At 49.9% G+C, this 230,686-nt stretch carries 230 protein-coding genes, 5 tRNA genes, 3 pseudogenes and 1 other annotated feature (2 of these 239 cut by a window edge); of the genes and pseudogenes, 38 read left to right on the top strand and 200 right to left on the bottom strand.

Annotation, left to right across the window (positions count from 1 at the left end; all coding sequences use genetic code 11):
• A protein-coding gene (locus I8U18_RS03260; RefSeq protein ID WP_033102331.1) for a PolC-type DNA polymerase III crosses the window boundary here: on the top strand, positions 1 to 3,330 show its 3' portion. Its footprint begins 972 nt before the window's first position; only the last 3,330 of its 4,302 coding nucleotides appear in the window; its start codon lies beyond the left edge, outside the window; the stop codon is at positions 3,328 to 3,330.
• Positions 3,331 to 3,354: 24 nt separating this feature from the next.
• On the opposite strand, the gene I8U18_RS03255 is transcribed toward I8U18_RS03260, so the two are convergent.
• Positions 3,355 to 3,975 carry a trimeric intracellular cation channel family protein gene (locus I8U18_RS03255; RefSeq protein ID WP_033102330.1) on the bottom strand — a complete coding sequence of 207 codons (621 nt, stop codon included), beginning with the start codon at positions 3,973 to 3,975 and terminating at the stop codon, positions 3,355 to 3,357.
• A 191-nt stretch (positions 3,976 to 4,166) separates the two neighbouring features.
• Here I8U18_RS03255 and I8U18_RS03250 point away from each other — a divergent pair, with 191 nt between their 5' ends.
• Positions 4,167 to 4,736, top strand: a complete 570-nt coding sequence (locus I8U18_RS03250; RefSeq protein ID WP_033102329.1) for a YkoP family protein — start codon at positions 4,167 to 4,169, stop codon at positions 4,734 to 4,736.
• 2 nt (positions 4,737 to 4,738) lie between these two features.
• The gene (locus tag I8U18_RS03245; RefSeq protein ID WP_198059538.1) at positions 4,739 to 5,854 is read left to right on the top strand and encodes an MGDG synthase family glycosyltransferase; all 1,116 of its coding nucleotides are present in this window, start codon (positions 4,739 to 4,741) and stop codon (positions 5,852 to 5,854) included.
• Between the two features lie 369 nt (positions 5,855 to 6,223).
• Here the strand turns inward: I8U18_RS03245 and I8U18_RS03240 are convergent, their stop codons facing one another.
• The 10 genes from I8U18_RS03240 to I8U18_RS03195 all read right to left on the bottom strand — a co-directional run bounded on the left by I8U18_RS03240 (position 6,224) and on the right by I8U18_RS03195 (position 16,319).
• The gene (locus tag I8U18_RS03240; RefSeq protein ID WP_033102326.1) at positions 6,224 to 7,021 is read right to left on the bottom strand and encodes a UTP--glucose-1-phosphate uridylyltransferase; all 798 of its coding nucleotides are present in this window, start codon (positions 7,019 to 7,021) and stop codon (positions 6,224 to 6,226) included.
• Positions 7,022 to 7,069: 48 nt separating this feature from the next.
• Entirely contained in the window at positions 7,070 to 8,767 is a 1,698-nt protein-coding gene (locus tag I8U18_RS03235) for a phospho-sugar mutase (protein WP_033102081.1), read from the bottom strand.
• A 197-nt stretch (positions 8,768 to 8,964) separates the two neighbouring features.
• Positions 8,965 to 9,174 carry a hypothetical protein gene (locus I8U18_RS03230; RefSeq protein ID WP_033102080.1) on the bottom strand — a complete coding sequence of 70 codons (210 nt, stop codon included), beginning with the start codon at positions 9,172 to 9,174 and terminating at the stop codon, positions 8,965 to 8,967.
• 17 nt (positions 9,175 to 9,191) lie between these two features.
• Positions 9,192 to 10,808: a sodium:solute symporter family protein gene (locus tag I8U18_RS03225; protein WP_198055711.1), complete on the bottom strand. Its 1,617-nt coding sequence runs from the start codon at positions 10,806 to 10,808 to the stop codon at positions 9,192 to 9,194.
• 442 nt (positions 10,809 to 11,250) lie between these two features.
• On the bottom strand, positions 11,251 to 12,348 hold the full coding sequence (locus I8U18_RS03220; RefSeq protein ID WP_033102078.1) for a M24 family metallopeptidase: 1,098 nt from the start codon (positions 12,346 to 12,348) through the stop codon (positions 11,251 to 11,253).
• Positions 12,349 to 12,367: 19 nt separating this feature from the next.
• Entirely contained in the window at positions 12,368 to 13,357 is a 990-nt protein-coding gene (gene galE / locus I8U18_RS03215; protein WP_033102077.1) for a UDP-glucose 4-epimerase GalE, read from the bottom strand.
• On the bottom strand, positions 13,342 to 14,544 hold the full coding sequence (locus I8U18_RS03210; RefSeq protein WP_198055710.1) for a galactokinase: 1,203 nt from the start codon (positions 14,542 to 14,544) through the stop codon (positions 13,342 to 13,344). Before I8U18_RS03210 ends, galE begins: the two co-directional genes overlap by 16 nt.
• Complete coding sequence (gene galT, locus I8U18_RS03205) at positions 14,541 to 15,521, bottom strand: galactose-1-phosphate uridylyltransferase (RefSeq protein ID WP_033102075.1); 981 nt, start codon at positions 15,519 to 15,521, stop codon at positions 14,541 to 14,543. The genes I8U18_RS03210 and galT overlap by 4 nt, the downstream gene beginning before the upstream one ends.
• A gap of 267 nt (positions 15,522 to 15,788) precedes the next feature.
• On the bottom strand, positions 15,789 to 15,962 hold the full coding sequence (locus tag I8U18_RS03200) for a twin-arginine translocase TatA/TatE family subunit (protein ID WP_081943984.1): 174 nt from the start codon (positions 15,960 to 15,962) through the stop codon (positions 15,789 to 15,791).
• Positions 15,963 to 16,037: 75 nt separating this feature from the next.
• The gene (locus I8U18_RS03195; protein ID WP_198059541.1) at positions 16,038 to 16,319 is read right to left on the bottom strand and encodes a coiled-coil domain-containing protein; all 282 of its coding nucleotides are present in this window, start codon (positions 16,317 to 16,319) and stop codon (positions 16,038 to 16,040) included.
• Positions 16,320 to 16,600: 281 nt separating this feature from the next.
• Here I8U18_RS03195 and I8U18_RS03190 point away from each other — a divergent pair, with 281 nt between their 5' ends.
• Positions 16,601 to 16,951, top strand: a complete 351-nt coding sequence (locus I8U18_RS03190; protein ID WP_033102072.1) for a DUF1904 family protein — start codon at positions 16,601 to 16,603, stop codon at positions 16,949 to 16,951.
• A gap of 40 nt (positions 16,952 to 16,991) precedes the next feature.
• On the opposite strand, the gene I8U18_RS03185 is transcribed toward I8U18_RS03190, so the two are convergent.
• From I8U18_RS03185 to treR, 5 genes are all read right to left on the bottom strand, one after another.
• Positions 16,992 to 17,177: a hypothetical protein gene (locus I8U18_RS03185; RefSeq protein ID WP_033102071.1), complete on the bottom strand. Its 186-nt coding sequence runs from the start codon at positions 17,175 to 17,177 to the stop codon at positions 16,992 to 16,994.
• A gap of 175 nt (positions 17,178 to 17,352) precedes the next feature.
• Entirely contained in the window at positions 17,353 to 17,973 is a 621-nt protein-coding gene (locus tag I8U18_RS03180) for a tetratricopeptide repeat protein (RefSeq protein ID WP_052154399.1), read from the bottom strand.
• 254 nt (positions 17,974 to 18,227) lie between these two features.
• Positions 18,228 to 19,907 carry an alpha,alpha-phosphotrehalase gene (treC, locus tag I8U18_RS03175; RefSeq protein WP_033102070.1) on the bottom strand — a complete coding sequence of 560 codons (1,680 nt, stop codon included), beginning with the start codon at positions 19,905 to 19,907 and terminating at the stop codon, positions 18,228 to 18,230.
• A gap of 18 nt (positions 19,908 to 19,925) precedes the next feature.
• A complete protein-coding gene (gene treP / locus I8U18_RS03170) occupies positions 19,926 to 21,335 on the bottom strand; it encodes a PTS system trehalose-specific EIIBC component (RefSeq protein ID WP_033102069.1) in 1,410 nt (469 codons plus the stop codon).
• 441 nt (positions 21,336 to 21,776) lie between these two features.
• Complete coding sequence (gene treR, locus I8U18_RS03165; protein WP_033102068.1) at positions 21,777 to 22,487, bottom strand: trehalose operon repressor; 711 nt, start codon at positions 22,485 to 22,487, stop codon at positions 21,777 to 21,779.
• Between the two features lie 229 nt (positions 22,488 to 22,716).
• Here treR and I8U18_RS03160 point away from each other — a divergent pair, with 229 nt between their 5' ends.
• The 3 genes from I8U18_RS03160 to I8U18_RS03150 all read left to right on the top strand — a co-directional run bounded on the left by I8U18_RS03160 (position 22,717) and on the right by I8U18_RS03150 (position 26,598).
• Positions 22,717 to 24,222, top strand: coding sequence for a class I adenylate-forming enzyme family protein (locus I8U18_RS03160; RefSeq protein ID WP_370589364.1), 1,506 nt, complete (start codon positions 22,717 to 22,719; stop codon positions 24,220 to 24,222).
• Between the two features lie 160 nt (positions 24,223 to 24,382).
• On the top strand, positions 24,383 to 25,960 hold the full coding sequence (locus I8U18_RS03155) for a copper resistance CopC/CopD family protein (protein WP_198064468.1): 1,578 nt from the start codon (positions 24,383 to 24,385) through the stop codon (positions 25,958 to 25,960).
• Positions 25,957 to 26,598, top strand: coding sequence for a YcnI family copper-binding membrane protein (locus I8U18_RS03150; RefSeq protein ID WP_033102065.1), 642 nt, complete (start codon positions 25,957 to 25,959; stop codon positions 26,596 to 26,598). Before I8U18_RS03155 ends, I8U18_RS03150 begins: the two co-directional genes overlap by 4 nt.
• 360 nt (positions 26,599 to 26,958) lie before the next feature.
• Here the strand turns inward: I8U18_RS03150 and I8U18_RS03145 are convergent, their stop codons facing one another.
• Together I8U18_RS03145 and I8U18_RS03140 are read right to left on the bottom strand one after the other, a co-directional pair.
• Positions 26,959 to 27,276, bottom strand: coding sequence for a hypothetical protein (locus tag I8U18_RS03145; protein WP_033102064.1), 318 nt, complete (start codon positions 27,274 to 27,276; stop codon positions 26,959 to 26,961).
• A gap of 100 nt (positions 27,277 to 27,376) precedes the next feature.
• Positions 27,377 to 28,237, bottom strand: coding sequence for a YitT family protein (locus I8U18_RS03140; RefSeq protein WP_232331100.1), 861 nt, complete (start codon positions 28,235 to 28,237; stop codon positions 27,377 to 27,379).
• 584 nt (positions 28,238 to 28,821) lie between these two features.
• Between I8U18_RS03140 and I8U18_RS03135 the strand changes: the two genes are divergently transcribed.
• Entirely contained in the window at positions 28,822 to 29,700 is an 879-nt protein-coding gene (locus I8U18_RS03135; protein ID WP_198064467.1) for a cation diffusion facilitator family transporter, read from the top strand.
• A gap of 26 nt (positions 29,701 to 29,726) precedes the next feature.
• Here I8U18_RS03135 and I8U18_RS18125 read toward each other — a convergent pair.
• The 8 genes and pseudogenes from I8U18_RS18125 to I8U18_RS03090 all read right to left on the bottom strand — a co-directional run.
• Positions 29,727 to 29,854, bottom strand: a pseudogene (locus tag I8U18_RS18125) (ATP-binding protein); the annotation flags it as partial.
• A 331-nt stretch (positions 29,855 to 30,185) separates the two neighbouring features.
• Positions 30,186 to 30,362 (bottom strand): Imm6 family immunity protein, encoded by a 177-nt coding sequence (locus I8U18_RS18120; protein ID WP_370589363.1) that lies wholly within the window; start codon positions 30,360 to 30,362, stop codon positions 30,186 to 30,188.
• A gap of 326 nt (positions 30,363 to 30,688) precedes the next feature.
• Positions 30,689 to 31,063, bottom strand: coding sequence for an immunity 22 family protein (locus I8U18_RS03120; protein ID WP_198055705.1), 375 nt, complete (start codon positions 31,061 to 31,063; stop codon positions 30,689 to 30,691).
• Between the two features lie 84 nt (positions 31,064 to 31,147).
• The gene (locus tag I8U18_RS03115) at positions 31,148 to 31,618 is read right to left on the bottom strand and encodes a hypothetical protein (RefSeq protein WP_198064466.1); all 471 of its coding nucleotides are present in this window, start codon (positions 31,616 to 31,618) and stop codon (positions 31,148 to 31,150) included.
• Between the two features lie 121 nt (positions 31,619 to 31,739).
• Positions 31,740 to 32,578 (bottom strand): annotated as a pseudogene (locus tag I8U18_RS17675) (transposase); the annotation flags it as partial.
• 117 nt (positions 32,579 to 32,695) lie between these two features.
• Positions 32,696 to 32,950 carry a DUF7660 family protein gene (locus I8U18_RS03100; protein ID WP_181735452.1) on the bottom strand — a complete coding sequence of 85 codons (255 nt, stop codon included), beginning with the start codon at positions 32,948 to 32,950 and terminating at the stop codon, positions 32,696 to 32,698.
• A gap of 12 nt (positions 32,951 to 32,962) precedes the next feature.
• Complete coding sequence (locus tag I8U18_RS03095) at positions 32,963 to 34,402, bottom strand: ParB/Srx family N-terminal domain-containing protein (RefSeq protein WP_198064464.1); 1,440 nt, start codon at positions 34,400 to 34,402, stop codon at positions 32,963 to 32,965.
• Between the two features lie 517 nt (positions 34,403 to 34,919).
• Entirely contained in the window at positions 34,920 to 36,449 is a 1,530-nt protein-coding gene (locus I8U18_RS03090) for a YifB family Mg chelatase-like AAA ATPase (RefSeq protein WP_198064463.1), read from the bottom strand.
• Positions 36,450 to 36,618: 169 nt separating this feature from the next.
• On the opposite strand from I8U18_RS03090, the gene ilvA reads away from it, so the two are divergent.
• Entirely contained in the window at positions 36,619 to 37,866 is a 1,248-nt protein-coding gene (gene ilvA / locus I8U18_RS03085) for a threonine ammonia-lyase IlvA (RefSeq protein ID WP_033099747.1), read from the top strand.
• A 161-nt stretch (positions 37,867 to 38,027) separates the two neighbouring features.
• Here ilvA and I8U18_RS03080 read toward each other — a convergent pair whose 3' ends face one another.
• The 28 genes from I8U18_RS03080 to I8U18_RS02945 all read right to left on the bottom strand — a co-directional run bounded on the left by I8U18_RS03080 (position 38,028) and on the right by I8U18_RS02945 (position 61,141).
• Entirely contained in the window at positions 38,028 to 38,501 is a 474-nt protein-coding gene (locus I8U18_RS03080; protein WP_052153967.1) for an Hsp20/alpha crystallin family protein, read from the bottom strand.
• Between the two features lie 252 nt (positions 38,502 to 38,753).
• Positions 38,754 to 39,116 carry a YraN family protein gene (locus I8U18_RS03075; RefSeq protein ID WP_033099748.1) on the bottom strand — a complete coding sequence of 121 codons (363 nt, stop codon included), beginning with the start codon at positions 39,114 to 39,116 and terminating at the stop codon, positions 38,754 to 38,756.
• Complete coding sequence (locus I8U18_RS03070; protein ID WP_198055697.1) at positions 39,113 to 39,922, bottom strand: ribonuclease HII; 810 nt, start codon at positions 39,920 to 39,922, stop codon at positions 39,113 to 39,115. Before I8U18_RS03070 ends, I8U18_RS03075 begins: the two co-directional genes overlap by 4 nt.
• A complete protein-coding gene (gene ylqF / locus I8U18_RS03065) occupies positions 39,897 to 40,793 on the bottom strand; it encodes a ribosome biogenesis GTPase YlqF (protein WP_198055696.1) in 897 nt (298 codons plus the stop codon). The genes I8U18_RS03070 and ylqF overlap by 26 nt, the downstream gene beginning before the upstream one ends.
• Before the next feature lie 140 nt (positions 40,794 to 40,933).
• Positions 40,934 to 41,491 carry a signal peptidase I gene (gene lepB / locus I8U18_RS03060; protein WP_198055695.1) on the bottom strand — a complete coding sequence of 186 codons (558 nt, stop codon included), beginning with the start codon at positions 41,489 to 41,491 and terminating at the stop codon, positions 40,934 to 40,936.
• Between the two features lie 84 nt (positions 41,492 to 41,575).
• A complete protein-coding gene (rplS, locus tag I8U18_RS03055) occupies positions 41,576 to 41,920 on the bottom strand; it encodes a 50S ribosomal protein L19 (RefSeq protein WP_033099751.1) in 345 nt (114 codons plus the stop codon).
• A gap of 107 nt (positions 41,921 to 42,027) precedes the next feature.
• Positions 42,028 to 42,774 carry a tRNA (guanosine(37)-N1)-methyltransferase TrmD gene (gene trmD / locus I8U18_RS03050; protein WP_198064482.1) on the bottom strand — a complete coding sequence of 249 codons (747 nt, stop codon included), beginning with the start codon at positions 42,772 to 42,774 and terminating at the stop codon, positions 42,028 to 42,030.
• A 10-nt stretch (positions 42,775 to 42,784) separates the two neighbouring features.
• Positions 42,785 to 43,351, bottom strand: coding sequence for a ribosome maturation factor RimM (gene rimM / locus I8U18_RS03045; protein WP_052153968.1), 567 nt, complete (start codon positions 43,349 to 43,351; stop codon positions 42,785 to 42,787).
• Positions 43,333 to 43,560, bottom strand: coding sequence for a KH domain-containing protein (locus I8U18_RS03040; RefSeq protein ID WP_033099752.1), 228 nt, complete (start codon positions 43,558 to 43,560; stop codon positions 43,333 to 43,335). The genes rimM and I8U18_RS03040 overlap by 19 nt, the downstream gene beginning before the upstream one ends.
• Positions 43,561 to 43,593: 33 nt before the next feature.
• Positions 43,594 to 43,866, bottom strand: a complete 273-nt coding sequence (rpsP, locus tag I8U18_RS03035; RefSeq protein WP_033099753.1) for a 30S ribosomal protein S16 — start codon at positions 43,864 to 43,866, stop codon at positions 43,594 to 43,596.
• Positions 43,867 to 43,895: 29 nt separating this feature from the next.
• A complete protein-coding gene (gene ffh, locus I8U18_RS03030) occupies positions 43,896 to 45,245 on the bottom strand; it encodes a signal recognition particle protein (RefSeq protein ID WP_198055693.1) in 1,350 nt (449 codons plus the stop codon).
• A 24-nt stretch (positions 45,246 to 45,269) separates the two neighbouring features.
• Positions 45,270 to 45,602 (bottom strand): YlxM family DNA-binding protein, encoded by a 333-nt coding sequence (gene ylxM, locus I8U18_RS03025; RefSeq protein ID WP_033099755.1) that lies wholly within the window; start codon positions 45,600 to 45,602, stop codon positions 45,270 to 45,272.
• 177 nt (positions 45,603 to 45,779) lie between these two features.
• On the bottom strand, positions 45,780 to 46,772 hold the full coding sequence (ftsY, locus tag I8U18_RS03020; protein WP_033099756.1) for a signal recognition particle-docking protein FtsY: 993 nt from the start codon (positions 46,770 to 46,772) through the stop codon (positions 45,780 to 45,782).
• A gap of 10 nt (positions 46,773 to 46,782) precedes the next feature.
• Positions 46,783 to 50,373, bottom strand: coding sequence for a chromosome segregation protein SMC (smc, locus tag I8U18_RS03015; protein WP_198055692.1), 3,591 nt, complete (start codon positions 50,371 to 50,373; stop codon positions 46,783 to 46,785).
• 193 nt (positions 50,374 to 50,566) lie between these two features.
• Entirely contained in the window at positions 50,567 to 50,905 is a 339-nt protein-coding gene (locus I8U18_RS03010; RefSeq protein ID WP_033099758.1) for a tRNA-binding protein, read from the bottom strand.
• 333 nt (positions 50,906 to 51,238) lie between these two features.
• Complete coding sequence (locus tag I8U18_RS03005) at positions 51,239 to 51,445, bottom strand: hypothetical protein (RefSeq protein WP_033099759.1); 207 nt, start codon at positions 51,443 to 51,445, stop codon at positions 51,239 to 51,241.
• Between the two features lie 228 nt (positions 51,446 to 51,673).
• The gene (gene rnc / locus I8U18_RS03000) at positions 51,674 to 52,399 is read right to left on the bottom strand and encodes a ribonuclease III (protein ID WP_033099760.1); all 726 of its coding nucleotides are present in this window, start codon (positions 52,397 to 52,399) and stop codon (positions 51,674 to 51,676) included.
• Positions 52,386 to 53,630, bottom strand: coding sequence for a beta-ketoacyl-ACP synthase II (gene fabF / locus I8U18_RS02995; protein WP_198055691.1), 1,245 nt, complete (start codon positions 53,628 to 53,630; stop codon positions 52,386 to 52,388). Before fabF ends, rnc begins: the two co-directional genes overlap by 14 nt.
• 95 nt (positions 53,631 to 53,725) lie before the next feature.
• The gene (gene acpP / locus I8U18_RS02990; RefSeq protein ID WP_033099762.1) at positions 53,726 to 53,959 is read right to left on the bottom strand and encodes an acyl carrier protein; all 234 of its coding nucleotides are present in this window, start codon (positions 53,957 to 53,959) and stop codon (positions 53,726 to 53,728) included.
• Between the two features lie 64 nt (positions 53,960 to 54,023).
• Entirely contained in the window at positions 54,024 to 54,767 is a 744-nt protein-coding gene (fabG, locus tag I8U18_RS02985; RefSeq protein ID WP_198055690.1) for a 3-oxoacyl-ACP reductase FabG, read from the bottom strand.
• Positions 54,768 to 54,785: 18 nt separating this feature from the next.
• On the bottom strand, positions 54,786 to 55,733 hold the full coding sequence (fabD, locus tag I8U18_RS02980) for an ACP S-malonyltransferase (RefSeq protein ID WP_033099764.1): 948 nt from the start codon (positions 55,731 to 55,733) through the stop codon (positions 54,786 to 54,788).
• A gap of 23 nt (positions 55,734 to 55,756) precedes the next feature.
• Positions 55,757 to 56,746: a beta-ketoacyl-ACP synthase III gene (locus tag I8U18_RS02975; protein WP_033099765.1), complete on the bottom strand. Its 990-nt coding sequence runs from the start codon at positions 56,744 to 56,746 to the stop codon at positions 55,757 to 55,759.
• A gap of 15 nt (positions 56,747 to 56,761) precedes the next feature.
• Positions 56,762 to 57,739, bottom strand: a complete 978-nt coding sequence (plsX, locus tag I8U18_RS02970; protein WP_033099766.1) for a phosphate acyltransferase PlsX — start codon at positions 57,737 to 57,739, stop codon at positions 56,762 to 56,764.
• Positions 57,739 to 58,320, bottom strand: a complete 582-nt coding sequence (fapR, locus tag I8U18_RS02965; RefSeq protein WP_198055689.1) for a transcription factor FapR — start codon at positions 58,318 to 58,320, stop codon at positions 57,739 to 57,741. Before fapR ends, plsX begins: the two co-directional genes overlap by 1 nt.
• Positions 58,321 to 58,469: 149 nt before the next feature.
• Positions 58,470 to 58,652 (bottom strand): 50S ribosomal protein L32, encoded by a 183-nt coding sequence (rpmF, locus tag I8U18_RS02960; RefSeq protein ID WP_033099767.1) that lies wholly within the window; start codon positions 58,650 to 58,652, stop codon positions 58,470 to 58,472.
• A gap of 53 nt (positions 58,653 to 58,705) precedes the next feature.
• Positions 58,706 to 59,224 carry a YceD family protein gene (locus I8U18_RS02955; protein WP_052153969.1) on the bottom strand — a complete coding sequence of 173 codons (519 nt, stop codon included), beginning with the start codon at positions 59,222 to 59,224 and terminating at the stop codon, positions 58,706 to 58,708.
• A 77-nt stretch (positions 59,225 to 59,301) separates the two neighbouring features.
• Positions 59,302 to 60,354, bottom strand: a complete 1,053-nt coding sequence (locus I8U18_RS02950) for a SepM family pheromone-processing serine protease (protein WP_052153970.1) — start codon at positions 60,352 to 60,354, stop codon at positions 59,302 to 59,304.
• Positions 60,344 to 61,141 (bottom strand): patatin-like phospholipase family protein, encoded by a 798-nt coding sequence (locus I8U18_RS02945; protein ID WP_198055688.1) that lies wholly within the window; start codon positions 61,139 to 61,141, stop codon positions 60,344 to 60,346. Before I8U18_RS02945 ends, I8U18_RS02950 begins: the two co-directional genes overlap by 11 nt.
• Positions 61,142 to 61,246: 105 nt before the next feature.
• Between I8U18_RS02945 and ylbJ the strand changes: the two genes are divergently transcribed.
• Positions 61,247 to 62,488 (top strand): sporulation integral membrane protein YlbJ, encoded by a 1,242-nt coding sequence (gene ylbJ / locus I8U18_RS02940; RefSeq protein ID WP_198064462.1) that lies wholly within the window; start codon positions 61,247 to 61,249, stop codon positions 62,486 to 62,488.
• Positions 62,489 to 62,563: 75 nt separating this feature from the next.
• Here the strand turns inward: ylbJ and coaD are convergent, their stop codons facing one another.
• The 4 genes from coaD to I8U18_RS02920 all read right to left on the bottom strand — a co-directional run bounded on the left by coaD (position 62,564) and on the right by I8U18_RS02920 (position 64,938).
• Positions 62,564 to 63,043: a pantetheine-phosphate adenylyltransferase gene (coaD, locus tag I8U18_RS02935; protein ID WP_198059127.1), complete on the bottom strand. Its 480-nt coding sequence runs from the start codon at positions 63,041 to 63,043 to the stop codon at positions 62,564 to 62,566.
• A gap of 15 nt (positions 63,044 to 63,058) precedes the next feature.
• Positions 63,059 to 63,616 (bottom strand): 16S rRNA (guanine(966)-N(2))-methyltransferase RsmD, encoded by a 558-nt coding sequence (gene rsmD / locus I8U18_RS02930; RefSeq protein WP_198055687.1) that lies wholly within the window; start codon positions 63,614 to 63,616, stop codon positions 63,059 to 63,061.
• Positions 63,617 to 63,914: 298 nt separating this feature from the next.
• A complete protein-coding gene (locus I8U18_RS02925) occupies positions 63,915 to 64,502 on the bottom strand; it encodes a hypothetical protein (protein WP_198055686.1) in 588 nt (195 codons plus the stop codon).
• Positions 64,503 to 64,590: 88 nt separating this feature from the next.
• Positions 64,591 to 64,938 (bottom strand): hypothetical protein, encoded by a 348-nt coding sequence (locus I8U18_RS02920; RefSeq protein ID WP_033099772.1) that lies wholly within the window; start codon positions 64,936 to 64,938, stop codon positions 64,591 to 64,593.
• Between the two features lie 191 nt (positions 64,939 to 65,129).
• Here I8U18_RS02920 and I8U18_RS02915 point away from each other — a divergent pair, with 191 nt between their 5' ends.
• A complete protein-coding gene (locus I8U18_RS02915) occupies positions 65,130 to 65,783 on the top strand; it encodes a YiiX/YebB-like N1pC/P60 family cysteine hydrolase (RefSeq protein ID WP_198059128.1) in 654 nt (217 codons plus the stop codon).
• A 76-nt stretch (positions 65,784 to 65,859) separates the two neighbouring features.
• On the top strand, positions 65,860 to 66,846 hold the full coding sequence (locus I8U18_RS02910; protein WP_033099773.1) for a hypothetical protein: 987 nt from the start codon (positions 65,860 to 65,862) through the stop codon (positions 66,844 to 66,846).
• A gap of 82 nt (positions 66,847 to 66,928) precedes the next feature.
• Here I8U18_RS02910 and recG read toward each other — a convergent pair whose 3' ends face one another.
• From recG to I8U18_RS02880, 6 genes are all read right to left on the bottom strand, one after another.
• Positions 66,929 to 68,977: an ATP-dependent DNA helicase RecG gene (recG, locus tag I8U18_RS02905; protein WP_033099774.1), complete on the bottom strand. Its 2,049-nt coding sequence runs from the start codon at positions 68,975 to 68,977 to the stop codon at positions 66,929 to 66,931.
• A 6-nt stretch (positions 68,978 to 68,983) separates the two neighbouring features.
• Entirely contained in the window at positions 68,984 to 69,868 is an 885-nt protein-coding gene (sdaAA, locus tag I8U18_RS02900; RefSeq protein WP_033099775.1) for an L-serine ammonia-lyase, iron-sulfur-dependent, subunit alpha, read from the bottom strand.
• 69 nt (positions 69,869 to 69,937) lie between these two features.
• Complete coding sequence (gene sdaAB, locus I8U18_RS02895; protein ID WP_198055683.1) at positions 69,938 to 70,594, bottom strand: L-serine ammonia-lyase, iron-sulfur-dependent subunit beta; 657 nt, start codon at positions 70,592 to 70,594, stop codon at positions 69,938 to 69,940.
• Between the two features lie 35 nt (positions 70,595 to 70,629).
• Entirely contained in the window at positions 70,630 to 71,499 is an 870-nt protein-coding gene (locus I8U18_RS02890; protein ID WP_198064461.1) for a DegV family protein, read from the bottom strand.
• A gap of 17 nt (positions 71,500 to 71,516) precedes the next feature.
• The gene (locus I8U18_RS02885; protein ID WP_370589366.1) at positions 71,517 to 73,208 is read right to left on the bottom strand and encodes a DAK2 domain-containing protein; all 1,692 of its coding nucleotides are present in this window, start codon (positions 73,206 to 73,208) and stop codon (positions 71,517 to 71,519) included.
• Positions 73,209 to 73,217: 9 nt separating this feature from the next.
• Positions 73,218 to 73,583, bottom strand: coding sequence for an Asp23/Gls24 family envelope stress response protein (locus tag I8U18_RS02880; RefSeq protein WP_033099778.1), 366 nt, complete (start codon positions 73,581 to 73,583; stop codon positions 73,218 to 73,220).
• A gap of 262 nt (positions 73,584 to 73,845) precedes the next feature.
• On the opposite strand from I8U18_RS02880, the gene rpmB reads away from it, so the two are divergent.
• Positions 73,846 to 74,034, top strand: coding sequence for a 50S ribosomal protein L28 (gene rpmB / locus I8U18_RS02875; RefSeq protein WP_033099779.1), 189 nt, complete (start codon positions 73,846 to 73,848; stop codon positions 74,032 to 74,034).
• Positions 74,035 to 74,081: 47 nt separating this feature from the next.
• Here the strand turns inward: rpmB and spoVM are convergent, their stop codons facing one another.
• The 27 genes from spoVM to I8U18_RS02740 all read right to left on the bottom strand — a co-directional run bounded on the left by spoVM (position 74,082) and on the right by I8U18_RS02740 (position 102,862).
• Positions 74,082 to 74,162, bottom strand: a complete 81-nt coding sequence (gene spoVM, locus I8U18_RS02870; RefSeq protein ID WP_033100295.1) for a stage V sporulation protein SpoVM — start codon at positions 74,160 to 74,162, stop codon at positions 74,082 to 74,084.
• Between the two features lie 130 nt (positions 74,163 to 74,292).
• Positions 74,293 to 74,949, bottom strand: a complete 657-nt coding sequence (locus I8U18_RS02865; RefSeq protein WP_198055682.1) for a thiamine diphosphokinase — start codon at positions 74,947 to 74,949, stop codon at positions 74,293 to 74,295.
• 15 nt (positions 74,950 to 74,964) lie between these two features.
• Positions 74,965 to 75,516, bottom strand: coding sequence for an energy-coupled thiamine transporter ThiT (gene thiT / locus I8U18_RS02860; protein WP_198064460.1), 552 nt, complete (start codon positions 75,514 to 75,516; stop codon positions 74,965 to 74,967).
• Positions 75,517 to 75,539: 23 nt separating this feature from the next.
• Positions 75,540 to 76,205, bottom strand: a complete 666-nt coding sequence (gene rpe / locus I8U18_RS02855) for a ribulose-phosphate 3-epimerase (RefSeq protein ID WP_198064459.1) — start codon at positions 76,203 to 76,205, stop codon at positions 75,540 to 75,542.
• A gap of 1 nt (position 76,206) precedes the next feature.
• Positions 76,207 to 77,097: a ribosome small subunit-dependent GTPase A gene (gene rsgA, locus I8U18_RS02850; RefSeq protein WP_033100292.1), complete on the bottom strand. Its 891-nt coding sequence runs from the start codon at positions 77,095 to 77,097 to the stop codon at positions 76,207 to 76,209.
• A 26-nt stretch (positions 77,098 to 77,123) separates the two neighbouring features.
• Positions 77,124 to 78,833 (bottom strand): Stk1 family PASTA domain-containing Ser/Thr kinase, encoded by a 1,710-nt coding sequence (pknB, locus tag I8U18_RS02845; RefSeq protein WP_232330929.1) that lies wholly within the window; start codon positions 78,831 to 78,833, stop codon positions 77,124 to 77,126.
• Between the two features lie 32 nt (positions 78,834 to 78,865).
• Complete coding sequence (locus I8U18_RS02840) at positions 78,866 to 79,618, bottom strand: Stp1/IreP family PP2C-type Ser/Thr phosphatase (RefSeq protein ID WP_033100291.1); 753 nt, start codon at positions 79,616 to 79,618, stop codon at positions 78,866 to 78,868.
• Between the two features lie 185 nt (positions 79,619 to 79,803).
• The gene (rlmN, locus tag I8U18_RS02835) at positions 79,804 to 80,847 is read right to left on the bottom strand and encodes a dual-specificity RNA methyltransferase RlmN (RefSeq protein WP_033100290.1); all 1,044 of its coding nucleotides are present in this window, start codon (positions 80,845 to 80,847) and stop codon (positions 79,804 to 79,806) included.
• Between the two features lie 158 nt (positions 80,848 to 81,005).
• A complete protein-coding gene (locus I8U18_RS02830; RefSeq protein WP_198064458.1) occupies positions 81,006 to 82,136 on the bottom strand; it encodes a Ger(x)C family spore germination protein in 1,131 nt (376 codons plus the stop codon).
• Entirely contained in the window at positions 82,114 to 83,277 is a 1,164-nt protein-coding gene (locus I8U18_RS02825) for a GerAB/ArcD/ProY family transporter (RefSeq protein ID WP_198055678.1), read from the bottom strand. Before I8U18_RS02825 ends, I8U18_RS02830 begins: the two co-directional genes overlap by 23 nt.
• Complete coding sequence (locus I8U18_RS02820; protein ID WP_198055677.1) at positions 83,274 to 84,854, bottom strand: spore germination protein; 1,581 nt, start codon at positions 84,852 to 84,854, stop codon at positions 83,274 to 83,276. The genes I8U18_RS02825 and I8U18_RS02820 overlap by 4 nt, the downstream gene beginning before the upstream one ends.
• 210 nt (positions 84,855 to 85,064) lie before the next feature.
• A complete protein-coding gene (gene rsmB, locus I8U18_RS02815; RefSeq protein ID WP_033100287.1) occupies positions 85,065 to 86,429 on the bottom strand; it encodes a 16S rRNA (cytosine(967)-C(5))-methyltransferase RsmB in 1,365 nt (454 codons plus the stop codon).
• On the bottom strand, positions 86,426 to 87,349 hold the full coding sequence (gene fmt, locus I8U18_RS02810) for a methionyl-tRNA formyltransferase (RefSeq protein WP_198055728.1): 924 nt from the start codon (positions 87,347 to 87,349) through the stop codon (positions 86,426 to 86,428). Before fmt ends, rsmB begins: the two co-directional genes overlap by 4 nt.
• A gap of 23 nt (positions 87,350 to 87,372) precedes the next feature.
• Positions 87,373 to 87,849, bottom strand: a complete 477-nt coding sequence (gene def / locus I8U18_RS02805) for a peptide deformylase (protein WP_033100286.1) — start codon at positions 87,847 to 87,849, stop codon at positions 87,373 to 87,375.
• Positions 87,836 to 90,316 (bottom strand): primosomal protein N', encoded by a 2,481-nt coding sequence (gene priA, locus I8U18_RS02800; protein WP_198064457.1) that lies wholly within the window; start codon positions 90,314 to 90,316, stop codon positions 87,836 to 87,838. The genes def and priA overlap by 14 nt, the downstream gene beginning before the upstream one ends.
• The gene (coaBC, locus tag I8U18_RS02795; protein ID WP_033100285.1) at positions 90,306 to 91,505 is read right to left on the bottom strand and encodes a bifunctional phosphopantothenoylcysteine decarboxylase/phosphopantothenate--cysteine ligase CoaBC; all 1,200 of its coding nucleotides are present in this window, start codon (positions 91,503 to 91,505) and stop codon (positions 90,306 to 90,308) included. The genes priA and coaBC overlap by 11 nt, the downstream gene beginning before the upstream one ends.
• Positions 91,506 to 91,706: 201 nt before the next feature.
• Positions 91,707 to 91,907 carry a DNA-directed RNA polymerase subunit omega gene (rpoZ, locus tag I8U18_RS02790; protein ID WP_033100284.1) on the bottom strand — a complete coding sequence of 67 codons (201 nt, stop codon included), beginning with the start codon at positions 91,905 to 91,907 and terminating at the stop codon, positions 91,707 to 91,709.
• Between the two features lie 15 nt (positions 91,908 to 91,922).
• The gene (gene gmk, locus I8U18_RS02785) at positions 91,923 to 92,525 is read right to left on the bottom strand and encodes a guanylate kinase (protein ID WP_033100283.1); all 603 of its coding nucleotides are present in this window, start codon (positions 92,523 to 92,525) and stop codon (positions 91,923 to 91,925) included.
• 14 nt (positions 92,526 to 92,539) lie between these two features.
• Positions 92,540 to 92,806, bottom strand: coding sequence for an extracellular matrix/biofilm regulator RemA (gene remA / locus I8U18_RS02780; RefSeq protein WP_033100282.1), 267 nt, complete (start codon positions 92,804 to 92,806; stop codon positions 92,540 to 92,542).
• Positions 92,807 to 92,990: 184 nt separating this feature from the next.
• Positions 92,991 to 93,902: a YicC/YloC family endoribonuclease gene (locus I8U18_RS02775; protein ID WP_052154070.1), complete on the bottom strand. Its 912-nt coding sequence runs from the start codon at positions 93,900 to 93,902 to the stop codon at positions 92,991 to 92,993.
• 154 nt (positions 93,903 to 94,056) lie between these two features.
• Positions 94,057 to 95,454, bottom strand: coding sequence for a branched-chain amino acid transporter BcaP (bcaP, locus tag I8U18_RS02770; protein ID WP_033100318.1), 1,398 nt, complete (start codon positions 95,452 to 95,454; stop codon positions 94,057 to 94,059).
• 746 nt (positions 95,455 to 96,200) lie between these two features.
• The gene (locus I8U18_RS02765) at positions 96,201 to 97,274 is read right to left on the bottom strand and encodes a M42 family metallopeptidase (RefSeq protein WP_198059133.1); all 1,074 of its coding nucleotides are present in this window, start codon (positions 97,272 to 97,274) and stop codon (positions 96,201 to 96,203) included.
• A gap of 232 nt (positions 97,275 to 97,506) precedes the next feature.
• A complete protein-coding gene (locus tag I8U18_RS02760) occupies positions 97,507 to 98,727 on the bottom strand; it encodes an ROK family transcriptional regulator (RefSeq protein WP_033100277.1) in 1,221 nt (406 codons plus the stop codon).
• Positions 98,728 to 99,225: 498 nt separating this feature from the next.
• On the bottom strand, positions 99,226 to 99,897 hold the full coding sequence (locus I8U18_RS02755; RefSeq protein WP_198055674.1) for an ABC-2 transporter permease: 672 nt from the start codon (positions 99,895 to 99,897) through the stop codon (positions 99,226 to 99,228).
• Positions 99,890 to 100,759, bottom strand: a complete 870-nt coding sequence (locus tag I8U18_RS02750; protein ID WP_198064456.1) for an ABC transporter ATP-binding protein — start codon at positions 100,757 to 100,759, stop codon at positions 99,890 to 99,892. The genes I8U18_RS02755 and I8U18_RS02750 overlap by 8 nt, the downstream gene beginning before the upstream one ends.
• The gene (locus I8U18_RS02745; RefSeq protein ID WP_033100273.1) at positions 100,756 to 101,136 is read right to left on the bottom strand and encodes a GntR family transcriptional regulator; all 381 of its coding nucleotides are present in this window, start codon (positions 101,134 to 101,136) and stop codon (positions 100,756 to 100,758) included. The genes I8U18_RS02750 and I8U18_RS02745 overlap by 4 nt, the downstream gene beginning before the upstream one ends.
• Positions 101,137 to 101,509: 373 nt before the next feature.
• On the bottom strand, positions 101,510 to 102,862 hold the full coding sequence (locus I8U18_RS02740; RefSeq protein WP_198064455.1) for a glucose-6-phosphate isomerase: 1,353 nt from the start codon (positions 102,860 to 102,862) through the stop codon (positions 101,510 to 101,512).
• 399 nt (positions 102,863 to 103,261) lie between these two features.
• Between I8U18_RS02740 and I8U18_RS02735 the strand changes: the two genes are divergently transcribed.
• Positions 103,262 to 104,104 (top strand): DUF3153 domain-containing protein, encoded by an 843-nt coding sequence (locus I8U18_RS02735; RefSeq protein ID WP_198064454.1) that lies wholly within the window; start codon positions 103,262 to 103,264, stop codon positions 104,102 to 104,104.
• Between the two features lie 49 nt (positions 104,105 to 104,153).
• On the opposite strand, the gene dapF is transcribed toward I8U18_RS02735, so the two are convergent.
• Both dapF and I8U18_RS02725 read right to left on the bottom strand, forming a co-directional pair.
• Positions 104,154 to 104,993 (bottom strand): diaminopimelate epimerase, encoded by an 840-nt coding sequence (gene dapF, locus I8U18_RS02730; RefSeq protein ID WP_033100271.1) that lies wholly within the window; start codon positions 104,991 to 104,993, stop codon positions 104,154 to 104,156.
• Positions 104,994 to 105,011: 18 nt separating this feature from the next.
• Positions 105,012 to 107,753: a calcium-translocating P-type ATPase, SERCA-type gene (locus I8U18_RS02725; protein WP_232330925.1), complete on the bottom strand. Its 2,742-nt coding sequence runs from the start codon at positions 107,751 to 107,753 to the stop codon at positions 105,012 to 105,014.
• A gap of 149 nt (positions 107,754 to 107,902) precedes the next feature.
• Between I8U18_RS02725 and I8U18_RS02720 the strand changes: the two genes are divergently transcribed.
• The 3 genes from I8U18_RS02720 (at position 107,903) to I8U18_RS02710 (ending at position 111,659) form a co-directional block, all read left to right on the top strand.
• Complete coding sequence (locus I8U18_RS02720) at positions 107,903 to 109,075, top strand: glycosyl hydrolase family 18 protein (protein WP_198064453.1); 1,173 nt, start codon at positions 107,903 to 107,905, stop codon at positions 109,073 to 109,075.
• Positions 109,076 to 109,239: 164 nt separating this feature from the next.
• Positions 109,240 to 110,958, top strand: coding sequence for an Rqc2 family fibronectin-binding protein (locus I8U18_RS02715; RefSeq protein ID WP_198064452.1), 1,719 nt, complete (start codon positions 109,240 to 109,242; stop codon positions 110,956 to 110,958).
• A gap of 200 nt (positions 110,959 to 111,158) precedes the next feature.
• Positions 111,159 to 111,659: a DinB family protein gene (locus tag I8U18_RS02710; RefSeq protein WP_198059138.1), complete on the top strand. Its 501-nt coding sequence runs from the start codon at positions 111,159 to 111,161 to the stop codon at positions 111,657 to 111,659.
• Positions 111,660 to 111,737: 78 nt separating this feature from the next.
• On the opposite strand, the gene I8U18_RS02705 is transcribed toward I8U18_RS02710, so the two are convergent.
• From I8U18_RS02705 to I8U18_RS02695, 3 genes are all read right to left on the bottom strand, one after another.
• On the bottom strand, positions 111,738 to 111,959 hold the full coding sequence (locus I8U18_RS02705) for a DUF2553 family protein (protein WP_033100266.1): 222 nt from the start codon (positions 111,957 to 111,959) through the stop codon (positions 111,738 to 111,740).
• A 141-nt stretch (positions 111,960 to 112,100) separates the two neighbouring features.
• A complete protein-coding gene (locus I8U18_RS02700; protein WP_198064451.1) occupies positions 112,101 to 113,117 on the bottom strand; it encodes a cytochrome d ubiquinol oxidase subunit II in 1,017 nt (338 codons plus the stop codon).
• Positions 113,101 to 114,465 (bottom strand): cytochrome ubiquinol oxidase subunit I, encoded by a 1,365-nt coding sequence (locus I8U18_RS02695; protein WP_198055667.1) that lies wholly within the window; start codon positions 114,463 to 114,465, stop codon positions 113,101 to 113,103. The genes I8U18_RS02700 and I8U18_RS02695 overlap by 17 nt, the downstream gene beginning before the upstream one ends.
• A 185-nt stretch (positions 114,466 to 114,650) precedes the next feature.
• On the opposite strand from I8U18_RS02695, the gene splB reads away from it, so the two are divergent.
• Together splB and I8U18_RS02685 are read left to right on the top strand one after the other, a co-directional pair.
• Entirely contained in the window at positions 114,651 to 115,670 is a 1,020-nt protein-coding gene (splB, locus tag I8U18_RS02690; RefSeq protein WP_033100263.1) for a spore photoproduct lyase, read from the top strand.
• A gap of 36 nt (positions 115,671 to 115,706) precedes the next feature.
• Entirely contained in the window at positions 115,707 to 116,153 is a 447-nt protein-coding gene (locus I8U18_RS02685; protein ID WP_052154067.1) for a YugN family protein, read from the top strand.
• Between the two features lie 49 nt (positions 116,154 to 116,202).
• Here I8U18_RS02685 and pyrE read toward each other — a convergent pair whose 3' ends face one another.
• The 11 genes from pyrE to I8U18_RS02630 all read right to left on the bottom strand — a co-directional run bounded on the left by pyrE (position 116,203) and on the right by I8U18_RS02630 (position 128,675).
• The gene (pyrE, locus tag I8U18_RS02680; protein ID WP_198055664.1) at positions 116,203 to 116,775 is read right to left on the bottom strand and encodes an orotate phosphoribosyltransferase; all 573 of its coding nucleotides are present in this window, start codon (positions 116,773 to 116,775) and stop codon (positions 116,203 to 116,205) included.
• Between the two features lie 5 nt (positions 116,776 to 116,780).
• On the bottom strand, positions 116,781 to 117,500 hold the full coding sequence (pyrF, locus tag I8U18_RS02675) for an orotidine-5'-phosphate decarboxylase (RefSeq protein ID WP_198064450.1): 720 nt from the start codon (positions 117,498 to 117,500) through the stop codon (positions 116,781 to 116,783).
• A gap of 81 nt (positions 117,501 to 117,581) precedes the next feature.
• The gene (gene carB, locus I8U18_RS02670; RefSeq protein ID WP_198055662.1) at positions 117,582 to 120,809 is read right to left on the bottom strand and encodes a carbamoyl-phosphate synthase large subunit; all 3,228 of its coding nucleotides are present in this window, start codon (positions 120,807 to 120,809) and stop codon (positions 117,582 to 117,584) included.
• A complete protein-coding gene (carA, locus tag I8U18_RS02665; protein WP_198064449.1) occupies positions 120,802 to 121,893 on the bottom strand; it encodes a glutamine-hydrolyzing carbamoyl-phosphate synthase small subunit in 1,092 nt (363 codons plus the stop codon). Before carA ends, carB begins: the two co-directional genes overlap by 8 nt.
• A complete protein-coding gene (locus tag I8U18_RS02660; protein WP_198064448.1) occupies positions 121,890 to 123,230 on the bottom strand; it encodes a dihydroorotase in 1,341 nt (446 codons plus the stop codon). The genes carA and I8U18_RS02660 overlap by 4 nt, the downstream gene beginning before the upstream one ends.
• Positions 123,231 to 123,233: 3 nt before the next feature.
• Positions 123,234 to 124,157 carry an aspartate carbamoyltransferase catalytic subunit gene (locus tag I8U18_RS02655; RefSeq protein WP_232330926.1) on the bottom strand — a complete coding sequence of 308 codons (924 nt, stop codon included), beginning with the start codon at positions 124,155 to 124,157 and terminating at the stop codon, positions 123,234 to 123,236.
• 16 nt (positions 124,158 to 124,173) lie between these two features.
• Positions 124,174 to 125,535 carry a uracil permease gene (gene uraA, locus I8U18_RS02650; protein WP_198059142.1) on the bottom strand — a complete coding sequence of 454 codons (1,362 nt, stop codon included), beginning with the start codon at positions 125,533 to 125,535 and terminating at the stop codon, positions 124,174 to 124,176.
• A gap of 143 nt (positions 125,536 to 125,678) precedes the next feature.
• The gene (gene pyrR, locus I8U18_RS02645) at positions 125,679 to 126,215 is read right to left on the bottom strand and encodes a bifunctional pyr operon transcriptional regulator/uracil phosphoribosyltransferase PyrR (RefSeq protein WP_033100312.1); all 537 of its coding nucleotides are present in this window, start codon (positions 126,213 to 126,215) and stop codon (positions 125,679 to 125,681) included.
• A gap of 222 nt (positions 126,216 to 126,437) precedes the next feature.
• Positions 126,438 to 127,358 carry an RluA family pseudouridine synthase gene (locus tag I8U18_RS02640; RefSeq protein WP_198064481.1) on the bottom strand — a complete coding sequence of 307 codons (921 nt, stop codon included), beginning with the start codon at positions 127,356 to 127,358 and terminating at the stop codon, positions 126,438 to 126,440.
• Between the two features lie 20 nt (positions 127,359 to 127,378).
• Positions 127,379 to 127,864: a signal peptidase II gene (lspA, locus tag I8U18_RS02635; protein ID WP_033100258.1), complete on the bottom strand. Its 486-nt coding sequence runs from the start codon at positions 127,862 to 127,864 to the stop codon at positions 127,379 to 127,381.
• 106 nt (positions 127,865 to 127,970) lie between these two features.
• On the bottom strand, positions 127,971 to 128,675 hold the full coding sequence (locus I8U18_RS02630) for a TraR/DksA C4-type zinc finger protein (protein ID WP_033100310.1): 705 nt from the start codon (positions 128,673 to 128,675) through the stop codon (positions 127,971 to 127,973).
• 228 nt (positions 128,676 to 128,903) lie between these two features.
• Here I8U18_RS02630 and I8U18_RS02625 point away from each other — a divergent pair, with 228 nt between their 5' ends.
• Entirely contained in the window at positions 128,904 to 130,244 is a 1,341-nt protein-coding gene (locus I8U18_RS02625) for an amino acid permease (RefSeq protein WP_198055659.1), read from the top strand.
• An 83-nt stretch (positions 130,245 to 130,327) separates the two neighbouring features.
• On the opposite strand, the gene ileS is transcribed toward I8U18_RS02625, so the two are convergent.
• The 37 genes from ileS to I8U18_RS02440 all read right to left on the bottom strand — a co-directional run bounded on the left by ileS (position 130,328) and on the right by I8U18_RS02440 (position 172,544).
• The gene (gene ileS, locus I8U18_RS02620; protein WP_198055658.1) at positions 130,328 to 133,102 is read right to left on the bottom strand and encodes an isoleucine--tRNA ligase; all 2,775 of its coding nucleotides are present in this window, start codon (positions 133,100 to 133,102) and stop codon (positions 130,328 to 130,330) included.
• Between the two features lie 50 nt (positions 133,103 to 133,152).
• Positions 133,153 to 133,381, bottom strand: a binding site (T-box leader).
• Positions 133,382 to 133,425: 44 nt separating this feature from the next.
• Complete coding sequence (locus I8U18_RS02615) at positions 133,426 to 134,277, bottom strand: DivIVA domain-containing protein (RefSeq protein ID WP_052154063.1); 852 nt, start codon at positions 134,275 to 134,277, stop codon at positions 133,426 to 133,428.
• 88 nt (positions 134,278 to 134,365) lie between these two features.
• Positions 134,366 to 135,151, bottom strand: coding sequence for a YlmH family RNA-binding protein (locus I8U18_RS02610; RefSeq protein WP_198059145.1), 786 nt, complete (start codon positions 135,149 to 135,151; stop codon positions 134,366 to 134,368).
• Positions 135,148 to 135,411, bottom strand: a complete 264-nt coding sequence (locus I8U18_RS02605; RefSeq protein WP_033100255.1) for a YggT family protein — start codon at positions 135,409 to 135,411, stop codon at positions 135,148 to 135,150. The genes I8U18_RS02610 and I8U18_RS02605 overlap by 4 nt, the downstream gene beginning before the upstream one ends.
• A gap of 10 nt (positions 135,412 to 135,421) precedes the next feature.
• Positions 135,422 to 135,841 (bottom strand): cell division protein SepF, encoded by a 420-nt coding sequence (locus tag I8U18_RS02600; protein WP_033100254.1) that lies wholly within the window; start codon positions 135,839 to 135,841, stop codon positions 135,422 to 135,424.
• Between the two features lie 14 nt (positions 135,842 to 135,855).
• Complete coding sequence (locus I8U18_RS02595) at positions 135,856 to 136,593, bottom strand: YggS family pyridoxal phosphate-dependent enzyme (protein WP_232330927.1); 738 nt, start codon at positions 136,591 to 136,593, stop codon at positions 135,856 to 135,858.
• Complete coding sequence (pgeF, locus tag I8U18_RS02590; RefSeq protein ID WP_033100253.1) at positions 136,563 to 137,393, bottom strand: peptidoglycan editing factor PgeF; 831 nt, start codon at positions 137,391 to 137,393, stop codon at positions 136,563 to 136,565. Before pgeF ends, I8U18_RS02595 begins: the two co-directional genes overlap by 31 nt.
• Positions 137,394 to 137,465: 72 nt before the next feature.
• Complete coding sequence (locus I8U18_RS02585; RefSeq protein WP_033100252.1) at positions 137,466 to 137,741, bottom strand: YlmC/YmxH family sporulation protein; 276 nt, start codon at positions 137,739 to 137,741, stop codon at positions 137,466 to 137,468.
• Between the two features lie 131 nt (positions 137,742 to 137,872).
• The gene (sigG, locus tag I8U18_RS02580) at positions 137,873 to 138,649 is read right to left on the bottom strand and encodes an RNA polymerase sporulation sigma factor SigG (protein ID WP_033100251.1); all 777 of its coding nucleotides are present in this window, start codon (positions 138,647 to 138,649) and stop codon (positions 137,873 to 137,875) included.
• 71 nt (positions 138,650 to 138,720) lie between these two features.
• The gene (sigE, locus tag I8U18_RS02575; RefSeq protein ID WP_198055655.1) at positions 138,721 to 139,443 is read right to left on the bottom strand and encodes an RNA polymerase sporulation sigma factor SigE; all 723 of its coding nucleotides are present in this window, start codon (positions 139,441 to 139,443) and stop codon (positions 138,721 to 138,723) included.
• Between the two features lie 20 nt (positions 139,444 to 139,463).
• On the bottom strand, positions 139,464 to 140,375 hold the full coding sequence (spoIIGA, locus tag I8U18_RS02570) for a sigma-E processing peptidase SpoIIGA (RefSeq protein WP_235281635.1): 912 nt from the start codon (positions 140,373 to 140,375) through the stop codon (positions 139,464 to 139,466).
• Positions 140,376 to 140,725: 350 nt separating this feature from the next.
• Complete coding sequence (gene ftsZ, locus I8U18_RS02565; RefSeq protein ID WP_033100248.1) at positions 140,726 to 141,883, bottom strand: cell division protein FtsZ; 1,158 nt, start codon at positions 141,881 to 141,883, stop codon at positions 140,726 to 140,728.
• A 50-nt stretch (positions 141,884 to 141,933) separates the two neighbouring features.
• Complete coding sequence (gene ftsA, locus I8U18_RS02560; protein ID WP_198055654.1) at positions 141,934 to 143,175, bottom strand: cell division protein FtsA; 1,242 nt, start codon at positions 143,173 to 143,175, stop codon at positions 141,934 to 141,936.
• 185 nt (positions 143,176 to 143,360) lie between these two features.
• Positions 143,361 to 144,092: a cell division protein FtsQ/DivIB gene (locus I8U18_RS02555; RefSeq protein WP_198059147.1), complete on the bottom strand. Its 732-nt coding sequence runs from the start codon at positions 144,090 to 144,092 to the stop codon at positions 143,361 to 143,363.
• A gap of 138 nt (positions 144,093 to 144,230) precedes the next feature.
• Entirely contained in the window at positions 144,231 to 145,508 is a 1,278-nt protein-coding gene (gene murA, locus I8U18_RS02550; RefSeq protein WP_033100245.1) for a UDP-N-acetylglucosamine 1-carboxyvinyltransferase, read from the bottom strand.
• 13 nt (positions 145,509 to 145,521) lie between these two features.
• Positions 145,522 to 146,430, bottom strand: a complete 909-nt coding sequence (murB, locus tag I8U18_RS02545) for a UDP-N-acetylmuramate dehydrogenase (RefSeq protein ID WP_033100244.1) — start codon at positions 146,428 to 146,430, stop codon at positions 145,522 to 145,524.
• Positions 146,431 to 146,541: 111 nt separating this feature from the next.
• A complete protein-coding gene (gene murG / locus I8U18_RS02540) occupies positions 146,542 to 147,654 on the bottom strand; it encodes an undecaprenyldiphospho-muramoylpentapeptide beta-N-acetylglucosaminyltransferase (RefSeq protein ID WP_033100243.1) in 1,113 nt (370 codons plus the stop codon).
• A 24-nt stretch (positions 147,655 to 147,678) separates the two neighbouring features.
• Positions 147,679 to 148,779, bottom strand: a complete 1,101-nt coding sequence (spoVE, locus tag I8U18_RS02535; protein WP_198055652.1) for a stage V sporulation protein E — start codon at positions 148,777 to 148,779, stop codon at positions 147,679 to 147,681.
• 37 nt (positions 148,780 to 148,816) lie between these two features.
• Positions 148,817 to 150,178 (bottom strand): UDP-N-acetylmuramoyl-L-alanine--D-glutamate ligase, encoded by a 1,362-nt coding sequence (murD, locus tag I8U18_RS02530; RefSeq protein ID WP_370589217.1) that lies wholly within the window; start codon positions 150,176 to 150,178, stop codon positions 148,817 to 148,819.
• Between the two features lie 5 nt (positions 150,179 to 150,183).
• Positions 150,184 to 151,209, bottom strand: a complete 1,026-nt coding sequence (mraY, locus tag I8U18_RS02525; protein ID WP_033100240.1) for a phospho-N-acetylmuramoyl-pentapeptide-transferase — start codon at positions 151,207 to 151,209, stop codon at positions 150,184 to 150,186.
• Positions 151,210 to 151,219: 10 nt separating this feature from the next.
• Positions 151,220 to 152,611, bottom strand: a complete 1,392-nt coding sequence (locus tag I8U18_RS02520) for a UDP-N-acetylmuramoyl-tripeptide--D-alanyl-D-alanine ligase (RefSeq protein WP_033100239.1) — start codon at positions 152,609 to 152,611, stop codon at positions 151,220 to 151,222.
• Positions 152,608 to 154,110 carry a UDP-N-acetylmuramoyl-L-alanyl-D-glutamate--2,6-diaminopimelate ligase gene (locus I8U18_RS02515; protein WP_198064447.1) on the bottom strand — a complete coding sequence of 501 codons (1,503 nt, stop codon included), beginning with the start codon at positions 154,108 to 154,110 and terminating at the stop codon, positions 152,608 to 152,610. Before I8U18_RS02515 ends, I8U18_RS02520 begins: the two co-directional genes overlap by 4 nt.
• Before the next feature lie 256 nt (positions 154,111 to 154,366).
• Positions 154,367 to 156,277: a stage V sporulation protein D gene (locus I8U18_RS02510; RefSeq protein ID WP_033100237.1), complete on the bottom strand. Its 1,911-nt coding sequence runs from the start codon at positions 156,275 to 156,277 to the stop codon at positions 154,367 to 154,369.
• Positions 156,278 to 156,504: 227 nt separating this feature from the next.
• Positions 156,505 to 158,268, bottom strand: coding sequence for a peptidoglycan D,D-transpeptidase FtsI family protein (locus I8U18_RS02505; protein WP_052154061.1), 1,764 nt, complete (start codon positions 158,266 to 158,268; stop codon positions 156,505 to 156,507).
• Positions 158,269 to 158,328: 60 nt separating this feature from the next.
• Positions 158,329 to 158,694, bottom strand: a complete 366-nt coding sequence (ftsL, locus tag I8U18_RS02500; RefSeq protein WP_052154060.1) for a cell division protein FtsL — start codon at positions 158,692 to 158,694, stop codon at positions 158,329 to 158,331.
• A gap of 32 nt (positions 158,695 to 158,726) precedes the next feature.
• On the bottom strand, positions 158,727 to 159,674 hold the full coding sequence (gene rsmH, locus I8U18_RS02495) for a 16S rRNA (cytosine(1402)-N(4))-methyltransferase RsmH (RefSeq protein WP_181735410.1): 948 nt from the start codon (positions 159,672 to 159,674) through the stop codon (positions 158,727 to 158,729).
• Positions 159,675 to 159,685: 11 nt separating this feature from the next.
• Entirely contained in the window at positions 159,686 to 160,117 is a 432-nt protein-coding gene (mraZ, locus tag I8U18_RS02490) for a division/cell wall cluster transcriptional repressor MraZ (RefSeq protein WP_033100235.1), read from the bottom strand.
• A gap of 140 nt (positions 160,118 to 160,257) precedes the next feature.
• On the bottom strand, positions 160,258 to 161,517 hold the full coding sequence (locus tag I8U18_RS02485) for an adenosylhomocysteinase (RefSeq protein WP_033100234.1): 1,260 nt from the start codon (positions 161,515 to 161,517) through the stop codon (positions 160,258 to 160,260).
• A 45-nt stretch (positions 161,518 to 161,562) separates the two neighbouring features.
• Positions 161,563 to 163,209: a bacillithiol biosynthesis cysteine-adding enzyme BshC gene (gene bshC, locus I8U18_RS02480; protein ID WP_198064446.1), complete on the bottom strand. Its 1,647-nt coding sequence runs from the start codon at positions 163,207 to 163,209 to the stop codon at positions 161,563 to 161,565.
• Positions 163,210 to 163,287: 78 nt separating this feature from the next.
• Positions 163,288 to 164,670, bottom strand: coding sequence for an MFS transporter (locus I8U18_RS02475; RefSeq protein ID WP_198064445.1), 1,383 nt, complete (start codon positions 164,668 to 164,670; stop codon positions 163,288 to 163,290).
• A gap of 90 nt (positions 164,671 to 164,760) precedes the next feature.
• The gene (locus I8U18_RS02470) at positions 164,761 to 165,696 is read right to left on the bottom strand and encodes a ketopantoate reductase family protein (protein ID WP_052154058.1); all 936 of its coding nucleotides are present in this window, start codon (positions 165,694 to 165,696) and stop codon (positions 164,761 to 164,763) included.
• Between the two features lie 360 nt (positions 165,697 to 166,056).
• Complete coding sequence (xylB, locus tag I8U18_RS02465) at positions 166,057 to 167,556, bottom strand: xylulokinase (RefSeq protein WP_198055644.1); 1,500 nt, start codon at positions 167,554 to 167,556, stop codon at positions 166,057 to 166,059.
• Between the two features lie 164 nt (positions 167,557 to 167,720).
• Complete coding sequence (locus I8U18_RS02460) at positions 167,721 to 169,256, bottom strand: acyl-CoA carboxylase subunit beta (protein WP_033100231.1); 1,536 nt, start codon at positions 169,254 to 169,256, stop codon at positions 167,721 to 167,723.
• 19 nt (positions 169,257 to 169,275) lie between these two features.
• Complete coding sequence (locus I8U18_RS02455; RefSeq protein ID WP_198055643.1) at positions 169,276 to 170,052, bottom strand: enoyl-CoA hydratase-related protein; 777 nt, start codon at positions 170,050 to 170,052, stop codon at positions 169,276 to 169,278.
• A gap of 10 nt (positions 170,053 to 170,062) precedes the next feature.
• On the bottom strand, positions 170,063 to 170,965 hold the full coding sequence (locus tag I8U18_RS02450; RefSeq protein WP_033100229.1) for a hydroxymethylglutaryl-CoA lyase: 903 nt from the start codon (positions 170,963 to 170,965) through the stop codon (positions 170,063 to 170,065).
• Between the two features lie 12 nt (positions 170,966 to 170,977).
• Complete coding sequence (locus tag I8U18_RS02445; protein WP_033100228.1) at positions 170,978 to 171,199, bottom strand: acetyl-CoA carboxylase biotin carboxyl carrier protein subunit; 222 nt, start codon at positions 171,197 to 171,199, stop codon at positions 170,978 to 170,980.
• 10 nt (positions 171,200 to 171,209) lie between these two features.
• Complete coding sequence (locus I8U18_RS02440) at positions 171,210 to 172,544, bottom strand: acetyl-CoA carboxylase biotin carboxylase subunit (RefSeq protein WP_370589218.1); 1,335 nt, start codon at positions 172,542 to 172,544, stop codon at positions 171,210 to 171,212.
• A 170-nt stretch (positions 172,545 to 172,714) separates the two neighbouring features.
• Here I8U18_RS02440 and I8U18_RS02435 point away from each other — a divergent pair, with 170 nt between their 5' ends.
• Positions 172,715 to 173,188 carry an N-acetyltransferase gene (locus I8U18_RS02435; RefSeq protein ID WP_033100227.1) on the top strand — a complete coding sequence of 158 codons (474 nt, stop codon included), beginning with the start codon at positions 172,715 to 172,717 and terminating at the stop codon, positions 173,186 to 173,188.
• A 54-nt stretch (positions 173,189 to 173,242) separates the two neighbouring features.
• Here the strand turns inward: I8U18_RS02435 and I8U18_RS02430 are convergent, their stop codons facing one another.
• Positions 173,243 to 173,854, bottom strand: a complete 612-nt coding sequence (locus tag I8U18_RS02430) for an RsfA family transcriptional regulator (protein WP_033100226.1) — start codon at positions 173,852 to 173,854, stop codon at positions 173,243 to 173,245.
• A gap of 179 nt (positions 173,855 to 174,033) precedes the next feature.
• Positions 174,034 to 174,804: an enoyl-CoA hydratase/isomerase family protein gene (locus I8U18_RS02425; protein ID WP_052154057.1), complete on the bottom strand. Its 771-nt coding sequence runs from the start codon at positions 174,802 to 174,804 to the stop codon at positions 174,034 to 174,036.
• A gap of 116 nt (positions 174,805 to 174,920) precedes the next feature.
• On the opposite strand from I8U18_RS02425, the gene I8U18_RS02420 reads away from it, so the two are divergent.
• Positions 174,921 to 175,148, top strand: a complete 228-nt coding sequence (locus I8U18_RS02420) for a DUF2626 family protein (RefSeq protein ID WP_033100225.1) — start codon at positions 174,921 to 174,923, stop codon at positions 175,146 to 175,148.
• A gap of 181 nt (positions 175,149 to 175,329) precedes the next feature.
• Here I8U18_RS02420 and fabV read toward each other — a convergent pair whose 3' ends face one another.
• The 8 genes from fabV to I8U18_RS02380 form a co-directional block, all read right to left on the bottom strand.
• A complete protein-coding gene (fabV, locus tag I8U18_RS02415; RefSeq protein ID WP_198055641.1) occupies positions 175,330 to 176,526 on the bottom strand; it encodes an enoyl-ACP reductase FabV in 1,197 nt (398 codons plus the stop codon).
• Between the two features lie 23 nt (positions 176,527 to 176,549).
• The gene (locus I8U18_RS02410) at positions 176,550 to 177,656 is read right to left on the bottom strand and encodes a class I SAM-dependent methyltransferase (RefSeq protein WP_198059154.1); all 1,107 of its coding nucleotides are present in this window, start codon (positions 177,654 to 177,656) and stop codon (positions 176,550 to 176,552) included.
• Positions 177,656 to 178,600 carry a cysteine synthase A gene (cysK, locus tag I8U18_RS02405; protein ID WP_033100300.1) on the bottom strand — a complete coding sequence of 315 codons (945 nt, stop codon included), beginning with the start codon at positions 178,598 to 178,600 and terminating at the stop codon, positions 177,656 to 177,658. The genes I8U18_RS02410 and cysK overlap by 1 nt, the downstream gene beginning before the upstream one ends.
• Positions 178,601 to 178,611: 11 nt before the next feature.
• Positions 178,612 to 178,935: a rhodanese-like domain-containing protein gene (locus I8U18_RS02400; RefSeq protein WP_220184961.1), complete on the bottom strand. Its 324-nt coding sequence runs from the start codon at positions 178,933 to 178,935 to the stop codon at positions 178,612 to 178,614.
• A gap of 17 nt (positions 178,936 to 178,952) precedes the next feature.
• Entirely contained in the window at positions 178,953 to 179,486 is a 534-nt protein-coding gene (gene resA / locus I8U18_RS02395) for a thiol-disulfide oxidoreductase ResA (RefSeq protein WP_033100221.1), read from the bottom strand.
• 80 nt (positions 179,487 to 179,566) lie between these two features.
• On the bottom strand, positions 179,567 to 180,277 hold the full coding sequence (locus I8U18_RS02390; protein ID WP_198064444.1) for a cytochrome c biogenesis CcdA family protein: 711 nt from the start codon (positions 180,275 to 180,277) through the stop codon (positions 179,567 to 179,569).
• 30 nt (positions 180,278 to 180,307) lie between these two features.
• Complete coding sequence (locus tag I8U18_RS02385; RefSeq protein WP_033100219.1) at positions 180,308 to 180,874, bottom strand: TlpA family protein disulfide reductase; 567 nt, start codon at positions 180,872 to 180,874, stop codon at positions 180,308 to 180,310.
• 83 nt (positions 180,875 to 180,957) lie between these two features.
• Positions 180,958 to 181,593 (bottom strand): MBL fold metallo-hydrolase, encoded by a 636-nt coding sequence (locus I8U18_RS02380; protein WP_033100218.1) that lies wholly within the window; start codon positions 181,591 to 181,593, stop codon positions 180,958 to 180,960.
• Positions 181,594 to 181,730: 137 nt separating this feature from the next.
• Between I8U18_RS02380 and I8U18_RS02375 the strand changes: the two genes are divergently transcribed.
• Complete coding sequence (locus I8U18_RS02375) at positions 181,731 to 182,312, top strand: YhcN/YlaJ family sporulation lipoprotein (protein ID WP_198064443.1); 582 nt, start codon at positions 181,731 to 181,733, stop codon at positions 182,310 to 182,312.
• Between the two features lie 143 nt (positions 182,313 to 182,455).
• A complete protein-coding gene (locus I8U18_RS02370) occupies positions 182,456 to 182,623 on the top strand; it encodes a DUF2197 domain-containing protein (RefSeq protein WP_081943748.1) in 168 nt (55 codons plus the stop codon).
• Here the strand turns inward: I8U18_RS02370 and I8U18_RS02365 are convergent.
• The 7 genes from I8U18_RS02365 to I8U18_RS02335 all read right to left on the bottom strand — a co-directional run bounded on the left by I8U18_RS02365 (position 182,613) and on the right by I8U18_RS02335 (position 187,201).
• Positions 182,613 to 182,897: a hypothetical protein gene (locus tag I8U18_RS02365; protein ID WP_033100298.1), complete on the bottom strand. Its 285-nt coding sequence runs from the start codon at positions 182,895 to 182,897 to the stop codon at positions 182,613 to 182,615. The two genes, I8U18_RS02370 and I8U18_RS02365, sit on opposite strands and share 11 nt — an antisense overlap.
• A gap of 38 nt (positions 182,898 to 182,935) precedes the next feature.
• Positions 182,936 to 183,238, bottom strand: coding sequence for a YlaH-like family protein (locus I8U18_RS02360; RefSeq protein WP_033100217.1), 303 nt, complete (start codon positions 183,236 to 183,238; stop codon positions 182,936 to 182,938).
• Between the two features lie 18 nt (positions 183,239 to 183,256).
• The gene (locus I8U18_RS02355; RefSeq protein WP_033100216.1) at positions 183,257 to 184,090 is read right to left on the bottom strand and encodes a deoxyribonuclease IV; all 834 of its coding nucleotides are present in this window, start codon (positions 184,088 to 184,090) and stop codon (positions 183,257 to 183,259) included.
• Positions 184,091 to 184,200: 110 nt separating this feature from the next.
• Complete coding sequence (locus I8U18_RS02350; RefSeq protein ID WP_232336274.1) at positions 184,201 to 184,929, bottom strand: glycerophosphodiester phosphodiesterase; 729 nt, start codon at positions 184,927 to 184,929, stop codon at positions 184,201 to 184,203.
• Positions 184,930 to 184,941: 12 nt separating this feature from the next.
• Positions 184,942 to 185,253: an iron-sulfur cluster biosynthesis family protein gene (locus I8U18_RS02345; protein ID WP_198055637.1), complete on the bottom strand. Its 312-nt coding sequence runs from the start codon at positions 185,251 to 185,253 to the stop codon at positions 184,942 to 184,944.
• Between the two features lie 136 nt (positions 185,254 to 185,389).
• A complete protein-coding gene (locus I8U18_RS02340) occupies positions 185,390 to 186,880 on the bottom strand; it encodes a leucyl aminopeptidase (protein ID WP_198064441.1) in 1,491 nt (496 codons plus the stop codon).
• 129 nt (positions 186,881 to 187,009) lie between these two features.
• Entirely contained in the window at positions 187,010 to 187,201 is a 192-nt protein-coding gene (locus tag I8U18_RS02335; protein ID WP_033100212.1) for a hypothetical protein, read from the bottom strand.
• Between the two features lie 294 nt (positions 187,202 to 187,495).
• On the opposite strand from I8U18_RS02335, the gene I8U18_RS02330 reads away from it, so the two are divergent.
• The gene (locus I8U18_RS02330; RefSeq protein WP_033100211.1) at positions 187,496 to 188,122 is read left to right on the top strand and encodes a YktB family protein; all 627 of its coding nucleotides are present in this window, start codon (positions 187,496 to 187,498) and stop codon (positions 188,120 to 188,122) included.
• A 411-nt stretch (positions 188,123 to 188,533) separates the two neighbouring features.
• Positions 188,534 to 189,988 carry an aminotransferase class I/II-fold pyridoxal phosphate-dependent enzyme gene (locus tag I8U18_RS02325; RefSeq protein WP_198055635.1) on the top strand — a complete coding sequence of 485 codons (1,455 nt, stop codon included), beginning with the start codon at positions 188,534 to 188,536 and terminating at the stop codon, positions 189,986 to 189,988.
• A gap of 117 nt (positions 189,989 to 190,105) precedes the next feature.
• On the opposite strand, the gene I8U18_RS02320 is transcribed toward I8U18_RS02325, so the two are convergent.
• The 3 genes from I8U18_RS02320 to I8U18_RS02310 all read right to left on the bottom strand — a co-directional run bounded on the left by I8U18_RS02320 (position 190,106) and on the right by I8U18_RS02310 (position 191,358).
• Complete coding sequence (locus I8U18_RS02320; protein WP_081943747.1) at positions 190,106 to 190,234, bottom strand: GapA-binding peptide SR1P; 129 nt, start codon at positions 190,232 to 190,234, stop codon at positions 190,106 to 190,108.
• 149 nt (positions 190,235 to 190,383) lie between these two features.
• The gene (locus I8U18_RS02315; RefSeq protein ID WP_033100209.1) at positions 190,384 to 190,686 is read right to left on the bottom strand and encodes a DUF3055 domain-containing protein; all 303 of its coding nucleotides are present in this window, start codon (positions 190,684 to 190,686) and stop codon (positions 190,384 to 190,386) included.
• A gap of 231 nt (positions 190,687 to 190,917) precedes the next feature.
• A complete protein-coding gene (locus I8U18_RS02310; RefSeq protein WP_033100208.1) occupies positions 190,918 to 191,358 on the bottom strand; it encodes a hypothetical protein in 441 nt (146 codons plus the stop codon).
• A gap of 240 nt (positions 191,359 to 191,598) precedes the next feature.
• Between I8U18_RS02310 and I8U18_RS02305 the strand changes: the two genes are divergently transcribed.
• The gene (locus tag I8U18_RS02305) at positions 191,599 to 192,015 is read left to right on the top strand and encodes a DUF1885 family protein (RefSeq protein WP_033100207.1); all 417 of its coding nucleotides are present in this window, start codon (positions 191,599 to 191,601) and stop codon (positions 192,013 to 192,015) included.
• 60 nt (positions 192,016 to 192,075) lie between these two features.
• On the opposite strand, the gene I8U18_RS02300 is transcribed toward I8U18_RS02305, so the two are convergent.
• On the bottom strand, positions 192,076 to 193,398 hold the full coding sequence (locus I8U18_RS02300; protein ID WP_198055633.1) for a helix-turn-helix domain-containing protein: 1,323 nt from the start codon (positions 193,396 to 193,398) through the stop codon (positions 192,076 to 192,078).
• 191 nt (positions 193,399 to 193,589) lie between these two features.
• Between I8U18_RS02300 and I8U18_RS02295 the strand changes: the two genes are divergently transcribed.
• Positions 193,590 to 193,898: a hypothetical protein gene (locus I8U18_RS02295; RefSeq protein ID WP_198055632.1), complete on the top strand. Its 309-nt coding sequence runs from the start codon at positions 193,590 to 193,592 to the stop codon at positions 193,896 to 193,898.
• Between the two features lie 148 nt (positions 193,899 to 194,046).
• Here I8U18_RS02295 and I8U18_RS02290 read toward each other — a convergent pair whose 3' ends face one another.
• From I8U18_RS02290 to I8U18_RS02280, 3 genes are all read right to left on the bottom strand, one after another.
• Positions 194,047 to 194,607 carry a phosphatase PAP2 family protein gene (locus tag I8U18_RS02290; RefSeq protein ID WP_081943746.1) on the bottom strand — a complete coding sequence of 187 codons (561 nt, stop codon included), beginning with the start codon at positions 194,605 to 194,607 and terminating at the stop codon, positions 194,047 to 194,049.
• A 95-nt stretch (positions 194,608 to 194,702) separates the two neighbouring features.
• A complete protein-coding gene (locus I8U18_RS02285; RefSeq protein WP_198064440.1) occupies positions 194,703 to 195,875 on the bottom strand; it encodes a M23 family metallopeptidase in 1,173 nt (390 codons plus the stop codon).
• A gap of 127 nt (positions 195,876 to 196,002) precedes the next feature.
• Positions 196,003 to 199,647, bottom strand: coding sequence for a dynamin family protein (locus tag I8U18_RS02280; RefSeq protein ID WP_198064439.1), 3,645 nt, complete (start codon positions 199,645 to 199,647; stop codon positions 196,003 to 196,005).
• Positions 199,648 to 199,966: 319 nt separating this feature from the next.
• On the opposite strand from I8U18_RS02280, the gene I8U18_RS02275 reads away from it, so the two are divergent.
• Positions 199,967 to 201,295 carry a DNA recombination protein RmuC gene (locus I8U18_RS02275; protein WP_033100203.1) on the top strand — a complete coding sequence of 443 codons (1,329 nt, stop codon included), beginning with the start codon at positions 199,967 to 199,969 and terminating at the stop codon, positions 201,293 to 201,295.
• Between the two features lie 42 nt (positions 201,296 to 201,337).
• Here I8U18_RS02275 and I8U18_RS02270 read toward each other — a convergent pair whose 3' ends face one another.
• Positions 201,338 to 202,516 carry a DUF819 family protein gene (locus I8U18_RS02270; protein ID WP_198064438.1) on the bottom strand — a complete coding sequence of 393 codons (1,179 nt, stop codon included), beginning with the start codon at positions 202,514 to 202,516 and terminating at the stop codon, positions 201,338 to 201,340.
• Between the two features lie 110 nt (positions 202,517 to 202,626).
• Entirely contained in the window at positions 202,627 to 203,832 is a 1,206-nt protein-coding gene (locus I8U18_RS02265; RefSeq protein WP_033100201.1) for an ATP-grasp domain-containing protein, read from the bottom strand.
• 654 nt (positions 203,833 to 204,486) lie between these two features.
• Here I8U18_RS02265 and I8U18_RS02260 point away from each other — a divergent pair.
• Both I8U18_RS02260 and I8U18_RS02255 read left to right on the top strand, forming a co-directional pair.
• Positions 204,487 to 204,636, top strand: a complete 150-nt coding sequence (locus I8U18_RS02260) for a hypothetical protein (RefSeq protein ID WP_160173820.1) — start codon at positions 204,487 to 204,489, stop codon at positions 204,634 to 204,636.
• Between the two features lie 37 nt (positions 204,637 to 204,673).
• On the top strand, positions 204,674 to 205,576 hold the full coding sequence (locus I8U18_RS02255) for a prohibitin family protein (protein WP_198064437.1): 903 nt from the start codon (positions 204,674 to 204,676) through the stop codon (positions 205,574 to 205,576).
• Between the two features lie 135 nt (positions 205,577 to 205,711).
• On the opposite strand, the gene I8U18_RS02250 is transcribed toward I8U18_RS02255, so the two are convergent.
• Positions 205,712 to 207,898: an RNA ligase gene (locus I8U18_RS02250; protein ID WP_198059871.1), complete on the bottom strand. Its 2,187-nt coding sequence runs from the start codon at positions 207,896 to 207,898 to the stop codon at positions 205,712 to 205,714.
• Between the two features lie 359 nt (positions 207,899 to 208,257).
• Here I8U18_RS02250 and I8U18_RS02245 point away from each other — a divergent pair, with 359 nt between their 5' ends.
• Complete coding sequence (locus I8U18_RS02245; RefSeq protein WP_033100198.1) at positions 208,258 to 208,464, top strand: helix-turn-helix transcriptional regulator; 207 nt, start codon at positions 208,258 to 208,260, stop codon at positions 208,462 to 208,464.
• A gap of 644 nt (positions 208,465 to 209,108) precedes the next feature.
• Here I8U18_RS02245 and I8U18_RS02240 read toward each other — a convergent pair.
• From I8U18_RS02240 to I8U18_RS02215, 6 genes are all read right to left on the bottom strand, one after another.
• Positions 209,109 to 209,183, bottom strand: a tRNA-Val gene (locus I8U18_RS02240).
• Positions 209,184 to 209,210: 27 nt separating this feature from the next.
• Positions 209,211 to 209,286 (bottom strand) — tRNA-Ile (locus tag I8U18_RS02235).
• A 10-nt stretch (positions 209,287 to 209,296) separates the two neighbouring features.
• Positions 209,297 to 209,373: transfer RNA gene (locus I8U18_RS02230), tRNA-Asp, on the bottom strand.
• A 4-nt stretch (positions 209,374 to 209,377) separates the two neighbouring features.
• A tRNA-Met gene (locus tag I8U18_RS02225) sits at positions 209,378 to 209,453 on the bottom strand.
• 71 nt (positions 209,454 to 209,524) lie between these two features.
• The gene (locus tag I8U18_RS02220; protein ID WP_198055345.1) at positions 209,525 to 209,704 is read right to left on the bottom strand and encodes a hypothetical protein; all 180 of its coding nucleotides are present in this window, start codon (positions 209,702 to 209,704) and stop codon (positions 209,525 to 209,527) included.
• A 235-nt stretch (positions 209,705 to 209,939) separates the two neighbouring features.
• Positions 209,940 to 210,479 (bottom strand): phosphatidylglycerophosphatase A family protein, encoded by a 540-nt coding sequence (locus I8U18_RS02215; RefSeq protein ID WP_033100194.1) that lies wholly within the window; start codon positions 210,477 to 210,479, stop codon positions 209,940 to 209,942.
• A 235-nt stretch (positions 210,480 to 210,714) separates the two neighbouring features.
• On the opposite strand from I8U18_RS02215, the gene I8U18_RS02210 reads away from it, so the two are divergent.
• Positions 210,715 to 211,227 carry a 2'-5' RNA ligase family protein gene (locus tag I8U18_RS02210; protein ID WP_033101798.1) on the top strand — a complete coding sequence of 171 codons (513 nt, stop codon included), beginning with the start codon at positions 210,715 to 210,717 and terminating at the stop codon, positions 211,225 to 211,227.
• Between the two features lie 21 nt (positions 211,228 to 211,248).
• Positions 211,249 to 211,683 carry a GNAT family N-acetyltransferase gene (locus tag I8U18_RS02205; protein ID WP_198059861.1) on the top strand — a complete coding sequence of 145 codons (435 nt, stop codon included), beginning with the start codon at positions 211,249 to 211,251 and terminating at the stop codon, positions 211,681 to 211,683.
• Here I8U18_RS02205 and I8U18_RS02200 read toward each other — a convergent pair.
• Together I8U18_RS02200 and I8U18_RS02195 are read right to left on the bottom strand one after the other, a co-directional pair.
• Entirely contained in the window at positions 211,680 to 212,525 is an 846-nt protein-coding gene (locus tag I8U18_RS02200) for a PHP domain-containing protein (protein WP_033101673.1), read from the bottom strand. The genes I8U18_RS02205 and I8U18_RS02200 overlap by 4 nt on opposite strands.
• A gap of 19 nt (positions 212,526 to 212,544) precedes the next feature.
• Entirely contained in the window at positions 212,545 to 213,192 is a 648-nt protein-coding gene (locus tag I8U18_RS02195) for a hypothetical protein (RefSeq protein WP_198055343.1), read from the bottom strand.
• Positions 213,193 to 213,354: 162 nt separating this feature from the next.
• Between I8U18_RS02195 and I8U18_RS02190 the strand changes: the two genes are divergently transcribed.
• Positions 213,355 to 213,687, top strand: a complete 333-nt coding sequence (locus tag I8U18_RS02190; protein WP_033101675.1) for a hypothetical protein — start codon at positions 213,355 to 213,357, stop codon at positions 213,685 to 213,687.
• A gap of 52 nt (positions 213,688 to 213,739) precedes the next feature.
• Here I8U18_RS02190 and I8U18_RS02185 read toward each other — a convergent pair whose 3' ends face one another.
• The 5 genes and pseudogenes from I8U18_RS02185 to I8U18_RS02170 form a co-directional block, all read right to left on the bottom strand.
• Positions 213,740 to 213,961: a hypothetical protein gene (locus I8U18_RS02185; protein WP_033101676.1), complete on the bottom strand. Its 222-nt coding sequence runs from the start codon at positions 213,959 to 213,961 to the stop codon at positions 213,740 to 213,742.
• A gap of 103 nt (positions 213,962 to 214,064) precedes the next feature.
• Complete coding sequence (locus I8U18_RS02180) at positions 214,065 to 215,420, bottom strand: hypothetical protein (protein ID WP_232331167.1); 1,356 nt, start codon at positions 215,418 to 215,420, stop codon at positions 214,065 to 214,067.
• A 3-nt stretch (positions 215,421 to 215,423) separates the two neighbouring features.
• A pseudogene (locus I8U18_RS18115) lies at positions 215,424 to 215,489 on the bottom strand (SEC-C metal-binding domain-containing protein); the annotation flags it as partial.
• A 329-nt stretch (positions 215,490 to 215,818) separates the two neighbouring features.
• A complete protein-coding gene (locus I8U18_RS02175; RefSeq protein WP_052154332.1) occupies positions 215,819 to 216,811 on the bottom strand; it encodes a 3D domain-containing protein in 993 nt (330 codons plus the stop codon).
• A gap of 147 nt (positions 216,812 to 216,958) precedes the next feature.
• Positions 216,959 to 217,948: a VanW family protein gene (locus tag I8U18_RS02170; protein ID WP_198055340.1), complete on the bottom strand. Its 990-nt coding sequence runs from the start codon at positions 217,946 to 217,948 to the stop codon at positions 216,959 to 216,961.
• Between the two features lie 233 nt (positions 217,949 to 218,181).
• On the opposite strand from I8U18_RS02170, the gene I8U18_RS02165 reads away from it, so the two are divergent.
• Complete coding sequence (locus I8U18_RS02165; protein WP_198055339.1) at positions 218,182 to 219,519, top strand: cytochrome ubiquinol oxidase subunit I; 1,338 nt, start codon at positions 218,182 to 218,184, stop codon at positions 219,517 to 219,519.
• On the top strand, positions 219,516 to 220,529 hold the full coding sequence (locus tag I8U18_RS02160; protein WP_033101678.1) for a cytochrome d ubiquinol oxidase subunit II: 1,014 nt from the start codon (positions 219,516 to 219,518) through the stop codon (positions 220,527 to 220,529). Before I8U18_RS02165 ends, I8U18_RS02160 begins: the two co-directional genes overlap by 4 nt.
• A gap of 70 nt (positions 220,530 to 220,599) precedes the next feature.
• Here the strand turns inward: I8U18_RS02160 and I8U18_RS02155 are convergent, their stop codons facing one another.
• The 14 genes from I8U18_RS02155 to I8U18_RS02090 form a co-directional block, all read right to left on the bottom strand.
• Positions 220,600 to 221,328, bottom strand: coding sequence for a gamma-glutamyl-gamma-aminobutyrate hydrolase family protein (locus tag I8U18_RS02155; RefSeq protein ID WP_033101679.1), 729 nt, complete (start codon positions 221,326 to 221,328; stop codon positions 220,600 to 220,602).
• A gap of 117 nt (positions 221,329 to 221,445) precedes the next feature.
• Positions 221,446 to 221,661, bottom strand: a complete 216-nt coding sequence (locus I8U18_RS02150) for a DUF378 domain-containing protein (protein ID WP_033101680.1) — start codon at positions 221,659 to 221,661, stop codon at positions 221,446 to 221,448.
• Between the two features lie 196 nt (positions 221,662 to 221,857).
• Positions 221,858 to 222,970 (bottom strand): flavodoxin-dependent (E)-4-hydroxy-3-methylbut-2-enyl-diphosphate synthase, encoded by a 1,113-nt coding sequence (ispG, locus tag I8U18_RS02145; RefSeq protein ID WP_033101681.1) that lies wholly within the window; start codon positions 222,968 to 222,970, stop codon positions 221,858 to 221,860.
• A 268-nt stretch (positions 222,971 to 223,238) separates the two neighbouring features.
• Positions 223,239 to 223,433: a YqzE family protein gene (locus I8U18_RS02140; protein WP_033101682.1), complete on the bottom strand. Its 195-nt coding sequence runs from the start codon at positions 223,431 to 223,433 to the stop codon at positions 223,239 to 223,241.
• A gap of 22 nt (positions 223,434 to 223,455) precedes the next feature.
• Positions 223,456 to 223,995: a shikimate kinase gene (locus I8U18_RS02135; protein WP_198064435.1), complete on the bottom strand. Its 540-nt coding sequence runs from the start codon at positions 223,993 to 223,995 to the stop codon at positions 223,456 to 223,458.
• 32 nt (positions 223,996 to 224,027) lie between these two features.
• Positions 224,028 to 224,402, bottom strand: coding sequence for a hypothetical protein (locus I8U18_RS02130; protein ID WP_033101684.1), 375 nt, complete (start codon positions 224,400 to 224,402; stop codon positions 224,028 to 224,030).
• On the bottom strand, positions 224,389 to 224,922 hold the full coding sequence (locus I8U18_RS02125; RefSeq protein WP_033101685.1) for a hypothetical protein: 534 nt from the start codon (positions 224,920 to 224,922) through the stop codon (positions 224,389 to 224,391). Before I8U18_RS02125 ends, I8U18_RS02130 begins: the two co-directional genes overlap by 14 nt.
• Positions 224,859 to 225,233: a type II secretion system protein gene (locus tag I8U18_RS02120; RefSeq protein ID WP_198059865.1), complete on the bottom strand. Its 375-nt coding sequence runs from the start codon at positions 225,231 to 225,233 to the stop codon at positions 224,859 to 224,861. Before I8U18_RS02120 ends, I8U18_RS02125 begins: the two co-directional genes overlap by 64 nt.
• On the bottom strand, positions 225,230 to 225,664 hold the full coding sequence (locus I8U18_RS02115) for a GspH/FimT family pseudopilin (protein WP_033101687.1): 435 nt from the start codon (positions 225,662 to 225,664) through the stop codon (positions 225,230 to 225,232). The genes I8U18_RS02120 and I8U18_RS02115 overlap by 4 nt, the downstream gene beginning before the upstream one ends.
• Positions 225,661 to 225,996 carry a competence type IV pilus major pilin ComGC gene (locus I8U18_RS18095; protein WP_304650725.1) on the bottom strand — a complete coding sequence of 112 codons (336 nt, stop codon included), beginning with the start codon at positions 225,994 to 225,996 and terminating at the stop codon, positions 225,661 to 225,663. Before I8U18_RS18095 ends, I8U18_RS02115 begins: the two co-directional genes overlap by 4 nt.
• A gap of 17 nt (positions 225,997 to 226,013) precedes the next feature.
• Positions 226,014 to 227,060: a type II secretion system F family protein gene (locus I8U18_RS02105; protein ID WP_198064434.1), complete on the bottom strand. Its 1,047-nt coding sequence runs from the start codon at positions 227,058 to 227,060 to the stop codon at positions 226,014 to 226,016.
• Positions 227,029 to 228,117 carry a GspE/PulE family protein gene (locus tag I8U18_RS02100; RefSeq protein WP_198064433.1) on the bottom strand — a complete coding sequence of 363 codons (1,089 nt, stop codon included), beginning with the start codon at positions 228,115 to 228,117 and terminating at the stop codon, positions 227,029 to 227,031. The genes I8U18_RS02105 and I8U18_RS02100 overlap by 32 nt, the downstream gene beginning before the upstream one ends.
• Before the next feature lie 250 nt (positions 228,118 to 228,367).
• Positions 228,368 to 229,075, bottom strand: coding sequence for a pirin family protein (locus I8U18_RS02095; RefSeq protein ID WP_198055332.1), 708 nt, complete (start codon positions 229,073 to 229,075; stop codon positions 228,368 to 228,370).
• Between the two features lie 21 nt (positions 229,076 to 229,096).
• Complete coding sequence (locus I8U18_RS02090; protein WP_033101690.1) at positions 229,097 to 229,498, bottom strand: DoxX family protein; 402 nt, start codon at positions 229,496 to 229,498, stop codon at positions 229,097 to 229,099.
• A gap of 166 nt (positions 229,499 to 229,664) precedes the next feature.
• Here I8U18_RS02090 and I8U18_RS02085 point away from each other — a divergent pair.
• Positions 229,665 to 229,739, top strand: a tRNA-Gln gene (locus tag I8U18_RS02085).
• A gap of 41 nt (positions 229,740 to 229,780) precedes the next feature.
• Here the strand turns inward: I8U18_RS02085 and I8U18_RS02080 are convergent.
• Both I8U18_RS02080 and I8U18_RS02075 read right to left on the bottom strand, forming a co-directional pair.
• Positions 229,781 to 230,470 (bottom strand): TerC family protein, encoded by a 690-nt coding sequence (locus I8U18_RS02080; protein ID WP_232330936.1) that lies wholly within the window; start codon positions 230,468 to 230,470, stop codon positions 229,781 to 229,783.
• Between the two features lie 208 nt (positions 230,471 to 230,678).
• A protein-coding gene (locus I8U18_RS02075; protein WP_033101691.1) for a M20/M25/M40 family metallo-hydrolase crosses the window boundary here: on the bottom strand, positions 230,679 to 230,686 show its end. Its footprint extends 1,645 nt past the window's final position; only the last 8 of its 1,653 coding nucleotides appear in the window; its start codon lies off the right edge, out of view — the gene reads right to left on this strand; it ends in the stop codon at positions 230,679 to 230,681.

Here is a 230,686-nt window from a genome sequence, read left to right as displayed (position 1 = left end):
CAGGATACAGCCGAAGAAAAGCGCGTTGAACTCCATCTCCATACATCGATGTCAGCCATGGACGGAATCTGCGATGCCGGAGAAGTGATCAAACGGGCAGCAAAATGGGGACATCCGGCTGTGGCCATTACCGATCACGGAGTGGCGCAGGCTTTTCCCGAAGCCTATGAAGCCGGAAAAAAACACGGAATCAAAGTCCTTTTCGGCATGGAAGCCAACATTGTCGATGATGGTGTTCCGATCGTCCTCAATCCGTCAGACCGCCCGCTGCTGGAGGATACTTATGTCGTATTTGACGTTGAAACCACCGGACTGTCAGCCGTTCATGATGTAATTATCGAGTTGGCGGCAGTCAAGGTCAAAAACGGCGAAATCATCGACCGCTTTTCCGAGTTTGCCAATCCGCACAGACCGCTGACCCAGCAGATCATTGAATTGACGCACATTACCGATGACATGCTGAAAGATGCACCGGAAATCGATGACGTGATCACCCGTTTCCTCGACTTTATTGACGGCTGTGTCCTCGTCGCCCATAATGCCCGCTTTGACATGGGCTTTTTGCAGGAAGCGGCCAAACGGCTGGGAAAAGAGCCGGTGCGAAATCCGGTGATCGATACCCTGGAACTCGGACGCTTTCTGTATCCGGGGATGAAAAACTACCGGCTAAATACTCTGGCCGATAAATTGAATGTAAAATTGGAACAACATCACCGGGCAATTTATGACGCAGAAGCCACCGGACACATCCTGTGGAAGATGATTCTCGATGCGGCCGAAAAAGAGGTTAAAAACCTCAGCCAACTCAATGAAAAAACCGGAGACCGCGACCTTACCCGTTTGCGTCCTTTCCATGCGATCTTGCTCGTGCGCAATCAAACCGGTCTCAAAAATTTATACAAACTGATTTCCATGTCTCATCTGAACTATTTTTTCCGCGTTCCGCGGATCCCGCGCAGTGAGTTGCTCAAACACCGCGAAGGGCTCATCATCGGTTCGGGTTGCGAGAGAGGTGAATTGTTTGAAGCCGCATTGACCAAAGCGCCGGCACAGGTTGAAGAAATCGCGCGCTTTTACGATTACCTGGAAATCCAGCCGGTTGACATCAATCTGCATCTGGTTGAAAAAGGGATTGTCGAAAGCCCGGAACGACTGCGGGAAGCCAACCGCCTACTGGTGGAAATCGGTGAAAAGCTGGGGAAACCGGTCGTCGCGACGAGCAATGTGCATTATCTGGATGAAACGGATGCGATTTTCCGCGATATCCTCGTTTCCAACCAAAACGGATTTCGCGTCAATGTTCCGTTGCCAAAAGCGCATTTCCGCACTACGGATGAAATGCTGAGTGAATTCAGCTATCTGGGAAGCGAAAAAGCGCGGGAAGTGGTCATTTCCAATCCACGGAAAATCGCTGAACAAATCGAAGAGATTCAACTGTTGCCGGAAGGAACCGCGACCCCTGTGATCGAAGGTGCGGAAAAAGAGCTGGAAGAGATGTGCTACAAAAGAGCGCACGAGTGGTATGGCGATCCGTTGCCCGAGGTTGTGCAAAAACGGCTCGAGCGCGAGTTAACCAGTATTATCAAACACGGATTTGCCGTGATTTATCTGATTTCCCAGCGCCTGGTGACCAAATCGCTGGCAGATGGTTATCTGGTCGGTTCCCGCGGTTCGGTCGGATCATCCTTTGTAGCCACAATGAGTGAGATTACAGAGGTCAATCCACTTCCGCCACACTGGCGCTGCCCGAAATGCAAACACAGCGAATTTATTCTCGATGGTTCCTACGAATCGGGCTTTGACCTGCCCGACAAAGAATGTCCCAACTGCCATCAGGTGATGAAAAAAGACGGGCACGACATCCCGTTTGAAACCTTCCTGGGCTTTGAAGCGGATAAAACACCGGATATCGATCTGAACTTCGGTTCAGATTATCAGCCACGGGCCCACGCCTATACAGAGGAATTATTCGGAAAGGATTATATCTACCGCGCGGGCACGATCGCCAAGGTTCAGGAGAAAACGGCATATGGGTATGTGAAAAAATACCAGGAACATCATAATCTGCAACTCAGACAGGCGGAAATTGACCGACTTGTCGCCGGGTGCACCGGTGTGAAGAGAACGACAGGGCAACATCCGGGCGGGCTCATGGTTATTCCGCAGTACAAGGATGTTTTCGACTTCACCCCGATTCAGCATCCGGCCGACGATGTCAAATCCGGCACGCGGACGACCCATTTCGATTACCGCTCCATCAGCGGAAAATTGTTGAAGCTGGATATTCTGGGACACCAGGATCCGACTACCATTCGGATGCTGCAGGATCTGACCGGCGTAAACCCGCGGGAAATTCCCATGGACGACCCGGAAGTTTTAAAACTGTTCAGCGGGACGGAATCCCTTGGTGTCACCCCGGAAGAAATCGGCGGGGTCAAAACGGGCACATTGGGGATTCCCGAATTTGGCACCCAGTTTGTACGGCAAATGCTCGAAGACACCAAACCGACCAGCTTCTCGGAACTGGTGCGCATCTCCGGTCTGTCGCACGGAACAGACGTTTGGCTCGGCAACGCTCAGGAATTGATCCGCAGCGGTACGGCAACGCTGTCGGAAACGATCTGTTGCCGTGACGATATCATGCTCTATCTGATCTTAAAAGGATGTCCGCCGAAGGCATCATTTAAGATCATGGAAAAAGTGCGGAAGGGAAAAGGGCTGACCGATGAAGAAGCAGAACTGATGCGTGAACATGGCGTGCCCGATTGGTATATCAACTCCTGCCGGAAGATCAAATATATGTTTCCCCGGGCCCACGCGGCCGCCTATGTTATGATGGCCGTCCGCATCGCCTGGTTCAAAGTGCATTACCCCATTCAGTATTATGCGACTTATTTCTTCCGGCTATTAGATGATTTCGATTGTGAAGTCGTTTTGAAAGGGCCTGAATTTGTCAAACGTCGGATGAAAGAAATTGCCGAAAAAGGCAACGCGGCATCTCCCAAAGAAAAAGGGCTGTTTACTGCTTTGGAGTCCGTTCTGGAATTTTTTGCACGCGGCTTCAAATTTAAAAACGTTGATTTATATCGATCACACGCCACCCAATTTGTTATCGACGGAGATGACCAGTTGATTCTCCCCTTTGCCTCCATCCCGGGCGTCGGGGAAAATGCCGCCAAAAATATCATGGAAGCCAGGAAAGACGGGGAATTCCTTTCGATCGAGGATTTCCAGACCCGTTCACGCGTGTCGAGTACCGTCGTGGAGTTGCTGAAAAGCATGGGCTGCCTTGACGGGCTGCCGGAAAGCAACCAACTGGTATTGTTCTAAAAAAACAAAGCTAGCCGGATGTCGTTAACGGCTAGCTTTGTTTTTTAAAATGACCAGGCGGCCGGGCAAATGCCATTTCAACGCTGTGGACATCATCCGCAAAGTGACAATGACCGCACAGAGGAAATAAAATTCCCAGGGGGTATCGACCCACTTCAGGCCTACCGCAACCCCGCTGACAATCGCCCAAAAAGCGTAAACTTCCCTTTGAAAAACCAATGGCTTTCTTCCAGCCAGCACATCGCGAATAATACCGCCGCCGATCCCCGTCATGACGGCCGCGAAAATGACGGCCACCAAAGGAAGGTGTTTGCCCGTCGCAAAGAGAGCTCCCTGAATGGAGAAAGCCGACAGACCGATCGCGTCGAAAAAGTTCAGCCATTTGCGGCAAAACTTAAGCCAGAGGGACGGACTCATCGAAACGAAGGTAATCGCGATCAGCGCTGCATAAATCAACATCTCCTGTTTCCACAAATCCCCAACCGGCAATCCGATACAGGCATTGCGAATGATTCCTCCGCCGAAAGCGGTAACCAGCCCCAATACATAGAGACCGAATATATCATATCTTTCTTCAATCGCCACCAGCGCCCCGCTGACCGCAAAAGCGACGATTCCGACAAAATTCAACCATTCCCAGGACATTCTCAACGCTCACTTTCCGTCTGAATTACATCAAGACTTTATTATAGCGGCATCAAAAGAAAAGAAAAATAGGATCGGCAAAAAATGTTCAGCGTTTCACCACCAACCATTACCAATCATTCATCCGTTTGGAACAAAATAATCCGCCTCTCCGCAGGCAACAATACAAAAAACGGAAAGAGGAGGCACCGATGTTCCGTCAGACGATAATCAACCTGTGGCAATTGTGGGATATCATCTATTTTTTATTTACTCGCCTGAACTATGTCGATAAGGGGAAGAACATTTTTCGCGTGTCAGTCAAGAAATACCGGGGGGAACTCATTCAAACGGCAGACGGGGCCATCCTCGAACGCGGCGATTGGTATGTACAATTGCATTTACATAATGTGCTTCTCGCCCGGTTGCTGCTTCAATCGTCAGCGCGCGAATTCGGATGGGCCATTATGTTGCGCCGCTTAATCTCCTCCTCGTTGCCGGCATTGATCCGGTTTATCAACCATCACCCTCAACATAATGAGATTCAGGTGATCCTCGGCACAACTCTTCTGTATCGCAATGCCAACCGGCTCGGTTTTGAGGTGTCCGACATTTCCAATCCAAAAACGCGATGGATCAAATCACTTACCGCAAAGTGTATTTTTCTCCTGTGCCATCCCAACGGCCTCCGGGAAATGTCCGGCAGAAAAAATGATCTTATTCCGAAGCGGGTATTTATCTCGAAGAAACGATTAAATCAATTTTACGGATCGGGGAGTTGAAAATGGACAAAATCTTGATCTTAACGGAGACGGTTGCCGGTTACGGACATTACAGCGCGGCAAACTCGTTAAAAAAGGCAATCCGCATGCGTTATCCCTCGCTTGAGGTTCATATCGTCTGCATGCTCCCGTTAATCAGCAAACCATTGGAGACTCTGATCGGCAAATTTTATACTCAGACGCTGCGCTTCGCTCCCTCTCTCTGGGGAGCGGCCTATTCCCAGGACCGCGAATGGGATCGTTTCTTTCGCGAGCCGCTCGGCAAACTTGTTTCCGGTAAATTGAAAGAAATCATTGACAGCCTCTCTCCAAAGCTGATTGTCTGCACGCATGCATTTTGTTTGAGCGCTTGCACCCACTTAAAGCAAAAAAAAGCAGGAAGCTTTCGACTCGGGGCAGTGGTTACCGATTTTGACGCGCACAGTTTTTGGATTCACCCTGATGTCGATTTTTACATCATCGCCCATGAAGAAATAGGAAACAAAATAAGAATGAAAACCCCGCTCCCTCGTCTTTATCCGACCGGCATCCCGATCGATCCGTCTTTTTCCCTGAATCAAAAAGATGCGCGCAGGGCCCGCCAGCAACTCGGAATTGATCTGGACCGCTTCACCATTTTGCTCATGGGTGGAGGAGGAGGAATGGGACCGATCAAGAAAAGTCTTGATTCCTTTCGAAAATCCTTTTGCCATCAGCCTTTCCAGCTTTTGATCATCACAGGAAACAATCAGGCCCTGTACGAATCCCTGCATATGGAAACCCGTACGGATCCGCATATTTACACATTCCCTTTCGTCCATAACATGGTTGATTTCATGTGCGCTTCCGACTTCATCATTACGAAACCGGGCGGAATGACTTGCTCCGAAGCAATGGCGACCGGTTTGCCAATGGTGATCTGCAAACCGATTCCCGGCCAGGAAGAGAACAACAGCGATTTTCTGTTGAACCGCGGGGCCGCCATTCGTCAGGATAAGCCAAAACGGCTGCCCGAAGATCTTTCCGGGCTGCTGCAACAACCTCAGCAGCTGGCTTTGATGCGCAAACAAGCATCCTCCATCGGCAAGCCGTACTCCTCCTTTCACGGAGCCGAAATTATAGCTGATCATCTTCATTAGTCCCATTCAATGCAAAACGGTCTGTCCAGAGAAAAAGACAGACCGTTTTGCTGTGTGGCATGGCGGAAGGGTTAACTTTCCCCCTGATCCGCAGGGCGATACAGCCCGCATGCATCCCATGACGGATAATGACGCCCGTTGTGATGTTGACAACGAAAACTCTTTTCCGTTTGCACGAGAAATTTGCATGTCTCACATTTGTAGAGCGTCCAGGTAATTCCATATTTTTTGACCATTGGATTTTTGCTGCGCTCTTCAATCTTGTCCAAATTCACTTCGCGTGATCCAACCTTAATTTCACTCACACTTTCTACATTCATTTTCGTGTCAAAAATACACTAATTCTTTTCATAAATCAAGGAATGAAACTTATTCCCCAACGGGATTCGCCAGCTTTTCCAGCGCTGACCACAAATCCTCACTGTATTGCTCCCTTTTCAGGGCAAATTCCAAATTGGCCATGACATAATCCCGTTTGTCCCCTATATCAAAGCGCTTTCCCTTGTAAAACAGGCCAATTCCCCGCTCCCTTTGCAACAGGGTATTGATCGCATCCGTCAATTGAATCTCCCCGTCGAAACCCGGCCGTGTCTTCGAAAGAACAGGGAAAATTCCGGGCGGAAAAATATATCTTCCAATTGCGGTCACAGCTGAGGGGACATTCTCTTGCGGTTTTTCCACAATATGACGTATGAGCACCTCGTTCTCATCGATCGGTTGATACTCGATGGCATTATGTTGGGACAATAATTCATATTTCAGCGTTTCAACCGCCAGCACGGGAGATTTATGCCGCTGAAAAGCATCGATCAATTGTCCGGTGCAAGGCGGGTCACTGTCAATCACGATGTCGCCCAACAAGACGGCGAAAGGCTCATCCCCCACAAAGGAACGGGCCATGAAGACCGCATGCCCGGATCCTTTTGGTTCAGGTTGGTCAATCAGCGTCACCTGGGGATCTCCGGCGAAGTACGTTTGAATCACTTGGCGGCCATATCCCACAATGATCGCAATTTGTTCGATTCCCGACCGTTTGGCCTCATCGACGAGATAGTGCAATGCCGGACGATCGACGATCGGCAGCATCGGCTTGGGAATCGCCCTGGTAATGGGCAAAAATCTCCGTCCCATCCCCGCTGCCGGAATCACCGCCTTCCGTACGCGCATTGTCTCACCTCCTTCAATAAAGAAAAGGGGCAGGTCAGCCCCCTTTTGCTAAGCGATTTCCTCCGATTGGACGATTTTCATCACATCGCGTTTCAAATTTTCCAGCCGGGTTCGCGCTTCTTCACCATTCTCTCCGACGGAAGCAAAGTAAAACTTGATCTTCGGCTCGGTTCCCGAAGGCCGGATGGCAAACCAAGAACCGTCCTCAAACAGATATTTTAACACATCTGCTTTCGGCAACCCTTCAATGCCCCGGCTGTAATCTTTTTGCTCCCGCACGGTGATGCCTCCTGCTTCCCGAAGCGGAAACCTGCGCAGACGCTCCATGATCGCCCGCATCCGCTTGATTCCGTCAACACCTTTTAACGTGAGGGAAACCAACTCCTCCTGATGGGTTCCGTACCGGTCAAACAGTCGCCGTAAGGCCTGGTAGAGCGTCAACCCCTGCCGTTTGTAATATGCGGCCATTTCCGCGGCAACCATGCATGCCTGAACAGCATCCTTATCCCGGCAAAAATCGCCGATCAGGTAACCGTAACTTTCTTCATAGCCAAACAGGAATGTTTTTTCCCCGCTTTCGGCATATTGCTTGATCCGATCCGCTATGAACTTGAAACCGGTCAGCGTGTTGATCGTTTCCACTCCGTAGCGGGCCGCAATCTTCGCTCCCAGCTCCGAGGTGACAATCGTTTTGATCATCACTCCGTTTTCCGGCAGGTTCCCCCGTTCTTTACGCCGGGCCAAAAGGTAATCCAACAAAAGCGCTCCCAGTTGATTCCCAGTCAAAACGGAAAATTCCCCCGTCTCATCCCGGGCAACAACCCCGACACGATCGGCATCCGGGTCGGTTCCCATGATGATGTCGGCTCCCGTCCGTTCCGCAATTTCAATCGCCTGCGCAAACGCTTCATGCTCCTCCGGATTGGGAGAACGAACCGTGGAGAAATCGGGGTCGGGCTTTTCCTGCTGTTCAACCACCTGTACCTGCCCGAATCCTAAATCCCGCAATATACGACGCACCGGCTTGTTTCCCGTTCCGTGCAGCGGCGTGTAGACAATTTTGAGATCGCGGTTGTTTTGCACCGGCTGCATCGCCAAACTCCGCAGCCGCTCTTGATAAGCATCGTCAATCTCCTCCCCGATCACTTCAAACAGTCCCGCAGCCCGGGCCTCTTCCAGCGGCATAATCGGAACGGTCAATTCATCGGGAACGCGCCCGATCTCCTCCAACACAGCGTTCGCCAAATCGGTGGCGATCTGCGCCCCGTCCGAGCCATATACCTTATATCCGTTATATTCCGGGGGATTATGACTCGCCGTAATCATAATGCCGGCTGCAGTACCCAAATGACGGACGGCAAAGGATAACTCCGGTGTCGGCCGCAATTCAGCGAAGACATAGGCTTTTATGCCGTTTTGCGCCAGCACCAGCCCTGCTTCCCGGGCAAACTCCGGCGACTGATGGCGGCAATCATAAGCGATGACCACCCCTTTTTTCTTCGCCTCTTCTCCCTGATTAAGAATAAACCTGGCCAATCCCTGCGTCGCTTTACGCACGGTATAGCGATTCATTCGATTGGTGCCGGCGCCGATGATTCCGCGCATTCCTGCGGTACCAAAGGTGAGCGAGGTGTAAAAGCGGTCTTCCAATTCTTTTTCATCCGTGATCTCTTCCAATTCCCTCCTTAAATCCCGATCCAAATCCTGAAATTTCAACCATCGGTCAACCGCTTGGCGATAATCCATCCTCCGTCTCCTTTCTTACATAAAACATCATCTCTCTTGAGCATAACCCAGGGATGGGAACTTAAGGGAAAGCCCCTCTAACCGGCCATCGGAAAATCCGGCAGGTCAGGGGGACACCTGTTCCGACCTGCAATGTCCCCTACAGAAAGACCCTTTTTCTCACAAACGGAGGAGAGAAAAAGGGTTCCTTGATTCTGCTAAGAATTCTTTTTCACACCGCGCAAAGGACCCTGGGCAAAGAGAACACCGATGACCAGAGTGACAACCCCCCACCACAGATCTATATTCAAGCCGTGCAAATAAGGAGTCTGGGGGTTTACAGCCAATCCGTAGACGATGAGAATCGCCCCGTAAACGATGAACATCAAGCCTGTCAGCCAACGCAGGTCTAACCACAGTTTAGCCATGGTCATCGGTCCTCCTTTTACAAGAATACTATATTTAAACCGATCAGGATAACCAAAACAACAACTGCCATTACTCCCGGCCGTTTATACCATCGTTCTCCACGATAAGACGGCAATTGCAAGAACCCGTATACCAGCCCTTTCAACTCCGCTTCATCTTTCGGCTTGGTGACAAAGCTGACCAGCACGGTCACAGCAGCAGCGATCACCCACGCCCACCAGGCCCGCCAGAAATTGCCGGCCTGTGCGCTGGCAAAATAATCGGCCGGGATCAGATAGTACAGCAGGAAGGCACCAACTGTCCCGGAGATCAGTCCCCAGAATCCGCCCCAAGGGGTGGCCCGCTTCCAGAACATGCCCAGCAAAAACGTGGCAAACAACGGTGCGTTAAAGAAGGAGAACAAGGTTTGCATATAGTCCATCACACTGGGGAAATCGGCGGCGATATAGGCAGTGCCGATACTGATCAAAATCCCGATGACAACGGTCCAACGTCCAACTCTCACGTAGTGCCGGTCAGGAGCATCCTTTTTGAAATAAGCCTGGTAAATGTCATAGGTCCAAATCGTGGTAAAAGCGGTTACATTTCCGGCCATTCCGCTCATGAAGCTGGCCAGCATCGCGGTCAAACCGAGCCCCATCAGCCCAGGTGGGAAATAACGCTGAATCAGAAGCGGCAAGGCCAGGTTGTAACTGGGGCCTCCGGGATGGCCGATTTTCGGATAAAGAACGGCCGCGATCAAACCGGGGATAATGACCAGGAACGGTACGACCATTTTAAAGAACGAAGCATAGATTGGGGTGTTTTGCGCCGAACGCATGTCTCGAGCCGCAAACGCGCGCTGCACCACCAAAAAGTCGGTGGTCCAGTAGCCAAATGACAAGACAAATCCAAGTCCCAGCACAACCCCAAGCCAGCTGATTCCCATCGCATTATCGGAGGAATGGCCCAGATTGGACCACATGTGGCCGAACGCTTCCGGCAACCGGTCCATCATCGCCTGCCATCCACCCAACTCATGCAGGCCAAATACGGGAATGAGGAAAAGTCCAAGCCAGATGAGGAAGAATTGGATCACTTCAGTATAGATCGAAGACGTTAAGCCGCCCAAAGCGACATAGATCAACACAACCACAGCCGAGATCAGGATACTGGTATTGAAAGACCAGCCGATCAGAACCTGAAAAATGAGCGCCATCGAATACAAGCTGATTCCGGAGACCAATACGGTCATCACGGCGAATGAGATGGCATTGACCGCACGGGTCGCTTCATTGAAGCGGAATTTCAGGTATTCCGGAACCGAACGCACCTTTGAGGCATAATAAAATGGCATCATGTACAGGCCGAGAAACAACATGGCCGGAATGGCACCAATCCAATAGAAGTGGGTGGTCAACAAACCGTATTCGGCTCCGTTTGCCGCCATGCCCAGCACTTCGAGCGCTCCCAGATTAGCTGACAGAAAAGCCAAACTGGTGATCCAGCTGGGAATCGAACGGCCGGACAAGAAGAAATCGTCTCCGGTTTTCATCTTGTTTTTCAATAAGAAACCGATTCCAAGAACCACGACAAAATAAATGGCAATCATCACATAATCAATCAATCCGGCATGTAATAACGAATGTCCCATGATGAACCCCACCCTGATTATTGAGTGAATAAGATTTGTGAAGCAGCAAAATAACTTAATTAAAATAATTAATAATTGTTAAGATAATATTAAATGAGGTCAACCTTTTTGTCAACGCTTTCATAATGAGGAAGAGTATTGTTGTTCAGACTGAATCAAAAAGTCCGCAGTCTCTTCAAAACAGGAAGAGAATCGCGGACATAAAGCACTCCACCGTTTGGAAACCCCCATGATGGATAACACCTTTTAATGTTTTCCGGCCCAGTTAAATCCCGCCAACACCTGATCTTCTTCGCGTGCCCCGCTTCAAATACCGGCTGCGGCCATAAATCTTGCTTCAATCTGTCAACCGGCCGCATAAGTTGAAACTGCACTTGTTTTACGTTTCAAAAATTGGCATCAGACATGATCCCGATGGCCAGCTCACACCATTTTTCTTTTATCAACTGCGCACCAGAATATCAGGACGCAAATAGGTTTTTCCATCATGTTTCACTTCAAGATAGACCCATTCTCCGGTATGGGTTAAAAATTCATTTTCATGCTCTTTTACCAGGATTGTGTCTTCCGATTTTATCCCGCGAATGGCTGGATTCCATGCAAATGCCTGATGGAGGAGAACCCGTCCTTTGGCATCCGGAGTGGCGAGAAACTCCCGGGACGCATATCCCGTTGGTCCACCCTGATGCAACAGCTTCCAGTCTTCGGGGAATCCCATCCGGACATACATTTCAATGCCCGTCTCGATCACTTTGCAAATCGGCGTGCCCGGTCTGGTGGCTGCGTTCATGGCCGCATCGATTTGCGCCAGTTTTCGTTTGTTTTCCTCCAATTCCGGCGAGAGAGGACCAAAGTGGACAAAACGTGTCACATTGCTCACCAGTCCTCCCTTTTCCGCGCAGAGGACGAGCATCGCATACCGTTCCAGCTTTTTATCCGTAGGAATGGGATGACGGTAACGAAAGATTCGCTCATCTGTCGCCACCAGGATGACCTGCGGATTCATTCCCTCCTTTAACACTTTATAAGCGAGGTTGGCGGCGATCTCATGCTCGCTCTGCCCCGGAACCAATTCACGGCAGGCCGATTCCACTGCGCGCGCCGCCAGTTGCGACAAGGAACGGTAATCCTCGATTTCACTTTCCGTCAACACATACCGCAGCGCCCTCAACTCTTCTTCCACGTACAAAAGCCCGTCAATTGGAGTGTCACTGCCAATCCTTTTTCCTGCACAAATCCGCTGAATCGTCTCAATCTCTCCTTCATACCATTCCGGGGTGATCCAGTCATATCCCTGACCGTACAGCTCCTCCTCACGAATGCGGGCCGCTTCCATTTTTGATGCCAGGCATATTTTTCGATCGCGCAGGATGAGCAAAGGGGCTACACCGAGCTCGGTCGTATTGACAATGTGATTATCCTTCCCCCCTGTAAGCCACGAGAAAAAATCGCGTCTGCGAAACAAAACGCCGTCCAGCTTTTTATCATCCATAAACGTTCTGACCCGCTCCAACGCTGTATTGACCGAAATATCGCCCATCATTTCCCCTCCTCACAGATCAGCGGTCACCATAGCCGTCGGGGTGATTTTTATGCCAATTCCAGGCGCTTTCCATAATTGTTTCCAACTGATGATAGCGCGGCTTCCAGTTCAGAATCCGCTTCGCCTTATCTGATGAGGCGATTAAAACGGCCGGATCGCCGGCGCGTTTGGAGACGACTCGCTCTGGAATCCGCTGCCCGGTCACGCGACGGGCTGTTTCAATCACCTCTCTGACGGAAAAACCGGTTCCATTCCCCAGGTTGAACACATCGCTTTGTCCGTGTTGGCGCAAATGTTCCAACGCGAGGAAGTGGGCGCTCGCCAGGTCCATTACGTGAATGTAGTCTCGGATGCAGGTGCCGTCCTCCGTCGGGTAATCATCCCCGAAAATGCGTATCTCTTCTCTCTGTCCCAGGGCAACCTGCAAAATAATCGGAATCAAGTGGGTTTCCGGATGGTGATCTTCGCCGATCAGCCCGTCCGGATGGGCACCGGCTGCATTGAAATAACGCAGGGAAATCGATTTTAGCCCGTGAGCTTCGTCAGCCCAGCGAAACATTTTTTCCATGGCCAGTTTGGTTTCCCCATATGGATTGGCCGGTTCTGCCCGGTCCTCTTCCCGGATCGGCACCCGCTCCGGCTCCCCGTAAACTGCTGCCGTCGAGGAAAATACGATTTTTTTCACTCCATGGTCAAGCATCGCCGAAATGAGTACATGGGAAGCCACCAAATTATTTTCATAATAAGAGAGCGGAATCTGCACACTTTCGCCGACCAGGGAGCTGGCTGCAAAATGGATCACCGCTTCAATCTGATGCTTACGGAAAAGATCATCCAAAAAATCCCGATCCCGAATATCTCCCTGATAAAAAGTTCCGCCGAGAACCGATTTTCGATGTCCGGTCGTTAAATTGTCAACGACGACCACTTCTTCCTGATGCGCGAGCAATTCTGCCACAGTATGGCTGCCGATATAGCCGGCTCCTCCCGTCACCAAAATGGCCATGCAATCTCCTCTCCTTTCACCTCTCGTGCCCCGTCGCCGATCTCACAGACGTAGAAAGTCGGTGTCAAACCGGTTTTCTCCGCATAAATACGGGTAACCGTTTCTTTAAAATCCTCCACTTCCCCTTCGGCAACCAGACTGATGCTGCACCCGCCAAAACCGGCTCCGGTCATGCGGCTGCCTATACATCCCGGCACCTGGCATGCCGCTTCAAACAAGATGTCCAGCTCTTTTCCGGTCACTTCGTACAAGTCTCTGAGCGATTCATGTGATTTTTTCATCCATTCGCCAAACTCCGGCAAATCTTTTTTCTCCAGGCACTTTGTCGCTAAAATCACACGTTCGTTTTCACTGACCACATGTTCAACACGATTGCGGATAACCGGGTCAGCGATCGATGAACGCAGCCGGCTCCAATCGTCATAATCCAGATCTCCCAAAGTCTGAACATCGGGTTTCACCCGTTGAATGAAGCGCAATCCCTCCTCGCATTCCCGGCGCCGCTCATTATATTTGGAATCGGCCAGCCCTCTCCTCTTGTTGGAATTGGTGATCACCAACCTATATCCATCCATCCGGATGGGAAAATACTCGTATTGTAAGGTATCGCATTTCAATTTGATCGCATGGCCGCTTTTCCCCATACCGATCGCAAATTGATCCATGATCCCGCAGTTGACGCCCAAAAATTCATTCTCCGCTTTTTGCGCCAATTTCACCAACTCAAGCATCGGGATCTCCGTTTGCGCAAGTCTTGTGAAAGCCAGAGCGGACACCAGGAGAATTGAAGCGGAGGAGGAAAGCCCCGCTCCATTGGGAATGTTTCCGTGAAATAAAAGGTCAACCCCTTTCAATGTACCGGCCAGCGAAGGAAAGGCCTGGAGCAATGCAGATAACATCCCTTTTGGATAATTGGCCCAATCATCTTCTTTCCGATACTGAATATCTCTCTGATCCAGATCAACCTTTAAAGTGAATTGAGTCGAGCGAAGCCGGATCTTTCCGTCCGTGCGCGGCGCTGCTGCGGCCCATGTGCCGAGGGTCAGCGCTGCCGGGAATACATAACCGCCGTTATAATCGGTATGCTCCCCGATCAAGTTGACACGCCCGGGGGCAAAGAAAAAGCGGACACCCTGACTGTAGCCGAACTCCTCCTGAAATCGCAGCAGCAGCTGGTTTTGTCTCATGATCTCCCTTCTTTCGCCAAAAAACGTTTTAAGGCCTCTCTCAGCTCCGGCGCCGTTTCTTCGACTGCCCTCGGATTCGCCGCAGCCCAAGCGCCCATTTCCGATGAAGCATAATACTTGATTTTGTCCCGGGCACGAAGCGGGGGATAAAACTCGATATGGAAGTGATAATAGTCCTCCACATCCTCGCCATTAACCGGACGCTGGTGAACCACCATCATATAAGGGAATAAGCGATCGTACAGAAAATCCATCGCACCGGTCACTTCTTTGAGAATTGCAGCCAGGCTCCTCTTTTCTTCTGAAGAAAAATCAGTCAATGCGGTCTTGTGGGATTTGCTCACGATAAACACACCATAAGGATAATCCGTAAAATAAGGGATGTAAGCGAGAAAATGCTCATTTTCCGTCACAATTCTCCGGGCAAATGCTTTCTCTTCTTCGTTCATATCACAAATGAGACAGTGCCCGGTCTCCTTGTAATGCAGCTTGCAACTGTCCAATTCCGTCTTGATCTTCAACGGCAAATAAGAGTAGGCGTAAATTTGCCCGTGCGGATGCGGCATCGTCACCCCGCACTCTTCCCCGCGATTTTCAAAGATCATCACATACTCATGCCGTGGATCTTCCGCCAACTCGCGAAAGCGATCCGTCCACAGCCGGACGAGTTCGGTGATATGGTCAACGGACAACTGGGGCAAGGTTTGGTAATGATCCGGTGAATACAGGATCACTTCACATTTACCATATGCTTTTTTCGCTTTGTACAGCGATGTCTCAACCGGATCAGGTTCAGACGGATTGGGGCTTAACGCCGGGAAATCGTTATCATACTTCCAAACGGTGTAATGATCCGGCACTTTTCCTGAACCCGGACAAAACGGACAGTAATCTTTTGGCAGGTGCGGACGATGCTGCCGGTTGGAGGCAACGATCGTCCAATCTCTCAGCAAAGGGTTAAAACGAAGTTCCGACATATCAAAACCTCCTGCTGTCCGATTCTAAACGCTTTCAATTAAACGATGCAAGAAATCCCCTTTTATTAATTAATTTAATTAAATAATAATCCAGACTGACCAAACCGGCAACCCCTTTTTTCGCTGACATCGATTCTGATAAGAGAGAAAGTTCCGAATAAATGACTGCCTGCACCATCCGGGTGTGCAGGAGTGGCCTTCTTCTCCACTGCTCTTCCCAACGCACTGCCAGCGAAGGCCCCACACCTGCTGATCCCCGCTTCCCCTTTATTTTTCCTGCTTTTCCTCTTTCCGCTCCACTTGGTCCGCGTTCATCCCCCGCTTGAATTCACGCAGTGTTTTTCCCACCGCTTGCCCGAGTTCCGGCAATTTTTTGGGCCCGAATAAAAGCAACGCTATGACCAGGATAAAAATCCATCCTGCCAGACTGGGAACATGCATCTCGTTGCCTCCTCCACACCTGTGATCAACTGCCATACTCCGCAGTCTGTTCCGGACAAACTGCGCCTCTGCTGTTTATCTCGCCCTGTTCTTTAACATATAGACATCCTTGACGAGAAAAGCATTGGTTGTTGCCACTTCATCCATTTTGTCGGTCAACCGGTTCACGTCCTGACGAAGCTCCTTCACTTCATCTTCCAATTGATCCATCCGGGATTCGAGATTGTCCATCCGGGATTCGAGACTGTCCATCCGGCTTGCAACATTGGCCAACTCGCTTTTCAGTTCCAAAAGATCCGGTTTTAAGCTCTCCCGTACCGCCTCGGCCAATTGTGCTGCCAACTCTCTTTGATCCATCCAACTACCCTCCTTATTATGCATATTCTATCAGATCTTTGCCCATGCGTGTGAAAAATTTCTGGTCTTCGGGAAAAAGACCGGATTAAATCAACAAACTCTATCTTTTTCCACCACTTTTTGTTAGGATAGACAAGAAAATATTTCGTAACTCCAAATAATGATGAGTGGAGAACTACCAACGTGTTTTAGTTTAACCAATCATGTTAAACTAAAATTGCTTTCCCGACTTCGTTCGACTGCCCGCTCAATGATTTTGATGATAGAAAGGATATCGGATTATGCCATTTCTGCGTTTTAAAGGTTTTGATAAACAATTGGTGCAGAAAATTTCCCCTGCCGTGGTCAAAAACTTTGCCCGGATCGCCGAAATTCCGGAAGAAATCGTTAAAATTGAACTGCTTCAAATTGACTCGATCCAAAACTCCCCGCCTTCGCTGGAAATTATGATGTTTGAAAGGGAAAAGGAAAAGCATGATGCCATCGCCCGCTCTCTCTATCAATGTTTAAGCGAAGCCGGTTATGAAAACACCCATATCTTTTTTATCCTGCTGACCCCTTCCTTATATTACAAAAACGGACAGCCCCTCAAAGAAATCCCGAAAATGAAACAACCCATCCCCCATACGTAAAGCCCGCTCATATGCGAAGCGGGCTTGCTTTTTCGTTCCTTTAGTCATTCAAAATGTTTACTGTGCCATTTCCTTCACTCGGCTTGGCTGCTGTTTCGGTATCGTGGTCATCTTCAGCTGAATGATTTTTCATAAGCAAATGGTTCTCCCTTTTTTTTCGTCTTTTGGCCGCCTTGCCCCCGTTCTGGCGCAATCGCTTGCGCCGGCCGCGTTTCAGCTTGCTCATGTTCTCAACCCCCACTTTCCTGTTCGATTACAATCACATTACTCTCTTTTCAGCAAAAGGCAACGGCATTTGCACTCCATCAAAAATAAAAAAAGGCCAAGTTCCCTGGCCGGTGCGCTAATCCCAATTAAAAAGCCGATAACCAACGATGAGCGGCTTATCGGCTTTCAGCATGCTAACTATTTCGTTTCAAACCATTAACCAAGTAGTTGCCCCATTCTCGCATGGCAATCGTTTCTCCGGCTTCCGCTGCTTTCTTCAGCCATTTTTCCCCTTCTTCCACGTTTTGCTGCAGCTTTTGACCGGTCAGCAATTGCATTCCCATAATCCGCATGGCAATTCGTTCGCCGGCCTGGGCTGCTTTTCTCAGCCACAGCTCTCCTTCTTCCACGTCTTGCGACAGTCCTTCCCCTTCCAGCAAACGATAGCCGAGAACCCGCATGGCAACAGGATCCTGGGTTTCTGCGGCCTTTCTCAACCATTTTTCCCCTTCCACCGGGTCTTTGGGCAACCCCTCTCCCACGATCAAACGGTAGCCCAGCTCGGTCAAGGCCCAGCTGTCTCCAGCTTCCGCCGCTCTTCTCAGCCACTTTTCTCCTTCAGCCAGATCAGCCGGAACTTTCTTGCCCGTCAATAATTGATAGGCCAATTCAGACATGGACCAGATATCCCCGGCCTCGGCAGCCATTTTTAGCCATTTCATGCCCTCTTCAATTTTTTGACGTTCCTTTTCCATGTGAACTTCCTGAAGGTGAACGACTTCTCCTGTTGTCTTCTCTTTCTCTGCATCGCTCATCGAAAATCCCTCCGACAATTCAAACATCATGTACTTCTGAACACTTGCGGCATCTAATAAGAATACTAGTTTTAAAACATTCTATCATTACTCATTTTAATATGATAGTTATTTCTTGTCACAATAATTAATTTTAAATACGAAAACAGCCGCATCTCTCGCCCCCCAACCGGCAAAACCTTTTCACAGAAAAGAAGCTATCCTCGAAATCCGTTCAAGGATAGCTTCTCCCCATCTCCGCCCGGACATGCAAGTCAATGCAGATAAAAGGCAACTGATTCATAGGGACGCAAAGCAAATGCGTAAACCTCTTGCGGCGGATCAGGATAATTGGCGATTAAAACGGAAGATTGACCGGGCAAGTGAACCCCCTCCGGCAGAGAGAAAGTCGTCTCTTGCGCCGAAAAATTGTTTACGACCAACAGGGCCCGGTCTCCATCCCGACGTACATAAGCAAAAATTTGCGGATGATCCTCAAGCAGCAGGGTAAAATCGCCCGTCACGATCAGATCGACTTCCTTGCGCAGACGAATCAGTTTTTGGTAGTGATAAAACACGGAATCGGGATCCTGAAGGGCCTCTTCCACGTTAATCTGCTCATAATTGGGCGCAACGCCGATCCAAGGAGTCCCCGTGCTGAAACCGGCATGTTTCCCGCTGTTCCACTGCATCGGCGTTCGTGAATTATCCCGCGATTTTTGCTTCAGAACGGCAATCGCCTCTTGATCCGTTTTCCCTTGCGCCCGAAGCGCCCTGTAAGCATTTAATGATTCGACGTCCCGATACTCCTCAATCCGGGAAAAACCGGGATTGGTCATGCCAATCTCTTCACCCTGATAAATATACGGCGTTCCCTGCATCAAATGAATGGCTGTTGCCAGCATTTTGGCGGATTCTTTCCGGTATTTTCCATCATCTCCAAAGCGGGAAACCACCCGGGGCTGATCGTGGTTACACCAAAAAAGCGCATTCCATCCTCCTCCCTTGTGCATTCCGATTTGCCAATCGCGGAAAATCTTTTTCAAACAGAGAAAATCAAACTCCCCCAGAGCCCATTTCTCCCCGCCCGGATAATCTACTTTGAGATGATGAAAGTTAAAAGTCATATTGAGCTCTTTTTCCTGCGGATTGGTATACCGCACGCAATTTTCGATCGTGGTGGAAGACATCTCCCCCACTGTCATCATCTCCGGATTGTCAGCAAACACTTCCCGGTTCATCTCTTTGAGAAATTCATGCACCCGCGGGCCATCCGTATAAAAGCGGCGCCCGTCATCCATGGGTGTCTCCAGGGTGTCATCCCGGAAACTCTGGTCTTTGGATATCAAATTGATCACATCGAGCCGAAACCCGTCAACGCCCTTATTTACCCAAAAGCGCATCATCTCGTAAATCCTTCGGCGCAACTCTTCATTTTCCCAGTTCAAGTCAGCTTGGGTGACATCATACAGATGCAGATAGTACTGTCCCGTCTCTTCGGAGAATTGCCAAGCGCTTCCCCCGAATTTCGATCTCCAGTTGTTCGGCGCGCCGCCGTCTTTTCCATCTTTCCAGATATAAAAATGACGGCAGGCATTATCCTTGGAGCGGACTGCTTCTTTAAACCAGGGATGCTCCGTGGAAGTGTGATTCACAACCATATCCAAAATCACTTTCATCCCTTTTTCATGGGCCAAACGCAACAATCTCTCAAAAGTCTCCATGGTTCCGTACGCAGGGTTGATCTTGAAATAATCGCTGATATCATATCCGTTATCCCGCTGCGGCGATTCATAGATGGGGGTCAGCCAGATGACGTCAACCCCCAGCGTGTGCAAATAATCCAGTTTTTCAATAATTCCCTGCAAATCGCCGATTCCATCCCCGTTTGAATCATAAAAGCTTTTGGGGTAAATCTGGTAAACCACTGCTTGTTTCCACCAAGGTTGTTTCATTGCAGAGTCTCTCCTTCACTATGCTCTTTTCAATTTTCCCCATACTAGAGTGAGCACAAATGGGATGACGAGCGCAACCCCCATTCCGATGAAAAATGCCCCCCAATTCTGCGGAAGGATGGAGAGAAAACCGGGAATGCCCCCGACTCCGATTGAAGACGCTTTCACTTTGTTGATGGTGATAAACACCCCGGCGATTGCCGAACCAATCATCGCTGAAATAAAGGGATAGCGAAAACGGAGATTTACCCCGAACATCGCCGGTTCGGTAATTCCCAGGTAAGCTGAAATCGCCGAAGTAACGGACATCCCTTTGAGTTTTTCATCCTTGGAAACGAGAGTCATCGCCAAGGCGGCCGATCCCTGGGAAATATTGGACAACGCGAGAATCGGCCACAGGAAGGTGGCACCCGTGCTGGCAATCAGCTGCAAGTCGACGGCCAGGAAGGTGTGGTGCATTCCCGTAACCACAAGCAACGCGTACAGCCCGCCGTAAATGAGCCCTCCCAGCGCCGGAAAATGGTCAAAGATCGCCACAAAGGCGGCTGTAATCGCTTTCCCGATTGAAAACGTCAACGGCCCGATGATGACAAAAGACAGGAAACCGGTAACCAAAAGGGTAATGGGTGCAACCAATAAAAGTTTAAAAGCATCGGGAATGCGTTTGCTCAGGAAAATCTCGATTTTGGCCAATACATAGGAAGAAAGCAAAACAGGCAAAACCTGTCCTTGATAACCGATTTTGGCAATATGAAGACCGAACAGATCCCAATACGGAACCGTACCGCTGCTGACCGCCTTACCATAATCCCATGCATTTAACAAAGCTGGATGAATCAACATCAGTCCGAGCACGATCCCCAGCAGCTCGCTGCCGCCAAATCTGCGGACCGCCGACCAGCCGATCAGACCGGGCAGAAAGGTAAAAGCGGTATTGGCAATCAAATTAATCACATCGGCAAAATCTTTCCAATTGGTATAGACATCGACAAACGCGCGGTCGGGAAAGAAAATGCCTTTTCCGGTCAGGACATTGTTGATCCCCATCAATAAACCCGCGGTCACAATCGCCGGCAACAGGGGGATGAAAATATCCGCCAAGGTTTTCACCGCTCGCTGCAACGGGTTCAGTTTCTTTTCCGCCGCATCCTTGATATCCTGCTTGGTAGCACGCTTTATGCCGGTCATTTCCACCAATTGGTCATATACCTTATTAACCAGGCCTGGCCCGATCACTATCTGGAATTGACCGTTCACTGAGAAAAAGCCTTTGACAACATCGATTTTCTCCAGATCTTTTTCGTCCACCTTACTTTCATCTTTCAACGCCAAGCGCAACCGTGTGACGCAATGCGTGGCTGCTGCGATATTTCCTTTTCCGCCGACTGCTTGAATAATTTGCTCGACAGATTGTTTATTCACTGGCAATCTCCCCTCGTAATCGCTTACATTAGAAATATAACTTGTTTATACAAGTTAGTCAACGCTTGTTTATACAAGTTGGGCATGTCAATATTCTTAAAAAGCAGTATTTTACTAGAAAAACCGATATAAAAATTTCAAACAAAAAGTACGATATTGTTTTTATAAAAACGCGAAAAACAAGGGAATCGCGCCCCTGCGCCGCTGCAAATATCGCGCAATCGATTTCCATGCATTTTTCTGCCCTTCGTACCTCTTCCGGAGACGGTTTCCGATCCACTCCTTTTGTGATCACAAAGAAGTTTCTTCTTTCAACCGTCTCCGTCGCATCTCTCATGTGGCAACCAAATGCGCTGCGTGCTTTTTGAAATCACTTTGAATAAAAGAGGAGATATGAAGCGGAATACCGGCGGGGAATAATGACGGTGAAAAAAAGAATCACTCCCGTCAGCGGCGGCGTACAAAGTCGGTAAACACAAACCGGTCCGGCCGATGGCGGGATTCGGTGTATTCAAATTGCGTTCCGTCTTGCAAGTGGACAAAATTTTTTACAACGGCGACAACGGGGTGCGATTTGACATCGAGAAAGTGCCGATCCTTTGCCGTGACAGGTTCTACCTGAATCACCCGCTGCGCAAACCCGATTTTCAATCCCAACTTTTCCTCGATATATTCATAAATCGACCCTTCAGCCTGATTGATGGTTAAACCGGATACAATCTCTGTCAGAAAATAGTTGATGTCCAGGATGACTCGTTCTTGGTCCAGCTTGCGGATCCGATAAATTTTATATGCCTCTTTATCGACGGGGAGTTTGGTTTTTTCATGCAAAGAATCATCAATCCGGATTTTTTCAAACAGAGGAACCAAGGTGGTAAAAAACTGTCCGCTGCTTTCGGCTGCTTCTTTAAAGCTGGCGAGCCCGCCGAATGAAAAGGAAATCAGATGATGGTCCAACACATACATGCCTTTTCCGTGTTGGCGATGAACGAATCCCTCTTCAACCAAAAGATCCAACGCTTTGCGAATCGTACCCCGGCTCGCCCCGTAAATTTTGCAGTATGTATTTTCCGAAGGCAATTTCTCACCCGCACGAATCTTTTGTTCCAAAATCTCCTTTTTAATTTCTTCGTAAATTTCTATATATCTGCTGTTCATCCCGATTCCTCCAACTGATTTGCTCACCTCTTAGTATTCATTTTAAAACAGAATCTTTCAACCCTGGGTTCGTCACATACCGCCTGCGATTAAAACCGCCTGCTGCCGTGAAACCTAAAACGACAACATTTATTAATGATTTTTTAGACAAATCGTGCTATAATATTTGACCTAAAGTATTTCGTATTACGAAATAATAGCTGACTCTGATTATTGGAGGAAATGAACTGTGGGTACGATTGATCTTTTCCTTAAACAACGCGCTGCCGACACTCCTGACCTCGAAGCATTGGTCGGGGGCGGAAGGCGATTTACCTTTCGAGAGTTTAACGAGCGGGTAAACCAATTGGCTCATTACTTGCGGGAAATTGGGTTGCAAAAAGGGGATCGCGTAGCCATCCTCTGCAAAAACAATCATCCCTTTCCCACCATTGCATTGGCCGCCATCAAATCAGGAGGAATCGCGGTTCCTTTAAACTGGCGTTTAACTGCCTATGAAATCGAAGAGATTATTAAAAACTGCAGACCCAAAGCTTTGTTCTATGATGAAGAATTTGCCCCATCTCTCACTCTGGCGAAAGAGGCGGGGATCGTCGGTGAGTTCATCCCGGTCGGGACGGGGATGGAAACAACCCCGTTTTTTGAATCGATTTTTGAAAACCGCCCTGTGGACGAGCCGGTTGTCGAGATCAGCAAAGATGATCCGGCTTACATTTTGTTTACCTCCGGCAGCACCGGCACACCAAAAGGATGTGTGATTTCGCACGGAGGATTTTATGCCTATCTCAAAGCAGATAAAGCACAGAGTGCACCAGGATACCGCTCCCTGGCTGTTCACCCGTTATTTCACATGAGCAGTACTCTTGCCTGCATTCGTTCAATCTATTTTGGCGGGGCAACCGTTTTTCTGTCTGACGATACTCCGGCAAAAATTTGGGAGATGATTGAACAGGAAAAAATCAACTATATGTTTGGCTTCCCTTCCCTCTACACCTACATGCTGGAGGAACTGAAACGGCATCCACGGAAAATCGATTCCCTCAAAGGCGTTTCCGCCGGTGGTGTAAAAGTCCCGGTCAGTCTGATCAAACAATATATGGAGATTGGAATTCCGATGAGTCAAGGCTACGGCAGCACGGAAGCATGGACTGTCAGCCGTTGGTCACCGGAGATGGGGCTCGATAAAGCTGAATCTGTCGGAAAGCTTTATCCCAATGTAGAAGTGAAGATCGTCGATCCGGAAACCGGTAACCCCCTCCCCACCGGAGAAGTGGGGGAGATCGTCGTCAAAAGCCCTTATCTGTTCAAGGGATACTGGCAAAATCCACAGGCGACCGATGAAGTATTAAGGGATGGCTGGTTTCACATGGGCGATGCCGGCTATCTCGATGCAGACGGCTTTTTGTATGTGATCGGCCGTTACAAAGATGTCATTGTTTACGGCGGTGACAACATTTATCCTGCGGAAATCGAAAAAGTGCTGCAAGCGGTTGACGGTGTCCTGGAAGCAGCCGTTGTCGGCATTCCCGATCCATTTTGGGGCGAAGTGCCACGTGCCTTTGTAGTCAAAAGCCCGGACAGCCCGCTTACTGAAGAAGCACTTACCCGGGTCTGCAAGGAAAAGCTGGCCGCCTATAAAGTGCCGCAGATCTCGTTTGCCCGTTCACTTCCGAAAAGCGGTACGGGCAAAGTGCTGAAACATGTATTAAAAGAAAAGGCGGCTGCCTTGCAATAGCTGATGAGACAACCCGTCCTGTACAGATACTGGACGGGTTATTTTATTTTGACTGCTTCTTATGACAAATAGCCCGATCGGGCTATAGGTTCCCCACGTACGATTCGCTATCATAGAAGAGCAGCCAATACACCAAATTCACAGATAACGGATGATAACCATGAAAAGACAACAACAGCACAAGATCACCTTTGGGATTGTGGCAATCTTGCTCTTTGCCCTGTCCCTTCTGCCGGGAAATACGGTTCTGGCACATGCCTCGTTATTAGATTCCAGTCCGGGAGACCACCAGATTCTCTCCCGTTCCCCTTCCTTTCTCCGGTTGCACTTCAGTGAACCTTTGCAGGAAGGATTGTATCAAGTCCGCCTCTTAGATGCCCAGGGAAAACAAATCCCTTTATCACCGCGGACGGATCGGCGCGATGCCTCCCGGATCATCACACCGCTCCCTTCCTTGCCGAAAGGAACCTACACTGTCAGTTGGAACGTAGTTTCCGGAGACGGCCATTCTGTGGCGGGTGCCCTTACTTTTTCGGTTGGACATCCTTCCCCGGACCAAAGTGCCCCCTTGCCCACACAGAAATCTGCTTCAGTAAACTGGTTATCCACCGGTTGGCATTTTATTTCTGAAACCGCCGTGCTTCTGTTGGGCGGGCTCAATTGGGCCGTCTTCCTGTTTTCTCTGCATACTCCCTCCGTAAAAAATCGACTTGGCAAAAAGAAGAGCTGGCTCTGGCTCTTGTTCCTGGTCATCCTGGCGGACGGGATTCTTTACATGCAAACGTTGGCTGCCGGAGTCGGAACCGAAGTCGCCTGGCTCACGCTTCTAAAATCCCACTACATACAGATGATCGCAGGCCAGCTCTTGCTCCTTCTGCTGCTTGCCCTGCCAAACATGGTGGAAGGATGGTATCTGGCAGTTTGGCTGCTCCTCATTTGTTCCTTCGCCTTTGGCGGTCATGTCTGGAGCGTTCCCGATTTTTGGCCGGCTTTATTCCTGCGCATCATTCATACGGGTGCCATCGCTCTCTGGTTGGGGATTCTTGCCTATCTGATTCTTTTGTACCGCCTGAAGCGAACCGAAAACATCACTTTGAATGAAAGAGTGCTCCATTCCGAGGTTTTTCACTTGGCATCCACTTCCGCGCTGTCCATTTTGATCACTGGTGTGTGGATGGTAACCGTACAAAGCGATTGGCGGCTGGTTCCTCACGGTGGATTGTGGAGTGCTCTGCTCTGGAGCAAGCTGACACTGTTCGGCCTGATGTTGCTGATCGGCCTCGTTCAAACCATCAACGGCCGCAAAAAAGGAACTTATCGGCGCTCACTGCTTTGGCTGGAGTGGCTGGCCGGTGTCACCGTCCTCTTTCTCGGAGTCTGGTTGAGCCATTCTGCTTATCCCGCTCCGATCCAGCGGTATGACAAAATTTTGCTCAGCCAGGAGCAAAAAGCACAGGTGACCATTGCCCGGCTGCAAACCGGGCGGCAGCCGATTGCGGTCAAGCTGCCCCCGAACAGTCCTGAACCCGAACGCGTAACCGTCCAGGTTTCCGTCACGGACAGGCAAGTGAAATTCGCTCCGGTCCTTTTGCAGAAAAAAGGTTCAAATGAATATTCGGGTACTGTCTCTTTTACCTTTAACGGCAAATGGAGAATTTATATTGAAGCAGAATATCCGGATGGAACTTACGGAGAATGGAAAGATGAAGTGGAAGTTCAAGGAGGAGAAAGATCATGAGAAAATATGCCAAATGGATCGCAGCCCTTCTATTTGCATTCTCGGTTCTCACGAATGTGGTTGTGGCTGAGGCGCATGTTACGGTCTGGCCCAAGCAATCGACCGCCGGCACTTGGGAAAAATACACGGTTCGCGTACCCGTTGAAAAAAATGTAAATACCACCAAAGTGCGGGTGGAGTTTCCGAAAGGAGTGGAAGTTCATTCAGTGATGCCGGTTCCGGGTTGGGAATATGAATTCGAAAAAGGAAAAGACGGCAAAACCACCGCCTTGTCTTGGAAAGCAACCAACGGTGGAATAAAGCCAAATGAATTCGCCGAGTTCTCCTTTGTCGCAGAAAATCCCAAACAAGCCGGTGCCATTGCCTGGAGAGCAGAACAGAGCTACGCCGATGGTTCCGTTGTTTACTGGACAGGTGCTCCTGACTCGGATACTCCTGCATCAGTGACAAGCATCACTGCATCGGCCCGGCCAACCAATGAAAGTGCGCAACATCCCGCTTCAACTGTAACGCCGAAAACAAACGCCGCTTCTGCCAGTGTTTCCAAACTCAACTTCCTTTCACTCGGGTTGGCGGGACTGGCTTTGCTTCTTTCACTCATTTCACTGTTTCGGAAACAACAGAATACGAACGAATAGGGGCATACGTTTCTGTATGTCCCTGAAGTTTGTTAACAAAGCCCGAAACAGGAATCCGTCATGTCTTGATGCGCCTCTTTGCTTCCAGCTCCTTCGCCTGCAAAAAAGAGAATCAATCCCTTCCTGCATCCCAAACCGCTTACTTCCGTGATGTGTTTCAGCGTAAATTTTAAAGAAAAAAGGCCCCGAGATCGAGGCCCCTAGGTTGACTGGGAATTTGACCAAGAAAAAGGATTAACATTGCGGCGGCTCGCCACCGATCATCCCGGCAGGCGGTTCTCCGATGAAAAAGCGTCTCATCATTTTCACCTCCTATCTTGACATCTTTTTTAGACACATTTTTTAAAATTCCTGCTCTATTCAGAATTTTATTTGCGTTCCTTTTTTGATTCTGATCTTTGCTTCTGTCATGGCTTCATATTCAATGGCTTTTTGATTACTCAGCACCTTAAGATCATACTTTTCAATGCAATCTAAACATGCTCTGATCCCGTTGTCATCCATGTCTTTGAAGTCGTCAACAATCCGGATATATATTCGGTTCATACGCAGGCAACAGACATCACAAAAATCATCCATATCCGTGTAGACCGGATGCGGGTCTGTTGCTATCACCTTTCTCAATTTATATTCCTCGATATCAGCCTGCCTTCTGATCTTCTCTGCTCTTTCCTCCATTAATATCCCCCCCTTCAAAGATATCATATAAAGCGATTTCAATTTAGGCAATAGATCAGGGGCCGGATTTGGCCCCTTTTTTTCTCTCAACCAAGAAATGTTAATGAATATCCCGCTTTTTAAACCGTCCCCCACTTACTTCATGAATGTTCCCGATAGCCAAAAATGCCTCAGGGTCGATGTCGTCAACAATCGCTTTCAATTTAGCTTCCTCCAAGCGTGTAACCACACAAAAGATTACTTTTTTATCGTCCCCTGTATATGCCCCTTCCCCACTCATATAAGTGACTCCGCGGCCCAAACGGTTTAAGATACATTGCCCCAATTTTTCCCATTTTTCACTGATGATCCAAACCGATTTTGTTTCGTCAAATCCTTCGATCGTCGTATCAATCATTTTGAAAGCGATGAAGTATGCAATCAACGAGTACATTGCACGGTCCCAGCCAAACACAAATCCTGCGCTTCCGAGAATGAAAATATTAAAGAACATCACCGTTTGTCCCACAGAGAACGGGAGTTTTTTGTTAAACATGACGGCCAATATTTCGGTTCCATCCAATGATCCGCCATATCTGATCACCAAGCCGATCCCAATTCCAATAATAATTCCGCCAAATACGGCAGCCAATAAAGGATCATCGGTCAAAGGTTTAACCGAATGCAACAAAGCTGTTCCAATTGACATCACAACGACACCGAACAAAGTAGAGATCGCAAAAGTCTTCCCGATCTGTTTATAACCGAGAAAGAAAAAAGGCATGTTTAAAACGAATAAAAAAACCCCCAAACTCAGTCCGGTAAAGTGGGATAATATAATTGAAATCCCAGTGATTCCTCCGTCAATAACCTGATTGGGAACCAAAAAAATTTCCAAACCAACCGCTACAAGCACTGCGCCAAGTAATATTAGAATTCCGCGCTTCAGTAATTTGGTTGTTGTCAGTTTCTGATGATCCATTTTTTCGATTTCAGGTGCATCTGTTCTCAAATCCATACCTCCATTTTAAGCTTCAAAGTGTGTAAATGGCTATCAAATAATGGATGGTCATATTATATTATTTCACAAATTCACGTAACAAACAGTCTGATCATAAAAGATCCGTCTACATGAAAGCCTCCAACCGGCATTCCTAAAATGATCATCCGTTAGAAAAAGATCAAGAAAATGAAAACCGGAAAGAATCTTCCCACCGTTAAAAAAGGCGATTGTCAGCTATATTAAAAGCCAAAGTCGCCATTAAGTCAAATCTTTAACAACTCGCACTGCCACTTCCCGACAACCGGATCCCATAATCGTCAATTCAGAAATTATTTCTTTAAATATGTTCTGTTAAAAATTAAATAATTATAAGATATTGTTCACTATTCATAGATAACTTGATTTTACCTCGCTCAAATTTGTTAAACGAATAAATAATTGTTGCTCAACTTCCAGATCCCTAACCAAGGGAAAAAACATTTCTCTAGACCCACTCGTCTTATCATTGTTATTTTAAAAACATCATCGAAATTGACATGGAACTGCTGAAGAAAGGATGGAAAATGAAATCTGGAATTTTTGCACTATGGGTTAGCTTTATCAGTAATTTAATCCTTACTCTTTTAAAATTAATCATCGGTCTGCTCTTTCAAAGCCAAGTATTAATCGCCGATGGTTTCCACAATGCAGGGGATGTCATTGCCACATTGGCTGCCCTGATTTCATCCAAAGTTGCCAAAAAACCGGCGGATGACGAACATCCTTACGGACACGGCAAAGCGGAAGTGATCGCCTCCGGAATCGTCGCGATTATCCTTGCATTCGCAGCTGTATTCATGGCTTATCAATCAATTGCAGCGTTTTTTTTGCCTCCTGTGGAAGCCAGTCTGATCGCTCTCATCACAGCTCTTATCTCCCTTGTTTGGAAACAGGCTCTCTATTTTTACTGCATTCGTCTGGGAAAAACACAGCACAGTAAAAGCCTGATTTCCACAGCGATCGATCATCTGGCAGATGTGTATGCCACAATCGCCGCAATCATCGGCATTGGTATTGCACTGCTCGGGGATGAATACAATCTTGCCTTTGCAAAATATGGAGATCCGATTGCCGGCATCATTGTTTCTTTATTTGTGATGAAACTGGCCTATGAAATGGGCAAAGAGTCCGTTGATATTCTGATGGAAAGAAACATTTCTTTTAATGATTTAAACGAGCTGCGGAAAATTGTGAACGAATTTCCGGAAGTGAAGCGAATCGACAAAATCAGGGGAAGAGAACACGGTCACTATATCATAGTAGACATTCGGATCAGCATTCCCAACGAACTGTCCATCCAGGAGGGACATGATCTGGGCAGAAAAATTAAAACAAGAATCATGTCAAAGAATCCACGTGTTGAAGAAGTCTTAATCCATTTAAACCCCTGGCACAATGAATAACAGACGGATTTCCCCGATTGTAGTTCACACGGACTCATCAAAGCCGCCGTCATAAACTCCGCTGGAAATGCATCCTCCAGCGGCAGACTTCAAAAAACTCGGGCCGCTTATCCAGAAACAGCACACCGCGATGGGCAAGACTGACTTCACCCGGTATTATGACACTGCACCAGCTTGCCGGAACAAGCCTTTTTTAATGCCGGACACCCATTTTCCTGATAAACCTTTCAAAATGACCCCAAAAGCAAAGACAGGTTCTGTCCCGATGCTTTTGGGGTCATGACCGAAATTAAATCTGACTCAAAATCTCCGACCGGTTGATATTTTTGTCACTGCTTGCCGGCGAATAGCGGGTCAGTAAATACTCCCTTAACGCCCTCGCCCAGTTTTCATCATAACCGTGGATTTCTCCCTTTTTTCTTACGATTTCATCAATCGTACTATCATCTATCATCTCAATGGGCTGTGGGACACATTCTTCTTTTTCATATTGATAGGCCTGTATAGGCAATGGCATAGACGACACAAAGCCATATTGTCTCCTGCTGTGGATCATCCGTAAACTGAATATAAATTCCCACTTCTGAATCGTCTTCATTCACTAACTTATCATAAAGCGCATCTCCACCTTGTTTCTTCTCTTCTACCCAATCCCAGCACATGTCCATTGTTTTCCTCGTTTGTCTATCCCCTTCTTCATTGTCGATTTGATCAATTTTTTTCGGTCAATGCCAATAAATAAGCGACCCGGGCATCGGCATTCACATTCTCGTACCACTTCATGGTGTTATCCTCATTTTCGTCAGATAAAAGTTGGCAATTCGTATCCCACCAGGAAAATTGTTAAAACAAATGGCCTTCATCCAAGGATTTAACCGCCTATTGGACTCCTTCCCATGTGGGGTGATCAATTGCTCCGGTCTTGGCTTTATATATTTTTTCAACTGGATTACAATACTTTAAGTTCATCGTTTGGATCATTATACATTTACTTATATTGTAACGTTCCTAAAAATCGAAACTGCTTTGTTTCTTTTACGTTTCCATCATAGTCAAAGTTATAAAGTAAAATAACTGAATTCGCTTCCTGGTCCAGATGCTCACCGCAAATCCCGATAAATTCAGGAATTATTTTTTCATCATATGAAAAGCTCTTAAGAATAACTCGCAAATCCCTCGATGGTTCATTGTGAAACTCTACTTCTCTAAAATCGTCATCGTAATATTCAATGTTAAAATCCTTCCCGAATTCCGAATTGACCAAATTCCCGTCCTCCGTATAACTTTGCATCACATAGTTTTCGAGTTCTTCAAACGAACTTAAGTTACCAATAAACAATGATACATATCCTTCCTTCTCCAAAGAATGTTCCTCCTTGGCTCTCCTGCTATTTGAAATAAATGCCAAAACAAAAAAAGGGCGATATGGGTCGCCCGGGGAATATAATTATTCAGAATCAGTGGTTTCCAGCAACCCCCGTTTGAAATCCTCATACATATCAAACGCTTCTTTCAATACTTCCCTTAAATCATCGTAATTGCGGAATCCGGCTGCTCTGAAACGTTCGTCTGTACCATCCAATAACTGCTTTAACCAGTCCCATGGATCACCAATCAGTAACTCTCCATTCTTCCAAACTGCCCAGATAAACTCCAAAAGTGCATATCTGAGAGAAATATTGAATTTAAATTGAAAAGGAGGGTATTCCTCTACAATTTGAAAGAAATTTTCCCTTTTGTCATATCGGGCCGGATAACCTAATTCAGTAAATATCCTCAAAGCTTTATCATTATCATAATCAAATTCTTCGTCAAAGTCATATTTCACAGAAATGTTTTTGTACCTGTTAATAAAATCAATCTTCTCCAATGCTGCTCTGATCTCCGGTGGTAATTGCATTTCTGGTGAGACCTGCACGATTTATTCCTCCCTGAACCTTATTTCAATGCCATATTTACTTTTGGCCAAATCACAAGCAGTCTCTTGGCGGCTTTCCTTCTTTTGATTTACGCGCGAGATATTTTTCATATGCCGACTAAGGAGTTTTATAACCAGCATCATCAGCAACAGCTGTTCGCTGAGTAACAGTTGTTTTGATCCGTTCATAAAGAGATGGAAAACCCCGGATATCATGGACATTACCTGCTCTACAATGGCTCCCGAGACAAAGCAATTCCGATCAAAGCCAGTATGAAAGGAATAAGTAAAAATTCGCTGTCGTTCATTTTTGACAAAATACCCGCTTTCCGGATCAGTTGTGCTTTCCTTAACCTCTTTAATTTCAATGTCCGTTTTGGGAGTCAATATCTTTTTTCCATAAGCCAATCAATTCTGGATGATTTCATCCTCAAGTTGCTCTTGGTAGGTTCGGGCCTGCGCTCGAACCAGCTTCTTAACATATTTCTTTTTATTTGCATTGGCTTTCACATGTATTGAATCAATAAAGATGACTTCTGGATTGACAAAACCATGATTCATAGCTTCTTGTAAAAATGTGATTAAAAATCATTTCAAATAGATCCGTGTCTTGAAAGCGAACGGACTTAATTCTTTCCGAACTGAAAAATGGGGGATTTTTTCTGTGAGTCCATAACCAAGAAACCAACGATAAGCCACATTGGTTTCAATCTCCTTAATGGTTTGGCTCATGGATCGAATGCCAAATAAATATTGGATCAATGCCATTTTAATTAAGAAGACTGATCAACACTGGGTCTCCCATTGTCAAGGCAATAATAGTCTTCAACAAGGTCATAGATAAAGTCAAAATCAAGCTGTCTTCAATCTTTCGAACCTAATGGTCCGCAGGTACTAAAAATCATCTAATGTGATGATCTCAAGTTGGTTTCGACTGCCTTTTCCATGTTTAGATAACAAAAGGAATCCCCCATTTTATAATTTTCTACTAATATGATTCGAAAAAAAGCTTGTCGACCTGTCTGCGGTAACAGACTTCGCCGACAAACTTCTGTATTTTAATCTACCAGGAAGTCATTACTCATAACGACTTCCTGCAAATAAAATTGTAGCAACAAAATTCCAATCAATACCCTCTGTGAAATCTTCGCTTGGGTCAGTAATTAGTCCATCCACATCTTCAACCCATGATGCGATCCCATTTAAATAATCTTCAAGGCTTGTATTTACCCAATCATTTGAGTTTTGTTTTAAATCTTTTACCAAAAGAGAAATAAACTTTATAAAATCATCCTTATTCTCAACCTTCTCTAACATATCCTGAATCCCCAATGTTAACTCCTCCTATTTAATAACTTGCGTCGAGCCATCTCCAATTTTTAGTACAACAGATTTACCGTCCACTTTTGTAGTGAATTTCCATGCATCTTTGTAAACCTCGTCTTTTGAAACCCACTGAACTGGAATCTCTTTAATACCTGCAAGTCTTGCTGCCGCTAGCCTTCTATGGTCTAGTGTCCATATGTTACCTTTTCCATCTTGCCAAACCCTTATAGGTGGAAGTTCAAATATCTTAGAAGGGTCTTGAGAGAATGTCTTGGCGTTATTCAGTACTGTATAATCACCGGTTTTATTACTAACAGTACTCTGCATAAATCTGATATCTCTTGGGTTAAGTATTGCTTTACTGTTTGCAACGTTCTCATTTACCCCACCAAACTCATCTTCAATTCTCTTAATTCCTTCTTTACGCGCTTTAGCAAAATCAAATTTAAATTTCGTAGGTTTACCCGTCCCCTTACCCTCGCCTTTAGAAGCAAACTTCTGCAACCACGCACCGAATTCAGTATCTCCAACGGTTATTTTACCAAAACCAATGGTTGGGATTTTCATTCCCGATGCGTCTAATACGCCTACCTCAAGTTTCGGGATCGGAATTTCATTGATTTTGGAAAGGATCGGGCCTGTATGGTTAGAAATGGACCAGCCCGTAAGTGCAAAGAATCCACCAAAGACGGTCGCAACAAACGTATTTCGGAGATTCACCTTCCCGGTCTTAAACCAATCAAAAAGAGATTGACCTGCCCCGCCGCCTGCTGCTCCACCCAGAATTTTGGGAAAGGCTTCTCTTAACAAGGAAATCCTTGAACCAAGCCAGGAAACAAAGCCCGATCCGGCAACACTTGAGGATACCCAGGAGCCGATAGCTCCCCCAATGCCTCCGGACAAACCTCCAAAAAACATATCTGAGAGCATTTCTGTTCCAAAAAAATCATTTCCTGAAAGCCAGGAAAAAAGACCACTGATGACAATACCGGCCAGAATCCCTTCTCCCAGCGTTTCTCCTGAGATTACGAGCGCACCAAGCACGAATTCGCTACCAAAAACAATCAAGAGCACAGCCGCAATGGCCAACACGATGATCCCGACCGTTAATCCAATGGTGACGATATTATCCTTAATCCAATTCCATGCAGAAGACAACCCATCTACAACGACTTTTGTGATCTGGCCACAGACCTTACATATCCAGTCCCATGATTCGGAACAGAATTCTTTTGTTTTATTCCAGGCAATGGAGACGGTTTCCTTCGTCCAATTCCATGCTTTTGTAAACCAATTCCCGGATCCGTGCTCTTTTTCCTCTTGGGAAGTTGAAGTGTCGGGAGTCTCTTTCGTTGGTGGCGGCCCTTGCTTGACCTTGTCAAAATGATCATTTACGTGAGGAATGTTAAAACTGTTCCCATCGGCTAAAGCTGAGCCGCCCCCCCAAAATACCCACACAAACAAATGCTAATAGAAAAATAATAAATATTTTTTATTAAATAATTTTCTCAAGTCTATCCCCCCATTCGTTTTGTATTTTTGTATAGTAATTTTTTATGTCAATAGTTAAATAGTAGAAAGCAGTTGTTCCTGCAGCACCATAATCATTGACAGTCGTCCAAAACGTAACCGACGATTGATTAGCCAGCATCAACATGGTTGTGCTTATCCATATTCATTGAAGCTTCAAGTTAATCGCAAACACTTTTGTGTTCCTGGCTTGTAGAGCTGAATCTCCATGATAATGAGGTGGCATCTGAGCCGGCTTGAATTGCTTGAAAACTTGCTTTTTTATGGAGGCGCTCTGATTAAAAAGCGGAGAGTGTGTCAAGATAGACTCACAACTCCGCTCTCCATCCCCCGCTCATCGAACTGAGGCACCTGAGGCTTGAGAAACTGTCATCATTCGTTGTTCATTTATAATACCAGGAAACAAGCTAAACCTCTTTTAGCCAATCTCTTTGTCTGAGACAAATCATTCCCAAAACTTCCGGTCCAGTGTCCGGTACTGAATCGCCTCGGCGATGTGTTCCATTTGAATCATTTCGTTACCGGCCAAGTCAGCAATGGTACGGGCCACCTTGAGGATGCGGTCATGGGCCCGGGCGCTTAAGCCAAGGGTGTCGAATGCTTGCTTCAGGATCTGACGGGAGGGAGCATCCAGCCGGCAATAGCGGCTTATATCGTCCGGGCTCATGCTGCTGTTGGAGATCCCTCCCCTCCCTTTGTACCGTTCCCGTTGAATCTCGCGCGCCTGGTTTACACGTTTGCGTATTTCTGCCGAGGATTCTCCTCTGACCGGGGATGACAACGTCTTATAATCCACTTTGGGCACTTCGATGTGAATGTCGATGCGGTCAAGCAGCGGACCGGAAATTTTGGAGCGGTACCGGCCCACCTGATGCGGTGTACAGGTGCAGGAGCGGTCTTCTTCATAACCAAAGTAACCGCAAGGACACGGATTCATCGAAGCCACCAGCATGAACTCCGCAGGAAATGTAAAGACAGCACGGGCCCGCCCAACGGTTACTTCGTGATCCTCCAGCGGTTGGCGCAGCACCTCCAGCGCAGACTTCGAAAACTCGGGCAACTCGTCCAGAAACAGCACACCGCGATGGGCAAGGCTGACTTCACCCGGTTTCGGAATTGCCCCACCCCCGACCAGCCCTGCCTGGGATATGGTATGGTGAGGAGAGCGAAAAGGGCGTTCCCGGATCAATCGGCCCCGGTCAGCCGTAAGTCCGGCAATACTGCAAATTTTGGTGACTTCCAATGCCTCCTGCAAGCTCATATTGGGTAAAATGGAGGGAATTCTGCGTGCCAGCATCGTTTTTCCCGATCCCGGCGGTCCGATGAGTAACAGATTATGACCGCCGGCCGCCGCCACTTCCATCGCCCGTTTCACATGGGCTTGTCCCTGCACATCGGCAAAATCATGCGGAAACGAACTTTCTTCCTGCTCCTTGGTTTGCGGTTGCCAATCCGGCTGCCACTCCCCGCGGAAAAATCGGATCGCCTGCTGCAACGATTCAACCGGCAGTACCCTCATTCCGTCGACCAAAGCCCCTTCCTCGCTGTTGGCCAGCGGCAACATCACTTGTTCGATTCCCGCTTCCTTCGCCGCCATCACCATCGGCAAAATGCCGTTGAGCGGCCTCAATGAACCGTCCAAGGCCAATTCACCGACGAGCAACATGCGATCCATGGAAACTTCCGGTTTTAACTGTTCACTGGCGATCAGCACACCAATGGCAATCGCCAGATCAAAACCTGAACCTTCTTTCTTTATATCTGCAGGAGCCAAATTCGTAGTAATCCGTTGCAACGGGAAGCTGACACCGCTGTTTTTTACGGCTGCCCGAACGCGGTCCCTCGCTTCCCTGACTGCCGAATCCGGCAATCCGACAATTTCAAAAGCCGGCAGACCGTTGCTTATGTCGACTTCCACTTCCACGATCAGTCCGTCAATGCCAAATACACTGGCACTTACCATTTTTGCGTACATCTTTATTCCCCCGGAAATATTTGGATACTTCCTTTTTTCGTGCTCTCTCGACAATCTCCTTCTGCTTTTCCGGGATTGTTCAGCACCATCTCCAAAGAAACCCTTGCAATCAGAATTTCCTGTGCTAAAATTATCTATCAATTAGAAAAATAGCAAAGGATGTAGTCATATGGGAAAAGTAAAAATTGAGGATATTATTATTGCCCATCAAACATTGAAAGAAGTGTTAAATAAAACACCTCTGGAGAAAAACACGTTACTCTCGGAGCAATATGGCTGCAATCTTTACCTGAAACGGGAAGATCAGCAAGTGATTCGCTCCTTTAAAATCCGCGGCGCTTATCATACGATTTGCCGCTTGTCCAGCGAGGAGCTGGGACGGGGCGTTGTCTGTGCCAGTGCAGGCAATCATGCACAAGGGGTGGCCTATTCCTGCCACATGCTGAAAATCAGGGGCAAAATATTTATGCCGACGACGACACCCAGACAGAAGATTTCCCAGGTTAAACATTACGGAGGTGAATATGTCGAGATCATTTTGACGGGAGACACCTTTGATGACTCTTTTAACCAGGCGGTCGCGTGCGCCACAGAGGAAAATATGGCCTTTATTCACCCGTTTGACGATTACCGGACGATTGTGGGGCAGGGCACGATCGGGATTGAAATTTTGAACGACATGAATCAGCCTCCCGATTATGTGTTTGTGGCGATAGGCGGTGGCGGACTTGCGGCGGGGGTCAGTTCCTACATAAAAAGCGTAAATCCGGATACAAAAGTGATCGGGGTCGAACCGGAAGGGGCCGCCGGAATGAAGCAATCCTTTGCAGCGGGCGAAGTGGTTCCGCTGGCACAGATCAACCCGTTCGTCGATGGGGCAGCCGTGCAAAAGGTCGGCAATTTAACTTTTAAAATTTGCCAGGAACATGTGGATGACATTGTCGCGGTCCCTGAAGGAAAGGTATGTAGCACCATCCTTCATCTTTACAACCGCCATGCGATTGTGGCAGAACCTGCGGGTGCATTATCCATTGCCGCACTCGATTTTTATAAAGATAAAATCCGGGGAAAAAACGTGGTCTGCATTGTCAGCGGTGGCAATAATGATATCGAACGCATGCAGGAGATCAAAGAACGCTCCTTGATCTATGAAGGGCTCAAGCATTATTTCATCATCAATTTTCCGCAGCGCGCCGGTGCATTACGCGAATTTTTAGATGATGTGCTGGGGGAGAACGATGATATTACCCGCTTTGAGTACACGAAGAAAAATAACAAAGATAACGGCCCGGCCCTGGTGGGAATCGAATTGAAACATCGGGAAGATTATGCCCCTTTGATTGAACGGATGAATAACAAGGGAATCTCCTATCTGGAGATCAATAAAGACGAACAATTGTTCCACCTGTTGATCTGAAAAAGAGCACCTCAAACGCAGAGGTGCTTCAGCTTGTTTCCTTCTTGCCGCTTGTTCCCGGCTCCTTCGTCGCAAAAATTCCGGCAGAAAAACACCCATCCTCTTCACCAGAGTACGGCGTTTCCGATTTCCGCCCGCTTTCCGAATTGGAAGTGCTTCTGTCATGAGCGCCGGTTGCGGTTGATTCTGATCTTCCTCGGCTCTTTTCCCGGAACTTTTGGAACCGTGATCAGCAAGACGCCGTTTTCATAATCGGCCGTGATGTGATCGAGATTGGCATCTTCCGGAAGTGTCACCGTCCGGTGGAAAGAACCGTATCTTCGTTCGGAGATGTACATTCGTTCGCCTTGTTTTCTCTCTTCCTGTGTACGTTCCCCTTTAATCGTCAGTTGACGTCCATGTACTTCAATCTCAACGTCCTTTTCCTCAATTCCGGGCATTTCCGCCTCAATTTGATATTGGTTCCCGTCATCTTTCATATTGATCGCCGGCATCATCGCCATGGGATGCGTCCAGGCAGGGTTCTCAAAAAAGCGTTCAAACGCCCGGTTTATTTCGGAATGGATCTGTGCCAACGGATAAGCGAACGGATCGGGGAAACCTCCACGGTCTCCGTAGCGCTCAAGTTTTCCCATCCTTTTTCCCTCCTTACATCCTTGATCTTCTCTACTATTCATAGTGTGCAATTTCTGTAAAAAAGTTATTCCCAAAAAAGGGATTAAACAAAAACAAACATCACCTTTCGGGGCGAGGGAAGAAAAACCAAATCAATTCAGGAGCGGAGACCAGCAGGAACCCGGGAGAGTCAGGTGAGCGCCGTCATGCTGCGGCAAAACACTTTCACAAAAAAAGACAACCTCTCCTGCCGGAAAAGAGGTTGTCTTCCTTCAAAAAGCTCCTTCAATATGATCGATTTGCAGCGGCAACAACTCCCGGTTCAACAGGACGGAGACGACGTCAAAACGCACCGGCATGTGCCCCAGCTGCTTCCGTTGAATGTACTGAATGGCCAAACGCCGCACTTTCTGTTGCTTGCGCACATCTACCGACTGAAAACCGTAACCGTATTTTCCGCCACAAGTCGTGCGAACTTCCACGATCACCAATTGTCCGTCCTTTTGCGTGATCAAATCCAATTCCCCAAGGCGGCTGGCCCAATTGCGCTCCACAATCTCATATCCTTTATCCCGCAACATGTCCGCAGCCAGCTTTTCCCCCATCCGCCCTACTTCCTTGCGCCGGTCTTTCATCTTTCCTCCCCGGCCATGGCCAGCGTCATCTCATTTTCCGTAAACCATTCACGAACCGGGGCAAAACTGCGGCGATGTAACGGAGTCGGTCCCCATTTCCTGAGTGCCTCCAGATGCTCCGGGGTTCCATACCCCATGTTTTGGTCAAAACCGTATTCCGGATATTTTCGGGCCGCTTCAATCATCCATTCATCCCTGGTCGTTTTGGCAATGACGGAGGCGGCGGCAATCGAATGGCTGAGAGCGTCTCCCTTGACAATTCTCTGCTGATTGATGGAAATGCTGGGAATGGTCACGGCATCGGCCAAAATTATTTCCGGCACCGGTTCCAATTGCCGAATCGCCGTCCGCATCGCTTCATATGTCGCCTGCAAAATATTATGCCGGTCTATGTACGCGACATCGACCAACCCGATGCCGATTGCAATCGCTTTCTGCTCGATCCGTTGTTTTAACACATTTCGTTCTTTTGCCGTCAGCTGTTTTGAATCATTTAAACCTTCCACGGGAAAATCGGCCGGCAAAATCACGGCAGCGGCAACAACCGGACCAGCCAACGGTCCCCTGCCCGCTTCATCCACCCCGGCAATCCATTTTATCCCCCGGGCGCGGCATTCGCGCTCATATTTCCACATCGCATCCAACCGTGCGCGTTCTTTTTCTCTTCGTTCTTGTTCTTTTATGTAGGAACGAGCGAGTTGACGCACACCCGCCCGTGAATCTTGCAACAGGGCTTCAAGCTCCGCTCCGGAAATCGTCTCTTGGGATTTCAGCCAAGCCTTAATCTCCGCTATCGTTCCCTTCATCCGTTTCCTCCTTTTTCTGCAGGTCTTCCGGCAACTCCAACGTAATCTGCCCAAGCCGTCCCGAACGCAGGTCATTCAGGAGAATCTCCGCTACTTTTTCATAGTCGATCTCTCCTCCGCGAATCAGACAACCCCGTTTCCTTCCGATCATCTCCATCAGTTGGACGCCATCCGCAGCGGAAACTTCGTTCAGGTTATAACGTTTGCGCAGTGCTTCCGGATAACGCTCTTTTAAAAAGCGGATGGTATAAAGTGCGACATCTTCCAGAGGCAAGATCTCCTCTTTGATCGCACCGCTGGCGGCCAGGCGGTAACCCACTTCGGGATCATCGAACTTGGGCCACAAAATCCCCGGGGTATCGAGTAATTCCAAGGTTTTTCCCACCCGAATCCATTGTTGCGCCTTGGTTACTCCGGGGCGGTCGCCCGTCACCGTCGCAGTTCGCCTGGCCAGACGATTAATCAGCGAAGATTTGCCGACATTGGGAATCCCCACCACCATCGCACGAAATTTTCGCGACTGAATTCCTTTTTTCTCCCTCTGCGCAAACAGGGGCGCCAGCAGACGCTCACTGGCGGGAATGATTTGCTTCACCCCTTTTCCCGTCTGTGCGTCAATCGGCAAAACAGTCAAACCCCGCTCCCGAAAATAATCGATCCAGCGCCCGGTCGCCTTCTCATCCGCCAAATCGCTTTTTGTGAACAGAATTAGCCGCGGTTTTTGTTTGAGAATCTCATCCATCATCGGGTTTCGGCTCGAGAGAGGCAAGCGGCCGTCCAATAATTCGAAGACGATATCCACCAGCTTCAATTTTTCTTCCACTTGCCTGCGCGCTTTCGCCATATGCCCCGGAAACCATTGAATCGTCAACTGTCAGTCACCTTCTTCATTCTACAGACCCGATATTCCCGCTGCATGAACCAGGTTTTCGTAAAGGAGAAAAGAGCTTGATATCACAATCCGGAGCGGATGGTTTCAAGCTCTTTCTGCAGCAGTCTGTTATTTGATTTTTACCATAAAAACTGGATGTGATCAAATGGATAGTAAACAAACTCCGCCCGACCGACGATCTTCGAGATCGGAACAGGGCCGATATCCCTGCTGTCCTTGCTGTTGATGCGATTGTCTCCCATCACAAACACATCGCCGGGAGGCACTTTTACCTGATCAAAATCAAGTGTCCGGTTATCTTCGGATATGTAGGGTTCATTGATCATTTTGCCGTTAATGAAAATTTTATTGTTCTTTGCCTCGATTGTCTCTCCTGGCAGGGCGATCACGCGTTTGATAAAATCCTGCTGTTCCGGGGCGTGAAACACAACCACCTCACCCCGGTGCGGTTCACGAAAGTCGTAGATCAATTTATCCACCATCACCAAATCGCCCGTAAACAAGGTATCCTGCATGGAAGGGCCGGAAACATTAAACGGTTCAAACACAAACATGCGAATGAGAACGGCTAAAATCAGCGCCAGCAAAATTGCTTTTGCCCAATCCAATATTTTCTTTTTGCCGTTTTTCTGATCCGGTTGCAGGGACTGTTCTGAACGAGGGACAAATTCATCCATTTGCTTCCCTCCACTTGGCAGAAACATAGATAGATGCGAAGAAAGGGCTTGAACCCGTCCAAGCCCTTCAAACCCAATGGTATATTAGTGAATTTCCTTAATGCGCGCTGCTTTACCGCGAAGTTTACGCAGATAGTACAGTTTCGCACGGCGAACTTTACCGCGGCGGATCACTTCGATTTTTTCAATGCGCGGCGAATGCAACGGGAATGTACGTTCAACCCCTACACCATAGGAAATCTTGCGCACGGTAAACGTCTCGGAAATGCCCCCGCCACGACGTTGGATCACAACGCCTTCAAATACCTGAATACGTTCGCGTTGTCCCTCTTTTACTCTCACGTGCACACGAAGAGTGTCCCCGGCACGGAATTGGGGGATATCTTTTTTCAATTGTTCTTCCGTAATTTCACGAATGATCGGACGCATGCCTCACAAACCCCCTTTCTCATCAAGAATCTTCAACTCCGCATTTCTCCGCACTTCACGGGCGGATAGACGGAGAATATTGTAACACACGACCTGATTGAATACAATTACTGTTCATGGGAATACTTACGCTCCAATTCCCGCAAAAATGCGCGATCCTCTTCCGTCAGAGCCGCCGTTCTCAACAGATCCGGCCGCCGCTGCCATGTGCGAAGCAAGGATTGCTCACGCCGCCATTGTTCAATCCGGGCATGATGGCCGGATAACAGAACATCCGGTACTTTCATTCCCCGAAATTCAGGCGGGCGGGTATATTGCGGATATTCGAGCAAACCGCTGGAAAAGGAATCATCCACAGCCGAGGATTCATTGCCCAGCACACCGGAAATCAAGCGGCTGACGCTGTCCATGAGCACCATGGCCGGCAATTCGCCGCCAGTCAGAACATAATCGCCAATCGAGATCTCATCCGTCACCAGGTGTTGGCGGATCCGCTCATCATAACCTTCGTAATGGCCGCAGAGCAGAACGAGATGAGAATGGCGTGCCAGCTCCTCCGCCTTTGCCTGGGTGAAAGGCACACCCTGTGGCGACATCAGGATTACAGGTGGACGTTCATCAACTTGTGCGAGAATGCCATCAACGGCAGCAAACAGCGGTTCCGGCTTCAACACCATCCCCCCGCCGCCCCCGTAAGGGGTATCATCAACCGTGCGGTGTTTATCGGTTGCATATTCCCGGAAGTTGATGAGATTGGTTGCGATCAATCCTTTTTCATGTGCTCGTTTGATGATGCTCGATTGCAAGAAGCCGGTAAACATCTCCGGAAAAAGGGTGAGCACGTCAAAACGGATCTTTGCCACATTAATCCAATCCTTCCATCCACTGAATAGTAATCTGTTGCCGCTGGAGGTCTACATCCTTCACGATCGGCTCAATATAGGGGAGCAAAATCTCCTTATCCTGATCATCAGAACGAACAACCCACACATCGTTGGCCGGCAGAGGCAAAATTTCTTTAACCTTGCCGATCTTCCTGCCTTCCGTGGTGATTACCTCACATCCGATGATCTGGTGAAAGTAGAACTCGCCTTCCTCTTCGTTGAGCGGAGCCAAGTCCTCTTTTGGAACGACCAGCCGGCTGTTTTTGTAAACTTCAGCCTCGTTAATGCTGTTCCACTCCTGAAACTTCACCAGCAGTGCGGATTTATGCGGACGGCTTTTTTCCACAGTCAGCGGCAAAGGCTCATTAAGATCAGACCGGAGGAGCAACAGCCGATTCCCTGGAGCAAAACGCAGCTCGGGAAAGTCGGTATCGCACAGAACGCGAACTTCACCGCGAATACCGTGGGTTCCGACGATACGGCCCACATTCAAGTACCCGGAGCCGAAATCCCCGCCTTTTCTGTGATTCAAACGATTTTCACCCATACGCGTTGCTTCTCCTTCCATGCTGTTGCCCTTACAACCGTGCGAATCGCTCTGATCACCCGGCCTTGTCGCCCGATCACTTTACCCAAATCCTCTTTCGCCACCGACAGCTCGTAAACGATGCCGTCTTCGGTTGTTCGTTCACTGACGTTTACTTGCTTCGGATGATCCACCAGCGCCGTCACCATGTATTCAATCAGTTCTTTCATCGCTTATAATCCTCCAGGGTATGCCCAGAAGTCTTATTTTTGATGTTTTTGCTCATGCACTTTTTGCAAAATGCCTTCCTGGCGGAACAAGCTGCGTACCGTATCGGAAGGTTGTGCACCGTTAGCGAGCCATTTCAGGGCTTTTTCCTCGTCAATTTTCACCGTGGCCGGTTGAGTTGTCGGATTGTAGTATCCGATCTCATCAATGGAACGGCCATCGCGCGGTGCACGAGAGTCAGCCACAACGACGCGGTAAAACGGGGCTTTTTTTGCTCCCATGCGTCTTAAACGGATTTTCACTGCCATCTTTTTTCACCTCCTGCACAAGGTTTCATCTATTGCATAAACGGAAAACGGAAGCCTCGTTTTTTCCTTTTTCCGCCTTTGCTCATCTGCGAAAATTGTTTCATCATTTTTTTCATGTCATTAAATTGCTTCAACAGGCGGTTGACATCCTGAACCGTCGTGCCGCTGCCGTTGGCAATCCGTTTTCGCCGGCTGGCATTGATGATTTCAGGATTCTCTTTTTCCTGCGGGGTCATCGAGCGGATAATCGCTTCGACCCTGGAAAGCTGCTTCTCATCGACTTGCAGGTTTTTCAACCCTTTGATCTGGCCGGCTCCCGGCAGCATGGCAAGCATGTCTTCCAGCGGGCCCATCTTGCGAACCTGCTGCAGCTGATCCAAAAAATCGTCAAACGTAAATGAGAGCGTGCGCATCTTTCGTTCAAGCTCTTTTGCTTTCTCAGCATCAACTGCTGCCTGCGCTTTTTCAATCAGGGTGAGCACGTCGCCCATGCCCAGGATGCGGGAAGCCATGCGATCCGGATAAAAAGGTTCAAGGGCATCGGTTTTTTCGCCCAAGCCGACAAATTTGATCGGGCACTGGGTAACCGCTTTGACGGAAAGGGCTGCACCCCCGCGAGTATCACCGTCCAACTTAGTCAAAACCACCCCGGTGAGCCCCAGTTCGCTGTGGAACGTTTCTGCCACATTGACGGCATCCTGACCGGTCATCGCATCGACGACCAGCAAAATCTCATCGGGCTCCACCTGCTCACGAATCCGCTTCAACTCGTCCATCATTTCCTGATCGACGTGAAGGCGGCCCGCAGTGTCGATGATTACGTAATCCAAATTTTCTTCTTTCGCCTTGGCGACACCGCGCTGTGCGATGACAACGGGATCCTCTTTATCCCCAAGGGAAAAAACGGGTGTATTTAAATCCGCGCCCAAAATTTCCAACTGCCTGATCGCCGCAGGGCGGTAGACGTCTGCAGCCACCAGGAGAGCGCGGCGGTTTTGCTTTTGCAGATAACGTACCAATTTGCCAGAAGTGGTCGTTTTACCGGCACCTTGGAGACCGACCATCATGATCTTCGTCGGCGGCTTTGCGGATTGAACCAGTTTGCTTTGTTCCCCGCCCATCAGCGCAGTCAACTCTTCATTGACCACCTTGATGACTTGCTGTCCGGGGGTTAAGCTTTTCAGCACTTCCTGTCCGATCGCCCGTTCTTTGACGCGGTCGATGAAACTTTTGACAACTTTAAAGTTGACATCTGCTTCCAACAGCGCCAGACGGACTTCCCGCATCGCTTCTTTCAAATCCGCTTCCGTCACTTTTCCTTTGCCGCGCAACTTGCGCATGACCGATTGCAGTCTCTCTGACAATCCTTCAAATGCCATGGGTGCCCCCTCCTCACATGGCCCTTAATCAAGATCGACCATTTTCTTAATGAGCGGTTCAATTCGCGAACGCGCTTCTGGCTCATCATCCAGGCGCCGCAAAATTTCCTCTGCAATCTGTTGTCGCTCTGTGTGCTTGTGCAAAAGCCCCAGCTTGTTTTCCAAATCCAACATGGTCGCTTGCGCCCGCTTGATCGCCTCAAATACCGCTTGCCGGGAAACACCTTGATGTTCGGCTATTTCTCCGAGTGACCAATCCAACGCATAATACATCTCAAGCAGGGCCCGTTGCTTTTCGGTCAACAGCGAACCATAAAAGTCGTACAACAGATTCATTTCCGTTGTCTGGTCTAGCACGGGAGACACCTCCGCGCACCGTCAAGGCGCTAACCTTTACAGGTGTATACTATACCCCAGGAAAATAATCATGTCAAGGCTTTTTCCTTGATCAATACCCAAAAGGAAGCGGGGGAATGAAAAACCCCCTCTCCCCTCATGCCCGATCGCTCATCCATGCCTGTTGCAAAAAGCCGATTACTCCGCCTGCATCTCTTCTTCCATCGCTTCTTTGAACAAGGCGTGCAAAAACTGATCGGCATCAAAGTCCTGAAGGTCATCCGCTTTTTCACCGAGTCCGACCAGTTTGACCGGCAGGTTTAACTCGTGATTGATGGCGATCACAATTCCGCCTTTGGCCGTTCCGTCCAATTTTGTCAAGACGATGCCCGATACATTGACAGCTTCGCCAAATTGCTTCGCCTGGATCAGGGCATTTTGTCCCGTGGTGGCATCAAGCACCAGAAGCACTTCATGCGGGCCGTCAGGCACTTCCCGTTTCACGACGCGGTATACTTTTTTCAGTTCTTCCATCAGGTTCACCTTGTTTTGCAGGCGGCCTGCCGTATCACAGAGCAGAATATCCGCCTTGCGCGCGCGGGCGGCCTGAATGCCGTCGTAGATCACTGCCGCGGGATCAGCACCTGCCTGATGCTTGATCACATCAACTCCCACACGTTCTCCCCAGGTTTCCAGCTGTTCAATCGCCCCGGCGCGGAACGTGTCCCCGGCCGCCAGCACCACTTTTTTGCCTTCGCTTTTAAAGCGGTGGGCCAGTTTGCCGATCGTGGTCGTTTTTCCGACCCCGTTCACTCCCACAAACAAAATAACGGTTAATCCATCTTCATTCAGGTTTAACTTGCTCTCCCTCTGTTTATCCGACAGCATTTCACTGATCAGTTCCATCAGGAGCGGCTGCAATTCCGAAGGCTCTTTGATTTTTCTCTCCTTCACTTCCGAACGGAGACGCTCCGTCAATTCCATTGTCGTTGTCACCCCGACATCTGCACCGATCAAAATCTCTTCCAGTTCCTCATAGAGATCCTCGTCGATCTTGCTGCGACCGGCGAACAGGTCGGATATGGCCCCGACAAACTGCGTACTCGTCTTCTTCAGTCCGGTCATAAATTTTTGTGTGACCGAATCGGTTTTTTTGGAAACACTCTCTTTTAATTTCCTGAAAAAACTCATCTTGTTCCTCCTAGCTCTGGCTACTGGCAACTTCCATACTTCCATCATACTCTTCCAGCTTCACTGATACCAGTTTGGACACACCCGATTCCTGCATGGTAATTCCATACAGCACATCCGCTCCTTCCATGGTGTGCTTGCGGTGGGTGATGATGATAAACTGCGTTTTGCCGGAAAACTCTTTCATGTAATGGGTATAGCGGGTCAGATTGGCTTCATCGAGCGCTGCGTCCACTTCATCCAAAACGCAGAACGGCACCGGTTTGATACGAAGAACGGCAAAAAGAAGCGCCAGCGCGGCCAACGCTCTTTCCCCGCCCGACAGGAGATTGAGGTTTTGCAGTTTTTTTCCGGGCGGTTGGGCGACGATGTCAATTCCCGTTTCCAGCAGATTGTCCGGTTCGCTCAGTTGCAAATCAGCGCGTCCGCCGCCGAACATCTTCACAAATACATCTTGAAATTCGGTGCGGATCATTTCAAAACTCTCGAGAAAACGCCGCCCCATCTCCTCCGTCAACTGGCGGATGATTTCATAGAGTTTCTCCTTGGCTTCGAGGAGATCCGCTTCCTGGGTCTTCAGGAAATCGAGTCGTTCCATCAGACGGTTGTGCTCTTCAATCGCTCCCAGGTTTACATCCCCCAACGATGTGATCTGCGATTTGAGAGAGCGAACCCTCCGCTCCGCTTTGGCAGGTTCGGCAGGGACCTCATATTCTTGTTTGGCCCGTTCGTAACTGATCTCATATTCTTCGGCCAACTTTTGCAAAAGATGATTTAACTCCACATCAAGGCGGTTCACGCGCACTTCCTGCTCATGGAGCCGGTTCTCCTGCTTGCGGTAGGATTGGCTCAAGGTGCGCACCTCTTTTTCTTGCTGTTCGCGACGCTGCAAGGTTTCTTCGCGCAACTGTCTCGTTTCGGCCAGCTGGGACTGAATCTTTTCCTTCTGCTGCCGAAGGTCGTTGATCCTCTGCTCCAGTTGGCCCATTTCCTGCTGATTGAATTCCTGCTGAGAGCCCAAAGACTCCCACTCTTTTTTGGCGATGCCCAGCTGCTTGGACGAACGCTTGTAGTCTTCAGCCAGCCGGCGGCCGATTTCCTCCAGGTTGGCCAGTTCCTGCCTTAGCTGCGCCACAGTGACACGAAGTTCGGTCATCCGCTCTCCGGCTTCTTCTTTATCACTGGCCGCTTGTTTGGCCAGATCTTCCGCTTCGCGGATCATTTGCTCCAAGCGGGTTTGTTCCCTGCGTAGTTGCTCGATCTCCTGCTCCAGTCTTTGAAAATGGCGGGTGAGTTGCTCATTTTTCGCCAACGCCTGTTTCCGCTCGGCGGCGATGCTTTTCAGTTGCTCTTCCACCGCCCGTTTTTGCACGGCGAGTTCACGCTCCCGTCCATGCAGTTCCTGTTCCTTGACGCGTCTCTCCTCCCCGCGCAGGCGAACCCGTTCCCAATCCTGTTCCAGCTTCTGCTTCCGTTCTCTCAAGGCAGCAAATTGCTGTTGGATTTTTTCACTAACCCGTTCCGCCTCTTTTATCTGTTTCTCCAATTCCTCCAACTGACGGGAACGCCCGAGCAGATTGCTTTTGCTTTGTTGCCTGCTCCCCCCCGTCATTGAACCGCCCGGGTTTACCACATCACCGTCCAACGTGACAATGCGATAGCGGTAAGAAAGCGTCCGCGCCATCTGGTTTGCCTGCTCCAGCGTTTTCGTGACGACGACCAGCCCAAGCAAATTTTGCATCAAGGCGCGATAACGCTCATCCGTCCGGATCAGGTCGGCCGCGATTCCGACAAACCCGGGGACTGACCGGCACCGCTCCAATTCGGCCGCGGAGAGCGAGCGAGCTCTCATGACATCGAGCGGTAAAAAAGTGGCCCGCCCCAGCCGCTTTTCTTTTAAGTAAACTATCCCGCTGCGCGCTGTCGCCTCATCATCCACGACGATATGTTGCAACGCTCCGCCCAACGCTGTTTCCATCGCTGCTTCCATCTCTGCCGGAACCTGGATCAGCTCGGCCACGGCGCCGTGAACTCCTTTAAGGGCCGGAATTCCGCGGTCCCGGGCGCGCAAAACCTCTTTAACCCCCTGCATAAAGCCCTGATGTTCCGCCTCCATCTCTTTCATCCACTCCCATTTGGAACGGAGGCGGTTTAATTGTTGCTCCGCTTGGCGGCTTTGCAGGGTGAGAGCCTTCTCTTCCTGCTCCATCTCGGTGCGCTCCCCGGCCAACGTGCGCACTTCCTGTGCCGCCTGCTTCAGATCCTCTTCCACTTCTTTGAGCTGAACGGACAATTTTTCAGCCTGTTTGTCTTGCTCCTGCCTCTCCTGCACGTACTGCTTCTCCTGCGCCTCCAAGGCGTTAATCCGTTCACTCAGTTCTTCCCGCTGCTCGGATACATATTGTTTTTCACTGGTTAGGGCCGCCAGTTTCTGCCCTTGCAGGTTGTGCTTTTCGGTCAGTTCCAACAGCCTCTTGGCCACATCATCGCTGGAGAGGGAAAGTTGCTGTTTTAAAACGGCCAGCTGGTCTTCCGCATGCCGGAGCGCTTCTTTCTTTTCCTTCAGCCGCTCCTTGACCTTGTTTTCTTCCTCGCGCAGCCGGGTGCATTCGCTTTCCAAAACCCGAATCTGCTCCTGAAGGTGTTGCTGCGTTTCGGTTCGGTTACGGACGCGCTCCATGCGCACTTCTTTCTGGCCTTCCGCTTTCTCCAGTTCTTCGCTGACGGAAAGCAGTTGCGTCTGGACTTCCTCCCATCGCTGTTCCTGCTCCTGCAATTTTCCCTTTAATTCCTCGAGCGCAGCTTCTTTGGTGCTCACTTCCGCGGCCAGCGAAACCTGGTTCTCTTTCAGCTGTTTAACCTCCTGTGCCGCTTGCTGCCACTCGTTATGAATCGCCTCAATTTTATGTACGTATAACCCGATTTCCACATTTTGCAATTCTGTTTTTAATTCTTTAAACCGCTGGGCTTTCTCCGCCTGTTCCGCAAGCGGTTCCACCTGCGTCTCCAGCTCATGGATCAGGTCGTGAATGCGGGCCAGATTTTGCTCCGTGTTATCCAGCTTCTTTTCCGCTTCTTTCTTGCGCGTTTTATATTTGCTGATCCCTGCCGCTTCCTCAAAGATAATGCGGCGGTCTTCCGACTTGGAACTGAGGATCTCATCGATTTTTCCCTGCCCGATCATCGAGTAGGCATCCTTGCCAATTCCCGTATCGAGAAACAGTTCGTGAATATCCTTCAGCCGGCAGCTCTGCCGGTTCAGCAAATATTCGCTCTCACCCGAACGATAAACCCGCCGTGTCACCGTTACTTCCGCATAGTCCAGCGGCAGGCGCCGGTCACTGTTGTCAAAGGTGATGGATACTTCACAATAGCCGACGGGCTTTCGGGTATCGCTCCCGGCAAAAATCACATCCTCCATCTTGTTTCCCCGCAGCGATTTGGCGCTTTGTTCCCCCAGAACCCAGCGAATTCCGTCCGTCACATTGCTCTTCCCGCTGCCATTTGGCCCCACGACCGCGGTGATGCCGGGAACAAATTCCAACTCCGTGCGATCGGCAAACGATTTAAAACCGCTCATCTCCAATCGTTTCAGATACATGAACCACCCTCCTCTCACTTAATCGAGGCCTTTTGCTGATTTTTCCATTTCTGCTTCAGCAACAGCCTGTACAAAATCCGGGGAACTGATTTATTTTAGCATAAAAAGAGAAAAATCGTTTTTCTATAAAAAAGGAAGCCAGTTCTCGTTGAAAGAAGGCTCCCTTACCGTTTTTGAAATCAATTGGTACGGCTTAGTAAACCCGTGTTCCAAGCGGAGCCTGATGATCCGCCCGGAGCAAGGTAACGCCGCCTTCGGTTGAATCAACCCCCAAAACCAAGACTTCCGACATAAAGTCAGCCACCTGTTTGGGCGGAAAATTAACGACCGCGACAACCCGTTTGCCCACCAATTCTTCAATTGAATACAAATGGGTGATTTGTGCACTCGATTTTTTGGTTCCAATTTCTTCTCCAAAGTCGATCCACAACTTATAGGCGGGTTTGCGCGCTTTGGGAAACGGTTCGGCGCGCACCACCTCCCCGATCCGCATTTCCACTTTTAAAAAATCATCATACGAACAAAATTTCATCCATCCTTCTCTCCCTTCCCAAGCTCAAACCCTTCTTATTCATTCACCCCTGGAGGCTTAATACCTTTCTTTCAGCAATAAACGAACAGTCACCATATTTTCCCGCGACAGCAACAAACGCGGGGAAACAGGCAGGAACTTCTTCGGGAGATTACATTGAAACGCACTCGGATAAAGCAGGCAGTCCATCGACACTGGAACGACAGCATTTTCCCACAGCACGCCTCCGGGCGCAAAGGGGCTGTTTCAAATCATCTCCTGAATGATTCGTTCTCCGCCGCTCCGTGATCGCCTTCATACCACGGATTCCTCCGTATGATCATTGCGGTGCCGTCAAGTTTCATCGCTTCCCTGTTCCTTCTTTTGTCCCCGCTCTTTCCATTCGACAAGCCGGCTCAAAGACTGGCTGATTCTCTCAAGCGATTTCATGATGCGCCATAAAATGACCAGGGCAAGGACTCCGCCGGCAACCGGCAGAATGATCGCAAGCAGCGAAAATAACTGAAACAAATAGGGAGCGATATAACTAAAAAATCGCAAAATTCCCTTCAGCCCCTTTTTGTAGTTTTCATTTTATTTTAAAATAACATATCCCAAAAGCAACAAAAACATTTTGCTGTCCATGCAACGAATTTGTTTCAAAGTGCGTCTGTATACGTGGAAGGGTTTGCCGGACACTTCATGTTCCAATCCGAAAAAACAAAAATCACCCCTTAAAAGAAACGGTAACCAGTCTGGATTTTCCCGCTCCGATTTAAGGGGTGTGTTTCATTTCTGTTTGGCTTGCCAATTTTTCAATGCTTCCATTGCAGCATGTTGTTCCGCTTCTTTTTTCGATCGTCCCGAGCCCCGGCCAAGCGGCTGGTTATCCAAATACACCTCAGCCACAAAATGCCGGTCATGGGCCGGTCCTTGCATATCGACAATTCGATAGGCAAGGGTTCCGAGCCGTTCATGCTGCACGAACTCCTGCAATTGGCTTTTCGCATCCAACATGCTGGCAAGCCATTCTTCATTTATCTTCGGGAACATGAACGTATGCAAAAAGTTTTTGGCACCGTCCAGTCCCTGATCAAGAAACAAGGCGCCAATAAAAGCTTCAAACAAGTCGGCCAAAAGGGAGGGACGGTTGCGCCCTCCCGTCATCTCCTCCCCTTTTCCGAGGCGCACGTAATTGCCAAACCCCAATTCACGCGCAAAAGAAGCCAATGAAGGTTCACAGACAATCCGGGCCCGCATCCGTGTCAGTTCCCCTTCGCTCATCTTCGGATAGCGTTGAAACAGGTACTCGGAGACAACCAGTTCGAGAACGGCATCACCTAAAAATTCCAACCGTTCATTGTCTGCATGGGTGCCGTTCTTCCGTTCGTGTGCAAAAGATGTATGGGTGAATGCCTGCTGAAACAGTTTTCGATTTTTAAATGCAAAGCCTGTCAATTCTTCCAGGCGCGAAAAATCCATCTCATTCACCCTTTTGCCATTACTTTTCTTCATATTCTTTCAACAAGATCGTAGCGTTGTGTCCCCCGAAGCCAAGCGAATTGGACAGTGCAGTGCGAACGCGTGTTTTGCGCGCTTCATTTGGAACATAATCCAGATCGCACTCCGGATCAGGATTTTCCAGGTTGATCGTCGGCGGGAGAATTTGTTCTTTGATTGCCAGAGCACTGATGATGGTTTCCACGCCGCCTGCGGCTCCAAGCAAGTGACCGAGCATGGACTTGGTGGAGCTGACAGCCAGTTTATAGGCGTGATCCTTGAACGCACCTTTGATGGCCATCGTTTCAAACTTGTCGTTGTATTCGGTCGAAGTGCCGTGCGCATTGATATAATCAATCTCTTCAGGGGCAAGTCCGGCATCCCGCATCGCCATCTCCATGGCCCGTTTTGCCCCTTCCCCTTCCGGAGCCGGGCTGGTTAAGTGATAAGCATCTGCGGTCATCCCGTAACCAACCACTTCGGCGATAATGTTAGCTCCGCGTTTTAAGGCGTGATCCAGCGTCTCCAGCACGAGAACCCCGGCTCCTTCCCCCATGACAAAGCCATCACGGTCTTTGTCAAACGGGCGGCTCGCTTTTTCCGGTTCGTCATTGCGGGTGGACAGAGCCGTCATCGCAGAAAAACCGGCAACTGCCAACGGCACGATCGTTGCTTCGGCTCCACCGGCCAACATCACGTCCGCTTCCCCGCGCTGAAGAATTCTGAATGCATCCCCGACACAATGGGTACCGGTCGAACAAGCGGAAATGGCTGCGCTGTTCGGCCCCTTGGCGCCCAACTGAATCGATACGATACCGGAAGCCATGTTGGCGATCATCATCGGGACGAAGAACGGACTGACCCGGCGCGGACCGCGATCCATCAAAACACGATGCTGTTTTTCCAATGTGGCGAGACCGCCGATGCCCGATCCGATGTAGACGCCGACCCGTTCCGCATTCCGGTCATCGATGTTCAGACCGGCATGGCTGACAGCCATCTTGGCAGCGGCGACAGCGAATTGAGCAAAGCGATCCATCCGGCGTGTTTCTTTTTTATCAATAAAATTCAAGGGATCAAAGTCTTTTACCTCTGAGGCAATTTTTACTGCATAATCGCTGGTGTCAAACTGGGTGATATGGCTGATTCCCGACTTCCCTTGAATGAGATTATTCCAGAATGTATCAATATCATTGCCAAGAGAAGAAATGACTCCAAGACCAGTAATCACAACTCGATTTTTCAATCTGGTCCACCGCCTTTCCTCACAATACTGTAGAAAAATGATGTGTATAAAGTCCCGCAAAACACGGGACTTTATCGTAAGTACGGATGGAAAATTTATTTATGTTTGTTGATGTAATCCACTACATCTCCAACCGTCGAAATTTTCTCCGCTTCTTCATCGGAGATCTCCATGTCGAACTCATCTTCCAATTCCATGATGAGGTCGACTACATCGAGGGAGTCTGCGCCCAAATCGTCTTTGATAGATGCCTCCATCGTTACTTCGGACGGATCAACGTTCAGGCGTTCTACAACGATTTTCTTTACGCGTTCCAACGTATCTGCCATATCTCTCACCTCCCTTTCGTATTATACGGAATCGTCAATTGACAAGCAACGAAATTATCCAAAACTAGCTCATCACCATGCCGCCATCCACATGAATCGTCTGTCCCGTGATGTATCTGGCGGAATCCGAGGCCAAAAACTTCACCGTTTCCGCCACATCTTTCGGCTCACCGAAAAAGCCCAGCGGAATGTGGTTGAGCATCTGCTTCTTCAATTCTTCATCCAATACGGATGTCATATCCGTATCGATGAAACCGGGCGCAATCGCATTGACCGTGATCCCGCGGCCAGCCAGTTCTTTGGCCGTTGATTTGGTCAAGCCGATCACTCCGGCTTTGGCAGCCACATAGTTGGCTTGCCCCGGATTGCCCATGACCCCCACGACAGAACTAATGTTGATGATCCGGCCGCTGCGCTGTTTCATCATCGGACGAACTACCGCTTTGGTGGCAAGGAACACACCTTTGAGATTGGTGTTGATCACTTGATCCCACTCTTCCTCTTTCAGGCGCATCAAAAGGTTATCGCGGGTGATCCCGGCGTTATTGACCAGAATATCAATTTTGCCGAAAGTGGACAGCACTTGCTTGATCGCGGCGTCGACTTGCCCGCTGTCGGCCACGTCCACCTGGAGGGACATCCCTTCTTGCCCGGTCTCCTTGATCTTGGCAACCGTCTCTTCTGCTGCGGCGTGATTTCCCGCATAGAAAATGGCCACATTCGCCCCAGCTTCAGCCAAAGTGATGGCGACTGCGCGTCCAATTCCCCGGGAACCGCCCGTCACTACAGCTACTTTCCCTGCAAGCATCGTTCGACTCTCCTTTGTCTATGCGAATACCTTCAATTTTTCGACGGCCTGTTTCAAGCTTTCTTCGTCCTGGATCGAAAGGGTATCTACACGACGGTTTATTTTTTTCACCAACCCGCACAAGACATTCCCCGGTCCGATCTCAACAAATGTATCCACACCCTGCTCCAGCATATAACGGACGCTGTCCTCCCACAATACCGGGGAAGCCACTTGCTCGACCAGTAGACGGCCGATCTCCGCCGGTTCGGCCACCGGTCTTGCCGTCACGTTGGCAATAACCGGAATCTGCGCAGGGGAGATTTGGATGGATTGCAAATGTGCGGCTAATTGCTCCGCAGCAGGCTTCATCAGAGACGAGTGGAACGGTCCGCTTACGGAAAGCGGAATCACTCTTCTGGCTCCGGCGGCAACCGCCTTTTCTCCGGCATCTTCCACAGCAGCCCGGTGACCCGAAATCACAATCTGTCCGGGACAATTGTAATTTGCCGGCTCTACTACATGATTTTCCTTACTTACCTCTTTACATACCTGATCAAGCAAATCGCGTTGCAAATTCATCACGGCTGACATCGCCCCGCGCCCGGCAGGAACGGCTTGTTCCATATAGGTTCCACGCTTATGTACGGTAAGAACCGCATCAGCAAATGAAAGAGCATTTGCCGCAACCAAAGCCGAGTACTCTCCCAAACTGTGCCCCGCCACAAAATCGGGGACGAGATCCACTTCTTCTCTCAGCATGCTCAACAATGCCACACTGGTGGTCAGGATCGCCGGCTGTGTGTTGGCCGTCAGGCGCAACTCTTCCTCCGGCCCTGCAAAACAGAGGCGGGAAAGCGAAAACCCGAGTACTTCATCGGCCTCGGCAAAGATTTGCTTCGCCCGGGCATTATTTTGGTAGATATCCAAACCCATGCCCACTTTTTGCGATCCTTGGCCAGGAAAGAGAAAAGCGATTTTGCCCATTTGAAAAAACCTCCTTCATACGGTTAGTCAAGCGCCCACTTAAGCACTGTTGCCCCCCAGGTGAGTCCGCCGCCAAAACCGCAGAGAACCAGAGTATCCCCTTTTTTGACTCTTCCTTCTTTCACTGCTTCATCGAGAGCCACCGGAATTGAGGCGGAAGACATGTTTCCGTAGCGGTCGAGGTTGATCACCACTTTATCTTCCGTCAATCCAAAGCGCTTGATCGCCGAGTCGATGATGCGGATATTGGCTTGGTGCGGAACGAGCAGATCGATATCCTCTTTGCTCAATCCGGCTTTTACGAGCGCTTCATCGGTTGCGTTCCCCAAAACGCGAACGGCGAACTTAAACACTTCGCGTCCGGCCATGGAGATGGTGTGCAGCTTTTGCTGAACCGTTTCAACCGATGCCGGCTGCCGGGAACCGCCTGCTTCAAGTTTCAGCAATTCGCCGCCGGAACCGTCTCCACCCAATTCAAAAGAAAGGAAGCCGTAACCTTCTTCAACCGGGCCCAATACAGCCGCTCCGGCACCGTCACCAAACAACACACAGGTATTGCGGTCTGTCCAATCCGTGATTCTGGACAAACACTCCACCCCGATCACGAGCGCATACTTGTAAACTCCGGTTGCAATAAACTGGGAGGCTGTTGCCACACCGTACATAAAACCGGTACATGCTGCAGAAAGATCAAAAGTGGCCGCTTTTTCTGCTTTCAACCGATCCTGAACGAGGCAGGCTGTCGCTGGAAAAGCCATGTCAGGCGTTACGGTCGCCACAATGATCAGATCAATGTCAGCGGCACTGATCCCGGCAGCCTCCAGCGCCTTTTCCGCCGCTTTGACCGCCAAGTCGGAGCTGGCCTCTTCCGGAGCAGCAATCCGCCGCTCACGAATTCCTGTCCGGCTGACGATCCATTCGTCACTGGTATCAACCATTTTCTCCAGATCCGCATTGGTCAGTACTTTCTCCGGAACATAGGCCCCTGTCCCTAAAATCCCTACTGCTCTCATCCTTCCACTCCCCTTTTAATGAGACAGTTCTTCTTCAATTCTCTGGATGACGCCATTTTCGACAAACAGGTGTGCTTGGCGAATCGCATTGTAAAAAGCTTTTTCATCCGAAGAGCCATGGGCTTTAATCACGGGACCCGAGAGACCCAGGAGCGGTGCTCCTCCGTGCTCCTTGTAATCCATATCCCGGGCAAACCGCTTCAGACCCGGCTTCAGGATCGCAGCGGCCAACTTGTTCAGCAGGCTGGCGGTCAGTTCCTGTTTAAAACGTTCGAAAATGGCTTTAGCGACACCTTCCATGTTTTTCAGCAAAATGTTTCCACTGAATCCGTCGCAAACCAGCACATCGCAGGGACGGTAAAGGATGTCCCGCGCTTCCACATTTCCGATGAAAGAAATGGATCTTTCTTGTTCCAAAAGGGAAAATGCTTCCTTGGTCAGCTCTGTTCCTTTGCATGCTTCGGTTCCGATATTGAGAAGTCCGATTTTCGGCTCCTTGAATCCGAGCACCTTATTTGCGTAAATACTTCCCATCTGCGCGTATTGGCGCAAATGTTCCGGTCTGGCTTCGGGATTTGCCCCCACATCCAGCACCAGAATCCCTTTGCCGGTCAGAGTGGGAAAAACGGGAGCCAATGCCGGACGGTCCACACCTCTCATCCGCCCGGTATGGAAAAGACCGGCTGCCATCAGAGCACCTGTATTTCCTCCGCTGATAAACGCATCCGCTTCCCGGTTTTTCACCATCTGACATCCGACGACGATGGAAGAATCCTTTTTGCGCCGTACCGCTTTGACCGGCTCATCATCAGGTTCAATTTGTTCGCTGACCTGGACAAATTGGAGATTGCCAAATGCTTCAGGCAATAGTTTTTCATCCCGACCGATCAAGATAAAGGTGGTATCCGGCCATTGGGAAGCAGCAAGCCGCAATGAATTCACTACCGCTGTCGGAGCATGGTCTCCTCCATGCGCATCAATCGCAATTCGCATCAATGCTCCTCCTCATTCGCTGGAACAAGTTCATCGTCTTCTAGGCGATAAACGTCAAAAATTCCTTGAAAAACGACTTCTCCATTGATTTTCGTTTTTACATCCACCTGTAAACGGGATGCCTTTTTTTTGATTACCGTGGCATGGGCAATGCACTTTTCCCCCAACCTGGCCGGTCGGATAAACCGGATCTCGGCTGAACCGGTAAGTGCCACTTCCGAGTTCACCAGCGCAACGGCCAGTGAATTGGCCTGTGCAAACAGGATGTGTCCGCGGGCGATTTGATTTCGTGCAAAAACATGTTCCTTCTTGATCTCCAAAACGGAAACACCGCTGTGATCCAATTGCAGATCTACGATATCCCCGATCACTTCTTCCACCAATAATGACCGGACACGGTCAAAATGATTCTCCGCCATGTGTTTGATACGCTCGCGCAATTCCGGAATGCCAAGCTCCAAACGATCCAGCCTGATTGTTTGTATGCTGACCTTGCATCGCTTTGCCATCTCTTCATCCGTCAGAAATGGATCGTCCATAAAAGCTTGTTTGATTCGGCGCTGTCTTTCTCTCTTGGACATGCGCACAGCGGAGCCACCACCTTTTTTATTACCATGTATTAATACCAGGTACTAAATCAGTATATAAAAAAAAGGGCGTATTGGCAATATGAAAAAACAAGAGCCAGACCAAGATGCCGGCTCTTGCTTTTACGGCTCCGGCAAATCCATTATTCGTTTGCAACGCCTTCCACTTCAGAGCCTTTGTAATAACCGCACTCTTTGCAGACACGGTGAGAGAGTTTGGGCGCTCCGCATTGCGGGCATTTCACCAAACCTGGCACAGCCAGTTTAAAATGGGTGCGACGTTTGCGTTTGCGTGTTTTCGATGTACGTCTAAAAGGTACTGCCATGCTGTTTCACCCCCTCTAAGAATGTAACACAAGTCGGGGAAGTTTTCATACACCTAAGATTTGTCCTCGAACCAATCCTGCAATGCCGCCAACCGGGGATCGATTTTTTCAATCTGGCAGTTGCAGGTTTCCACATTTTTGTTCGTTCCGCATTTGGGACATAGACCTTTGCAATCTTCCCGACATACTGGAATGTAAGGAAACTGGAGCAGAACTGCCTCCCGGATCATGGGGTCAAGATCCAGCACATTTCCATCAATCAAATGGATCTCTTGCTCCTCTGTTTCTACCGCCCGGTGTGCTTCATCCGTAAAATATTCCTTCCATTTCACATGAATTGGAAGGGTGAATTCCGACAAGCACTTGGAACAGGAAAATGTCGCTTCGGTCGACTGCTCCGTATCGGCTTCGATCAGATGCGGATCCAGGAGCGACACACGGGCTTTTACTTGAACGGGCTCAAGCCGAACCAACCCTGGAACTTCGCCCGGCAAAGCATCCAGCGTTACGGTCTCACGCAAGTCAAGTTGCCCGGCTTTGGCTTGATTTAACTTGTGCAGGGAAATCTGCATGATTCCACTCCTTGTGTAAAAACAGGGTTATTATAAGACACGATTGCAATCCCTGTCAACGTTTTTGACTTGAAAGTCTATGCGGCGGCTTCGGGCAACCGCTGAAGATATTGAACGGCATCGGCCAGAGATTTGACCGGCACCAGCTTCAGATGCAGGCCTTCCTTTTTGATCGTTTCTTTGGCAATTTTTTCATTCTGATCCCCCGGCATCACATCTTCCGGGCAAAAGAAGATTTGGGCATGTGCCCGTTCAGCGGCAACGAGTTTGTGCTGAATCCCTCCGATTTGCCCGACGGTTCCGTCAGCGGAAATCGTTCCCGTACCGGCAATGCGGTGTCCATGAGTCAGATCTTCGGGCACCAACCGGTTTAAAACTTCAAGTGTAAACATCAACCCGGCCGACGGTCCGCCGATCTCGTCGGCTTCAATCCGGACGGGCGGGGAGGTGATCACCTGGATCCGCGGAACCGGAACAATGCCCAGTCCGACATGCGGCTTTTCACCCGGCTGTGCGGGCAAAGTGTACAGGCTCAGCTTAAGGGTTTGTGCTTTTCTGTCCCGAAGGAGGCTGACGACAACGGTGTCCCCCGCTTTTTTGGCGCTCAGGTATTGAACGAGCTGATCGACGGACTCAACCGGCCGCCCGTCCACCTTTTGAATAATATCCCCTTCCCGCAGTCCTTGCGGCTGTTTTCGGAGCAGCTGAAATACTTCAATTCCGGTCATTTGGACGCGAACCGGCTTTTTGGCATAGCGAAAAGCAGCGATAATCGCCTGATTTTGTGAGGCAGTCATATTTTCCGCCTCTCTTCTCTGATACTCCTCTTCCGATTCATTCTGCGCCAAAATCTCCGTTTCATGCACCAATTCACCGTGCCCGGTCAGTTTCACATAAGCATAATCAAACAGATTTCCGTCTTTTAAGGAAACGGTGGTCAGCATAAATGACCCTTTTTCATGCGGCCTGATCCCGCCAACATGCACCATTGGCGACACATCCTGGGCCGAGCCGGGCGCCATGACAAAATAAGGTATACGGACGAGAAAGAGAACCCCGATTATGATAAAAATCAGTGATATAACAACAACTCCGACGATTCTCTTTCCATTCGAGTCTCTATATCCCATCCCATACTTCCTCTCCTTGCCAGTTTCGGATCAGTTCTTTCAGTTTTTTCACTTTGGCTCTCGCTTCTTCTTCTCCTTTTTGAATACATTCCTCCGCCCTCATAAACGCGGTGGGTCCGATATGGCCGACATCGGGATGAAAAACGAAATCGGCCGCCACAATCCGCTGGCTGGTAATCTCTTTCTCCATGATAACTAAAGTTTGTGCAATCACATCAAAAATATTTTCGATCTTCGCTTGATTCACCCGCGGAATCACATCAACGGCTATAACCAGATCGGCCCCCATCTCCCGCACGACGGAAACCGGAACCCGGTCGATCACCCCTCCGTCCACCAACAGTTGGTTTCCGAGGCGAACCGGTTCAAAAATCCCCGGTATCGAGATGCTCGCTCTTACCGCCAGATCTGCAGGTCCTTCCGTGAACACCACGGGTTCCCCTCTTGTCAAATCCGTCGCGATCACCGCTGTCGGGATCGCCAGTTGCTCCAATCTCTTGTTGTGCGTGAGCAGGCGAATCAATTCTCTCACCTTGTTCCCGATGACAAAGCCCATTTTCGGAATCGTCAGATCGAGCCAATGCTTCCGTTTCAGGGAGATCGCCACTTGCTCGCACATTTCCAGATCCAGCTGATTCGCCAGCAGAACCGCGACAATGCTCCCCATGCTGCTCCCGGCAACAAAATCAATTTCAATTCCTTCCTCTTTCAGGACTTTCAATACACCCAAGTGAGCAAAACCGCGCGCTCCGCCAGAGCTGAGGGCCAAACCGATCTTCGGGTGCAAACAGCATTCGCTCCTTTCGTTTCACTGGACAAACCACCGGCATATATTTCCTCCCCCAAGCGTAGACATGTTATTGATGCTGTTGTCCATGAGGAGAGAATGAATATGATCCGACCCTTTCTCCGAAGTCAATTTAAAACGCTGGCACTTGCTTCTTTCGCTTTTTTTATTGCCATCCTGCTCGTCTTGTATCCTGAACAGGCTGTTAAATCATCGCTTAGGGGGTTGACGATTTGGTGGGATGTCGTCTTTCCTGCTTTATTGCCTTTTTTCATAACAGCCGAAATGATGATGGGCTTCGGAGTCGTCCATTTCCTGGGAGTCCTCCTGGAACCATTGATGCGCCCGATCTTTCGCGTTCCCGGGGCGGGCGCGTTTGTCATGGCCGTCGGCTTGATCTCCGGAAATCCCATGGGGGCAAAACTGACGGCCCGTCTGCGCGAACAGGACCTCATCTCCCGCGAGGAAGGGGAACGCCTTGTCGCTTTTACCAGCACTGCCGGCCCCTTATTCCTGTTTGGCGCGGTGGCAGTCGGTTTTTTTGAAAATGAATCGCTCGGCATGATCCTTGCCACCGCTCATTATGCCAGTGCTTTCCTCGTTGGATTTTTGATGCGTTTTCACGAACCGAAAGCCCCGCCCTCCAATCCAAAAGGAAAAAAAACCGGCCTCATCTTCATTCGCGCCCTGAGAGCCATGCACCGGGCAAGGATTCAGGATGGACGCACACTCGGACAATTGATCGGTCAATCGGTGACTTCCGCTGTGCAAACCTTGCTGCTGATTGGCGGTTTTATCATGATGTTTTCCGTTTTAACCCACCTGATCAACTATGTAGGCATAACCAGGCCCCTGGTGTACGGAATCTCCTGGCTTCTCCACCTTTGTTCCCTGTCCGGGGACCTGGCCAATCCAATTTTAGCCGGATTGTTTGAAATCACTTTGGGCTCCCAGCTGGCCAGTGCCGTCGGTCCCACCGTGCCGCTGATCTATAAATTGGCCATGGTCGGCTTTGTCGTCGGGTGGAACGGATTATCGATCCACGCCCAGGTCGCCAGTATGATCAGCCGGACGGATATCCGTTATTTCCCTTACTTTTTGGCGAAAATCCTGCATGGCGTGCTGGCGGCGGTCATCACAGTCGCTATATTCCCGCTTTTCCGGCCGCGGCTGGATGTCGTCGCCGTGAACAGTTCCCTTCTCGGGGAATCGGTTATTCACTCCCCTCTCTGGCAGACATTGAAAGGGATATCGATTATTATAGCGCTATTCTGGGTTTTCTTTCTATTGTTTGCTGAAATCAAAGATCGCTTGCCGTATAATAAAAACCCGCTCAAACGTCAGTGACAAAACGTAGCGGGCAAAAAAATCGGCCAGAGGGGGGAATTTCCCTTTTTATGTGAGCATCATCCGGGGCACGGATCAAGCTTCAAACTTTTCCTGCAAGGCCTTGGCAACATGTTCCGGAACCAAGTCTTTCACATCCGCCCCATAGCGGGCGACTTCCTTGACCATTGCCGAACTGATAAAAGAATACTGATTGCTCGTCATTAAAAAGAATGTCTCCACTTCTTCATCCAGCTTGCGGTTGGTTGATGCGATTTGCAGTTCGTACTCAAAATCGGAGATGGCCCGGAGACCGCGCAGGATAACATTGGCCTCCCGTTTATGCAAATAGTCGACCAGCAACCCGCCAAAGCTGTCCACTTCGACGACGGACATATTTTTGGTCGCTTCCCTGATCAGCTCTTTTCTTTCTTCAACCGTGAACAAGGGGTTTTTAGAGGAATTTGTCAGCACGGCCACAATAATTTTGTCAAACACTTTGGCCCCGCGCTTGATAATGTCCAGATGACCATATGTAATCGGGTCAAAACTTCCCGGATAGACGGCGATTTTCATCTCGTCTCCTCCTTCTTACTCGTTTATCTTTTGGTAGAGAGTGATCCCGGTGTCCCCATAAGCGAGACGACGAATTTGAACAAGCGATCCCAATTCTGCCTCCAATTCCTGATCATTCGGGTGCTCCGCGACGACAATGCCGTCTTTTCCAAGCAACTCCGTCCCGACGATCTCCTTCAGCACGGGGAGCAACAAATTTTTATGATAAGGTGGATCCAGCAGAATCAGCTCAAACCGCCAGCCTTTTCCCTGCAGCATCTTCAGTGCCGCTCTCGCATCCCGCCGGTAGATTTCCACCCGGTCCGCCAGTTTCGCCGCTTCTGCATTCATGCGAACAATATCACAGCTTGTCCGTGATTGGTCAACAAAAACTCCCCGGTCAAAGCCCCGGCTTAACGCTTCCAAGCCAAGCGCACCTGTCCCGGCAAATAAATCAAGCACATTTCCCCCGGCAAAAAAAGGGCCGATTACTTGAAACAGGGATTCTTTGACTCGGTCTGCAGTCGGACGCACATGTTTTCCCGGAACCATTTTCAGGCGCGTCCCTTTTGCCGATCCAGCAATGATACGCATAATGGACACCTATCTCTTCTGTCATTTATTAATAAAATAAAACACGTTTAATCCTACCATAAAGAACAGGCAAATGAAAACGCAAAAAAAACCAAATGCAAGGTATAAAAAATCAAAAGGAGGAAAACATAATAGATGACAGCGTCGATTATGATGTTGTCGAACCGCGGAGAAGACTTACGTTTCCCCATAAGCTCTTCCTCCGGTTTCTCCTCTCCCATTTAGTATTTTTCACAACTCGATTGTGAAAGATACATTGAGGCTCGCGTAACAAGGCGCGAGCCATTTTTTTACTTTCTTATCTGGATCCTCGGCGTGGAATTCTCCTTCTCCTCACGCCATCCAGGGAAACTGTTTCATCGTATGCCGGCGGCCACTCCTCCATGCTCTCTCTGCGATTCTGCCGGGATGTCGCTTCCCTTCTCATCCGGTCCCTCTGTTCTCCCCAGGTATCGCGAAACTCCATCGATTCCGAAAATCTCTCCATCTCCGGATGCGGAGGTCTCCAGGCGGGAGAATACGGGACGTTTCTCCGCCCTTGTCTCTCCTCAGGCGGCCACTCGTCCGGCCTCGGAAACGGCAGGGCATCAGGATGAGGACCCGGTCCAAAAAATCCTCTCGGATCCATCGGGCCCTGCCTCCGCATCGGACCGGGAACAGGCCCGAACAACCAATCATCTTCCCACTCGCTTCTCATCATGCGAGGCGGCATCTCTCTTCTTTCCCGATCGTCAGAAAAATGACGCGGGGGACCCATCGGCTCACCAAACATATCCATTTCGTTAGGATAGAAATATTGGCCTGATTCACGTTCACGATGTTCAGCACTGCGAATTCCTTGCACAGGTTTTTTTCGCACAGGCTGCCTTTTTCTGCTTTTATGCATCATTCTTCCTCTCCCCGATCAGATATTGACCCCATTTTTTAACAGGCACTATACCATATGACGATCACCCTTGCTTTGTCTGTACGGATCACCTATAAGTTCCCGCCCAATTCCCCCAGTTCCGGTAGATGGTGCGTTTGATCATCCGCGCCTCCGTCGGCGTAATCACTTGTTCCACAACCATCGCATCCACCATCTTATCAGACAGTTCATATAATCTCGGCGAGTTCTGCAGCTTTTCAAGTTCCTCACGGGTAAAAAAATGCTCGGGAAGCTGTTGGGCATAGGACCATAGCCCCATCACACCGTACTGCATGCGGATGCGTCTCGCTTCGGCGATCAATTGCTTCATTTTCCTCACGCTTACCGCCCGGCGACCAACAGTCTGATTGATGGTATTCACAAGATCCTGATAAAGCGCATCGTTGTTGTTCATTCATTTCCCCCCTGCTTGCGAATAATGTATCTTATGCAGAAGGAAAAGGTCGTGACTTAACAATTAACAAGATTGATACACAAATGTAATCTTATTAAAATATATACTGAATATTACGTATTATAAAATAATAACAAGGAAAGCAAATGATTATTCACCTGTTTCCGAGAAAGGAGAAGTCAAGGAACATCATGAAATGCTTAAAAAAAATAACCCTGTTTCTCTTCTTCGCTTTTTTGTCCATTGTACCAGTGTTCCCCGACATCGCTTCCGCCTCCTCCCCTTCATTCACCCCCGATCAGCTGAAAGAAATCGCCAAAGCGAAGCAAAAAACCCGGTATGTCGCCACGCACTGGGATGAAATCAAACAAGCAAAGAATCCGGTTTCTGGCTCAGTCTCGATTGAATCCGTCGGGCAGGCAGGGGATATTCTCGTCACTTTGGACGGAACGAGCAGTTCATCCATGTGGGCGGGCGGTCATGCGGGAGTCGTTTCCGACGTGAGCGGATATGTCGTCGAATCGTTTGGCAACAAAGGGGATTTGAACGGTGTCCGGCATTGGCCGAATGACTGGGATACACGCTATAATCAGGTAAAAGGGCTCAGAGTGAACGGAGCCGCTTCCGGGGACTATGCTTATGCCGCTTCATATGCAAGACAGCAAATCGGCAAGCCTTATAACTACAATTTTTTCAATATTACGACAACCGGTTCATTTTATTGCTCCCAACTGGCTTGGCGCGCTTTTTACAATCTGGGTTATGATCTGAACGACGGCGGTGCGGTCTGGCCCGTTGACCTGATTGAAAGTCCGCTCACTTACGCCTTTTATTCAAAGGGTTGATGTCAAACGGGGCTTTTTTTCCTCTTTCGGGTGAAAAAAGGCTCCGCTTTCGCTCATCACAATGAAGGAGGTCGCCATGTTTCGGTTTCGTTTTATCCTGGTGCTGGTGTTGGGATTATTGCTTCTTTCCGCTGCCTGTTCCCGAGACGCACTTCCGCTCCGGCATGCAAGACTGGCTGTGATCTACACCAATGCTGCCAAAAAGGAAAGCGCATTGATGCTGCTGGATGCAAAGGGAGAAGCAATCGGCGAGATCCCGATCAAGGCAATGGGGATCTTTCAAATCGAAAAATCAGACAAAAACGGATTGCTTTTACCCGAGCGGTTTGGCCGGTCTCTCATCATCCTCTCCCCGGAAGGCAAGCTGCGAACGGAACAAACAAAAGAGTTTCCGATCTTTGTCAAACAAAGGGACGGAGTGACTGTGTCCGCCTTTAATACAACACTCCATTCCAACACCCTGGAAATCGTGCAAAACAACCAGCGCAAACAACTTCAGCTTCCCGGATTCCTGCGAACGGCTACTTGGGATGATACATATGTTTATGTGTTCTCTTCCTTGATTGAAGCGAAAAGGGCCGTTTTGTATGTGGTCGATCGGCAACGCGGAAAAGTAGCCCAAACCGTCCCGCTCGCCATCGATCTGGCTGATGACCTGAAAATCGTCGGTCACGACTTGCTTATCACCTCAACCGATGAACAGAAAAAAATGGCCATATATGATCTGGAGAAAAAGCGAATCCGCTATATCGAACTTCCGTTTGCCAAACCGCAGTACATTTTGCCCGTCGCCAATGAAATCTGGATTACCCATAAACAGCAGGCGGTTCTCACTGTTCTCGATCCCGATGCTGATCAGGTGAAACGAACTCTTGCCGTTTCACAACCGATATTTCAAGCAAAACAGGATGCCCAACACCTCTATATCCTGTCCCAGTCTGACAGTGCGGAAACAGCCGGCGTACTTGGCGTCTACGATAAAAAACATTTGCATCAGATAAAGCGGATTTCCCTGCCGCGCAAAGGTGAGATGCGCATTCAGGATTTTGCCTTGCTTCCCTGAGCGAAACCGCGGGCATGGCAGATGGCTGGCCACACTTCTTCAGAAAAAACCCTGTTGCTCAAGTGTCAACAGGGTTTTCGCACTAATCAAAGCTTTTCGATTCAAGATTTTCTTCCTGCAGGTACTCGTAAAGTGCCCTTGTCTCCGGATTGCTCGAAAAGTCAGGGCGGTTGACCAACTCCTGGGCATCGGCACGGGCAATCTCCAGTACACGCAAATCCTCATTCAAATCGGCAATTTTAAACTCGGGCAGACCGCTTTGCTTCACCCCGAGAAAATCTCCCGGCCCCCTCATCTCCAAATCGCGCCGGGAAATTTCAAATCCGTCGGTTGTTTCCGTCATGATCCTCATCCGCTCAACACCCGTTTCCGATTTGGGATCGGCCACCAGCACGCAAGTCGCCGTACCGCCGCCCCGCCCGACCCGTCCGCGCAACTGATGCAACTGCGCCAGTCCAAAGCGGTCCGCGTCATATATCACCATCACCGTGGCGTTGGGGACGTTGACTCCCACTTCGACGACCGTGGTGGATACGAGCACCTGAACCTCATTGGCGGCAAAATGGGCCATTACCTCTTCCTTTTCGGCAGAGGACATCCGTCCGTGCAGCAAACCGACACGAATCGGGGCCAGGGCCATTGTCAACTGACCATAAACCTCTTCGGCGTTTTGCAGATCCAGTTTCTCCGATTCCTCAATCAAAGGGCAGATCACATATGCCTGCCGGCCCTTCCGGCACTCTTTTTCGATAAAATTGACAATCCTGGGCCAAATCTCCTTTTTTACCCAATAGGTATCGACAGGCTGGCGCCCGGCAGGCATTTCGTCAATGGTGGAAACATCCATCTCTCCGTAGTACGTGATCGCCAGCGTACGCGGAATCGGCGTCGCCGTCATATGAAGAACATCCGGCACTTCCCCTTTTTCGCGAAGGGTAGCCCGCTGTTTGACACCAAAGCGGTGCTGTTCATCGGTGATCACCAGACCGAGATTGTGAAAGGTGACCCCTTTCTGAATCAAGGCATGCGTTCCGACAGCGATATCAGCCAGGCCCATTTGGATCTGCCCCAAGGCATCCCGCCTTTCCCGGGCCGTCATCCTGCCTGTCAAAGCGACAATTTGCAAGCCCAGCGGGGAAAGCAGCTGCTTGAGCGAGGCAGCATGCTGATCTGCCAAAATCTCCGTCGGCACCATCAGTGCTCCCTGATAACCGCTGAGATAATTGGCGTAAAGGACAATGGCTGCCACCACGGTTTTTCCGGAACCTACATCTCCCTGCAACAGGCGGTTCATCTGAGACGTGGAGCGCAGATCAGCCAAAATTTCCTGCACCACCCGCCTTTGCGCGTTGGTCAGCGGAAAGGCCAGCCGGTCGATAAATTCCTCCACCTTTTCCTCGGCAAAGGAATGGGCGATTCCTGTGTTCTCCATCCGTGCCTGTTTCTTCAGCCACATCATCTTCAATTCATATAAAAAAAGTTCCTCATACACCATCCGGCGGCGCGCTTGCCGGCCTTCTTCCCTCCCTTTTGGAAAATGAAGGAAGTACATCGCCCGCGGCCTGGAAATCAGCTTGTAGCGCCGCCGCAATTCCTCAGGCAGGATCTCCTCAATCCGGTTTCCATAACGGATAAACGCTTCATGAATCAGCTTGCGAAGCCCGTTCACTTTCACGGAACCGGTGACGGAATAAACCGGTTCGAGCCGGCCGACATGCTTTTCCTGTTCCGCTTGGGAGAGAAAGGTGCGATCAACCGTAATCTGCAACCGATGCCGATCCCATTTTCCTGATACAACGATGATTTGTCCCGGATTGATTTTTTCACGCAAATAAGCCTGATTAAACCAAATCAGGTTTACATGAATTCCGTTGACATCAATTTTGGCGGACATGCGCGATTTTTTCTTTCCATACCATCTCACGCTGGGCTGTCCGTAGACAATCCCCCGGACGGTAACCCGCTCATCCTGCTCCGCTCGCGTCAAATCACTGATACGGTAATCCTCGTAGCGGTATGGGTAGTACTCCAACAGGTCGGCGATGGATTCGATTCCGAGCTCGGACAGATTCTCTTTTCGCTGCTGACCGACACCGGGCAGGTTTTCCACTGGAATTTCCGTCAGTTTCATGATTGCTTATTTTCCCGCTCCAAAAATTTTTCGTTCCAGCTCCTGCCCTGTCGGGGTGGCAGCCAATCCGCCCAACGCCGTTTCTTTAAGCGCAACCGGCATCATCTGCCCGATCTTGAACATCGCCCCGATCACCTCGTCGGTCGGAATGATGCTTTTCACTCCGGCCATGGCCATATCGGCTGCAACCATGGCAATCGCCGCCCCCATCGCATTTCGTTTGACACAAGGCGCTTCCACCAAGCCCGCCACCGGATCACAGACGAGTCCGAGCATGTTTTTCAAAGCAATCGCCACCGCTTCCCCTGACATCGTTGGCGTTCCGCCCGCCATCTCCACGACAGCTGCCGCTGCCATCGCCGTTGCCGAACCCACTTCGGCCTGGCAACCCCCGGCTGCACCGGCGATGCAAGCGTTATTGGCGATACAAAACCCGATCGCTCCCGCCGTAAACAAAGCGCGTACCTTTGTTTCCCGATCGGAGCCCAGTTTTTCGGCCGCGGTGGAAATCGCCCCCGGCAAAATGCCGCAAGCTCCGGCCGTCGGTGTTGCCACAATCGTCCCCATCGCTGCATTCACTTCGGAGACTGCCGTCGCTCTTGAAACCGCATTCAGAATGGTCGAACCCGATAACAGAACGGGTGCGTTTTCTTTATATTCGTTGATTTTACGGGCATCGCCGCCGGTCAATCCGCTATGTGAGCGAATCTCTTCGGTCAACCCCCGTTCGATTGCCTGTTCCATTACGGTCAGGTTGTGTTCCATCCCCGCAAAGATCTCTTCCCGCGGACGGTTCATCACTTCGATTTCGTGCAAAATCATGACTTCGGATATTTTGAGTCCTTCCTTTTCTGCTATTTCCACTAATTCAGCTACTGTGCGAAATTTCATTTTTCCCGACCCCTTTTCCCACAGAAAACCGCCGGTCCTTCCTGAGGCGGCGGTTTTTATTCCATCATATTATAAGATCGTTACAGCATGAATCCCAGGCAAATTGCCAATTTTATGTTGCACTTCCATTTCCACCGGCTGATCGGTCTCAATGGACATCAAAGCTTGTGACCCTTTCTCTTTGCGTGACACTTGCATAAACGCAATATTAATCTCGTGTTCGGCCAACACACTTGCAACTTTGGCCACCGCACCATACTGATCCTGGTGCAATACCAGCAAAACCGGATCATTGCCGGACAAGCTCAGTTGAAAACCGTTCAGCTCGACGATTTCCATTTTTCCGCCACCGATGGAAATCCCGACCACTTCAACGCTTCCCTGTTCATCTTCCAGATAGATTCGAGCAGTATTGGGATGATCCGGCACTTCATCCGATTCGACAAAGGTGATCTCGATTCCCTCTTCTTTCGCGATCTCAAGGGCGTTCACAATCCGCTTATCGAATGTATCAAAATCGAGCAAACCGCCGGCAATGGCCACATCCGTACCATGGCCGCGATACGTTTGGGCGAATGATCCGTACAAGGTGATAACGGAGCGCTTCGGCTTGCGGCCAAAAATGGTTCTCGCCGCCCGCCCGATCCGGGCCGCTCCCGCCGTATGCGAACTTGAAGGCCCGATCATCACCGGACCGATAATATCAAATACGGTACGATATTTCATATGACATCCCAACCTTTTGCGACAACGTTCCCAGATTAAAGCTGCTCCAGCGGCACCAACAGGCATCCGACTGTCCCCGGACCCGCGTGGGTTCCAACCGCCGGTCCGATGTCAACCACAATCTCTTCTCTTACATCATACATCATTTTTACCTTGTTCAGCCAGGTCTTGGCATCTTCTTCCTGATCCGCATGCAGAATCGCCGCATAGACCGGGCCGACCGGAACTTTCTGCTGCAAAAGTTCAAACACTTTGCTGAAGGCCTTGTTTTTGCCGCGCGCCTTGTCAATCGCCGTTACCTCACCATCTTCGCTGATGGAGATGATCGGCTTGATACTGAGAAGCGAACCGACCAGCGCGGCCGCTTTCCCGATCCGGCCGCCCTTCTGCAAGTATTCAAGCGTATCGACCAGCGCCACCAGGCCCTGCTTTTCGCGAACCCGATCTGCCAGCTGCACCAGTTCATCCAGTGTTTTTCCCTCTTTTGCGGCCCGGGCGACCAGCACGACAATCACCCCGAGAGCATAGGCAACCGATTTGGAGTCATATACCATAATCTCCGCATCGGGATACTCTTCCTGGGCTATCGCTTTGGCCAGCATGCAGGATTGGTAAGTGCCGCTCATTTTCGAAGAAATATGAAGGGAAAAGATTTGCTTTGCCCCGCTTTGAATCGCTTTGCGATAAAACTCGGCAATCTCCAGCGGCGAAGGTTGGGAAGTGGTTGGCAACTCGGTAATCTCTCTCATTTTTTGATAAAATTGCGACGGAAACAAATCAACCCCGTCCAAATAAGATTGCCCCGCCAGATGAACTTTGATCGGGACAACGGAAATGTCCAAGGCTTCCGCCAGATCTTTGGGAATATCGGCAGTACTGTCGGTTATGATTTTCACCTGCCCCATCAAACACCCTCCTTTCTTTACTCAACGGCAAACAGGTAATAATAAACCGGTTGTCCTCCCTGATGCACTTCAAATTCGATCTCGGGATAGATTTGCGAAAGTGACTCAACCAGTGCATGCGCCTGTTCTTCGGTCACATCCCGGCCGTAGATCACTGTCACCACATCCGCTTCCTCGCCGATCATTTTTTGCAGCAGGGCTTTGGCCGTTTGCACCATGTCCTGGCCGACGATTTCGATTTTGCCCTCTTGAATGCCGAGGAAATCCCCTTTCCTGATTTCCTGCCCATCCACTTGTGAATCGCGGATCGCATAAGTGAGTTCCCCCGAGCGCACCGCCCCAGAAGCCGTCGTCATGTTCTGCTCGTTCTCCTCGGGGCTTCGCTCCGCACTGAAAGCGAGCAGTGCAGCCAAGCCTTGCGGGATGCTGCGGGTAGCGATCACCGTGACGGGTGTATCAACAATTTGGCTCACCTGCTTTGCCGTCAAAACGATATTCTTATTATTCGGCAAGATCACAATATGTTCAGCTTCAATTTTTCTCACTGCATCGACCAGTTCTTCCGTACTCGGGTTCATCGTCTGTCCGCCTTCCACCACCTGATCGACGCCCAATGAACGGAAAATGTCGACAATTCCTTTTCCGGCCGCCACTGCCACAATGCCGTACTTTTTCTTTTCCGCCTTCTGCTCCCCACCGGTCTGCACAGGGGTGGAGGCAGCGCTTTTTCCTTCCGTCACGCTGGCGTATTGTTCGCGCATGTTGTCGATCTTGATGCGGATCAAATCGCCGAATTTCATGGCAAAATTGAGTGCATCCCCCGGGTATTCGGCATGGATATGTACTTTAACCAATTCATCATCAGCTACGACCAACAGCGAATCCCCGAATTGCTCCATGCTTTTGCGGAATTTGGCTTCATCAAACGCTTCGGTTTTGCGTCGCGTCGTTTTCAAATTGATAATAAATTCGGTGCAATACCCGTGTTCGATTTGCGAAGCATCCATTTTCGACTGGGCGTTATCGTGAGCAAGGGAAGCGAGCGATTCCGTGTCGAGTTTCGCTTGCGGAGCATCGGGGGCAATCTCTTCACCCTTCAAGGCAGCCAGCATTCCCTCATAGATATAAACCAGGCCTTGTCCTCCGGCATCCACTACTCCCGTCTGCTTCAAAACGGGGAGCATTTCCGGGGTGCGGGCAAGCGTCCGCCGTGCTTCATTCAACACCGTCTCCATGATCACAGCGGTGTCTTCCGTCGTCCACGCTTTTTTCATACCGGCGTCAGCCGCTTCGCGCGCCACTGTCAAAACTGTGCCCTCCACCGGTTTGATCACTGCCTTGTACGCAGTTTCAACTCCCCGCTGAAAGGCATCAGCCAATTGATGAGCGTTGATCTCCTTTTTATCGGAAACAGCCTTGGCAAATCCGCGAAACAGCTGGGACAAAATCACACCGGAATTACCGCGTGCACCCATCAGCAATCCTTTTGAAAGCGCCTCCGCCAGTTTTCCCACCGTGCCGGATGCCGCCTGTTTTTCCATCTCTTTCACACCGGATGCCAGCGTCAAATTCATATTGGTTCCGGTATCCCCGTCCGGTACGGGAAAAACGTTCAAAGCATTGACCGATTCCACGTGTTTATTCAGATTCCCGGCACCGGAACGCATCATTTGTAAAAACAGAGCTGCATGGATTTGCTGTGTCAACAGTGTTCCTCCTTACTCTTCATTGACCAGGCGAACTCCCTGCACATAGATGTTCACCTGACTTACTTTCAATCCGATCATCTGATCCAGCGTATACTTCACCTTGGATTGCACATTGTGTGCCACTTCGGAAATTTTGGTTCCATAGCCCACGATGATGTACAGATCGATCACGACTTCTCCGCTCTCCGTGCGCACTTCGATCCCTTTGCTTAAATTCTCCCTGCCCAAAAGTTCCGTAATTCCGTCTTTTAACTGGCTGCGCGAAGCCATCCCAACCAAGCCGTAGCAGTCCATGGCCGCAATTCCGGCAACCGTTGCAATCACTTCATTGGCCACTTGGATTTGACCGAGTTCCGTCGAAACTTCCAAGCTCATTCCAATTCCTCCCAGATGAGGTTTTCCATGCTTTGCTAGGACAATTGTACAATAATACCTAAATGAATAAAAGCTTAACAACATTCATCATACTGGACTCGCTCTCTCCTTGCAAGTAAAGTTCAGGTATGCTAAAATGTGCTGGTGTTTAGTCCTTATTCCGTTACCGTAAAGAGAAGAGTCCTCTCTTGCCTGAAATGTACCCTGACGGAAGATACTTTCGGCAGGGGATGATGGTATGGAACGAAGAGGAGGTGTAAGAATGGCTCGTCGTTGCTTTATCACTGGAAAACAAGGCCACACCGGAAACAAGGTAAGCCACTCCAACCGCAAAACGAGAAAAAAATGGGGTGCCAACGTACAAAAAGTGCGCATTCTCGTTGACGGCAAACCGAAACGCGTATATGTGAGCACTCGTGCCCTCAAATCCGGTAAAGTGACTCGCGTATAACCGAAAAAGAAAAAAGCACCGATTGGGGTGCTTTTTTTATTTGGCCATTAATCTTTTTTGAATGCCGCTAGCAAAACCTTAACGAAACCGCCCAGGAATTTCGGTAGCTTTATGGTATAGAACTTCACCAACATTCACCCCTTACGCTGCAATGATAAAAGATAATGACCGTGTTTTCTTCATCTTATTTATATTCTATAGAGTTCAATGTGTACCTAGAACAGGAGAAAAAATTGCTTGGGGTGAACGCCATATTCCTTAGCGGTCGCGGCTTTCGACCAGCAGGCATTTTCCCGAACGGATCGAGACCCAGCCGGATCCGCTTGCCAATTCATTGCTGATCCCGCGTGTGAATCCGCGATAAAGCGTTTCATTTTTCAGAGGGTATTTTAGCCCGTCTGTCACAATTCCCGTCACTTCTCTGGAAACCGGAATCAAAGAAATGTAGGGGAATTCTCCTTGCCTCAACTCGATTTTACCCGGGCCGGAAAAAAAGCGGACCCGGTTGCTGGAATGGAGCAAAACCCCCCGGGTCCCACGGGCCTCCAGCCATTCCAGAAGCCCCACATTGGCAAGCAAATGATCGAGGCGGGCTCCACCCAGCGCTCCCAAAATGAGCACTTCCCCTCCGGTTTGGTGCTCAAGCGCCTTTGTGAGGGCATAATGCAGGTCGGTTTCCTCCTTTTCCGCCGGCAATCGCTCCACCTCGATCCCCGACTGCATCAGTTCATCGGCAAACTCCTCACCGGCGGTATCAAAGTCACCCACGGCCAGGTGGGGAGTGATTCCCGCCTGAACCAGCTTTTTCGCACCGGCATCCGCCGTAATGATATAATACTTTTCCGGATCGATCAGGGCGATCTCCTCCGCCGTCAAATCTCCCCCCGCCACCACCAGCACTTTTTGCTTCAACATGATTCACTCCCGCTTTTACGATTGCCGTGTGATCAATTGCGGAGCGGAATATAGGATCAAAAGAACGGCAACGAACGAAATGATCACTTCGGGCAACAGATAGGTGACATTGTAAAGAAGTGAATAGAGGTAGACGGACTGGCCTGCCGGAGCGTATTGTTTAAAAAAGACAACCCCGGAAATAAAGTGGGACAACAGGCGAAACGCGCCGGCAAACAAAAGCCCGAAACCGGCCAGTGAAGCTTTCCATTTGCGCGCATAATGTTCGCGAATGCGAAAGAGCCCGGCCAGCCCCAAAGCGGCAAAAGCGATCGGATAATCAAGCGCCGCCTGCACCGGATGGACCACATAACCGCCGGTAATGAGCAGCAACAATCCGGTCAGCAAGCCACAGGACAGTCCTGCTTTCACCCCGCGCCGGAACGAAACGGCGGCGATCGGGATCATCACCAGGGTAATCGAACCGCCGTTTGGCATTTCAAACAGTGTCAGCTTATCCAATACAGCTGCGACCGCTGTCATGATCGCCACTTCCAGCATCGTTACCAATCGTGTGGATGAATTCATGGTGTTTCTCTCCTTCTCACTGCTTAACCGCGGCTTCCCGTCCCAGCACGGCGGATGGCAGCGATGGCGGCCTCGCGGTCTTTTTGGCCAAACACCGCCGATCCGGCCACCAGCACCGTCGCTCCCGCTTCAACTGCCAGCTGTGCCGTCTCCTGATTGATGCCGCCGTCCACTTCAATTTCGACCTGAAGAGATTGGGCATCGATCAGCCGGCGCAATCCGCGAATCTTGTCGAGTACGTCCGGGATAAACGCCTGCCCGCCAAATCCGGGATTGACCGTCATCAGCAAAATCAGGTCAACATCGCGCAAAATCGGTTCAATCATCGCGACCGGTGTCGCCGGATTCAGGACAACACCCGCTTTCACGCCCTGCTCCTTGATCAGGTGGACGGTGCGGTGCAAATGTCGGCACGCTTCCTGGTGAACCGAAATCAGATCAGCGCCGCTTTTGGCAAACCTTTCAATATATCGGTCCGGTTCCTCAATCATCAGGTGAACATCGAGCGGCAGTTTCGTATGAGGGCGAATCGCCTCCACTACCAAAGGCCCCATCGTGATGTTGGGTACAAAATGACCATCCATCACATCAATATGAATCCAGTCAGCCCCTGCCCGTTCCACGTCGGCAATCTCTTCCTGCAACCGGGCGAAGTCGGCCGACAGAATCGATGGCGCAATCTTGATCATGCTAATACCTCCTCGCCAGCGCATCTTTGATTTCTGCCAAAAACTGCGTATAGTTTTGATAACGCTTTTCGTCGATTTCTTGCTGCTCCAGCGCCGCTTTTACTGCACAACCCGGCTCCCCGGTGTGCAAACAGCCGCGAAACCGGCATTCCGGTGCTCGCTCGCGAATTTCGGGAAAATAATCGCCGAGCTCTGTCGGTTCAAATCCCTGAAAAGTCAATTGGCTGAAACCGGGTGTATCCGCCACTTGTCCGTTTGTCTCCATGGGCAACAATTCCACCGTTCTCGTTGTATGGCGCCCGCGGGCGATTTTTTTGCTCACTTGTCCGGTCAAAAGCTGCATTCCCGGCAACAGATGATTGAGGAGTGAACTTTTTCCCACTCCCGATTGGCCGGCGAACACGGATACCTTTCCGGCCAGCACCGCCTTCAGTTCATCCATGCCTTCTCCAGTGACGACGCTGGTCGCGATTACCTTGTAGCCGGCCGGCCGGTAAATCGCGCTGATCCGTTCAATTTCGCCGTTGTTCTTCAATAAATCCCTTTTTGTGAGAACTATCACAAGATCCAGTCCTTCACGCTCCCCGTGCACGAGGAAACGATCGACCGGCATTTGCTGAAACCGAGGCTGCCGCAAAGAACAAACAACCACCGCCTGATCGACATTGGCGATGGGTGGACGAATGAGTTCATTGCGACGGGGCTGAACGGAGGTCACCACGCCTTCGTTCTGCCCCGTCTTTTCAAACTCGACGATATCGCCGACCAGCGGGGTCAGCTTCTTCTTGTCAAACTTGAACACCCCGCGCGCCCGGCACTGGAGCATATCGCCCCCGTCCGTGCGCACGTAGTAAAACCCGCTGATGGCTTTTACAATTTGCCCGACAGGCATATAAGACCTCCTTTGTCAAAGTTTGATTACCAACCTGGAACCAATTCACACTTTGGTTCATTCGCAATATAACTGTAAACCTTCACGACTCCGCCCTTTTTAATGAAAGTACCCGCTTCCGGCTCCTGCCTAAAGATATGGGCATGACCTACACTTTGCCCGGCCGGATCCGGACATCTGTACAGTTCGACTTTATAGGGCTTATCTGCCAATTTGCTGCTGTGAACGGCAGATTCAAACTTTCCATAATAATTGTCGACTATAGCCCCCTCCACACCTACATAAATTTTCACTTGCGTGTTTGCGGGGTCGTCTACCATCGTTCCGTTCCGTGGCTCTTGATCCCAAATTTGCCCCGGTTGGACTCCTTCTTTCGGTTTTGGTATGATTTTGGGCTCTGGAAAACCGTTGTCCGCCAACCATTTTTTAGCTTCATCCAAGTTCGTGAACAATTCCATTTTCACCGGTTTTCCGGTATTTTCCGTCACCGTCTGATCTTCACTTCCGCCTGAGAATAAGCCCCAGATCGTGTCAAAGCCCCATATGGTCAAAACCAGGATGATGATAATTGTAATGAGGCCAAACAAAAGTTTTTGCCACCAAGGCAGATTGGCTTGCACATTTTCCAGCCAAACGACCGTGCGCTGGAACATGGTACGCTCGCTGTCGTTGGGAGCACTCTTCAGCCGTTCGAGATTGGCCAGCGTTTTGTCACCGAGCGCGTTGGAAGCGACCTGCCCTTTACGCTGACCGCTGCGAATTTCCGGACGCTGGATCGGCGAGTGATAAGAAGGTGGTTCAACAGCGGTTGCCACCGGGGATTCGCCTTCCTCATCCTCCGAAAGCGGAATGGTTTGATAAAGATCGCGCTGTGTCGGTTTGGAACGGGTTCCGGCCCAGTTGGCTTCCAGGCGGGGCCCGATATTGGCTGCCTGCTGGATCGCCTTCAGCATCTCGCGGGCGGAGCTGAAGCGTTTGTTAGGGTCTTTGTCCAATGCGCACAGGATCACTTCCGCCAGCGCATCGGGAATGTTCGGATTGATTGAGCGCGGATCTTCCGGAATCTCCTGCAGGTGCTTCAAAGCAATGCTGATCGCGGAGTCGCCGTCAAACGGCAGGCGGCCTGTCAGCATTTCATACAGGACAATCCCCAAGGAGTAGAGATCGGATTTTTCCCCGATCACACCTCCCCGCGCCTGTTCCGGTGAAAAATAATGGACAGAACCCATGACGGAACCTTCTTGGGTAATCGTAGAGGAACTTGCCGCCCTGGCAATCCCGAAGTCGGTCACTTTCGCTCTGCCATTGGCTCCGAGCAGGATATTATGCGGTTTGATATCGCGGTGGACAATCTGATTTTCATGGGCATGAGCCAAACCGTCGCAGATTTGGATCGCGATGGCGGCCGCTTCCTGCGCCGGGAGCGGTCCCCGTTCCTGAATGTATTGTTTCAGCGTCGGCCCTTCAACCAGCTCCATGACAATGTAATGAGTATAATGATCCTTCCCCACATCATACACATTGACAATATTGGGATGGGACAAGCTCGCGGCAGCTTGTGCTTCCCGGCTAAAACGACGTATAAACTCCGAGTCATTACTGAGGGAATCACTTAACACTTTAATCGCGACATAACGGTTTAACAGCAAGTCTTTTGCTTTGTATACGACCGCCATTCCACCGCCGCCGACACGGCTGACTATTTCGTAACGTCCCCCCAGCTTCTTCCCTTCCATCTGCATGGTCACCTGTTCCTCCTTGAACCCAATTAAGATGTAGCTGACCCACCTGTATGTCTTAGAAGAATTAGGGAAATGTTATCCGCCCCGCCGGCTTCCAAAGCTAATTCGATCAATTTATCGGCTTTTTCGTCCAGCGTCATGGATGTAGATGAGAGGACAAGTCCAATCTCCCTTTCGCTAACCATCGTGGTGAGTCCATCGGAACACATGAGGAAAATATCGTCCTTGCTCCATGGTGTATTTATCAGATCGACTTCGACATCTTCATTTGTACCGACAGCTCGAACGATCATATTGCGCAGGTGATGGTTGCGCGCTTCTTCGGCCGTGATTTGTCCATTCTTTCGCAGAATGTTGACATACGAATGATCCTCGGTCAGTTGATACAGCCCGTTTTTGTGCAGCATGTAGGCGCGGCTGTCCCCAACATGAGCCAGAACCACTTCGTGTTGATCGACGATCGCGGCGATTACCGTCGTGCCCATGCCGGATAACTGGCTGTTCTGCTCGGCCATCCTGAATACTTTCTCATTGGCCTTTCCTACGGCATGCAGAAGCAGATCGCTTTTTTCATCAGTCGAAACATCCAGGTTTTCCGCCCGGAGCACCTTTTCAATGGTGTCGACCGTTTCGCGGCTGGCTACATCGCCAGCTTGATGACCGCCCATTCCGTCGGCGACGATCGCGATCACAGTTCCCGATTTGGTCAAAACCAGGCCTGTGCTGTCTTCATTCAGGTCACGCACACGACCGATGTCAGTGCGCCGTGCAAGCTCCATTCCGGTTACCCCTTTCCCTTTCTAGTATTCCCTGTATTGACCTTTATCAAGAGGAAATCCCGTAGACCGATTCATTGCCGGATCGATTGCTGCCTTTTTTCTTTTGTTGAAAAAGGTATTCATATCATTTCTGTTGAAAAAGGTGATAGGCGAAACGAAATCGTCAGAAAACCGCTGAAGCTCTCCTAGCTCAGACGACTGTGTTTGGCACGAAGTTGTCCACACGCTGCATCGATATCATGCCCGTGTTCCCGGCGAATCGTGGTATTCACATGATAGGAATCCAGGATTCGCTTAAATTCGAAAATTTGCTTTCTCGGTGTACGTGTGTAATTTCGCTCCGGAACATAGTTTACCGGAATGAGATTGACAAGGCAATTCATCCCTTTAAGCAGTTTGCCCAGTTCATGAGCATGTTCGCTTTGGTCGTTTTTCCCGCCGATCAGGGCATACTCAAAAGTGAGTCTACGCCCGGTTTTTTCCAAATAGTACCGGCATGCGTCCAATAATTCCGCCAATGGATAACGCCGGTTGATCGGCATGAGCTTGGACCTGAGTTCGGTATTGGGAGCATGAAGGGAAATCGCCAGGCCTACCTGCCAATTTTCGTCGGCAAACCGGTAGAGATTGGGAACGACTCCGCTGGTGGATACCGTGATATGGCGCTGGCCAATATTGAGTCCGTGCCCGTCATTGATTATGCGAACAAACTTCATCGTCGGTTCATAATTTTCAAATGGTTCACCCGAACCCATCACCACAACCGATTTGACCTTTTCAGATGACGGATCAAGATATTTCTGCGCCATAACCACTTGTGCCACGATCTCGCCGGCGCTCAGATTTCGCTTCAATCCTCCGAGTGTCGAAGCGCAAAAAGTGCAACCGACCCTGCATCCCACCTGTGTCGTCACACAGACGCTGATCCCGTAGTTATGACGCATAATCACGGTTTCAATCGCATGTCCGTCGTGAAGACCGAACAGAAACTTCACCGTTCCATCGCGGGATACCTGAGTCGTAATCACTTGAAGCGGCATCAGGTGAAAGAATTCACTTAATTCTGCACGCATGTTTTTCGGCAAATTTGTCATGTCGCCAAACGAATCGACGCGTTTGACATAGAGCCAATCCATGATCTGGTTGGCTCGCCATTCGGGGTGACCGTGGCGAGTCATCCAATCTTTCCATTCCTGATAAGATAAATCATATGCAAAAGTTTTCACCATTCATTCTCACCAATTCTTCGAAAACTGCCTTACGTCAATAAAAAGCAGGGTTCTCCCTGCATCAAAACTTTTCTTATTATATCATAGTACAATCCAAAAAAAAGGGACAGGTCGTGAAGATTTTTTCGCACCCTCCATGTCCCTGCGCTGTTCATCCCCTAACTGGATTCCAGGCCGATGCGTCTGAGCGTAACTTTGTAATGAATTTGGATCGGTATGTTTGCATATCGGCTTCTCCATTGCATTTTCTCATAGAATTTCGGATAGAAGGCGTGCACATAATTCCCGATCCCCATCACATCGACGCGAAACTCTTTTTGTGAACGCTCGACCAGTTTTTTGGCAATCTTCTCATATTCCCTGGCAACCAATTGGCTCAGTTGTTGGTAGGTTGATTTTTCTGTGATCTGGATCGGACAAGTTTTTTCATTAATTTCTCCTTCTATTTTCACCTGTATGTCAACTTTCCCGTTTTTTACTGTGATCTTTCTGCGGGCATTTTCCGGATGAAAAAAGAAGGTTCCTTCTGCCTTTCCGCAAGGGACGGACAGATCAGCTCCGGAGCGCTGTCTGCGGATATGCATGATCGGGGTGAGCAATCTCTCATCTAATACTCCGACCATGCGATCCCCGCGAAACACAGCCATCCCTTCCCAGTCAAACTGCTCTTTCTGCGCCTTAAACATATTGATCAACGGATTTCGCTTTTGCGGATTGGACAATTCAATCATCACTTGGCCCAGCTCAATCGTCGGGAGTTTTCCTATTTTCACTCCGGTATCGATCTGATCACGAAGGTAATCGGTCGGAATCGGTTCCAATCCGACCTGCGTTTTCATGGCTTCCTTCGCTTTGCCATCGATCACAATCGGCCACATGTGCCTGCGGATTTCCGGGCTGCGGCGCAAAGCGTCCAGATGCCTTGAAATCCCTTCTTTTGCCACATCCTTGCTTAACAGCAACGTTTGCAAATGCCCCAGGAAGATCGGATTGTTTACCTTGCTTTGCAATTCGCTTAAGGCATCTCTCAGCGTTTCCCCCTCAGCGGTGAACGATTGAACGGCGCCGGGGCCGCCTTTTCCCCCGCCGCCGCCACCTCCGCCACCTCCGCCGACAATTTGCCCGGGACTGGGGACTTGTGCGGTTACCTCATATCCCTTTTTTCCTTTGTCAATTGCCAGGGAGACAATCACCGCCCGCTTTTCAATTTCAATACTGTCCCAACAACCCGTCAGCAAGAACAAACTGAGCAAAACGATAAACCCCTTAGCGCGAAGAAGATATTTCACGCGGCATTTCCCCTTTCTTGCGACGCAGGATGGCAATCACAAGCAGCAAAATGGGCAAACAGTCCGTAAGAAAACCAAAAATTCCAACTCGTTCCGCATATTTGCCCACTTCCCCCATATTTTCTGGAGCCATAGCCATAACATAAAGAACCGGGGCAAAAGCAAAGGCGATCCAGCGGCGATACCGTCCTTTCAGTCGGAAAAATTCGATCACCATCTGCACAGTACAGGCATACAGATTTAACACTGACGTAAATACGAGCACCAGCCAAATCGACAGAATGGCCGACTCCAACCGTTCAAACAGCATGGCATGAAGCCGGATCACTTTTCCTGTTTCCAATACGGGATACATGACCCGAACCAGTTCATCTTTGCCGAAAATGGATAATGTACCCACACATTTTATCCAGTAAAGGACAATAATTGTTCCAATGGCGAATAAATGGGCTTTCCACGCTTTCATCGGTTGTTTGTAAAATCCGGAAAACATCAGGAGCACACTGTACCCGGAGTAAGCAAAAGCGCCGCTTAGCATTGCTTTGGGCAACTGTGAAGTGTTCATTTGCAGCAAAGGCAGGAGATTGGTACTCTCTCCCCGTTGAATGAAAGCAAATATTTCGATGACTAATGGGAGGAAATTCAGCAACATCAATAGCTCATTATATTTGGCCACGATCCCGAATTCACTGCCCGCCGCAATGGCAACCGAAATAAGCAGAACCAAGATTACCGCTTCAATTGGCGTATTCACCAAGACCGCATTCACCATCGCTTCTCCAAATATACGGACACTCATGGAGATGCCCGATACCAAGTAAAGGGCGATGATCAACAAGACAATGATAGTCAGGAATCTGCCCAACCAGTGGCTCCTCCTGCTTCCCAAGATCTCGGGAGCAAACTGGACAATGGTCTGCCCTGGAAACCTCATGCAAAGAGCAGTCAGCAAGGCGATGATAATTCCGACAAAAATCCCGCTGACGATAATAATCCAGCTCATGTCATTACCACTGACTTCCGCCACATCGCGCGGCAAACTGAGTACACCAACCCCATAGATGGTGGAAACAACTATGGTAAAAGCCTGATACACTGTAATACTGTATCTCGTACCATCTGTTAATTGCTGTTGATTCATTTTTCTCCCCCGCCTTGTCTCACAACATCGTTTACCTTGTAAATCTCCGGCCGTTTTTTCATCCAGGGCCACGGAACACGGATCAAAGTATCTTTCAACGCTTTTAAATTAAGCGGTGCAAACGGGGACATATAGGGAACGCCAAATGAACGGAGCTGCACCAGGTGAAGGATGATCAGCATCATGGCGATCATGATCCCGTACAGTCCAAAGGCTGCGGCAAACATCATCATGGGAAAGCGCAACAACCGAACCGAGATGGCAGCGCTGTAACTCGGATTGGCATAGGAACTGATGGTGGTCAGCCCGACGACAATGACAAACGCAGGTGAAATCAATCCGGCCTGTACCGCCGCCTGTCCGATGACCAAACCGCCGACAATTCCGATGGTCGGCCCGATCGGCGAAGGCAAGCGGATACTCGCCTCACGCAAAATCTCCACACTGATTTCCATCGACAACGCTTCCAAAATCGGTGAAAAAGGCACGGTGGCCCGGCCGGCCGCCATGGCGATCAACAGCTTTGAAGGAACCATTTCAGGATGGAAGGAAACGAATGCGATATACAGGGACGGCAGCAAAAGCGCAATAAACAGACTGAGTAAGCGGATAAACCGCAAAAAGGTAGCGATCAGATACCGCTCATAATAATCTTCCGAGCTGTAATAAAACTGGCTGAATACAGCCGGGGCAATCAAAGCATAAGGGCTGCCGTCCACAAGGATGGCAAACTGTCCTTCCAGCAGATGGGCGACAACCGAGTCCGGACGCTCCGTATTTTGGATCAGCGGAAACGGCGTCCACATCTGATCGACTATAAACTCTTCAACATAGCCGGACTCGAGGATTCCGTCAATCTGGATATCCTGAATGCGCTTTTCAGCTTCTTTCACGACTTCTTCATCGCAAACACCTTCGATATAAAGAAGAGCGACAGTGGTCTTGGTTCGTTTCCCTTTGGTAAAGTACTTGACTCTCAGGAACGGATCGCGCAACCGGTGGCGGATCATCGACAGGCTGCACACTACGGTTTCACTCATCCCTTCACGGGGGCCCCGCACGACGGATTCCGCATGGGGCTCACTCACACTCCGGGTAGTCCACCCTTTGGTTCCGACCACCAAAGCCTTACGGAAATTATCCAAAAAAACAACCGTATCCCCGGAGAGAATGGCATCAAGTGCACTCTTCATATCTTCGATCTCTTTGACCTCACCCGCCTGAACCAGATGGTTGTACACCTCATCATACAAGTCATTGACTGATTCTCGTTTATCGCTGTATTTCATCAGGGGGCGGATGATAAAGTTGTGATTGATATCTTTTTGCACCATTTCATCGAGATAGACAACCGAGGATTTCAAATCTTTCGGCACATCGATCACAAAGGTGCGCACGACCAGGTCGGAACACTCTTTCAGGATATTCTTGATAAACTCCACATTTTTGGCCTCTGTGTCAAAAATGTGCGTTTCCTCCTGAACCGCTTTGCTCAGCTGGCTTTCATTATGCTGTTCCAGCTTTTTCTGCTTCCTGCGCTCTTTTAAGCGCAAGATTCGATACGACGCTTTCTTCATTCACATCACCATTCATAACCTGCCCGACATGCATGAAAAACATGCAAAATAATACGGAATATGGAAAATGAAGACAAAAAAAACCATCCACCTGTTGCGGTGAATGGTTCAACTTGATCACACAGCCTCCATATGCCGGTTCACGCCGCCTTTTTGGTCATTCTCTTCGCTCCGGCTCCTTCCGTCGTCATCCCGTTTCGGGCCATGTCTTCACGATGGCCGTTTGATCATCCGGGCGATAAAAAAACCGTCGCTCATAAAATGATGCGGCAGGATTTGCAGCCATCCACCGGCGATGATGGCACGCTCCCGCACGAGCGGAAGCAGGTTTTCCTGCCATTTTTCATCGGCAAAAAACTCCGGATGGCGGGATAAAAAGGCCTCGACCTGCTCCTGGTTTTCACGCGGTTCAATGGTGCAGGTGCTGTAGACGAGCACTCCGCCCGGTTTCAGAAGCGGCGCAACTGCTTCCAGCAACTCCTTCTGCATCTGCACCAGCGGGTCGATCATCCTGGCTTCTTTGCTCCATTTGATATCGGGTTTGCGGCGAATCACCCCCAGCCCGGAGCAAGGGGCATCCAGCAGAATGGCATCAAAAGTCTCCCTGGCGATCTCTTTGCCCAGCTCCCTTCCGTCCGCCTTTTTCGGAGTGACAATGGTAATCCCCAGCCGGTTTGCATTGGAAGAGATCAGCTCCAATTTATGCTCATGAATATCACAAGCCAAAATGGAACCTTCATTCTTCATCCGTTCCGCCATATGCATCGTTTTCCCGCCCGGGGCCGCACAAACATCGAGCACCTTCATCCCCGGCCGCGGATCAAGCGCCGGAGCGACCAACATGGAACTTTCATCCTGAATTGAACAGTCTCCTTCCCGGAACAGCAAGGAGAAAGCCGGATTCCCGCCTCGCTCGATCCGGATGCCGTCGGGTGAAACAGGAGAGGGGAGGGCCTTCCCCTCCTGCTGCCTTCCCCATTTTTCAATAAATTGATCCCGCGTCAGGCGCAGGGAGTTGACGCGAATGTTTACTTTGGGCGGAACATGATTGGAAGTGAACATCAGGCGGGATTCTTCTTCACCGTATACTTCTTCCATCCGGCGCACCATCCATTCCGGATGGGAATAATAAAGGGCTTTTTCCTTGATGTTCTTCGGAAAGGCGGAAGGCGTCAGTCTCTCCTTCTGCCGCAGATAGGACCGCATCACTCCGTTAACCAATCCGGAAATCCCCTTATGTCCTCTCTTTTTGGCGATCTGTACGGTTTCGTGAACGGCTGCACGGGAAGGAATTTTATCCAGATAGGCCAGTTGATAAATTCCCAGGCGCAACAGCTGGCCCACCCAGGGCTCCAATGAACCGGTTCCTTTTTTAACCAGGGAATTTAATATCCAATCAAGCGTATTCATCCGCTGAATCGTCCCGTACACCAGCTCGGTCACCAGGCGCTTGTCCCGGTCATCCAGCCCGCTTTTTTCCAGAGCATGGTTTAAGAGAAGATTGCTGTATGAGTGCCTTTCTTCATATTCAATCAGAATATCAAGCGCAACTTCCCGGGCTGTGGCTTTCTTCATTTCCGATCCCCTAACTGTTCTCCAACCGTCATCTGCCGCCCGCGCACGAATTCAGCCACCGGCATCCTGCGTTTTCCCGCCGGCTGCACCTCCTGCAACAGCAAATGTCCGCCTCCGGTCGCGACCAAAATCCCGGCTTCATCAATCTGCACCACTGTCCCGGGTTCGGCCGTAGCCTGTTTTTCAACCGGCTTCGCCCGCCAAATTTTAAACGGCTGATTCTTCCAAGTGGTAAAGGCGACAGGCCAAGGATAAAGGCCTCGCACCTGATTCCAAAGTTCCATGGCCGTGCGTGTCCAATCGATTTTTTCATCATCACGCGTAATATTGGGCGCATAGGTTACCTGACTTTCATCCTGTTTGACCGCTGTTATCTTGCCTTCCAGAAGCAGAGGCAACGTTTCCGTCAACAGTTCAGCTCCGAGGACGCTCAGCTTCTCATGCATGGTTCCGACATCATCATCATCCGTGATCGGAATGGAGCGTTGTGAAATGATATCTCCCGCATCCAGCGCTTTGACCATATACATGATCGTGATGCCGGTTTCTTTCTCCCCGTTGATGATCGCGTGATGGATCGGGGCTCCCCCACGATATTTCGGCAGGAGGGAAGCGTGGACGTTAATGCAGCCGAATTTGGGTTCCTTTAAAATAGCTTCCGGCAAAATTTGCCCGTAGGCGGCTGTGACGATCAAATCCGGCTTCAGCGACAATACTCTTTCCACCGCTTCCGGATCGCGCAACTTTTCCGGCTGGTAAACGGGCAGTCCCAGCTTTTGCGCCGCCATCTTAACCGGGGGAGGAGTCAATTCTTTCTTGCGGCCCTTGGGCCGATCAGGCTGGGTCACCACCCCGATCACATGATAGCCTTCCCGTACCAGCGATTCCAAGGAGGGAACGGCGAAATCCGGAGTTCCCATAAACAAGACTTTGACTTGATCCGTCAATCCTCTTCCTCCTCTTCATCCGGGCGGAACACGCGTTCAGCCACATCAATAAACAAAACGCCGTTCAGATGATCGATTTCATGTTGGAAGGCACGCGCCAGGTATCCTTCCGCCTCGATTTCCACCGGATTTCCGTGGCGATCCTGCCCTTTGACCTTGATCCAGTTGGCCCGGCGCACTTCCCCGAGCAGATTGGGAATGCTGAGGCAGCCTTCCGGCGGAGAAATCTGTTCTCCCTTTTTCTCGACGATTTCCGGATTTACCATTTCAATCAGCCCTTCTCCGACATCGACCACAATTGCCCGCTTCAGGATTCCGACTTGCGGCGCAGCCAATCCAACGCCACGAGCGTCATACATCGTCTCCGCCATATCATCGAGCAATTTCGCCAAGCGCGCGTGAAATTTGGTCACCGGCTTTGCCTTTTGTTTCAGGACGGGATCGGGATATTGCACAATTTTACGAATGGCCATTTTCATGAAAACTCCTTTCCCAAACAATTCCATCTCGATCTATGCTGAACCTTAAATCCCCGTCATCGATCCGCATCTCCAGTTCCCGCAAGCAAATTTTGCACTTTTCTGCGGTTACTTCATCCAAAGGGGGATATTTGATCAACATTTGCAAACGATAACGATCTTTCAGCCTCGGAATCGGCGCGGGAACGGGACCCAGGAGCCGCGTCCGCTTCGGTAAATTCTTTCCCAGAAAACGCGCCATTTCCTGTCCCTGCCGCATCAGGGAAACGCGATCCGGATGGCTTAACAAGAGGGTAAACAAGCCGTAAAAAGGAGGATATCCATGCTGTTTCCGAATGATGCTTTCCTGTCGGTAAAAACCGTCGCTGTCATGCTCAACGGCCCGTTCAATGCTGTAATGGTCAGCGCTGTATGTTTGAATGATCACCCGGCCCGGCTTTTCATGCCTCCCGGCCCGGCCGCTCACTTGCGTCAACAATTGAAACGTCCGTTCGGCAGCCCGAAAATCCGGAAGATGCAGCATGGAATCGGCGGCGATCACCCCGACCAGCGTCACCTGCGGAAAGTCCAATCCTTTGGCGATCATTTGCGTTCCCAGCAAAACATCCGCTTTTCCGGAGCCAAATGCGTTGAGCAACCGTTCGTGCGCCCCTTTCCGGCTGGTGGTGTCCACATCCATGCGAATCACACGCAGACCGGGAAAACGCCGTGCCAGTTCTTCTTCGACCCGTTGCGTACCCGTGCCGAAATGACGGATATGTTTGCTTTGGCAATGCGGACACGCCCCCGGCATCCGCTGGGCAAAACCGCAATAGTGACAACGCACCGTCCGGTTGGTCTGATGGTAGGTAAGCGAGATGTCACAGTGGGGGCAGACTAGCGCTTCGCCGCATTCCCGGCACATGACAAAAGTGGAAAAACCGCGGCGGTTGAGGAATAAAACCGCCTGTTCCCCCCGGTTGACACAGGAAAGCAATTCCTCCTTCAACCGCTCGCTGAACATGGTACGGTTTCCTTTGCGCAATTCTTCCCGCATATCGACAATCTCCATCTGCGGAAACGGTCTTCCTTTTACCCGCTCTTTCAACTGCACCCACTCATGCCATCCCTGCTGTGCGCTCACAACCGTTTCCACCGCCGGAGTGGCCGAACCGAGAACCAGGGCAGCCCCATGGTGTTGTGCCCGCCACAGGGCAACGTCCCGCGCGTGATACTTCGGATTCTCTTCTTGTTTATAAGAGGATTCGTGTTCTTCGTCGATGATGATCAGCCCCACATTTTGGAATGGGGCAAAAATCGCCGAGCGGGCTCCTATTGCCACTTTAACCTTACCCAACCGGATTTTGCGCCATTCATCATAGCGTTCTCCGCCGGAAAGCCCGCTGTGCAACACGGCCACCAGATCGCCAAACCGGCTTTTAAAACGGTCGACCATCTGCGGTGTCAACGAGATTTCCGGAACCAGTACAATCGCTTCCCGCCCCTGCTGCATCACTTCGGCGATCGCCTGCAGGTAAATTTCCGTTTTTCCGCTCCCCGTCACCCCGTGAAGCAAAATGGAGCGGAAACAGCGTTCCCTGATCGGGGCCACGATCGACGCAAAGGCTTGATACTGCTCAGGCGTCAGTGGCAAAGGAGCGGTCCGCTCAAACTGGCGATGGGCAAAGGGATCGCGATACAACTCCCGTTCCTCCCATTCAAGAAATCCCGCCTCGACCAGCGTTTTTACGGTGGAACGGGCGACACCCAGTTCTGACAGCAAATCGGGCAACGCGATCTCTTGCGGCCTTTTTTCAAAAAAACGAAGCACTTCTTTTTGTCTGACCGCCCGGGCCGACAGGGAAGCAGCGGCGTTTGCCAATTCCTCCGGTTTTTTGGGCCGGACGAAGATCACTTTTTGCTTCGTGACACGATCGCCGACTCTCTCCTCCAAAACCACCCATTTCTCCTCGCTCAGTTGCCTCAGGAGAGAGGCATCCACTCCTGCAAAACGGAGAGCATCCTCCCATGCGCACTCCCCCTGCTCGCGCAGGTGAACCAATAATGACTTGGCAGAAAGGCTGAGCAGCGTTTCTTCTTTTCGCCCGGCCTCCGGGTGCAGACGGACGACTTTTTGGTAGGTTCCCTTCAGTACGGCAGGAATCATCGATTGGAGAGCGGTAATCGTACGGCACAAATACTCATTGGCCATAAAAAACCCGAGCTGCACCAGTTCCGGAGTGAGCGGGGGCGCAAAATCCATTACCTCCTGAATCGATTTCAGGCGTCCGGCAGCGGGCCGTTCTTTGATATTGACCACATAACCGATCCGTTTCTGCGGGCCAAACGGCACTTTTACCCGGCTGCCGATCTGCACCTCCGTAAAAAGTTCAGTCGGAATCCGGTAATCATAGGGACGGTCGGTGGCTTTGGCCGGTACATCGACAATCACTTCAGCAATCAAACCGGCATCAGTTCCCATGCAAGCGTTCTCCGATCAGCCGGATGATTTCCGCTGCCACTTCGGCCTTGCTCATCAGCGGCAACGACAGAACTTTTCCCTGCCGGTCATAAACCGTCACGATATTCGTTTCCGTTCCAAAGCCCGCTCCCGGTAAGGTCACATCATTCGCCACAATCAGGTCCATCCCCTTGCGCTCGAGCTTCTCTCTGGCATAATCCTCAACCCGCTGTGTTTCTGCGGCAAATCCCACGAATAGTTGATGCTCTTTTTTTCTCTTTCCCACTTCGCTGGCGATATCTTCCGTTTTCGTCAGCGTGAGGGTCAGTTGATCCGCCGTTTTTTTCAGCTTTTGCCCATGTTCCTGCAACGGCCGGTAATCGGATACAGCGGCTGCTTTTATTATAATATCGGCTTGCGGCAAATAGTGTAAAACCGCTTCTCTCATTTCCAAAGCCCGCACGACGTCGATTCTTTTCACCCTCTCCGGTGTTTGCAGCGAAACCGGCCCGGCGATCAAGATGACTTCCGCCCCGGCCTTGGCGGCTGCTTCCGCCAGGGCAAATCCCATCTTGCCGGAAGAGTGATTGGAGATGTAGCGCACCGGGTCGATCGGTTCCTGCGTCGGTCCCGCCGTGATCAGCACCGTTTTTCCGGCGAGCGGTTTCCCTCCGGCAAAAAACGTTTCCACCCACGAGATGATTTCCTCAGGCTCTGCCATGCGTCCTTTTCCCACATAACCACAGGCCAGATGCCCTTGCCCCGGTTCAATGAAAAAGACGCCCCGCTCTCTCAGGGTCGCGAGATTTTTTTGCACGACCGGATTTTCGTACATATGTACGTTCATCGCCGGTGCAACCACGATCGGGGCCTGCGTGGCCAATAAGGTTGTCGACAGCATGTCATCCCCGAGTCCAAGGGCCATTTTGGCAATGATATTGGCCGTCGCCGGGGCAATGATAAACAAATCGGCGTGATCGGCCAGATCGATATGGTTCACCACTTCGGGATTATATTCATCAAAGGTGTCGACTGCCACATGATGCCGGGACAAGATCTGCATTGTAAGAGGGGTGATAAATTGAGTTGCCGACTTGGTCATAATCACTCTCACATCATATCCGCGTTGCGCAAGCCCGCTGGCGACAGAAGCGGCTTTAAAAGCAGCGATCCCACCTGTGACACCGAGCACGATCCGTTTTTCCTTCATGGCAATCCCCCTCTCCCTTCCTTCGTTCCCCCGGAAAAACTGTTCGCGCTATTCATTCGGGAGATATGACATTCCGGGGTTTCAGCGCAATCCGCTTCTTCTCACAAAAAGAACAACCTTTTAAACAGGTTGCCGTCAAAAACAAGCAAAACGATCAGGGGAACCGTTTCCTCTTTGCACGTTCCCCTGATCGGCATGCCTTTATCCCTTGTGCGGATGTTCCGGCACGAGGAGATCATCGGCGATCTCTTCCAAAGCCATCCCCACATATTTTTTCGAATGCGGCTTGATTTGGGGCTCCTGCCCGTCGAGCAGTTGGCGCGCCCGCTTTGCCGCCAAAACGACCAACGAATATTTGCTGTCCGCTTTTTTCATCAACAAATCAATGGATGGATAAAGCATTTTCCTTCCTCCCATCTATTCGCTTAAGATCAGGCGGTCTTTCCGGCAATGTTCGGCCGTGATGATCGCCCGGATTCGTTCACAGGCTTGCTCCACCTCATCATTGATCACCACGTAATCGTAGCGCTCGATCTGTTTCAGCTCATCGGTTGCGGCATCCAAGCGGTGAGCCAGAGAGGTTTCCGTTTCCGTGCCCCGGTTTAAAATGCGGCGCTTCAAATCTTCAAAGGAAGGAGGTACCAGAAAAATGAAAATGCCCTGGGGAAATTTCTCCCGCACCTGCATGGCTCCTTGTACCTCAATCTCCAGTAAAATGTCCTGTCCGGAAGCCAGCGTTTCCTCGACAAACCGCCGGGGAGTTCCGTAATAGTTTCCCACATATTGCGCCCATTCAATCAGTTCGTCGTTTTGAATCATCTTTTTAAACTCGGGTACGGTCTTGAAAAAATAGTTGACTCCGTCCACTTCCGATTCACGCGGCGGGCGGGTCGTAGCGGAAATGGAATAGGTCAGTTCCGGCATTTTTTTGCGAAGTGCCGAACAAACCGTTCCCTTTCCGACACCGGACGGGCCCGAAACCACGATCAACAGTCCTTCACGCAGATAATTCGCCTTCATAGAAAAGTCCTTTCCTATTCAACAATCTCTTCATGATGTTCTTTGCTGGCCAGCCGGTGAGCCACCGTCTCCGGCTGTACCGCTGACAGGATCACATGATCGCTGTCCGTGATGATGACCGCACGCGTTCTGCGGCCATATGTAGCATCGATCAAAACACCCCGTTCGCGCGCTTCCTGAATGATCCGCTTGATCGGGGCGGAATCCGGACTGACAATGGAGACAATCCGGTTGGCCGAAACAATATTGCCGAAACCAATATTAATTAATTTGATACCCAAGTTTGAGTACCTCCTCACCCAATTTGAGATCAATCGTATTTCGAAGCGGGAATGGAAAACATTCCCGGCTCTGAAAGTTGCGCTTCATAAGGTAAAAAATACCAAATTAAAGGAATGAAAGAAAAAAAACGCATTTCCAGCCTACTAGGCTATTTTAGATCGTTTTTCCGTCCGAATCAATGTTTTACTCAATGTTTTGCACTTGTTCTCTGATTTTTTCCAGAACACTCTTACAGTCCACAACCCGGGAGCTGATGCTTGGCAGGTTCGCCTTGGAACCGATGGTATTCACTTCGCGATTCATTTCCTGCACAAGAAAATCGAGGCGGCGCCCAACCGGTTCACTTTGGGAAAGAGCCTTTTCAAACTGGCTCATGTGGCTTTTCAGTCTCGTCAACTCTTCAGTGATGTCTGCTTTTTCCACCCAGATCGCCACTTCGGTAAGCAGGCGGTCCGGATCGGTTTCCAGATCCCCCAGCATCTCCTCCAGCCTTGTCTTCAACCGTTTTTTCACATGTTCGGCCACGATCGGCGTCTCCCGTTCGATTTCCTCCACTATTTTACTCAATGTTTGCAGGCGCCCGGTCAGATCTTGCCCCAAATGATTCCCTTCCTGCTCCCTCATTTGTCTCAGCTCCTTCAGCGCCCCGTCAACCGAAGAGAGAAACGCCGCACGGTACTTTTCCACATCCCATTTCACTTCATCGATCAGCCAAAGCTCCGGCTTTTGAAGCAAATCAGCCAGGGTCAGTTCTGCCCGGATGCCCCACTCCTGTTCGGCGATTTTGCCGGCCTGCAAAAAGCCGCGCAGCAAATTCCAGTCCAATTGCACGTTGCGCTCAGGCGGCCGGATTCCTTCAATCGTGATGAAGACATCAATTCTTCCCCGCCGTGCAACCTTTTGCACCTGTTTTCGCACGAGGTCTTCCAAACAGAGCCAACCCTGCGGAATGCGAATGACAATATCCAAAAAACGATGGTTGGTCGAACGGATTTCCGTGACGAAGCGGATGCCATTTTCCTCTGCTTCCCCGTGTCCATAACCCGTCATGCTCAACACCGTTACTCTGTTTTCCATGTCTTTAAACCCTTTCATCCAATTTGTTCTCTTTCCATCATAATCAAATGAAACGTTTTCGATCTACTGTTTATCCATCAGGAGGCAGAATTCAGACATTTCAATGAACAAAAAAAGCGGCTCCCCCGAAAGATTCAGGAGAGCCGCCATAGGTGATTGGCTCCATGACCTCTTATTTTTCTTGATTTAACAGCGAATGTTTGCGCGAATAGAGGAAATACACGATCAAGCCGATGCCGAGCCAAACGAGGAATGCCACCCAAGTGATCCATTTCAGCTGTGACATCAGGAACAAACAGGCAAGCACGGCCAGACCGGGCAAATAAGGAACACCCGGACAGCGGAATGCCCTTGGCAGATCGGGCTGCTTGTACCGCAGGACAATCACGCCGACGGAAACGAGGGCAAAAGCCGACAAGGTTCCGATGTTAACCAGTTCAGCCAACTTGTCCAGCGGGAGCAGTGCCCCGATAAAAGCGGCGATCGTCCCCAGGAGCCAGGTGCTGCTGTAAGGGGTTTTAAAACGCGGGTGAACCTGGGAAAAGACTTTCGGCAACAGTCCGTCTCTCGACATGGAGAAGAAAATCCGCGTCTGTCCGTAAAGCATAACCAGAATCACCGTCGTCATCCCCATAATGGCCCCGAGGTCAACAATGCCAGCCGCCCAGTTTTGATGAGCCACTTCGAGCGCGAGCGAAACCGGATGATCCATGTTCTGGTTAAATTGTTGATAATGAACGATCCCGGTCATAATGAGCGTGACGATGACATACAGCAATGTGCAAATTCCCAGCGAAAAGAGCAAGCCTTTCGGCAAATCTTTTTTGGGGTTGCGCGTTTCCTCTGCGGCCGCGGCCACCGCGTCAAATCCGACATAAGCAAAAAAGACGAGAGCCGCCGCCTGAAAGATTCCGCTGAAACCAAACGGAGCAAACGGAGACCAGTGAGCCGGTTTCACATAGCCGATTCCGACCGCGATAAAGAGCAAGACAACCAAGATTTTGATAATCACCATCAGGTTGTTCACTTTTTTCGATTCACGAATGCCGCGGGATAACAAAAACGTAATAATCATTACAATCAGAAACGCCGGCAGGTTAAAAATTCCTGATTTCCCCGGCACTCCCGGCGCTGCGGTCAATGCCTCCGGCAAGTTGATGCCGAATCCGGACAACAGCGATTGAAAGTAACCCGACCACCCGACGGAAACCGAACTGACCGCAAATAAATATTCGAGGACGAGATCCCATCCGATAATCCAGGCAATCAGCTCTCCAAGAGTGGCATAGCTGTACGTGTACACGGAACCGGATACAGGCACGAGCGAGGCAAGTTCCGCATAGGACAAAGCGGCCAATCCACAGGCAACTGCCGCAAGAATAAAGGAAATGACAAGTGCCGGCCCCGCTTTTACCGCACCGGTTCCGGTCAGAACAAAAATACCGGTACCGATGATGGCTCCAATCCCCAGCAAGGTCAGATCCCAAGCGGTCAAATCCCGTTTCAGCTTGCTCTTTCCCTGTGCCATGTCCAACATCGACTTGACATTTTTTTTACGAAATAAATTCATCTTCCTCAGCTTCCCCCAACCAAAATTATTTTTAGCAAAATAAGCCAATCTGAATCGGCATTTGCTAATCAATTGAAAAAATTCAGTCTGATACAAGGGACGACCCCTAGGAGCAGCATCGACAGACAGCCTCTCTGCTTTTGCTAAAAATCACCCAGTGTCGATTAGAAAGTTTAGAAAATTAAGCCACGCTATAGGAATTTATTAAAAAAATCTATATCAATATTAAAAAAAATAAACAGATTTTTCAACAATATATTTTTGGAAATGTTTCCCTGTGATTCCGGGCGATTAAATATGGAAAAATATGTCCAAGGCCGGCTCTGTATGCCTTCTTTTGATTCCCTCTTATTTTTTTCAACAGAGATGATTTCCATTCACTTCTCCCGCAGAGTATTGTTTAACCAAATACTGGATCCGGCAAAGGATGATTAAAATCGGGCAGACTTTGTCTCTGCTGCAAAACAAAAATTCCAAACAGTGGAAAATCGCGGATCTGATTGAAGTTTGACCGCAAGAAGTCTCTCCCTTCCCGGAGATCGGGGGATGAAGCCTGTGGGTTTTCACCGGAGCCCGGCACTCAAAAACTTCCCCCTACACACCTGTCTTCTCCCCAGTATATGGAAAATAAAAAACACGCCCTCCGCAAGAGAGCGTGTTCTCTGAAACATTTTATGTCCCGGGGCACTGCCCTGAAGAAGGCTTGGGCAAATCGCAGGGAAAGCCCGCCTCGATGTAAAGCAAGACTAACCGCACAGCTTTTCCATTTGCTTGTGGTCCAGCTTTTTGACCACTGCCGTCACCAGCCGCACGGCCTGTTCAAAGTCTGTTCTCGACATCAGCGCATTATGGCTGTGAATATACCGCGTCGGAAATCCGAGAGCAACTGTCGGGCAGCCGCCCCCGTTTAGATGGAAACGGCCTCCATCGGTTCCTCCTCTGAGAAGCGCATCATATTGCAAGGGAATCTCCAGCTCTTCCGCAGTCTCAATGATCAAATTTCGCAATCCGCCGTGCCCGATCATGGTAAAATCCATCAAGTATATAAGGGGGCCTTTGCCGAGAGCCGCTTCACCCGGGTACGATTCAAAACCAGGTGTATCATAAGCAATGCCGACATCCAGGGCAAAAGCGATGTCCGGTTTGATCAGGTGGGCAAGCGTGGAAGCTCCCCTCATTCCCACTTCCTCCTGTACCGTCGCTCCTGCGAAGACAACATTGGGATGATCCTCATCCTGAAGGTTTTTCAGCACTTCGACAGCCATGGCACAGCCAGCCCGGTTGTCCAGTGCCTTTCCACCCCATAACTCACCGTTTTTCAAAGTAAAAAAGTCAGAAACGGGAACAACCGGATCTCCCGGGCGGATTCCCATTTCCTCCACTTCTTCCCGGCTGCCGGCTCCCACATCGATAAACATATCCTTTAAATCGAGCACTTTTCTTCTCTCTTCCGGTGTCAAAACATGCGGCGCCTTTGAACCGACCACGCCAATGTAGTCTCCGCGGCGCGATTGAACCGTAACACGGTGGGCCAACACGTTGTGCGGCCACCATCCACCCAGTGGCTGAAAACGCAGAAATCCGCGCTCAGTGATCCGGGTGACCATAAATCCAACCTCATCCAGATGCCCGGCCAATAAAACGCGGGGGCCTTTGGAATCCCCTGTTTTTTTTCCGACGACACCGCCGAGCCGATCCTTGAGAATTTCTTCTGAAAGCGGTTTCAAATATTGCTCCATCTTTTGCCGGACCGTTCCTTCAAATCCGGCCACTCCGTTGGCTTCCGTCAGTTCCTTCATCATCAGCGTTAAACGATCCATTTTGTTCCTCCTCGGTTTCGACTTGTTTGTTTTGCCAATTGGATCGCTTTCCGAAAATAAAAATCAAGATTATGTAAAAAAAAGAAAAAAAACTCGTTTAAACGCAATTTACCCAAAACTAAAAAGCGATCAGTCTCATTATTATGACATGAATCAATTATTTTATCAATCTTTCCTCTTTTGGGAATGGTCTGTCGGCGTGAAGGGGAGCCTCTTGCCATTGAGGCTCTTTTTAATCCGTTTCCGCTGCCCCGGCAGGAGCAAAAATCTTTTTGAGCACGAGAGTAAACGCTCCGATCAGCGTCGCCTTTTTGCCCAGCTCCGACACCACAATGGAAACTTGTTCTGCCGGCCGCTCCAGAGCACGCGACCTTACCGTTTCCAAAAGAGGATCGATGATAAATCTCCCGGCGCGCGTTACACCCCCGTGAAGGATGATTCGTGAAGGGTTGAAGGTGTTGATGAGGTTGGCCAAACCCACCCCCAAAAATCTTCCCGTATCCGCCAGCACGTCAATCGCCAGCAAATCCCCGTCGAGAGCTGCTTCATAAATGGCTTCACCCGTCAGCCCGTCAGCATTTCCCTCAAGCTTTTCGCACAGTATGCTTTTTCGCCCCCGCTCGATCTCCCTTTTCGCCCGTTCCACCATCGCCGGTCCTGATGCCAATGCTTCAAGGCAGCCGTAATTCCCGCAACTGCACTTGGGACCATCGATGTCGATCGTGGTATGGCCGATCTCCCCGGCAGAATAGGAATCCCCCTGATAAAGTTCGTGATCCAGGATAATCCCCGCTCCGATTCCCGAACTGATATTCACCGTGATAAAATTGGCCAGGTCGCGCCCCTGTCCAAACCAGCTCTCCGCCAACGCCAAAGAGCGTACATCGTTTTCCATTTCCACCAGCACGTTCAACTCGGTTTCCAGATATTTTTTGACCGGAACGCGTTTCAGATGAAGATGGGGGGCATAAATCGACTCCCCTTGCAGCGGATCAACCAAGCCATGCATGCCGATACCGATTCCGAGCGCTTGCTGCCCCTCGCGCCGGACAAACGCCAATGCCTTTTCCGACAAACGTTTCAATTCCAGCAAAAAAGCCGTCTCATCCGGGTTGTCCGGCAAAAAACAGGAGCACTCATAGACGATCTTGCCATCCAGGTTGGCCACGGCCGCATCCAGTTTTTTCGCCCGAGCATAAATGCCGATGACGTAAAACCCGGATGAATTGATCTTTAGCATGATCGGTTTGCGCCCGCCGGTTGAAATGCCCAGATTGCTTTCCACAATCAACCGGTCCTGCAATAATTCACTGACGATATTGGTTACGGTCGGCGGGGTTAATCTGGTCATTTTCGCAATTTCGGCACGGGAAATCGGGCCGTGGAGACGAATAATGTTTAAAATGGTTGATTTATTCAGCGATTTCATCCAGCGAAAACTGCCTGTTTGCATCCCGTCCCCCCCTTTCCTTTCCGTCTGACCTGCTTCTTTTGCCTCTCCTATTATAATACAGGACGTTTTTTGGAAATCACATCAATACTGCTTTTATATTTAAATTAATTAATTTTGTTTTCCATTTCATCTTAACCGTTGGGCTGCCCTTTTGTAAATATTTAACTATGAAGAGTGAACTGACCCAATATCAAAAGATTGCAGCCAGTGGTTCTTCCATAATCGAGGGAATGAATGGGTTCAAAAAATAAAACCGGCTGCCCCTCAGCGTCAGGAATGCCGGCCGGTTTGTGAAAAAATATCTGATCGTACGTTTTACCCGAAATGATATGGTGGTCCCTTCCGGGATGAAAGAGAAAGTATCATTCATTTGCCGAGAATTGCCAAATTGTGCGATGATGGGTGCTATTTTTGCAGCGGCCTTTGTGACGGAAGCAGCCGGCAACAAAGAATGGCCCCCATCCCTAAATCGGCTGATCAAGCCAACTCCCTTTCTAGCTAAAATTCACGTTTGTTATAGATCACACAAGAAAGGAAACAGGAGAGACATCCCAAGAGCAGAACCAGCAACAATCCCTCCGTTTCCAGCATCCAGGCGGGTTGTCCCCTGAAAAAGTCAATCGCTTTTTTGAGAATGCTTTGCGGAATCACCCGTTCAAGGCTGCCGATAATCACCGGGATGAAGAAGACAGAGAAAAAGATGGCAACATTGAATACCCTCGATTTTTGATATCCCCATTTAAAATAGAGGGGAAGGTAGAGTATGCTGGTCAGCCAAAAACTGATTGCTCCCATCAGCATACTTTGCTGTGCTGACATCATTAACGGTTGGAAAAGGCCGGGATGTACTGCCTGACTGACCCCTCCGATGAGGAGGGAAAGAAAGGTGCCGATCAGGACAAACATGAACAGGCTGAGGTAGCGGGCCATCACAATCCGGCTTCTTTTTATGGGCAGACTGTTAAAAAGGATGTCGCTGTTATTTTTGTCATCATAGGAAATGGCTGAACTGAAAAGGGCATAGGAAATGCCAAATATTTCCATCGCATAGAAAAACGTTGTTTGCGTTGAATTGGCAAAGACAAAAATAATCAGCAACGCTGTGCACAGGAGAAGAAAAAGCCAATTCCTTGTGGTTAAAATCAAGTCCTTTAACAGAAGATTACGCATACTGTTCACCTCTTGCCATATGCACCATGATTTGTTCCAAACTGGGCTTCTCCATGATAACCTGGCCCTTAAACCGGTCGTTGACCGCTGCAACATCCGCCGTCAGCGCCTCAAAGCCAAACTGGTTGTTGATAACCCCCGTCAAGAGCCCCTCTTCCTGCAACGGCTCCAAAAGATCAGGTCCGCCTTTGACGATGCGGTAGGTATCCAGCAAGTCATCCTTGCTCTCACTGAAAATCAGATTTCCGTTATGGATGAACGTGATATAATCAGCGACCCGTTCCAGATCAGAAGTGATATGGGAAGAGAAGAAGATCGCTTTCTCCTCATCCTGAATGATCTCCAGCAACAAATCGAGCAATTCGCTGCGAAAAATCGGGTCAAGCCCTGAAGTCGATTCATCCATGATGATCAGTCTGGCATGGTGGGACAAGGCCACGGCCAGGGAAAATTTCATTTTCATTCCCTTGGAAAACTCTTTGATCTTTTTTCGCACCGGCAGGTTAAACCGGTCGATATACTGCGAAAACAAGGAATTATCCCAATCTTCGTAAAATCCGGCAATCACTTTCTTCATTTCCCCGATCGTAAACTCGTCATAAAAATGGTTCTGGTCATAAACATATCCGATCTGCTGTTTGATTGCCTGCATTTCTTTAGCCTGATCTTTGCCAAAAATGCGGATGGAACCCCCGTTCGGCCGGATCAAGCCGAGAATCGCTTTGATGGTGGTGCTTTTGCCGGAACCGTTTGGGCCGATCAAACCCATGATATAGCCCGGTTCCAGCTGAAACGACAAAGGGCCCAGGGAAAATCCCTTATATTCTTTACGCAAATCCTTTACATCCAAGATGTAACTCATGGTGCTTCCTCCCGAAAGATAGTTTCGACCAGGGCCGTCACTTCCTGCAGGGATAACCCGATTTCCTTCGCTTCTCTGATGGCGGGGCCCAACTTTTCTTTCAGTTCTTCCACTCTCTTTTCATGCAGGAAAAACTGGTCATGGGCCGTGACAAAGGTTCCCTTTCCCGCAACGGTCCGAATAAGCGCTTCTTTTTCCAATTCTTCATACGCTCGTTTGGTTGTGATGACACTCACTTTCAGTTCTTTGGCCAATTTGCGGATCGAGGGCAGGGCATCGCCGCTCTGCAAAATCCCGTTGAAAATCTGATGTTTGATTTGCACCGCGATCTGGGCATAAATCGGTTGGTCTCCGGTTTGCGAAATGATGATTTTCATCTTCAACCCATCCAAGTGTATATATCGTATATGTACAGTATAAACAGATTGACCGGCCAATGCAAGCAACAATAAAAATATTCACGTTGAAGTTTTAAAATCGAGTGGAAACAGAGCACGACTGACCGACCATAAGAACGCAGATCTCCCGCTTTTTGGCGAGGCAATCCAATTGAATAAAAAAAACCATGCCCGGTTGGACATGGCTCACTTGTTAAGTCTAAAAACCCATATAGAATTCCGTCAGGGATCCCGGTGCTTCTCTTGGCCCGGCCCGTCGTGGAACAAGCCGCCGCAGAAAAGCACCAATCCCCTTCTGCAAAAGGTTGTGGACATCACTTCATGCCCGGTTGGACATGAATTCTCATTCGCTTTACTTGTTCAGGCGTTTCAGCAGTTCACCCCGCTGCGCTTCAAATCCCGGTTTCCCGAGCAGGGCGAACATGTTTTTCTTATACGCCTCAACCCCCGGCTGATCAAAGGGATTTACCCCCAATAAATACCCGCTGATGCCGCAAGCCTTCTCAAAGAAATAGACGAGCGCCCCAAAGGTGTACGGACTGATTTCCTCCACTTTGACCGCCAGGTTGGGAACTCCGCCATCCGCATGGGCCAGCATGGTTCCTTCAAAGGCCTTGCTGTTCACGAAATCAAGATCTTTCCCGGCCAAATAGTTCAGGCCGTCCAAATCGCTCTCATCCTTTGGCAGGAGCAACGACTCGCGCGATTTTCCGACAAAGACGACGGTTTCAAAGATGTTGCGCAGCCCCTCCTGGATGTATTGACCCATGGAGTGCAGATCGGTCGTAAAGTTGACGGACGCCGGGAAAATCCCTTTCTGGTCCTTCCCTTCACTTTCACCAAACAGCTGTTTCCACCACTCACTGAAATACTGCAGCGCCGGGTCGTAGTTAACCAGGATCTCCGTCGTTTTTCCTTTGCGGTATAAAATGTTGCGCACAGCTGCATATTGATAGCTCGGGTTTGCTTCGAGATCCAGTGTTTGGTATGCTTCCACCCCTGCTTGCGCACCGGCCATCATTTCATCGATATCGATCCCGGCGACAGCAATCGGCAGAAGTCCGACCGCCGTCAAAACAGAGTACCGGCCGCCCACATCATCGGGAATCACAAACGTTTCGTATCCCTCTTCATCGGCCAACTTCTTCAAGGCTCCTTTGGCCTTGTCCGTTGTGGCATAAATACGGCGGCGCGCCTCTTCTTTTCCGTAGCGCTTCTCCATATATTCACGGATAATGCGGAAGGCGATGGCCGGTTCGGTCGTCGTTCCCGACTTGGAAATCACATTCACACTTACCTCTTTGCCTTCCAAATGTTCGAGAAGGTGAGCCAAATAAGTGGAAGAAATATGGTTTCCGGCAAAATAAATTTGCGGTGTGCGACGTTTATCTTTCGGCAATTCGTTATAGAAGGTATGAGAAAGCATTTCAATCGCGGCACGCGCACCCAGATAGGAACCGCCGATTCCGATTACGACCAGCGCGTCCGAATCAGACTGAATTTTGGCGGCTGCTTTTTTAATCCGGGCATATTCTTCCTTGTCGTATTGAAAAGGAAGATTTACCCAACCGAGAAAGTCCGATCCGGCGCCTGTCCCGTTATGTAGCAAATCGTGGGCCATCCGGATGGCTGGCTGCATTTGCATCAGTTCATGCTCGTTCATAAAGGCAGTGGCACTGGAATAATCAAACTGAATTTTATTCATGTTAACCTCCGGATAATTTTTTTCTCAAAATCACTCCCATTTTAACTTAACCAAAATCCATTTTCAAAAATCAGCACAAGTCATAAAAACGCTTTCATTTCTAAAAAATGGACGATCCCCCTGCAAAATGGACAATCTCCCCGCTTGCCGGGGATATACCTATAGAATTGATTCTTCAGTCGTCCCTGTTCTGATCAAACCGACTTTTTCCCATACGCGAATGGATGAAAGATTCCATTTCCGGCTTTCACGCCCTCCCCGCTTTGACACCCATTTTCAACTTCATTACAATGATAGAAATTGCATTCCATTGCGCAATAAGCAATAAATTTTCCATTATTCCAACCCATTCTCGGCCGCCCCCCTGAGTAAACCGAAATCAAAAAGGAGAGGCAGCAAATGAAGAAAAAGTGGACAAAGATCATGGGATTTTTGCTCATCCTCACCGTCTTTCTCACCGGATGCATCGATGCCGATCTGCATGTCACGATCAACCGGGACGGGTCGGGCCAATATGAACTTAAAGTGTTAACCAACCCCCTGATCCTCCCGCAATTCAATGACTTGAAAAACCGCCTGGCGAATCACGGCTACCAGATCCGCCCCTTGGACGAAGGCGATAAACAGGGATGGGTTGCCGTCAAAGAGGTGGACAGCGTCATCGATGATCCGCCGGGAAAAGAGCTGAAAGAACAGGCCAATTCCGCTTTTCACTTCTTCGGCAAGCAAAGCGCTTCGCTCCCGCAGGATCAACATCCGCTGACCGCCGGGACGTTCCCAACGGTAAGAGGGCCGGGAAAAGATTTTGAAATAAAAAACGGTTTGTTCACCACTACACTGGTGTACAACACCCATGTCGACCTGACCCATTTAAAACCGGATGGCGCCTACGGACTCGATCAATTGTTTTTTAATCAGATGAATCTGCGCTTTATCCTGACTCTCCCGGTTAAGGCGGACCAAAGCAACGCCACGCAGGTTAGTCCGGATGGGAAAACGCTCACTTGGAAAATCCATCCCGGAGAAGACAACCCGATCTATATGTCGGTTAAAATCCCCAACCCGATCACTTGGGGTATTCTGATTCTCCTGATCGTGCTGCTCCTGATCATTGCCCTGGCCGTTTGGTTGCGACGCCGCAATCGAAACCGCCAAGGCCCGCCGGGAAACGGCCTTGCAACTGTCCCAACCTCTCCCCCGGAGGATGAAGCGGATTCACCCGATTCGTTCCGCTGGGGATGAAGAAAAAGCCAGAATCCATCATTTGCTTTGGATTCTGGCTTCATTCCTTTTAAGCCGGCAACCAAACTCCGTCATAGACGAAAGCAGCAGGCCCGCTCATATAAACCCGGTTATCCGCTTCGCTCCACTCGATCTCCAGATCGCCTCCAAGCAGATGAATCACCGCCCGGCGCGCCAATTTTCCGAGAAGAACACCGGCGACCAGCGTTGCACATGCTCCCGAACCGCAAGCCATTGTTTGTCCGACCCCGCGTTCCCAGACCCGCATGGTCACCTCGGACGGGGAATGAAAAGTGACGAATTCCACATTGGATTTATTGGGAAACAGCCGGTGCGTTTCCAGGATCGGACCCCATTTTTCCACAGGAAACCGGGAAGCATCGTCTACCTCGATGACAGCATGCGGGTTCCCCATCGACACGCCGGTAAAGTAAAACTGTGCACCTCCGGCCTCGACCGGTTGGTTGATCACCCGCCGGCCGGTTGCAACGACCGGGATTCGCGAAGGCTCCAAAACCGGCTCTCCCATATCGACACGAATCTTCTCCGCTTTTCCCAGGCTTCCGTCCACCCATACCGTCTGCAAACCCACCTTCGTTTCCAGCGTAAACTCGTCTTTTAATGCCGAAAGGCGTTCGTAGCAGTATTTGGCGACACAGCGCATGGCATTGCCGCATTGTTCCGTCAACGAGCCATCGGCATTGAAAATGCGCATCGCTGCATCGGCGTTCTCCGACGGGTACACCACCACCAGTCCGTCTGCTCCGATCCCGGTGTGGCGGTGGCACATTTGTACCGCCAGACGGGAAAATTCCTCCAGATTCGGCGTGTGGTTTTGATACACAATAATAAAATCATTTCCAAGACCGTGCATTTTTGTGAATTTCATGGTCTCTCTCCTTCTGTCTTAACTGTTGGCGATTCGCTTGAGATGCCAGTTGCGCGGTCTCATGACATCGAACAAACCGGCGACGATGACGGGAAGTGTGGATGTTACCGTCACCAGAATCCATTCCCTCAGCCCCAACGGTACTGTATGGAAGACCGGTCCCAGGGGCCGATAGTAGATAACTGCCAGCAGCAAGGCGACAGATGAAAGAACCGCCAGCACCAGCGCCGGATTGTCAAACGGATTTCGCTGAAAAATCGTGCCCTGTGAGCGGCAATCGAAAACATAGATCAGCTGGGACAGAACGAGCGTGGCAAAGGCGACGGTTTGCGCCTTGACCAGATCATCGGGGAACTCGGCATAAGTAACCCAGAATGCCGCCAGTGAGCAAAAGCCGATCAGCAACCCCCTGGTGACAATCTTCCATCCAACCCCCCGTGCAAACACACTCTCCCTGCTGTTTCGCGGTGCCCGTTCCATGGTATTGTCTTCCGCGGGGTCGACTCCCAGGGCCATTGCCGGCAGTCCGTCTGTCACGAGATTAACCCATAAAATCTGGATCGGAACCAGAGGCAACGGAAAACCGAACAACATCGCCAGGAACATAATCAAAATTTCCCCGACATTGCTAGCCAGCAAATAGCTGATGAATTTGCGAATATTATCGTAAATATTCCTTCCTTCTTCAACAGCCGAGACGATGGTGGCAAAATTGTCATCCGCAAGGATCAGGGAAGAGGCCTCTTTTGACACATCCGTTCCCGTCACGCCCATGGCAATCCCGATATCCGCCGCTTTGATGGCGGGCGCATCATTTACTCCATCGCCCGTCATCGCCACGACATGTCCGTGTTTTTGCAGCGCCTTGACGATGCGCAGCTTATGCTCGGGCGATACGCGCGCGTAAACATCCACCTCATTTGCCACACGCAAAAACTCTTCATCGCTCATATTGTAAAGATCTTGTCCGCTCAGTGTCAAACCTTCGGGCCGCTTGATGCCCAGTTCGCTGGCAATGGCCACCGCTGTCGTCTGATGGTCTCCGGTTATCATCACCGTTTTGATCCCCGCCCGACGGCAAACCTCAATCGCTTCTTTGACCTCTTCCCGCGGCGGGTCGATCATGCCAGCCAAACCGACGAAAACGAGATTCTGTTCTATCTGCCAATCTTTATTGAGATTGGTGGTCTGCGGAACTTCGCGGTATGCAAATGCCAGATTCCGCAAGGCCATCGCCGCCAATTGTTCATTCATTTTGAGAATGGTTTGCTTATGCTCCCGCGTAAGTGGCACCACTTTTCCCTTCGAATAAATATGAGTACATCGTCCGATCAAAATCTCGGGAGCGCCTTTGGCATAGAGACGCTGCTTCCCATTTTTGTTTCTCACCAAAACAGACATCATTTTCCGTTCAGAGTCAAAGGGGTACTCTTTGACCCGCACCCATTCTTTTTTCAGCGTTTCACCAGTAATGCCCGCTTTGCCCGCAGTTACGATGAGCGCTCCGTCAGTGGGATCACCGTCAATTTTCCAAACCGTCCGCTTTTTGATTACCCCTGCCCCCTTTTCCTTAATCAGGGAGGCGTTGTTGCAGAGGGCGGAAATCTCCAGTAACTGTTTTAAAGCAGGCTCTTTGGCCGCATCGATCTCTTGTTTTCCCAACTTGAATTTACCAACAGGTTCATAGCCGCTTCCGGTCACCTGAATCAATTTTTGATCGGTCCAAATATGGGTGACGAACATTTTATTTTGCGTCAGCGTACCGGTTTTATCCGAACAAATCACAGTCGCACACCCCAGCGTCTCGACAGACGGGAGTTTGCGCACAATGGCCCGGCGTTTGATCATGCGCTGCACCCCGAGAGCCAGGGCAATCGTGACAATCGCCGGCAATCCTTCGGGAATGGCGGCAACTGCCAGCGAAACTCCGGCCAGAAACATCCTATATGCATCTTGGCCGTGCAAAATCCCGGTAACCACGACAAGCGCCGTCAACAGCAGCGCCACGATGATCAAAATCTTCCCCAGTTGCTCCAGCCGCCGTTTTAACGGGGTGTCCATTGTCTCCGTCGTTTCGATCAGATGGGCAATCCGTCCCATTTCCGTCTCCATGCCCGTATGTACCACAATACCCGTTCCGTTTCCCCGGACAACCATCGTTCCCATATAGCCCATGTTTTTCCGGTCTCCCAGGGAAACATCGGCATGGGGGAGAGGGGCGCTGTTTTTCTCCACGGGAACCGATTCCCCGGTGAGCGCCGACTCTTCAATATAAAGGCTTTCCGCTTTGATCAGACGAAGATCAGCCGGAATCCGGTCCCCGCTTTCCAGCGCCACCACATCGCCCGGAACCAGCAGGGAAGCATCGATGCGGGTCCATTTTCCCTGCCTGAGCACCTTGGCTGTCGGCGCGGATAATTTTTTCAAGGCGGACAGTGATTTCTCCGCACGCACTTCCTGTATGAATCCGAGAAAAGCGTTTAACAGTACAATGGCGATGATCGCGATCGCATCCGTATATTCTCCGAGCAAACCGGAAATCAGTGTCGCCACCAGAAGGACCAGTACCATAAAGTCCTTGAACTGGTCGATGAACAGTCCGAACAGCGAGCTTTTCTCCCCTTCCGCCAACCGGTTGTAACCCGCCCGCTTGAGCCGTTCCTTCGCTTCATCCCCGTTCAGGCCAACAGAGGGATTCACCCCAAAATAAGCTGCAACCCGTTCTGGATCCCAATCAATCCATCGTGCTTGTTCCGCCAACTTTCTTCCTCCTTTGTCCCATCTGTCTATTTTCCAATCTATTCAGACGAGCTTTCAAACATGCCTTGCACAGCGATTCAGTCCCGGTGCATAAAAAAAAGCAGTTCAAGAAGACTAAAGGATAAAATTATGAAAAACAGGTGAGACAAATGAAACGTATTCTTTTATTATTTACTGTCCTAACCCTTATTTTCACAGGATGCTCGGCCCCGACTAAAAAGGAAAGCGGGGGAAAACGCCCCCAGGCGACCGCATATCGGACGAATCATACAGAACCGATGAACACCCGTGGCAGAACGGTCCCTGTCAAACCCCGGGAAAAAACAAAACCGCCGGCGGCCAAACCCCATATTGATACCATCGGTTTTTTGGAAGTCGACGATCCCAAAACAGCGGTGGCAGCAGTCAACCAAGCGGCACCCAATCTGACTTATGTCAGCTTTTTCAGCTACCGCGTCCGGTCGGACGGAAGTCTGATTCCTCTCAATGATACGGCTCCGTTAATAACCACGCGCAAAAACGGAGCCGTTCCGATGCTGGTCATTACCAATTTTGCCAACGGCAATTTTCAGTCGGACATTGCCCACCGGATCTTCACAAACAAAGCAGCTTCACGAAAATTGATCGCCAATGTGATCCGCGTGATGAAACAAAAAGGATATCGGGCACTCAACGTCGATTTTGAACATCTTCACCCTCAGGACCGCCATTTGTACAACAGTTTTCTGACCACCCTGGTTCCATTGGCGAAACGGGAAGGATTTATCGTTTCCACTGCACTTGCCCCCAAGCAGAGCGACCATGATCGCGGACCCTGGCACGGGGCGCACGACTATGCTTTTCACGGAAAAATCGCCGATTTTGTCATTTTGATGACCTACGAATGGGGCTGGACCGGTGGGCCTCCGATGGCGGTATCCCCCGTACCGCAAATTCGCAAAGTGATTGAATATGCCAAAACCAAAATCCCCGCCCGAAAAATTATCATGGGCGCTCCGTTGTACGGGTATGATTGGACCCTTCCCTATAAAAAAGGCGGCCCTCCGGCCAAACGGATATCCCCGAAAGAAGCGGATACCCTCGCCCATCAAAAGGGAATCAAAGTCCGGTACAGCAAACGGGATGAAGCTCCTTGGTTCCGTTACACGGACAGAGCCGGCAAACGGCATGAAGTTTGGTTTGAAGATGCACAAAGCATACAAGCCAAGTTCAATCTGGTGAAGCAGTACAGACTGCACGGGATCAGTTACTGGGTATTGGGCGAAAGCTTTCCCGAAAACTGGACCATGCTGGGGGATAATTTCCATATCAACAAATTTTGATGCCAACGAATCGAACCCGAGTTTCTGCGAAACAAAACCCGGGTTCGTTTTTTTACACTTTGTAGTAAAATGAATAGAGCCATCTTCGTGTCATGCAGGGCAGCACCGCCTGGCTTGCAACACGTTTTCACAGAAGACTCTTTCAGAGAAAAGGATGAATCCTGATGTCGTTTGACGGAATTGTTACCCGCGCTGTTGTTCATGAGTTAAACCAGGTATTAAGCGGCGGGCGCATCACGAAAATTTACCAGCCGGCTGACCTGGAACTCATCTTGCATATACGTTCCCAAGGAAAAAATCATCAGTTGCTGCTATCGGCTCATCCTGCTTTTGCCCGTGTTCAGCTCACAAAGGCAAAAGCAGATAACCCTTCGGAACCTCCGATGTTTTGCATGCTCCTGCGCAAACACGCCGAGGGGGGAATTATTGAATCGATTCATCAGGTTGGAATGGAGCGCATCATTCAAATCGATTTTCGCACCCGCGACGAACTGGGAGATGTGGTAAAACGGCGCCTGGTGATGGAAATCATGGGGCGCCACAGCAACATTATTTTGCTCGACCCGGAGAAAAATGTCGTTTTTGACGGGATCCGCCGCGTCAGTCACGCCATCAGCAAGTATCGGCAGATCTATCCCGGTGTCCCTTATCTCGAGCCGCCGTCACAAGGAAAGCGAAATCCGCTGACGGCAGATAAAAATACATTTATCTCAGGCTTTGATTACAACGGCGGGCGGCTGGACAAACAGATCGTCGCGCGTTTCACCGGAATCAGCCCCCTTCTGGCAAAAGAAATCGTGGAGCAGACCGGCCCCGGCAGCCGGGATCAACTTTGGGAAACGTTCAGCTCCTATATGGAACGCGCCAGGGAGCACGATTTTCGCCCTGTCATCATAAAGGCAAAGCAAAAAAGTTATTTTTATGTGTGGCCGCTTTCTCACCTTGACGGCGAGATCCAATCCTTCCCCTCGATCAGCGAATGCCTGGAACACTTTTATTACGGAAAAGCCCAGCGAGACCGCATCCGCCAGCAAACCCATGATTTGATGCGCAAATTAAAAAATGAAATCGAGAAAAACACCAAGAAAATCGAGATTTTGCAAAATGAGATCAATCAGGCGGACAAAGCGGATCAATACCGGATGTTCGGCGAATTGGTCACCGCCTCGCTTTATCAGATTAAACGCGGCGATACCGAAGTCAAAACGATCAACTACTTCGATCCGGAAACACCCGAGGTGACGATTCCCCTCGATCCGACTTTATCTCCCCCGGAAAACGCGCAGCGCTACTTCAAGAAGTACAATAAATTAAAAGCGGCCAAAAAATGGAACACAGAGCAAATTGAAAAAGCAAAAGAAGAAAACCTCTATTTGGAATCGGTGCTTGTCCAGCTGGAAAACTGCAGTTTGCGTGAAGTGGAGCAGATCAGGGATGAACTGGCTGAACAGGGTTGGTTGAAAAGGCAGTCAAACAAGCGGGAGCGAAAGCGCAAGGATGTCCCTGCCCCGTTGAAGGTAATAAGCGGGGATGGAACCGTGATTCTGGTCGGAAAAAACAACAAACAAAACGATTATCTGACCCACCAGCTCGCCTCCTCGACAGACACCTGGCTTCATACCAAAGAGATTCCCGGTTCTCATGTGGTGATCCGCTCCAAACAGGTAACCGATCAAACGCTTCTCGAAGCAGCGATGCTGGCCGCTTATTTCAGCAAAGGGCGGGAGTCGAGCCGGGTTCCTGTTGACTATACCCTGATCAAGCATGTGAAAAAACCATCCGGTGCCCGTCCGGGTTTTGTCACGTATGAGAATCAAAAAACGCTTTATGTCACTCCTGAAGAAGAACAGATTAAAAAAATCCTCGAACGCCAGCCAGAATAAAAATCCCCTTCCCTCTGCCCCCTGCTTCCAGCCCGAAGCGGGGGCTTTTTGCTGCCCAAAAAAGATCATCACGACTGTTGTCTATTGTATTTAAAATGTTTTATATTAAAATCATTTTGTTTTCTTTTGCTAACAAGAGGTTAAGCAGGAATGAAGTTCCATGTCGCCGAATTATAAATGTCAAGAGAGGAGGAAACGTCATGTTGGGGTTGGACGAAGTACGAAACGAATTGTTGAATGAGATCGATTTGATCAGTGATGAGGATGCAAACCGCAAACCGTTTGAGGATGGATGGTCCATCGCGCAGGTAATCGAACACATCCATCTGGTGGAACGGGCGATCGCATCCCAGTTAAAGCACGGATTATTTGAAGAAAGCGAAACCCCTTTCCCCACAAAGCCGCTTGATCCGTTACTGGATCGGACCAAAAAAGTGAAGGTCTTCTTATCCCACCTGGAACCAAAAGAAGAATTTCAAACACTCGATTCCCTGAAAAAAAAACTGGGCAAATCGCGGGAGCAACTACGGGAGGCATACGAACAGCTGGACCCTCATGCGCTGACGCACAAAGCCGCCGTCTACCCCCCTTTGGGCCTTCTTCCCCTGTCCCAATGGATCGAGGTGGCGGCCGCTCATGAGAAAAGGCATATTAAACAGATAAGAGAAATTAAAAAAACATTGTTTAAACGGGAAAATTAAAGCCTGATCTTATCTGTCCTCATGATGGTCCCGGTTTGAACCCGGGCTCTTCTTTTTCCAAAAAATAAGCGATGCGGCTCAGCACCATCCGGCATCGCAATTTTCCGTATAGTGATCCTTCAGTTTGGTATTTTTTTCACTGGCCAGAATGAGATTATTTTTCATATCATAACCATCATTCATTTGAATCTCTTTGGTTCCGAGATCCATTGATCCGATGGGCTCATGGTTGTGGTAAAAAACCAATCTGCCTCCTTCAAACTTCGCTGACACTTTCTCTGTAATATCCTTCATTCCCATCAAACAAAATCCCCCTCATTCATCAAAATCAGCCAGGGGCCAATGTATGGCCATCTGACACCCTTAGAATATGTTTTTTTCCATGGGAGCATACGGCTTTCACACAACCCCTGTTCACTGACGAAAGCGAAACGGCGGGATTCAACTTTTTTGCAAATACCGCTTATCCTTCAGAAAAAATCTCCAAAAAACAAGGAATCCGGGCAACAGGAGAGCGAGACCGACTGCAAAGACTTTCAACAGCGAATAAAACGTGTCAATATTGGTAAACGCTTCATTGACGGTCATGAACGGGTAAACGATATACGGAAGATGTGCGACGCCGTAAGCGAAGGTGGCCAATGCATATTGGATGGCCACAAACACCACTGCCACCCTTGGCCTGCCATCCTTCCACCACAAGGAAACATAAGCGATCAAAAAGGCGATGATCGAAAGGGCAAACCACTCTTTTTGCCTGCTTAAACCCAATAATAGCCACTGCGCTTCCGGCTTGGAAAAATAAAGAGTCAGCACTGCCACAAGGATGGTGACCGGACCGAAGATCAACGCGATTTTCCGGTAGAGGCGGTAAGCCTCATCGTCCGACGATTCCCGGGAATAATCGGCCAAAAACAGAGAGGACAAAAATAACTCCGATGTCAGACCGAACAACATGTATAAATAGACAGAAGGACTGGACAGCCATTTATCGAACAGCAGGATTTCCCTGTCCGCCAATCTCCTGACAAAACCTCCTTCTGTCACGGGAAGGGCGCTGATCAGAAGTGCCGGGACAAAAAGCCCCGTCAATCCGGAAATAATGCGCAGCGCTTTTTGATACCCCTCCACCGAATAGGCAAAAACCATAAACGCGCTGCGAATGGCGATGAGGAGCAAAATGATGCTGATCGGAACCAGCAACACCGTACCGAGAATATACGCCGCTTTGGGAAAAAAGCCGACGAAGGCGACAACCAGCAACACGAGAACGGTGTTGGTCACTTCCCAGGTGGGTGACAAAAAACGATTGGCAATCCGCCCGGCCCGTGTATTTTTATCCGCGTAAACCATCGCCCAAAAGCTGGCCCCAAAATCAACCGATCCGGCGATACTGTAAATATACAACAGCAACCATACCAGCAAGATTGCAATTGAGGGTTCAATGGGTTGAACCATGTGGTTTCACTCCTGCATGTTTAAGTAGATCCAGATCTTTTCTGAGCGGATTGCGCTTAAAATAGGAAATCAACACCACTGCCACCATCACGCTTAACATGAGATAAACCAGGGAAAACAGGATGTACAAACCCCCCAGGTTTCCCGCCTTGGTCGCCGCTTCGGTCGTTCGTTGAAACCCGTAAATCGTCCACGGCTGCCGTCCGCTGCAACTGAAGATCCAGCCCACTTCAATTCCCAGCATGGAAACCGGACCGCTGTAAGCCAATCCCCACAATAACCAGCGCGGAAACGGCTTTCCGGCCCGAGCCTTTTTCCACCAGTAATAAAGGCTGTACGCTGTGGCCACAAACAACAGAATCCCGATTCCAACCATCACGTTGAACAAAGTATGGACATAAGCAGGCGGCCATGTATCCCGTGGAAATTCGTTCAAGCCTTTCACTTCCGTATCAAAACGGTTTCCGGCGAGGAAGCTGAGAAAATACGGAATTTCAATCCCGTATTTAACCGTTTGTTCCTTTTGATCGACAAAACCGCCGATGACAATCGGGGCATACTTTGTCGTTTCAAACAGGCCCTCTGCCGCCGCCAGTTTTTCCGGTGTATACCGATGCAGGTTTTGGGCGGAGTCATGGCCGGTAAAAATGGTGAAGAACGAAGTGATAAACGCTGTTACCAATCCCAAAATGAGAGCTTTGCGATGGATGGCTTCTTCTTCGCGGCCGCTTTTCAACAGACGGTAAGCGGCGGCCGATACCACGGCAAAAGCCCCTGTCATCAAAGCGCTGATCACCACATGATAGGCTGTGTCCACAAAGCTGGGGTTAAAGAAAGCCTTCCACGGATTTACATGATAAATCGTTCCATCCGGTTTCATGTCAAAACCTGCCGGGGTATTCATCCACGTGTTGGCGGATGTGATGAGAACAGCTGATGCCGTCGCACCCACAGCCACCAAAAAGACGGCAATGACACGCATATAAGGAGAAAGGCGGTCAGCGGCATAAACATAGATGGATAAAGCTAATGCTTCGAGGAAAAAGGCAAAGATTTCAATCTCAAACGGAACCGATATGACTTGACCGACGATTTTCATAAAACCCGGCCATAACAAAGACAACTGTATGGCCACGATCGTTCCGCTGGGAATGGCCACTCCAAGCAAAATCCCCATCGACTTTGTCCAGCGTTTGGCCATCAGTGCATAATCCCTGTCTTTTCTCCAGTTGTGCAGAAGCTCACTCAAAAATACCATGAAAGAGAGCCCGATGCCCAAAGTCGCATAAATAATATGAAAAGCGAGCGATGTTCCGAAAAAAGCCCGTGCCAAGACAACTTGATCCAATCATTTGCACTCCTTCGCTTCTGATCCTAAAATCCAGTTTACCCATGAGATTGGAAAATCTATACAAGCAATTTTCTTTTCAACATAAAAATGCCCAAAACCACCCTTTCCTCCGTCACGGTCCCCTTTCCCTTCTGAACATAGGAAGCGCCTCGACTGGAAAAACTAAAGTCGAGGTGGATGACATGAAATTATTTCAGCCCGATTTGATTTATTTTGAACCCCAGGCGCTTGAGTATCCATTGGGACAAGAACTGTATAACCGTTTCAAAAACTCAAATATTCCGGTACGGATGACTACTTCGCACAACCGCATTACCAACTTGCCCGGAAAAAATGACCTGGAGAAGTATCGGATCGCGAAAAAAACGCTGGTTGTCGGGGTGCGCAAAACACTGAAGTTCGAACCATCCAAGCCATCTGCGGAATATGCCATCCCATTGGCTACCGGTTGTATGGGGCATTGTCACTACTGTTATCTGCAAACAACGCTGGGGAATCGTCCCTATATCCGGGTTTACGTTAATCTGGAAGAAATTTTCGAGGCGGCAGCCAAATATATACAGGAACGATCCCCTGAAATTACACGGTTTGAAGCAGCATGTACCTCTGACCCGGTCGGGATTGAACATCTAACCGGATCGCTGAAAAAAACGATTGAGTTTATGGGAAAACAGGAACTGGGAAGGCTCCGTTTTGTCACCAAATTCGCAAACGTGGACAGTTTGCTGGATGCAACCCACAACGGGCATACCCGGTTTCGGTTCAGCGTCAATGCCGATTATGTCATTCGCCAATTCGAGCCGGCCACCGCTTCCTTTGACGAACGGGTGGAAGCTGCCGGAAAAGTGGCACGGGCCGGTTATCCGCTCGGATTTATCATCGCCCCATTGATTCTTTATGACGGATGGAAAGAAGGATACACGCAATTGTTAAAAAGGCTGAGCCAGGAACTTCCCGAAACAAACGGGCTCACATTTGAACTGATTTCCCACCGGTTTACACAAACCGCAAAGAAAATAATCTTACAGCGGTATCCCAAATCCAAACTGGAGATGGAGGAAGAAAAAAGAAAAAAGAAATGGGGACGCTATGGCAGAGTGAAGTATGTTTACCAGGAAACGCAGATGAAAGAATTGGAAGAGCACATGAGGGAACAAATCGCACGGTATTTTCCAAATGCTTGCGTGGAATATTTCACCTGAGTAAATCCGTTTTTGTCTTGCAAAGGAGTCAACATTATGCTCACGATTGATTCAAGCAAAATTGAAGGATTTCAGACCAGCTTCGGGACGATGACCGATTTGCTTTATCCGGAAGGGTTCGTTCTGGGAGGCGGTTGGACCTACGAGCACGGTTATTTCGACCATCCTCTTGATTGGGAAAATGAACAGGGTTACCGCTACTATTTGCGCATTCCCGTATATGTTGTAAAAGGCGAAATGCAGGAAAAGGATGCCATCGTTCGGCTGGGCAAACCGTTCGTCATCAAGCATGAATTTCGTACCAAAAACGACCCGTCTGCTGATATTGGAGTTGTCAGTTCTCTCGTTAACCAGTTCAGCGAACCTTTGCCCACAGACGACGCGAAAATCGGGGAGGAATGGAGTTCCAGAGCCAGGCAGATTGTCGCCAAAATCGAGAACAAAATCGAAACGCACCTTTTGGAATCATCATCTCCCAAATAAAAACAGCCGGGACCGTATTTCGATCCTGGCTGTCCCCTGACTCCCTTCCTCATTTCGCAGTGCGGCTGCCTGGCTTGTGCACAGGCAACCCTTGCTGACAAAGAGGGCAGTTTTCCGGTTCATAGCTTTCAATGTGAATCTTCGTCAGCGCGCGGAACGGGTAAGCAAAGGGATTTTTCCCTCCGGTGCGATCAACGATGGCGCCCACTCCTGCGATCACGGCACCAAGGGGAAGCAGCAACTCAATCACTTCCTTGACCGAGCCGCCGGTGGTCACGACATCTTCCACCACCAACACCCTTTCACCCGGCTGAATGGCAAAACCGCGCCGCAGCTCCATTTTCCCGTCTTTCCGTTCGGCAAACAGACAGCGAACGTTCAAAGCCCTTGCCACTTCATGGGCGATGATCACGCCCCCGAGCGCCGGCCCGACCACGACATCGATCTTCTCTCCCTTGAACAGAGAGGCAATCGCTTCTCCGGCCTTCCCGGCATCTTGCGGATACTGAAGCAGGGCGGCGCATTGCATATATTTCCCGCTGTGGCGCCCGGATGACAACAGAAAGTGCCCTTCCTTTAAAACCCCTGTCCGTTCAATCGCTTCTTCCACCAGCCATGCCATCTCTATCACTCCTCCAACACTTCTTTTATCTCTTTGACTATCGCTTCAAACGCGGCAATCGGATCAGTTGCCCGGGTAATCGGACGGCCGATGACGAGATAATCGGCTCCCGACTGAATCGCTTCACCCGGAGTCAACACTCTTTTTTGATCTTGAGCCTCAGCGTGAGCAGGCCTGATTCCGGGGGTTACTGCGAGAAAATCATTCGAAGTGGCCTGTTTGACCATTCCGCTTTCCCGCCCCGAACAGATGACACCGTCAACCCCTGCCCGGTAAGCCAATTGGGCATAGCGGATCACACTCGATTCAACGCTGCCCGGAATGCCCAGTTCCTCATTCAACATTTTCCGGTCGGTGCTGGTCAGTTGCGTCACCGCCAACAACCGGGTTCCGGCCCCCGCTTTCTCACAAGCCTCCTTCGCCGCTTCCAGCATGGCGCGCCCGCCGCAAGCATGAATCGTCAATAAATCAACTCCGAAACGGCTGAGAGATTCGATCCCTTTCGCAACCGTATTCGGGATATCATGCAATTTCAAATCGAGAAAGACGGGAAATCCTTCCTGTTTTCGTTTCACAACCCATTCCGGCCCGACAGCGTAAAAAAGCTGATAACCCACTTTGATAAACGGTTTGTTTTGTGAAAAAGCCCAGGCTCGCAACAATTGTTCGGCTTCGTTCGCACCCGGATAATCCAGTGCGATGATCACCCGCTCTTCTGCCCGCACGCTGCTCCCTCCTTGAAAAATTCAGATGAAAAGCGGGTTCGCAGTCGTCCGCACAGGCGCAACCCTCTTTTCTCCATCGGTTTAAACCATCAGTGCCTCTGCCGCTTTTTTTCCGGGTACTTGCGGCGCACCGATCGGTTCTGCATTGAGATGGATTGACTCCAGCGTCGTGAGGAGCGCATCCACTGTATCCAAAGAAGTGAGACAGGCGATGCCGTGTTCGACCGCCTCACGGCGAATGCGGAACCCGTCGCGCTCCGGTGTTCGCCCGCGCGTCCAGGTGTTTACCACCAGGTCCGCTTTTCCGTTGCGAATCAGATCGAGAATGTTCGGAGAGCCTTCTTTCAATTTGTGCACGCGTTCGACCGGCAATCCCGCTTTTTCCAGCATGTCTGCCGTACCGCTGGTGGAGACGATTTTATACCCCAATTGATGGAAGCGGAGCATGAGCGGAATCGCTTCCTCCTTCTCTTTGTCCCCGATCGTGGCTACGACTGTGCCAAAGCGCGGCAAGGCGATTCCCGCTGCCAGGAGCCCCTTGTAGACCGCCCGGGCATAATCGCGGTCGCGCCCCATCACTTCTCCTGTGGACTTCATTTCCGGGCCCAGCGTGATATCGACGCGGCGCAATTTGGCGAAGGAGAAAACCGGCACTTTGACAGCCACCTCCGGACTCTCCTGCCACAGGCCACTGCTGTATCCCTGTTCTTTAAGCGATTGACCCAACGCGATTTTGGTGGCCACTTGTGCCATCGGGATGCCGGTCACTTTGCTCAAAAAAGGTACCGTCCGGGAAGCGCGCGGATTTACTTCCAGCACATAGATCTCCCCTTTGTACAGGACGAATTGGATATTGATCAGCCCTTTGATGTTTAATGCTTTGGCAATCTGAGCCGTGATGGTGACCAGCTGTTCCCTCTGTTCTTGCGTAATCGATTGCGGAGGGTATACGGCGATGGAATCCCCGGAATGGACACCGGCTCGCTCGATGTGCTCCATGATGCCTGGAATCAGGACATCGCTGCCATCACTGATGGCGTCCACTTCCAGTTCCTTGCCGAGCAGATAGCGGTCGATCAGGACAGGATGCTCCGGATTTACCTTGACCGCCAGCTTCATGTAACTGCGCAGTTCCGATTCATTGTAGACAATTTCCATTGCCCGTCCGCCCAGTACGTACGAGGGACGCACCAGCACCGGATAGCCCAGGTGTGCGGCAGTCTCCACCGCAGCTTCGACCGAGGTGACGGCCGATCCCGGCGGTTGCGCGATATTGTTTTTGCTCAAAAGCTGTTCAAATTTCTTGCGGTCTTCGGCACGATCGATTTCTTCCAGGGAAGTGCCCAGGATGTTGATCCCCTCATCGCGCAGATCCCGCGCCAGATTGAGCGCTGTTTGTCCGCCGAACTGTACGACCACTCCATAGGGTTTCTCTTTTTCAATGATGTTGAGCACATCTTCTTTATAAAGCGGTTCAAAGTAAAGGCGGTCAGACGTATTGAAATCGGTGGACACTGTTTCCGGGTTATTATTGATAATAACCGCTTCATACCCGGCATTGCGGATCGCCCAGACGGCATGGACGGTGGCATAGTCAAATTCCACACCCTGTCCGATGCGGATCGGGCCGGAACCGAGGACGATGACGCTTTTCTTGCCGGCGGAAACCACTTCATCTTCCTGTTCATAACTGGAATAGTAGTAGGGCGTTTCCGCTTCAAACTCGGCCGCACAGGTATCCACCACTTTATAGACTGGCTGAATCCCCCATTGCTTGCGCAACTGACGCACTTCATTTTCCGGCATCCCGCGCAACTGACCGATCGTCCGGTCAGCGAAACCCGTTTTCTTGGCGGCAAGCAGCAGCTCCGGCGTCAGTTCCTCCGCTTGCTGCAAGGTTTCTTCCAACTCGATGATCCGCTTCACTTTATGGAGGAAAAAGCGGTCAATTTTGGAAAGCTCGTGAGCTTCCTCCAGGCTTCCTCCGCGCCGGAACCATTCGGCCACGAGGAAAAGCCGTTCATCATCCGCGGTCACCAAACGCTCTCTCAGCTTTTCGTCAGGAATTTTCCCGCTGTCCGGCACCTGTATATGATGCAGACCTATTTCCAGCGAACGCACGGCTTTCAGAAGTGATTCTTCCAGAGTGCGCCCGATGGCCATCACTTCTCCGGTCGCTTTCATCTGCGTTCCCAGCTTGCGGTTGGCGGAAACAAATTTATCAAAGGGCCAGCGCGGAATTTTGCTGACAACATAATCGAGCGTCGGCTCAAAGCAAGCATACGTTTGGCCCGTTACCGGATTTTTCAGTTCATCCAGCGTATAACCGACGGCGATTTTGGCCGCGATCCGGGCGATCGGATACCCCGTCGCTTTGGAAGCGAGTGCGCTGGAACGGCTCACCCGTGGATTCACTTCAATCACATAGTATTGGAAACTGTGCGGGTCGAGGGCAAACTGGATGTTGCAACCGCCCTGAATGTTGAGCGCCCGTATGATTTTGAGCGCTGAGGTGCGAAGCATATGATACTCGCGATCGGACAAGGTTTGGCTCGGGGCAAACACTATGCTGTCACCGGTGTGAACGCCCACGGGGTCGAAGTTTTCCATGTTGCACACGACGATACAGTTATCGGCGGCATCGCGCATCACTTCATATTCAATCTCTTTATATCCGGCGATGCTCTTCTCGATCAGGCATTGGGTGATCGGACTGTAGCGCAGCCCGTTTTCAACAATCTCTTGCAATTCATTTTTGTCCCTGGCGATTCCGCCCCCCGTACCGCCCAGCGTGTAAGCAGGGCGCACGATGACCGGATAACCGGCTTCATCGGCAAACGCTGACGCCTCCTCGACCGTGTGAACAATTGCGCTCTCCGGCACCGGTTCATCCAGTTCCTTCATCAGTTTACGGAACAAATCCCGGTCCTCCGCACAGGTGATGGCATGGAGATCCGTTCCCAGCAGTCGTACTCCTTCCCGTTCAAGAACCCCTTGTTTCGCCAGTTCCACCGCCAGGTTTAAGCCCGTTTGCCCGCCAAGGGTGGGAAGCAGTCCGTCCGGGCGTTCCTTGCGAATCACCTGCGTAATAAATTCGGCGGTCAGCGGTTCAATATAGACGCGGTCTGCCATGTTGGTGTCGGTCATGATCGTGGCCGGGTTGCTGTTGACCAGAACCACTTCAAGTCCTTCCTCTTTCAGAGCCTGGCAGGCTTGTGTGCCCGCATAATCAAATTCGGCCGCCTGCCCGATTACAATCGGCCCGGAACCGATCACCAAAATTTTCTTCAATGTCGAATCTTTAGGCATTCATCGTCTCTCCCTTCCGTGCAAAAGACTCCATCATCTCAAGGAAGCGATCGAACAGGTAACCCGAATCGAGCGGGCCCGGGGCCGATTCCGGATGATACTGAACGGTGATGACCGGCAGCGTTTTGTGCCGGAGCCCTTCCACCGTGCCATCGTTCAAGGCAATATGCGTAATCTCCAGCTCAGTATTTTTAACGGAGTCTGCTGTCACGGCAAACCCGTGGTTTTGCGCGGTGATCACCGTACGGCCGGTTGAGAGTTCTTTCACCGGGTGGTTTCCGCCGCGATGCCCGAACTTCATTTTCTCCGTATCCGCTCCGGCGGCGAGGGCGACCAGCTGATGCCCCAGACAAATTCCAAAAAGAGGAACTTTTCCCATCAGTTTTTGAATCGTGCGAATTCCCTCAGGCACATTCTTCGGATTTCCGGGGCCATTGGACAGCATCACCCCATCCGGACGGAAGCGCAGGATTTCCTCGGCTGTGATATTGTAAGGCACTGTGATCACTTCGCAATTTCGCTCCACCAATTCCCGCACAATATTGTGTTTGGCTCCAAAATCGATCAGCACCACCCGTTTGCCGACATTGGGAGCGATATGAATGCTTTTCGTACTGACGCGTGCCACCTGATCCCGCATCATCGGCGAAGACAGAGCCTCCTTCAGCTCTTCCGGCGATTCGTCCCCGGTGGTGATCACGCCTTTCATCGTTCCGCGGAGGCGAATTTTCCGGGTCAGCATCCGTGTGTCGATGCCGGCGATCCCGATCAATCCGTATTCTTTTAAAAATGTGCCCAGAGACAATTCGTTGCGCCAGTTGCTGGCATACTCAGCGTATTCGCGCACGAGCAAACCATGGGCGTACGGGCGCAGTGATTCATTATCGTCACGTGAAATCCCGTAATTCCCGATCAGGGGATAGGTCATCGTGATAATCTGCCCACAGTAAGAAGGATCAGTCAAAATCTCCTGATAACCGGTCATGCTGGTGTTAAACACAATTTCACCGACCCTCTTTCCCTCCGCACCAAATGAGGTTCCCGTGAAAAGCGTTCCATCTTCCAAGAGCAACCTTGCCTTCATCGCTGATCCTCCTTCTGTTCCGTCCATTTTCCCGGTCCGGTCAAGGATTCCGGTTTTGCATCTTCCCATGTGATCCGGCCGTCCATGATCGTCAAAACCGGCCATCCTTTCACATTCCACCCTCCAAATGGTGTGTTTTTCCCTTTGGAGAGAAAGGTTTCCGGCTCAATCGTCCGTTCCGTCTCCAGATCGATTACCGTCAGGTCGGCCGCTTTCCCTTCAGCGATCTCACCGTAAGGAAGACCGAACACTTTCGCTGGTTTGCGGGTCATTTTATCAATCAATTCCTCCAGGGTGAGAATGCCATCCTTCAGCACCAGGTGGGTGTAAAGCAGGGGAAAAGCTGTTTCCAGGCCGACGATGCCGAAAGGGGCTTTTTCCATGCCCAGCGCTTTTTCTTCGCTGGTGTGCGGGGCATGATCCGTGGCAATGATGTCGATGGTGCCGTCTTTCAATCCGGCAATCAGCGCTTCCCTGTCCCGTCGCGAGCGAAGCGGGGGATTCATTTTCCAGCGCCCGTCCGGTGCCAGAATATCCTCATCGCACAAGAGAAGATGGTGGGGAGTCACTTCCGCCGTCACACGCTGCCCCCGCGCTTTGGCTTCGCGCACCAGACGAACGGATTGTTCGGCACTGATGTGGCACACATGGTAATGAACGCCGATCTCCTCAGCCAGCAAAATGTCCCGCGCCACATGAACCGACTCCGCCTCGGAAGGAATCCCTTTTAATCCGAACCGTTTGGCTGCTTCACCGTCGTGCATCACCCCGCCTTTGGCCAGGCTGTCATCTTCGCAGTGGGCAACGACCGGCAGTCCCAGTTCATGGGCAAGCAGCATCGCCTCTTTCATCATCCCGGCCGACTGGATCCCGACACCGTCATCGGTTACCCCGATCACTCCCGCTTGCTTCAGGCTTTTCATATCGGTCAGCTGTTGCCCGCATTCTCTCACTGTAATCGCACCGTAAGGCAAAACGCGTACCAGACCGACTTCGCGGGCGCGGTTGATCACTTTCTGCACGATTTCGGACGAATCGGTCACCGGCCGGGTGTTCGGCATCGGAGCAATCGTCGTAAAGCCGCCTTTCGCCGCAGCCTTCGCTCCCGTTTCGATCGTCTCTTTTTGTTCAAATCCCGGTTCCCGCAAGTGGACATGCATATCGATGAGGCCCGGAACCACCCGTTTGCCGCCGACATCAATCACCCGCGCCCCCTCTTCTTCGGGTGCGTTGTCAACCATTTGCACAATCCAGTTTCCTTCGATCACGATATCCTGTTTGCTCCATCCCTCGGAAACGGACCGGAACACCAGGCCATTTTTCAATATCGTTTTCATTCCCTACCATTCCCCCAATGCTCGTTCCAAGATCGCCATCCGAATCCAAACGCCGTTTTTCATCTGTTCAAATATTTTCGAGCGGGGATGCTCCACCAGCTCATCGGCAATTTCCACACCCCGGTTAACCGGAGCCGGATGCATGATGATCGCTTCCGGTTTCATGATCTTGAGCCGCTCGGCGGAAAGCCCGTAACGGCGGTGATACTCTTCCCGCGAGGAAAAAAGCTTCCCTTGATGCCTCTCCAGCTGAACCCGGAGCAACATCACGACATCCGCCGTTCTCAATGCTTCTTCAAACGAAACATACGGGGCGATCCGCTCCACCTCGGGATCGCGCATTTCCTCCGGCCCGCTCACAATCATCTCCGCACCGAATTGCTTCAGGGTCCAGAGATTGGAACGCACCACACGGCTGTGGGCAATATCGCCGATCACTGCCACTCTTTTGCCGGTAAGATCCCCGAAATGCTTGACCAGAGTGTAAAGATCGAGCAAGGACTGGCTGGGATGTGCAAAACTGCCTGCCCCTGCATTGATAATCGCACAGCCGGGGTTCTGTTTGATCAGAAAGAGCAATTCCTGCTCGTCCGTCAGGCGAATCACGGCTACTTCCACTCCGATCGAAACCAGGGTTTTCACCGTGTCAAACAGGGACTCTCCTTTGGTGCTGCTTGAAACATCCGGGGTGAAGTTGACTACTTGCATCCCCAATCTCTTTTCCGCTACTTCAAAGGAAAAGCGGGTGCGGGTACTCGGTTCAAAGAACAGGTTGGCAGCAAATCTGCCCGTGAAAGGAGCCAATCCGCTGGCCTGATGTTCCTCCCAAAAATGGGCCCGCTCCAGAATCCGTCTGATCTCCTCTTTTGTCAGTTCGCTCGTATCCATCAAATGACGAAACGGTGAACGGGTCATCGGTGCTCTCATTGTTTATCCTCCATTGTCAGGCGGCTTCCGCCACAGTCTTCTCTTCCTTTGCCCGCTTGGGCAAAACCAGATTCAACAGGATGCCGATCACGGTGGACAAAGCCATTCCTTCCAATTCCAGATGGATGCCGCTGAAGCGGAGCAAGGCTCCACCCACGCCGATCACCATGATGACAGCAGCGATCACCAGATTGCGCCGGTCGCTGAAATCAATTTTGTGTTCGATCAGCATGCGCAAACCGGCCGAAGCGATAATCCCGAACAGAAGGATGGAGACACCGCCCATGACCGGAGTCGGAATCGTTTGGATCAGGGCCGCAAATTTGCCGATGAATCCGAAGCTGATCGCCAGCACCGCTGCCCCTCCGATCACCCACACGCTGAAAATGCGCGTGATGGCCATGACCCCGATATTTTCCCCGTACGTGGTCGCCGGCGGTCCGCCGATCAGGGATGCGATGCAGGTCGCCAGGCCATCTCCCAGAAGGGAACGATGCAACCCGGGGTTTTTTGTCAAATCCCTTCCCATCAACTCTCCCTGCACCAGCAGATGTCCGATGTGCTCTGCCAGGACAACCAGTGTGACCGGCAGCATAACCAGGGCCGCATGCCAGGAGAACGAGGGGGAGACGACATGGGGAAGCTGAAACCATTTGGCCTCATGAACCGGTGAAAAATCGACCATGCCCGCTGCCAGCGCCACCAGGTACCCCCCGCAAATTCCGATCAGAATGGGGATGATGCTGAAAAATCCGCGGAAAAACAGGCTGGCGATTATGGCGATGGCCAGTGTGGCCAAGGCGACAGAAAAGTTTTTCAGCGAGTACACATGCACCGTTACCGTACCTTTTGCCGAATCGATGCTTTTAATCGTTCCGTCCAAGTGTTGCCACCCGGCTGCTGTATGCGGCAGGGCTTCGACCACATCTTTTTTGCTGGCCATATCGACGGCTGTTCCGGCCAACGCCAGCCCGATCACGATTACGACTGACCCGATCACGACCGGCGGCAAAAGCGAATCCAGCCATTTCACCCCGAACCGGTAAACAATCAGCGCCACCACACCGTACATCAACCCGACAACAAAACACCCGAACAGGGCATTGCCCAGATATTTTCCTCCTTGTGACACAGAGATAATGGGAACAATAAAGGCGAAGGAGGATCCGAGATATGCCGGAATTCTGCCTTTGGTGACGATCAGATAAGCCAAGGTCCCGATTCCGCTGGACATCAGGGCCACGGACGGGCTTAATCCGGTCAGGATCGGAACCAGCACCGTGGAGCCGAACATGGCAAACAAGTGTTGGAAACTGAGGAACAGCCAGCGATGCCATTTCGGCCTTTCATGCACATCCATTTCAATCAAACGATTCATTCACATTCACCCCTTTTTTTGATATAAAAAAAGTCTCTTTACCCGTATGGCAAAGAGACGCAGGATAGATACACCGTTCATGCGCAGCACGATTCCGCGTTCCCTTTGCCGGCCTCACGGGACCGCCTTAAAAGGGAAAACTCTTATTTTGTTTGCAGGCTGACGCGATCTTCTCCTTCATCGACCTCAGTAAGAAAAACCGATACCATTTCGCTTTTGGAAGTGGGGACGTTTTTTCCCACATAATCCGGACGAATCGGCAGCTCGCGATGCCCTCTGTCGATCAGAACAGCCAACTGAATCATCTGCGGCCGTCCCAGGTCGACCAGAGCATCCATTGCCGCCCGTACCGTTCGGCCTGTATAGAGAACATCATCAACCAAAATCACTTTTTTTCCTTTAATATCCGGAACATCGGTTTTCTTCACTTCCGGATGTTCATACTTCTCCGTCAGGTCATCCCGGTAAAGGGTAATATCCAGATCCCCGATCGGAACTTTTTTTCCTTCGATGCTGTAAATGCGTTCCCTCAGCCGCTTGGCCAGAAAGACGCCTCTGGTTTTGATCCCGACCAGGAGGCAATCATCGACGCCTTTGTTTCGCTCCAAAATTTCGTGAGCGATCCGGGTCAACGCCCGGCGAATCGCTGCCTCATCCAAAATGATTTTCTCTTTGCTCATCGGATGCCCTGCTCCTCCCTTTTCCCATCTTTTTACGGCCATAAAAAAACTTCTTGTCCAAGGGCAGACAAGAAGCGTAACCAACCCGCGGGCATACTCCTCCCGCGGACATGCAAATCCTATATCACTTCCGTGCCCTTGCCAGCCTCTCTGGACTGGATTTAAAGGTCCAATATGCTCAAGGAGTATTATGCATCAGCAGATGGAAATTGTCAATGCTTATTACGATTTTGCGGCCAGGCGCTCGAGCAGTTTTTGCATATCCTCGGGCAACTCCGCTTCCAAACGAATGCGTTCGCCGGTGCGAGGGTGGGTAAAACCGATGATTCGCGCGTGCAAAGCCTGCCCGCTGATGGCATAGGAATTTTTCTTCAGGCCGTAGACCGGATCGCCGATCAGCGGATAGCCGATATACTTCATATGAACCCGAATCTGATGGGTTCTTCCCGTTTCCAGACGGCATTCGACCACACTGGCATCGCGAAATCGCCGGCGTACGGTAAAATGGGTAACCGCATGTTTGCTGTTTTGGTGGACAACCGCCATCCGTTGCCGGTTCGCCGGATCTCTGCCGATCGGGGCATCAATCGTTCCGTGATCATGCGGGATCACCCCGTGAACAATCGCCGTATAAGCCCGTTCCACCGAATGCTCCTTCAACTGGGCTACCAATGACTGATGCGCAAGATCGGTTTTGGCGACCATAATCAGACCGGAAGTATCTTTATCAATGCGGTGCACTATTCCCGGTCTCGCCACGCCTCCGATGCCGGACAACTCTCCCTTACAATGGTAAAGCAGGGCATTGACCAGTGTGCCTGCAGTATTTCCCGCACCGGGATGCACCACCATTCCCCGTGGCTTATTAACGACGATCACGTCCTGATCTTCGTAGCGAATATCGAGCGGGATCGCTTCCGGTGCGACTTCCAGTTCTGCCACCGGCGGGACATCCAATTCCACTCTGTCCCCCGCCTTAAGCCGGTAATTTCCCTTGCGGGTTCGATTATTGACCCGTACCCGTCCTTCCTCAATCCATCCCTGTACCCTGGTTCGTGTCCATTCTTCATTCAAAGATGAAATCCATTTATCCAGACGCTCACCTGCTTCTTCATCCGGAAGGTTCCATTCATAATGTTCCATTTGCCCGCTTTGTTCCGTCATCATGAGTCCCCCGCCTTGGTCAACTCATTGTTGTTCTGGGCCGCGGGACTAATCAAGGTGATAATCACTAGTACAATCACACCCACCACAATAGCCGAATCGGCACAGTTAAAAATGGGAAACTGATAAGACCCGAACTGGAAATGCAAAAAATCGACGACTTCCCCGTTTTCCACCCGATCGATCAGGTTGCCAAACGCTCCGCCCAAGATGAGGGAAAAGGCATAGGACATCATCGGACGGTCATGTTTCAGCTGCCAGAGATAGTAGAGAACAAACGCAATCACGACGACCGTAATCAGAATAAACAACCACTGCTTGTTCTGAAGAATCCCAAATGCCGCGCCGCGATTGCGATGGGAAGTAATATAGAAGAAATTGTTAATCACCGGGATCGATTCATATAAAGACATGTTGTGAACGACCAACCATTTCGTCCACTGATCCAATAACAAAATGGAAAATGCCGTTATCAAATATCTCAAATGCCTTCCTCCTGTCTCCCACAGTAGAGCATCTCCACATTATTTCTCTCCGATTGTAGCACAGTCAAGCCTGGTCAAACAAGGCAACGCGAAGCCTCGCATCCGGTCATCCGGTAAAGTCTGCATCTCTTTCCTCCAAGGATTCTTCCTTGTCCTTCTGCTCATAAGACTGATTGTGGGTAATCTCGGTGATGCCGCTGTCATTGCCGGACTGATCCGTAATTGAAAAGCCTTCCAACAGATCGATATATCCCCTCTGTTCATCGTGATCCACTGTCAATTCGTTGTAATTTCGGCCGCTGGCAAAAAAATCCGGGGGATTGGACGTTCCGTATTGCTCCACTTCCTGCCAAGCATCTTCCCCATCATAAAAGTTGGATTCGCTGTGATCGTTGTTCATCTGAATCCGGTTAAGAACTTTCTCTTCAACCGGCCTGCGCATCGAGGAATGTTGCTGCGGATTGTGCTCCACACAATATTCCGTGACCGGAACCGCCTCCAGGCGCTCAAACGGAATCTCCCTGCCGCATTTCTTGCAAATGCCGTATTGGCCCGTTTCCATCCGTTCCAGCGCAGCCTCAATATCCTGCAAATGGCGTTCATCCGCTTCATTCAGCGCAAGGTCCTTTCCGCGCTCAAACATTTCTGTCCCCAGGTCGGCCGGATGGTTATCATAGCCCGACAATTCCCCGACGGAATTGTTCATCGACACTTCCATGCCATAATTGTCATTCCGGCTCAACCGCCGGACAATTTCTTCCTTCTCTTTGATCAACTGGCTTTTAAGCTGTTGCAGCTGGCTTTCATTCATGCCCGTTTCCTCCAAACTTCCTCTGGATTTCAACAAAACCTCTTTATTTTCCTAGGCTGTCCTCTTTCCCGCATTTCATGTGCAAAAGCAGGTAAAAGTAAATGGGAACAGGCATTAAAATCGTTAATTATATTATTGCGAATTCATTTGCTTTTTTTGTTCATCTTCCAAAAATACTTCAGCGCTGTTATGCTTTTGGGTAATAAAGAAAAAAGTGGGGGGGAAAAAATGAGCGACCATTTACAAAAACAGCTGCTCCCGCGCCACGTACAAATGATGGCCTTGGGAGGCGCGATCGGAGCAGGAATCTTTCAGGGAAGTGCAGAAACCATTTCTGCCGCCGGGCCCGGGGTGATCTTTTCTTATGCGCTCGCCGGTATCCTGCTCTATATCGTCATGAGCGCCATGGCCGAAATGGCATTGGGATTTGCCGGAACAGATTTGCGCGGTCTTGTTCATAAAGCGTTTGGCACTCGTGTTTCCTTTATTTTGGGCTGGCTTTATTTTATTCAATGGGTGTTGGTGATGGCCGTCGAGATCGTTACGGCCGGAACCTTTTTGCAATATTGGTTTTCCGTCCCGGTCTGGCTGCTCAGTCTGATCGTGACGCTGGTGATCATCGCGATCAACCTTTTCAGCGTCCGCTTGTTTGGCGAAATCGAATACTGGCTGACCAGCGTGAAAATCGTTACCTTAATCGTATTTGTCATCCTCGGGGCGCTTTTGCTGTTTGGCATCATCCCGTCGGCCCAGGCGCCCGGACTGACCAACTACCGTGTGCATGGCGGCTTTTTCCCATTGGGTTGGCAAGGAGTGCTTTCCTCATTGCTGATCGTCATTTTCTCCTATGGCGGAACGGAAATGATCGGCTTGACCATCACCGAAATGAAGGACGCAAAAAAAACGCTCCCCCGCGTGATTAAAGGAGTGATTTTGCGCATCTGTCTCTTTTACGTGCTTCCCCTTCTGATCATTACGGGCCTCATCCCCTGGGATCAGGTAAAGAGCAGCGGAAGCCCGTTTGTCGAAGTATTGTCCGCCGTCGGCTTAAAAGGAGTAGCCAACATCATGAACTTCATTTTGCTGACCGCGGTCATATCCGCTGCCAATTCCGGGATGTATGCGACGACCCGCATGTTGTATTCACTGGCCGGCGAAAAAGAAGCACCCGCCTTTTTTACCCGTTTGGGAAAAAGAGGTGTTCCCATCTACGCCCTGGCGGCAAGCTCGGTCTGTCTCTTTTTGGGATCGCTGGTGGCCTTCATCGCTCCCGAAAGCGTCTTCCAGTATCTGATGGGGATTCCCGGATACACTGTGATACTCACTTGGATTCTCATCTGTCTTTCCCATTTGAAACTGCGGGGAAAATATGAACGAACGCCGGATTTTCGGCTCTCTTTCTTCCCTTTTACCACCGGCATCACCGTAATCGTCCTGGCAGCCATTATGATTTTTGTCCTGCTGTCTCCCAAAAATCTGATCAACACCATTGTTTACCTGGCCATTATTCTCGTTCTTACCATCGCCTCGCAATGGCTGAAACCAAATCAACGCATTTTGACCGAATAGAAACATCGCCGCGGAAATACGGTTGGGCGGCGATCCCATAAAAAAAGCCTGGCGTTTTTGATTCGCCAGGCCTTTTGTTTTGTTTAATTGATCTCGACATCAAAATGGGCTTCTCGCAGAATTGAGGCGCAGCGGTTACACAAGGTCGGATGGTCTTCGTTCTTGCCGACGCTCGGGGAAACCACCCAACAGCGTTCGCATTTTTCCCCTTCCGCCACACGGACAATCACGTGCACTTTCTGCTCTTCCGTCACCTCATGCGACGGAGGATTCAATTTTACGTCGGAAACGATGAACACCTGTTCCAGCTCATCGACACTGGAAAGAAGTTGATACGTTTTTTCCGACGGAGTCAGTTCCACCGACGCCCCGAGGGAGTTGCCGATCAATTTGGCTGCACGCGCTTCTTCGAGCGATTTGAGGACGACATCGCGAACATGCAGCAATTGATCCCACTTTTGTTCCAGTTCATCATCGAAAACAGAAACTTCCACTTCAGGGAAATCCGTTAACTGAACGCTGATTTCCTCAACGCCCGGAGTATGTCGCCAAACTTCCTCGGAAGTGTGGGGAATGATCGGATTCAGCATTTTGTTCAAGGTAACCAGCATTTCATACAGGACGGTTTGCGCCGACCGACGAACAGGAGAATCAGGCAGCAGAACATATAGCCGGTCTTTTAGGACATCCAGATAGAATTGGCTTAAAAAGACGTTGCAGAAATGATGGATGTCATAATAAACCTGGTGAAAATCGTAATCGTCGTACGCTTGATTGATACGGCCGACCAAACGGTTCAATTTGATCAGGGCAAACCGATCCAATTCAGTTAACTCCGCCAGCGGCACACGATCTTTTGCCGGATCAAACCCATTCAGGTTTCCGAGCAGGAAGCGGAAGGTATTCCGCAGTTTGCGATAAACCTCGGCGATTTGCTTTAAAATCCCATCAGACAAACGCTGATCCGCCTGATAATCGGAGGAAGCAACCCAAAGGCGCAGGATATCCGCCCCGTATTGATTAATCACCTTGGCCGGTTCGATCACATTACCAAGGGATTTGGACATTTTGCGCCCTTCGCCGTCCATCGTAAACCCGTGGCTCAAAACGCCTTTATACGGAGCCTGCCCTTTCGTGGCAACCGAGGTGGAGAGGGATGAGTTAAACCAGCCGCGGTATTGGTCAGACCCTTCAAGATACAGATCAGCCGGCCAGGCCAGTTCCTCCCTTTGCTCCAGTACGGCGATATGGCTGCTGCCGGAGTCAAACCAAACATCCATCGTATCTGTCTCTTTGCGGAAACGGTTGCTCCCGCATTCGGAACAGCTTTGGTTTGCCGGCATCAACTCGTGCACTTCTTTGGCATACCATGCGGACGAGCCTTCCTTGGCAAAAAGGTCGGCAATAAAATCGATCGTCTCGCCGTTGATGTGCGGATGCCCGCATTCTTCGCAATAAAAGATCGGCAGCGGCACTCCCCAGATGCGCTGACGCGAAATACACCAGTCTCCCCGGTCGGCAATCATGTTGTGAATCCGTATTTCACCCCATGACGGCGTCCATTTTACGTTTTTGATTTCTTCCAGCATCTCATCGCGGAAGCCGTCAATCGAAGCGAACCATTGCTCTGTGGCCCGGAAAATGACCGGTTTTTTCGTGCGCCAGTCATGCGGATATTGGTGCGTGATAAAGGTGAGCTTGAGCAGACACCCGACTTCTTCCAGTTTTTTCGTCACTTCCTTGTTGGCATCTTCGTAAAACAGCCCTTCAAACCCGGGAGCTCCGGCAGTCATTTTACCCTTGCCGTCGACCGGGCAGAGGACACCCAACTGATACTTTTGCCCGAGATAGAAGTCCTCTTCCCCATGGCCTGGTGCCGTATGCACACATCCTGTCCCGGCATCGAGGGTGACATGGTCACCGAAGATGATCGGGCTTTTCCGGTCATAGAACGGATGGCGGCAAATCACTCCGTTCAGGTCCTTTCCTTTGTAGGTGGCAATCGTTTCATAACTGTCGATCTCCGCCGTCTTCATAACCGAATCGACCAGCTCTTTGGCCATGAGCAGCTTGCGCTCACCAGCCTGGACAAGGCTGTAATCGAAATCTTCATTGAGCGCGATTGCCAGATTGGCCGGAATCGTCCAAGGTGTTGTGGTCCAGATCACCACATAGGTATCTTGTTCCGGTAAAACTCCATTGCCGTTTTCCACCGGGAAAGTGACATAAATCGATGCAGAGCGCTTGTCGTAATATTCGATTTCCGCCTCTGCCAGAGCAGTTTCCGACGAAGGGGACCAATAAACGGATTTCATCCCGCGGTAAATATGCCCCTTCTCCACCATTTTTCCAAATACGCGAATCTGCGCTGCTTCATACTCGGGAAGCAGGGTGATATATGGATGATCCCAATCCCCGCGCACACCGAGCCGCTTGAATTGCGCTTTTTGCTTTTCTATAAACGAAAGCGCATAATCTTTACACATCTCGCGGAATTGCACCGGGTCTACATTTTTCCGGTCCACTTTCTTTTTCGACACAATGGCGTGCTCAATCGGCAGACCGTGGGTATCCCATCCTGGAACATAAGGGGCGAAATAACCCTTCAGCGATTTGTAGCGAACGATGAAATCTTTCAATGTTTTATTCAGCGCGTGTCCGATGTGAATGTCGCCATTGGCGTAAGGAGGGCCATCATGCAGGATAAATTTTGGATTTCCCTTTCTCTTGGCCAGAACCTGGCCGTAGATGTCGATTTCTTCCCACCATTTTTGCACTTCCGGCTCTCTTTTCGGCAAATTTCCCCGCATGGGAAAATCTGTTTTGGGAAGGTTTAATGTTTTGCTGTAATCAGCCATCTTCAACTTCACTCCTTTATTGGGAAAAATAAAAAAACCTTCTGCATCCACTTAGGGACGAGAAGGTTTCCCGCGGTACCACCCTACTGGTTTATGCCGCCGCAAAAAGGACAGCAAAACCTCTTAACCATCCGTAACGTAGATGACGCGGTCGACCTTACTCCAATTTCAGGTGACAGTTCCAGGGTGATTTTCGATAGAACTCGGATTAGGCTTACACCATCCCTAATTCGCTGTACTCGAGTTTCCCTATCTACTCTTCCCTTTCCTTACCATTACCAGACTCAATTTTGAAACTATGTTTCAGAACGATCGGGGGCCCGTCAGAACATCGCTTTTTTCTTAAATTTACGGGAAGTTCTGCGCAATTCGCGACGCGGTTCCTCTTCATCCTCATAATAGGAAGAAGTCGCAGCAACCTCGTCCATCATGGCCGTGTCATCCATCGCGTTATTGAGCGCATCGCTGAAATCTTGATATTCCTGAGTCGACTGATCCATCAGCAAGTCGTTGGGCTGGGTATGTTCAGCATATTGCTCCAATTGCTTTCCTTGCTCTTCCAAGCCGTTCTCCAATTCTTCCAAGGACTCCCAATCGGAGTTTTCCAGTATGTCCAGATGAGATTGCACCAAGGTGCGGAAACGTGCCCGATAAACGGTCGCTTTTTGCTTGAGATCAAGCAGCTCGCTGTGGATCGCACGCGCTTTCTGCAATGCTTCGTTGATGATGCGATCGGCATTCTTCTCGGCTTCCTGCACGATGAGCTCGGCTTCTTTTTTCGCGTTCAAGCGCACTTCTTCGGCCACTTCCTGCGCAACGCGAATCGACTTGTGAATGCTCTGCTCCATCGATGTGAGAGCAGCCGTGGACGGTTGCAACTGCGGCATCGGTTCCGGATATCGTTGCACCGGTTGCGGTTGCGGTGGGGCCGGAGGTGGTGTCTGCTGTTGTTGCGCTTGCTGCGGTCCGGTTTGGAACATCGATTCGCCTTCCATCAACCGTTCGATCTCCGCCTGCAACTCCTCTACCTGTTGCTCCAGTTCCAATTTTTCGCGGGTCAAGAGTTCAAAGTCTTTAATAATTTGATCAAGAAAATCATTTACTTCATCTACATCATAACCGCGGAAAGATCTTTTAAACTCTTTATTGTGTATATCGTAAGGTGTAAGCGGCATCGTCCGCACCTCCTAGATAAATTGCATTCTTTCCTATTCGACAATATTACCAGATATCCTGCCAGATTGCCATAAGCTTGGATATCGTTCAAATAAAAGATACGATTTTAATCCAAAATCTTCCTTTTTTGCTTGTTCCGTCAATACTTTCTACACGTATGCGTCCAATTCCTCTTACTGACAGGAGATCGCCTGCTTCCACAGGATAATCAGGTTGATCCACCAACTTCCAATTTACCTTACATTTTCCATTCTTCACCAATAGCGATGCCTTCGTTCTGGAGATCCGGCAACTTTCCGCAACGACCGCGTCGACTCGCAAAGAAGCGACCGAAATGGAACGAACCGCGTACGCTTGTTCGGGCGGAGTCAATTCTTCGCGAGAAATCTTTATTATGTTAACACGTTCCCGCCCTACCTGTCCAACATGCATCCGGACATACTCCGCCATCTCTTCCGCCACCACAATATCCGCTCCATCCGCGTGCGGATAAATATCTCCCGTTTTTTCCCGTTTGATTCCCAGACCGAGAAGGGCTCCCAAAACATCCGGGTGCTCCAGGCGTTTGCCGCTGGCAGATTCCAGCCGAAAAAACGCCAGGCCACTCATATGCTCATCCGGGGCATAATAATCCGGAGCGATCACCGCGCGACGTCGCTCGCTGTCTGCTGCCCCTCCATCCGCAAAGAAAACCAGATCGGGGTGGCGCCGCACGATCGTCTCAAGAATCGTCTGCTCACGCGGATCCAAAAACGGCGTCAACACCATCTGGTTTCTGTTTGAAGCCCGCTCGGCCCAATCGAGGCAGCGCAGGACAAACGGGCGCTCATCCGGGCGGAAATGCATCAGGATGTTCTCATGTGCCTGTTTCAAATGAGACCCACCCATCCCAAAATCGCATAAATCCCCATTTGGACAAAATGCAAAGCAAATAAGGCCACGATCGGTGAAATATCGATCATGCCGATCGGCGGAATAAACCGGCGAAATACCGACAGATAGGGCTCCACAATCCGCTGGAGCAAGATCCCTACCGGTGACCCTTGCAGGTTTGGCACCCAAGACAGGAACACGTAGATAATAATCAGGATGTAATAGATCTCAAATGCCCAATTTAAAATTGAAAGTATCATGTGTACACGGTCACCTCAAATCTTTTGCCTCGTCTTCTCTTAAGAAATCCGTGATCGTTCCTTGAATGTCAACATTGGCCGGGGTGCATATAAAAATATTATTGCCCAATTTTTGGATATTCCCCCCCAGCGCATAAACAGTTCCGCTCAGAAAATCGATAATGCGGATCCCTTGATCCCGCCGTACCAGCTGGAGATTGACAACGACCGGGCGATGGCTTTTCAGGTGATCGGCGATTTCCGGAGACTCTTCGTATGTCTTCGGTTCAAACAGAACCAGGCGAATATTCTTTTGTGTATGCAAGGAAACGATGTTGCTCCGTCCCTTTTGCACGGAAGGAGCTGATTCGTCTTGCTCCTTCGTCTCCTCTTCATACAGATCCTCGTCGGTCACACCAAAAAAACCCATAATCCGATCCATGAAAGTCATGGGAGATCGCCTCCTTAAGGCTTCCATCCCCGTTTGCCTCTTCCAACTAACACGGATCCCAACCGAATCCATGTCGCCCCTTCTTCAATGGCAATATCAAAATCTTGAGACATGCCCATAGACAAATGTGGAATCTGTAAACGGGGCTGGTTCAACCGTTGTATTTTTTCTTGCAAACGTTTCAGCTCGCGAAAAACAGGACGCACTTCTTCCGGATGTTCCGCGATCGGCGCCATCGTCATCAGCCCGACCACATCGATAGTAGAATAATTCGCCACGTGGAGCGCAAATTCTTCTAATTCCTGTGGTGAAATTCCCGATTTTGATGTTTCGCCGGAAACATTCACTTGAATGAAGCAACGGAGCGGTTCGCACTGGCGCGAACGGATGCGGCGGTCAAGCTCTTCGGCCAGTGAAGGCCGGTCAAGGGAATGCAAATAACGAAACCGTCCGATCACGTCTTTGACCTTGTTGCGTTGCAGGCGGCCGATGAAATGCCAAACGCCCCTGTCTCCGATGGCCTCCATTTTCGGCAACGCATCCTGAACCTTGTTCTCTCCGATGTGCGATAATCCCAAATCAAGGGCACGCTTTGTTGTCTCAAGATCCACATATTTGGTCACTGCCACGACGTTTATTTCCTTCGGGTTCCGGCCGACTCGGTGGCAAGCCTGCTGTATCCTTTTCTGCACATTTTCCCAACGATTAGCAAATTCGTCCATCAGGATCTCCTTTCCTTCTTTCCAATCCATGCCACCATTCTTCCCGTTTTTCCACGGTCGCGTCGGTGAGAGTAAAAATAATCTCTGTCACAGCTTGTACACCATTTGGTCACAGAAATATGCTCCGGTTTCACTCCGGCTTGTTTCAGCAACTCCGCATTGGCTTTGCGCAAATCAAGCTGCCACTTGCCGGGGATGTGGCTCACGGCAACCCGTTTCAGGGCGAGGGGATCGGCGATCGCCCGCTCGAGTGGCTCATAAACACGGTCATCCACTTCATAGCAGCAAGGACCGATCGAAGGACCGATAGCCACGCGAATGTTGCCGCGGTCCGCCCCCGCTTGGGCAAGCAGATCGATCACTTTTGTCCCGATCTTCCCGACCGTTCCCTTCCATCCCGCGTGGGCAACCCCCACCATGTCCAATTCCGGGCTGTAGAAATAAAGAGGAACGCAATCGGCAAAAAAAGCGGTAAGCAGCACGTCTGTTTCCTTCGTCAGCATTCCGTCTGTATTTTCAAAAGCAGATTCGCGCGTGGTGTTGCCTTTGCCGCGATCTTCTCCCGTCACATGAACCACTTCCACCCCGTGCACCTGCTCCGCGCAAGTCCACGCGGCAAAGGGCATTCCCAGCATTTCGGCCAATTGGCGACGATTTTGCACCGTCAGCTCCGGACGCTCCCCGACATGGAGTGCATAATTGCGACAGTCCGGATCTTCCCCTTTTCTCCTGGCACTGAATCCAACCACGAGATGCGGAAACTCTTTTTCCCACTCTTCCAGTGTAAAACAAGGGATCGCGGCAAAATCCTGGTATTTGAATGGTTCCATACACTCCCTCCTTCGTATCATATTATCATATCTTTGCATATGGACAAATACTTCCTCTTCAGTCCCGCTCCTTCAGCTTTCCTGCGGCAGTTGGGCGTAATAGGGATCGCGTTCCCGGCCATCCAGCCGCACCAATATCACATCGGAGCCGATCTTGACGATCTGTCTCCAAGGTATCACCCATTCCTGTCCGCTGCTGACAAAGCCAAACCATTTGCTTTCACCCGGTACAACCAGCGCGCGAATGGTTCCCTGCCGCAAATCCAGTTCCAAATCATAAATTTGCCCCAGTTTTCTTCCGTCTGCGATATTCACCACATCTTTCGCCTGCAACTCCGAGATTTTCATATAGCCGCCCCCGTTTACTCAGATTGTTTATCTTATGTATATGACGAAGTCCGACAAAATGTACAGCCCGAAAAAAGCCAAAAAATAAAACCCAATCGCCGTCGGATTGGGCCTCATATCATTTGTTCACATTAATTGATAAATTTGTTCATCTGATGGATTGCCGCTTTTTCCAGACGGGAGACCTGGGCTTGGGAGATCCCGATCTCCTCGGCCACCTCCATCTGTGTCTTTCCTTCGAAAAAGCGCATGGACAAAATCATTTTTTCCCGGTTATTCAGTTTTGCCATCGCTTCTTTCAGCGCAATCTCTTCGAGCCATTGGACGTCTTTGGTTTTATCGTCACTTAATTGATCCATCACAAAAATCGGATCGCCTCCATCCTGATAAACAGGTTCAAACAGCGAGACAGGGTCCTGAATGGCATCCAGGGCAAACACGACATCTTCTTTTTGCACGTTGAGAGCTTCGGAGATCTCCAGGATCGTAGGTTCCCGGGAATAGCGGTTTGTCAATTGGTCCCTGACTTGCAGTGCTTTATAAGCGATGTCCCGCAGTGAACGGGATACGCGAATGGGGTTGTTATCCCTCAGATACCGCCGTATTTCCCCTATAATCATCGGCACGGCATAAGTAGAAAATTTCACGTTTTGACTGAGGTCAAAGTTGTCAATCGCTTTCATCAATCCGATGCAGCCCACTTGAAAAAGATCATCCACGCATTCTCCGCGATTATTAAAACGCTGGATCACACTGAGAACCAGTCGCAAATTTCCATTCACGAGTTTTTCACGAGCGGTCAAATCCCCCGCCTGAAGCTCCCCAAACAGCACTCGCATCTCCTGGTTTTTGAGAACAGGGAGTTTCGAAGTGTCTACGCCGCATATTTCCACTTTGTTTCGTGCCATGACTTCCCCTCCTCAGGATGGAACTAAAAGACAGTATGTCCTGAGGAGGGAAATTTATAATGACATGGAAATTAAACCATTTTATTGAATTCTTTACGCAATCTCTTAATAATTCTTTTCTCAAGGCGGGAAATATAGGATTGAGAAATTCCCAAAAGGTCTGCCACATCCTTTTGCGTTTTCTCTTCGCCCCCATCCAAACCAAACCGCAGCACCATAATTTTGCGTTCCCTGTCTGATAGATTGGAAAGGGCCGTTCGCAAAATTTTCCGGTCCACTTCGTCTTCAATGTCCCGGTAGATGGTGTCATCGTCCGTCCCCAAAACATCGGACAACAGCAGTTCATTGCCATCCCAATCCATATTGAGCGGCTCGTCAAAAGAAACCTCCGACCGCACTTTGTTGTTGCGGCGCAAAAACATGAGGATTTCATTTTCGATGCATCTGGAGGCGTAGGTCGCCAGTTTGATTTTTTTCGTCGGGTCAAATGTGTTTACCGCTTTGATCAAGCCGATCGTTCCAATGGAAACGAGATCCTCAATATGAATCCCCGTATTTTCAAACTTTCTGGCAATATAAACGACCAGCCGCAAGTTTCGCTCGATCAGGATGGCACGTACGGCTGCATCGCCTCCGGGCAGTTTTGCCAGCAGATGTTCTTCTTCTTCACGCGTCAGCGGTGGCGGAAGTGCTTCACTGCCACCGATATAATAGATTTCCTCCCCTTTTGCCCCGATATACAGCAAAAGCCGATACCAAAGCAGCTGTAAAATAATTTTCCACTTGACCAGCATGTATCTGCCCCCTCATTCATTTAGGAATGAACAGCCCGAATACAAGACGGATGAATAATCGCCTGGTATGTTCCATCGGACGACAGACGCCCGACATCTAAACCTATGAGAATTTTCTCCATTTTATTCCACCCGTTTTCCTGCCGCACTTGGACATGATCCGGCTTGATCGCCACCATCATGCCATTTTCCTTGCCTGCTGCCCGAAACGGGATTACCCGGATGCGTGTCGCCCACTCCGGAGGGAGTTCACTCCATGCCAAAGCAAAATCGTCCTGTTTCATCAACCGCTTGAATTCCGGAGGAAGCCGCTCTTCCAGCTGAGCGAACTCAATTAACATGACAGGCACGCGTGTAATCGGGTCCCTCAGCTGATTTCCCGTATCAATCAGTCCCGTGCAGGCGATTTCGTGTTCTCCCAACCGGATTTTGACCTCGGTCAAATAGCGATGCAAGGCTTGCCTCTCTTCCAGCGAACCGAGAGAGACCTTGGTGTAAATCCAGACAAGCGGAAACCCGAACAGGATCAGCCCCCACGAAACCGGGGAACCCCAACCGTACTCCGACTCGGTGAAAAAAATGCCACCAGCCACTTTGCTGTCCCCTGTTACGATGTAGTGAAGCGCGATGAGCGCTCCCCCGGCGATAAAACAGGCCAAATAAAAGACACCAAGTGTACGCAGATAGGCAAGCGGATGGCGAAAGCCAAAGGCAATCCAAATCATCAGCAACGAGACGATGATTTTGACCGGAAAAAAATAGGCAAGCGAGAAAGCCGACCACAAATAAAGGGTTGAATACAGCCCGCCCAGCAGCGCGGCAACAATCAACCGCCAGTACGGTGTACGTTGTTTGCGAATTCCCGACGTCAGCCACAGGAGGAGAAAATCCATACAGCTGTTAAGGAGGAAAACAACATCAGCATAAACCACCAAATCCGTTTCCCTCCTCCCCAAGTTTGAGTGAAACTAGTATATCTCAATCTATATTTCAAAGTCTGTCTAAACTTGCCAGGAAGAATTGGCTTTTTTCGTCGAACAAACAAAAAAAGGGAGCGGTGGCCCCCTTCCCTCCCCGCCATTCAGATGGCCGAGTCAGTCAGGGGTGCCCCGCTCCTAAAACTGCGGTGCACGTCATGCAAAAAAGTTGACAAAGTCTCAAACCAAAAGCCTGTCGGGTCCGGGTGCTTTTCTTTGCAGAAAAACAACCCTCTCCTCCTGTCGAAGCTTCTCAACAGCTTTAGATGTCTGTTGCGGAAACATCAGTTTTTGTTCGCTTGGGTTTATTTATTATTTTTAGTCCGGTTGCGCAAGAAGGTGGGTACCTCCAAATGCCCGTATGGATCGATAAAGTTTCCGTCCGTCGGTTTGGATTCTTTTTCCACGCGGCTGAACGGCGGAAAAACGGGTTCCTCTTTATGCCCAAAGTACGGTTTCCCATGCGTTTTGCCCCGTTCTTGCGGCTGTGATGATTGCTTCGTTTGCTGCTCGCCATCAAATCCGGTTGCAATCACGGTAACCAAGATTTCATCTTTCAAATCTTCATTGATCACCGCACCGAAGATCATGTTCACCTCTGCATGGGAAGCCTGGGTTACAATATCGGCTGCTTCATAAACTTCGTACAGACTGAGATTGGTTCCGCCCGTAATATTCATCAGCACCCCGCGGGCACCATCGATCGAAGTTTCCAGAAGAGGGCTGCAGATCGCCTTTTTGGCCGCTTCGGCGGCGCGGTTCTCCCCGGTCGCCGTCCCGATGCCCATCAGCGCAGATCCCCGTTCTGTCATAATCGTCCGCACATCCGCAAAATCGAGGTTGATCAGTCCGGGTACGGCAATTAAATCAGAAATCCCCTGCACACCCTGGCGCAGAACATTGTCCGCTTCGCGGAAAGCTTCGAGCATCGGTGTGTTTTTATCGACGATTTCCAGCAAACGGTCATTGGGAATGACGATCAGGGTATCGACATTTTCCTTGAGAGCGGCCACACCTTGTTCCGCCTGGCTCGCCCGGCGCTTTCCTTCAAAAGTGAACGGCCGGGTTACCACGCCCACCGTCAGCGCTCCCAATTCCCGGGCGATCAAAGCGATTTCCGGAGCCGCCCCTGTACCGGTTCCGCCACCCATCCCTGCGGTGACGAAAACCATATCGGCTCCCTTCAAAACACTTTCAATTTGTTCCCGGCTCTCCTCAGCCGCTTTTTTGCCGATCTCCGGTTTGGCTCCCGCTCCCAGTCCCCGCGTCAGTTTTTCCCCGATTTGCAAACGAATCGGTGCTTTTGAACGATTGAGCGCCTGAGCATCGGTATTGACCGCGATAAATTCCACTCCTTGCACTCCGGCTTCAATCATACGGTTAACCGCATTGCTACCGCCACCACCGACACCAATGACCTTTATCTGGGCAATCTGTTCCATTTCCAGATCAAAATCCAACATATTCTTGTCCCTCCAATAATCAAACTTCTGTTGTATCCGATAGATCGGAACTAGATAAATTCACTTAACCAGCTTTTCATTTTTTCGAATGCGGAAGGTCCGCGCTGTTTTTTCTGCCGGGGAGGGTGGTGAGCCGATCGGGGTTTGTTCAGCTGCAAAATCCCGCGTTTTTGCAAATAATGAACCATGCCAACGCCTCCGGTATAGGCCGGGTCCTTCACACCGATATTTCCCGGAACGGCAATTCGCACGGCGGAACCCAGCTGTTTCTGTGCCACATGCAGAATATGCTCGGTTGCCATTACGCCTCCGGTCAAAACGTATCCTCCTGCTGGTTCATCGGAATACCCCATCGCTTTCACTTGCTGGCGGATGAGTTGAAACATCTCTTCCAAACGCGGTTCGATAATTTGAGCCAGTTCGATCTGGGTTACAATCCTCTCCCGGGTCGTGCCAATGGTTTGTACCTGGAATGTTTCCTTTATCTCAGCAAAATCCTTGCTGGCAACCCCGTATTTGCACTTCACTTCTTCCGCAGTTGTCGTCTGGGTGCGCAAACCGATGGCGATATCATTGGTAATATACTCGCCGCCGATGGGGATCACAGACGTGCCGGCCAGATGCCCTTGCCGGAAGACGGTGATCGTCGTCGTTCCCCCACCGATATCAGCCACAACCACGCCCAGGTTTTTCTCATCGGCGGACAAACACAACTCGCTGACGGCAAGCGGCAAAAACACCATGCCGGCGATATTTAGATTCGCTTTTTCCACGCACCGGAGCAAGTTATGAATGATCGTTTTCGCTCCCGTGACGATAATGGCATCCACCTCCAACCGGACTCCGATCATCCCGTTGGGGTCATGAATGTCATCCAAACCGTCGACAATGAACTGTTTTGGTACCACTTCGATGATGGCGCGTTCCGGCGGAAGGGCGATGACCCGTGCCGCCTGCAGGACGCGATCGATATCGTGAAAGCTGATTTCCCTGTCTTCGCTTGAGACGGCGACAACCCCATGGCTCGGTTGCAAAGAAACATGATGTCCAGACACACCGACAAATACCTCTGAGATCTCTATTCCAACCATGCGCTCTGCATGGTCAACCGCTTCGCGAATGGATTGTACCGCTTGATCGATATTGATGATGGCTCCCTTTTTCATCCCTTTGGATTCGGCAGTTCCGACGCCGACGATTTGCGTGGTACCATCCTGGTTAACTTCGGCCACGATCACGCGAACTTGGAAAGATCCAATATCCAATGTAATAACGAATTCTTCATTGCTCAATCTTGGGCACCTCCTTGCCCGAGAATCAAACTGTGCTAAAGTCCAATATGCGCAATGCTAAGGGAAAGGGAGGAATCACTTACAAACCATATTCAACAGCCAAGGAAGATTTACCTTTTAAGCCGCTAATTTTTCTTCTTGTTATACTTGCATATTTTTCCAATTAAAGAAAAAGAATGACACCGCTAAGCTCCTTCCTTAGCCTTATGATCCGGTATGAACCAGACGCTTTCCAATAAAAAAAGCGTTCCGCTGGGGTGCTTGTAAAAGGAAGGGTAATAGAGCATCATTTCGGAAAGATTGCGGACCCTGACAAAAATCCGATGCTTCCGTTTGCTGTCAATCTCAACCTGGTCTGCCTGCCCGGAGACAGGACGAACCGTCTCACATTCTCTGCGAATGCTACCCGGCAGTTTGGCCAGTTGGAGAACAGCTTGTCTCAACGTCGAATTTGAAGGCTTCCATCCCTCAAAGACAGGTACAGACGCTTCCACCGAAGCCGTGCGGTTCAGGAGAATCGTTCCGTCGGAAAGGATGGGAAAAAGTTCCTGATCGCTTGACCGGAACATGGCTACGGGCGTTTTTTCCTGAACCTGTATGTAGATCTGATTGGGAAATGTGGTGGTCACCGTGGCGTTTTTAATCTCCGGCATGGTTTCCAAACTTTTCTCTATGTGTTCTCTGTTTACTCCAAAATAGGAAATTCCTTTGAAAATCTTTGCCTTATGAAGAATTTCCCCTGAAGAAACCAGATGATTCCCAACAATGTCAATTCGCTCAATTTTACTCAGCGGTGACCGCAAGAATAGGACAATGAACATTCCCGTAAAAAAGAGAAAAATGAAAGCGAACATCCAAGGAGCAGGGGAACGTTTCTTTCCTACCCGTGAGCGAAAAGGGGGCACACGCTCAACCATGGTAGAGATCTCCTTTCCCGTACTTCACCTTCACACTCTTAAGTAAGCCCTAAGTAGTAAAAAAAATTAATCTTCCCTATATATTACCACAAAAAAAGTGCGTTAAAAGATTTTTTACACAAAAAACAGCGGCACAAATCATGTGCTACTGCATGATGAAAAGCCAGTTTTTCTTTCCATGATCCCGCCCAGTTTGTTGATGACGGTTTCGAAGCGTTCATAGCCCCTGTCAATATGTTCCGCTCCGGTGATATGCGTGGTCCCTTGCGCGACCAGTCCGGCAATGACCAGCGCCGCTCCGGCTCTCAGGTCGGTTGCGCTGACAGAGGTTCCGTTGAGACTTTTCCCGCCGCGAACCCAAACCGTGTTGTTGTCCAGCGTGACATCCGCTCCCATTTTTCTTAATTCATCCACATGTTTGAGCCGTGATTCAAAAATCGTTTCGGTCAGCATGCTGATCCCTTCCGCCTGGGTCAGCAGAACAAGCATTTGCGGCTGCATATCCGTGGGAAAACCGGGATAAGGTGCGGTTGCGATGGCAGGAATCGGTCTTAGCCTTTTCGGCCCTCTGACGCGAAGGGAGTTTTCCCCCTGTTCGATTTCGATCCCGAGGCGTTGCAAATGCAAAATGATGCTGGTCAAGTGGGAAGGAATGACATTTTCCAGGAGAACTTCCCCACCCGTTGCACCGGCGGCCGCGGCTAGAGTGCCAGCCACGATCCGGTCGGGGATGATCGTGTGGCTGACCGGCCTCAAAGAACGCACTCCGCGAATGCGTATTTCCGGGCTGCCCGCTCCCGTTATCTGCGCCCCCATCTTATTTAAGAAATCCTGCAAATCGCTGATTTCCGGTTCACGGGCAGCATTTTTCAGCACAGTGGTTCCCTCTCCCAAAACGGCGGCCATCATGATGTTTTCCGTTGCCCCGACGCTTGGAAAATCCAACACGATCTCATCGCCGATCAATTTCGAGGCATAACAGTGGATCACGCCCTCTTTTTCGGTCATTTGCACACCTAAACGCTTCAAACCGTTCAAGTGGATATCAATCGGCCGTTTGCCAATCGCGCAACCGCCGGGATGGGATATGCAGACTTGCTTCAATCTCGCCAAAAGAGGCCCCATTAGAAAAATCGAAGAACGAATTTTGCTCATCAAATGATCTGGAATCACATAGTTATTGATCAGGCGGGTATTTACACGGATGCTCGTTTGGTGGCGTATTACTTGCGCTCCCAACGCCTCGAGAATTTGGCACATCGCCTCAATATCCGAAAGGCGTGGTACATCGTGGATCTCAAATATGCCTTCCGCCAGCACGCACGCGGCCAAAATCGGCAATGCCGCGTTTTTGGCGCCCTGAACGCGGATCGATCCAGACAGAGGTTTACCACCTTCGATCACAAACCCTTCCAAAGTGTCACCTCCGTTACCCTTCACCCACCACCTGCACTTCCGGTTCCAAACGAACGTTAAATTTTTCCTGCACTGTATCCATGATATAGTTGATCAAATTTAAAACATCCTGGGCCGTCGCATTGCCGCGATTGATGATGAAATTTGCATGCTGTGTGGAAACTTCCGCTCCGCCGATCCTGTAACCTTTCAGGCCCGATTCCTGAATGAGCCTGCCGGCATAATCCCCCGGCGGATTGCGGAATACACTTCCGGCACATGGAAATTGCAGTGGTTGAGTTTGTCTTCGACGATCCTTATATTGAGCCAGTCGCGAAGCAATTTCTTCCTTGTCACCATATGCCAGCTCGAAAGTGGCTTCTGTCACAACACCCTTGATCCCGGTCTGCAAAATGGACGTGCGGTAACTGAACGCCATTTGCTCATTGGTCAGAGTCAACCATTCTCCATCTTCTTTTAACACTGTGGCCGACTGAAGAACACGGGAAATTTCGGAGCCGTGCGCTCCCGCGTTCATATAGACGGCGCCGCCGACGTTCCCCGGGATCCCTCCGGCAAATTCCAACCCTTCCAGTCCCTGCTTGGCGGTCATGGAGGCCAGCAAGATGGTGGAATAGCCACCCCCGGCCGTCACTTTTGTTCCCTCGATCTGCAGGTAGTTAAATCCTTCATCGAGCTTGAAAACGGCGCCGCGAATCCCGCCGTCACGCACCAGCAGGTTGGAACCGCGTCCGATCGCGCGCCAGGGGATCTGATGCTCATATACAATTTTCATCGCCAGTTCCAGCTCTTCTTTGCTCCGCGGATAAATCAAAAGATCGGCTGGACCACCAACTTTCCAGGTGGTATGGCGGGACAATGGCTCATTGACTCGCACATCTTTTACACCGCTGTTTTTCAGCTCCTCGACAATTTGTTTCATCAGTCTGTCCCTCCTATCCTAGCTGAATCATACAATCCACCCGAAACTGGTTTAACATAGTTTATGCCGCCGTGTTTTTTGTGTGACGGGAGCCCAATGCAGCCCCCGTCCTTATCGGTTAATGCCGGCAAATGCAATTTTTTCCAATTCATCCACCAACACCTCGGCTGCCTGCGGACGCCCCAGACGGCGAGCCGCTTCACTCATCTCATGATGCTCATCCGTATTTTCAACCAACCGCTTGATTTCGGTCCACAAATTTTCCCCCGTGCATTCGCTCTCGAGCAACATCTTGGAAGCCCCTTGCTCTTCCAGCCAGCGGGCGTTGGCTTCCTGATGGTTATTGGTTACATAAGGGGACGGAATCAGAATAGAAGGTAATCCGAGCGCTGTCAACTCGGCAATCGTCGACGCCCCGGCCCGTCCAACCACCAAATAGGTCGAAGCCAGCACATCGGGCATGTTATAAATAAAAGGCTTCACATCCAGATTTTCCATCTCGGGAATTTGCGCCCGGATCTGCTCGTAATGAACTTCACCGGTCACATATACAAAATGGGCTTGCGGCATCTCCTGCACATGCGGAACCATTTGCAGGACGGCCTCGTTGATCGCTTTGGCGCCCCGGCTCCCGCCGAAAATAAGGATAATCGGACGATGCGGGTCGGTGATTCCCAGCGATTTGCGGCCGGCAGCGGCATTGGCCTGCACCACTTCCGTCGCACGAGGATTGCCCGTAAACACAATCCTGTGAGCCCGTCCCAGATATTTTTGCGATTCTTCCAAGCTGATCGCCACGACATCGACAAAACGGGACAAAAATTTGGTCGTCAGCCCGAGCACCACGTTTTGTTCATGAATCAAGGTGGGAATTCCCAGCTGATGAGCCGCGTAAACTGCCGGTCCGCTCACATAACCGCCTGTTCCCACCACCACATCCGGTTTAAATTCTTCTATGTATTGTTTTGAATTCCGTACGGCCCGCAAGAATTTGCGAATCGTATTGACGTTTTCCCAAGAGATGCTCCGTTTAAACCCCTGGATTTCCACAGTATAAAAACGAATGTTCCCTTCTTTGGGAACAATGCGCGACTCTAATCCTTTTTCCGTACCGATATAGGCGATTTCCACCTCGGGATAGCGTTTTTTTACCGCTCTGGCAATGGCCAGTGCCGGATAAATATGACCTCCCGTACCACCGCCGGATAACAAAATGCGTTTCATCACTTTTCCCCCTTCAAGTTGATTTTATCGTTCAGTAAACCGGGAAAAATTGAGCAAGACCCCCACTGCCGCCAGCGTTAGTGTTAAAGATGATCCTCCGTAACTCAAGAACGGCAGAGTAATCCCTGTCACCGGGAACGCCCCGGAGACCACACCGATATTGATCACCGCCTGAATCATGACCATCGCCGTTATGCCGGCAGCCACCAGACTGGAGAACAGATCCGGCGAGCTGATGGCCACGCGGATTCCACGCCAAACGATCACCGCAAACAAGATCACAACGGTTGCGGCACCCAAAAAACCAAGCTCTTCCGCCAAAATGGAGAAGATGAAGTCTGTATGCGGTTCAGGAAGATATAAGTGTTTTTGTTTGCTCATCCCGAGGCCGAGCCCCATCAAGCCACCCGGGCCGATCGCGTAAAGGGACTGAATCAGGTGATATCCCGCTCCCAAAGGATCCTGCCAGGGATTGAGAAAGGCGACAATCCGCTGAATTCGATAGGGGGCAGCCAGAATCAGTCCGGCAAATCCGGCAACGCCGAGCATGATGAAAGCGAAGATGTGTTTCATTCGTGCCCCGGCTGCGAAAATCATCGTCAGCCCCGTTCCCATCAGAACCGTGCCGGTACCGAGATCCGGCTGCATCATGATTAAGCCAAAGGCTCCCCCCAGCAATAACAATCCCGGCAAAAAACCCTTCCAGAAATCGGAGATTTTATAGCCGGGATCGGCAAACATCTTTGCGAGAAAGATGATCATCGCCAGCTTCATAAACTCGGACGGCTGAATGCTGAAAGCTCCAATGCCCAGCCAGCTCCTCGCTCCGTTACGCAAAATCCCCACGCCGGGGATCAAGACGATGATCAGCAGAATAACACAGAGGATAAGGCCCGGTTTAGCCCACTCTTTAAACCGTCTGGGATCGATTTGTGAAATCCAAAACATCAGGAAAACGCCCAAAGCCGCAAATAAGAACTGCCGTTTGGCAAAGTAAAACGCATCTCCGTATTTGTGATAGGCAAAAGCGGCACTTGCGCTGTATACCATCAGCACTCCGATTGACAAAAGCAGCAAGATCGCAGCAACAATCACAAAGTCAGGAGTCAGGTTCCTTTTGTTCATGGGCGTTTTCACCTCTTACCGATTTGGGAAAAGCGATTTATATTTGAAGACTATGCACAGCTTGTTTAAATATGCTTCCCCGTTCTTCAAAAGAGGTGTATTGATCCCAGCTGGCACACGCCGGTGAGAGGAGAACGACGTCCCCTGCCGATGCCAGACGGTTTGCCAGGACAACTGCTTCATCCAGTGTGCTCACAGTATAAACTTCTTTAATATCTGCTTCTTTCCCTCGTTCTAATAAAATATCTTTGGTCTGCCCGTAAGCGACCATTGCTTTCACTTTTTCTTTCAACACAGGAACCAACTCTTTAAAATCGACGCCGCGGTCCAGACCGCCCCCGATCCAGACGACCGGTTCGGCAAAGGATTCCAACGCTTTCGCTGCCGCCTGTGCATTGGTCGCTTTTGAATCATTGTAAAAGCTGACACCATTTACCGTCGCGACATATTCCAGACGGTGCTCTACTCCCCGAAAAGTGCGGAGCACATCGGCAATTGCCGAAACCGGGCAACCGGCCGCCAGGCTGATCGCGGTTGCCGCCAGCGCATTTTCCAGATTAAACGTCCCTTTCAGAGCCACTTCGCTGACCGGCAATACGGGAAATTCCCGTTCATCCATTCTGGCCGTGATCATGCCGGACGATACAAATACGCCCCGCTCCACCTCCCGGGACCGGCTGAACCAATAAACACGGCCGGGACAATCGGCTGCAACCTGACGGCAGATTTCGTTCTCCAGATTAAAAATGGCCACATCCTCTTTCGTCTGGTTCAAGAACAATTTTTGTTTGGATGAAATATAATCCTCCAGCGTTTGATGATAATCCAGATGGGCCGGAAACACATTCAAAAGGGCTGCTATTTTCGGAGCGAAACGTTCGGTTCCTTTCAGCTGGAAACTGCTCAGTTCCGCGACGAGCCACTCATCCGGTTCAATGGTTTGCACCACATCCGACAACGCTTGTCCAATATTGCCGGCCACGGTATTTTTCACCCGGCCCTTCGTCAGCATTTGGCCGACCAGGGTGGTGGTCGTCGTTTTTCCGTTGGATCCGGTGATGCCGATGATCGGCCCTTTTGAGAGCAACCCGGCGATCTCTACTTCGGTAATGACGGGAATTCCTTTGCCGAGCGCCTGTTGCACCGGTTTGGCCCGATAGGGAATACCCGGATTTTTGACCACCAGATCGACTTCATCCGAAATCAGGTCATCGGGATGCCCGCCGCAAATCACTTGGATTCCGAGCGATTCCAACTCGTTTGCGGATTCGCATTCCGAACGCGGTTTCAACTCATTCACCAACACCTTTGCACCAAGGCGGTGAAGCAGCTTGGCGACCGCAGCGCCGCTTCTGGCAAGGCCGAGCACAATGACAAAACGGCCTGCCCAGTTTTGCACATCATTCATGATCTCATTAACACCTCGAGTACCACGCCGATTGCAGCGAGAATGAAGCTGATAAACCAAAAGGTGGTGACCACGCGCCACTCCGACCAGCCGCACAATTCAAAATGGTGATGGAGCGGACTCATGCGGAAAACGCGTTTTCCCCGCAATTTGAAGGAAGTGACCTGAATCATCACCGACAGGGCTTCAACCACAAACACACCGCCGATAATTGGCAGGAGCAGCTCCGTCTTGGTAATGACGGCCAGTGCGGCAATTCCTCCTCCCAAGGCAAGCGATCCGGTATCCCCCATAAATACTTTGGCCGGATGCGCGTTAAATACCAGAAATCCGAGCAAGGCGCCGACAACGGCAATGGAGAAAATAGCCACGGTCTGGTTGCTCTGCAACATTCCGATAATCGCATAGGCTCCGTAGGAACAAGCCGCTGAACCGGCGAGCAATCCATCCAGCCCGTCCGTTAGGTTTACGGCGTTGGAAGCGCCGATCATCATCAAAAGCAGAAGCGGCAAATAGAGCCAGTTGAGCTGAATCGTATAATCCGTTCCCGGAATGGTCACATCGAAAATATAGATATGCGCATGGTTGGTCCGTACCTGCAACAAAACCCAGAACAGCACCAAACCGATGAACAATTGGCCCAGAAGTTTCTGGTTGGCCGTCAAACCAAGGCTTCTTTTCATTACCACTTTAATATAGTCATCCAAAAAGCCAAGCACTCCATATCCCATGGTGGCGAATAACAGAAAAAATAAGTCAGCGTTCACAACAGGCTTATCACTGTTTAAAAGGGTAATACTGCTTAGCGGAATTGCCGTCAGAACAATGGAGGTAAGAATCAAAACACCGCCCATCGTCGGGGTTCCCGCTTTTTTCAAATGCGCTTGCGGACCTTCCTGTCGAATGCTTTGTCCAAACTTCAACCGTCTTAAAATCGGAATAATCATCGGCCCCAGTATAACTGCTACCCCAAACGCTACCGCGAGCGGGACCAAAATGATGCGAATATTGATATCCCCCATATTCCTTCCCCTACTCTCCTTCTGTTAATTTTTTTATGACACGGTCCAATTCTACCGCTCTCGACGCTTTGACCAAGAGCAGAATATCGCCGTTTCCTTCTCTATTTAAACGATCAGACGCTTCTTCAATCGTATCGAAATGATCTATCACTATCGGGCGGACCGGCACGGCGGATTTGGCTCCTTCCCCGATCCATTTCCCCCGCTCCCCAAGCGTGTACAGCCGGTCGATTCCTTTTTTCACCGCATAGACGCCGAGGTCGGTATGGTACATTTTCTCTTCCGGCCCGATTTCGCGCATATCCCCCAACAGAGCCCATTTCTTCAGCCCCGGCTCCAATTCGCTGAGGAGATCCAGCGCCGCTCGCATCGATGTCGGGCTGGCATTGTACGAATCATCGATGATTTTCATACCGTTGGCAGCCTGCTTCAGTTCCAGCCGCATCCCGGTCAGCTTCACAGCGGCGAGGCCCTCTTGGATCTCTGATTCGGCCATTCCGAGATAACGGCCCACCTCAACCGCCAGCAGGGAGTTTTTCACGTTATGCCGGCCCATCAGAGGCAGGTAATATTCGGTTTGATATTTCCTGGAGCGGAATCTCATTCCCCGTACGCCTTCGATTTGAACGTCCACCGGGGATTCGTCCGACTCTTCCCCCCAGCCGACGCGAATCTGCGGGTGGTGATCCTCTTTCAAGAACTGCCGCAGCAAAGGCTCATCCCCGTCAAAAATCAGGGGGCCATTCTCTTTAAGTCCTTCTTTTATTTCCAATTTTGCCTTGGCAATTCCTTCCCGGCTTCCGAGATGCTCCAGATGGGATTCGCCGATATTGGTAATCACCGCCACATCAGGGCGAGCGATCCGCGAGAGAACTTCGATTTCTCCGGCGTGATTCATCCCCATTTCAACAACCGCTGTTTCCGTTTGTTCCGGCATGGACAGCAGTGTGAGGGGGACTCCTATATGATTATTTAAGTTTCCTTTGGTTTTATGCACGTGATATTTAACGGACAAGACCGTTGCAATCAGATCTTTCGTCGTGGTTTTGCCGTTGCTCCCGGTTACGGCAACCACCTTGACCCCGCTCTCTTCACGATACCTCGCCGCCAGCTGCTGCATGGCCAGCAACGGTTCCGGGACGAGAATAAACGGAATTTCCCGGTTCTCCGGAACAGGCCGATCCTGACTCCACAGGGCAGCGGCAGCCCCTCGCTCAATCGCGTCGTCGATAAACCGGTGGCCGTCAAAACGCTCACCGCACAGCGGAACATAAAGCTGATTTGGCTCAAGCTGACGGGTATCTGTCGACACCCCGCGAATCATCCGATGTCGGTCGGCTGCATTGCCCGCCCATGTTCCACCGGTTACCTCGATAATCCAGTCACATGTACGTTCAATCATGCTTCTCCCCCACTTTGTCTTTCACGCGCTGTAATCGCTTCGCGCGCAACTTTCCGATCATCAAACTCGTGGCGGACTCCGTTAATCTCCTGATAGGTCTCATGTCCTTTTCCGGCAATCAGCACGATATCCCGTACTTCCGCCCGGTCAATGGCAAAGCGGATCGCCTGCCGACGGTCGGTGATCTTCACATAACGATCCTGAGCATCTGCAGGAACCCCTTTGATCATATCAGACAAAATCGCATCCGGGTCTTCTGAACGCGGATTATCCGATGTAAAAATAGCGAGATCGCTGTATTTTGCCGCGATGGCAGCCATGATCGGACGTTTGCCGCGATCCCGGTCCCCGCCGCAGCCAACAACGCAATAAACCTTGCCGGTGGCAAATTCGCGGATCGTGGTCAACGCATTTTCCAGGCTATCCGGCGTGTGGGCGTAATCGACGAGAACGGTATACGGTTGACCGAGTGAAACCGGTTCAAAGCGTCCGTTCACACCGGGAATATTGGCCAGACTTGATTGAATCACCTCCAGGGAAACGCCTTCGATCAGGGCTACACTGATCGCCGCCAGCGCATTGTAAACGTTGAATTTGCCGATCAGTTTCAAGCTGATCTCCGCTTCACCGCGGAATGATTTCAGGGTAAAAGTGGTGCCGTCCTGTGTAATGCGAATGTTTTCCGCCCTCACATCCGCAGGGTTTTCGATGCCGTAGGTCACAACCTGCGCAGGGGTGATTTTCTTAAAATAAGGTGTAGCTTCATCATCCGCATTCAACACCGCACAGGCATGATCTGCGGGTTCGGAAGCATAGTGATTGCCGAGCTGGCTGAAGAGCAACCCTTTTGCTTGGCGGTACTCCTCCATCGTCTTGTGATAATCCAGATGATCCTGGGTCAGGTTGGTAAAAACGCCGATATGAAAACGGCAGCCTCTTGTCCTCCCCTGATCGAGGGCATGGGAGGAAGCCTCGATGACTGAATACTCACAACCCTCGTCACGCATCATCCGAAATGTTTTCTGCAAATCGACGACCTCGGGCGTGGTATTTTTCGCCGCGAGAACCCGCTCGCCGATCTTCGTCTGAATGGTGCCGATCACCCCGGACTTATAGCCGGCGCCGGCCAGCAATTGCTCGATTAAATAGGTGGTAGTCGTTTTCCCGTTCGTCCCGGTAATGCCGATCAATTTCAATTCCTCGGTCGGATACCGGTAAAATTCTGCTGCCACGATCGCCATGGCGCGCCTCGAATCCGGAACCATGATGACCGGCACCGGCGCAGTGACCGGTTTTTCCACCATGAGCGCAGCAGCTCCATTGGCCACCGCCTGCTCGACAAACCGGTGTCCATCAACGTTAAACCCTTGCAGGGCAATAAAGAGATCTCCCGGTTTGACCTGGCGCGAATCGATCTGGATGCCGGTGATCTCGGTATCCGGGTCTCCACCCGCCACCGTATGTAATATTAGCGGTCGGATCAACTCTTTAAGCAGCATGTTGTTCCTCCTTTGAGAAATACAAAAGACAAGACAAAATGCCAGGGTTTAAACCTGGCATATGTTTATAACACATACCCTATTTTAATCCCCTTTGCTGGTTTTGTCACTTCCAATGACTACTACTGCGGTGAACAGCCAAAAACCGGATCTGCGCCAATAAACAAAAGGGCCATGCCCTATGCAAATTCTGGCGTTTGCATTTTGTTTGCAAATTGTTTGCAAAGAGATCACAAAGATTCCATCCTGTATTTGTCTAATTCCCTAAATAAATCTTGATGGTTGATCCTTTCTTTACACGAACGCCGGGCTTGGGCATCTGATTGATCACTTTTTCTCCCGTTCCCACTACCTGGAGCGGAAATGAAAATAAACTGTTGCGAATCCGGTCGATATCTTGTCCGATCAGATTTGGAACGGATACGATCGGGGTCGTGAGCGGAGTCTGTTCCAGCGGGATTTGCTTTGTCCGCTTCGGGATTTTCAAATAACGAAGCGAATCTTCCAAAATATTTCCCACGATCGGGGCTGCAACAACACCGCCGAACTGGATCCCCTTTGGATTGTCGACAGCAACATAGACGACGAGTTTGGGATCGTCCGCCGGGGCAAAACCGATGAAGGAGACGATGTGATTGTTTTGCAGATAATGTCCGTCAGGCCCCACTTTCTGTGCCGTACCGGTTTTCCCGCCGACACGGTAGCCATCGATATACGCTTTGTTCCCCGTCCCGCGCGCAACAACGCTTTCCAGGGCACTCCGGACAATCCGGGAAGTCTCTTCCGAAATCACCCTGCGCCTCATCTTCGGCTGAACCTTTTCAATTATTTTGCCGGTTTCAGGATCGATCCAAGCCTTCGCCAAGTGGGGAACCATCAATTTCCCTCCGTTGACCGCAGCGGATACGGCCGCCACCTGTTGAATCGGCGTCACCGAAACCCCTTGCCCAAAGGAGGTCGTGGCCAGCTCAACCGGGCCGACCCTGGATTCCTTAAATAAAATCCCCTTCGCTTCTCCGTTTAAATCAATCCCCGTTTTCTGTCCAAAACCGAATTTGCGGATATAAGCGAATAAATCCTTCTTGCCTACGCGCTGCCCAAGCGTCACAAAGCCGGGGTTACAGGAGTTCTCCACCACCTGCAAAAACGTTTCGTGCCCGTGTCCGCCCGCCTTCCAACATCTCAGGCGCGCTCCGCCGACCATGATATAACCCGGATCATTAAACCCTTCATTCAAGTTGACCTTATGCTCCTGAACAGCGGCAGCCAGGGTAATGATTTTAAAAGTGGAACCGGGTTCATACGTTTTCCAAATTGGCAGATTGCGGTTGTATACCAGCGGATCGGTTAACTGATATTGATCGGGCCGGTAGGTGGGGCGGCTGCTCATCCCCAAAATTTCTCCCGTATTGGGATCCATCGCGATCGCCAGGACACTTTCCGGCTGATACTTGGCCATCGCTTGATCCAGTTCCCTCTCGATAAAGGTTTGGATATGATAATCGAGCGTCAGTTCCAGATTCAGTCCATCTTTCGGCGGTGTATACCGGTCATGCCCGCCCGGCAGCTTATCTCCGCTCGCTGTCGCGCTAAATGAAACATACCCGGGGGTTCCTTTCAATTTATCATCATAAACCAGTTCCAACCCTGCCAATCCCTGATTGTCACCGCCTGTAAATCCCAGAACGTGGGCCGCCAGGCTTCCGTAGGGATAGTATCGCTTGCTGTCCTCTGTCACCGCGATTCCCGGCAAACGAAGCCCTTGAATTTCGCGCGCTTTTTCTTCTGATATTTTCCTGCCCCACGGCCGGATCCAATTAAACAGCGTGCGCTTTGTGATCTGCTGGTAGATTTTCTCTTCCGGCGCATCCAGGATTCGGGCCAATTTTTGCGCTGTTCCTGCCGGGTCCTTGATCTGGGCCGGTATCGCGATCACGGAAGGAGAACTGATATTATAAGCCAGCTTTTTTCCGTGCCGATCCAAAATGTCCCCCCGTTTTGCCTGAAATGGGATATCACGGCTCCACAAGTCTTTCGCTTTTTCAGCCAACCATACTCCTTCAAACAATTGAACATAGGCCAATCGCCCCAGGAGGACCATAAACACGAACAAAGCGATCAGAAACAATGAAAAGAGCCGCCTTTTCGACGTCATTCTGCCGGCCATTTTTCCCCTCTCCTTCTCAAAAGCTCCTTTATCAAAAACTATGAAGCTAGAATAGAAAAAATGACGCCGGCCCATAAACACATATGTTCTTTCAACGCAACCGCAGTAGGGATGCACTGCAAAGAGGCCATCAGCATCAAGGGGGCACCACGCACCGGCTGCAAAGCTGACGCAGGTGCATTCCCGACAAAAAAAGCCCGACCCCCTATGGGCCAGGCTGGAAACCTCTATTTGATTGACTCGGCGAAGCTCTGATCTGGCTGAACATGCCTGATTTGCAATGCCGCTTTCATAATGTTCCGCGCAACCGGTGCGGCCACGGTTCCTCCCGAACCGGAACCGGTCGGGGTTGTCGGTTGGTCAATCGCGACATAGACGACCAGATTTGGATGATCATAAGGAGCAAAACCGATGAATGAGACCATGTATTTCCCTTTGAGATAACCTTTTCCCTCAGGATCGGGAATCTGTGCCGTTCCCGTTTTCCCCGCTACCTGATAGCCGGGAATTTCAGCTTCAACCCCCGTTCCATGTGCCACAACATCACGCAAAAGATCTCTCACCTGTTTTGCCGTTTCCGGCTTGATAATGCGGTGTCCCTCAGGTTTGTACTCCTTCACTTTTTTCGACAATCCGCTGTCCCACTCTTCCTTAAGCACATGCGGTTTCATCAGGATCCCGCCGTTTGCGATCGCACTGACTGCTGCCACCTGTTGAATCGGCGTAACCGAAATCCCTTGTCCAAAAGCGGTTGTTGCCAACTCGGCCGGATACAAGTTTCGGCCGTAATAAACGCCGCGGGCTTCTGCCGGCAAATCAATGCCGGTGCGTTTTCCAAAAGAATCGGTAATATTGCCGAAACCAAAGCGCGCAATATAATCGACCAGCTTGTTGCCCAGCATCTGACCGAGACGCACAAAAGCTACATTGCTTGATTCTTCGATTCCCTGACGGTACGTGATTCTCCCCCAGCCGGTTTCGTTCCAATCCCGGATCACCTGATCCCCAACGCGGATTGATCCGGACTGGTACAAGGCATCCGGATGAAACACACCCTCTTCGATCGCTGCAGCCAATGTGACAATTTTAAACGTGGAACCCGGTTCAAATTGGCTTTCAATCGCCCGGTTCCTCCGGTTATCATCGTTGATCGTTTCCGCATACCGGTTAGGATCAAACGTCGGTCGGCTGGCCATCGCCAAAATTTCACCCGTTTTGGGGTCGGCCACAATCGCCGTTCCGCCTTTTGCCTGATAATTCCGAACTGCTTCATCCAGTTCCAGTTCAACCTGCTGCTGAATGCGGGAATCAATCGTCAACACCAGATCTTTTCCCGGTTCCGGCGGAGTATCTTTTGACGGCTTATCGGTGATCATCATTCCGTTACGGGCTTTTAAATACTTAATATAGCCCTCTTTGCCCCTGAGCAAGCGATCATAATATTGCTCCACCCCGCCCACCGCAACATCATCATAGTTTACATACCCCAATACGTGCGCCGCTTCGTTCCCGTTATATTGGCGCATCGTTGTCGGGAAAGCATAAATGCCCTCAAGCTGCCCTTGCTTGCGCAACGCCATGACCTTGTCGTAAACCGGCTCCGGGTATTTATAATGACCGTCCGCTTTCAACTCAACGGATTTTTTGGATGAAGTCAACAGTTTATACAGGGAACTTTCGCTGATCTTCAGAATCGGAGCCAAAACCGATGCTGTCTTGTGCGGATTTTTCACTTGTTTCGGATCTGCCAGAAAGATATAAGCGTCCACTTCCCAAGCCAATGGTTGCTCTCTCGTTCGGTCGTATATGGTGCCTCGTTTGGGTCTAAGCTTATCGTCATAAATCCATTTTTTTTCGGCGTCTGCCAACAGTTCATTATGATCGAAGGTCTGCAACCAAAACAATCTCCCGATGATCACGCTCAAACAAAGGATCCAAACGAGCCCGATGAGAAGAGAACGCTTTTTGCTCTCCTTGAACATCGAACCCATGATTCAGCCTCTCCCATCTTCGACTAGCGTCAGTTTGGTTTGTTCGCTGCCGTTATCCGGCTACGGCCGAATCGAAGGCAAATATTTTGGAGCGGTCAACTGGAGCCCTTTGCTTTCGGCAAACTGCTGAATGCGCTCCACACTTTTCAACTTCAGAATCTCTGACTCTAACTGAAGGTTTTCCTTCTGTGTCTGGGAAATCTCGAGTTCCGTATTGCGGATGGCCACATTTAGCTCTGTCGCCTTGGCATATCTCGACAGAACGGAGACCGCCAAAGCGACGCATATGATCACGCTGAACAAATAGAGCATTTTCTCCCCGACCGGGAGTGCTTTGCTCGGAGATGTTGCCCGTTTCTTTTTTGTTTCTGTGTAAGGCTTCTCGAGCGGACGGGCCGTTGCAGCTTGAAAACGATCCTCTCTCATTATATAAATCCTCCTTACACTGCCAGCTTCCTTTAACCCTCTTTTATTCTCTCTGCTATGCGCAATTTGGCCGATCGCGCTCTCGCATTTCTCTCTATTTCTTCGGCGGACGGCAAAATCGGCTTCTTTGTAATAATGCGCAAATCCGCTTTTTGATTGCATGTGCAAACCGGAAAATCAGGCGGGCATATACATCCTTGTGCATGTTTTTGGAAAAACTTCTTGCAAATCCGATCTTCCAATGAGTGAAAGGTGATCACGGCAATTCGCCCGTTCGGGCCGAGCACTCGGAGTGCAGCTGCCAGCGCATCTCCAAAGGCGTTGAGTTCATCGTTTACGGCTATGCGAATCGCTTGGAAAGTACGGCGGGCTGGATGGGGACCTGTTCTCCTTGCAGGTGCAGGAATCGCTTGTTTGATCACTTCTACCAGTTGATGAGTGGTTGAGATCGGCATTTTTTCTCTTGTGTTTACGATCTCTTTGGCAATTCGCCGAGAAAATTTTTCTTCTCCATATTCGAACAAAATCCGTGTCAGCTCTTCCTGGGACCATTCATTGACGATGGTGTAGGCGGTGAGCTCACTTGTTTCATCCATTCGCATATCGAGCGGTGCGTCGTGCTGGTAACTGAATCCGCGCTCGCCAATGTCCAATTGGGGCGAAGAAACGCCCAAATCAAACAAACATCCATCCACATGGTCGTATCCCAGCTCTTTTATCACTTGATCCAGGAAGCGGAAATTGCTTTTCACCAAATGAAGGCGGCATTGCGCATCCTGAAGCCGCTTCCGGGCGTGATCCAGTGCCATCTGGTCTTGATCAAGGCCGATCAGAACCCCATTCGGTTGAAGCCGCTCGGCGATCATCCTGCTGTGCCCGGCACCGCCCAGGGTACAATCCACATAGATGCCATCCGGTTTAACGCGAAGTCCATTTACTGCTTCTTCTTTAAGTACCGTTTCATGCAAAAACACATTCATACATCCTTCATTTACAAATCCAAATCCACGATGCTTTCCGCAATTTCATTAAAAGACTCTTCCGAGCTGCTGTAATAGTCCTCCCACAGCTCTTTGCACCAGATTTCCACACGGGTGGAAACCCCGATAATCACGCATTCCTTTTTAAGCTTGGCGTAGTCTCGCAGATGTCCGGGAATATTGATCCTTCCCTGCTTATCCTGCTCGACTTCGCATGCTCCAGAGAAAAAGAAACGGGTAAACTTGCGTGCGTCAGCTTTCGTGAATGGAAGTGATTTAAGTTTCTGCTCTAATTGTGTCCACTCTGAGCCGGGGTATGCAAATAGGCACTGATCCAGTCCACGGGTGATCACAAAGGTTTCGCCCAATCCATCGCGAAATTTGGCAGGCACGATCAATCGGCCTTTATCGTCGATGTTGTGTCGATATTCACCCATGAACATGCCAGTTTGCCTCCCCTCGCTCCCCCTTTTCACCACTTCCCTCCACTTCCCACCACATTGCTAATTATACCACACGCCCATTAAAAAATCCTGCACCCGCGTGCAGGATTCCAGAAGTTTATTGCCATTTTTTGGATAAATTATAACTGCCAGCTGGCCAAATATTTCTCTTGCTCTTCGGTGAGACGGTCGATTCGGATTCCATTGGCCTCCAGGAAATACCGGGCCACCTGTTCATCAATCTGGTAAGGAACATCAATCACTTTGCGCCCGATTTTGTCATGGTTTTCATGCACATACAACAGGCAAAGGGCTTGCAGGGCAAAAGTCATATCCATAATTTCCGCCGGATGACCGTCGCCCGCCGCCAGGTTGACAAGACGCCCTTCGGCCAGGAGATACAACTTGCGCCCGTCAGGCAGCAAAAACTCCTCGATATCTTTCCGCACCACCCGTTTGCTGACCGCCATTTGTTCCAATGCCGCCACATCGATTTCCACATTGAAATGACCGGCATTGGCCAAAATCGCACCTGGCTTCATCACGTGGAAATGATCAGCGCTGATCACTCCTTTGTTCCCGGTGGTGGTGACGAAATAATCCCCGAACTTCGCCGCTTCTGCCATCGGCATCACAATAAAGCCGTCCATATGGGCTTCCGTCGCCTTAATCGCATCCACTTCAGTGACGATCACCTGCGCGCCAAGCCCCTTCGCACGCATTGCCACACCGCGTCCGCACCAGCCATAGCCGACGACAACCACTGTTTTGCCGGCAACGACCAGGTTGGTGGTGCGATTGATCCCATCCCAGACAGACTGCCCGGTACCGTAACGGTTATCAAACAAAAATTTGGAGTATGCGTCGTTCACGGCCACCATCGGGAATCGCAGCTCATCCGTTTTTTCCAGCGAACGGAGGCGCAGGATTCCGGTGGTCGTCTCTTCACATCCTCCTTTGACGTTTTCCAGGAGATCGGGACGTTCCGAGTGCAGAATGCTGACAAGATCCCCGCCATCGTCAATAATCAGATCCGGTTTCGTTTCCAATGTTTTGATCAGGTGATCTTTGTATTCTTCCGGGCTCGGATTATATTTGGCAAAGACGGTAATCCCCGATACAGCGAGAGCAGCAGCGATGTCATCCTGTGTGGACAGCGGATTGCTCCCCGTAATAGCAACATCGGCGCCTGCATCGCGAATCAGTTCCGCCAGGCAAGCTGTTTTTGCTTCCAGATGAAGCGAGATCGCCACTTTTTGCCCGGCGAGCGGTCTTTCTGCCGACAACCGTTCACGCAGCCGATTCAAGACCGGCATGTGCTCACGGGCCCAGTCCATTTTCAGGCGGCCATTCGGAGCCAGATTGAGATCGCGAACTATGCTTTTTTCCACAGGATTCATCATAATCCCCCTTATGTATGAGATAACAAAACTGAAACGGCGATTTTACAAGATAACAAAATGATGCCGCAAAGCTCGATCAATGTCAACGAAAGATGTTTCCACCAATTCATCGATCCAGTTGATCCCGTATAAGTTCCAATACTGAATCACATTATAGACCCGCTCTTGCGGTTTCCTGTCCGGCCTGACCGAGGCAATCAGCTCATCCCATTGACGTAAGCCTGCCCCGTGCTTCGTTTCGATCGCTTTTTTGGCAAAGCGGTAGAAATAGTCTATCTGCGCCAAAACCTTCTCCTCGTTTTTACGGCCCATCTCCCGCATATTCATGCCGATTTCCCCAGCCAGTTCATCGGTCAGCCGGCGGTGGAGAGCCTGAATGGACTCTTTGGCATGCAAAAACCGGCTTTCCAGCTCCGGAGGCTTTCTTTCTTCCAGCCATTGGGCCCTCTTTTCTTCGAGACGGCTGAAAACATCCATCCAAGACAGGGAAAAATCATTGATTCGCTTTTCCGCCAGCCGGTCGATTAACGTCAACTGTTCACGCGGCAGCACAATGGGCATCTCCAGCCCCATTTCGCGAAAAGCTTCCCGCAGTATTCCCCAATAGGCAATTTCACCGGGCCCTCCGACAAAAAAGAGAACCGGGAACAGATACTCTTGCATTAACGGCCTTGTGATCACATTGTTGCTGAATCGTTCAGGGGCCGTTTCCGCCAGATGGAGCAATTCTGCTTCCGTAAAGCGGTGACCCGTTTCTCCTGCCTGCCAGACCTCCCCTTCCCGGTACAACGGATAGCGTTCGCCGTCAATCAGGATGAAAAGGTTGGCTTGATTGTCCTTCAGCTCGACCGGAGCCGGGAATCCCCACTGCTCCAGCATGATCGTTTTTTCGGCAACGTGTTGCAGCAGCCGGGGGCTTTTCATAATCAATTCCCTGAAAAAGGGGCTTTCAAGTTTCCTCAGCCCCGGGTCCGCCGAGTCGATGAGCACAAGCCCCCATTTTCCGAAGAAATCGTGCATCACTCTCGCAAAAAAACGGGTCCACGAAAGCGGCTCCCCAATCAATTGCTTCATTCTGTCAAGCCACTCTTTTTTATGCTCATGATCAGGCAGCAGACGTGCGAGCGACTCCAGCCAGGAATGGGTTTCCTCCGGGGTGAGAACGTAAGCAGAGACCGGCTGTTTCGGTTTCCCTTTAACTTCCAGTTTCACTTTGCGCGATTTGTTCTCCGGGTGATCAATCCAAATATGATTGACCTCCTCAAAATCATGATCTTCGCCGGCAATCCAAAAGACAGGGATCACCGGGCGGTTCAGCATTTCCTCAGCCCGCCGGGCCCATTGGATAACGGTGATCGCCTTGTGGATCGTATAAAGGGGACCGCTTAACAGACCGGCTTGCTGACCGCCGATCACAACCAAGCTGTCCGGATTTTTCAACCGTTCCAGATTGCGGATAACCGCCGGATGAGACAGCTCCGGTTCCAGATAAGATTGAAGCGCCTCAACTAATCTGAGGCGCGGTGCAGCCAGCCCAGGCCGCATTTGATCCAGGTAGGAAACGCGTTTGCTGATGCTTTCCTTCTCCCAGGGTGTATATGCATAAAAGGAACGAACAAATGCCTCATTTTCAAGATAAGAATGAAATAAACCCGTTCCTTCTTGAACGTTAATGGTTTCCAGCTTCATATGGAACTCCTTCTTCAAAATAAGCTTAAAAACCTACATTTATAGTATATCATGAACAAAATGATCAGCTGAAATGACTTATACCTCTTTCTGTCTATTTAAAGGCAACAACAAACTGACAACCAGCCCCAGCAACGACACGCCCGCAGCAAACAAAAGCATATTGCTCTCGGCCGCTCTCTTCAACGGATCGGTCAAAACCGCCGACCTGATACTAAATGAGCTGAACAGCCTCGCCAGCGCCGTCAAGCCGATGGCCCCGCCCGCCGTGCGAAACATCCCCAAAGCCGTTAATCCATTCCGAATCTGCCTCGGCGACACCCAGGAAAATAAAAACTGGTGTACAGGGGCAACCAATGAAAAGCTGAAACTGAATCCCAGCATAACCAAGGCGGAAAAGAACCAAATCCCGTGATTTCCGAAAGCCAGAACGAGATAGGAAACCGCCGCCAGACTGAATCCGAGCGACATGGTTCGCCTTAAATTCCATTTGCGGGTCAGACCGTGTATCAGCGGCAGCGAAAACAATACACAGAACAGGATGAAAGAGAGCAGTGCCCCGATGCCGAAATCATTCGACCGGGTCACCCGAACCAGCCATACCGGCACCAAAAGCAGGGCCACCCAGGCAAAGCCGCACAGCGCCACTTGTAAATATAACAGCCAGAGCCGCCAGTGGGCAAACAGGTGGGGGTCAAAAAAAGGCTGTCTCTCCTGGCGTTCCACCATAAACAGAGGGACAACCATGCCGATGGCCACAATCCATAAGGGAAGAACATCCCGGTCGAAAAAAGCGGGCAGGCCTTCCAAAAAATCGGTACTGGACACCGCCGTCATCAAAAACAGGATCGTCAGTCCGAAGAAAAGAATCGACTCACCCGAAGCTCCTTTTACCCGCCCCGGTTGATCGGGCAGGCTCCATCGCCTGACAATCAGGAGGAGCAACAGGAGTAAAAGCAGGTGGACAAAAAAGACTGAACGCCATCCCAGTTCATGCGCGAAGGAAACGGAAAGCAAAGGCATGAGAATAAACCCGAATCCCAGTCCGAACAGGATGACCCGCTTCCCCCATTTGCCGGGGCGGTTCAAAAAACGGCGGGCATAGACGGAAACGCATGGAACCAGCCCGCTGGCCCCGACAGACTGAATTACCCTTCCCCACATAAACCAAACCCATTTTTTCGCCAGAATCGCTGTCAGTGACCCAAACGCCAGAAAAGCGACCGAGAGAATAAACACCTTTGTGCGGCTGGTATTCACCGCCCAGCTGTCCATGACTGGAAGCGAAAAAGAGAAAAAAGCCATATATAGGGAGATCACCCATATCGTCCAATGGATGGGCAATCCGTACTCCTTCATGATAAATGGCAAAACCGGTGTGACCAAAATGGCATCCACCGTACCCAATATAATTGCCAGGACAAACGTTTCAAATGAAAAAAACCGCTTTGAACGCGCCAAAATACCCCCTCCACGATCAATGGCAAACCGAAAGCCCGGCTTCATGTACGGATAACAGTTTGATTGCTTTTCGCTGCTCAACCTTTCTTATTATAACATTTGTTCTTCCTTTTCATGGATCAGATTCACAAGACGCAAATTGACCGGTGTATCGATCCGGTGTTTCCGGCCAAGCCGTACAATCGCCCCATTGATAAAATCGACCTCCGTCTTATTCCCCCTCATGACATCCTGCAGCATTGACGAAAAGTTTCCTGCCGTTTGTTTGCAGACGCTTTTCACCTTCTCGTCCAGATCCGCATAGGATAAGGGAATTCCCTCCCGGTTCGCCACCAAAACCACTTCATGTAAAATCTCTTTCCACTCCGCTTGATACTCGGGTGAGAGGAGTGCTCCGTTTTTCACCCCGTAAAGCGCCGTCAGTGGATTGATCACACAATTGACAGCCAGCTTTCCCCATATCTTATGCAATATTTGCCGATCATATAGGATGTTGCACCCAGCTTGCTCCTTCAATATGTTTATCCAGCGCAAAAGCAGAGGGTGAGGTTTTTCCTCTGACGGGGGATATAAACCGATGGACGTCTCTCCCCTTCCCGTTCCGCGAATCACGTTGTCTCCTTCCCTCAATGCCCCCTCGGTGGTCACCGACAGATAAGTCCAAGGGCGATCTGTCAGTCGGGCAATGTTCTCCTGATGCCCTAATCCGTTTTGCCAAAAAATAATTTGCGATTCCGGGTGAGTTCCTTTTTGAATCACAGGAAGAACGGCCGACAAATGCGTTTGTTTGACCATGACAAGCAACAGGTCGATCTTCCCTTCAGGCATCTCATCACTGCATACGGCATGACAAGCACGTTGTTCCGTTTCTCCGCCCTGGCCGATAAAGCGGATTCCTTCGCGATTCAGCAATTCTGCCTGATCCTTTGTTCTAGTCAACAGAAGCAGATTTTCCCCGAAAAGCGGCTGCATTCGCGCTCCCCACAGCAGTCCCAGTGAACCGGACCCCAGAATAGCCACCCGCATTTTATTCACGCTCCATTTCTTTTGCCCAAGGCAGATTTCTCGTTTCTTCCATTTGAGTATAACAAAAGTAGCCTTACAGGCACAGATATATTCATGTCAAACCTGACAACCCCCGGATGCAAGTAAAATCCGGAGGAAAACGCTGATCCGTCCGTTAAGAAAACATGCCAATTACTTAAACGACTGCCGGAAGTGGTCAACTAGCTGAAGCCCTTTGCCGTATATGGAGCAAAGGGCATTTACTGTCAAATCGCATCCCCAAACCGTCATTTGTCTTTACTGTTCCCTCTCTTCAACAGGCACAGGCAAATCGGCTCAACCAAAGATTATCTGCGGAAGATCGTTTCCACGCTTTCCTTTTTACCACGTTTTCAGAGACTGCATGGCATGGCAGATCCCTTTGGTTTTCGCATAAATTTCCTGATAAATCTCAAAGAGCGCCTGGTATTTCTTCACTGCCTCCGATTGCGGATAAAACGCCGAAGACGGGCGGATAAACTGTTCTGCACATTCCTCGAGCGATGCAAACCAGCCGCAACCGAATGCCGCCAGCATAGCTGCACCCAAAGCAGGTCCCTGCTCGCTTTCCAGTTTGATCACCTCGGCGCCAAAAATATCCGCCTGCATTTGCAGCCAGCATTGGTTTTTGGCTCCTCCGCCGATCGAGATGATCCGGTCAATCGCTTTTCCTTCACTTCGGAAAATCCGGATCGTCTCATGTAGCGAAAACGTGATCCCCTCCATAACAGCCCTCACAAAATTCTCTTTGCGATGAGCCGCATCAACTCCGATGAAACTGCCCCGGATCGCCGAGTCGGCGTGCGGTGTTCGCTCTCCAAACAGATAAGGAGCGAAGAGCAGCCCGCCGGAACCGGGCGGAACCTCGTTAACACCTTGCAACAATCCTTCAAACGTTTCATTTTGGAAAAAAGTCTCTTTAAACCAGCTCAGGCTGTAACCGGCGGAAAGGGTAACGCCCATAGCATAGAAGGAACCGGCTTTGGCATGGTTAAAAAAGTGCACTTTTCCTTTGAAATCCCGCTCCTTCTGATCTTCATGGGACAGAATGACGCCGGATGTTCCGATACTGCACAGCGTGATTCCTGGCGATAAAATTCCGGCCCCGACTGCCCCGCAAGCATTATCCGCCCCGCCGGCAAAAACGTTTGTCCCCCTCCGCAACCCGGTCAGCTGCGCAATCTCAGGAAGCAAGGTGCCGACAAATTCGTGGGACTCCACAAGAGGAGGACAAATCTCCGGCGGAATTCCCAACTGGCGGCAAATCTCCGCACTCCATTTCCTTTCCGCCACATCCAAAAGCAACGTCCCGGCCGCATCCGAAAAATCGCTGCAGATCACTCCGGTCATCCTGAACCGCAAATAATCCTTGGGCAAAAGAAATACCCGGGCCTTCTTGAAAATTTCCGGTTCATGCTCCTTTACCCATAAAATTTTGGGCAGTGTAAATCCCTCCAACGGGCGGTTCTTTGTGATCCGCAGCAAATCCTCTCCCAATGCCTCGGCAATTGCTGTACACTGCGCAGTGGTTCTCGTGTCATTCCAAAGAATTGCCGGACGCAACACCTGATGGTGATCATCCAACAGCACTAACCCGTGCATCTGCCCGGAATAGCTGATTCCTTCAATATCTGCGGGGTTGACGCGGGAAAGGGAAAGCAGCTCGGACAAGGCCGATACCGTTTGCCCGACCCATTCCTCCGGATCCTGCTCGCTGTAGCCGGATTTCATCTGAATCAGCGGATAATTCTTGGAAACCTCCGCGCAAACCTCTCCCCTTTGATTGACCAAAATCGTTTTGACACTGCTGGTTCCCAGATCGATCCCGATTACATATTTCATCTTTTCACCTCTTGCTCCAGCATGTTTCCCACAAAAAAATCGCCCCTTTCCCGACTCCGGCATTTATGTCCGCCCCATGGGTACATCTTCGCCCGGCGGAAGGGAAGGAAACGGATGGACATGCCCCTTTTAAAATAAGGAGCCGGGCAGGGCTCCTTTTCTTGTCAGACCGGGTAGACAGGATGTTTTCGTTTGCTGAATGTCATCTGTTTCGATTCATATGCGGCAAAGCGGGCAATCAGCTCATCCCGCAACCGCTCGGGAGCAACGATATCATCGACGATCAGTTCACTCGCCAAACGATAGATGTCGATATCCTTTTTATACTCCTCCCGTTTCTCCATGACAAATCGGGTTCGTTGCGGCTCCTCCAACTCAGCGATTTTATTGCTGTAAACCGCATTGACCGCCGCTTCCGGCCCCATCACGGCAATCTGCGCCGTTGGCAGGGCGAGGCAGGCATCCGGTTCAAAGGCGGGGCCGGCCATGGCATACAAACCCGCTCCGTACGCTTTGCGCACGATGACAGAGATTTTGGGAACCGTCGCCTCCGACATAGCCGCAATCATCTTCGCCCCGTGACGGATAATCCCGGCCCGTTCCACCTGGGTTCCGATCATAAACCCGGGTACATCGGCAAGGAACAGGAGCGGAATTTGATAGGCATCGCACAGCGTGATAAAGCGGGCAGCCTTGTCGGCCGAATCGACGAACAAAACGCCGCCTTTCACTTTGGACTGATTGGCCACCACCCCGATCACCCGTCCGTTCAAGCGGGCGAAGCCGGTAATCAGTTCACGGGCGAACAGAGCTTTGATTTCAAAGAAAGTACCTTCATCCACCAGGCTGTGAACCAGTTCGAGCATATCAAAAGGCGAATTTTGATGATCCGGCACGATTTCGGCAATGGGTCGCGCTTCCGGCGACGGCTGCTTCGGTTCTGCCATCGCCGGTTTACCGAGATAATTGGCCGGAAAATAGCTCAGATAACGCCTGGCCGCGGCGATCGCCTCTTCTTCGCTCGATGCCAGCACATCACCGCAGCCGCTCACGGAGCAATGCATGCGGGCGCCTCCCATCTGCTCCAATGTCACCTTTTCGCCAATCACCATTTCCGCCATCCGCGGCGACCCCAGATACATGCTGGCATTTTTGTCCACCATGATGACGATATCGCAAAAGGCGGGAATATAAGCACCACCGGCTGCCGACGGGCCGAACAAAACGCAGACCTGCGGAACCATGCCCGAAAGTTTCACCTGATTATAAAAAATCCGTCCCGCCCCTCTGCGCCCGGGAAACATTTCAATTTGGTCGGTGATGCGCGCCCCGGCGGAATCAACCAGATAAATGATCGGAACCTGCAACTTCTCTGCCGTTTCCTGGATGCGAATGATTTTCTCGACTGTGCGGGCCCCCCACGATCCGGCTTTGACTGTTGAATCATTGGCCATCACGCATACCGTTTGGCCGTGAATCCGGCCAATCCCGGTCACCACTCCGTCTGCCGGCAAGTCCCCGGCCATGAAGTTGGCGAACTTTCCGTCTTCCAGCTGAACATCATCATCAAAGAGCAACCGCAGCCGGTCCCGTACAAACAGTTTTTTCTGCTGCTTTAGTTTTTCATGATATTTCGGAGCACCGCCGGCCTCAATTTTTTCAATCCTTTCCTTCAATTCCTCGGACCATGTCTCTTTCATTTCGGATCCCTCCCCGCTTCTATTCGCCAGTATAGCGTGGTTTTCTTTTTTCTTTAAAGGCGGCCAACCCTTCCAGCCGGTCTTTTGTCGGGATCAGCGTCTCGTATGCCTTGGTTTCCAACAGAAGACCCGTCTCCAGATCGGTCTCCAGACCACGGTCGATGGCCAATTTGGCCTGAGCCAAGGCCAGCGGTGCATTCTCTTTGATCGCTTGTGCCCACTCGATCGCCGTTGTCAGCGTTTTCCCCCGGGGCGTTACCTGATTGGCCAGACCCCAGCGCTCTGCTTCCGCTGCCGTCACCTTCCTGGCTGTGAAGATCCATTCTTTTGCTTTCGTTTTTCCCACGAGTCTCGACAGGCGCTGCGTCCCTCCGGCCCCGGGAATGATGCCGAGCGAAACTTCGGTCAACCCCAGCATGGCATGTTCGGCAACGATACGAAGGTCGCAGGCCAGAGCCAGTTCCGTTCCCCCGCCGAAAGCGGCTCCGTTGACCGCGGCGATGACCGGCTTCGGCATTTGCTCAATTTTGGTGAATGTATCGCGGATCAGCCTGATAAAGTGACGAACTTCGTCCTCCGACATCGTACGCCGCTCCTTCAAGTCCGCTCCCGCAGAAAATGCTTTCTCCCCTGCTCCGGTAATGATCACAACACGCGTCTGCCGGTCGTTTGCCAATTCTTCCGTCACCTGCGCCAGTTCGCTCAATACGGTCCGGTTCAGGGCGTTGTGCACTTCGGGGCGGTTGATCGTTACAATGGCCAAGCCCTCTTTCTTCTCAAGCAAAATTGAAGGCATCCTTCTCCTCCTAACTTTTTCGTTTTTTGCTTCCCACATAGCTTTTCAGCACCTTGGAAGGAAGCGCTTTCCCAAGAATCCGCTGGGCGGTCAGGCTCACATCACACAATCGCTCCAGGTCGATGCCTGTTTTGACGCCCATTCGCTCCAATGTATAAACCAAGTCTTCGGTCGCCAGATTGCCTGCAGCACCCGGAGCATAAGGGCAGCCCCCCATTCCCCCGAAGGAAGTGTCCAATGTGGTGATGCCCAATTCCAGAGCCACATAGGCATTGACCAGCCCCGTTCCTCTTGTATCATGAAAATGGCCGGCGAGCGTTTCGGCCGGAAACTGGCTCAGCAGTGCCTTGAGAACTTTTTTCACATCATTGGGGGTGGCCACACCAATCGTGTCGCCCAAAGAGATTTCATAAACCCCCATCGCAAACAACCGTTCGCATATTTTTGCCACTTGCGATATGTCCACATCTCCTTCATATGGGCATCCAAACACGGTGGAAACATAGCCGCGAACTTTCTTCCCTTGTTGTTTGGCCAATTTGGTCACTTCTTCCAGAACCGGGTAGGTTTCTGCAATGCTCTTGTTGATATTTTTGCGGTTATGTGCCTCGCTGGCTGACATGAAAACGGCAAATTCATCCACTTTTGTCTCCAGCGCGCGCGCCAGCCCCTGGCGATTTGGAACGAGCGCTCGATAGACAACAGCCGCATTGGAAGGGAGTTCACTGGCCAGTTGTTCCGCATCGGCAAGCTGCGGCACCCACTTGGGGTGAACAAACGAGGTGACCTCAATATCCCTCACCCCTGCGGCAATTAGTTTCTTGACAAGAATTTTTTTCGCATCGGTCGGCAAGATCACCGCTTCATTTTGCAATCCGTCACGCAAGCCGACTTCAACAATTTTTACCTCCATTGAAAGCCACCTCTAGCTTTCCACGCTCAGCACGAGCAGAACTTCTCCGTCTCCGACAAAAGAACCCTCTTCCACCTTGACTTCGCTCACGATTCCTCCCTGTTCCGCCTGCACGGGCACCTCCATTTTCATCGATTCCAAAATCACTACATCCTGGCCGGCTTCAACGCGATCCCCCGGTGCCACCAACACGGATAAAACAGTACCTGCCATGCTCGCAGTAACCTCTGCCATTCTCTTCACCTCATTCATTTTTTAAATCCGCAATCAATCCAGTATGATAATGGCCGCGCACAAAATCAGGATGCTCCAAAATGCGCAGCAAAAGGGGGAGATTGGTTCTGATGCCTTCAACCCGAAAACGCTCAAGGGCAAACCGGCTTCGCTGAAGCACCTCCATCCGGTTGCAACCGCTTACAATACATTTGGCAATCATCGGATCATAAAACGGGGAAACGGTATTCCCTTCTTCCACCCCCGCATCGACGCGGATGCCGTCCCCCGCGGGAAATTGAAACGCGTTCAGCTTGCCCGGCGAAGGATAAAAGCGCACGGGGTCTTCGGCATAAAGGCGGAACTCGATCGCATGTCCCTGAAGCGGAATCTCCTCCTGTTTTAACTTAAACGGTTTCCCTTCGGCCACGTCGAGCTGCCAAGCGACCAGGTCAAAGCCGGTGATCGCTTCCGTTACCGGGTGCTCCACCTGCAACCGCGTGTTCATTTCCAGGAAATAAAACTGCTCGGACTCATCGAGGATAAATTCAACCGTTCCCAATCCCAGATAGTTGACAGCTTTGGCGGCCCGAATCGCCGCATCGTACAGCTTTTGTCTCGTTTCCTCCCTGATGGACGGTGAACGGCTCTCCTCGATCACTTTCTGGTTTCTCCGCTGAACCGAACACTCCCGCTCATAGAGGTGGAGTATATTGCCAAACGCATCGGCGGCGATCTGCACCTCGACGTGGCGGGCCCGCGGAAGCCATTTTTCCAGGAACAGCTTCCCGTCGCCAAAATAAGCCTGCGCCTTTTGTTTGACTGATGAAAAGACAGAACGCAGCTCTTCTTCTCCCCGGCAAACATGCATACCGATTCCGCCCCCGCCGGCGCTCGCCTTGATCATGACAGGATAGCCCCATTCCCGCGCCAGTCGAACCGCTTCTTCCGCAGAGGATAAAGCACCGCTGCCGGGAACCACCGGAACCCCTGCCTCGATCATCGTTTGTCTGGCCGTCACTTTATCTCCCATCTGCGCAATGGTGAACGGCTTCGGCCCAATCCAGGTCAGTCCTGCTTTCAGCACCTGCTCGGCAAAGGAGGCATTTTCCGATAAAAAGCCGTAACCGGGATGAATGCTGTCCGCCTCGGTCTTTTCTGCCGCCTGCAAAATGGCCTCCACCTTCAAATAACTCTGTGCGACCGGCGGCGGGCCGATCGGAACGGCTTCATCAGCCATCTTCACAAAGGGCAGATCCCGATCCGCATCGGAGAAAACCGCGACGGTCTTCACCCCTCGTTCCCGGCATGTGCGCATAATCCGACAGGCGATCTCTCCGCGATTGGCGACTAACACTTTTCGGATTGACATAGCCCACCTCATTCCCAGCATAAAGTTAAATGATAAAGATATAAAATCCTATTCATCATAATGTTCGACAATAAATAATTTTTGTCCTTCCCAAATCATTCGGCCATTTATGCTAAAATAAAGTTGACTCTGGTAAAACTCTTGGTATCAAAGGGGGAAAAAGCATGGAACCCTTGAAAGTCGAGCAGTTGAAGATCAATTACAAAACCTTGGAGGAGTTCCAAAAATTCAACGAATACGGACTCCCTGAGCTTTCCATGCTGGAAGATCTGGAAGCCAACATCGTAGAAAATAACAGTCAGTCCCCTTTCTACGGCATTTACCGCGACGGTCAGCTGGCCGCCCGCATCAGCTTATATCGGGTCAGCGCCAAATATGACTGGTATTTTCATCCCAGCCAGGACTATTATGAAATTTGGAAACTGGAAGTGTTGCCGCAATACCGCGGGCAAGGACTTGGACATGCGCTCGTCAGTTACGCAAAAAGCTTGTTCTTGCCGATTAAAACCAATGCCCGCAACCGTTCTGATTCATTTTGGAGAAAAATGGGTTTCCAACCCGTTCGCTACAACCCTGAGCGCGATCGCGGGGAAAGCCCGTATGTGTGGCTTCCGCCCGGGGTAGGCCTGAAAGAATAAACCGATTAAAAAAGACCCACATGCGCCTTTTAATGCGGGTCTTTCTTTATCCGGCTATTTATCCACATGCTGCAGATTGTCGCTCTCTTCCGATTGGAACTTCCCTTCTTCATCATTTTCCTCACCGAGCAACGCCATGCGACGGGCCCGCTCCATAATTTGTACCAGGGTGCGGTAGTCATCGTTGACAAGGCGATAATCGCTTTGCACATGGTTGAGCTGGTCTTTCATTTCCATGTTTTCCTGTTCCAGTTTTTTCAGTTGCCGCTCCCGTTCCTCCAGCTCTTTTTCCAATTGTTTTTGCTGCCGTTTCAGTTCGGTCACTTCATTTTTATACTGCCTTAAGAAGCGAATGATATTTTCAATGGAGTAAGCCAGATCCTCCCCGGCAAGCGCACCGCTTTTCATCCGCAGCGAGGCCGATCGCCCCCTTTCCTGGGATCTTTTTTGCCGTTGGGACTTGGCAATCTGAATTGCAGCCTCATACTTTTTTCTCACTGTACTGTTCCAACGAAAACCACAGGCAGCCGGAGTTCTGCCCAACTTTTCCGCTACTTCTTCAAAAGCGGAAAGTTGTGTTCCTCCTTCGCGAATATGCCTGAGGGTCACCTCGGCCAACACCATGTCATCTTCAGGCGTCCAGGCATCTTGGCGCTTTACAGCCATAACGGTACCTCCTATCCTCCTGCAAGGACTCGCAAAACTTCCTTCACTTAACTGTATGCAAATGATATAAATCATAGTATATGGATCTATTAATTTTTATTACCAGCTGGAAGTGGAAGTATACCTGACCTTTCACGCACGATGACATGGTTTTCCCGGCCGTTTTTCTTCGCCACGGATTATTCTTTTTTTGCTCTGGTTCGGTTCAGAAAGGATTCTACCGCCAGTCGATGTTCATCGGATTCCCAGCAGACGGCGCAATGCTCTGCCTCCAATTCATATGTGCCTTGTTCCCGTTCTCTCTCTATCTTGTCAGCCACCTGCTTATACGCCCGAATGACGGAAACAGGCGCTTTCGTCAACTTCTCGACATAGCTTTCCACATGGCTTCTGAATCCATCCTCCGGCAGCAGCGCATCGACGATCCCCCATTCCTTCGCTTCCTCTCCGCTTAAGATCCGTCCGGTTAACAGGCAGTCCAATGCCCGGGTTCGACCGATCTTCCGCATTAAACGGCCGGCGCCGCCCCAACCGGTCGTGATTCCCAGATTCACCTGAATCATGCCGAACTTCGCTTTGGGGGAAGCCAGACAAAAATCACAGCTGACCACAATTTCACACCCTCCTCCGACGGCAAACCCTTCCACGGCCGCCACCGTCACCAGCTCAAGCCGCGCAATCTCTTCCAGCAGTGCTCCCATGCGGCGCATGACGGGAAAAATCTCTTCCTTCTTGGTCCACTGGTGAAACTCGGACACATCGCCTCCGGAGACAAAAGCTCTCTCATCTCCCAAAAATACGATCGCCTTCAGGTTCCGGTCGTTTTTCCATTCCCTGATAACGCTTTCCAATTCACCGATCATGGCAAGGTTCACCGCATTGCGGACATCAGGCCGATGAAAGCGAATCCAACCGGTTTGCTTCTGTTTGTGAACAACAAGTGTCTGCATTATGAACATCCTTTCCGCATTGCTTGATAGCGAATCGCCGCTGAGGGTATAATAATTTTGAAATCTCGGTGAAATGGGATTGCCTTGAAGGAAATACATAGAAAGGAGTAGGGCAGATGGATCAAATGTTTCGGGTCCTGGGATTTTGGACGCTTGTCATCTCGCTGATGTTCCTGGCAGGGCAAATGTACATTCCCGCCATCCTCTTTATTGTGCAAACGATTCTGTTTATTGCTTTTGGCTACATGAAGTTTACAGAAAAAACTTACATGTATCTGTTCGGCGGGTACATGTTTGTCTCTTTTTGCGGGATGGTATGGTATTCGACATTTATGATGCATTAATGCTTCACGGCTCCCATTCACTGCGGGAGCTATTTTTCTGTAAAAGTCCATGATGCCATGCCAGTGCCCTCATGCCCCTCCGGGTTTGATCCGGTTTTCTTCTCTCCGGGTTCCGGCGATTGCCTGCCGTTTTCATTTGCAAAAAAGAGCCAGTCGAATCAAACTGGCTCTCTTCATTTCCTTATTTTTCCTCTATGCTTGGAATCTTCACATCCGGATCGACATCGGCCTCGTAATCGATGCCTTCTGTTTCAAAGCCGAACAACTGGAAGAAATCCCGGCGGTAACCCTCGATGTCGGAAATCTCCCGCAGCGTCTCGTTATTAACACGATCCCATCGGTTGAGCACTTCTTTTTGCACATCTTCCTTCATTTCCAGATCATCGATGCGAATTCTTCCCTGCCCGTCGACCGGCACTTCTCCTCCGGCATAAAGACGATCGGCAAACAGCCGGTACATTTGTTCGATGCAACCCTCATGCAAGCCTTTTTCTTTCATCACCTGATAAAGGAGCGATATGTAAAGCGGTACAACGGGAATTGCGGCGCTTGATTGCGTGACAAGGGCCTTGTTGACGGAAACGTAGGCATGTCCGCCGATTTGCTTCAGTTGGGCATCCAGATCATGCGCCGTCTTTTCCAGATCATCTTTTGCCCGTCCCACCGTTCCTTCGCGATATACCGGATAGGTGATTTCCGGACCGATGTAAGAGAAGGCGACCGTTGTTGCTCCTTCAGCCAGTACGCCGGCTTTCAGCAATGCATCGATCCACATTTTCCAATCTTCCCCGCCCATGACGGCAACGGTATGGCGGATCTCTTCTTCAGTCGCCGGCTCAATGGTGGTTTCCGACACTTGTCCGCTGTGAAAATCGACCGTTTTGTTGGTGTAAGATTGCCCGATCGGCTTGATCACGGAAGAGAAAACCTCTCCCGTTTCCGGATGAACCCGTTTGGGAGCAGCCAGGCTGTAAATAACCAAATCCACCTGCCCCAAGTCTTTTTTGATCAGGTCGATCGTTTGCTCCTTGATTTCCTTGGAAAAGGCATCGCCATTGATGCTTTTGGCAAACAAACCGGCTTTGGCCGCCTCTTTCTCAAATGCGGCGGAGTTATACCAGCCTGCGGTCGCGGTGCGGTTACCGGAGCTCGGCCGTTCAAAGAAAACGCCGATCGTATCGGCACCCGCCCCGAAAGCGGACACAATTCGGGAAGCCAGCCCGTAGCCGGTGGAAGAACCGATTACGAGCACTTTTTTCGGCCCATTGATTTTCGGTTGGCTTTTGGTATATTCGATCTGCCTGGCAACCTGCCTGGCACACCCTTCCGGATGCGAAGTCGTACAAATAAATCCGCGAAATTTCGGCTTAATAACCATCTTTCAACCTCTTTCACTCGTGATTAAAAAAGATTTTGGCCACGGTTGATCTCTAATCCTTTAGACTGAATCAGGATGCGGAAAGATTCTCCCATCGCCTGGGGATGGATGAGTTGTTTGATCGCCCGAACCCGTTTGGCCTCCGGGCTGAAAGGGTCAGTTGGCACCGCCGCAGGCAACAACCCGGCGATTCCGCTTTGGAGCAGGAATTCGGCTTGCGTAAGATTGGCGACCATCATCAACCCTTCCGACTCCCCCCATTCCTCCAGCAGGGAAAAGTTCACATCACAGGTAAGATCGATTTCTCCGGGAGTTTCCAGGATGTCCGGAATCACCCGATGCTTGCGGTAACCCCGGAGCGTTCCCTTTTTTTGTTTCAGAACCCGGGTGGACGCACCGTAATCGATTGTGACCAAAATCCCCTCGTTCAGCCAGCGGGCCACTTCCTGCAGCCATCCGCGGGCTGCCAGCGGAACCTCCAGCATCTCACCGTCGCGAAGATCGCTCCCCAATTTTAACAGATCCGCGGAATCCGTTCCAAGCGGAATCCACTTTTCCGCCAGTTTCCGATCTTCTCCTTTTGACACCCATGATTCCAGGAGCAGCCCCCCATCTTTTTTTATCCGATGAACAGGGAAGGCGTCAACCAGTTCATTGCTATAAATAAAAGCCACTTTTACGGGCGGAATTTCCGGCAATCGCCCGTGAATGCAGTAGGAAACCGGCAAAGCAGCGAGACGTTCACGGGCTGATTGCCGGTGAAACGGGCTTATTTCCACCAGATGAAAGCGGATCTGTTCCGGCGGAATGCCTGCATCGCAGAGCCCTTTTCCCACCTGTTCGGCCAGACGGCCATCGCCCGCGCCCATCTCCACTACGGCCCATTCGCCAACCGAAGCGAATCGCCGGATCCACTTCGCATAAAGCCGTCCCAGTACCAGCCCGTACAGCTCTCCCACATGGGCATTGGTAAAAAAATCGCCTTCACGTCCCAGTTTTACTCGATCACGCTGATAATAACCCCATTCGGGATGATAGAGGGCCAACTCCATATATTGCGCAAACGGAATTCTCCCCTCCGGGCTCTCTTCAATCTGTTTGAGGATTTCTGCCAAAAGCGGATTTTCCATCATGACTCCTGTTCCGAAAAGTCGAAGACGGAAGTGCTCAGATAACGCTCACCGGTATCCGGCGCCATGCAGAGTACGCGTTTTCCTTTCCCCAGGCGTTCTGCCACTTTGAGTGCCGCCCAAACCGAAGCACCGGAAGACGGGCCCACCAAAATGGCTTCTTTGCGGGCCAGATTGCGTGTGGTTTCGATGGCTTCTTCATCGGAAACATGAAAGATTTCATCATAGATATCCTGATTTAAAACCGGTGGAATAAAACCGGGACTCGTTCCGGGAATTTGGTGCGGTCCTGGTTCACCACCCGCCAGTACGGGAGAGTTTTTCGGTTCGACCACGCCGATGAACAAATTCGGCAGTTTTTGCTTCAGATATTCCCCTGTCCCGGTAATCGTTCCGCCGGTTCCGGCCGTTGCGACAAACGCATCGAGCCGTCCCTCCATCTGCTCCCAAATCTCCGGTCCGGTCGTCAGGCGATGCACTTCCGGGTTGGCTTCATTTTGGAACTGGTAAGGCAAAAAGGAATTGGGAATTTCTTTGGCCAGCTCTTCTGCCTTGCGAATCGCGCCGGGCATCCTTAAATGTCCGGGGGTTAAAACCACTTCGGCCCCATATCCCTTTAACAGACCGATCCGCTCACTGCTCATCGTATCCGGCATGACCAGAATCGTCCGGTAACCGCGGGCCGCCCCGACCAATGCCAGTCCGATCCCCGTATTTCCGCTCGTCGGTTCCACGATCGTCGCCCCCGGCTTGAGCCGGCCGCTCTCTTCGGCGGCACGAATCATATTGTATGCCGTGCGGTCCTTCACACTGCCGCCGGGATTAAATTTTTCCAACTTCACATAGACTTCTGCCCAGTCGGGCTTCACCAGCCGGTTTAAGCGAACGACCGGAGTAGCGCCGATCAAGTCCAGAACCTGATCGGCCGTCCGGGCAAAAGGCATGGTTTTGCCTGTTACTCCTTCGTTACGGGACCCGTCCATTCCAGCATTCCTCCCTTTAAGTTATAAAGCTGCGAAAACCCCTTGCTATGTAGAACATGGGCAGCGATGACACTGCGGCGCCCGCTCCGGCAGATGAGCAAAATCTTCTCATCTTTGTGCGGATTCAATTCCGCGAACCGCTCTTCCATCTCGTCGTGCGGAATGTGGATCGCTCCGGGAATGTGCCCCTCCTCATACTCTTCACTTGTTCTCACATCAACCAAAACGTATTTTTTTCGTTCCGATTCATCCACCTGGCTGAATTCGCCCGCTTCAATATCTTTATAATGTTCCATGATATCATCCTCCCAGTCTAATGCCCCGGCAAAACCGAGTTAATATATAATTCCAATTGTCCATGGATGAGCGGACCTTCGACCCTTTTTGTAATTTTACCCTCAGGGTCGATCAAAAGAGAAGTGGGAATGGGACCGACTTTGTACAAATCCACCACATCCCGGTCATGGTCCATCAGGACGGGAAACGTCAGCCCGTATTGACGGGCGAAGGCGGAGGCAGTTACATTCGTCTCCGCGATGTTCACGCCGACAACCGTAAAGCCCCGGTTTTTATACTCTTCGTAAGCTTGCTCCAAGACAGGCATTTCTTTTCGGCAGGGATCACACCAGGACCCCCAGAAATTGAGCAAAACCGCTTTTCCCTTCAAATCGCTCAGTTTCATCTGTTTCCCGTCCAGGGTTTCCAGCTGAAAATCGGGCGCTTTCTCCCCTGCTTCCGGCTTGTCGGCCTGATCCTGGTTCATCGCCTGGTATAAGGCGATTCCCACCAAAGCGACCATGAAGAGAAATAACACGCGGCGGACCCAATATCGCGTCTTTTTGTTCATAATCTCACCCGTCTTCACCCAAAATTGTAACAAAAATTATCGATTTTGTCTGTTTTGGTCACCGGGGCGGGGAACACCGCTCAGAACCCGGTAAATCCGGTGATACTTGTCAACCAGCTGGCCAAAGCGGACATCTGATCCGTATAGAGGAGAATGCCAAACAGCACCATCAATCCTCCCCCGACTTTCATCACTCCCGCCGAATACTTCAAAATCCAGCGAAATCTCCCCACAAAAAACGCCATCACAAAAAACGGGATGGCAAACCCCAGCGTATAAGCAGTCAAATAGGCCAATTTCACTTCAGGATGAAGCGCGGTCATCATAATAATCGAGGCGAGAATCGGACCGACACAAGGCGTCCAGCCGGCGGCAAAACCCATCCCCACCAAAACCGATCCCAAAAAGCTGACCCGTTTTTTCGTTGTCTGCAACTTATACTCCTTCAGCAAAAAAGCCGGCTGAAAGACACCGAGCACAAACAAGCCCATGGCCACGATCAAAACGGCGCCCAGCATGCGAATCAGATCCTTATACTGGCTGAACAGCGTTCCGAGCAGACTGGCCCCAAACCCCAACGCATAGAAAATGACGGAAAATCCCAATATAAAAAAAAGTGTGTGAAACACAACGGTCCTGGTTATGGCCCTGCTTCGTTTTTCATCTTTGAGCTGAGCCACTGATACACCGGTGATGTAGGATAGATAAGATGGGTAAAGCGGCAGAGTGCAAGGCGAAATAAAAGAAAGCACCCCCGCTCCAAATGCGATCCACCAGCTGATATGCTCCACAGAACTCTCTCCCCTTTTGTCGGCGGTCATTTATTTGGCCAGTTCGTCAATCATGGAAAACAGCGCCTGTTCCTTCATCCCGCCTACAAATTTGTGCAGGATTTTCCCGTCTTTTCCCACAATGAAAGTAGCCGGCACTCCGAAGAGATGATACTGATCAATTCCCACCGTCTGTCCATTTTTAGCAGGGTCCATGGCAACAGGAAACGTGAAGTGATTTTGTTTTACAAAGGAGGAAACCTCTTCCGGCTTCCGCTCCATCGCCGTCAAATTGACCATAATGAAGTTGACGCGGTCTTTGTAACTATTGAACGCTTTTTGAAAATAGGGCATCTCTTGCTTGCAATATCCGCACCACGTCGTCCAAAAGTTCACCACCGTCGGCTTGCCCCCGTTTTGCGCCAACTCGACGCTCCGGCCATCGAGGGTGGCCAGTTTGAAGTTCGGGGCGCAATATCCCTCTTCCGGCTGCGGCTCCCCCTGACAATGAACCACTTGCAGGGCCGCCTCATCTTGTCCTTTCGCCGAATAAAACCAGAATGTACCGGCCACCGCAACGACAATCAGCAACAAAACAACCACATTTCTCCATTTCATGCAACAAACGCTCCTTCATTACATCATGGAACGAAATCGCTCCTTTTCACAAGTATTTAACTTTTTTGCGATGGATAACCCTCTTACAACAATCCGGTTACATAAGGATTGTGCATCTGTTCACGCCCGATGGTCGTCTCCGGCCCATGCCCGCACAGGACTCTCGTCTCCTCCGGCAGATCCATCAACTTTTCGGAAATACTGTGCATCAGAGTTTCATAGCTTCCCCCCGGCAAATCGGTACGGCCGATCGAGTTTTTAAACAACACATCGCCGCTGAAAATGGTGGTACCCCATACGTACGTGACACTGCCCGGCGAATGCCCCGGTGTATGCAATACGCGAAAAGTTTCTCCGAGCAGCGAAAGCGTTTCCCCACCGTCAAGAAGGTGTTCCGCCGGAGCGCAGACGATCGCGGGAATTCCCGGAAACAGCCCGGATCCATTTTTTTGCGGTTCCGTCATCCAATCAGCTTCTGCGCGGTGCAAATAAACAGGCGCCTTGGTCAGCGAACGCAATTCTTCCACCCCGCCGATATGGTCAAAATGGGCATGGGTTAATAAAATCGCTTTCACGGCAATTCCCAATTCTCCAATGCGCCGAAGCAAGGAATCCGGCCCCATGCCGGGATCAACCACCAATCCCTCTTTTGACTCCTCATCATACATGAGATAAGCATTCGTCATGGCCGGTCCGAGCACAAACGTTTCAATTTTCATTCTTATGTACCTCCAAAGTGTCCTGATCCTCAACCCCCATTCTACACCGAACGGGGAATGACTTCAAAGTGAGTACATGCCCGCCCGGGGAACAGGACAAAATAGGAACAAATGAAAACGGAAAGGAAGAAAAACGGATGACTTGGAAGCTGAAATGGATCGGCCTGCTTGCTGCTTTACTCGTCCTAACCGGTTGTCAGCAGGAAAACAAGCCGCCAGCGAATCAATCCGCTCCGCCGTCGGGCAAAAAAATCCCGCAAACCGTTGAAGTCAAGCAAACCGCTCCCGAACCGAAACGGGATCAATCCCCGCAGGCGAAAGCGGACCGGCTTGCACAGCTGGCAATGCAGGTTCCCAATGTCAAAAGCGCTTCGGCAGTTGTGATGGGAAAATACACTTTGGTGGGGATCGCGCTTGACCCGACACTTGATCGCGGCCGTGTCGGCACGATTAAATATACGGTTGCCCAAGCGCTCAAGGAGGATCCGTTGGGAGCAAATGCACTCGTTACCGCGGACCCGGCTTTAACCCAGCGCATTCGGGAGTTGAGTGAGCACATTCGCCAAGGGCATCCGGTCGGCGGTCTGATGAATGAACTGGCGGAAATCGCCAACCGGATTGCACCCCAACCTTCCCGCGAAACGGAAAGAACCGAACGGGCGCCAAACAAGATGAACCAGGAACGCCTCAATCAGAGCAGACAAGCACCGGCCAGATAAGCCGATCAAGAAAAAGCAAACAACGAATTCACTCCGTTGTTTGCTTTTTCGTTAAGTTAAAACAGTGCCATGCCAAAACGGTTGTAGTATACTTACTGTTGGATCATTTAAAAAGGGACAAAATAAAAGAAGGAAGATACGGAATGAGAGTGATTTGTATCCTGTGTGAACAGAGTTTCAAACCGGACAAATGGACGGAGAAGAAAATCAAAAAACATCCGCACCTGATTCAGATTTGCCCTGACTGCCATGAACGCATCAAACAGAAAACACTTGAACGGCAGGAAAAAAAGATGAACATCAATCAGTAAACGTTTGATTGTACTTTGGTTCAGCCATGATATCCTTGATCAGTTGTTCCGCCGCTTCCCGCGCAAACGACTCGGTATGTACCTGACCATCCAGCTCGTATTGTACGACATAGCGGTCTTTTTCCGCCGTTTTCTCCAGGTTGGTCACCTGATGGTCTTCCCGCAGCATCTCCTCAAAAAAATAGGCGGTATCCCGGGCAGACCGGTCACTCGGTCTCGCTTCCCAAACAATTTGAATCTGCAACCAATTAAAAAGCGCGTCTTTCAGCTGCATGGAATTTCTCCACCCCTTTTCTGCTCCTGAAGGCATTTTCAATGCATCTTTTCCGTCTTCGCTCTTTCATTTTGCTTGCGAACCGCGTACAATCTCAGCCTTGTCACGGCGATCAGGATCACGGTTACCGCCAAAGCCGGGATCATCGGAAAGTCCATATAGTGAAAGAGCGTCAGTAAGCCGCACCCCACCGCCAGACAAACATAGACCAGCACCGATTTCAAAACGGGAAGCCTGACGGCAAACGCCGTTTTGTAGATAATCGCCGTAAGCGCCAGTATGATCAGATAGGCCGCCAGCGGCGGGAGCGAGTGAAGCCAGGTGTTCACATCGGCAGCCATTTCGCATCTCTCACTTTCTCATGAATTTTTCAACTGGTGAAGATAGCGAATCTCGTCCCCATATTCCGATTCATCGTCAACCGGCGTTTCCAGCACGACCGGAAGACCTTCAAATTGCGGCGCTTTCAGGAACAATGCCAGCGCATCAGCACCGATTTCCCCTTTTCCGATCTTCTCATGGCGATCCTTCCGGCTGTTAAACGGAACCTTGCTGTCATTGAAGTGAATCGCCGTCAAATGTTCCAGGTAACCGGTCTCTTCCATCTCTTTGACTAATTCTGCAAACGTATCGTGATTCCAAATCCCGGCGGCAAACGCATGGCAGGTATCAAAACAAAATCCGATCTTTTCCGGCTCGTCCGTCCGGTTGCGAATCTCGGTCAGTTCGCGGATGGTCAGTCCCAACTCGCTGCCTTGCCCAGCCGTGTTTTCCAGAAGCAGTTTCGTCGGCCCGTCATAGTCGCGCAAAATCAAATTTAACGTCTCGACCATGCGCTCACGGCCAAATTCTTCTCCTTCACCCACATGCTTTCCGCAATGGACAACCGCTCCAACCGCCCCGAAAGCTTCCGCAATCCGAAGATCCTCCTTGATGGAGCGAATCGTCACTTCCTGCAAATCCTCTTTGGGCGTGGACAAATTGGTAATATACGGCGTATGGGCCACGAGGGTAATTCCCTGCTCCTCACAGTATTCCCGCCCGCGGTCCGCATCAACTACATTTAACTTTTTCGGCTTTAGGCCGCGGGGATTCTTCGTAAAGACTTGAAATGATTTCGCTCCCAGCTCATCTGCCCGCTTGGCGGCGTTAAAAAATCCTTTTGAGACGCTGATATGACATCCGATTTTCATAAATGGTTCCTCCTGTTAAAGACAAAAAGCGCCCCCTCTGGTTCAGGCGCTGTCCATCAGCTTCATTTTAGCATCCCCCGCCCGGACTGGCAACTTCAGCGGCGGCTTCGTCAACCGTTCAAAATCCAAAACAATCGATCGGGGACATTGGTAATGATCGCCTCCACTCCCGCTTCAATCAATTCCTCCATCATCCCCTCATCATCCACCGTGTATGGGCGAACAGCGATCCCCTTTGCCCGGCAACGCTCAACGATGGCCGGCGTGATCACGGAAAAGTGCGGGTGAATGGAGCTAACCCCGATCAACTTGGCATAAATCCAAGGAGCAGGCATTTTGTGTTCATAGAGAAGAGCCCTCTCCATCGCCGGACGGTAGGCAGCCAGATGACGCAGGCTCAGAGGATTAAAGGAAGATAAAACCACCCTCCTCTCCAAACCGGTTCGCTCAATCTCCTTCACCACTTTTTCTTCCAGTCCGCGGTAGGCGAAGCGGTTGTTTTTCAATTCAATATTGACCCAAAGTGAAGTCCCGGCCACCCATTCCAATACCTGCCGCAGAGTCGGGATCGTCTCCCCGGCATACGCCTCGGAAAACCAGCGACCAGCATCCAGTTTCCGCACCTGTGCCCAGGTCATCTCGTTGATCAATCCGGAACCGTTGGTGGTCCGGTCCACCGTTTCATCATGAATGACGACAACCTCCCCATCCTTCGTCAATTGCACATCGAGTTCGATTCCGTCAGCTCCCGCTGCCTGCGCCTTCTTGAAAGCAGCCATTGTATTTTCCGGCGCAATTTCGGAAAAACCGCGATGTGCGACAATCTCGACCTGTGGCAACATGATCCTCCTTCACAGAAAAATTTGCCGGATAAAAATCTCGCTTTTGTTTTTCAGGGAAAAAGTTCCCCGTTCCGGGTCAAAGTCAATGATCAATTCAGGCTCAAAATAAAGTTGACTTCCCGGATCGATAACCACGCTCAAGTCTTTCGCAATCTCAAAATGCCGGTCATTCTCCTGCGGCAGATCCCAGTTTACCTCATACATGGCATCATTGCTGCAACCGCATCCCTCCGTAATCGCCGCAATGCGGAGCACGGCCGACGGTTCCGGCTTTTTGCCGACGAGCGTTTGATAAGCCTCATCTGTTACCAATATACGCAACGTTTGGCTCTCCTTTCTTTTCCAAAATACAATCTAACTTATTCGGGATCCCCCAAGGATAACGATTTCCTTTTTTTCAAACAAAAAGACTGGAGACGGTTAGGGTTCCGTGCCCAGTCCTGATGTCTGATCTTTATTATCCCTGGCAGATCGCAAGTTGAATCAGTGTCCGAACCCCGGTTCCGGTCGCTCCTTTGACAAAAATCCCCTTTTCCTCCGGAGCGGTAACCGTCCCCGCAATATCCAAGTGCACCCATGGAACAGGCTCTGCAAACCGGCGCAAAAACAAACCTCCTTGAATGCAGCTGGCCGTGCTTCCGGCATCGTTTTTCACATCCGCAATCTCACTATCCACATATTGCTCGTATTCTTCGTACATCGGAAGTTCCCAGACCCGTTCCCCGGCGATGCGAGCCGCTTTTTTCACTTCTTCGGCCCACTGCGCATCGTTGCTCATCAGGCCGCTCGCTACATGCCCCAGTGCAACCACAACCCCGCCCGTCAGCGTGGCGATATCAACCAGTCGTGTTGCGCCAAGGTGCTTGGCATAGGCAATGGCATCAGCCAAAATCAGTCGCCCTTCCGCATCGGTGTGATGAACTTCAATTGTTTTCCCGCTAAAAGAGCGAATCACATCTCCTGGACGAAATGCTCTGCTGCCAGTCATATTTTCGCAGGCTGGAATGACAGCGATGACATTGCTGTGCGGGCGCAGTTCGCCGATCGCATCCATCGCTGCCAGTACAGCTGCCGCTCCGCCCATATCATCTTTCATCTCGCCCATCCCTTTGCCGGGTTTAAGCTGCAATCCTCCGCTGTCAAAGGTTACTCCTTTGCCGACCAGCCCGATTACATCATCCGACTCCGGTGCCCCCTTATAGGACAAGACAATCATCCGCGGCCGGTTTGCACTGCCTTCAGCCACGGATAACAGCGCATTCATGCCCAACTCCCGCAGCCGGTCCTCGGTCAGGATATCAAGTTCAATCCCTCTTTTTTCCGCTATGGCCCGTGCATGATCGGCCAATGCTTCCGGGGTCATAAAGTTGGCCGGTTCATGCACGAGATAGCGGGCAAAGTTGGTGGCCCGGGCAAAAATGCGACCGCGTTCAACCCCCGCAGCAAAGGCCGAATCTTTTACCTGATCTCCAAAGACGCGAATCTCTTCCAAGCTTTCGCTTTTATCTTCAGATTTATAGGAATGATGCTGATAGCTTCCCAATTCAATCCCTTCCACAATCGACTGAATCACGTCAACCGAGTTATATCTCTCGATCATGAAGGAAGGACAATCGATCCCCAGACTTTTCACTTTTTTATGTTTTGCCGCTCTTGCAGCGGTAGCCACTGCATTTTTGAAGGAATGAAGTTCCAGTTTTCCCTCATCCCCCAGACCAACGACAAAAACCCGTCCAGCGGGGATTTTTCCCCAATTGTGCATGTCCGTAACTTCGGCGAAATCCCCCGAAATTTCTCCTGCAGCAATCAGGTTGGAAATCCGAAAACCGAGAGCCTCATCTACTTCCCGGGCAACCCCTTGAACCGATTTTCCTTCATTTGCATGAAAGACGATGATTGCATCCATTTCCAGTGAAGCCAACGGTTCTCTCGTCAATTTCCACTCCATATGATGCCCTCCCCCAATCGTGGAATGATAAAAATGAAAAAAGTGTAACACGCCAACGAAAATTCAGCATGTTACACTTTCGACAAAATTTGATTTATCTCCTGTTGCTATAAAATAGACGAAATTGTTTTATAAAACTTCAAGGATCATCATTTCCCTTCGGATTTCCTTCAGCCGTGCTTTACACTGGTCAATTTTGTGTGTGCTCTTCTCTTTCATCGCTTCATAGAGTTTGGCCAATTCATAATCCAATTCCATTCTCAACACCTGAATGCGTTCCTCCGCAGTGCGACAACGATATGCCCGAATAACCTCTTCCATGGTTCCGCTGCACCCCTTCATTGTAAGAAATCGGGATTTGGGCCCCAAATTGCTAACCCCATTTTCGTTAGCTTGGCTACAGCTTTGCCCCATAATGAAGGAAATAAACCTGTCGAAAAGAGTTCATCAAAAAATGCATTCAACCCTTGATCTTGCTATAATTTACGCCTCTTAAACCGAAAGGGAAACGGTGATTATAATGATAAACTGAATATTTAAAATAATATTTTTATAGATTTGTACTTATCTGTGGTAAGATATGTACAAAATCTGTTTGCCTGGTGGTGAATGTAAGTGAAAATCCCTCCATTTATCGAAAAAGATTTTACGGTGTTCAACATCGCCGGATTGGAGGCGCGCATGGAGGCAATCCGGCAAAATATCCAGCCAAAATTCGGGGTGCTCGGCGATCGAATTGCTCCCTTCCTGGCAGCGCTGGTCGGGGAACCCGTTTATGTACATATTGCCAAACATGCGCGCAGAACTGTGAATCCGCCGGAGGAAACCTGGGTTGCCTGGTCAACCGGCAGACGCGGCTACAAAGCCCTTCCCCACTTTCAGTTGGGCATCCGTGACACACACCTGTTCATGTGGTTTGCCCTGATTTATGAATGTGACCGCAAGCCGGCGTTTGCCCGAAACTTCAAGGAACAATTCGCGGAAATTTGGCCGGCGATCCCCGATTCCTTTTACTTCTCCAAAGATCATACCGTGCCCGATGTGATTCAAAAACGGGAGCTCAGCGAAGAAGACGCCCTGAAAATGCTCGATCGCCTTGAGAATGTCAAAAAAGCCGAGTTTTTGTGCGGAACGGTTCTGCCACGCGAACAAGCCGTGCAAAAAACGGGAGAAGAAATGGTGAAGATCCTGGAGTCCACTTTTGAAACCTTGCAGCCCCTGTATAAACTGTCCATTTCATAGAATCACCTCATCTTCGCTAAACCCCGGCGGAAGTTTGCGCAAAAATCAGGGATTTGGGGGTTAAGACCGGCCCGGCTTGTCACACTTGTTCACCCCGATGAAATCCTCTCAGAAATGGGAGGATTTCTGCTTGTTGAAGTCTGGAAAACACGGTCCGTCGGGTCTTGCTGCTTCGCTTTGATCCAGTCTTCTTCGTCGCATAAGCCGTTGCGGAAAAGCTCCAACTCTTCGTCCAAAGTCCATCGGCAGATGCAAAACCTCTCAAAAACGGGAGGTTTTTTATTATGCAAATCGATTGTATTATTATTCATTGATTGTACCATTCAAAAATGAATATTTTTCTTTTGTTCCGAAGCCGTTTTTGTTATACTATCGGTCGTGCATGAATTCAAGTAAAGGTAGGCAACGCCCATGGATCGACAAAGAACCACTCCATTGTTCAGCAAATTGAAGGAACATGCCCAACGAAATCCTATTCAATTTCATATTCCCGGACACAAAAAAGGTCGGGGCATGGACCCTGAGTTCCGCCACTTTATCGGGGACAACGCCTTGTCCATCGACCTGATTAATATAGAACCTCTGGATGACTTGCACCATCCGCACGGTATAATTGCCGAGGCACAAAAGCTGGCGGCTGAGGCTTTTGGCGCGGATTATACCTTTTTTTCCGTGCAGGGAACGAGCGGTGCGATTATGACGATGGTCATGTCGGTTGCAGAACCGGGGGATAAAATCATCGTGCCGCGAAACGTGCATAAATCGGTTTTATCCGCCATCATTCTCGCCGGAGCGCTGCCGATCTTCGTCCACCCGGAAATGGATGAAACCCTGGGAATCGCTCACGGCATTACAGCGTGCCAAGTGGAAAAAGCCCTGAAAAAGCATCCTGAAGCCAAAGCCGTTTTAGTGATTAATCCAACGTATTACGGCGTGGCCGGCAACCTCAAGGAAATCGTCGATCTCGTTCATCAGCACGGGATTCCTGTTCTCGTTGATGAAGCCCATGGAGTGCTGACCCATTTCCACGAACGCCTGCCGATGTCCGCCATGGATTGCGGGGCTGATATGGCCGCCACCAGTGTGCACAAACTGGGCGGCTCCCTGACGCAAAGCTCCGTTCTAAACGTGCGGGAGGGCCTTGTGAATCCGCGCCGGATTCAGTCGATTATCAGTATGCTGACCACCACTTCCACTTCTTATATCCTGCTTGCTTCCCTGGATGCAGCACGGCGCTATCTGGCGACGGAAGGTTATGAGATCATTCAGAGAACATTGGAACTGGCCGAATATGCAAGAAGCGAAATCAACAAAATCCCGGGCCTCCTGTGTATGGGCAAGGAATGGCTGGGCAGTGACGCCCTGTACGATCTCGACGAGACCAAATTGCTCATCCACTTGAAAAACTTTGCCATCAATGGACACGATGCTGAAAAGTGGCTGCGCGAATGCCACAATGTCGAAGTGGAATTGAGCGATTTGTACAATCTGCTGTGTCTGGTGACCCCCGGCGATACGAAAGAAACGATCGACCGTCTGCTTGAGGCGCTCAAAGATCTCTCCGGCCGGTTTTACCAACCGGAGCAAACCAAACAGGTGAATATCCGCCTCCCGGAAATACCTGAACTCGTTTTATCCCCGCGCGAGGCATTTTACAGCGACACGGTCTCGATCCCCCTTGCCGAGTCAGCCGGACACATCATCGCCGAATTCATTATGATCTATCCGCCCGGCATTCCCGTTCTCGCCCCGGGCGAACGGATCACTGAAGATAATATCAGCTATATCGTGGAACACATCAAAGCCGGACTGCCCGTACAAGGGCCGGAAGATCCCACACTGAAGACAATCCGCGTCATTCGTTAATTAACGCCTGGCAAAGAAAAGAATCCGGCTCCGGCGAACCCCCCTTTTTGGGATGCGTCAACAAGAAAGACCACCGATAACCGGTGGTCTTTCTTATCAAATAAGATCTGTGGCCCCCTATTGGCGATTGGTTTTTTCTTCTTCCCGATGGTCGCATCCGTCGCAGGTGGAGTAGAGCGTTCCCACTTTCTCCGCTTCAACATACTCGATCACTTTGTCACAGGATTGGCAGACGATGGCTTCCATGAAAAATCCTCCTCTGTCCATTTTCGATCTATGTCATTCACTTTGAATGAAAGCGCTTTTATTATTGTGTCACTTATAGTATATTATGACATACTAATTTTGTCAAAGCGGAAATAAAAAAGAGCAAATCCGAAGACTTGCTCTTTTCATCAATGTTCCGTTTCTGCATCGATGGTAATGGTTGGCAGGTTGTTTTTGAAAAAAATCGATATTTCTTCCGCTTCCTCCATCGATCGCAAATTAAAGACCTTCTGCAAATATTCCAGATTTTCGGCATCTTCTAACGAAAGCAATGAGGAGCGCCCCGTCTGCATACAAACCACCAGCGGCTTGCCAAAAAACATATGCGTGTAGACAATTCCAAAATCATAGCGACCCTGTTCGGAAACAAAACCAACAAACCGAACTTTCGCTTTTTCGGATTCGTCGTACAAACGTTCATAAAGACTCATGTCCTCTCCCCCTCGCTTTTGTATTAGAAGAACAAAACCAAAATCTCGCAAGCGCCGCAAAAGAGAAGGTACACAAAACCGCAGGATCAGGATTGGACCTTAAGACAACTGTCCACCAGCAACCTCCGATCCTGGCCAACCTGCCACAGCGGAATGAAAAACCGCTTTCAAAAAGCGGTTTTTCTGTTTTTTTATTCCCTGTATTTTTCGGTAATAAACCGGTATTTGCATTTAAGAATTGCATTTTTTTACTTTCGATTCAAATAATGAAGCCAACTCACAGAAGAGTGAAATATCCTCATCGTCGATATTTCCACCGGCTGTCCCCGTCACAACCAGCACCCCGACCAAATGATGGCCGTGATAAAAGGGAACATATACCTCTGTCCGGTTCCAGATCCGTTCCCGCACCACGCTTCCTCTCGCAGCTGCCAAACTCATGAATCCTTCCCCAAACGGGATCACCGGAGGCAATTCCGTTTGCCCCCGCTCAAATTTGAGACAGAAGGAGAAGTCTTCCACCAAGTAAATTGAAACCCATTGATAATCCGCCATGTTGTCAAATAACGAATTACAAACAAATTGATATAATTTTTCCAATTCACTGCTGTATTTGTCTGACATGGCGCCAATTTCCGCGCGAAGCTCATCCAAAAGATCGGCCTTGCGCATCAAAACTCCCCCAACTTAGTAAATTACATCAAAGTGTAGCATAAGTGCGCAACGGCCGCAAGCCGTTTTTTTCCAATATTTTTAAAACTGTTCTCTTCACGATTCATCGTCAAGACTTCCCGGCGCGCAGGCCATGATGAAACGACGGGCTTGCCCTTCCCTTGTCTGACAATTGGAAATGATATAAACTTATTTTAGTTGCAGTCGGAGCAAAAAAAGCGAGCATGGGAGAGATTTGCTTTGAGCAAAAGCGCCTACATAAAGTTGGTAAAAGGGTCGAAACAAGAAGACATATCCCTTGAGGAAGTGAAAAACCTGTTCCTCTACTACCAGGAGATGGTGTCGCTCACCGGAAAACAGCTCGGCTGGGGCTACCAGGAAGCCGCTTTTCCTTACGATCTTCAGGAACGCGAGCAGGACGGGATTCCTTATCTGCTCCTGAAAGGAAAAAAACCGAGCCACTATTACGGATTGATCGTCGGTGTCGCCAAGGAGGCGGAAACGAATATCCCCTATATTCAAATTGTGTTACCCGATCAAGCGACCCACGGGGATACAGCCAAAGGGAATGAATACGGCAAATTCCTGGCAAAGCAGCTAAAAGGAGAACTGCATCTCTTTAACGGACGCACCATGTACTTTAATGATCGAAAATAACCCGCCCGCAAAAAGAAGACCCCCCGCCGGAGAGGCTGGAGGTCTTTTTTCACAACCCGGTCAAAAGGCAATGGGCATTTTGGCATGCTCCCTGATATCCAACTTGTACAACTGCTCCAGGTAAATCTGAAATTTTTGCTTGTCCGCATTTTCAAAACAACGGGCCAACTTAAGGACAATTTTTCGTTCCTGCTCATAATCCTTCTTTTTCTGCGCCATTTTCAGCGCTTTTTCATAAATTTTGATCGCCTCTGCCGTATTTCCTTGCTTCACATAACAATCGCCCATGAGGATATACGATTCCCGGTAAATTTCCGGATGCGGCGTGCGGTCGCTGATTGCGAGCGCTTCGAGCAATGTCTCCGCCGCCGCTTCGTCCTTATCCTGTTCGAGATACGCGAGGCCCAGGTATGTATGCGCTTTGATCTTCATATGGTCGGACTTGATTTTTTCTTGCAAACTCAACGCGGTGCGAAAGCAGTTCTCCGCTTCTTCCCATTTATGTTGCAGCAGATAGATCGTGCCCAGCCTGCTCCAGAGCTCGCAGGACTGCTCTGTTTTTTTGTTGATGCGCGCCACTTCGATCCCCTGATGCGCATAGGCAATCGCCTCTTCATACAACTTCAGCTTTCTCAGGATCGAAATCCGCACTTTATAAAGCTCCAGCACCACTTCGATGCTTTTGATATGATGGATTTCATCCCAAATTTGATTAATTCTCCGCAGCGCTTCTTCAATATGATCCAATTCGTTCAGATAGGTGATGCGGGCGATTTCCAGAATATAAATATAATACGCCCGTTCCCCTCCGGCTTGAAAATGCTCCAGTCCTTCATTCACGTAGCGCAGGGCCTGCCCCGGGTCATGGTTGCTGAAAGCGATGCGGCTCAGTTCATGGTAGCTCGCAGCCTTGATATTGGTTTTCAGCCATTCTTCCTTTTGGTCGACAATGCGGATCGCTTCCAAAAAATGATTTTGCGCTTTCACCCAATTCCTTTTTTGCAAATAAATCTTTCCGCGCAAAAAATGAACAATTGCCGATAAAAGATGATTGTTGGGCACATCAAGTTTACGCAAGCGTTCGAGCCCCTTGTCCGGACTCATCAAATCGATCATGTTCTCAATGGCAGCCAGCTGCAGTTCCATGTGCGCCTCTTCCTGTTTTTCCTTGGCAATCAAATCATGAATCTGATCCAGGTTAATATTCAGCTTCTCTGCGACATACCTCACTTTATCTTCGTTGACATAGGTAATTCCGCGCTCAATATTGCTGATGGTCGACGGAGAAATAAAATCGTCGGCCAAATCCTCCAGCCTCAATCCCATCTCTTTTCTCCGTTTGCGCAGAATCTCGCCAATCTGGATTGGATGAATGTAATCCATTTTTCCACCTCGTTACCGTTTGCATTTTCTGCAACCATAAAGAAAAAATAAAAATTGCATCTCAATTCTCTGCGCATTTTTGACATCTAATAATATTCCAATGACAAAAAGACAATTGACATAAATTTTTCCGGTTGTATACTCGTATCACAATAAGAAATCTTCTGTAAAATTCAAAAAAGGAGAGAGAGATGCTGAAATTAATTGCAATGGGGAAACCCCATGAACTTCACCCTTTCATTTTTGATCTTACATCCCAGCCGCAGTACAGAGTAAGATTGGAATCTATGAGTCCCGTGGGTCGTCCCGGGCAGGAATCACAAGAAACCAGCGTGCAAATGTCGGTTTCCTTTACCCCGACTTCGCAAACTCCGGTTCAGGTCATTCTTCACACCCGGAACAACCAGGAAATTAAAATTCATTTCACCGATGGTTTTGCCGTCAAGCTGAGTGACACCGTCACCTATATCGGTGGCAAAGCGGCAGATGTATTTGGATAGAAAAAAGCCCCACAAAGACGGAAAATGGGGCAAAAGAAGTCAGTCCAAGTCTAATTGTAGCACAATTAAAACGATTTGGTAAGAATAATTGTACTGCCGCAATGCTTTGCTGCGGCAGTCCCCTTCGTCTTTTGACAGCCCCTCAATACTACCCGAACAAATAGACCGTTCCCGCCGCAAAGCCGCTGCCCAGACACGATCCGATCAATACATCCGTCGGGTAATGCAGCGCCAGATACATGCGCGAAAAACCGATCAGGATCGCATACGGCAACAGTACTCCCCCGCAGAGTGACGAATGAAACATAAATGTGACGGCGATGGAAAAGGCCGCTGTCGTATGCCCTGACGGAAAAGAGTAATCCGTTAGGGGATTGGGAAAAGTATGCAAATGGGCCAGCCGCAAATAGGGACGGATTCGGGGCATCAATTTTTTAAAAAATTGAACAACCACATGGCTGCCGATCAGTGCGATAAAACCTTCAAGCGCCCACGACTTGACAGTGCGCGGCATGAACATGTACCAGAACATCAAAAAACCGATAGTCGCGGTCGGACCGGCCAAATGGGTAACCCGGGGCATCAACCAATCAAACAGACGGCATTTCCACTGACAATTAACCAGCTGGATCAAAAACTGATCCGATCGAATCAACCAAGAAGCCAGATTTTTCAACAGCCTCACCTCTGCCCGTGCAAGACGTGACATTTTTGTATAATACCATGATAACTTATGAAATGAAAGAGATAGTAAATAAGGTGTTAATCATATTCGAACGATTAACACCCCGGGTCTCCTGTCATTTATTTGTCGAAAATTTTATCCAATATTTCCCGGCGCTCCTGCACGGTGTAGCCATCCCAGAACCATTCGCCGTAAAGCAGCAGATCCAGGTGCAAATGAACCCCCTGGTCACTGCCTTTGACACCGTCGCTCGTTCCGGAATTGCCGGCATAGCCGATCAGTTGGCCTGCTTTGATCGTCTGCCCTGCTTTGATCCCCGGAGCAATCCGGCTCAAGTGCACAAAACGGGCCATTACCCCTTTGCCGTACTGCACCCAGACCTGCCGGCCGCGCATCTTGTCCAAAATATAGGCCGGTGTCTGCCCATCGCTTTGGCCGGCCACAGCCATCAACCGGTTGCGCTCTGCAGGCGTCATCTCCTGATAATCAACATCGGCTCTGACCACAACTCCATCGGCCAGGGAATAAACCGGAGTCCGTTTGCTGATCGTAACGCCTGTTCCATAAGTATACCAGTCTAATCCCTCATGTACCCCGTGACGATAAGTACGGGGCGCACCGGGAAGATGCGAATCGTGCGTGCTCACATGCGCTCCGCGAATCGGGCTTCTGAGAAATGACAGATAACGGGCCATTTCCCGGGCCGACATTTTGGGCAAATTTCGCTTGGGGGCAAAAACCGGAATCGACGCAGGATTCACTTGCCATTCCGCGGTTTTGCCGATCACAACCACTTGCTGTTGCAAAACCCGGTCCATGAAGGAAAGAGGCACAAGGGCATTTCCGTTCTGAATGACAGGAGCTTGTTCCATCGGTTCAAAGATTCCGTTGCAATTCAAAACCGGGATTCCCTGCACCATCGATAATGTATCAGACTGATGCCGGATGGTAATTGTGCCGTCACGCGCATCCACCTTTACCTGAAAGCCGAGGCGGTCGGCGATTTCCCCGAGATTTACGAACAAGGTGTCATCGCGTGCAACCGTCGGCAATTCTTCCTGATTTGATAGTTCGCTGAAAAGCGGAATTTGATCGAACGAGCGGTTTTGAGAAAAAATTTCTCCTGAATCGGAAAGATTTTGGCTATTTTGATGATCGTAGGACAATGGTTTAACATCGTTAATTCCCCAGATCAAGGCAAATTCGCTTAACCAGCCGCGATTGCTCGGCGGCATAAACACAATTGCCGAGATCAGACAAAACATCATCAATACCAGTGACGTTTTTTTCATCTTCATCTCCTACAGCATCTTGGAAGCAATGATATGCGAAGAAAGCACTCCTTGTCCGGAGTGCCTGATGTTACGCTTTCATTATTTTAAAATTCGGCTACCCTGCGGTCAAGTTGCAAAGCAAAAATCAGGACAACAACCGCTCCACCTTGGCAATATTCTCAGCAAGGCCTGATGCCGTTTCCCGGTACAGATCCAAATCTTCCGGTGCAGATGAAGCGCCCAGCAAAGTATCATAATAATTCTCCGCATCCAAAATGGCCTTTTCTTTCCATTCCGCTTCTTTTTTCTGCCACTCCTCCAGGTAATATCCGGTCAGCAACCGCTTTTGCTCGTCCAAAAAAGCGGCAATTGCCGGTTCCAGCACCTGTTCCATCTCCTCCCGCATTTTCTCCTTCTCATTTTTCTCAAAAAAGGTTTTGGCATTTTTGAAGCAGGAGATCGCCTTTTTAAAAGAAGCAAGCGAAAGCTCCGCGAGCGGCTCCGGGAAATCAGGTGATGGATACGAGCTTTCCCGCTCCGGCACCAAAGGAATTTCACCGTTCACAGCCAGGCAGTTGTTTGTCAGATTCGCCATAAATGCATCTTGCCGGTCGTTTAACCATCGTTCCATGCGCAAGGAAGTGGCCCTGAGCTCCTGCAGCAAATCGCGGCGCATAAAATCGACCATCTGGAGCACACAGGCACGGAGTTTTTGTTTGATCTGCCCGTCATCGCTTCTCAGAACCGACGGGTTGAAGATCTCCGGAAACTCGTCGCGGTATCGGTAAAACAGACGTTGTTTGACATAATAAAGCAGTTCATTCACTTCCTGCCCCAAGGCATGGGCCAACGCTTGATCCCTGCTGTTTTGAATGATTCTCCGCACCCGGTCCCGTTCGTCAGCCAACTCCCCTTTCCGCTTTTCCATCGCTTCGCGGCCCGCTTCGGCGGTTTGCAGCAGATGGCGGAGAAAGCGGGAACCACGCCGCAACTCTTCGGTCAAACCGCGAATCGACACCACCCGCAGTTCATCCAGAATAAAAGAGGAAAATCGCTGTTCAAACCGCTCCATCTGCGGATCCTGACGCCCGCCCGCTTTTTCCGCCAGCGCCCGTAAGCTGGACAGTGAAAAGAGACGGGGTTCCCGAATTCCATAACCCGAAAGTTGCCTGCGGATATAGTCCTCCACCTGTGCCAGTTCCTCCCGCGAAGCGGCCAGATCGGCGGCATTAATGATAAAAAACATCTTGTCCAGGGAAAAAACATCTTTAACCCGCCCCAGCTGAATTAAAAACTCACGATCCGCCTTGGAAAAGGGATGATTGTAATAAGTCACATACAAAAGCGCATCGGCACTTTTGATATACTGAAAAGCAACATCCGTATGGCGGGCATGCATTGAATCGGCTCCGGGCGTGTCAACGAGGGTAATTCCCTGTCTGGCCAGTGGTGAATCGTAATAAAGATCCACCGACTCTACAAAGCAGGATTTGGTTTCCCTGGCAACAAATTCTTCAATCGCGTCCGCCTTGATCGTCAGTGTGCCGCCCAGGTGCTCTTTCATCGTGGAAAATCCGTCCCTCACCGCCTGGAGAAAAGGCAAAGCCGTCTTTTGCCCCGTCTGGAAGGCAGGCTCGTCCAGCAGCGTTCCGATGCGTGCAACCGCTTCTTCCAGCGTTCGCACCTCCTGCTGTACCAATTTGTACACTTGCCGCAAATCATCCAATAAACGCTCGCCCGTCTTAAAGGTAATCACGGCCTGTCCATGCGGATGCCTGCCCGTCGGGGGACAAATCCGGTTAATCGTCGCCGTGGTCGGGTGGGGGGAAACCGACAGTACCGGCTTTCCGATCAAGGCATTGGCAAAAGATGACTTTCCGGCACTGAAAGCCCCGAACAAGGCGACTGTATACTGCCGGCGTTCAAGTCGCTCCCGCTTCCGGGCCAGGTCTCTCACGATCGCTGTTAATCCCGGAATCCTCTTCATTTGCTCTTCCGCTGCATGTACTTGAGCGAGCACGCTGTCCATCCGATGAGCGGTCGCCCGTTCCTTTCCCTTTCCTGATTCTCTCTCTCCGGGCAACTCATTCGTCTCAGTCACCTCTTCGCGCTGCGGCAGGAAGCGCTCATTTCGCATTACAACTTGTTCCTCCAACGCTTCTCGGGGAATTTCAACCATACCGGGTTCGGTATCCCCGCGGATCAACTTCAAAAGGCGCTCCTCCGCCTGTCTGTGCTCCTCCTTGATCCGCCTGATTTCCGATAAAGCGTTTTCCCACTCGGCCAGTTGCCTCATCCGCCGCTCCAGCTGCTGCAACCGCTCCGCAAACCGCTGCTCCAGTTCCTCCTTAACCGACCCGAACCAGGAACGTGCGGCCTGGCGATAAAACTGTTTCAGCTTATTTGCCAAATCATCGGTATAAGTCAAGACATAGTTCCCGCCAAACCCCGCCCCGGGCTTGATCGTCTGCGCAAGCAGCGGGGCATCGAGATGAACGCGAAAAGAGTAAATTCTCTCTCCCCGATCTTCAGTATACAGGTGATGCTCTTTCAAAAATTGCACCACATATTGCTTTACATGAAGATCAAGCTGTGTCTCAACCGTCTGCCCGAGTTTTTCGAGAAAAGCAAGCGTCCGCCGCTCTTTTTCCTTCTCCGTTTTCCCTTTGGAGAAGAAAAAGCCGACTTTAAAGGAGGTGAGCTGCGTCTCCAGATATTGCTCCGCCAGAGCGCGCACTTCATAGGGCATCAGGTAGGCATTTTGCAATACCGCCTCCAGCCCCTGATCAAATGAGCGCTCGATCGACTGTTTTTCTTCTTTCAACTGAACCATTTCTTTTCGCCGCTCTTGCGCTTCCGCTTCCGGCGATCCTTCCGGCCCATCGGGCTGCACCTGCTTGGCTGCCAATTTTTCCAGCTGTTCCCGATCCCTTTCTTCCAAAAATTGCATATGCTCTTTCAGCAATTGTTCCGCTTCAATTCGAATCGTTTGGTCAAACTGTTCAAACCTCCGTCCGATCAGTTCCCCGATCCGTTTTTTCAATTCGGCAAACTGGTTATGAGGATGGAGGGGATCACGCATGCTCGTGTAAAAAACCCCTTCCGGGTTCACACCCCAATCGGCAAACGACTGTTGCACATTTTGGCAGAAGGCGGAAAAGGACAGTTCCTCTTCCCGGTGTTTATCGATTTGGTTGATGATCAGATAAACGCGCTTTCGGCGGCGGATTAACTGTTTGATAAACTCCAGGTTCCCTTCCGCTTGCACATGGTTATAATCCATTACATAAAAAATCACGTCCGCCAGGTGCAACGAAGAGCGGGTGGCGCGTTCGTGAGCCGCATCCGTCGAGTCGATGCCCGGTGTATCCATCAGCGCCACTTTGGCCGGCAAGCGGTTGGTTTGACGCTGGATGTGCACGGCTAAAATCTCTTCGCCGTTTTTGCACAAATCTTTCAGCTCCTGATCAGTGTAAGTCCCATCGTATGCATGAATTCGCCCATCGCTCAGAAACAGTTTGACCCGGTTCTCACCCGCCGTGATTTTCACCACGTTGGCACTGGTGGGAATCGGACTGGTCGGAAGCAGATCTTCTCCGAGCAAATGATTGAGCAAAGTGGATTTGCCGGCGGAAAAATGGCCGCAAAAAGCGATCGACCATTCCCCTTGCACCGTTTTTCGCAGCAAATCGATGCCCTTCAACCGTCTTTCTTCATCTCCGCTCCGCTCAAACTCCCGCTCCAGCCGGGCCAATCGCTGTGCCCATTCTCTGTGTGCTGTTTCAATCATTCCCTGAATACTCCTTTTGTGGCAATGTTCCGGATTGATAACCCTCTCCGTTTATACCGAAACGGCAGGACTCGCATTTTCAGTCTATGGCAGCGTCAGTCAGCTCATCGGGGCATTCATTGAAAGTGGATCATAGCCGGATCGCGGTGTTCCCTCCCCCGATTTGCTTAATTTATTTTCACCCTCCGGCTGTATTTGACAAAACACAGGTGTTTTCTGTCGTTTCTATCTTAATACAGATCGGGAAGTTAATGAAGGGTTGCGCGGTTCTCGATATAATTAACAGAAGGAAAATTCCCACAAAAAGGTGTGATGTTGGATGGCCACATGGATTGCCACGTTATCTCTTCTGCTTAACGGGATCATCCTCTGTCTCTTTTTATTCCGGCAGCATAACTCCGCCAAAAGTGATTGGCAGCAGATCGAAGAGCAACTGCGCCTGCTGCTGCTGGCACAGGAAAAAACTGAAAAGACGTTGCGCGAAGAAATGGGATACCACCGGCAGGAAGCCAATCATGCCGCTCTCGAAAACCGCAAAGAATTGCAACAGTCTTTTTCCCTGTTGACCAAATCGACGCTCACTACCATTCAAGATGTCGCATCCGGGCAGAAAAACCTGCTTGATTCCTTTTCCCGTCAACTTCGCGATCTCACCGCCATGAACGAACAGAAGCTGGAGCAGTTACGAAACAAAGTGGAGGAGAAACTGGCGCAAATTCAGACGGAGAACCAGAAAAAACTGGAAGAAATGAGACAGACCGTCGATGAAAAATTGCACGCCACCTTGGAACAAAGGCTCGGAGAATCGTTCAAACTGGTAAGTGACCGATTGGAGCGCGTACATAAAAGTTTGGGAGAAATGCAGCATCTGGCGGCCGGGGTTGACGACCTGAAAAAAGTGTTGTCCAACGTGAAAAGCCGCGGTGTTCTGGGGGAAATCCAACTGGAAAACATCCTGGAACAGCTGTTGACCCAGGACCAATATGAAAAAAATGCCGTGATCAAGAAAAACAGCAAAGAACATGTGGAATTCGCCATTAAACTGCCGGCCAAACAGGAAGGCTCTCCTCCCGTCTTGCTGCCGATTGATTCCAAGTTTCCGCTGGAGGATTATGAGCGCTTGCTTCAAGCCCAGGAAGCAGGAAATCCGGAGCTGATCAATGAGGCGGGAAAACAGCTGGAACAGCGCATTAAGCAGGAAGCAAAAAAAATAAGCGACAAATACATTTATCCGCCGGTCACCACTGATTTCGCCATTTTATTTCTCCCCCTCGAAGGGTTGTATGCCGAAATCCTGCGGAGGCCCGGATTGTGGGAAACGGTACAGCGGCAGTTTAAAGTGGCGATTGTCGGGCCGACAACCCTGTCCGCTTTTTTAAACAGCTTGCAGATGGGTTTCCGCACACTGGCCATTGAAAAACACACCACCGAAGCCTGGCGCTGGCTGGGCATTATGAAAACGGATCTGCTCAAATTCGGCAACTATTTGGAAAAGGCGCAACGCAAACTGGATGAAGCCAGCAAAACGATTGGTCAGGCGACAAAGCAAACGGAAACGATGAAGAAAAAGCTGGACCGGGTGGAGAACTTGCCCAGCCTCGATTCAGCTTCTCTGTCCGCATTGCCGGATGGCCCCGGCGGAGAATAGGGAAAAAGCCCCCGGCCTTTGCAGGATCGGGGGTATTTCTCATTAATGGAGAAGCAACTTCACCCAATTCCCGACAGCGATCCCGGCATAGTTTCCAATCGCATAGCCGAGCAACCCCATCAACACGCCCGGTGTGATCAGTGAAACCCACCGTTTGGATGAGGCCAGCGCCAGAGCGGTGGAAGGTCCGCCAACAGTAGCCTGGCTCGCCACAGCCAGCACTTCGACATCAATTTTGAACCAATTGCCAAAGCCAAAGACGATGAAGGCATGAATCCCTACCAATATCACCAGGAACAAAAAGACAACCGGCCCTTTGTCAACCAGAGTGCTGAGAATGGTTCCCGCGCCCATCGTGGCAAAGAAAAAATGCAATAAAAAATTGCCCCACTCTGCTCCTCCGTTTACCCTGTTCATCGGTGTAAACAGGGTGATCAGAATGGCAAAAGTCGTATACCAGATAACCGATGGAATTTCAAATCCGATCCCTTTGTTGATAATGGGCGCCAGCCAGTCGGATACAGCCACAACCACAAAAGCGACTGCAGCCAGGATAACCATGTCGTAAATGGAAATTTCCTTCTTTTTCTGATAATCTTCTTCCGCTTTCTCCACATGGCGGCCCGGCTGGTAAACGGAGGAATAATATTTGCGCAACAAACTCGGCAGAATCGCCGTCGCCACCATCCACAGATTTGTCATGATATTATCGGCCGCCGCACCTGTCGCATACATCGACTGGGAAGTATGAAACGCTGCCCCCACGGCTGCATAATTGACTCCGCCGCCAATATAACTGGCACAAAATTGCCCGGCAATCTTCCACGCTTCCGCCCCGATGCCATCCGCTGTCACCCAAACGCCGATGATCGCCCCGACCGCGGTTCCCAAAGAAGCCAAAGCAAACGAAATCAACGCCGGTTTTCCCATATGGCGCAAACTTTTCAGATCAGCGGATAGCAAGAGCAAGACGATGGAGAGCGGGACGCAATAATCATTGGCAAATTCATAAACCGGATTTAAATCGTCCGGATTTTGGGCAATCGACGGAGGAATAATGCCGAGATTTACCAAAATCGCCCCTCCGGAAATCACCAAAATCGCGGTTCCCAAGTAGGAAAAAAAGCGAAAACATCGATCCAGCCAGAAGGAGATCGCGATTAAAACGGCAAGAACTGCGGCTACCCCTGCCGGATTCATGATCAGGGCTGTTTTTGTCACAAGTACTCCTCCTTGGTGAAAATTTTTATACAATTCTATAATAGAAGTGCAATTTTTACAAATAAAACAGAAGGCCATTTGACTGGCCTTCCTTTCCCCTGCTGCTTTTTTCAGTTCCAAACCCATTTTTGCTCAACTAGCCGGGCACTTTCTTCCAACCGGCTATATACCTGTGCCTCCGAGTCGCCGCATACTACCAGCGTAATCGCATAATCGACGCTGGTATGCGCACCGGTAAAATATTGTCCGGGTCTGGCCAACACCCGATATTCCGTCACCCAGTCCGGAAAATCCTCCCGCCGTGGCGCCAGGCGAAAAACCCCGTGTTTGGGCGGAATCCCGATAAAACCAAACTGGGTTTTCGGCCCTTCCCGTCTGGCGACACGCTCGGGAACATCAACGCTTAACCCGCATTGCGCCTGTATGGAAAGCTTGGTCAGATCCACATCAAATGCTTGCCGGTATTCTTCACAAATGCGTGATCCGCCCGTGCGGCAGGCGATCTCACACAAAACCAGTTCATCCTGCGGTGTATGGAAAACTTCGGCATGAAAAGTGGTATGAGTCGGGGTGGGCAAAGTTCGCAAAACCGAGGAAACATAAGATTGCAAACGGGCTGTCAAGGGGTTTTCTGGAGATAAAAGATAACTTCCCAAATATTTTCCTTCCTGAAAAGCCAAACAATGATTCAGATACTTTGAAGGCCAGATGAGCTTGATCTGTCCATTCAGTACCAATCCGTCAATATGATACATTTCCCCTTCGATATATTCCTCCACTTCCAGGTGCGGGCTTAATCCATGGGCCAGGTACTCCATCGTATCCTGATCCGAATCCAAAACCGTCGTGTTGCGAGAACCCATTCCGTCAACCGGTTTAACGACCACCGGATATCCCTGCTCTTCAATAAATTCGTAAAGATCGACGACAGAATCAACGCGCTGGAAAGCCGGGACGCGAATTCGGGCCGCACTCAGGATCTCTTTCATCTTCACCTTATCGCGAAAGGCAATCGCGCTTTGCAACGATTGGCCTTCTAAGCCAAAATAATGGCGAACATAGGCTGCGCGCAAAATATCCCTCTCCGCCGTCGCGATCACCCGTCTGTAAGGTGACTGCTTGTACAATTGCAAAGCTGTAAACTCGACGGAATTGTTAAAATCATAACGATCGAAAGCAAATACCTGTTTAAAGCCGTGAAAATCCTTGCCTAGCTGATCTGACGTCAATAAAAACAAATCTTCGTTCAGGTCCTCCAACCACTTTTCATAAGGAGCATCATAATAAGGCAGACGATTAAAAATTAAAATGCTCAAGGAACTTCCCCCTTTTTGGTATCAGAAGATCTTCGGTGAGAGTCGGGAAGTAAATCCATCCGTCCGAAATCCGGCGGCTGACCGGTCGTGCCTTTCCGTCTGAGAGGACCTCACATTCCAGTTCAAAAAAGTTGTTCTTTTTAATATTATAAAATACATAATTTTGTGTCAATAAAATCATTAATAATCAATAATTTTTATCATCCCGGATATTCCATTAAAGATGGGCATTTCCACAACGATTTCCATTAAAAAAAATCAGCCTCATTTATTATAAAATTTACAAAATGCCGATTTCTTTTTTAACAAATGAAAAAGCCGAAATCAGCATGAACAGACAGTCGAACAAAAACTGCGCCGGCTAAACCGCGGTCGAAACAAGGGGATTTCCGGGCAGCCAGCTTCCATCCAAAACGAAGAAAACATGGAATGTGCCATTAGGCCCGCTTTCGGATCGACCCTGCCATGATTTCAAATCAAGACTATGGCCTCTACCTTATTCCCTCCCATTTGACAAGCAGTTTTTTATGAATTTTTTATGACAACGTCTCTTCTGGCAGGTATTATTCTCTGCAACATATAATTAATTTATTGTAATATGTTTTTATTTATAAATAACCAAGGAGGCAAATCGCCCCGGAAAAGAGGAAAAGCATGGCTGCATTATTGATCATCTTTATCCTGTGCGTTTTGCTCATTTTGCTCATCCCCTACTACGAAAAGATCGGAAATTGGGTAATCAGAGTTCTGACCCCCAAAAGCAAACAGGATGAGAACCATCCTGATAAACCGGAAGAGCAATAGAAATGAAATCGAAAAAACTAGATTGAGGTGGAAGAAAATGACCCCGATTGTTCGCGGAAGTGGAAAAAAGCGATGGATTGGCTTTATTGCAGTGCTGATCGGGATGTCCTTTCTGCTTATCCTGATCGCTAATTGCACAGCCGTCGTTGAACCAGGTTATAAAGGAGTGGTATTCAGCCTGAATGGCGGCCTGAAACAAACAGTGCTTGACCAGGGACTGCGATTCCACTGGCCTTGGGAGAGCGTGACCCAGTACCCGGTCTCCACGGAAACCGTCTATCTGACCAAAAATCCGCATGAAGGAAAAACAAGGGATGGATCCATAGATGTCAATACCTCGGACGGCAAATCCGTCAACGTGGATGTCGTTTATTCGTATCATATGGAGCCGGATAAATTGCCGCATATCTTCACCAAATTCCGCCGGCGCGAGGCCCCAGATATCGAAGACACCTATATGAAAATCCAACTCAAAACGGTAATGCAATCGGTCACGACCAAATACAGCGTCCTCGGCGTCTACTCCGAACATCGCGAGGAAGTGACGAAAGAAATTGAAAAAAACCTCGGCGATATTCTTAAAAAAGACGGAATTATCCTGGAAAGCTTCTCCCTGTCGGATGTGCGGATCGATTCCAACACGCTGAAAACGATCCAGGCCATCGCTGATGCGCAAAACCGCCAGGAATATTTGAAACGGGAAGAAGCCAATAAAAAACAGGAAGTGATCAATAACAAAATTGAAGCCGAAGGCAAGAAACAAGTGGCGATCATCCAGGCACAGGGACAGGCCGAGGCCAACCGCATTCTGGAACAATCGCTCACTCCGGCCATTGTCCAGTACGAATGGATCAAGAAATGGGATGGCAAAATGCCGACCGTCCAAGGCGGCGCAAGCCCGCTCATCCAGATCCCTTCTGCGGCCGGCGAGAAAAAATAGTCCGTTTGCCCCGCTTTATTGGCGGGGTTTATTTTCTTTTCCGCAGGATCCGGAACATCGCCAAAACCACCTTGGCGAGACAATCCGGCAGAGGATTGCCCCCTGCCATCTCATCCCAAAAGCCGGACGGCCTTTTTAAACACAGGAAAATTCACCAACCTCCCGATAAAATTGATCCCGAAGCTGAATAATGCTTGCGTTCTTGATATCCTCCATTTCCTGTGTTTTCAGCCAGTTGTAAAACTGTATGTGAAGAGGAGTATAGAGACGCCCGTGATCAATCTTGCGCCCATGCTTGTGTGCCATCGCCTCTTTCACTCCTCTCATCTGTTTCCAGAAGAGATAATAAGGGAGCTTTAACTTGGTCATAAATCCTTTGGCGTCTTCAATGACATAACCCTCTTCTTCAATGGAATAGTCGGAAGTGATTTTTTTGTACCAGGAGTAGAAGTCGAGCCAGCTGTCAAAAGTGGTGACCAATTCCTTCGTCGGAATATGAAAGGTCTGACCAAGCTCTTTTACTTCATGAAAAGGCAATTTGTTATAAGCAGGAGTACGATAAACAACATCAAGCAAAATCAACTGATCTCTGTCATACTTGATGATGTGAGGATCTTTTTCGGGAAGAATCACTTCAAATACAAAGCTGAACCCCTCTTTCAGCTTTTCTTCCATACTTTTGATTGTTTCGTCATTGCATGTTTGATAAAAAAGCTCTTTAAACCATTCGGCAAATGGCCCTCTCAGCTCGGATTTGGACGAAAAAACCAATTGCCCCGCTTCCGAATCATATCCCAACATTCCCAAATAGCCGTTTGGCTTTGTATAAACGGAAACGGGAAACTGCAGAGTTTCTGCCAAACGGGCCAGCTTTGTTTCCGGCCTCTCATTGATATTGAAAAATTTATTGTAGGATCGATTGACGATCTCTTTTGTCTTTTTGTTGATAAAAAGACCGCGCGCTCTCACATTCACTGTATCCCAAGCGGCCTTCTGAAAAGCCTTTCTTGAAAAGTTGTAAGAGTAAATGTTCTCTGCCACTTGTTTTTCCTGAATCAATTTGTGATTCGTCATGTATTCCAACAACGTTTCAACGGTCAGCTTATTTTCTTGAAGAGACTCAGGAATATGTTTTTCTTGTTTAAGATAGTTGTTATTTTTTATTTCAATGGGATGAAATCCGTCTGGAGTCAATGTCACTACACGAAGATGACCACCATGCTCAACTTGTCCTTCCAGATTGAAAGATCGAATGGCAGCAGAAACAGGCAGACGATACAAGTTCCGATGCCCGTGAATTTGATAAAATTGCTTCCCGGTATTCCGATCCCAGATCTCATCAATATCCAAATCGAAAGTTCCGGCTCCGTCAATGATCTGCTCAGCAGATATAAACATTAAATTCCCTGGCAAAGCCGACAGACCACCATGGGTGACCAATACCGTTTTATCATGATAAGTATAATAAGCGAGGACGCGTAAACGACGGTAGAACAGACGAAGATCTTTCTTGCTGATGCCGGCTTTTTCGAGATCGGGAAGGGTTCTTTCTTTGAATTCTTTGGATCCGATTTCTTCCCCGTTTGCATAGGACCAGATATAACGTTCATGATTCCCTTCGATCAGAATGACGTTTGGCTGGTTGTATATCTCCAGCATCAGCTTCATCACTTCCGCGTTTTGAGGGCCACGGTCCAAAAAGTCGCCTAAAAAGATATAAAGCTCATCTTCTTTCAGGCCATCTTTGAGATATTCCGCCAAAGCATCATAGCACCCGTGAATATCGCCAATATGGTGAATTTTCCTCCATTTGGAAAAGTCAAGAGGCTTAAACCGGATAAAGTCATCAAAATCCGCAGGCTGAACGACTTGTACCCACCCGGGAACAGATAGCTGCTGATAGCGTTCATATATCTTCATGATTTGAAGCTCGGGAACACGTTTGTAAACAGGCCGTTCTAAATTTTGGCGCAACAAAATATCCAACGGAACCTTGGAGAAATCCACAACGGCACAACGATATCGATACTTTTGACAAAGTTCCTTGTATTGATTAATGGCAGAAGCTGTCGAATGCGTGGCATCCACAATGGTAAAGTCCCCACGCTTCATCCTTTCTTCCAATACCCGGAACAGGAACTCCCATACAACTTTATCATTTGCCGATGTGATCTGGGTTACGCCATCTTTGGTAAGAACCGGATTCTGATACATAACACGAATGGTATCAGGTGACAACGTGTATGGTTCAAGTCCTTTTTCTTTTATAAATGTACTTTTTCCGGCTCCCGGAGCCCCCATCATGAGCACTAATTGCCGCATCGATTATTCTCCTATCGATTGATGTAAATGAGTGATAAGAAAAAACGTCCAAATCTATATTAAACCCTTTTCCCATCCAACGAAAGCGGCTTTGTGCTCCTGTGAATCCTCTTCATTTCGTCTCCTTTTCACCCCGTATTCTCCCCCAAATAAAACCTGTGCGGCACCTGTGCATCTAATGTTGTTGAACACCGGATCATTCATCTGAAACAATGGAACGGCTCCAACCACGATTTCCTTGATAATTCAACAGGCATGCCCCGGTGTTTTGTAAGAAAAAATGTAAATAATTCTTTACATCTATACATCTTGGGGTTATATTCAAAATGTAAACAATGTTTTACATTTCAGGTGATTTTATGGTTACCAATCGTATTCTGGAGTTAAGGAAGAAAAAGCAAATATCTCAACTCAAGTTGGCACAAGATCTCGGTATTACCAGGCAAACGGTTCATGCGATTGAAAAAAATAAGTACAATCCCAGTTTAGAGCTGGCACTTCGTATTGCTAAATACTTTAACAAACAAGTTGAAGAGATATTTTGGTTAAAGGAGGATCAAAGATGAAAACAATTATTTTTTTGGGGGTCTCCTTGGTGTATTCTTTGCTTTTTTTATTGTCAGTCTTGTCAAACAACAATTTAACTGGGGTATTTTAACAGGTCTTCTAGCCGGGCTTATTGCGGCTGAGCTTTATCGATACTTCCGCTTTACACGAACAAACTCCCCCGAACTTGATGAAAGAGTACGATTTCTAATGGGGAAATCTCAAAAATAATTTTGACTCTATCCTATTTTCTGTTTTTTTGCCTATATGGTTGTGAAAAAGTATATTTATCATGAAACAATGATACAAATTGACTACTTATTGGTTTATGTAGTTAGTACATTTTTTATTTGTTCTTTAATAACATTGTTCATAAAGAGAAACTGACCAGCGTTTTACCAAAACAATGTTTGCTTAATAAATACGAAAGATATTTAAGCCTCATTTGAAATGAAAACACAAACGGTTTTCTTTTTTAAACTCCGGACCCGTTCCGTACAACATCAGCTTCTGGATCGTTATAAATTGTATGTTCATGTGGAACAGGTTATCAAAACCTAGCTCTAAATGTAGTAGCCTTGCCTTAACAAAAAGGATTTGAGCAAGCACACCTAAAAATATCAAAAAGCCGCTCCCCATACGGGAAACGGCTTTTCTTACAATTTGGTGGGCAGTATAGGAATCGAACCTACGACCTCTTCCGTGTCAAGGAAGCGCTCTCCCTCTGAGCTAACTGCCCATGTTTGATATGTATGGATGGGAAAATTGGTGGGCCCAACAGGACTCGAACCTGTGACCGATCGGTTATGAGCCGACTGCTCTACCAACTGAGCTATAGGCCCAACCAGAAAGTGGCGGAGCTGACGGGATTCGAACCCGCGATCTCCTGCGTGACAGGCAGGCATGTTAGGCCTCTACACCACAGCTCCAAGTTGGTTGCGGGGGCAGGACTTGAACCTGCGACCTTCGGGTTATGAGCCCGACGAGCTACCGACTGCTCCACCCCGCGGCAATTTGTCATTTCATCATCAGCGACATTTAATACTATACAATAATTTTTTTTCAGGCGCAAGGGTTTTTTTAAGATTTTTTTCTCCAGATATAACGAACCCCGTATCGACCTCGTTTGGAACGGAAAACTTCCACAGTCTCCGGACTGTCGTACCCGTAGAGCCACCAATCCTCTTCCATGCGTGCAGCCAGGCAGCGCGCCTGAAAGCGGCTATCATACAATTTAGCCCAATAAACCCATTTTCCCATGATTGCATCCTCCTCTTTTTCTCTATTTTTTCACTCCTCTTTGGATTTCATGCCTTTTTGGGGATGCGCACATTTTGCGTCAGAGCGAAAGCCTCCCGTTCCCGGATGCATATGATGTACGGAAACAAGCGATTCGCTTGTGAAGGCATCCAGCCTGACATGTTCCCTCCTCAAGCCCGGTTTTTTCGGGCTGATGAGAAAGACCCCGGACTCAGCGGGGTCTTTTTTTCTTGCTTTAATTCGCCGCACGTCTGTGTTCTTCCGCTGCTTCCTCTTCATCCCTCAGCCGATGGGCCAGACGGCTCGCAGCAGAAGCGGCAATGCTGGCAACAAGATCATCCATAAAGGTATGCACGGGACCATCCGGACCGTATTTTTTCGTGTCCAACTGGCGAATGATTCCGATTTTATGTTTGTCCAAATGGCCGAAGGTGGTAACCGCGATGCTCCCATACCCGAACACCGATCCCAGAGCCAGTGTCTCATCACAGCCGAACAATCCTTCATCACTGCGGACAAGGCTCAGTAAAGGTTCAGACAGCAGGTTTTCCTCGGCAAGCCTGTCCAGTTCAGCCCCCACGAGAATGGCATGTTGAACTTCTCTTTTTTGCAAAACGGCTAATACGCTTTCCATACAGATCTCCAGGGTGAGATCAGGCTTATAGGGAAGCTGCATTTCCCGAACGATTTCCGCAATCGCTTCAATGGTGATCCCGCGTTGTTGCAGGCGGTCGAGTGCGGCCATTTTTACTTCTTTGCTGTGTACTCTCCGCATCGGTTTCCCTCCGTTTTATTCGGCGATCAAAATTTTTATATCCTCTTTTTTCCTTGTTGAAACCTGAAATCGAAATAATAGAGATTTTAGTCAGGCGAAACCTTGCTAAGTCTTTTCAACATCGAGAACCCGGATGATTTACCAGCAAACCAGCAATTAGATGCTTTCTTTGCTGAGAAAAGTTATAATAATAATATGTGGCTATTTTTACCCATCAACTAAAGGAGGTATGTTGATGTACTACGGAATTGCAATATTTCCACAAAAACGTGTCCAAGACCTGGTCAATTCTTACCGCAAACGGTATGATCCCCACTACGCCTTGATTCCTCCGCACATCACGCTGAAAGAAAAGTTTGAGCTGTCCGATGATAAATTGGAGAAAACAGTGGCCGACCTGGAGAAAATAGCCAAACAAATGAAAGCGTTTAAAGTCCGTTTTCACAAGGTCAGCCATTTTCATCCTACAAGCAATACCATTTACCTTGCCATTGATCATGAAGAGCCGATAGTCGAGTTGCACAATCAGATCGAGCAGCTGTTTGAACCAGTCGAAGCCCCTTACGATTATATCCCCCATCTGACGATTGGCCAAAAGATGTCCGAAGACGAATTGCACGACGTTTACGGAAGCTTGCGCATGCGCAAATTTGAGCTGGAAACGCTGATTGATCGCTTCCATCTTCTCTACCAATTGGAAAACGGCTCCTGGAGTATTTATCAAACATTTTTATTAGCCAAACAATAAAAGACGGAAAGGAGTTCCAACTTGTCCATTGAGATAAAAACAGTTGAATCAGAAACAGAATTGCAGCAAGCTTTCTCCATCCGCCGCACCGTCTTCATTCACGAGCAAAAGGTGCCCGAGGATTTGGAAATGGATGAGTGGGAACAGTCGGCCACCCATTTTCTCGCTCTGGAAGACGGGAAACCCATCGGTACCTGCCGTCTGCGCTGGATCAGCAGCCAGGAGGCGAAAGTGGAGAGAGTGGCCGTTCTCGCCCATAAACGGAACACAGGGGCAGGCCGAAAGTTGATGCTGGCCGTGGAAGAAACGGCCCGGCTGAAGGAGGCCCGCGCCATTCGTCTGAACGCCCAAATCCAGGTGGTTCCCTTTTATGAGAAATTAGGGTACCGGACAAATGGCGCTCCCTTCTTTGAAGCCGGGATTGAACATATTCCCATGATCAAAGAGCTGAATTAACGCTGCTTTTGCGCCGCTTGTCTCAGCAGTTCCACCACGGATACATCCGTCGTGCAAGTACCGAGCGGTGCATGATACATGGAACCATTTCTCTCGCCATGAAAATCTGATCCCGCAGTTGCGATCAGCCCGAAAGCTTTCGCCATCTCCCGGTATTTTTCTTTTGCATCCTCAGGATGGTCGGGATGATTTACTTCGATTCCGTCCAATCCTTTTGAAACAAGCAGCGGGATAAGGTCGTCTTGCTCATATAATCCTGGGTGGGCAAGAACGGCCGCACCTCCGCTGGCATGAATCAGCTCGATTGCGGCAAACGGGGAAATCCGTTCCGGTGTCGCGTATGCTTTGCCGTCTTTGCCGAGATATTGGTCAAATGCTTCATCCATGGTATGTACAATCCCTTTGTCGATCAGAACTTCGGCGATATGCGGACGACCCACATTCAGATCCTTGCCCTTTCCTTTTTTCTTTTCCATCACCTCTTCCATCGTGATGGAGATCCCAAGCTGGTTCAAATTGTTGATGATCATGCGATTCCGTTCTTTCCGCTTATTGCGCTGTTCCTCCAATTTATTCAGCAGATGAGGATGATCCGGAATCACAAACAATCCGAGCATATGAATTTCTTTCCCCTGCCACAAAGTGCTGATCTCCACTCCCGGCACAACCGTTATTCCCCGTTTCTCCCCTTCAGCCAACGCTTCTTCCACACCGGCCACCGTATCGTGATCCGTGATCCCGACCGCTGCCAGTCCGGCACTTTCTGCCAATCGCACCACATCCCTGGGTGAGAAAAGTCCGTCAGAAGCAGTACTGTGCGAATGAAAATCTACCTTTGCCATTGATTCTCCCTCCTCGATGTTAAAACAGATCGCGAAACAGCGCCATACCTTCCCTCTGCATAAAAATCCGGCACGAAAACGCACTTTGGGCAAGGCGGGATCTTAACCAGGCAATCTTCTCTTCCGCCTGCCTGATCGACAGCGGAACGACCGGCCCGAGCAACAAAAACTTCACTCCTACCTTGACAGGACGCACGAATGCATAATCGACGTCCCGTGCCTGATGCGGCCAGTCCTCGCGGGAAACGGAAAAACGCGGAATCTCCTCCCTCCACTCTGTCAAATGGCAATACTTCTGATCGCGTTTGATTCTAAAAATGGAAAAGTAAGAAGCAATCAGGGTGGAAACATACTCCCATTCTTCCTCTTCAATTTCCGATTCCCGAACGGCCCTTTCGACCACGCGCTCTCTTTGCACATTTACATAATCAAATAAAAACCAGGATTGAAAAACCCTCTCCGGCAAAGAAACCAGGGATGTCTCCTTCCCCCTGCGGTATCCCGTCAAAGTGCCGAATACGTACAGCGCCCGCATTTTCTCGCGAAACGAAATTGTCTTCTCCGCATAAACTTCGATTTGACCCAGCAGTTTAAAAAACGATTCTTCCTTTTTCTTCTGCCACTCATCTCTCCAAGATAAAAAAGGAATCGGTTGATCTCCGGCCATGGGCAAAACGATCTCTCCCTTTCCCCTTTTTCTACTTCAATTTATCATAAAATCATATAATCTCGCATAAAATTAACTGCTTCCTTCCACTTTGAAAAATGGGGATTGTTCATCCCGAAAAAGGGGTATGCAATTGGTAACCACTTGTAAGGAGGGTTTTTCGTGAAGTTAAGAATGAAAGCGCTTGCGGGAATTTCTTGTCCTGACCACAAAATGGATCGGATTTTAAAAGCCCAAGGTTTTCGTTCGTCACACAATCAGCCGCCCGTCTACAATATGGAAATCAGAGATGCCGCTTCGGGAGGCACTTACCGCCTTACCCTCCCTACTTCATTCAAGAAAAAAGAACACAGGACAAAATATTTGGGATTGGACACCCCGACCATTAAGCTGCAATCCCCGATGAACAGCAAATTTGAATCATTCGTACCTGAGCCGGTCGTAACCGCTGTATGGGGGAAAATAGAAGAAATCGCTTCTTATTTGAAATCTTAACGCGCGAGAAAAGAGCACCCGTTGCAGGCGGGTGCTCTTGTACACTCAACAATCAAGTACGTTCCTTGATCTCCTGTTTGATCTGTTCCGCCAGTTCATTCGGGTTTCCTGCGAACGAACGGGATTGTTTGTCCACACCTAACTCTTTGCTGATCTCGTTCATCATCTCTTCTACTTTTTCACCTTGTCCGCCGGGATTTTGTCCGGCTTTTGCCTGACCAGTCCGTTTCTCTTCATTTCCCTTACCGCGAAACAAGTTCAAAAAGCGGAACATAAGAAGATCCTCCTTTTGTCGAGTGTGAAATTAGTATGTGATCTCCCATTTCGTTCCATACCCAAAACAAAAGGAAGCCAAAGATTACCTGTTTTGGCTCCCTTCATTTATTTCCGGACACTTGAACTTGGTTGGCCTGTGACATTGCCGGATATACACCTTCAACACGGGCAAAACAATAACCGGAAGGCGTTTTTTTCACGACTCCTCTGACCCAGTATCTCCTTTCCACCCCTGTGGAAGGCAAGCCGGAAAGGGGGACGGGTTCCCATCTTCCATCCACCAAAACGACCGGTCCGGAGGAGGATACCGCAAACTGCATCATCACGGATTCTTGCTCCTGTGAGTCGCCGGGATCATTTTCACTCAATTCCATCAGCGATTTTCTCATTTCCACTGCTTCCGGCAGGGCGCGGATCAAGGAAATGTAGATTTGCTTATAAATGCGGTAAACGCTTGAAATCTCCTCCTGCTCCAACCAACGGAACAGGTGTTTGAGCGTATTGAGAAAAATGCGCGCCCCGTTCGGGGAGATCTTGGCATTATCCAGATACCAGACGCTCAGGAAATGAACGAGCGCTTCTTCGTTGAGCAAATTCCAGTCAAATGCTTGTCCATATCGAATCGACAGGTATTTGTACAACCATTCGAGGGTGCGGCTGTAAAATTGCTGCGTCCCTTTTTGCAATGGAGCAACAAAGGAAAGAAAAAATTGCTCCAGCTGAAGCATGGTTCGGGGGGGCAGGTCTTCCTCCTTTTCTTTCGCCATCGGCCAGAAGAAGCCGTTGATCGGTTCAGGCGTTGCTGACGGAACAGCTTTTACCTGCTCCAATTCCTCAGCCCGACTGATCGACCATCCGAACACTTTCCATCCTTTTTCCCAAGTGGTCAACTCTTGGCGTTTTTCATCTACTTGGCTGTATTTTTCTAGTTGCACGAGTATCTCCCCTCTCATCTCCTGCACAAAAGAGGTATAAGGGCCGAAAATCTGATAGCGATTGCCGATCCTGAGCAATCTTGTAAACAAAAGGGATTTCTCCGCAATGGCTCCCGCCGGCAAAACGGTAAACTCTTGTCCGGTTTCCAGTTCTTTCAATATGATGTATTCTTCTTCTTTTTTCGTTACTTCAAAGCAGGTAAACTTCGACTCGGAGAAATATCGGGCCAAGCGCTCTTTTTGCGGTGCCTTGCGCAAGGTGGCACTCCACACTTCGACAGGCCGTTTGCGGTTTAAACAGGGGGCATCAAATAAAATCCACAAGCGAAAGGATGTGGAAAATTCTTTTGGTATCGGCTGATCCATCGGAAACTGAAGCAATTTCTTGAAACGATTCGCCCATTCGAGCTGTTTCCCCTCCGATACCCGCTGATTAAACCAGCGGTTAAGCTCTGACAACAGTTCGTTTTTCAATTGGCTTTCACGCGCTTCACGGGCTTTTTCAGCCGCGTCCAGCGTCACAACCCTTTCACAACATTTTTTGAACTTTTTTCCACTGCCGCATGGGCAAGGTTCATTCCGACCTACCATCATGACACCTCGGATGCAGTATTCCTTGCCTTCAGTATAGCTGAAACAGCATCAAAAACAAATATTTACCAATTCATCCTGATTTTCTGATTGCAGGTTCTCGGTCGCTTTTTCATATATCAATAATATATATACCTTTATATAAAGGGTTGTAAACCATTTAATTAAAAATAAAAAAAGGCCGGATTGAAAAGGAAGGAAAGAAAAAATTTTGCAAAGACGCTTGGCATTGGCATTTCAGGTGGATAAACGGAGTCCCTGTTAAATAATTCCCTATCAAACAAAAAAATACCTGCAACGAATAAACATTGCAGGCAATTTTTTGTTTATTATTTTAAAATCTTGATCGTAACCGTCCGTCGACCCCAGTTGATCGCTTCTTGTTCAGAATCGAAAAATAAATCGATAATCTTTCCATTGATCGCTCCACCGGTATCTTCGGCCACACCGTAACCGTAACCCGGTATGTACAATTTTGTTCCCAGCGGAATGACGTCAGGGTCAACCGCAATCGTTCCGCGATGGGGGTATGTGCCCGTAGCCGTTCGGGAACCGGTAGCAGTATATCCTGTTGCCTCAACCGTCAAAGTTCCCGTCTCTTTGGCTGAAGTCAGATTGACGCTTTCCTTTTGGGCCATTTCTTTGTTGGTTCCGACTTTCACGATTTTCTCGACAGGCTCGACAGAATCGATCAGTTTTTGCGTAACGACGGGTTCTCCATCTTCCACGACCGGTTGACCATTTTTGTACAACATGGTCACCTGATAAACCTTTTTCCCTTCTTTCCCGTCCTGTTTCACTTCCGTTTTGCCATCAGCCATCTGGTTGTCTTCAATTTTCTTCGTTTTGTACGGAACCTCTTCGACCTTCTTCTTCACTCGCTGCTCCAATCGATCTACTACGATTTTAGTTCCTTCCTTAATCTTCTGATTAAGCGGAACATTGATTTCATCCCAAGCAGTTAGTTGGACCTTTTTCGACTTTAAAACATCTTCCACGGTCTCTTGCGTGGTTTGGAAAGTTCCCAGATCCTTTCCGGCAACACTTAACGAAACGCGGCATTTACAGGTAAGCTGAACCGTTTTTTGCCCGCCCAACTTCTGATCCCAGGGAATGCTCGGTTCATAGTTCTGTTTAAGCTCTGCGACAGAATAGCCTTGCTTTGTCAAAGAGCTCGCCAATGTATCGTCATTATTTTCCAGATTAATTATTTTCGGTTGGTCGCTAAAGGTTACTTTTACCTGCTGCGGTTCTGAACAACCCGTGAGCAGACTGGGCAGGATGAGGATCATCGCAAGGCTGTTTAGAAGGATCCTTTTCATCAAATACCTCCTTCTGAATAAAAGCCTGAACAATGATTGATTATAGCAGAACTTTACCTACCAATCTATTATTTTGATTGATTGTCATATATTCCTCTATTTTAATACAAATTATGTTTATGCTCACGGGTCGTCAATTGTTCCTTGCTATTCTTCCAAAAAAGTCCCCTGGTGCGGTGCAGGGGGGATGGCTCGCGGATAATAGTGCACATTTTTCGGTCCGTAAATGGAGATGGTCAACCTGCCTCTTTGTATCTCCGCCTCAATTAAAATCGGTTCATTCAACTGATTTTGGAAACGAAAATCCGGCCCGCCCCACGAAACGGTTGCATCGCGATATTTCGGCACATAAGTAACCATTTTACTGTGACTGACCCGTTGGATCACTCTCAGCCCCGCCCGGTCAACTGAGTTGAACAAGGTTGAAGAGGTTTGGCAGATCCCTCCTCCAATCCCCTCGCTGTATTCCCCTTTGACAATGATCCGTGCCGGACGGTATCCTCTTGCCAGCGACCGTTCTCCGACGATGCGATTGAAGGAAAAAATTTGTCCGGGCAGTAAAACCGTATGATCAATCGCTTGGACGGACAGTCGAATATTATGGGTGCGATTCAAATTTCGCGCATTAAAATAAGTTGAATAGGAGGACAGCTTTTTTTGTTTCAGTTGTTGCAATTTTTTTGTGGTAAGCTGCGGCTGAATCCAGATAACCGGGACTTCGAGAGGCCTGCCCAAATATTCATGGATCGAATCGAGCCACTCGTATACTTTCTGCCGGTCCACTTTTCGCCCCAACTGATGAGGAATAATCCGGCGCTGACGGTCAAAACGGGCAGATCGTGCCGGTCGGTTGATCTCATGTTCAACCACAAGTGAAAACCAATTCATAAAGGCTTGGCGGTTTAATGTGGTGGGATCCACTCCGTCAAAACCGATTTCACTGAGCGGAAAGATCCACTCCTTATGCTGGAAGCGAAAAATCATCACAGATGTGTAAAGACGGGGAGATTCTGCCGGATGGAGCGATGCCGGAGGTCGGGTATACGCGTCCGACTTCAAGCTCCCTCCGGGCAAAACAGGACAAATCAGGCACACGGCCAGCAGCAGGGGAAAAAATCGAGTTCTCAACCAGCACATAAACGTCCCCCCTTTTTGTTCCCTAGTCTTTGTCAAAAAAAGGAGAGCTATAATTTCACATCACTTCCATCAATTCTGACTTTCGATACCTATTTGTTCATTATTGAACAAAATTGATTTATTTCCTTTTAAAATTGTTGATTTTTATTGTCAAAGTTCGTGAATAAATGTACAAAGTGATGGCGAATGCGTATGATTAAGATAAAATTAGCTCTGAGCAGGAGGAATTAAACATGGACTCAGTTTTGTGGAGCCGTATTTTGACTGCTGAAACGCTGGCATTCCACATTGTTTGGGCTACCATCGGTGTAGGTGTCCCCATTTTTATCTGCTTGGCCGAAGGATGGGGAATCTGGCGCAAGGATCCCCATTTCATCCTGTTAGCCCGCCGCTGGACGCGCGGTTTTGTCATCACCGTAGCCATTGGCGTGGTAACCGGAACCTGTATCGGCCTGATGCTCTCGCTTCTGTGGCCGAAATTTATGCAACTGGCAGGCAATGTCATCAGTTTGCCCTTGTTTATGGAAACCTTTGCCTTCTTCTTTGAAGCAATTTTTTTGGGCATTTATCTCTACACCTGGGATCGTTTCCAAAAACCGGTCTATCATTGGCTGACGTCAATCCCGATTATCATCGGTTCCTCGATGTCCGCCGTCTTCATCACGACTGTCAACTCTTTTATGAATACCCCGGCAGGTTTCAAGCTTTCTGCTTCCGGACGGGTGAGCCATATCGATCCGATCGCCGCCATGCTTAATCCGTCCACTCCGTCAGAAGTGGGCCATGTGCTCTCTTCCGCATATGCCACGTGCGGTTTTTTGCTGGCCGCCATCGCCGCCTGGCACTTATTAAAGGGAAAGACGCACGTCTATTACAAAAAAGCGCTTCATTTAACGATGGCAATCAGCTTTATCCTGTCCTTGCTCACCTTTGTCGCCGGCGATCTTTCCGGCAAGTTTCTGGCCACTTGGCAACCGGCCAAACTTGCGGCCGGAGAATGGCATTTTGACACACGAACCAATGCGCCTCTGGTGATTGGCGGCATACTCGATGAAAAGAATCTGGAAGTGAAATACGGACTGGAAATCCCTTCGGCGTTGAGCTTTCTCGCCACCGGATCCATCGACGGCAAAGTGACCGGGCTGAAGGAGATTCCGCGCTCGGAATGGCCGCCGCTCTTCATCCACTACCTGTTTGACGCGATGGTGGGAATCGGTTTTTATCTCATTTTCATTTCCGCGGCTTATCTCGCGTATTGGTTGTCGAAAAAGGAGATCATCCAAAGCCGCTGGTTGCTCCGGGGAATTGTTTTGGCCGCTCCGCTCGCGTTTCTGGCCATTGAGTTTGGATGGATTTACGCCGAAGTGGGAAGGCAGCCCTGGATCATCACCGGGTTGATGCGGGTGGATCAGGCTGCAACTACGGCGGATAATGTGGGAATGGTTACCCTGATGTTCAGTCTCCTCTATCTCTTGCTCGCCATTGTTGCCATCAGTGTCCTCTCCCGCTTGTTCAGAGGACGGCCGGCGGAAACGGAACTTCATGCAGTTGAAGGGAGGAGCCGGACATGAACTTGGCAATGGTCGGAATCACGGTTTTGTGGACGTTCTTGTACGGTTATCTCCTGATCGCCTCGATTGATTTCGGGGCTGGATTCTTTTCCTGCTACAGCATGCTGACCGGAAAAGACCATATCATCAACCGGATTATTGACCGCTATCTGTCTCCCGTCTGGGAAGTAACCAACGTTTTTCTGATCTTTTTCATCGTCGGCCTTGTCGGCTTTTTCCCGGAAACCGCTTATTATTACGGGACGGCATTGCTGATTCCCGGGTCAGTGGCATTGATTCTGCTGACGATTCGCGGTTCTTTCTATGCCTTTGCCAATTACGGGGCGCGCAAGAGCAAGTTTTATTTGCTCCTCTACGGGTTGACTGGTCTGTTCATTCCCGCTTCCCTGTCAACGGTTTTGACGATTTCAGAAGGGGGTTTTATTGAAAAAACGGGGGATCGCCTCTTATTTCGGGCAGATCTTCTTTTCACCAGCCACTATTCCTGGAGCGTTGTCTTCCTGGCTTTGGTCAGCATTTTATATATCAGCGCCAGTTTTCTCACCTTTTATGCTGATCGGGCAAATGATCTCCAGGCCAGGGAGCTTTTGCGAAAATATGCCCTGTTTTGGAGCGGGCCTACAATTTTGGCCAGCTTGTGGGTCTTTTGGGAGCTTTCCCGGCACAATCCGGAACATTTCTCCCGTGCCCTCTCTGTCGGCTGGATGTTCGTCACTTCCTTTTTCTGCTTTTGTATTGGCGTCTGCTTAATGTGGAAACGGAAAAATCTGGGCATCGCGTTTATCTTCGTCATGTTCCAGTTCGCCTGCGCTTTTTTTGGTTACGGCATTTCCCATCTTCCTTATCTGTTGTATCCCTTTATCACCATTCATACCGCTTTGACGAATACCACGATGGGTATGGCATTGGTGATCGCTTTTATCGCCGGTCTCTTGCTCCTGATTCCATCCATCGGGCTTTTGCTCTGGCTGTTCCTTTTCAACGCCGGCTATGTTCGCGGAAAAAAATAAAGGAAAACGATGAGGAAAGCATGAAGAGGGCGAAACTCCTTTCCGGAGAACCGCCCTCTCTTATTCGCTTTTACCGGAAAACCGCCGATTTTTCTTTTCTCTTTTCACAAGCCGCTACAAAGGCCCGAAACAATCGTTTCGCATGATCATCTTTTGCCACCATCGACTCAGGATGCCACTGCACCCCCACCACAAACTCATGCGCAATGCTTTCAAATGCTTCAATCACCCCGTCACTGGCGACCGCCGTCACTTTGAGCGGAGACACCACTTTGCGGACAGCCTGATGGTGAAAACTGTTTACTTTAATCAGCGACTTCGCAAAAATCGAGTAAAGAAGGGAATCCTCGGCAATTTGAATCGTATGGGAAGCATGGCTGCGCGGGGCCTTTTGCTGGTGTTGCAATACCGCCTTCTTCTGGCCGGGTAAATCCTGATACATGTCTCCGCCCATCGCAATATTCAAAATTTGGCATCCGCGGCAGATGCCGAGGATCGGCTTGCGTTGCGCATTAAACTGCTCAATGAGGGCAATTTCCATTTCGTCCCGGTCCGGCACGATCTCACCCAACCCGGGATGAGGTTCTTCGTCAAATAAAGTCGGGTCAATATCGCCTCCGCCGGTGAGGAGCAAACCGTCAACCAGTCTGCTCATTTCCGCGATCAGTTCATCATCGACCGTATAGGGAAGCAAAAACGGAATCCCCCCGGCAGCGATGATCACATCGCTGTATTCCTGCGATAAAAATTGTTTTTTGCTTTGCTCAAGGGACATGGTAATCCCGATCACCGGTTTCATCTGAATCTCCCTCTCCTGTTGTTGTTCCTCCTTTTTCGATCTTATCTTATGTTTACAATTGACGAAAGTATCAAAAAACAACGCACACAAAAAACTCCAGACCAAAATGGCTGGAGTTTATTTGGCTGATGCAGGTTCGCGATTACTGAACAGGAAGCTGATCGCATAAAGGCCGGCAATCCCGACAATTGCATAGATCACGCGACTCAGAAATGAGGATGCACGGAGCGATTCACCGCCAAAAATCGCGGAAACCAAATCCCATTGGAACAATCCAACCAACAACCAGTTCAAAGCCCCAATGATAACCAAAATTAAAGCCAATTTTTTCAACGCTGCTCCTCCTTTCCCCACTGTTTACGTTTATTATCCCGCACCGCAGGAAAAACATGCAGGGAAACTAAAGGTCCATCCCGGGCAGCATCTCTGACCGGGGCATGAGAATACAGGATAGGTGCGACCATGCCCCCCGGGCTGTGATGCATATTTACAAAAAAAAAGCAACCCGATGGTTGCGGGTTGCCGGGAACTAGACTCCCAGTATATCCTTTTCTCGGTTTTCTTCTTTTTGCTTTTGATAATATTCTTCCGCCAGTTTGTCGATTTCTTTTTTCAATTCGGCGACCATATCTTTTTCCGGGATTTTGCGAATGATTTTCCCATGTCGGAACAAGAGGCCTTCCCCGCGGGCACCGGCAATCCCGATATCCGCTTCCTTCGCTTCACCGGGACCGTTAACTGCACATCCCAAAACAGAAACCTTGATCGGAGCGCGAATTTTGGAGATATAATCTTCGATCTCATTGGCAATGCTGATGAGGTCGATTTCGATTCGCCCACAAGTCGGGCAGGAAATCAGCGTCGCCGCGTTTGCAGCCAACCCAAACGCTTTTAAGAGCTCCCTTGCCACTTTTACTTCTTCAACAGGGTCAGCACTCAGGCTGATCCGCACCGTATTTCCGATTCCCATCGCCAAAAGCGCTCCCAGTCCGGCAGAACTTTTCACTGTACCGGAAAAAAGGGTTCCCGACTCGGTAATCCCGAGATGTAACGGGTAATTGAATGTTTCCGCCGCTTTCTTGTAGGCGTCAATCGCCAAACGGACATCCGAGGCTTTCAGCGAAACGATGATATCATGAAAATCGAGCTCTTCCAAAATGCCGATATGGTAAAGGGCGCTTTCGATCATTCCTTCTGCTGTTGGATACCCGTATTTTTCCAAAATCCGCTTTTCCAACGAACCGGCATTGACTCCGATGCGGATCGGGATCCCCCGTTCTTTGGCCGCTTTCACGACCGCCTCCACTTTTTCTCTTTTGCCGATATTCCCCGGATTGATGCGAATTTTATCAATTCCGCCTTCGATCGCTTTTAAGGCCAGTTTGTAATCAAAATGGATATCTGCAACCAAGGGGATGTTTACTTGCTTTTTAATCTCCGGAATCGCTTCAGCTGCGCGCATGTCCGGACAAGCGACCCGGACGATTTGACAGCCGGCTTCTTCCAGCCGTTTAATCTCTGCAACCGTCGCTTTAACATCATGCGTTTTCGTTGTCGTCATGCTTTGGATAACCACTTGGTTATTCCCGCCAATTTGAATGTTTCCAACTTTGACGGGCCTTGTTTCCGTACGATGATACATAAAGGATTCGCTCCTTTTGCCGTAACGTGAAGTCGATGTTCGGCATGTTGACCTTCCTTTATGCCGCCAACAACCGAATGAAGAATCATGAGTCCCTGAACTCCATTTACCAAGTATAACATATCACACCAGCAAAGAGAAAAGGAGCACAAACGCTCCTTGTCAATCTTTTTTTGCTTTCTGTTCAATTTTTATTCCACATTGAAACCACCGGTGCTCAAGCGAAAACCATTTTCCACGTGGCAACGGCCACCTGTCGCCCCTGTTGCTATTCATTTTCCCGTCTCAGCCTGGAACGCTGTTTGTCCATGTACATTCTCATGGAAAAGGGGATCATGCCAAACCATTTGACAGACCAGGGTTCTTTTCTCATCTGTTTCAGTTCTTTCCGCTCAGAGCGAGGCGTCTCCATATACCAAATCATCCGCTGAAGCAGAAACTGAATCCATTCTCTAAACGACATTGATTCCACCTCATCCCTTAGCTTAGCCGGTGAAATCGCCGTTTAAACGCTTTTCCCAAAAGGAAACAATCTCTTGCACGACTCCGTCTACACTTCGCCCGGTGGTATCGACGGTGAGATCAGCAAAGTCGTACAAACCTTCTCTCTCCTTCATAATGGTGTATACCTTGGTATGTAACTCTCCCTGCAATAACGGACGCTCATCAGCGGCACGACCGAGACGCCGGATAATCTCTTCCGGTTCGGCGAACAGCTGCACGACAACCCCCTTTTCCCGCATCATCTCCCTGTTCTCTTCCTTTAACACAATTCCTCCCCCGGTGGTGAGGAGCAAAGGGGAACCGTTCAGCAGCATCTTCAGCAATCTGGTCTCCTCTTGCCGAAAAGCAGCCTCGCCGGCACGGGCAAAATACTCTGCGATTGTGCAGCCAAACCGCGCTTCCAGTTCCTGGTCGGTATCCTTCCATTCCAGTTTCAGCTTTTTCGACAATTCCCGACCGACAGTAGTTTTACCTGTCCCCATCATGCCAATGAGAATCAAATGGCTCTTTTCCTGGTTCATTTCTACCTCCACCTGGATTTTTATTCTCTATCTTAGCGGATCCAGCGGTGGATGGCTAGCGTGTGCGGGTCAAGCTCCACTTCGCTCGTCTGCATGACGCCATTTTTTCCATAGGCTGTTGCCTGCACGCGGGTCATCTTCTCCCCTTGTTGAAGAATCCATGTCTCCACATAAATTCCATTGATTTGCAAAAGGCCTTTTTTCCCGGCACTTCCCATCTTCAGCTGCTTCCGAAGCACGGCGATTCCACTCTCCGACGCATATTTGCAGCGAATCTGTTCTTCATAGAGAGCCTGTGCCTGCTTCGTGTCAGCTGAACCGATGATCAGAAACGTGAGCAGCGTAAACAAAACCGTCAGGGAGGCGATCACCACCGGGAGGGCGAAGCCCCGTTCATTCCGCCTCATCAGATGTTCTCACCCTTCCTGCGACATATGTGCTCCAATCCAGGCTCGCATTCCAGTTCTGCATGCCGATTTTCATTCCCACACCGACAGGATCCGGGACAAAAGCGATATAATAAACATCCTGCAACAAAATGGTATTGCCCTTGAATGCTGTTTCTTCCTGTGCGCGGACGCTGCGGATCACCCGGCGTTTTTGATGCCGATAGCAAACGGTGTCTCCGTTCGGCAATTGAAAATACAGGGAGCCGTTATCCATTCGAAAATGGCTGCCCTGCTTCAATTCCTGATGAATATAACCGGAAAAAGCCATCGATTCCATTACCAACCGCTCTTTGCCATCCAACCCTTTGATTTCCGACATAAAGGTGCGTGTGATAAAAAACAGGGCCGGAAGCAGTATCAACAAGACGCTCATGGCAATGACCAATTCGAGATAGGTAAAACCGGCTTCACCTTTTAATCCTGAAAGCGATGCGTCATCCACCTGGCGCTTTTCGTTTTTCCATCTTTCCCTTTCCATTGAACCTCCACTTCCATCTGGTACAAGAACGGCTCAACCGCGCGGCATTTGGTCTGCAAAAGATACACTTGCTTCGGAAACTCTTCGCTTTTTACTGTTTTGCTTTCACCGGCGCAACGATCCGGAAAAGCCGACAGCTGCTTTTCCATTTCATTTTCCATCAGATGATCGATTTCCAGCCGGATGATTTCCTCTGTTTCCTTCATTTTTATTTCGTGCAGGACAGGAACGGCAAACACCATAAACACGCCGATCAGCACAAGCGACATCGTCACCTCGGCCAAGGTAAACCCTTCTTCTCCCCGCTTCATGGCATCAACTCCGCTTTGGGCCGGCCGGACGCCACCTGAATCACCAATTTTCCGACCAGTTTTTCCGCAGACAAGATGCGGATCGTTCCTCCCTGAACCTGCCCGGTCTCCCGGAAAATCACCTGATTTCCCTTATAATTGCTGGCAAGACGATATTTGTCGGGAACCGGGATGGTCCGAATCTCCTCCTCTCCCTGATACACTTCGATTTCACGGGGATTCAGAAAAAGAGAAACTTCGCTTTCACGGGAGACAGCCTCCAACTGGGCCAATTGGATCTGTGTGGCCAGAGAATCCAAAAACATCTCCCTTTCCGCCCGCTCACCCAAAACCGACAATGCCGGCAGCGCAATCGCAGCCATCAGTCCGAGCACGAACAAAATCAACAACACTTCGACCAGCGTCCACCCTTGTTCCCCGACATGCTTCATTTTTGGCATTTCACTCTTTTTTCGGAGGAGATTTGCGGATTACGGTCAATCACATAATGCCCCCCGCCCGGACACGCCGGCACCGATCGCAGATAACCCCGTTTCACCAATTCCGCCACGCTGCCCGGATACTCTCCGTATTCCAGATAGTAGTTATCCGCTTGTGCGCTGATCATCTGTCTGTTCGCGCGATCCGCCCGCTCCTTGGCTTTCTCCCCTGCCGCCTTCAGATTAGGAATCGCAATCGCCAAAATGAGACCGATAATAAACAAAACCACCAACATTTCCACCAAAGTAAATCCTTTTTCACCATTCCCCGTCATGGTTGACATCTGCCACTCTCCTTTCATTAAAGCGCCCGCACCAGCTGCAATACCGGCAGGAACATGCCGATGACCGTCAGTGCGACAAACAACCCGATGGCAAATATAAACGCGGGTTCCAAACTCCTCGTCAGCCGTTCGATCTTGTATTTCATCATCTTCTCCGTCCCCTCGGACAGATGGAGGAGAATATCATCCAATTTTCCTGATTCCTCGGCCAACGTGACCATCTGCACGAATAAAGGCAAAAACAGTGGTTCCGCTTTTTTCTTCACCGCTCCGGCAAAAGAATCACCCTGCATCAAGCACTTTTTCACCTTATGTATTCTGCGGGTTAAAAGAACCCACGGAGTCAGCGTCGCCATTACATCAAGCGCCGTCAGCAACGGAACGCCCGCGGCCAGCAGCGAACCCAACTGAGTCGCAACATAATGAGTGAAACGGTACCGGTAATACTGCCCAATGCCCGGAAGCCACAACAACATCCTGGTAAAAAAAGCTTGTAGCCTGTCAGAGCTCATCCGGATCAATCCACCGCCCACCGACAACAGACATATGGATCCCCCTGCAAACAGCAAAACGGAATGAAAGGAATGAGACAAGAGAAACATCCATTGGGTGATGGCCGGCAACGGAATCCCAAGCGTCTGATACAGTTCGGAAAATCGGGGCAAAACAATCGAAACCAGAAAAAAGACCGCACCGATTGCAATGCAAAAGACCAGCAGCGGATAAAAACATGCTTGCCCGAATTCCCGGCTCCATTTGGCCCTTGCGGCATAGTAGGATGCGCACTGCTTAAACCCGAAGACGTAATCGCCGTGTTCTTCGGCAGCGCGAATAAACGAGATGAACAGATTGGGAAAAGCGCACTTTTGCAAGGCGGAAGACAGATTCCCGCCATTTTCCAATTCTTTTTTTAATTTTTCGTATAAAGAAGATGTAATCAATTGTTGTGTCACCAGCAAATCCAAACAGGTCAGCAGAGAAATTCCGCTTTCCAGCAAATGCCCCATCTGCTGGCTGAACACCATCAACTTTTCAGTTTTCCACCGGCGTTTCATCCGCACCATCAATCACCCGCATCCATTCCTCAATCGTGGTTTCATCTTTCCTTACCTTGTCCATCACAGCGTCGCTGATCCGCTTCATGCCGCTGTCGATCAAGAACGCGCGCAACTCGCGCAAAGAGGCCCGCCCCACGATCAGACGTCCCAGATCTTCACCGGACTCCATCACCTCAAAAACACCGGTGCGCCCATAGTATCCCGTATTCCCGCAATCGGCGCATTTGCTTCCGCGGCAATGTGCACACGGCAAACGCACCAGACGCTGTGCAACGACACCGGCCAGGGCAGCTGCAACCCGAAACGGCTCGATCCCCATGTCAATGAGGCGCATCACGGCACTGGCTGTATCATCGGTGTGAAGCGAGGTGAGGACGAGATGGCCGGTCAGGGCAGCGCTGATGGCAATGGCGGCCGTTTCAAGATCCCGGATTTCCCCGATCATGATCACGTTGGGATCCTGCCGCAGCACCGCCCGCAATCCTCTGGCAAATGTCAAACCGGACTTGGGCAGGATCTGCACCTGATTGATCCCCGGCAACTGCAGTTCGATCGGATCTTCCAATGTCACAATATTGGTTTCGGCCCGGTTTAATTGTTCCAGCATCGCATAAAGCGTCGTCGTTTTCCCTGATCCCGTCGGTCCGGTAACAATAATCAGGCCGCTCGCTTTTTTCAGCAGGCGCTCAACCTTGGCCCGTTCCTCCGCTTCCATGCCCAGATTTTCCAGCTTCCGCGGTTGACCGCGGGTTTTGAACAAACGCAGGACAATTTTTTCTCCGTAAAGTGTCGGAAGCGTCGAAACGCGCAGGTCGAGCTGACCCCGGGCGATTTTCCCGTCTTGCGGAATTCTTTTCTCGCTGATATCCAAATGGCTCAGTAATTTGACTCTGGCCGTGATGGCCGCAGCATGCTCCGCCGGAAGCAAATCATGCTCTTGGAGAAAACCATCGACGCGAAGCCGCACCCTGAGTCCGTGCTGCATGGGCTCCAGATGAATATCGCTCGCCCGCAGTTCCTGTGCTTTTAAAAAGAGATCATCAATGTAATCGACAACATTCAAGCCAGCCTCATTCCTCCCTCCCAGAAAAATCCATAAAAATAAATTATTTTACAATTTCTACCTTTCTTTCTGATATCCTTCCCCGATTTCGACAAATTCGGAATTATTTGTACAACTTTCCCTATTTTCTGCACGCACAAAAAAAGGGGAGGATCATCAGATCTCCCGGCTTTTTTCAAAAACATGCAACCAGTTTGCCAACAGACTCAAAACATTATGAGCTCCCCGAAGTTATTCATGATGATCGGACTCAAGGCAAATCAATCAGCATGAATCGCGCATCGGATTCAGCATCCAACTGAAGTACGGGGGTTTGCGTGATGCGGGCAGAATCGCGTCTGTTTAAGATCGCTTCACCTTTATTAACAACCAATCGTCCCTCAATCGCAAACAGGAAAATTCTCCGTCCCGGCTTTTGCGAAAAGACGATTTCTTTTCCTTTTTCCAGATCAGCCAAGTAAATGGTCAAATCCTGATGAATATGGGCAATTTCTTTGGAAGCAGGATTTTTCGCGACAATCGGCAAAAGACGATTTTTCATCTTCTCAACCGGAAATTCCGTTTTTTCATAAGAGGGCGTCAGCCCTTTTTGCTCAGGCAGAAACCATAATTGCAAAAAATTTACTTTTTCTTCACTGGAAGGATTCACTTCCGAATGGACGATCCCCGTGCCTGCGGTCATTCTCTGAACACCGCCGAATGTGGTGGTTTCCGTCGCTCCCGAGCTGTCCTCATGCCTTAATTGCCCTTGCAGAACAATCGAGACAATTTCCATCTCCCGGTGGGGATGGGGGCCAAAGCCGGTGAGCGGGGCAACAATATCATCATTCAACACCCGCAGGGGACCGAATTGAAGATTGTTTGGATCATAGTAGTCGGCAAATGAAAAACTGTGCGCTGTCTTTAACCAACCGTGATCGGAGGTGTATCGTGATTCAGCCGGATATACTTTCAACATTTTTGACTCCTCTTTCTGTCATCATCTGAATAGAACGGCATCAAGCGAATATGTTCCCGAACCGGTGCAGGCGACACCGACGGCAACGACAATCAGGATCAAATTGTATTCATATCCCCCTTGTGTCACCCAGTAACCATTCTTTCCATGAACTTTAAAAACAGCCACCAGCATTGTCAACACAATCAAAACGGCCCCGACAGGTCCCCCAAGACCGGCGGCAAACAAAAAACCGCCCGCCAGTTCACCCAATCCGGCCAAAAAAGCCATAAATAAACCCGGCTTGATCCCGATCGATTCAAACCATTGTCCTGTCCCTTTCAGACCAGGCCCGCCAAACCAGCCGAACAGTTTTTGCGATCCATGCCCCATAAACGTCAAACCGACTGCAAGCCGAATCAGCAAAAGACCGGTATTCATCAGACTCCCTCCATTTCTGATAATTTCCGTAATGCCATCTTAACCTCATTCACTTACTTTTGTCAAGTAACTATTAATAAATAATTGACTAAAGGTGATTGCATGGAAATGTTTTCGCGTGATCGTGAATAATTTTTTCCGCAGCGGCGATGCTAAGGAATAGAGTCGATGGGGAATAGCCAAGCGGTAAGGCAACGGACTTTGACTCCGTGATGCGCAGGTTCGAATCCTGCTTCCCCAGCCAAAAAACAGCATGAGCAAAGGAAACATTTCTCCTCCTTATGCTCATGCTGTTTTTTGTTTGCTGTTCACCTTCTTCATCACATGACCCCCGACCATGACAAGAATGGCCAAAACAATCGGAACCGCCGTATCCAAATAATCCTGTCCCCCGGACAGATAACTGCGCACCAAAGGATCTCCGATCATTAATTCACCGGCAGTATACCCGAGGATGGCGGTTCCTGCATAGATAAGCCAGGGGAGCCGTTTTAACAGGGAAGCCACCAGCCCGCTCCCCCACATGATAATGGGAATGCTTAAAGCCAGACCAAACAGGACCAGTACAACACTGCCGTGCGCCGCTCCGGCTACCGCCAGCACATTGTCCAGGCTCATCACCACATCCGCCACAATGATCGTCTTAATCGCGCTTTTCAGGGTACGGCCAAGGGACACCTCCGTGCCTTCTTCTTCATCAGCCAGCAAATTGACGGCAATCCATAACAACAAAATCCCCCCAATTGTCATGAGGAGCGGAATCTTCAACAGATACGCGGCGATCGCAGTGAGAGAAGCGCGCAAAATGACCGCCATTCCAGCACCGATCATGACCGCTTTTTTTCTCTGATGCTCAGGCAGGTTTCGCGCCGCCATCCCGATTACCACCGCATTGTCCCCGCTCAAAAGGAGATCCAGGATAATGATGTTAAAAAAGCCAATCCAAAAAGCCATATCCGTTAGCCAACTTGCCATGTTTTTTTTACTCCTTTAAACAGGCATGCTGATACCGGCTTCGCCTTTTTGGCGGACCAACATGCCTGCCCTCTTAACCTTTCACAACTGGCTGAAGAAGCAGAGAAAGCGAACCCTCAATTTGAGATTCGCATACCGCAAAGTGACGCTCCGCCAGACCGGAAAGAACTTTCATGTCCAGTCAGTTGGACACCCTCGTTAACTAAAATTATGAGG

Origin of the sequence: Thermoactinomyces sp. CICC 10522 (assembly GCF_016055075.1) — a bacterium.
GTDB classification, from domain to species: Bacteria; Bacillota; Bacilli; order Thermoactinomycetales; family Thermoactinomycetaceae; genus Thermoactinomyces_A; species Thermoactinomyces_A daqus.
This window is presented reverse-complemented; position numbering and strand designations above follow the sequence as displayed.

Bases quoted from the DNA above. Each gene is read 5' to 3' on its own strand.
- I8U18_RS02585 (WP_033100252.1), bottom strand. From the start codon at position 137,741: ATGAAAATCTCGGAGTTGCAGGCGAAAGATGTGGTGAATATCGCAGAC.
- lepB (WP_198055695.1), bottom strand. From the start codon at position 41,491: ATGGATGAATTTGTCCCTCGTTCAGAACAGTCCCTGCAACCGGATCAG.
- I8U18_RS02745 (WP_033100273.1), bottom strand. From the start codon at position 101,136: ATGAAAATCATCATTTCGCAAACCGGAGACCAACCGATTTATGCCCAG.
- rsmH (WP_181735410.1), bottom strand. From the start codon at position 159,674: ATGAATGTGTTTTTGCATGAAACGGTACTTAAAGAAGAAGCAGTAAAT.
- I8U18_RS02355 (WP_033100216.1), bottom strand. From the start codon at position 184,090: ATGAAAATCGGATGTCATATCAGCGTCTCAAAAGGATTTTTTAACGCC.
- I8U18_RS02740 (WP_198064455.1), bottom strand. From the start codon at position 102,862: ATGAATAAAATTCAGTTTGATTATTCCAGTGCCACTGCCTTTATGAAC.
- I8U18_RS02365 (WP_033100298.1), bottom strand. From the start codon at position 182,897: ATGCAGCTGAAAGACGCGCTTTTTAATTGGTTGCAGATTCAAATTGTT.
- ftsL (WP_052154060.1), bottom strand. From the start codon at position 158,694: ATGAGAGAGGATCGTTTTCAAGCTGCAACGGCCCGTCCGCTCGAGAAG.
- fabD (WP_033099764.1), bottom strand. From the start codon at position 55,733: ATGGGCAAAATCGCTTTTCTCTTTCCTGGCCAAGGATCGCAAAAAGTG.
- I8U18_RS02300 (WP_198055633.1), bottom strand. From the start codon at position 193,398: ATGGATTACATTCATCCAATCCAGATTGGCGAGATTCTGCGCAAACGG.
- I8U18_RS03235 (WP_033102081.1), bottom strand. From the start codon at position 8,767: ATGGATTATCGCCAAGCGGTTGACCGATGGTTGAAATTTCAGGATTTG.
- I8U18_RS02720 (WP_198064453.1), top strand. From the start codon at position 107,903: ATGAAACGTATTCTTTTATTATTTACTGTCCTAACCCTTATTTTCACA.
- I8U18_RS02955 (WP_052153969.1), bottom strand. From the start codon at position 59,224: ATGCAGATTTCCCTGCACAAGTTAAATCAAGCCAAAGCCGGGCAACTT.
- I8U18_RS02115 (WP_033101687.1), bottom strand. From the start codon at position 225,664: ATGAAGCATGTCGGGGAACAAGGGTGGACGCTGGTCGAAGTGTTGTTG.
- I8U18_RS03245 (WP_198059538.1), top strand. From the start codon at position 4,739: ATGGACAAAATCTTGATCTTAACGGAGACGGTTGCCGGTTACGGACAT.
- I8U18_RS02400 (WP_220184961.1), bottom strand. From the start codon at position 178,935: ATGGAACATTATAAAGATATTGAAGCGGGCGAATTCAGCCAGGTGGAT.
- I8U18_RS02710 (WP_198059138.1), top strand. From the start codon at position 111,159: ATGTTGGGGTTGGACGAAGTACGAAACGAATTGTTGAATGAGATCGAT.
- thiT (WP_198064460.1), bottom strand. From the start codon at position 75,516: ATGAATTCATCCACACGATTGGTAACGATGCTGGAAGTGGCGATCATG.
- rsmB (WP_033100287.1), bottom strand. From the start codon at position 86,429: ATGAAGAAAGCCACAGCCCGGGAAGTTGCGCTTGATATTCTGATTGAA.
- def (WP_033100286.1), bottom strand. From the start codon at position 87,849: ATGGCCATTCGTAAAATTGTGCAATATCCCGATCCCGTCCTGAAACAA.
- I8U18_RS02600 (WP_033100254.1), bottom strand. From the start codon at position 135,841: ATGACTTTCATGGATCGGATTATGGGTTTTTTTGGTGTGACCGACGAG.
- ispG (WP_033101681.1), bottom strand. From the start codon at position 222,970: ATGTATCATCGTACGGAAACAAGGCCCGTCAAAGTTGGAAACATTCAA.
- I8U18_RS02685 (WP_052154067.1), top strand. From the start codon at position 115,707: ATGCTCACGATTGATTCAAGCAAAATTGAAGGATTTCAGACCAGCTTC.
- I8U18_RS02255 (WP_198064437.1), top strand. From the start codon at position 204,674: ATGACCCCGATTGTTCGCGGAAGTGGAAAAAAGCGATGGATTGGCTTT.
- I8U18_RS03190 (WP_033102072.1), top strand. From the start codon at position 16,601: ATGCCATTTCTGCGTTTTAAAGGTTTTGATAAACAATTGGTGCAGAAA.
- murB (WP_033100244.1), bottom strand. From the start codon at position 146,430: ATGAAACAAATTGTCGAGGAGCTGAAAAACAGCGGTGTAAAAGATGTG.
- I8U18_RS03230 (WP_033102080.1), bottom strand. From the start codon at position 9,174: ATGGCTAAACTGTGGTTAGACCTGCGTTGGCTGACAGGCTTGATGTTC.
- I8U18_RS02510 (WP_033100237.1), bottom strand. From the start codon at position 156,277: ATGGCCGGCAGAATGACGTCGAAAAGGCGGCTCTTTTCATTGTTTCTG.
- I8U18_RS02320 (WP_081943747.1), bottom strand. From the start codon at position 190,234: ATGGAAGCCATCGTCTGCCAATCCTGTGACAAAGTGATCGAGTATGTT.
- I8U18_RS03145 (WP_033102064.1), bottom strand. From the start codon at position 27,276: ATGGAGGAAAGAGCAGAGAAGATCAGAAGGCAGGCTGATATCGAGGAA.
- I8U18_RS02135 (WP_198064435.1), bottom strand. From the start codon at position 223,995: ATGAACCAGGAAAAGAGCCATTTGATTCTCATTGGCATGATGGGGACA.
- I8U18_RS02735 (WP_198064454.1), top strand. From the start codon at position 103,262: ATGAAGAAAAAGTGGACAAAGATCATGGGATTTTTGCTCATCCTCACC.
- rpe (WP_198064459.1), bottom strand. From the start codon at position 76,205: ATGATCAAGATTGCGCCATCGATTCTGTCGGCCGACTTCGCCCGGTTG.
- I8U18_RS03040 (WP_033099752.1), bottom strand. From the start codon at position 43,560: ATGAAAGAACTGATTGAATACATGGTGACGGCGCTGGTGGATCATCCG.
- I8U18_RS02765 (WP_198059133.1), bottom strand. From the start codon at position 97,274: ATGGATCGTTTAACGCTGATGATGAAGGAACTGACGGAAGCCAACGGA.
- I8U18_RS02865 (WP_198055682.1), bottom strand. From the start codon at position 74,949: ATGTTGAAGCAAAAAGTGCTGGTGGTGGCGGGGGGAGATTTGACGGCG.
- I8U18_RS02370 (WP_081943748.1), top strand. From the start codon at position 182,456: ATGAGAGTGATTTGTATCCTGTGTGAACAGAGTTTCAAACCGGACAAA.
- I8U18_RS02120 (WP_198059865.1), bottom strand. From the start codon at position 225,233: ATGAAGCGGGGAGAAGAAGGGTTTACCTTGGCCGAGGTGACGATGTCG.
- rnc (WP_033099760.1), bottom strand. From the start codon at position 52,399: ATGAAGAAAAGTAATGGCAAAAGGGTGAATGAGATGGATTTTTCGCGC.
- rsgA (WP_033100292.1), bottom strand. From the start codon at position 77,097: ATGCCTGTCGGGCAAATTGTAAAAGCCATCAGCGGGTTTTACTACGTG.
- I8U18_RS02640 (WP_198064481.1), bottom strand. From the start codon at position 127,358: ATGGAACATTATGAATGGAACCTTCCGGATGAAGAAGCAGGTGAGCGT.
- rlmN (WP_033100290.1), bottom strand. From the start codon at position 80,847: ATGGTGAAAACTTTTGCATATGATTTATCTTATCAGGAATGGAAAGAT.
- I8U18_RS02185 (WP_033101676.1), bottom strand. From the start codon at position 213,961: ATGTTCCGCTTTTTGAACTTGTTTCGCGGTAAGGGAAATGAAGAGAAA.
- I8U18_RS02375 (WP_198064443.1), top strand. From the start codon at position 181,731: ATGACTTGGAAGCTGAAATGGATCGGCCTGCTTGCTGCTTTACTCGTC.
- I8U18_RS02660 (WP_198064448.1), bottom strand. From the start codon at position 123,230: ATGAAAACGATATTGAAAAATGGCCTGGTGTTCCGGTCCGTTTCCGAG.
- resA (WP_033100221.1), bottom strand. From the start codon at position 179,486: ATGAACAAAAAGACGCGATATTGGGTCCGCCGCGTGTTATTTCTCTTC.
- I8U18_RS03075 (WP_033099748.1), bottom strand. From the start codon at position 39,116: ATGAAAGACCGGCGCAAGGAAGTAGGGCGGATGGGGGAAAAGCTGGCT.
- carB (WP_198055662.1), bottom strand. From the start codon at position 120,809: ATGCCTAAAGATTCGACATTGAAGAAAATTTTGGTGATCGGTTCCGGG.
- plsX (WP_033099766.1), bottom strand. From the start codon at position 57,739: ATGCGAATTGCGATTGATGCGCATGGAGGAGACCATGCTCCGACAGCG.
- I8U18_RS03070 (WP_198055697.1), bottom strand. From the start codon at position 39,922: ATGAAGGGAACGATAGCGGAGATTAAGGCTTGGCTGAAATCCCAAGAG.
- I8U18_RS03225 (WP_198055711.1), bottom strand. From the start codon at position 10,808: ATGGGACATTCGTTATTACATGCCGGATTGATTGATTATGTGATGATT.
- I8U18_RS02595 (WP_232330927.1), bottom strand. From the start codon at position 136,593: ATGGATTGGAAAGAAGGAAAGGAGATCCTGATGGACGAATTTGCTAAT.
- rpsP (WP_033099753.1), bottom strand. From the start codon at position 43,866: ATGGCAGTGAAAATCCGTTTAAGACGCATGGGAGCAAAAAAAGCCCCG.
- I8U18_RS02280 (WP_198064439.1), bottom strand. From the start codon at position 199,647: ATGATTGAAACAGCACACAGAGAATGGGCACAGCGATTGGCCCGGCTG.
- rimM (WP_052153968.1), bottom strand. From the start codon at position 43,351: ATGGGTGAAAATCGTTTGAATCACAGAAAAGGCGGGGATTTCGGCTCC.
- I8U18_RS02555 (WP_198059147.1), bottom strand. From the start codon at position 144,092: ATGGTTGAGCGTGTGCCCCCTTTTCGCTCACGGGTAGGAAAGAAACGT.
- I8U18_RS02340 (WP_198064441.1), bottom strand. From the start codon at position 186,880: ATGGAGTGGAAATTGACGAGAGAACCGTTGGCTTCACTGGAAATGGAT.
- murG (WP_033100243.1), bottom strand. From the start codon at position 147,654: ATGAAACGCATTTTGTTATCCGGCGGTGGTACGGGAGGTCATATTTAT.
- I8U18_RS02950 (WP_052153970.1), bottom strand. From the start codon at position 60,354: ATGGGATATAGAGACTCGAATGGAAAGAGAATCGTCGGAGTTGTTGTT.
- sdaAB (WP_198055683.1), bottom strand. From the start codon at position 70,594: ATGAAATATCGTACCGTATTTGATATTATCGGTCCGGTGATGATCGGG.
- I8U18_RS18120 (WP_370589363.1), bottom strand. From the start codon at position 30,362: ATGTGCTGGGATTGGGTAGAAGAGAAGAAACAAGGTGGAGATGCGCTT.
- I8U18_RS02105 (WP_198064434.1), bottom strand. From the start codon at position 227,060: ATGGTGCGGATGAAACGCCGGTGGAAAACTGAAAAGTTGATGGTGTTC.
- sdaAA (WP_033099775.1), bottom strand. From the start codon at position 69,868: ATGAAATTTCGCACAGTAGCTGAATTAGTGGAAATAGCAGAAAAGGAA.
- I8U18_RS02080 (WP_232330936.1), bottom strand. From the start codon at position 230,470: ATGGCAAGTTGGCTAACGGATATGGCTTTTTGGATTGGCTTTTTTAAC.
- I8U18_RS02460 (WP_033100231.1), bottom strand. From the start codon at position 169,256: ATGAAAGAGACATGGTCCGAGGAATTGAAGGAAAGGATTGAAAAAATT.
- fmt (WP_198055728.1), bottom strand. From the start codon at position 87,349: ATGGGAACTCCGGATTTCGCCGTTCCCTCCTTGGAATCGCTGGTACGG.
- bshC (WP_198064446.1), bottom strand. From the start codon at position 163,209: ATGAAGCTGGAAACCATTAACGTTCAAGAAGGAACGGGTTTATTTCAT.
- I8U18_RS02290 (WP_081943746.1), bottom strand. From the start codon at position 194,607: ATGTCACGTCTTGCACGGGCAGAGGTGAGGCTGTTGAAAAATCTGGCT.
- I8U18_RS02760 (WP_033100277.1), bottom strand. From the start codon at position 98,727: ATGCAAACAGGCAGTTTTCGCTGGATGAAATCGCTGAATAAATCAACC.
- I8U18_RS02655 (WP_232330926.1), bottom strand. From the start codon at position 124,157: ATGAGAGCACCGATGACCCGTTCACCGTTTCGTCATTTGATGGATACG.
- I8U18_RS02385 (WP_033100219.1), bottom strand. From the start codon at position 180,874: ATGAAATGGAGAAATGTGGTTGTTTTGTTGCTGATTGTCGTTGCGGTG.
- pyrE (WP_198055664.1), bottom strand. From the start codon at position 116,775: ATGGCATGGCTGGTGGAAGAAGCGATTGAACGGACAGGGGTTTTAAAG.
- rsmD (WP_198055687.1), bottom strand. From the start codon at position 63,616: ATGCGTATCATTGCTGGATCGGCAAAAGGGACGCGCCTGAAAATGGTT.
- I8U18_RS02140 (WP_033101682.1), bottom strand. From the start codon at position 223,433: ATGTCGTTTAGAGAATGGATTCAGTTTCTGCTTCAGCGGATGATTTGG.
- splB (WP_033100263.1), top strand. From the start codon at position 114,651: ATGAAATTATTTCAGCCCGATTTGATTTATTTTGAACCCCAGGCGCTT.
- ffh (WP_198055693.1), bottom strand. From the start codon at position 45,245: ATGGCATTTGAAGGATTGTCAGAGAGACTGCAATCGGTCATGCGCAAG.
- I8U18_RS02160 (WP_033101678.1), top strand. From the start codon at position 219,516: ATGAACTTGGCAATGGTCGGAATCACGGTTTTGTGGACGTTCTTGTAC.
- I8U18_RS02130 (WP_033101684.1), bottom strand. From the start codon at position 224,402: ATGAGGCGGAATGAACGGGGCTTCGCCCTCCCGGTGGTGATCGCCTCC.
- fabV (WP_198055641.1), bottom strand. From the start codon at position 176,526: ATGGTTATTAAGCCGAAATTTCGCGGATTTATTTGTACGACTTCGCAT.
- I8U18_RS02615 (WP_052154063.1), bottom strand. From the start codon at position 134,277: ATGCCGCTTACACCTTACGATATACACAATAAAGAGTTTAAAAGATCT.
- cysK (WP_033100300.1), bottom strand. From the start codon at position 178,600: ATGCCTTTTGCCCGGACGGCCGATCAGGTTCTGGACTTGATCGGCGCT.
- I8U18_RS02505 (WP_052154061.1), bottom strand. From the start codon at position 158,268: ATGGGTTCGATGTTCAAGGAGAGCAAAAAGCGTTCTCTTCTCATCGGG.
- I8U18_RS02360 (WP_033100217.1), bottom strand. From the start codon at position 183,238: ATGGCTGCCGATGTGAACACCTGGCTTCACTCGCTCCCGCCGCTGGCG.
- rpoZ (WP_033100284.1), bottom strand. From the start codon at position 91,907: ATGCTTTATCCATCCATTGATTTGTTGATGAAAAAAGCGGACAGCAAA.
- spoVE (WP_198055652.1), bottom strand. From the start codon at position 148,779: ATGAACAAAAGGAACCTGACTCCTGACTTTGTGATTGTTGCTGCGATC.
- ftsY (WP_033099756.1), bottom strand. From the start codon at position 46,772: ATGAGTTTTTTCAGGAAATTAAAAGAGAGTGTTTCCAAAAAAACCGAT.
- xylB (WP_198055644.1), bottom strand. From the start codon at position 167,556: ATGAAATATGTAATCGGGATCGATCTGGGAACCAGCAGTGTCAAAACG.
- I8U18_RS03220 (WP_033102078.1), bottom strand. From the start codon at position 12,348: ATGGGCGATATTTCGGTCAATACAGCGTTGGAGCGGGTCAGAACGTTT.
- rplS (WP_033099751.1), bottom strand. From the start codon at position 41,920: ATGCGTCCGATCATTCGTGAAATTACGGAAGAACAATTGAAAAAAGAT.
- I8U18_RS03150 (WP_033102065.1), top strand. From the start codon at position 25,957: ATGAGAAAATATGCCAAATGGATCGCAGCCCTTCTATTTGCATTCTCG.
- galT (WP_033102075.1), bottom strand. From the start codon at position 15,521: ATGTCGGAACTTCGTTTTAACCCTTTGCTGAGAGATTGGACGATCGTT.
- I8U18_RS02775 (WP_052154070.1), bottom strand. From the start codon at position 93,902: ATGAAAGGGTTTAAAGACATGGAAAACAGAGTAACGGTGTTGAGCATG.
- priA (WP_198064457.1), bottom strand. From the start codon at position 90,316: ATGGGAACTGATGCCGGTTTGATTGCTGAAGTGATTGTCGATGTACCG.
- I8U18_RS02485 (WP_033100234.1), bottom strand. From the start codon at position 161,517: ATGAATCCTGTGGAAAAAAGCATAGTTCGCGATCTCAATCTGGCTCCG.
- I8U18_RS03255 (WP_033102330.1), bottom strand. From the start codon at position 3,975: ATGTCCTGGGAATGGTTGAATTTTGTCGGAATCGTCGCTTTTGCGGTC.
- I8U18_RS02920 (WP_033099772.1), bottom strand. From the start codon at position 64,938: ATGAACAACAACGATGCGCTTTATCAGGATCTTGTGAATACCATCAAT.
- I8U18_RS02890 (WP_198064461.1), bottom strand. From the start codon at position 71,499: ATGGGGCAGGTGAAAATCATAACCGACAGTACTGCCGATATTCCCAAA.
- I8U18_RS02175 (WP_052154332.1), bottom strand. From the start codon at position 216,811: ATGAAAAGGATCCTTCTAAACAGCCTTGCGATGATCCTCATCCTGCCC.
- I8U18_RS02450 (WP_033100229.1), bottom strand. From the start codon at position 170,965: ATGGAGGTAAAAATTGTTGAAGTCGGCTTGCGTGACGGATTGCAAAAT.
- coaD (WP_198059127.1), bottom strand. From the start codon at position 63,043: ATGAAAATCGCCGTCTATCCGGGAAGTTTTGACCCGATTACATATGGT.
- I8U18_RS02155 (WP_033101679.1), bottom strand. From the start codon at position 221,328: ATGAAACCGGTGATCGGGATTACCATGTCCCTTGAGCAAAGCAAAAAA.
- I8U18_RS02915 (WP_198059128.1), top strand. From the start codon at position 65,130: ATGAAATGCTTAAAAAAAATAACCCTGTTTCTCTTCTTCGCTTTTTTG.
- fapR (WP_198055689.1), bottom strand. From the start codon at position 58,320: ATGTCCAAGAGAGAAAGACAGCGCCGAATCAAACAAGCTTTTATGGAC.
- recG (WP_033099774.1), bottom strand. From the start codon at position 68,977: ATGAAACTGACGGAAATTCCAGTGGAAAACCTGCCCGGTGTCGGTCAG.
- I8U18_RS02840 (WP_033100291.1), bottom strand. From the start codon at position 79,618: ATGGAGCTTGCACGGCGCACTGACATCGGTCGTGTGCGTGACCTGAAT.
- I8U18_RS02880 (WP_033099778.1), bottom strand. From the start codon at position 73,583: ATGAGCTTGGAAGTTTCGACGGAACTCGGTCAAATCCAAGTGGCCAAT.
- pgeF (WP_033100253.1), bottom strand. From the start codon at position 137,393: ATGGAACCATTCAAATACCAGGATTTTGCCGCGATCCCTTGTTTTACA.
- I8U18_RS02910 (WP_033099773.1), top strand. From the start codon at position 65,860: ATGTTTCGGTTTCGTTTTATCCTGGTGCTGGTGTTGGGATTATTGCTT.
- I8U18_RS02625 (WP_198055659.1), top strand. From the start codon at position 128,904: ATGAGCGACCATTTACAAAAACAGCTGCTCCCGCGCCACGTACAAATG.
- bcaP (WP_033100318.1), bottom strand. From the start codon at position 95,454: ATGAATTTATTTCGTAAAAAAAATGTCAAGTCGATGTTGGACATGGCA.
- I8U18_RS02825 (WP_198055678.1), bottom strand. From the start codon at position 83,277: ATGAATCAACAGCAATTAACAGATGGTACGAGATACAGTATTACAGTG.
- I8U18_RS02335 (WP_033100212.1), bottom strand. From the start codon at position 187,201: ATGGAAGAGGTTATTCGGGCATATCGTTGTCGCACTGCGGAGGAACGC.
- dapF (WP_033100271.1), bottom strand. From the start codon at position 104,993: ATGAAATTCACAAAAATGCACGGTCTTGGAAATGATTTTATTATTGTG.
- I8U18_RS03135 (WP_198064467.1), top strand. From the start codon at position 28,822: ATGAAATCTGGAATTTTTGCACTATGGGTTAGCTTTATCAGTAATTTA.
- I8U18_RS02195 (WP_198055343.1), bottom strand. From the start codon at position 213,192: ATGGCCGGAGATCAACCGATTCCTTTTTTATCTTGGAGAGATGAGTGG.
- I8U18_RS02125 (WP_033101685.1), bottom strand. From the start codon at position 224,922: ATGGAAAGGGAAAGATGGAAAAACGAAAAGCGCCAGGTGGATGACGCA.
- I8U18_RS02755 (WP_198055674.1), bottom strand. From the start codon at position 99,897: ATGCGTAATCTTCTGTTAAAGGACTTGATTTTAACCACAAGGAATTGG.
- I8U18_RS02215 (WP_033100194.1), bottom strand. From the start codon at position 210,479: ATGCGGAGAGTACACAGCAAAGAAGTAAAAATGGCCGCACTCGACCGC.
- I8U18_RS02925 (WP_198055686.1), bottom strand. From the start codon at position 64,502: ATGCATAAAAGCAGAAAAAGGCAGCCTGTGCGAAAAAAACCTGTGCAA.
- I8U18_RS02820 (WP_198055677.1), bottom strand. From the start codon at position 84,854: ATGAAGAAAGCGTCGTATCGAATCTTGCGCTTAAAAGAGCGCAGGAAG.
- I8U18_RS02310 (WP_033100208.1), bottom strand. From the start codon at position 191,358: ATGCGCAAGGCCGATCTTTTGGATGAGCTTCGCGCGGAAATTGGCGCC.
- acpP (WP_033099762.1), bottom strand. From the start codon at position 53,959: ATGGCAGATACGTTGGAACGCGTAAAGAAAATCGTTGTAGAACGCCTG.
- I8U18_RS02210 (WP_033101798.1), top strand. From the start codon at position 210,715: ATGTACTACGGAATTGCAATATTTCCACAAAAACGTGTCCAAGACCTG.
- I8U18_RS02250 (WP_198059871.1), bottom strand. From the start codon at position 207,898: ATGCGGCAATTAGTGCTCATGATGGGGGCTCCGGGAGCCGGAAAAAGT.
- I8U18_RS02705 (WP_033100266.1), bottom strand. From the start codon at position 111,959: ATGGGAATGAAGGATATTACAGAGAAAGTGTCAGCGAAGTTTGAAGGA.
- I8U18_RS02165 (WP_198055339.1), top strand. From the start codon at position 218,182: ATGGACTCAGTTTTGTGGAGCCGTATTTTGACTGCTGAAACGCTGGCA.
- I8U18_RS02515 (WP_198064447.1), bottom strand. From the start codon at position 154,110: ATGCTGCTTAAAGAGTTGATCCGACCGCTAATATTACATACGGTGGCG.
- I8U18_RS02220 (WP_198055345.1), bottom strand. From the start codon at position 209,704: ATGGGAAAATGGGTTTATTGGGCTAAATTGTATGATAGCCGCTTTCAG.
- coaBC (WP_033100285.1), bottom strand. From the start codon at position 91,505: ATGAAGGAAAAACGGATCGTGCTCGGTGTCACAGGTGGGATCGCTGCT.
- gmk (WP_033100283.1), bottom strand. From the start codon at position 92,525: ATGAAGGCGAATTATCTGCGTGAAGGACTGTTGATCGTGGTTTCGGGC.
- I8U18_RS03250 (WP_033102329.1), top strand. From the start codon at position 4,167: ATGTTCCGTCAGACGATAATCAACCTGTGGCAATTGTGGGATATCATC.
- I8U18_RS02315 (WP_033100209.1), bottom strand. From the start codon at position 190,686: ATGAGTCTTTATGAACGTTTGTACGACGAATCCGAAAAAGCGAAAGTT.
- ylbJ (WP_198064462.1), top strand. From the start codon at position 61,247: ATGATCCGACCCTTTCTCCGAAGTCAATTTAAAACGCTGGCACTTGCT.
- I8U18_RS03240 (WP_033102326.1), bottom strand. From the start codon at position 7,021: ATGCGCGTACGGAAGGCGGTGATTCCGGCAGCGGGGATGGGACGGAGA.
- smc (WP_198055692.1), bottom strand. From the start codon at position 50,373: ATGTATCTGAAACGATTGGAGATGAGCGGTTTTAAATCGTTTGCCGAT.
- uraA (WP_198059142.1), bottom strand. From the start codon at position 125,535: ATGAATCGTTTGATTGAAATGGATGTGCATGAAAGGCCGAAATGGCAT.
- I8U18_RS03010 (WP_033099758.1), bottom strand. From the start codon at position 50,905: ATGAAATTTTGTTCGTATGATGATTTTTTAAAAGTGGAAATGCGGATC.
- treR (WP_033102068.1), bottom strand. From the start codon at position 22,487: ATGAACAGCAGATATATAGAAATTTACGAAGAAATTAAAAAGGAGATT.
- I8U18_RS02245 (WP_033100198.1), top strand. From the start codon at position 208,258: ATGGTTACCAATCGTATTCTGGAGTTAAGGAAGAAAAAGCAAATATCT.
- pyrR (WP_033100312.1), bottom strand. From the start codon at position 126,215: ATGAGCAAAGAGAAAATCATTTTGGATGAGGCAGCGATTCGCCGGGCG.
- I8U18_RS02445 (WP_033100228.1), bottom strand. From the start codon at position 171,199: ATGGCAGAGGTTACTGCGAGCATGGCAGGTACTGTTTTATCCGTGTTG.
- I8U18_RS02275 (WP_033100203.1), top strand. From the start codon at position 199,967: ATGGCCACATGGATTGCCACGTTATCTCTTCTGCTTAACGGGATCATC.
- I8U18_RS02975 (WP_033099765.1), bottom strand. From the start codon at position 56,746: ATGAGAGCAGTAGGGATTTTAGGGACAGGGGCCTATGTTCCGGAGAAA.
- I8U18_RS03195 (WP_198059541.1), bottom strand. From the start codon at position 16,319: ATGGATCAAAGAGAGTTGGCAGCACAATTGGCCGAGGCGGTACGGGAG.
- mraY (WP_033100240.1), bottom strand. From the start codon at position 151,209: ATGGGGGATATCAATATTCGCATCATTTTGGTCCCGCTCGCGGTAGCG.
- sigG (WP_033100251.1), bottom strand. From the start codon at position 138,649: ATGGCACGAAACAAAGTGGAAATATGCGGCGTAGACACTTCGAAACTC.
- I8U18_RS02380 (WP_033100218.1), bottom strand. From the start codon at position 181,593: ATGAAAATTGAAACGTTTGTGCTCGGACCGGCCATGACGAATGCTTAT.
- I8U18_RS03090 (WP_198064463.1), bottom strand. From the start codon at position 36,449: ATGTACGCAAAAATGGTAAGTGCCAGTGTATTTGGCATTGACGGACTG.
- I8U18_RS02410 (WP_198059154.1), bottom strand. From the start codon at position 177,656: ATGGAAAATCCGCTTTTGGCAGAAATCCTCAAACAGATTGAAGAGAGC.
- I8U18_RS02170 (WP_198055340.1), bottom strand. From the start codon at position 217,948: ATGTGCTGGTTGAGAACTCGATTTTTTCCCCTGCTGCTGGCCGTGTGC.
- rpmB (WP_033099779.1), top strand. From the start codon at position 73,846: ATGGCTCGTCGTTGCTTTATCACTGGAAAACAAGGCCACACCGGAAAC.
- sigE (WP_198055655.1), bottom strand. From the start codon at position 139,443: ATGCTGGTCAAGTGGAAAATTATTTTACAGCTGCTTTGGTATCGGCTT.
- I8U18_RS18095 (WP_304650725.1), bottom strand. From the start codon at position 225,996: ATGTCAACCATGACGGGGAATGGTGAAAAAGGATTTACTTTGGTGGAA.
- I8U18_RS02700 (WP_198064451.1), bottom strand. From the start codon at position 113,117: ATGGTTCAACCCATTGAACCCTCAATTGCAATCTTGCTGGTATGGTTG.
- I8U18_RS02295 (WP_198055632.1), top strand. From the start codon at position 193,590: ATGCTGAAATTAATTGCAATGGGGAAACCCCATGAACTTCACCCTTTC.
- I8U18_RS02455 (WP_198055643.1), bottom strand. From the start codon at position 170,052: ATGCCTTCAATTTTGCTTGAGAAGAAAGAGGGCTTGGCCATTGTAACG.
- I8U18_RS02435 (WP_033100227.1), top strand. From the start codon at position 172,715: ATGGAACCCTTGAAAGTCGAGCAGTTGAAGATCAATTACAAAACCTTG.
- I8U18_RS02325 (WP_198055635.1), top strand. From the start codon at position 188,534: ATGGATCGACAAAGAACCACTCCATTGTTCAGCAAATTGAAGGAACAT.
- pknB (WP_232330929.1), bottom strand. From the start codon at position 78,833: ATGGAAGGGAAGAAGCTGGGGGGACGTTACGAAATAGTCAGCCGTGTC.
- I8U18_RS02520 (WP_033100239.1), bottom strand. From the start codon at position 152,611: ATGATTGAACGTACATGTGACTGGATTATCGAGGTAACCGGTGGAACA.
- I8U18_RS03200 (WP_081943984.1), bottom strand. From the start codon at position 15,962: ATGCATGTTCCCAGTCTGGCAGGATGGATTTTTATCCTGGTCATAGCG.
- I8U18_RS02470 (WP_052154058.1), bottom strand. From the start codon at position 165,696: ATGCGGGTGGCTATTCTGGGGTCCGGTTCACTGGGACTGCTGTGGGGA.
- ftsZ (WP_033100248.1), bottom strand. From the start codon at position 141,883: ATGTTGGATTTTGATCTGGAAATGGAACAGATTGCCCAGATAAAGGTC.
- I8U18_RS03155 (WP_198064468.1), top strand. From the start codon at position 24,383: ATGAAAAGACAACAACAGCACAAGATCACCTTTGGGATTGTGGCAATC.
- fabG (WP_198055690.1), bottom strand. From the start codon at position 54,767: ATGCTTGCAGGGAAAGTAGCTGTAGTGACGGGCGGTTCCCGGGGAATT.
- I8U18_RS03185 (WP_033102071.1), bottom strand. From the start codon at position 17,177: ATGAGCAAGCTGAAACGCGGCCGGCGCAAGCGATTGCGCCAGAACGGG.
- I8U18_RS03080 (WP_052153967.1), bottom strand. From the start codon at position 38,501: ATGGGAAAACTTGAGCGCTACGGAGACCGTGGAGGTTTCCCCGATCCG.
- I8U18_RS02750 (WP_198064456.1), bottom strand. From the start codon at position 100,759: ATGAGTTACATCTTGGATGTAAAGGATTTGCGTAAAGAATATAAGGGA.
- ilvA (WP_033099747.1), top strand. From the start codon at position 36,619: ATGGGAAAAGTAAAAATTGAGGATATTATTATTGCCCATCAAACATTG.
- I8U18_RS03140 (WP_232331100.1), bottom strand. From the start codon at position 28,237: ATGGATCATCAGAAACTGACAACAACCAAATTACTGAAGCGCGGAATT.
- I8U18_RS02095 (WP_198055332.1), bottom strand. From the start codon at position 229,075: ATGTTGAAAGTATATCCGGCTGAATCACGATACACCTCCGATCACGGT.
- I8U18_RS02420 (WP_033100225.1), top strand. From the start codon at position 174,921: ATGGATCAAATGTTTCGGGTCCTGGGATTTTGGACGCTTGTCATCTCG.
- I8U18_RS02605 (WP_033100255.1), bottom strand. From the start codon at position 135,411: ATGATACTTTCAATTTTAAATTGGGCATTTGAGATCTATTACATCCTG.
- I8U18_RS02200 (WP_033101673.1), bottom strand. From the start codon at position 212,525: ATGGCAAAGGTAGATTTTCATTCGCACAGTACTGCTTCTGACGGACTT.
- rpmF (WP_033099767.1), bottom strand. From the start codon at position 58,652: ATGGCAGTACCTTTTAGACGTACATCGAAAACACGCAAACGCAAACGT.
- treC (WP_033102070.1), bottom strand. From the start codon at position 19,907: ATGAAACAACCTTGGTGGAAACAAGCAGTGGTTTACCAGATTTACCCC.
- ileS (WP_198055658.1), bottom strand. From the start codon at position 133,102: ATGGCTGATTACAGCAAAACATTAAACCTTCCCAAAACAGATTTTCCC.
- I8U18_RS02630 (WP_033100310.1), bottom strand. From the start codon at position 128,675: ATGAATGAAAGCCAGCTGCAACAGCTTAAAAGCCAGTTGATCAAAGAG.
- carA (WP_198064449.1), bottom strand. From the start codon at position 121,893: ATGAAGGCAAGGTTGCTCTTGGAAGATGGAACGCTTTTCACGGGAACC.
- I8U18_RS02430 (WP_033100226.1), bottom strand. From the start codon at position 173,854: ATGGCTGTAAAGCGCCAAGATGCCTGGACGCCTGAAGATGACATGGTG.
- I8U18_RS02260 (WP_160173820.1), top strand. From the start codon at position 204,487: ATGGCTGCATTATTGATCATCTTTATCCTGTGCGTTTTGCTCATTTTG.
- I8U18_RS02285 (WP_198064440.1), bottom strand. From the start codon at position 195,875: ATGAAAAAAACGTCACTGGTATTGATGATGTTTTGTCTGATCTCGGCA.
- I8U18_RS03180 (WP_052154399.1), bottom strand. From the start codon at position 17,973: ATGAGCGATGCAGAGAAAGAGAAGACAACAGGAGAAGTCGTTCACCTT.
- galE (WP_033102077.1), bottom strand. From the start codon at position 13,357: ATGGCCATTTTGGTGACGGGAGGAGCCGGCTATATCGGCAGCCATACT.
- mraZ (WP_033100235.1), bottom strand. From the start codon at position 160,117: ATGTTCATGGGTGAATATCGACACAACATCGACGATAAAGGCCGATTG.
- I8U18_RS02425 (WP_052154057.1), bottom strand. From the start codon at position 174,804: ATGCAGACACTTGTTGTTCACAAACAGAAGCAAACCGGTTGGATTCGC.
- I8U18_RS03210 (WP_198055710.1), bottom strand. From the start codon at position 14,544: ATGAGACAAAACCAGCTGCTGCTGCGATTTCAGGAGGAGTTCGGCTAC.
- I8U18_RS02715 (WP_198064452.1), top strand. From the start codon at position 109,240: ATGTCGTTTGACGGAATTGTTACCCGCGCTGTTGTTCATGAGTTAAAC.